This is a genomic window from Cyanobium sp. Morenito 9A2, from assembly GCF_024345575.1.
Classification (GTDB): domain Bacteria; phylum Cyanobacteriota; class Cyanobacteriia; order PCC-6307; family Cyanobiaceae; genus ATX-6F1.
Map to the genome: position 1 here is coordinate 164,449 of NZ_JAGQBJ010000001.1, position 217,381 is coordinate 381,829.

The window sequence follows — 217,381 nt, forward strand, 5'->3', positions numbered from 1 at the left end:
CGGCCTGGCTGCCATAGCCCTCGAAGCATCGGTGCACCCAGGCCTCGCCGCAGAGCAGGGGGTCAAGGTTGCGGCAGCTGCGGCCACTCACCCGGGCGAGCAGCTGGGGGTCCAGGAAGTCAGGGCCCACCTTGAAGGTCTGAATCGATTGGCCACGGCGGCGGGCCAGGGCCGCCAGGGCCAGGCTGAGGAGGGTCTTGCCGCTACCGCTGGTGGGAGCCGCGATCAGACAGGCCATGGCCGCGGCTCAGCAAGCCCTCACTGCGGCAGCAGCTTGGCAGCCAGAGGCGCCGCCGCCGCCAGCAGCGGGTTGGTGGTGTCGTGGCCGCCCCCGAGCAACCGCGCCATCTCCATCTCCTCGCTCTCGTTCGGCAGGGGCACCAGCTCCTCCACCAGCTGCATCGTCGCCACCCCGCCGGACTCCAGGCGCATGCACCCCCCCGATTCGGAGCAGAGGATCACGCACAGGGGCGGCTGGCCTTCAGGGGCGCAGATCAAACGCAGTCCCACCAGGGCTCCGGGATGGGCCTTGGGCGCCCCCACCGGCACGGGCATCATCCGCAGCTGCACGCTGTCGCCATCGGTGCGCTGGAACTCGGCGCCGACACCATCGCCCTCCGGGTTCCCCGTGGGGATCAAGTAGCTGCTCTGGAAATGCCAGCCGAGCCGGTCGGCGATCCAGGCCGCCAGCAGCAGCCCCTTGACCGGGTGGTTGCCCTCCACGTCGATGTCCAGTTGGACCACCCGGCTGAGCGCCCCCTGACGGCTCGGGGGATCGAACACCATCGCCAGGGATTCCCGCCAGCTGCGCAGCCGTAGCCAGTTGAGATCGTTGACCGACTGGCCGGTCTCGATCCGCTCCACCAACAGATCGAGGCAGCGGCGGGGGGTTCCGATCGAACTGTCCACCACCAGGCGCCGGGGGGGGGTGGCCAACCCCTCCAGCAGCTCCGGCGATTCATCGAGGGAGCCGTTCCACCACACCCAGCAGGGCAGGTCGTCGGGGATCAGGGGCTGAAGCATGGCCAGCCCCTTGCCCACCGCCCCCATGCCGCCGCGCAGCACCAGCACATCGCCGCAGGCCTCACCTCGGCTGCCGTGTTGCTCTTCCGGCAGGGGGCAGTAGGCCGCCACCAGGGTCTCCAGAGGGGCATCGGCCGCCAGGGTGGGGGCCAGGGTGATCAGGCGCCGGGGCTGGTGGGCACTGATCGCACGGTCCACGAACTGCCCGCGCAGATCCTCCGTGGAGTGGTGGCCGGGCAGGGAGCCCAGGGCCCAGGTGAGTTCCGGGGCGGAGGGGGCGGTGAAGGGAGGCAGACCACACGCCCCCACGGCGGCCCGGGCGGCCTCCAGGACCTCGTCGCTGAGCAGGCCGCTGATCGGGCCATCCAGTCGCCCGATGCGAATCAGTTGCTGCTCCAGCCAGGAGGGTTCCCAGACCACCAGGGTGAAGGTGACGGCCCCTCCACCGGCCTCGGCCAGCTCCTTGCTCCAGAGGCTGTCGAGGTAGCTGGGCACATCCTGCGGCGGCAGTTCAAGCGGAGCCTGGAGGGTGAGCTGGGGGGCCATGGCGGAAGAAAGCGAAGGGCGGCAGAGCCGGTCGGGCGGGATCAGGGGCTAGGGGCTGGTGCTCAGGCGCCCGTCCCTAGGGGCGACGCCACATCAGGCCGTCGTCGGCGAGCAGGTTGTCGGCGGCGCCGGGCCCCCAGGTGCCGGCCTCATAGGTGTGGATCGGCAGCAGGGCCGGGTTGTCCTCGATCAGCTCCAGCAGTGGGGTGTAGAGGCGCCAGGCCGCCTCCACCTCATCGCCGCGGGTGAACAGGGTGGGATCCCCCAGCATCGCGTCCGCCAACAGGCGCACATAGCCCTCATCGGAGGGCTCCCCAAAGGATTCGTCGTAGGAAAACTGCATGTCGACCGGGCGGCTGCGCATGCCCGAACCCGGCGCCTTGACTTCGAAGAGGAACTCCGCCCCTTCATCGGGCTGAATGCGCAGGATCAACTGGTTGGCCGTCGGACTGCCTCCGGCGGCATCGAACAGGTGCACGGGTGCCTCGCGGAAGGTGAGGACCACTTCGCTCGTCCGTTTCGGCAGCCGCTTGCCCGTGCGCAGATAGAAGGGGACCCCCTGCCAGCGCCAGTTGTCGATGAAGAGCTTCATGGCCACATAGGTTTCCGTGGTGCTCTGGGGATTCACGCCCGGTTCCTCCCGGTACCCGACCACGGGGTTCACGGCGCTGCCGCCGCGGCCGTACTGGGCGCGCACGCAGCACTTCCAGGGTTCCTCCTCATTCGCCAGGCGGGCGGCCTGCAGCACCTTCGCTTTCTCGTTGCGGATCGCCTCGGGGTCAAAGCGTCCCGGGGCTTCCATGGTGGTGAGGGCGAGCATCTGGGTGAGGTGGTTCTGCACCATGTCCCGCAGGGCGCCGGAATCCTCGTAGTACCCGGCCCGCTCCTCCACCCCCACGGTTTCAGCCGCGGTGATCTGGACGTTGGCAATGAAATTGCGGTTCCAGATCGGCTCGAAGATCGTGTTAGCGAAGCGCAGCACCAGGATGTTCTGGACCGTTTCCTTGCCCAGGTAGTGGTCGATGCGGAAGACCTGGTTCTCCTGGCCGGCGGCCTGCACCACCCGGTTGAGTTGCTGGGCGCTGCCGTAGTCGCGGCCAAAGGGCTTTTCGATCACGACCCGGCTGCGGGTGGGGTCCTTGAGCAGGCCGGCGGCCGCCAGGGAGCGGCAACCGCTGCCGTAGAAGGCCGGCGACACCGAGAGATAAAAGGTGCGGTTGCCTCGGGTGGCGCGCTGGCGGTCGATGACCTCCAGGCGGGTGCCGAGCCGCACCACATCGGCCGGCTGCTCCAGATCGACCGGTTCGTAGAACAGGCAGCCTTCGAACTGGGCCCAGGCGCTCTGGTGCTGCTCAATCTCATCGGCGAGAGCCTCGGCCATGCGCCGACGGAACTCCTCATCGCTCCAGGGGCGCCGGGCACACCCGAGGATGGCGAACTCGCTGGGCAGCCGCCGCTGGCGGAACAGCTCGAAGAGCGCCGGGATCAGCTTGCGGTGGGTGAGGTCACCACTGGCCCCGAAGATCACAAGGCACTGGGGAGCGATCACGCGCTCCTGGCGCAGGCCGACCCGCAAGGGATTCGTGTGGCTGACGGTCATGGGCGCGGGATCGCTGGAAGCGTGCCCCTGGTTTAACCACGACAAGCCGGCTCACACCGCCGACCAGGGCCCAAATCCGCCTTTGTGTGGAATCCGCCAAACGCCAGCGCCGCCCTGGAGCCGACCGCCACCCTGCGGCGAGGCCGCCAAAGCCATGAAAAAGCCCGCCAAAGGCGGGCTGAAGCTGCCGAGCTCAGGACGACCTCAGTAGGTCTCCACGTGCCAGCGCTCGGCCTTTTTGAGCTGGGGACGCAACTCCGCCCAGTTGAGGCCCTTAGCCGCTGCCGCCGTGGTCATCGCCTCATCAATGCCGGGCTCCATGCCCCGCAGGCCGCACATGTAGACGTGGGTTCTGGGGTCTTCGATCCAGCCGAAGATCTCCTCGCCGTTCTCGGCCACCCGGTCCTGGATGTACATGCGACCACCGCCGGGGTTCTTCTGTTCACGGCTGATCGCTTTGGTGTAGCGGAAGTTCTCAGGGAATTCGGCCAGGTAACTCTGGAAATCGTCTTCGTAGAGCAGGTTGGCCGTGGTGGGAACGCCCATGATCAACCAGGCCTTGCCACGGAACTGGTAACCGGGGTTCTTGGACCGCTCGCCGGGATCAAACATGCGGCGCAGGTAGGCACGCATCGGGGCGATGCCTGTGCCGGTGGCCAGCATGATCACGTTGGCTTCTTCATCGGAGGGGAGAAGCATCTCCTTGCCCACAGGGCCGGTGATCCTGACCTTGGCGCCGGGTTCGATGTCGCACAGGAACGTGGAGCAGACACCGTTGATGGTTTCGCCGTCCTTCTCGTATTGAAGCTGGCGCACGCACAGAGAGACAGTCTTGTCCTCAAGGTTGTCCCCGTGGCGGGTGCTGGCGATGGAATAAAGACGCAGCTTGTGGGGCTTGCCCTTGGCATCCTCACCATCGGGAATGATGCCGATGCTCTGACCTTCCACATAGTGGAGGTTGCCTTCGGAGAGGTCAAAGGTGATGTGGTTGACCCGGCCGATCGCCCCATCGACCAGCAGGGAATGGTTCCCCAGCACCGTGCCCACGTAGGGATCCTTGGGCTTGTAGAGGTTGACGGGAACGACTTCGTGGTCGGGGGGAGTACTCACGGGGGCGGGATTCGAGGGGGCAGGGCTCGTCGTCGTGGCGGTCCCTGAAGATTCCTCCGGGGACGCCACGCCAACGGGGGAGTCACCAGCGGCACTGACCGAGAGAATCTGGCCTCCCAGCCGGGCGATGGATTGAACCAACGTCTGCAGCCGGCTGAAGGGCACCTTGATGGGGCGATCGGCCTGGCGCTGGCTACCGGCGCCGTAACCGCGCACCACCACCGTGAACATGCGGGGATCTCCCAGGCTGGGGGAGGCGGTCGTAACGCGCATGGAGGTGGAGCCTCAGGATGGTTGGGGGCGATCATAGGGAACACCTCCCCACTGGAGTTTCACGGGCTCACCCAGGGTCAACCGGATGCGCAGAGGCGCACTTTTTCGACCCATCAGGGCTAGGTTGGCCGCTTGAACTCGCCCGCCCCGCAGAACCCCACTTGGCGCAGCTTCCGATTTTGTTCTAGCGCGATGTGAACTCACTCCCTGACACGCCGCTTCAGCAGATCGACAGCGACATTTGCCCCCTGGACACCATCCAGCAGGAAATGGAGCGGCTGCCCCAGGGCACCAGGCGGCTGGCCGTCCTGCTGCGCCTGAGCCTCGATCCCGAGCTGCTCTGGTCAGTGCTCACGGACTACAACAACCTCAGCCGCTTCATCCCCAACCTGGCCTCCAGCCGCCAGTTGTGGCGTAAGGGCGCCGTGGTGGCCCTCGAGCAGGTGGGGTCGCAGCAGTTCTGTGGCCTCAGCTTCAGTGCCCGGGTGGAGCTCGAACTCACCGAGGAACCAAGCAGCGGACGCCTGTGTTTCCGTATGACCTGCGGCGATTTCAGGCGTTTTGAAGGCATCTGGCGGATCGATCGCGATGCTTCCGCCACCCGCCTTTTCTACGAATTGACGGTGCAGGGGCGACCTGGAATGCCGATTGGCATCATTGAAAAACGGCTTCGGGACGACCTGGCCGCCAATCTGCGCGCCGTGCAGCAGGAGGCCCTTCGCAGGGCGAATCCATGAAGGCTCAGTTCCGTAAGCTCCAGGGAACAGCTCGTGACGTAAAAGCAGTGGATTAACAATCTCTCGATTCAGAGGTTCATTCAACGCCTGAATGAATTGTGAATCATTTTACCTTTAGACGTGAATCAAGGCGTCTGAATGAATACCCCCAAGGGGATTCGAACCCCTGTCGCCTCCGTGAAAGGGAGGTGTCCTAGGCCTCTAGACGATGGGGGCGAGGCCACGAACCGCACAAATGGGAGTGCGCTCCGATGGATGGAAACTACGGGGCCGAGAGGCCCTTCGTCAAGGCGGGGTCTTCCCTGTCGCCCCTGGCTGGGCCCGCCCCACCGGGGCCGGGCTCAGCCACGCTCCCCTGGCCGCTCCAGACCGGCACGGTGAAGTGGAAACAGGCCCCTTGACCGACTTCAGAGACCACCCAGATGCGGCCACCATGGACCTCGGTGATGCGCCGGCACACCGACAGACCGACCCCGTAACCCGGCGTCGTGCTGGAGGTCTGGGGCAGGCGCACCCGGTCCAGGAAGATCCGCTGCTGCTCCTCCCTGGGTACCCCTGGACCGCTGTCACAGAGGCTCACCTGCAGCCAGGGCCCACGGGCCTGACCCATGGAGAGCCGCACCCGACCACCCTCGGGCGTGAACTTGAAGGCGTTCTCAAGCAGGTTCAGCAGCACCTGTCGCATGCGTCGCTGGTCGGCGTAGATGTCGGGCAGTTCGAGGGGGATGTCGGTGATCAATTCCAGATCCCGCCCCAGCCAATGTTTGTCGAGCTCGAGGATGGCTTCGGCCGCCACAGGGCCCAGGGCCAGACGCTGGGGGTTGAACAGCGCCTCCCAGCGTGTGGTGCCCACCTCCAGCAGATCCTTGGAGAGCACCTCGATGTCCGTCAGGCGCCGGGCCAGCAAGTCATGGAAGCGCTCGCTGCTGATCTGGCCCAGGTTCAGGCTCTGAAGCGCAAGCTTGGCAACGGTGAGCGGAGTGCGCAGTTCGTGGGCGACCATGCGCAACTGGCGGTCCTGCACATGCAGGCGCTCGATCAGGGTTTCGTTCTCCTGACGCAGCACGAGCAGCTGATCTTCGAGCTGGAGTTCCCGTTTGCTGCGGCTGCCATCCAACTCGGCTGGCCGCAGGCTCATGCCCAGGCCGCTCACCACCTCCCGTTGCTGCCAACGGGGCAACCAGCCCCGCACCTGCTGCAGCAAGGTGTTGCCGGCGAACACCTGGCGGGGGCTGGGCTCCAGTTTCACCACGGCCGGGGTGGCCACGAGGCGGTATTGCTCAAGCAGCTCCGGGCGCTTGGCGGGATGGGCAATGTCGAGATCGACCTCGAAGCCGCAGTCCTCGTTTTCGAGCAGGTTGAGCAGGCCGCGCACATCGGGGGTGGCCAGATGCTGGGGCGCGGCCACCAGCAGCAGCTTCAGGACCTGTCGCTGGGGTGGCCGCGGCTCACGCAGCGTTGAAATGGCGTCGGGATCCCCCGCTGCAGGCACGTGGGCGCAGGTGGAATGTGAAGACCACCCTATGGGTTCTCAGATGCTTGGCCATCGGTGGCTATGACCACTGTGACCAACGTCGGCTCGAGGGCCTCCCATGACCCTTTCCGTCGATGGGACGGGACCGCCCCGTTTTCAGCTCGACAACGGCCTGCGCCGTTGGTTCGAGCGCAACCTCGGGCTCTGGCGATCACGGCGCCTCTATTTCTTTGCCGACGAGGCGCCGCTGCAGCTGGACATGCTGCTGCGGGTGGAGCGCTTCGCCGAGGCGAACGAAGGGGAGGCGCGCTATCGCATGAGCTGGTGGACCGAGCAGGGCTACGACTTCTTCACCCACAAGCCCGACATGCCCCGAGCGGGAAGCATGGAGGCCTCCCTCTGCGGGCATCAGCTGCAGCGGACGAGCAGTTTCTTGGCGAACACCCCGGTCTGCACCAGGATCCGGCAGGTGGATGAGCACCAGCTCAGCTTCGCGACCCACCAGGGGGAGCTGAGTGTTCTTGAGCACATCCGGCTGGTGGACCAGGACCGCTTCCGCGCGCGATCGATCTACACATGGCGCCAGGGGGATCTTGAGGTCAGTGAAATGCACCACGAGATCCGACTGGAAGCGGCGGGAGTCCCGCTGCTCTGATCCGTCCCCACCAAAGAACGACCAGCGTGGCGTCCCAGGGCACGGACAACGGGGAGGCGGTGGTTCACCATGGCTGTGATTTGCGTCTGTCGAGCTTGCGCACCTTCTTCCGCTGGAGCTGCCCCCTGCTGGTGGCGCCGCTGCTGCTTCTCCCCATCGTCCTGCTGCCCACCTCTGCCCTGGCGGCGCCGGCGACGGACGCTGACATGACCCTTTATTCCCGTCTGGCGTCCATCAATGTCTGCATCGCCCGGGCAGGAGGTGTCGAATTCGACAAGGCCGTGGCGATCGCCGGTGAAACCATCGCCCAGGTGCTCATGGGCCAGCACGGTGGAGTGATCCAGCAGGTAGGGGCCAAGCCCCTGTCCATCGACGAGCTGCGCAAGGGCTCCACCAACTCCGCCGTGATCGGCGCCGTGGAGATCTGTCCCAAGGAGGTTCCTGCTGATGTCGTCAAAAAGGTTCAGGACGTGATCAAGCAGCAATCCGGTGGCAAGGCGCCTGGCGCCGCGCCTGCCCCAGCCAAGTAGCTCCCCAGCCCGAAGGGGTTCCCCCGCAGGGCCCCTGAGCGACCGTGGGGGAGCCTGGTCATGGGCCAGTCTCATCTTGACGCAACTGTCACATGTGCCAGTTGCTGTTGGGTCAGATCGGTCGGGTTGTCTAGGTGCATCCCCCCCCGGGGATGTCCATCCGCCCCCCGATCCCATGAGCAACCTTCAACGCTCCAAAGGCGTGATCCTTCTCGCCGGCGGCCTGGCCGGCGCGGCCCTGCTAGTCCCCGCCGCGGCCCTTGCCCAGAGCCGTCCGGTGATCGTCGAACGCACAACCACCACGGTGCAGTACCGGGAGGATGGCTTCGGGGGCTATCGCCAGCCCACTTACCTGCCGGCCCCGGTTCGCCAGGTCTACGCGGCCCCCTTGGGCGCCAGAACCTATGGCGAGGTCTATCGCCCCACCTACCAGGCCAGCTATCAACCCGTCTACGGCCAACCCGTCTACGGGCAGCCCCGCTACCTGCCTCAGGGCTACGTCCAGCCTGGCTACCGCCAGGTCTACAGCCAGCCCACCTACGGCCAATCCAGCTACGGGCCCCAGGGCTACGGGGGACCGGCCGTAGCCAACGGCCCCCTGACGGTGGCCGATGCCCAACAGCTGCAGCAGAGCTGCCAGATCGGGCGCCTGGTGGGAGGACTGGTGGGCGGCGGTCTGGGCTACGCGGCCTCCCGTCAGGACGGCCGCGCCTGGGCAGTCCCCCTCGGCGCCCTCCTGGGCACCCAGGTGGGCTGCAACACAGCCGTTGGCAAGGGTCCCACTCTCTGGTGAGCCCGGCCGGGTGGCCGATCGGCAGGGGGGAGGTCGGAGCGGCAGGATCGAAGCACCGCTGTTCCGCTTCCCCATGTCTGTCGTGCGGCTCGCTGACTACCGCCCGGCCCCGATCCACATCGAGCGCACTGACCTGAGCGTGCGGATCTTTGCCGATCACACCCTGGTGGAGACGCAGCTCCAGATCACCCCCTTGGCGGCGGAACCCCTCCAGTTGCAGGGCGTGGAGCTGGAACTCCTGGAACTCTCCATCGACGGCCTCGCCCTGGGGGAGGGGGCCTACCGGCTGGGGGCCGAGGGCCTCACCATCCTTGAGCCCCCCGGCGAGCCTTTTCTGCTGCGCTCACTGGTGCGGATTCACCCGGAGACCAACACCACCCTTGAAGGGCTCTATGTGAGCGGCGGGATGGTCACCAGCCAGTGCGAGGCCGTTGGCTTCCGCCGCATCACCTTCCACCCTGACCGCCCCGATCTGCTCAGCCGCTTCCGGGTGCGCATCGAGGCGGAGCGCGAGAGCTACCCAGTGCTGCTCTCCAACGGAAATCCCCTGGGGAGTGGTGCCCTTCCCCCTGATCCACTCACGGGGGTGGAGCGCCACTACGCCGTCTGGGACGACCCCTTCCCCAAGCCCTCCTATTTGTTTGCCCTGGTGGCGGGCCAGTTGGAGGAAGTGGGCGGCCCCTTCACCACAGCGAGTGGCCGGCCGGTGCAGTTGCGCTTGCACGTGGAGCCCGGTGATGCCCCCTTCACCGCCCACGCCCTGGACTCGCTGCGGCGTGCGATGGAATGGGATGAGCGTGTCTATGGGCTCGAATACGACCTCGATCAGTACAACATCGTCGCCGTACGCCACTTCAACATGGGGGCGATGGAGAACAAGAGCCTCAACATCTTCAACTCCAAGTTGGTGCTTGCCGATGCTGCCACTGCCACCGATGGCGAACTGGAGCGGATCGAAAGTGTGATCGCCCACGAATACTTCCACAACTGGACCGGCAACCGCATCACCTGCCGAGACTGGTTTCAGCTTTCGCTCAAGGAAGGTCTCACCGTTTTCCGTGATCAAACCTTCACGGCGGATCTGCATGCCGATGCGCTCAAGCGCATCGAGGATGTGTCCATGCTGCGCAACACCCAATTCCGGGAAGACGCGGGGCCCACGGCCCACCCGGTGCAGCCCGATCACTACCAGGCAATCGATAACTTCTACACCACCACGATCTACGAAAAGGGATCTGAAGTGATTCGAATGCTGCACACATTGCTGGGGAAGAGCACCTTCCACCGCGGCATCGATCTCTACGTGAAGCGCCACGACGGCACCGCCGCCACCTGCGACGACTTCGTGCAGGCCCTGGAGGATGCGGCCCTCGAAGCCGCCTCCAGCGCGGCCAACAGTCCAGCGGCCTTCGCCTTCGCCCAGTTCCGCCTCTGGTACCACCAGGCGGGGACCCCCGTCCTCCGGCTGGAACGCCACTGGGAGCCGAGCAGCGGCACCCTCTCGCTCACGGCGCGCCAGCACACCCCGCCCACCCCCGGTCAGGTTGACAAGCAGCCCCTGGTGCTGCCCCTGGTGCTGGGGCTGGTGGACCAGGCGGGCGAGTCACTGCCCGTGCGCATGGTTGGGGAAAGTGAGCAGGAGGCCGCAGCCCATGTCCTCGAACCCCGCTGGGGGCAACAGAGCCGGCTCCTGGTGGTGGATCAGGCCGAGCAGCGCTTCGTGGTCACGGGATTGGAGCCCCAGCCCCTCCCCCCAGCACTCTCGCTGCTGCGTCGGTTCTCAGCCCCGGTGCGGCTGGAGATCGAGCGTTCCAGCGAAGAACTGCTGCACCTGCTGGCCCACGACAGCGAGCCGGTGGCCCGCTGGGACGCGGGTCAGGTGCTGCTGCGGCAGGCCCTGCTCGCACGCGCCTCCAGCAGCCCCGACGAAGCCCTTGAATCGGGCCTGGTGGCCGGTTTCGAGCGGATCCTGCGGGATGGCCGCCTGTCGGAGGCCAACCGCAGCGTGTTGCTGGCCCTGCCGGGCTTACCCGAACTGGAAGCTGAGGCCACCGAACCGGACCCGCCGGCTCTGTTTGCCGCCCAGCTGGCCCTGCAGCGGCGTTTCGGCAGCGAGCTGGCGGTCCCCCTCCAGCAGGCCCTTGAGCGCACGGCGCCCCAATGGGGCCTGCCCTGGCCTGCTGGCGCCGGAGACCGAATGCTCACGGGCACGGCCTGGAGCTGGCGCGCGGCCTGCGGCGATGGGGCGGTGATCGCCGCCGCCGCCGCTGCGGTGGAGGGCCCTTCGATGACCCTGGCCCGCGCCGGCCTGCGTGCCCTGCAGCCCCTGACCCATCCCGCCCGGGAGGCCGCTCTGGCGGCCTTCTACGAACGCTGGAATGACAAGCCCGTGATCCTCGATGCCTGGTTCGCCCTAGAGGCCTCGGCCCCGCTTGCCGATGGCCTGGAGCGGGTCCAACGGCTGCTGGAGCATCCCCGTTTCGACCCGGCCGCCCCCAATTCCGTCCGTGCGGTGCTGGGGGGCCTGGCCGGCAACCCGCCGGTGTTCCATGCCGCTGATGGCAGCGGCTACCGCTTCATGGCCGAGCGCATCGCCGAACTCGACCGGCGCAACCCGATCACCGCCTCTCGCCTCGCCAAGGTGTTCAGCCGCTGGCAGAGCTATGGGGCCTCCCGCGGCGAGGCCCAGCGGGCCGCCCTGGAGCAACTGAATGCCGCACGCCTCTCCACCAACACCCGCGAGGTGGTGGAGCAGTGCCTCGGCACTCCGGGCTCGGCACTCAGCGCCTCCCTGGCCTGAGATTGCCGCGGCTGGGGAAGGGATCTGGAAAGAGGCTGCCATGCAACTGGCGGAAGGCCTGCTGACGTGCCGGGCCGCCCTCTGGACCGGCGTACTGGCCCCAGAGCCCTTCCCAATAGAAATAAATGACACCGTGGCCCCGCTGGGCCGCCAGCCGCACCTTTTCTGTCAGCACCGGCATCGGGGTGGTACGGCCGCCGAAACCGGCCAGCAGACCGATCTCCACGGGAATCCCCCACTGGCGTGCCTTAACCAGCGCAGGCTGGTCTAGGTCCTTGAGGAAGCCCTTGACCGAGTAGGCGTAGTTCTGGACCACCAGTTCATCGATCAACCCTCCGAGCGACCAGATCTCCCAGTCCTGGAGCCACTGGTTGTAGGCAAAGCGGAAGGGACCGGGCGAGAGGCTGATGCCGGCCCCCCCCTGGCGGTTCTTGAGTTCGCTGCGCAGCTCCCGCAACAGACTCGTGAGCTGATGGCGGCGCCAGGTCATCCAGTGGCGGTTGGTGAAATCCCCGGGTGGCTGGCGGCCTGTGTCCTTCGTATACGAAGCCCGAGTGAAGGGGTCGTAGCCCAGCTCCACCGGCCAGGCGAAGTGGTCATCGAGCTGGATTGCATCGACGCCGCAGCGGCGCACGATCTCGCTGATCAGGCCGATGAACCGCTGGCGCACGCCGGGATGGGCGGGATTGAGCCAGACCCGCAGATCCTTCATGGGCGAGCTGCGCATGTTGGCCCCGTGCATGGCGTAGGTGGTGGTGCCATCGCTGCGCTGCAGCACCCACTCCGGGTGCTGGATCACCACCTCGGCGTCGGCCGGCTCCATCAGGCCGTACTCGAACCAGGGGATCACCTTCAGGCCCCTGCGATGGGCGGCACGGGTGAGGCGGCAGATCGGATCAAGGTTGGGGGCGCTCTGCTTCAGGACCGGTTCCATCGGCGCCCAGCGGCTGCGATGGAAGGTGGCGCCGCGGCTCCAGACGTTGGGATAAAGGGTGGTGAAGCCAGCAGCGGCGAGCTCATCCACAGCCCGATCAAGCCGTTGGCCGTCGTAATAAAGGGGACTGGGGCTGTTGGTGAGCCAGACCCCGACGCTGCGGCTGGCCGCCTGCGCCGATGGACCCAGGCCCACGGCCTGCAGGCCCGCCACCAGAACAGCACTGAGAGCGGCGGGCAGGGCCCGCTTCAGGCGCACGGGCCAAGGGAGCTGCGCTCTCAAGGGTGACGGTGGAGCAAAGGGAGCAGGTCAGCCTCTGGCTTGAAGCCGCTGGTCATCGTCGCGCGCTCATCGGAACATCGAGCTGACCGAGCTCTCCTCGTGGATGCGCCAGATCGCCTCCCCCAGCATGTTCGCCACCGAGAGCACCTGCAGTTGGGGGAAGCGCCGGTCGGGCTCCAGGGGAATGCTGTTGGTGACGATCACCTCCTCGAACAGCCCGGGCTCCGAGAGCAACTCACTCGCCGGCGGGGAGAACACCGGATGGGTGGCGCAGGCCAGCACCCGCTGGGCGCCCCGCTGCCGCAACAGCCTGGCCCCCTGGCAGATGGTGCCGCCGGTGTCGATCATGTCGTCGATCAGCACGGCGGTCTTTCCGGCCACATCACCGATCACCGTGAGGCTTTCGGCCACGTTGTGGCCGGAGCGGCGCTTGTCGATGATCGCCAGGGGCGCGTCGTTCATCTTCTTGGCGAAGGCCCGGGCCCGGGCCACCCCGCCCACATCCGGGGAAACGACCACCACCTCCCCCAGGTTGCGGCCAGCCAGGTAATCCACGAGCACCGGCGAGCCGTAGATGTGATCACAGGGGATGTCGAAGTACCCCTGGATCTGGGAGGAGTGCAGGTCCATGGCCAGCACCCGATCGACGCCGGATTTGACCAGCAGGTTGGCCACCAGCTTGGCCGTGATCGATTCGCGGCCGGCGGTCTTGCGGTCGGCGCGCGCGTAGCCGTAGTAGGGCACCACAGCGGTGATCTGGCGGGCGGAGGCACGGCGGCAGGCGTCCACCATGATCAGCAGCTCCATCAGATGGTCGTTCACCGGCGCGCAGGTGGGCTGGATCAGGAACACATCGCAGCCTCGGATCGACTCCTGGATCTGCAGGTAAAGCTCCCCGTCGGCGAAGCGCTTGATCACCCGCGGGCCATCGGGCACACCGAGGTAATTGGCGATCTCCCGCGCCAGGGCGGGATTGGAGGTGCCACTGAACAGCCGCAGCCGGCGGGTGTCGTGGGGTGCGCTCTCGTGTTCCACCCGTGCAGCGGTCAAGAAACTTGTCACGGCGGGCGTGAGCGCAGGGGCTGATTGCCGATGGTAGAAGCCATCCGGTCAGCGCGAAGATGCCCCCATGACCGTTTTGCCTCCGCCCCCCGCTCCGCCCCTCCGCCTGGTGCTGGCGAACGTGGTGGGGAGCGCTGGATGGGGCGACCCAGGCGAAACCAACGCTTCCAGCCGCCGGCCCTGGGTCGAGGCGGTGGCAGCGGAGCTGGCGGCACGGCTGGCGCTGACCTGTCTGGTCTTCCCCAGGGGCGACGACCCCGTGGCGCGCCTGGCGGCACTCCAGGCCCAGGACGGCCCCTGGCTCGCGCCCCTGCCCGATGATCCCGGGGCCTGGCTGGGGCCCGCGGGCCGCTGGGCGGAGTTGCTGGGGGCCTTCCGCCAACCCACTGTTCTGCTGGTGCCCGGCCCATGGGCCCAGCAGGGCCTGGCCGCCGCCAGCACCGCCCTGCTGGTGGGCGCGGGGGTGCCCCTGGTGGGGCTGATCCAGTGGGGGGCCACCTGGGATCCGGAGCGTCGCCGAGCCGAGGGTCTCCCCTGGCTGGGCTGGGTGGAGGCTCAGGAGGATGGCCGGCTGATCGATCCGGTCCTTGATCCCCTCCCGGACCTGGCCCGAGCCCTGCAAGCGCGTTGGCGAGCCCTTGATCAGTGGGGGGGCCAGAGCGGCAGCGCGGCGTCGGGGCTGAGCTGACGCAGGGGCTGCTGGGGCTGGGCCGGGGCCTCCAGGGGCAGGCTGGCGAAACGCATCGACTGGGGCTGCGCCAGGACACCCGCCAGCAGCGTGAGCGCCTCGGCCTCGCTGAGATTGGTCTCGACGCCACGGCGCAGCTTGCGAACCAGATCGGGAAGCCGGGCGAGCTGGCTGGGCTCGGTCACCTGTTGCTGCAGGCCGGTGATCACCTGCTGCTGGCGCTTCCGCCGGGCGGCCTCACCGCCAGCCTCTTCACGAAAACGCACCAACTGCTCCACCTGGGCACCATTGAGCAGCTGCAACCCGGCCTGCAGGTCAATCGTGTACTTCTGCGCCTTGTCGGCATACCGCATCGTGCGCTCCGGACTGAGTTCCAGGCTGCCCAGTCCATCCACCAATTGCCGCAAGGCCCCGCGGCTCAGCACCAGATAGCGCTCGGGCTGACCTTGATCGAGGCCCACCAGCTCAGAGACCACCGTGGCCGTCAGGGCCACACCCCCCTGCCGGTAGACCGCCCCCAGGGGGATTGCTGATCTCTGGCCCGGTAACTTCACCGCCAGCTCAGTGGGCAGACCCAGCACCTGCACCGGCCCCTTCGGATCGATGCGCACCAGCAGCAGGGCATCGCTGTTGGGTGCTCCAGGGGGGGCGGCGCCATTGCTGGTGGTGCCCAGACGGTCGGCGTCGCTGCCAATCACCAAGAGGGTGACTGGACGATCGGGCAAGGGGGCGAGGGTGGCTGACGCACCGGCCTGATCCCGTGCGGCCGGATCGGCGGCGGGCCAGAGCAGCCCCAGCGCGCTCGCTCCGATCACCAGAGCGCCGATCCCGACAGCCCACTGACCCACCAACCGCCAGCGGTTCCGGGGCCGCGGCGCCCTAGGGGCCTTGTTCCGGCGCGTTGTCCCGGCCTTCGGGGAGGCCCCGCCCGGGGCCGATGGGGATTCCCCATTGGGGACCATGGGCCTGGCGCAGTGAACGATTCCCCCACTTTGCTGCACCGGGTCGTCTGGGACTGTCCGGCCTTGAGGCTCCGGCTTATAAGTTGTGCCCTGCGGAGGCGCCCACCGCCAGAACTTCCTTGACCTCAGCCCCCCGGTCCCCGGCCCCCCACGAACGAGCTCGGCCCCTGGCCAAGGGCAGCACCTACCCCGCCAAGGACCTCTGCAGCCAGTGCGGGCTCTGCGACAGCCGCTGGGTGGCCTATGTGCGCCGGGCCTGCGCCTTTTTGAACCAGCGCTTTGAGGCGATGGAAACGGCGGCCCATGGCCGCAGCCGGGACCTGGCCAACGAAGACGAGCTCTACTTCGGCGTCAGCCAGCGCATGGTGACGGCACGGTTGCGGCCAGCGATCGAGGGAGCCCAGTGGACCGGCATCGTCTCGCGCATCGGTGTGCGCGCCCTGGAAACCGGCCTGGTGGATGCGGTGCTCTGCGTGCAGCAAAGCCCCGATGACCGCTTCACCCCCCTGCCGGTGCTGGCCCGCACCCCCGAGCAGGTGCTGGCGGCGCGGGTGAACAAGCCCACCCTCTCGCCCAATCTGGAGGTGCTTGAGCAGCTCCCCGGCAGTGGCATCCGGCGGCTTTTGGCCATCGGCGTGGGCTGCCAGGTGCAGGCCCTGCGCGCCGTCCAGGACACCCTCCCCCTGGAGCAGCTCTATGTGCTCGGGCTGCCCTGCGTGGACAACGTCAGCCGCGCCGGGCTGCAGACCTTTCTGGAGAGCGCCAGCGATTCGCCGGCCACGGTGGTGCACTACGAGTTCATGCAGGACTTCCGCATCCACTTCCGCCACAGCGATGGCCGCGAGGAAACCGTGCCTTTCTTCGGCCTCGACACCCCCAAGCTCAAGAATGTCTTCGCCCCCAGCTGCCTGAGCTGCTTTGACTACGTCAACGGCGGCGCCGATCTGGTGGTGGGGTACATGGGCGCCAGCTTCGGCCGCCAGTGGCTGACGGTGCGCAACCCCCTTGGTCAGGAGCTGCTGGATCTGGTGGAGGCGGAACTGGATCTGGCCCCGGTGAGCAGCCGTGGGGATCGCCGCGCCGCGGTGCAGCAGGGCATCGACGCCTACGACAAGGCGATCAAGCTGCCCCGTTGGCTGGCGGAGCTGGTGGGTTTCATCGTGCAGCGGGTGGGACCCCAGGGGCTGGAGTACGGCCGCTTCTCGATCGATTCCCACTTCACGCGCAACGCCCTCTGGGTGCGCCGGCACCATCCCGAGAAAGCCGAGGATCACATCCCTGCCTTCGCCAAGGCGATCGTGGCCCGTTACCGCCTGCCCAGCCTGTGAGCAGCGCCATCCAACCCTCTGGGGGACGCCGCTGCGGCGTGCTGCTCCACCCCACCGCCCTGCCCCACACCCCCGGTTGCGGAACCCTCGGGGCCAAGGCCCACCGCTGGGTGGAGTTGTTGGCGGCCCACCGGGTGGGGGCCTGGCAGCTGCTGCCCCTGGCCCCCACCGACGGCACAGGCTCCCCCTACAGCTCCCCCAGCGGCTTCGCCCTCAACCCCTGGCTGCTGGACGGGGAACTCCTGGCCAGCGAGGGGTTCATCGCCGCCGATGGCCCCACCCGGCTGCCGGCGGCGGAGACGGAGCGCCTGGATCTGGAGAGGGCCCCCCGCCGGGCGGAAGCCCTGGCGGAGCAGTTGCTGGAGCACTGGCCCACCCAGGCAGCCGAGCGCCAGGCGGAGTTCGAGCACTGGCGGCGCGCGCAGGCCCACTGGCTGATCGACCACGGGCGCTTCATGGTGTTGCGCCGCCTGCATGGCCAGGCACCCTGGTGGACCTGGCCGGCCTCCCTGGCGCGGCGCCGCCCCTGGGCCCTGGCCCGCTTCGATCGGCAGCAGCGGCAGGCGTTGCTGCAGGAGGCCCTGGTGCAGTGGCAGCTGGACCGGCAATGGCAACAACTCCACCGCCATGCCCAGCGCCATGGCGTCGAGATCATCGGCGATCTGCCCTTCTACGTCGCCCACGACAGCGCCGATGTCTGGAGCCACCGCCGGCTGTTCTCGGTGCGATCCGATGGCCAGCTGAGAGAGCAGAGCGGCGTTCCTCCCGATTACTTCTCCGCCACCGGCCAGCTCTGGGGCACGCCCGTCTACCGCTGGCTCTGGCATCGCCTCAGCCGTTTTCAATGGTGGATGCGGCGGCTGGAGCGTCAGCTCGAGCTGGTGGACGGGCTACGGCTCGACCACTTCCGCGCCCTGGAGGCCTACTGGAGCGTGCCGGGTACGGACAGCACGGCTGAGGGCGGCCAATGGAAACCATCCCCAGGCCAGGCCCTGCTGGAGCGGCTGCGCCGGCGCCAGGGGGGCCGTGTGCCCCTGATCGCCGAAGACCTCGGCGTGATCACCCCAGCGGTGGAAGCGCTGCGGGATCGCTTCGCCCTGCCGGGGATGAAAATCCTGCAGTTCGCCTTCGATGGCAACCCGGACAACCCCTACCTGCCCGCCAACTACCAGGGCAGCAACTGGGTCGTCTACACCGGCACCCACGACAATGCCACCTGCCTGGGCTGGTGGCAGCAGCTCACGGACAACCAACGCCATCAGGTGCAGACCGTCCTGGGGGAAGAAGTGCAGGCTCCGGGTTGGCAGCTGTTGCAATTGGCCCTGGCCTCTGCGGCCGATCTGGCCGTCGTGCCGCTCCAGGACCTGCTGCTGCTGGACGATGGGGCGCGTTTCAACACCCCGGGCACCACGGCCGGCAACTGGCAGTGGCGGCTTGAAGGGCCCATGGAGGCCTTGGAGGGTCCGCTTCAGGGCCTCGAAGGATTCGCTGCCTCCACGGGGCGGTCGGGCGCCGGCAAGGGGTAGCGGTACTGGCCCGGCTGCTTCCGCAGGGGGGCCAGGGGCTGACCATCCCAGAACACCGCCGGGGCCGTCGGGGCTGGGGAGAGCTGCAGGTCGAACGGCGGCAACAGCTGCACCACCACTTCGCCGCTGGCACCGCTGAGCTGACTGCGTTCGCCCGAAGCGCTGCTGAGCAGCACGCGGCTGGGCTGGGCGAGCTGCAGGCGCAGCACCCCGGCCTGGGGAGACCGGGGACCCAGCTGGGCCAGGGCTGACTGCCCCTGGCCCAGCTCTGCCTGGCCCAGGGGGCGCAGGCCGGGCTGGATCTGCAGCAACAGGCCGCCGGGGTCGCCGCTGCGGGCCTGTTCCGCTGGGGCCAGGGGGGGGATCGGTCGCAGGCTGAGCATCTGGGCGGTGGCCAACTGCTGCTGCTGCAGGTTGAGGCCATAGATCAGCCCCAGGGTGATCACCCCGTAGAGCACCGTGCCCTGCCACGTGGTGAAGACATCGATCGAACCGGGTGTGAAGCGGCCGAGCAAGACCATGCGCCGCCGCCCCTCCTGCTCCACTTCGTCGGGAGGCAAGGCCACCTGAAGGCTGCCGCGGGGAAGCTCCAGGTGCTCCTCAATCAGCGGCAGCATCGTCCGCAGGTAAGTGGATTCGGGCAGGCGGTCCCGCCATCCCCGTTCGATCGCCTCCAGCACCGGTGTGCTGATGCGGGTTTCCAGGGCCAGCTGGCGCAGGTTCAAGCCCCGCTCCTCCCGCCGCTGGCGCAGCACACGGCCGGCCTGCAGGAGCGGGTCTTCGCGCAGGGCCGCGGCGCTCACCCCCTGGGGCCGCTCACGGCCCAGCCAGCGCCGCAGCAGTCGGGGGAAGGGCGAGTTCGGCGCGGGCCGGGGCATGGTGATCAGGGGACGGCGATCAGGGGCGGGCGAGCCGGGTGCGGGCAACTCAGCCCCGCGGCTCCGGGCCCGCCCATTCTTCCGGGTCGACCCCACGCCAGCGCCCCTCCGGCAAATCCCCCAGGGCAATCGGTCCGATGGCGATGCGGATCAGATCCAGCACGCGATGGCCGAGAAGTTCTGCGGTGCGCCGGATCTGACGGTTGCGCCCCTCACCCATCTCCAGCTTCAGCAGGGTGCGATCGGGCCGTTGCTCGCACACATCGACCCCCACCGCCTGGCTCGGCTCGCCATCGAGGGGCACCCCCCGGCGCCAACGCTCCAGAGCCGCGGCAGTCAGCTGGCCCTCGACCCAGACGCGGTAGGTCTTGCGGTGCCCGTAACGGGGGTGGGTGAGCCGCAGGGTGAGTTCCCCATCGGTGCTCAGCAGCAGGGCGCCACGGCTCTGCACATCCAGACGCCCCACCGGATGGAGGCCCGTGCCCCGGGCGAGCTCTGACGGCAGCAGATCGAGCACCGTGGGGCGCCCCTCGGGGTCGAAGCAACTGCTGACCACGCCCCGGGGCTTGTGCAACAGCACGGTGAAGGCAGGGCTCCTGGCCGCCACGGGACGGCCATCGAGCTCCACGTGATCCCAGCGGGGATCGGCGCGATCCCCCAGCTGGGCGACTCGGCCGTTGACGCGCACACGACCCTGGAGCAGCAGGACCTCGGCCTGGCGACGGGAGCAGAGGCCCGCTCCGGCCAGCAGCTTCTGCAGCCGCTGGGGCTGGACTTTGGACGGAGCGGGGTCGTCGGCCATGGCTCAGCCGCCGCGGGGGAGCAGGAGATCCATCACAGCACCCCCCTCCGCATGGTTACGACCCTGCACCCGTCCGCCGTGGGTGACGGCGATCTGTTGCACGATCGCCAGACCCAAGCCGCTACCGCCCCGCTGGCTGCGCTCCCTCGAGGGATCACCCCGGTAGAAGCGCTCGAACATGCGTCGCTCGTCCTCCTCGCTGAGTCCACCGCCGTGGTCGCGCACACTTAGCAGCCACCAGTTGCCGCTGGGCTGCACGCTCACCTCCACGGCGGCCGCATCGGGGCTGTGGCGAAGGGCGTTGTCGAGCAGGTTGAGAAGGGCCCTGTGCAGCCTTGAGCCATCCCCCCGCAGCGCGGCAGCCGCCGGGGCGCTCAGCTGCAAGCTGATCTCCCGGCGCTCGGCCAGGGGGGCGAGGCTGGCCCAGGCGGCCGTCACCAGCTCTGAGAGATCCAGGCTGGTGTAACGCCCCCCCTCCCGGTGCAGGGTGTTCTCCAGGCGCGAGAGCTCCAGCAGATCGTTCACCAGCAGCTGCAGGCGGTCCAGCTCCCGCTGCAGCCGTTGCACCAGCACACCGTTGCGGCCCTCCAACTGGCCGGCCAGGCTGTCCCCCACCAGGCGCAGGGCGGTCAGGGGTGTGCGCAGCTCATGGGCCACGTCGCTGACCCAGCGCTCCTGCTGCTCCAGCTGGGCCTCCAGGGAACGGCGGCTCTGGAGCAGCACACCCACCCAGCCGTCTTGACCTGGCAGAGCATGGGCTTCCAGCGGTTCGCCCCCCTTCATCCAGTCGACGCGCTGGGGACGCCCCAGGCGGCGGGCGTCGAGCACCACCTCCAGCAGCTCCGGAATCTCCATGGCGTCGGCCAGGGGCACGCCGCGGCGCAGGCGGTCACTGGGTTGCTGCAGCAGCCGCCGGGCCCGGGGATTGACGTACTGAATCGTGGTGAGCGGATCGAGCACCAACCACCCCTGGGGGGCGGCGTCAATCCAGTCGAGCACCTGGGAGGGCGGCAGGGGCCGCGGACCCTGGTGCTCGGAGCCGCTGCCGCGGAGACGCCAGGGGAGCAGCCTGGCCAGCAGCCAACCCAGCCCCAGGCCAACGGCCAGGGTCAGGGGGTCAGCCACCGATGTCGAAGCGGTAGCCGAAGCCCCGCACGGTGAGGATGTGGCGGGGGGCGGAGGGGTTGATCTCCAGCTTTTCGCGCAGCCAGCGGATGTGCACGTCCACGGTCTTGCTGTCGCCCATGAAATCAAGTCCCCAGATGCGCTCCAGCAACTTGTCGCGGCTCCAGACCTGGCGCGGATGGCGCATGAACAACTCCAACAGCCGGTACTCCTTGGGGGAGAGGTTGAGGGCGACCCCGTCGCGGGTGACCCGGCATTCATCGGGGAAGAGGCGAATCGGCCCGTGTTCGAGCACCCGCTGGAGGGCCGGGGCCTCAGCGACTCCAGGCTCCACCTGGGAGCGACGCAGCAGGGCGCGACAGCGGGCCACACACTCACGGATGCCGAAGGGTTTGATCAAGTAGTCGTCAGCCCCCACCTCCAGACCGAGCACCCGGTCGGTTTCACTGTCCCGGGCGCTCACCACCAGAATCGGGGTGCGGTCGTTGCGTTGGCGCAGCTGGCGGCAGAGCTCCAAGCCGCCAAGACCCGGAAGCATCAGATCAAGCACGATCAGATCAAAGCGGGGGGCGCCAGTGGGCGCTTGGATCTGCTCGAGGGCCTGGCGGCCGTTGGCACAGACCGCCACATCGAAGCCCTCCAGCTCCAGGGCCTCAGCGATGGTTTCACGGATGGTGTCGTCGTCCTCGACCACCATCAGTCGCGGAGCGCTCACGGCAAGGGGGCTGGCTGTTTGGAGCCATTCTCCTGGCTGATGACGGTGATGACCGACACCAATGGAACCGGGCTTGGAGTCAGCCCTTTGTTTGGTGGTAATTTACGAAACCTAAAGGGTTCCTTATTCCCCGCCCATGCCCTCCGTCCCGATCGCTTCGGCCGATGGCGCTGCCTACCTGGGCGGTTGCACTGATCTGGTCCGTTCCTACCTGCGCGACATCGGCCGGGTGCCGTTGCTCAGCCACGAGCAGGAGATCACCCTGGGCCGTCAGGTCCAGGACCTGATGGCCCTCGAGGAGCTGGCGGAAGAATTCGAGATGCGCCATGGCGCCAAGCCGACGGAGGCGGAATGGGCCGCCCTCGCCAGCTTGGAGCCCCCGGCGCTCAAGCGCAAGCTCGCCAGCGGTCGCCGCGCCAAGGAGCGGATGGTGGCCGCCAACCTGCGCCTGGTGGTGAGCGTCGCCAAGAAGTACACCAAGCGGAACATGGAGCTGCTGGACCTGATCCAGGAGGGCACCATCGGCCTGGTGCGGGGCGTGGAGAAGTTCGATCCCACCCGCGGCTACAAGTTCTCCACCTACGCCTACTGGTGGATCCGCCAGGGCATCACCCGTGCCATTGCTGAGAAAAGCCGCACGATCCGGCTGCCGATCCACATCACCGAAACCCTCAACAAGCTCAAGAAGGGCCAGCGGGAACTCAGTCAGGAGCTGGGCCGCACCCCCACCGTCAGTGAACTGGCCGTGGCCGTCGAGCTGCCGGAGGAGGAGGTGAAGGATCTGCTCTGCCGGGCCCGGGCGCCGGTGAGTCTGGAGATGAAGGTGGGCGATGGCGATGACACCGAGCTGCTTGATCTGCTCCAGGGCGACGCCCAGCTGCCCGAGGAGGCCGTGGATGGGGAGTGCCTGCGGGGGGACATGCGGGCGCTGCTGGAGCAGCTGCCGGAGATCCAGGGGCGGGTGCTCAAGATGCGCTACGGCATCGATGTGGAAGAACCCATGAGCCTCACCTCGATCGCGCGCACCCTGGGCATGAGCCGCGACAAGACCCGCAACCTGGAGCGTCGTGGGTTGGAGGCGATTCGCTCGCGTTCGCGCCAGCTGGAGGGCTACCTGGTGGTTTGAGGGGCTGGCGGTGTCAACCGCGCTCCGTGCCATTCCGCCCCCAGATCAAGGGCGCTCAAGGCCCGTCGCCCGCGCAGGTTTCGGCGACCCCAGTAGCGACGTTCTGCAGGATGGCCCCGCCACCAGGCCTCGGCAGCCTGGCTGAACTCCGCTTGGCGGATCGCCAGGGGCGGATGGGAGCTGATGTAATCGCGCAGCAGATCAGCGTGGTCGTCGGCACGGCTGGATTGTGAGCCCTCGGAGCGTTCGAGGGAAGCGAAGCTGGCGCCGCTGCCCCGGGGGTCGTAGGGGCTGTAGCGGAGCAGGGTGAAGGCGTAGACGTCGGCTTCGTGCTCGGCGGCCTTGCTGTAGTTGTGCTGGACGAGGATTCGAAGGGCCAGATCAGCCAGTTGCCCCAGCGTTTCACTGCCCCGCTTGCGGGCCAGCAACTGGAAGCGCACGGTGTCAAAACAGTGGCCCAGTTCGATGTGGCCGGCCTCGTGGGCCAACACGCTCACCAGCTCCGCCTCGGAACCAAGGGTGTTCAGCAACCCTCTGTTGACCAGGATCACACCGCCCGGAAGCGCCATGGCGTTGGCGGACTCCGACGGAATCACATAGGCGCGGTAGGGGAAGGGCTTCCTGGCATGGGCCCGGATCAGCGGCATCAGGGCATCCAGGTAGGCCTGGTCTGGATCGGAGACCTTGACCTGGTAGGCATAGCGCTCCCGGAAGGTGTCCCCCAGATCCCGTTCCTCCAACGAGCCGATCGGCATCCCCCGGCTGGCCAGCCGGTCGGCCAGCTTCAGCGGTGTGCCCAGCAACTGGAATGGGGTGGCCAGGGAGGAGGTCAAGGGGCTGCCGGGACGCGCCTGCATCAACAGCGCGATCAGTCCAGCACCGCCGGCGAGCAGCAACACCAGCAGGACGGTGCGCAGGGGAACGTGGCGCTCGGATGTCATTCGAAGCGGGCGCGAAAGCGGTTGTAGATCGCATTCATCGCCAGCATCAGCAGGCCCACGCCGATGAACACGATCCCCCGCAGGCCCAGATCCACCTGGGCCAGATCGATCGACATCAGGCGCAACAGGCAGATCCCCAGCCCCACCAGGGCGATGGTGCGAAAGCTGTTCTCCTGCAGCAGGGCACTGAGCACGTAGAGCGCGAACGCCTCAACGGCCCAGAGCAGGGTGTGCAGGGAGGGGTCGTAGCGCAGGTAGAGGTAGTAGGCCACGGCGGCGAACATCGGGTAGTAGAGCCAGTGGTTGCGGTGGGCCGCCACCCGGCGACCCACCCAAGCCAGCAGCGGGCCCCCGCCGGGTTGTCGCAACTCCTGGAGGTCCAGGTTGCGGTGGGAGACGACGATGAACGTCATCTGCAGGCCAATGGCGACCAGGGCGAGCTGATGGGGTTGCTCGTACCAGAGCGGCGAGGGGGTCTCCAGGCTGCTGAGCATGGCCACCACCGTGGCGACCGCCACCCAGTAGAGGATCACCGCATAGACCTTCACCCGCGTGGCGAACAGGCGCCGGCAGGGATCACTCACCAGCACCAGGGCCAGCAACGACCAGGCCACCGGCCGCCACAGCGCCTCCACCTGGCCCAGGATCGTGACCACGACCCCCACCAGGACCACCTCCAGAAACCAGGGGTGCACCGCCTGCCAGAGCGGTTGCTCCCGCAGGCGCTCCCTGGGCGAGAAGAACCACCAGTAAAGGGCCACCGCCAGGGCCAACAGCTCGATCAGCAGCCGGATCGGCAGGGTGAAGGGCCCGGCGCTCACCAGGGCCGGGCTCTGGCTGATCACCAGCAGGTAGGACCCGGCGAAGGCCAGCAGGTAGAGCAGGCCCAGCACCAAGGCATGGTTGGCCATGGAGCGCCTCAGCCGATCGGAGCTCTCCAGGGCCACCAGGGAGAGCAGAAGCCAGACCACACCAGGAATCAACGGAGAGATCGGCTCAAACAACAGATAAGCCGCCAGGCCCAGGTCGAGACCGAGCAGGTCGAGGCCCAGCAGGCGCACCGCCCCGGGACCGCCGCTGCCGATGGTGACGAGTGCCAGGGCGGTGAGTGGCAGCAGGTGCCCCAGCAGAGGGGCCGTGGCCCAGGGTTGCTCAGGCAGCAGCGCGCCCAAGGCGACGGCATGGGTGAGGGCAACGGCAACGGCGGTGCCCACCAGCAACCCATCCGGCCGCAGGCAGCGGGCGATCAGCAACAGGGCGCCCAGGGCCAGCAGTGCCTCCAGCTCACGGCCAGCGGCGGGGGTGCCGACCACCACGGCGGTCAGCACCAGGGCCGGGCTGATCCAGCCCATCAAGGCCGTCAAGGGTTGGCGAAGGTCGAATCGAGGCATCAACACCTGCACCAGGGTGGTGAAGCCGGCCCAGGCCACCAGCAGTCCCGCCAGGGCTGGTCCTGAGGCGGTTTCAGGCCAGCTTGCGGTTTTCTCCAGTGCGGCGCCCACCAGGGCGCCGAGGATCAGGACCACCGCCGTGCCATTGAGCAGAGCCCAACCGACAGCACTGACCAGCGGCTCCCGTTTCATTGCCAGCAGCAGCAGGGCCAGGGTGGTGAGCGGCAGCAGGTGGCCCAGCAGCGGCAGGGGCGACCAGGGCAGCTGCTGCAGCTGAGCACCCCAACTGAGCACATGGAGGGCGACGGCCGCCGCGGCGAGGCTGCCCATCAGGGCCTCCGGCCGCCAGCGGCGGGCAATCAGCAGCAGACCACCGATCGCCAGCAGGCCCTCCAGTTCACGGCCCCCTTCGGGGGTGCAGAGGCCGGCGGCCACGAACACCAGCACCGCGCTCAGGCCACCCATCAACGGGGGCAAGGGCTGACGAACGGCAAAGCGACGCATCAACAACTGCACCAGGGTGGTGAAGGCGGCCCAGGCCACGAGGACACCCCCGTTGAGCGCCAGGCCTCCAGGACCGCCCTGGGTGGCGGTGCTCAACACGGTGCCGATGATCAGCACCACGCCGGTGCCGTTGAACAGAGCCCAGCCGATGCCGCTGACCACGGTCTCCCGGCGCATCGCCAGGGCGAGCAGGGCCAGGCCGGTGAGGGGCAGGAGGTGGGGCAGGTACGTCGGCGCTGACCACCCCTGGGCATACAGGGTCACACCCCCATGGCTGCTGGGAGCCAACAGCTGCAGCCGATGGCTCCAGCCGACGCCATGGGCGGCGACCGCGGCCGCCGTGGCTCCTGCCAGCACTCCGGCGGGTCGCCAGCAGCGGCCCGCCAGCAGCAGAGCTCCGACCACCACCAGGGCCAGCAGCTCCCGGCTGGGCTCCGGCGGGCAGACCATGGCGCCCACGAAGGCCAATGCTCCGGCAAGCCAACCCAGCAGCGCTGGCAGGGGGAGCGTCACGCGCCGGAGGCTGAGCTGCCGTTGCACCGCAGTGAGCAGGGCGCTAGCACCGATCAGCACACCGCCGTTCTGCCAGAGCAGGGCCGGCGCTCCACCGGACGCACCCGCCTCCACCCCGGCCAGCACCAGCAGCAGGGCGATCAGGTTCACGAGCCCCCAGCCGAGGCGCCGGATCGTGGTGTCCTTCTCCGCGATACCCAGGCGCAGGAACAGGAGGGTCTCCACCAGCAGGACCATCAGCAGCAAAGGGCCGTTGGCGATCAGGGGGTGGAGGCTGATCACCGCCCCCATGGCCAAGGACTGGGCGATCAGGGTTTCGTTCAGCTGCAGCCAGCCCAGCTGGCCCTGGCGCGCCCGCCGGGCCAGCAGTGCCGCCACCAGCGCCGCCAGGGCCAGGGCCCCAGCGCGGCTGACGGCCTGCTGGGGGTAGATCAGCAGGGCCAGGGCCAGGGCGCCCCAGTTGCTGAGCTGCAGGGCCAGGGGCAACGGCGCCAGCGACGCGGCGCTCCCCTCACTCCGGCTGAGCAACCGGCGGTGCTGCAGCAGCGCCCCGCCCCCGAACACCAGCAGGGCCGCCAGGGCTGCGCGCAGGCGCAGGTCGCCGCTCGCCTGGAGCGCCTCGGCGCAGCGCAGGAACCAGGCGCCGTGGAAGGCGGCATAGGCCAGGGTGACCACCAGGAGATGGGGATCCCAGGGGCGGCGCAGGGGCAGGATCAAGCCCACCACGGCCACCAGGCTGGCGATCACCAGCGTTTCAGCGGCCAGTGCCGGCTGGTTGTCCAGCACGATCATCAACGGCACCAGGCCCAGCACCACGTGCAATGAAGCGATCGTCTGGGTGCGGGCGACACCGGCCAGGGCGAGGTTGACCACCACCCCCAGGCTCAGCAGCGCCAGCCCCCGGCGGGGATCCTGCAGCCATTGCAGACCGAGGCCCGGCAGCCCTCCACCCGCCGCACAGGCGAACAGGAACAGGGCGGCCCCGCCACTGCGCATCCAGTGGGTGAGGTTGCGCCAGGGGAGCCGATCCCCAAGGACAAAGGAAGGAGCCGCCAGGGCGGCCGCTGCCGCCACGGTCATCCAGAAGCGCTGGAAGGGGCCCAGTCGCAGGGCGACGTTGATGACCACGAAGGTGACCCCGGCCACCACCACCAGCACACCGAGGATGCCGGTCCAGTTCTCGATGAACAGGCGCTCGATCCGGCGCCAGAGCAGTTGCAGGGCGCTGGGTTCCGCCGGCGCCGGCGGAGGCGGGGCTAGTGGCAGCGGAGCTGGGGGAAGCGGTGGACGCCTGACGGCAGGGCGGCGGGACGGGGAGCGCTCCGGTTCGGGCGCCTGGGGGGCACGAACCGAACCCTGCTGATGGGGGGGCCTGGGGCTGGACGGCGGCGGCGGGGTACTGCCCAGCCGCTCGGCGCTCCCATGCAAGGAATCCGATCGAACCTCCCGTGGTTCGGCTGTCGGGGAGGGCGGCGTCGGCTCGGGGAGGGGGGACGGGGATCGCCGCTCTGCCCGCTCGTCTTGGCGGCGCTCCAGGTCGATCAAGCGCAGGTCGATGCCCTGCAACTGAAGGGCCAGCTCCGCCAGCCGGACTTCCAGGTGCTTGAAGTGGTGCAACAGCTCCCGGGTGCGCCGGCGTCCCTCTGACGCGCCACTCACCAGAACGATGGCCACGACGATCACCAGCAGAATCAGGACTCCGCCCATGGAGACCAGTCAGTGGAACTGCCTTCTTCCTAGTCAGCGGCCCATGGAGCCTCCGCTGACTGTCATGGTTCGTCGCCGGGGCTAGATCTGAGGCGTTCGAGCGATGGCGATGACCTTCTTCGAGGTGCTCTGGGAGGGCGACAGCTTCAGCGATGCGTCGGATCTTGAGGAGGCCCTGGCCTGCTATCTGATGGTGAAACCCGAGGGGCTGGAGTGGAGCGAGGTCTGCGGCAACCCCACCTATGCCCCGAGCATCCGGCGCTACAGCTCCTTCGATTCCTACCTCGACAACGACGACGCCCTTGAGGTGATCGAGGTCACGGCCGCCATGCTCGAAGCGGCAGAGGCTCAGGCGGTCCAGGCGCCGCCGGAGTGAGCGGCCCCTGTTGTTCAGCTGGTCAGGGTTCTGGTGGCCTTGATCGGAAGGTCGTGCTCAATCCAGCTGCAAGGGGCTTGGCACCACCATTCCATTTCGCTTCACCCCCAGGCGGATCGGGCGGGGAGGCCCCTTTCGAGGCAGCGTCACTTCGACCCAGAGCTCTTCGCCAGGGGCCCGCCTGGATGGATCGTCGATAGGATCGGGAATGAAGAATGCCACGGTGCTCGAAGACACCGCGCAATCGGGTGACCCCTCCAGGCGCAGACTCACATAGCGCGCTCGGATCGGCAGATTCGGATCCACCGGTAGGGCCCGCGTCCAGCAGCGGACCGAGGTGGCCCGGTCGAACAGCAGCTGGGCCCCGAGGCTGAGCATCAGGATCACCTGAACGCCCCCCACCAGCAGGCCGCGTTGGAGCGATGGGGTGCCATGAAACCTTCTCAGCCAGGGAGGGGTCATGGCCGACCTTCAAGGGCGCGGGCGATCAGGCGACGGCGCGTGGTCTCCAGCAACCAGCCACCCAACAGAAACAGAGCACCGAGCCCCACCAAGCTGGCGGAGCGGCCAAGCTTGTCCATCACCTCCGAGAAGTAGAAGGCCACGAGAGTGACGGCAAAGAACACCGCGCCCAGGTTGATGCGCTCCAGGCGGGCCTCACGCAGGCCCCAGCCCACCATCAACAGGGAACCGATCACCCACCAGATGTAGGGAAACAAGCGACCCGCCGGATGGATGAAGAAGGTGGGCGTGAGCACCCAGGCCGTAGCCAGACCCATGGGCCAGGCCGCCCGGCGGGACAGGCCAAACGCCAGCAGAAGAGGTGCACCGATGGCCACGAGCCATGCCAGGCTGAACAATGGCAAATCTTGCGCCGAGAGAGGATCTTGAAAGCGCAAGTTAGTGGCGGTGTAGTAAAAGTCCCAAACGTGAGGCATGAGCACAATGAACGTCCAATAAATCGCCAGCGGAATCAACACCAGCCGGCCTATCCCCGCCAAAACCAGACGCGATGTGCCTGCCCGAGCGTCGATTTGGGCGCTGCAATAGGCGAGTGCAAACAGCAGCAGTCCGCAGGCGGTGACCCCTTGGCGGTGCAACGAGGGAATCAACGAAACGTCGTTCCACCAGACACTGCACAACCAGGCCGGCAGCAGCAGGGCCACCAGCACCAGTTGGGGCCACTGCCCCAGCACCAGCCAGCCCGCCAGCGCCCCGAGCGCCCACAGCAGCAGACCCAACGACCATTCGGCCTCCAGGTGAAAAATCTGAGCCGCCAGGAAGATCCCTGCCCCCAGGGCGATGGAGCCCAGGGCATGGAAAGCATCAGCCATGGCGGCGTAGCGGCCTGAGGTCAGCGCGCCCGCCCCGTGAAATCCACCCACCAGCACCAGGGCGAGGCTGAAGCGGAACGGGGGAGAAAGGTTCTCCCAATGGGCGGCGACGAACAGCAGCACCCCCGCCCCCATCAGCAGCGTCCCGAAGATCAGCAGCACCCGTATCGGCCAGTGCAGGCCGCCCGGACCAGCCCGCGTCCGCTCCCAGCCCTCGATCCGCGCCACCGTCTCGGCATCGATCAGGCCGGCCTCATACCAGCGCTTCCACGGCTCGTGCGGCTTCTTGCCCATGCCCTTCCTCTCCTTGAACGCCCGTGGGTGGGCCATCACCATGGGTGAGCCGACCCCGCTGCTGGCCAGTCTGATTTGGACTGGTCCGACGGCAGGCTCAACCGCTCAACCGCTCACCACCCGAAAGGTGAGATTGATCCGCTCCTCCTTCACCTTCAGGCGGGCCGGCAGGGCGTGCAGCCAGTGGCGCTGGGTGGGGGGATCCATCACCAGCAGATCGCCATGGCCCAGCTCCAGGCTGATCGGGGCCTGGGCTATCCGTTCGGGGCGTTTCGGTTTGAGCCGGAAGCTGCGGGTGGCCCCCAGGCTCAGCGAGGCGATCGGCGCGCTGGCCTCCAGCTCCGGTTCATCGTCGGCGTGCCAGCCCATGCGCTCGCCCCCATGGCGGTAGCGGTTGAGCAGCAGGGAATTGAAGCGCCACCCCAGCAGCGCCCCGAGCTGCTCTCGTAAGGCCTCCAGGGCCGGAGTCCAGGGCTCGGGCTGATTGAGCAGGCCGCTGTAGGTGTAGAGGCAACCGGCATCGGCCACCCAGCAGGTGAGGCGGGGCAGGGGATGGGTGCGACCAAACAGGGTGATGGACTCCTGGCGCCAGGGCACCTCCGCCTGCAGCTGGACCAGCAACTGGTCGGCCCTTGAAGGCACCTCGGGAGAACCGCTATCGAGCCAGCCTGGCCCCCAGCGCAGGGCCAGCCCCTCGGCGCAGGTCCGCTGGGGTAAGCCGGCCAAGGGTCTTAAAAGAACTGATCGAAGTTGTCGAAATCCACGGCCTTGAAGGTGCCGGCGTCCACCTGGCCCATCAAGCGGGCGAGCTGCACCCAGAGGGCCCCGGCGGTAAGCAACGACAGCAGCAGAGCCACCAGAAGCGCCGTGCCGCCCCCGAAGCCGAACACCTGCAACGAACCCCCGATGAACAGGGTGATCCCCAGCACGATGCCGATCGCCGGGGCCACGGTTTCGAGGCGGGCCAGGGGCAGCAGCGGCAAGCGGTCCTGTTTCCAGCCCTCCAGCCGGTTCTGGATCACCTTCGCGAAGGTCAACCCGCACACCATCCCAATCACCAGGCCCAGGATCGCCACCGCGTAGGGAGGCTCGCCGGTGAAGGGCACGTACTCCAGAAGGAACTCCTGGGCATCGAGATCGCCGAAGCCCCCCCTGGCTCCATCGCTGGCCGCGTCGCTCAGGGTGATCGGGTCGGGAAACACGGGTGGGGGCAAGGGTATCGGGGCTGTGACCTTAGGCGGCCGCCTCCAGGGCAGCGGTGAGGGGATTGAGGCGGGAGAGCACACCGCTGGCCAGTTTCCGCACCGAGAAGGTGCGTCGCAGCAGACCCAGCAGCGCCTGGAGATCGTCGGTCTGGAGCCGGTTATCGCGCACCAGGTTGAGCAGCAGCCGCTGGCGCAGGCTGCTCCCCTGGGGTCCCAACAGCAGCCGCAGGCCGGCGCCGGCCACGGGCAACAGATCACCGTTGCCCTCTCCATCGTTGGACTCCACGACCGCCAGCAGGCTTTCGAGCCGCTGGATCTGCAGGCGGCCGTGGCGATCGAAGAGCACCTCCATCAATTTCTCGCGCAGCTCGGCGGTGTCCCCCGCCAGCAGGCGCCGGGCCACGTAGGGATAGGCCACTCCGATGATCCGGAAGGCCGGATCCAGCCGCAGGGCGAGGCCCTCCTGGCTCACCACCGCCCGGATGATCAAGGCGAAGCGCGCCGGCACCCGGAAGGGGTAATCGAACATCAACTCAGAGAAGCGATCGGTGATCGCCTTGAAGTTGAAGCTGCCCACGTTTTCGCCCAGCTGCCCCCCCAGCACGGCCTCAAGGGCGGGCACGATCGGCGTGAGATCGGTGGCGGGGTTGAGAAACCCTAGATCAATGAAATCCTTCGCCAGGGCGTGGAAATCCCTGTTGATGAGATGGACCACCGCCCCGGTGAGGGTGAGGCGGTCGGCGTTGCTGATCGAATCCATCATCCCGAAATCCACGTAGGCGAGATGGCCCAGGTTTCCGGTCTTGCCCGGCAGGGCAAACAGGTTGCCGGGGTGGGGATCGGCGTGGAAGTAGCCGAACTCCAGCAATTGCTGGAGCCCCGCCATCACGCCCGTGCGGATCAAGGCGGTGGGGTCGAGGTGTTCGGCTTCGAGGGTGAGGCGCTCCTGGAGCTTGGTGCCGTTGATCCACTGGGTGGTGAGCACCCGGCGGGCGGAGAGCAACCGCTCCACCCGGGGCACGAACACCGTGGGGTTGCGCGCGAACAGAGCGGCAAAACGCTCGGCATTGTCGGCCTCGCAGCGGTAGTCGATCTCCTCGAAGAGGGTGCGACCGAACTCGTCGATGATCTCCCCTAGCCCGAAACCGAGGTTCAGGGGCAGCAGCGGCGCGCTGATCACTCCCAGCAGACGAATGATCGCCAGATCCCGTCGCAGGATCTCCGGCAGGTTCGGCCGCTGCACCTTCACCGCCACCCAGTGGCCGCCACCCATGTGCGCTTTGTAGACCTGTCCGAGGCTGGCGGCCGCCACCGGGGCGCCAGGGAACACATCGAAGAGCTGATCCGCCGGGGCCCCCAGCTCCTCCTGGATCACCGCCAGGGCGATGGCATGGTCGAAGGGGGGCAGGTTGTCCTGGAGCTGGGTGAGTTGGTCCAGCCAGTCGCGGCGCACCAGGTCGGGGCGCGTGGAGAGGGCCTGGCCGACCTTGATGAAACAGGGGCCCAGGGTGGTGAGGGTGGTCAGGATCTTCTGGCCCAGCCGGCGCTGCACGGCCGGGTCAGGGCTGGAGCCCTGAAACAGCAGCGCCAACGCCAGGGCAACAAGCTGGGCGATCACCTCGCACAGGCGCCCCACAAGCACCCAGGGGCGGAGCAGCAACCAGTGCAGGTCGGCCTTGGGGTCGTAGCGCAGGGGAAGGGCGGCGTCGGCGATGGCGTGGGTCTCCCGGGGCCTGAGGCGGCGCTGCAGACTCTAGGAACACCTCCCGGGCGGCCATGGGACTCCTCGCCGCCCTGCGCCGCGACCGGGCCGATTTGGCCCTGCACCTGCCTGCCCACGGCCGGGGCCGGGGCCTGGCCCCCGACCTCAGGCGGTTGCTGCGCCGGCCCCCCGGCTCCTGGGACTTGCCGGAATTGCCCAGCATCGGTGGCCCCCTGGAGCGCGATGGAGCCGTCGCCGCCAGCCAGGCCGCCGCCGCCGGCGCGCTGGGGGCCGCCCGTTGCTGGTACGGGGTCAATGGCGCCAGCGGGCTCCTGCAGGCCGCCCTGCTGGGGCTCTGCCCGCCCGGCTCGCGCGTGCTTCTGCCCCGCAACCTGCACCGCTCGTTGCTGCACGGCTGCGTGCTCGGTCAGCTCCGCCCGGTGCTCTTCGATCTGCCCTTCGATCCGGCCACCGGCCTCTGGCTTCCCCCCGACGCCGCCCACCTGGAGAGGGTGCTGGCGGCGGCGGGCGCCCTGGCGGCCGTGGTGCTGGTGAACCCCAGCTACCAGGGGTTGGCGGCCGACCTGCCGCCCCTGGTGGAGCTGGTGCACCGGCGCGGTCTGCCGCTGCTGCTGGATGAGGCCCACGGGGCCCACTTCGGTCTCGATCTGCGGCTGCCGGCAGGGGGCCTGGCCAGCGGCGCCGATCTGGTGGTGCAATCGCTGCAGAAGGCTGCCGGCGGCCTGGCCCAGAGCGCCGTGCTCCTGTTGGGCCCCGGCGGCTCCGCCAGGGTGAATCCCGACGCCCTGGAGCGCGCCCTGCTCTGGCTGCAGACCTCCAGCCCCAGCGCCCTGCTGCTGGCCTCCTGCGAAGCGGCCCTGGCGCATTTGCACGGCCCCTTAGGCCGCCGGCGCCTGGGGCAAAGCCTGGGGTTGGGCCTGCGGCTGCGCACGGCCCTGGAAGCCGAGGGGCTGCCCGTTGTCGCTAACGACGATCCCCTGCGGCTGGTGCTGCCCACGGCCGCCCTTGGGATCCACGGCCTCGACGCCGACCAGTGGCTGCTGGAACGCGGCGTGATCGCCGAACTGCCCGAACCGGGCTGCCTCACCTTCTGCCTGGGGCTGCGCCCCCCGAGCCGGCTGATCCCCCGCTTGGGGAAGCAGCTCAAGCGCTTGGAGCGGCAGCTGGGGGGCAGCCCCCTGGCCGCCTTTTCGGCTCCACCGCTGCCCCTGGTGGCCGAACCGGAGCTGGCACCCGCCCTGGCCTGGCGGGCGCCAGCTGAGCGGGTGCTCCTGGCCCAGGCCGCAGGACGGCTCGCGGCCGAACCGCTCTGCCCCTACCCCCCCGGCATTCCCCTGCTGATTCCGGGCGAGCGCATCGATGCCCAACGCGTGGCCTGGCTGCGGTGTCAGCAGGCTCAATGGCCCGGTCAGATCGCTGATACGGTGGCCGTCCTGGCGGAATGAGCACCCCCATGCACGCAGCGGGTGGCGGTGCGCCCGTCGAGCCCTTTCAATGGGATTTCGTCACCCCCGGGGTGCCGGACAGCAGCTTCGAGGACGCCCCCGGCTTCAGCCCCACACCGCTCGAACTGCGGGTGATGCTGCTGGCCCACCTCCGGCCCCGGGCCCAGTCGCTGGTGTGGGACGTGGGTGGCGGCACCGGTGCCCTGGCCCTGGAGATCGCCCGGCTGATGCCCGCCGGTGCCGTGCACACCCTGGAACGGGACCCCGAAGCGATCGAGTTGCTGGAGCGCAACCGCCGTCGTTTCGGCATCAGCAACCTCCACATCCACAAAGGTCAGGCCCCGGGCGATCTTCACCGGCTGCCCGCCAACCCCGACCGCGTGCTGCTGGAGGTGGGGCGTCCCCTGGCGGACGTGCTGAGCGCTGTCTGGCGGGCGCTGCAGCCGGGGGGGCGGCTGGTGATCAGCACCACCAGCCTGGAGGGGTTGGTGGATGCCACCGACACCCTCAGCCAGTTGCAGGCCCTTGACGTTCAAGTGGTGCAGGCCACCGTGCACCGCATGCAGCGGCGCGGAAGCCAGGCACGGCTGGCGGCGGCCGAACCGCTGTTCCTGATCGCCGCCGAACGCCCGAGTTGAGCCCACCCCTCACCACCGACCCGCCCCTGCCGCCAGGAGGGCGCCAGCGCACCTCCCTGCCGCGGGTGCTGAGCGGCCTCGCCGCCGGCAGTTTCGGACTGGTGGCGGTGAGCTTGGGGGGATGGTGGTTCACCCTGGCGGTCTGCGTGATCGTGCACCTGGGCTTGCTGGAGTTTTTCCGCCTGGCCCAGTTCAAGGGCATCCGGCCCGCCACCAAGACCACCCTGGTGGTCTGCCAGTTGCTGCTCTTGGCCACCCAGGCCGCCAGCGGCGGCGGGGAGCGCGCCACCGATCTGGCGGCAGCGGTGTTGCCGGTGTCGGGGGCGGCCATCTGCGGCTGGCTGTTGCTGCAGCCGGTGACCGGCACGATCGCCGACATCGCCGCCTCGATTTTCGGGCTGTTCTACCTGGGCTTTCTGCCCAGCCACTGGCTCAAGTTGCGCGACCTCACGGACGGCGCCCTCACCCCCCATCTGATCGGAGCCCCCTGGCCACTCAGCCCCGGCATGGCCTTCACCCTGCTGGCCTTCCTTTTGATCGTCGCCACTGACATCGGCTCCTATGTGATCGGGCGCCGGCTCGGACGCCATCCGCTCTCACCGATCTCACCGGGCAAAACCGTGGAGGGGGCCCTCGGCGGGGTGGGCTGCTCGGTGCTGACCGGGGCGATCGGCGGTCTGCTGCTGGGTTGGCCCTGGGGCGGCTGGCCCCTGGGGGGCCTGCTGGGGGGGGTGGTGGCGGTGTTCGCCCTCGTCGGCGACCTGACCGAATCGATGATGAAACGGGATGCCGGGGTCAAGGATTCCGGCGACGCCATCCCCGGCCATGGGGGCATCCTCGATCGCATCGATAGCTACCTGTTCACCCCGGCGGTGGTCTTCTATTTCGTCACGCTGCTGGTGCCCTTGGTCTCTTGAAGAAGACTGTCCTGAGTAGAACGTTTCTGGGCGAAGCTGAGGGAGCAAACCTTTTCGATGAGGGCTCCCTGAAAACGTGACACAGGAGTCAGACCAGCGAAACGAAGTAACTCAATAAACCCAACAATTGATCGGCAGGGTGAAGGTTGCCACAAACTTTCTCATCTCAAGGCACCTTTCCTCGATCGCAAGTCGCAACGAAATGGCTGTCACAGGCCCATCCAGCGATTAACAGCCACAATGGCAATCAGGTTGTTTCCGCAGTCATTGGATTGATGGTCCGGCAGCCGCCATCACGCAGCACCAACAGGTCGGCGATGAACAGGAACCCGCCAAGGTCGGTGCCGCGTCCATCCACATCACCGCTCACCGCCTGCAGGGAGTGAGGCAGCGCGTCACGGAAAAAGCCAGTGGGCCAGGCATTCTCAATCCGGTTGCAATAGGAGCTTTCGGGATCCTTGACGCCAGGGGGCAGGTCGACCGAGCGGCGGCTGGTGCCCTGCGGGGTATCGAGCATGTTCCAGCAGTCGAAGGTGAGCTGCAGCCGATCCCGCAGGCCACGCAGGGTGTTGTGCTCGCGCCAGGGCTCCAGCAGCGGGGCGCCCTTGGCGGTAGCGCGTGCCCGCTGCTCGTTCGGAAAGAGCGGCATCCACTTGTTGCGAGATCGACTGCGACTCCAGGAGGCCAAGGGCTTAGTGCTGCTGTGGGCTATGGCCACGAGGGTCAGACCTCCTCCCTCCACAATCACCCTTAGAGTCATCCCATCAGATCATCCCTGGAGGGATGGGCCATGCATGCCGTCAGCGTCAGCGGCCTCAAGAACAATCCGGCTGAGGCCCTGCGCCAGTCCAAGCAGGGCTTGGTCGTCGTGCTCAACAGGGACCATCCCGATGCGGTGTTGATGGGCCTCGATCAGGACGGACTGCTGCAGGCACCGGGCGTGCGGCCCGCGCTGGCCACGGCCCTGTTCCGCGATGGTGAGCTGTCCCTGGCCCGCGCCGCCCGGGTCGCCGAGATGGACACTGCCGCCTTCATCTCCCACCTCTCACGGCTGGGGATTCCGGTGATCCGGCTGACGGAAGCCGAAACCAACGCCGACCTTGACACCCTGGAGCAATGGCTGCAGTCGTCATCAGCGACGCCAGCCCTCTGATTGGCCTCGCCCGTGTGAACGGGATCGGCTGGCTGAAGGAGCTGTTCGGGGAGGTCCTCATCCCAGAAGTGGTCGCCGCTGAGGTCATCACCGGAGGCTTCCCTGCGGAAGAAGCGCGCATCACCGCAGCGCTGGAGGCAGGCTGGCTGCAGATCGCTGCTGCCATCCCAGCCGGGCCTGAACTGCCGGATCTCGATGAGGGAGAAGCGTCCAGCATCCGCCTGGCCCTGGCGCATCCGGGCCCGGCGCTGCTGCTGATCGACGAGCGCCCAGGGCGGGCCGTCGCCCAGGGCTTGGGGCTGTCGATGGCAGGTACAGCCGCGGTCATCGGCATGGCCCGAGCGCACCATTTGATCCCGTCGGCTCGGGCCGTGTTGTCCCAACTGCATGGCAGTGATTTCAGGATCGCTCCTGAAGTGATTCATGCCGTGCTGAAACGCTGCGGCGAGAGCAGCCCTGAAACTGCACAGGAGACCTGAGGGAGGCCTGGGCTACAGCGCTCAGGCCAGCACAGGGGAATGGATTGACAACGCCACGGGATGCCTCAAGGCTGTTCTCCAATGACTTGAAGTGGCGCTACCCGCTTTCCCCTCGTCAACTGCAGGGCAGCCAGGACATCCACACGATCAGGGAACTTCTGCACCATCAAAACGTGAGCACGACCATGATCTATATCAATGTTCTCAATTGTGGGCCGTTTGTGTCCGCAACCCGGCAGACATTGTGTGGCGTCATGAACAAGTGGTTCTCGCACCCGAGAATCACGGCCAAGCCTATGGAAATAGATCTGAAACCCATTGCCGCAACTGGGTTTGTGCCTCGAACCCGATGTCCTTGAGCCGTGGTTCTCGGAAAGGGGTGAGCTCTCGGCGATGGTTCTCGGAACCAGCTAATAACAAGTTGGGCTCAGCACCCATGCCCCGCACTCAGAGGGCAGCTCAGATCAATGACAAGACTGGCCGCTTCCGAGTACACTTCTGAGCAGAATGGACCTGCTCGACCTGCTCAAGCGCCCTGAGGGCAAAACGCTTGAGTTCAAGCGTGATCTTTCCTCGCCGGATGGGGCGTTGAAAACGATCGTGGCCTTTGCCAACACGGCCGGCGGCACGCTCCTGATCGGGGTGGAGGATCACAGCCGCAACGTGCGCGGCGTGGCTGAGCCGCTGGATGAGGAGGAGCGCCTCGCCAACCTGATCAGCGACCGGATCAGCCCTCGGCTGGTGCCGGAGCTCGAGATCCTGCCCTGGCGGCAGACGCAGGTGCTGGCCCTGCAGGTGTACCCCAGCCCAAGCCGTCCCCATCACCTGATCCGGGAGGGGCCTGCAGCAGGCGTGTATGTGCGGGTGGGCTCCACCAACCGCCGCGCCGATGCCGAGCTGATCGAGGAGCTGCGGCGTTTCTCCCGGGGCGAGGGCTTCGACGAGCAGCCCTTTCCGGCGCTCGGCTCGGAAGCCCTCGACTTCCGAGCGGCTTCCGAGTCATTCGCACCGTTACGCGACCTCCGCCGCCGCGATCTGGAGACCCTGCGGCTCGTGGGCGACCACCAGGGGAAGACCGTGCCGACCGTGGGCGGCATGATCCTCTTCGGCCATGACCGCGAGCGGCACTTTCCCGATGCCTGGATCCAGGCCGGGCGCTTCGCTGGCAGCGACAAGAGTCGCATCCTCGATCGGATCGAGATCCACTCCTTCCCCGTGCAGGCCGTGGTGCAAGCGATCGCCTTCGTGCAGAAGCATTCCTGGCATGGCGCCACCATCGGCGCGGTACGCCGCAGCGACCGCTGGAGCCTGCCGCCCGAGGCCGTGCGTGAGGCCCTGATCAATGCGGTGGTCCACACCGACTATTCCCAGCGGGGTGCACCGATCCGGCTGTCGATCTTCGATGACCGGCTGGAGATCGAAAATCCCGGCCTGCTGCCCTTCGGCCTCACCGTGGAAGATCTGCCCCATGGGGTGTCCAGGCTGCGCAACCGCGTGATCGGCCGGGTCTTCCAGGCGCTGGGGCTGATCGAGCAATGGGGCAGCGGCATCCAGCGGATGACGGCCGTCTGCCGAGACGCGGGCCTGCCGCCACCGATCTTCGAGGAGATCGCCACTCGCTTTCGCGTCACCATTTCCACCGTCCCCGTGGGCCCAACGGTGGTGGACGCCACCGAGCAGGCGATCCTCGCCAGCCTGAAGGAAGGCCAGGGGTTGGCCACCCGTGAGATTGCGGCCATCATCGGCCTGTCGGCCCGGGCCACGCGCACGCGGCTGGCCCGTCTGATCGATCGCGGACTGGTGCGCGAGATCGGCACCAGCGCCAAGGATCCGCAGCGAAAGTACTTCCTGGCCGAGGGTGGTCCCCCATGAACCTGACGCCCGAACAGAAGGCCCGTGTCGACATCGACGCTGCTCTCGTTGATGCGGGCTGGATCCTGCAGAACCGCGACGCCATCAACCTGGCCGCCGGGCCAGGTGTGGCCGTGCGCGAGGCCAAAATGGCCAGTGGCCATGGCTTCGCCGACTATCTGCTGTTCGTGAATGGCAAGGCGGTGGGAGCGATCGAAGCCAAGCCGGCGGGCCACACCCTCAGCGGCGTGGAGCTCCAGTCCGGCAAGTACGCCGCCGGGCTACCGGCAAGCCTGAATCCGCCAGTGCGGCCGCTGCCGTTCGTGTACATGAGCACGGGCGTGGAGACCCGCTTCATCAACGGCCTCGACCCCGACCCCAGGACCCGCGCGATTTCCGCCAACCTGCCCCACATCCATCGGCCGGAAACGCTGGCCGAATGGATCGGGGCGGAAACGCTCGATGCCTGGGTGAAGCGCCTGCACACGGAAGGCACCGGCCTGTACACCGCCGCCGAAGACACGAAGCCGTCGTCGCTGCGGGGGCGGATCACCACCATGCCGCCCGTTGACCCCGGCACCCTTTACGGCAACCAGATCGAAGCCGTCACCAACCTGGAGCACTCACTCAAGTGCAACCGCCCGCGGGCGCTGATCCAGATGGCCACCGGCTCCGGCAAGACGATCGCCGCCATCACCGCCATCTACCGCCTGATCAAGTACGGCGGCGCCAGGCGGGTGCTCTTCCTGGTGGACCGCAGCAACCTGGCCAAGCAGGCCGAGAAGGAGTTCCAGGGCTACTGGGCGCCGGAGGTGAACCGCAAGTTCACCGAGCTCTACAACGTGCAGCGCCTCAGCTCGAACACGATCATGGACTCGAGCAAGGTGGTGATCGCCACGATCCAGCGGGTGTATTCGATGCTCAAGGGCGAACCTGAGCTCGATCCCACCCTGGAGGAAGGCTCCCAGTTCGAGAGCGGCGCCGAGGCCATCCTGGAGCCGCTGTCGGTGGTGTACAACCCGGCCCTGCCGCTGGAGTTCTTCGATGTGGTGGTGATCGATGAGGTGCATCGCTCGATCTACACCCTGTGGCGGCAAGTGGTGGAGTACTTCGATGCCTTCCTGATCGGCCTCACCGCCACCCCCTCGAAGCAGACCTTCGGCTTCTTCAACAAGAACCTGGTGATGGAGTACGACCACGAGCGGGCCGTGGCCGATGGCGTGAATGTGGACTTCGAGATCTACAAGATCCGCACCCGCATCACCGAGGGTGGCTCCACGGTGGAAGCAGGACCCGACACCATGCTCGGCTTCCGCAACCGCCGCACGCGGGCCCTGCGCTGGCAATCCGCCGAGGACGACCTCACCTACGACCCCAACGAGCTCGACCGCCGCGTGGTGGCGAAGGACCAGATCCGCACGATCATCCGCACCTTCCGCGACCGGTTGCCGGTGGACCTCTTCCCGGGACGCAAGGAGGTGCCGAAAACCCTGATCTTCGCCAAGGATGACAGCCACGCCGAAGACATTGTGGAGATCATCCGCGACGAATTCGGCCGCGGCAATTCCTTCTGCCAGAAGATCACCTACCGCGTGACGGACGCCAAACCCGAGGATCTGATCCAGGCCTTCCGCAACCAATACGAGCCCCGCATCGCCGTGACGGTGGACATGGTGGCCACGGGCACGGACATCAAGCCGATCGAGATCGTGATGTTCCTGCGGGCGGTCAAGAGCCGGCTGCTGTTCGAGCAGATGAAGGGGCGCGGCGTGCGCATCATCGATCCCAACGACCTGCGCGCCGTGAGCGGCGAAGAAGCCATCGCCAAAACCCACTTCGTGATCGTGGATTGCGTGGGCATCACCGAAACACCGCTCACCGACAGCCAGCCGCTGGAGCGCAAGCGCACGGTGAGTCTCCAGACGCTGCTGGAGCACGTGGCCATGGGCGGCACCGATGAGGCGGTGCTCTCCTCGCTGGCCAGTCGTCTGGCCCGATTGGACCGGCAGTGCGGCCCCGAAGAACAGGCCCGGGTGGCGGAAGCATCTGGCGGGCCGCGTCTCCACGACCTCTGCCGCGCGATCGTTTCCGGGCTTGACCCCGACCGCCAGATCGCAGAGGCCCGCAGCGTTTTCGAGGTTCCCGAGGGCTCCGAGCCGATGGAACAACAGGTGGGCCACGCTGCCGAGGCTTTGCTGAAGCGTGCCGTCGAGCCCCTGGCCACGAAGCCGGAGCTGCGCACCCTGCTGGTGGAGCTCAAGCGGGAGCTGGAGCAGGTGATCGATGAGGTGTCGGTGGATGAGCTGCTGGAGGCCGGTGCCAGCGTGGAGGCACGGGAGAAGGCCCGTGCGCTCGTGACCGATTTCGAGCAGTTCATCGCGGCCAACAAAGACGAGATCGATGCCCTGCAGTTCTTCTACGCCCAGCCCTACGGCAAGCGGCTGTCGTTCAACGACATCAAGGCCCTGGCCGAGGCGATCAAGGCACCGCCCCGCTCCTGGACGCCCGAGCGGCTCTGGCGGGCCTACGAACTGCTGGAACGCGACAAGGTTCGAGGTGCTTCCGGCCAGCGGCTGCTCACGGATATGGTGTCGCTGCTTCGCTTCGCCACCCACAAGGATGGGGAGCTGGTGCCCTATGGAGTGCAGGTGCGCGAGCGTTTTGAGAATTGGCTGGCCCAGCAAGGCAACCGGGGGCGACCGTTCAGCCTGGAGCAAGTCAACTGGCTGGAGATGATGCGCGACCACATCGCCACCAGCCTGGAAATCCAGCTCGATGATCTCGACTATGCGCCGTTTGCGGAAGCCGGAGGTCTGGGCAAAGCAGTGCAGGTGTTTGGATCGGGGTTGCGTGAGGTGATCGGAGAGCTGAATGAGGTGTTGGCAGCGTGAGTGCTTATCCATCAATTTCCATGCCTTTGCACTGGGCCGAAGCCGCCTTTGATGATCTATTCAGGAATGTGACAAGCTCTTCCCGGAAACTACCTGCTGGCAGTTATCTGACCTCTGGAACTTTCCCGGTTATTGACCAAGGAGAGCGTTACATCGGAGGCTTCACAAACGACGCAGGCCTTGTTCACGAAGGGGCTTTACCTGCGATCGTGTTTGGCGACCACACACGTTGCATCAAGTATGTGAGCCGGCCATTTGTGCAAGGCGCAGATGGCGTAAAAGTACTTTGCCCATCAACAAGTATTAATCCAAGATTCTGCTATTGGGCACTAATTCAAGCTGATATCCCAAGCAAGGGATACGCACGGCACTTCGCTATTCTCCGAGCTTTGCGCCTGCCACTAGCCCCTCTGCGTGAGCAGAACCGCATCGTCGAAGCCATTGAGAGCTGCCTCACCCGGCTCGACGACGCCATGGCGACCTTGGAGCGGGTGCAACGCAACCTGAAGCGTTACCGCGCCTCGGTGCTCAAGGCCGCCGTCGAAGGGCGACTGGTGCCCACCGAGGCCGAACTGGCCCGCGCGGAGGGCCGTGAGTACGAACCCGCCTCGGTGCTGCTGGAGCGCATCCGCGCCGAGCGCCGCCGCCGCTGGGAAGAAGCCGAGCTGGCGAAGCTGAAGGCCAAAGGGAAGGTGCCCAAGAACGACACGTGGAAGGCAAAGTACGTGGAGCCGGCCGGGCCGGATACGAGCGAGCTGCCTGAGTTGCCGGAGGGGTGGTGTTGGAGCAGTTTGGGAGAACTCTTTGACATCCGGGTTGGAGCGACACCCTCGCGCGCCAAGCCTGAATTCTGGAACGGGGGTATCCCATGGGTAAGCAGCAGTGAGGTGTCCTTCTGTCGAATTACTTGTACACGTGAGACCATCTCTGAAGAGGGGCTTCGGCATTCATCAACCCAGCTGAACCCACCTGGTTCAGTGCTATTGGGCATGATTGGGGAGGGGAAGACGCGCGGGCAGGCTGCAATTCTGAATATTCCTGCTTGCAATAATCAGAATTCGGCTGCCATCTGGGTCAGCACATCAGGCCTTCCTCCTGAATATGTCTACTACTTCCTCGTTGGGGAATACGAAGTAACTCGCGGGCGAGGATCGGGTAACAACCAGCCAGCGCTGAATAAGAGCCGAGTCCAGGCAATCCCAATTCCACTTCCGCCACTCGCGGAGTCTCACCGAATTGTCCGGGAAATTGATAGGCACGAATCAGTCATCAATTCTCTTGAAGAGTCTTCTCAGCTGTCTCATGCCCGCTGCATCCGCCTCCGCCAATCCATCCTCAAGTGGGCCTTCGAAGGCCGCCTCGTCGACCAGGACCCCAGTGACGAACCCGCCCAGGTTCTGCTGGAGCGCATCCGGGCCAAAAGCGCAGCAGGCAATGGCAGGAAGCAACCTCGCCCCCGCCGTGTGAACACCAGGACTGCAAACGCATGACCGACGCCGCCAATCGCATCGTCCAGAAACTCTGGTCCTACTGCCACGTCCTTCGCGATGACGGACTTTCGTATCAGGACTACCTGGAGCAGCTCACCTTCCTGCTGTTCCTCAAGATGGCCGATGAGCGCGCTCAGCTCACCGGCGAGGAGCAGCCGATCCCCGAAGGCCACCGCTGGGCGGACCTGGCTGCGCCGCAGATGGAGGGCGTGGAACTGGAGCAGCTCTACCGCCGCACCCTCAGCGTTCTTGGCAAGGAGGGCGGGATGCTCGGCCTGATCTTCGAGAAGGCCCAGAACAAGATCCAGGATCCGGCTCGCCTTCGCCAGCTGGTGGTGGAGCTGATCGGCAAGGAGAACTGGTCGGCGATGTCGGCCGATGTGAAGGGCGACGCCTACGAAGGTCTGCTGGAGCGCAACGCCCAGGACACCAAGAGCGGCGCCGGCCAGTACTTCACGCCCCGGCCCCTGATCGATGGCATCGTCGCCTGCGTGCGCCCCCAGCCCGGCGAGGTGATCGCCGATCCCGCCTGCGGCACCGGCGGCTTCCTGCTTTCCGCCTACGAGTTCGTGCAGCACAACCACCAGCTCGATCGCGACCAGAAGCGCCACCTGCGCTTCGAGGCGCTGCGCGGCACCGAGCTGGTGCCCAACGTGGCCCGCCTTTGCGGCATGAACCTCTACCTGCACGGCATCGGCCCCGACGGCGATCACCAGCATGCTGTGCCGATCCGCACCGACGACGCCCTCCGCGATGAGCCGAGCAGCCGCGTCGATGTGGTGATCACCAACCCGCCCTTCGGCAAGAAGTCGTCGATCACGATCGTCAACGACGACGGCGAATCCGATCGCCAGTCGCTCACTTACAACCGACCGGACTTCTGGACCACCACCTCCAACAAGCAGCTCAACTTCGTACAGCACATCAAGTCGCTGCTCAGGATCCACGGCCGCGCTGCCGTGGTGCTGCCCGACAACGTGCTGTTCGAGGGGGGCGCCGGCGAAACTGTGCGCCGCAACCTGCTCAAGGAGTGCGAGGTGCACACTCTGCTGCGCCTGCCCACCGGCATCTTCTACGCCCAGGGCGTGAAGGCCAACGTGCTGTTCTTCGATCGCCGGCCCGGTGCCGATACTGCCTGGACCAAGACGCTGTGGGTGTACGACCTGCGCACCAACAAGCACTTCACCCTCAAGACCAAGCGCATGGTCCGCGCCGATCTCGATGAGTTCGTGGCCTGCTACATGCCAGGCGATCGCCACAACCGCGAAGCCACCTGGAGTGAAGCCAACCCCGAAGGCCGCTGGCGTTCCTTCAGCTACGAGGAGATCCTCGCCCGCGACAAAGTCAGCCTCGATCTCTTCTGGCTCCGCGACGAGAGCCTGGAGGATTCGGCCAACCTCCCAGAGCCCCATGTGCTGGCCCAGGAAATCGCCGACGATCTTCGTTCGGCTCTGGCACAAATTGAAGATGTACTTGGTGACCTGGAGCAGCGGGTGGAGGTCAGCGAACTGGAGGAGGTGTAAGCGAGGGTTGGGAGCCCAACCTCCAGATGCAGAAGCCGGGAGCAACGGTTAGTTCACCCGTACAGGATTACCTCCCGCTTCTGATCTGGAGCGTTCACAAGTCATGAGCCACCCGTTCAAATGTCTGGCTGTAGCGCAATCACCGTGATCGAGCAGGCATCTTGAATCTCCCGCCAGCGCGCGGCTGCAATCCCCAGCCGCGCTGCGGAACCGGATGGTGGAGCTGTCGCGCTTGGAACAAAGATCTAGAACCGGCTCTCCTCATTCCTTCAGGGCAACACCCTCGCCTCGCCCTCCAGCTCGAGGTTGCCCTTGCTCAAGCGGGCTTCATCGATGCGAATCGATGGATCCATGGGCAGGCGGGCCACCGCACTCCCCTCGATCGCTCTGATCTCGACACTGCCGTTCACCGCTTCCGGCCGGGCCTGGAGCTCCAGGGGCTCCTGACCCGAAGCCTCCCGGGCGTCAGAGCGGGCCACCATCAACACGAATACATCGTCGGCGATGCGCAGGCTCCCCAGGGGCGAGCGCCCCAGCAACTGCTCCGCCAGCAGGTCCCCCAGCCACCCCCAGGGGGGGCTGGTGAGCGAGCGGTTCAGACCTTCGCCGCTGAAGGCCACAACGCCCCTGATCTGAAAGGGCTCATGGAGCTGCAGGCCCTGGCCCTTGAGCAGGCCGCCCATCTGCACGCGGATCGGGGTGCTGGTGAGCTCCACCCGCTCGAACACCAACTGCTGATAGACGACCCCCTGGGCCACCAGGCTCACCCCCTCCAGGCGACCGCGCAGGAGTTGGAAGGCGCTGCCGTGGAGCTGCAGCTCGAGCCCATCGACGGCCTGGCATTGCTGGCGGATCCAGAGCTGCAGGCCGCTGGCCAGCAGCTGCAACACGGGGCTGGAGCGGAAGTTGTCATGGCCTGTGCTCATCGCTGTTCAGCAGCCCCCGCCCAGGTCTCGGCCACCCGCTGGGGCTGATCGAGGTGGGGCAGGTGGCCGCAATCCTCCAACTCCCGCAGGCGCTCCCCCAGCAACGCCTGGGCGGCGCGCTTCTGGGCCGGCCGCAGGATGCGGTCGTTGGCGCCCCAGAGCACCTGCAGCGGCTGGGGGGGCAGGGGATCGCCGCAACCGGCGAAGCCGCCGCTGCGGGCAAAGCGGCCCAGGGCCATCCCCCAGCCGGGCACCGCGAGGGGCAACGAGGCGATCTGCTCCTCGGCGGGCCCCACACTGCTGGCGGGGTCGGCGAAGGCGGTGCGCACCAGGCCCCGGCGCACGCCGGGAAGGGCGAGAAAGCGCACCCCCAACAGATCCAGCAAGGGCGGCAGCGGCTTCGGCCGGCCGGTGAGCCCGGCGGGGGCCAGCAGCAGCAGGCGTTCGATGCGCTCGGGTTGTCGTCGGGCCAGCTCCACCGCCACCGATCCGCCCATGGAGGCGCCGATCAGACCCATTGGGTCCGGGGAGATCCGCTCGGCGATGGCCGCCAGCAGGGCCTCCAGGTGGGCCAGCACCCCGGCCGGGTTGTAGGAGCCCTCGCTGGGCCGGGGGCAGAAACCGAAGCCGTAGAGGTCGGGGATCACCAGGGTGGAACGGGCCGCCAGCAGGGGCGCCAGGCGCCGGAACTCCAGCAGCGAGCTGTCGAAGCCATGGAGCAGCAGCAGGGGCGGCCCCTGCCCCAGCAGCGCCACCGGCCAGCGACCCTCCAGCCCCGCCAGCTCCCACCACTGCACCGCGGCGGCCAGGGCCCGCCCCTGGGGGTCGATCAGGCTGCGGGCAGCCTCGGCCAGCAGCGCCTCTCCAGCGCTCAAGTCGCGAGCTCGCGCTGGTGCGTGGGGCAGGCGTCGGCGCTCACCAGGGCCCCGAGCAGATCAGCTGGGGTGACCGGGAAGGGCAGGTGGTGGAGGTCGGAGTGGGGCAGGCAGGCGAAGGCGCAGACCGCCTGCAGATCACTCAAGGGGGCCGAGGCGAGGCCCAGATCGGCGAGGGTCACGGGCAGGCCGAGGGTGCGGAAGAAGCCCAGCAGCTGACGGCGGGCCTGGGCCGCCAGCTGGTTGCCGGCGAGCTGCTCCTCCAGGCGCAGCTGCACGAGGATCCCGAAGCCCACCTTTTCGCCGTGGAGCCGGCCGTGGGTGGCCTCCAGCTGGGTGAGGCCGTTGTGGACCGCATGGGCGGCCACCGTGCGGCAACGGGCGCCACCGAGGCCGCCGATCAGACCCGCGGTGAGGCCACTGGCCTCCGCCACCCGGACCCAGGCCTCACCGCCGGGTTCCGCCAGGGCCGCCTCCCCTTCAAGCAGGAGCTGATCGCGCAGCACCCGCGCCATCTGCACCGCCTGCTGGATCAGGCCGTCGCCGCTGTTGCCGCTGCTCACCTGGGCCTCGTACCACTTGGCCATCGCATCGGCCAGGCCGCTGGCCAGGGTGCGCACGGGCGCCTGGCGCACCAGGCCGTGGTCGAACACCAGCAGCTCCGGGCAGCGATCAAGGGCCACATCGCCCTCGAAGGCACCGGCTGGGGAATAGAGGTTGGCCAGGGCCGTCCAACCGGCGCAGGTGGCGGCGCTGGTGGGCACGGTGAGGCAGGGGAGGCCCAGCCGCTGGGCCAGCAACTTGCCGGCATCGAGCACCTTGCCGCCACCGGCGGCCAGCACCGCATCCACGGCGCGGCCAGCGCGGGCTGCAGCGGTGAGCTCCGCCTGCAGTCGCCCCAGATCCTGCTCGCAGCAGTCGAACTGCAGCTCACCATCAATCGGATCGAGGCCCTGATCGCGCAGATCGGACGCCAACCGCTGGCGCAGTTCGGCGGTGGCGGCGCTGCGACCGAGCAGCAACGGACGGCGGCAAAGGCCGGCGATCAGCGGCAGGGCCTCGGCCCAGGCCCCCTCCCCCCGCAGCACCCGGGCCGGGGCGATCTGGTGCTGGCTGACGGGGCTGGTCATGCCTTGAGTTTAAAAGTCGCGCCCCTTCCCTCGCTTGGCCGTCCTGGGGGGAACCTTGAGCCCGCGTTGATCAGGAAGCCATTGAGGGTCACCGTGAAGGCTGGGGAGAGCGGTTCGGCGCGCCGCCAAGGAGGGCTTGGAGACAGGTCCCATGCGGTGCCGATCTCTAGCCTGAAAACAAGGCACGGCCAGGCTTGTTCGCATGAACGACGCTGATCTCAAGCAGTCCATCGCGTCCTACGGGGCCCGTGATCTTGGGGAACGAAAATCGTGGTACTCGGCAGCGGCCCAGGTGTACGAACGTGCACGTCCGGCCTATCCCCAGGAGCTGATCGAGCAGGTCATCAAGGTCGCCGGACTGACCCGCTACTCCAGAATCCTTGAGGTGGGATGTGGACCGGCAACCGCCACCCTTGGCTTGGCTCCCTTGGGGTGCCCGATGGTGTGCCTGGAGCCCAACCCAAACTTTGCTGCGGCAGCCCGTCGACGTTGTGAGGCCTACCCCTCGATCGAAATCGTCGAGTCGGCCTTTGAGGAATGGACCCTGGATGGACAAGCCTTCGATGCTGTGCTGGCGGCCAGTTCATTTCATTGGGTGACGCTAGAGGTGGCCTACCGCAAGGCCTCTTCAGCACTGAACGAACGCGGACATCTGATCTTGTTGTGGAACATGGAACTTCAGCCCTCAAAGGCCACCCATGAACTCCTGCTGGAGGCCTACGAGCTGCATGCTCCCGAGCTGATCCGCCATGAAACCAGGGCTGAGCAGCAGCAGGTTCTCAGCGTGCTGGCGCAACTCGCCCTGGAATCGGACCTGTTCGGCAACCTGCAGGAGGGGTCGGTTGAAACCCAGCTCACCTGCTCGGCGGATCAGTACCTGGATTCCTTGGCCACCTACTCCCCCTATCTCCGGTTGGACCCCGAGCGTCGATCAGCGCTGTTCGCGGAGTTACACAGGATCATCGACAAGCTGCCTGGGGGGCAGATCGCCTTGTCGTACCTCTCGGCGTTTCAGATCACCCAGAAACGGCCATCGACCTGATCATCGCCCCGCCGGCGCGCCGGTTCATGACCAGATCAGACCGGAGGCCTGCCTGGAAAGATCCGGTCACCGTTTGGGGGCAGCGCCCCGCCGACAGGAGCAAAGCCAAGCCATAGAAAGGATCCAGGCCAGCTTCCCTTCCCGGCCCCCCAGGACCATGCCCCCCTCCCCGTTGGCCTCCCGCCCCCGCTGGCGCGCCAGCCTCGCCCTCTCCGGTGTGGCCCTGGCCCTGGGCGGCTGCGGCATGGTGCAGGCCACCGCCCTGGCGCCCAGGTTGCAGCCGCCCCTGGCGGTGGGCGCCGCCGGCCGCTGCACCAACGGCAACCGCAACGCCGAGCAGATCTTCAGCGCTTCCAAAAATGGCGTCGCCGTGGTGCGCACCGAACGGGGCCTCGGCAGCGCCTTCGTGGTCGCCCAGCAGAACAGCACCACCTACCTGGTCACCAACGCCCACGTGGTGGAAGGCAGCGACGGGGTGAACCTCAAGTGGGTGGACGGCCGCAGCGACGGAGCCCAGGTGGTGGCCCGGGGTGGCGGTGGCTCCCCCACCAACGACCTGGCCCTGCTGGCGGTGCAGGGCACCCGCGGCCAGGTGCTCAAGCTGAACGATCGGCCCTCCGCCGTGGGCCAGGAGGTGTTCGTGATCGGGGCGCCCAAGGGGCTGGAGTTCAGCCTCAGCCGCGGCGTCGTCAGCAGCCTGCGGGATCGCGACGGCATCCTGCAGATCGATGCCGCGATCAACCCGGGCAATTCCGGCGGCCCGGTGCTCGACGCCCGCAACTGCGTCGCCGGCATCGCCACGTTCAAATACAACGACAGTGAGGGGCTCAACTTCGCCGTCTCCGCGGCGGCGGTGCGCGATTTCCTCAGGCGTTTGCCCGCCGCTGGCGAAGGGCCAGCGGGAGGCAGTGACGACACGGCCCGGGTTCCCTATCCAGAAGCGCGCCCCAGCGGCCCCCCCAGCGCTCCGGAGGGTGAAGCACCTGGCGGCACCAACCTCTGTGTGTACCGCCGCAGCGACCAATCTGAACCCGAGCGCATCCCCTGCCGTCTCAGCCGCCTGCAGAACGACAACGGCCAGACCATCTATGACCTCGCCTGGGCCGACGGCTCCCGGAACGCCTATGCCTTCTTTGCGAGTGGCAAGGTGCTGATCCAGGCCAACGACGGCCAGGGCGGTGCCGGCAGCGACGAGGGCCGCTTCCAGGTGGGGGCCTCCGGGGTGGCGATCCGCAGCAGCCCCGGCAACCTTGCCTTCATCCCCGGCCTGAACCCTGTCCTCAACTGAACGGGATCCCGCCCCCGGTGGGGGCGCCATGGGCTCCCGCAGGGGCCGCCCACTACGCTGCCCTCGACACAGTTGGGCCACAGGGTGCTGAAGGGCGAAGTGAACCGGGCAGAGGAACTCAAGGAACTGGGCTGGCCGGTCGAAGAGGTGCGGCGCTACGCGGAGCTTTGGGAGTACCGCCAGCGCTGGGGGGCGATCAATCTCGAGCCGGAAGACCGGGTTTTCCTGCGCCAGGCGGAAGCCGCCCTGCCGAAGCTGGCCACGGGGAAGGGCTCGGCCCGCAAGAGCTTCCGAGATAAATCGCACGTGCGCTGGCTTGCTTTCCATCTGGAGGCCTTCAAGGCCGCCGAAGCGGAGCTGGGCTTGGCCAGTGGTGAGCTGGGCGCCTGGCGGATCGTGCTCGAAGAGGAGCTCCGGGCCCTGGCCTACGACCAACCGGTGCTGGGGCTCCCCGACACCCTCAAGGCCAAGGCGCTCATTCCCTTGCGCAACACCTGGGCAGCGGAAGCCGCCGCCAGCGGTCGGGTGCTCAGCATCGATTTCAACGCCCCCTTGGAGGCCCTCAGGGCCAGGGAGAAGACCAGCTGGAAGCCCCTGCGCGGCGAAGAAGCCGCCAGTGCCAGCGATTACCCCGTGCTGGAGGGCGAGGCCGCCGCCATCTTCCGCGCCCAGGTGCGCCAGGCGGTGATCGCCCAGATCCGCAGCACCTTCCCGTCCTTGAAGGACACTGACAAGCCCCTGCCCCCCGACGACTGGCAGCCGGCCTGAAGTAGCGGTGTTCTCGCCCGCCTGTGAGCGCAACAAGGGGCCCATCCTTGGGATGTTGAGCCGTTGGCTGCCGCCCCAGGCCTCGGTGCTCGAAGTGGGCTCGGGCACGGGCCAGCACGCCCAGCATTTCTGCGCCTCAATCGACGGCCTGCGTTGGCAACCGACGGAATTGCCGTCCAACATCGAGTTGCTGCGCTTTTTGCTGCTACAGGCCCCCCAGCCGGAAGGATTGCTGGAGCCCCTCGCCCTGGACGTGCGCGTGCAGCCCTGGCCGAAGGGTCCCTTCGAAGCGGTGTTCTCAGCCAACACGGCGCACATCATGCCCTGGGAGGCGGTGCTGGCTCTGCTGGCCGGTGCGGCGGGGGTGCTGGCGCCCGAGGGCCTGTTGTTCCTCTATGGCCCCTTCAGCGAGGGGGGCGTCCACAGCGCTGCCAGCAACGCCGCCTTTGACGCCGAGCTGCGGGCCCGCGATCCGTCCATGGGGGTTCGTGATGCCCAGGTGATCCAGGCCGAGGCCGCCCGGGTGGGTCTCAGCCTGAGCGAACGCCTGGATCTGCCCGCCAACAACCAACTGCTGATCTTCCGGAACGGCGTGGGCATGCTTGAGCGATGAGCGAATCATCCTTGCGCGAGCCGGCGGCTGTGCTGAGGGAGGTGTTCGGCTACGGCGCCTTCCGCGGCCCCCAGGAAGCGATCGTTGACCATGTGCTGGCAGGGGGCTCGGCCCTCGTGCTGATGCCCACGGGGGGCGGCAAATCCCTCTGTTATCAGATCCCCGCCCTCTGCCGGGCCGGCACGGGCGTGGTGATCTCGCCCCTGATCGCCCTGATGCAGGACCAGGTGGAGGCGCTGCGCCAGGCCGGGGTGCGCGCCGCCGCCCTCAACTCCGCCCAGGGCCCCGCCGAGGGCGCCGCCAGCTGGCGGGCCCTGCGCGCCGGCGAGCTGGACCTGCTTTACCTTTCCCCCGAACGCCTGCTTTCGGGCGACACCCTCGAGCGGCTGGGGGAGCTGCCGATCGCCCTGTTCGCCATCGATGAGGCCCATTGCGTGTCCCAGTGGGGGCACGATTTCCGGCCCGAATACCTGCAGCTGGCCCAGCTGGCGGAACGCTTCCCGGCGGTGCCGCGGCTGGCGCTCACCGCCACGGCCGATCCGCGCACCCGCGAGGAGATCCGCCAGCGGCTGGCGCTGGAGAGCGGCCGGGTGTTCAGCGCCAGCTTCGATCGGCCCAACATCCGCTACCTGCTGCGCGACAAGGACGACCCAAGCCGCCAGTTGCTGGCCTTCCTTGAGGGTCAAAGGGGCGAGGCGGGGATCGTCTACGCCCGCTCCCGCAGCCGGGTGGAGAGCCTGGCCCAGGCCCTGCGGGCGGCGGGCTTCGACGCCCTGGCCTATCACGCGGGCCTGGACAACGACGTGCGCGCCCAGGTGCTGCGGCGCTTCCGCCAGGAGAGCGCCGTGGTGGTGGTGGCCACGGTGGCCTTCGGCATGGGCATCGACAAGCCCGATGTGCGCTTCGTCGCCCATGTGGACCTGCCCAAGAGCCTGGAGGCCTACTACCAGGAGACCGGCCGGGGCGGGCGCGACGGGCTGGCGGCCACCGCCTGGATGGTGCACGGGGCGGGGGATCTGCCCCAGCTGCGCCGCTTCATCGACGACTCCGCCGCTGAGCCGGAGCAGAAGCGGATCGAGCACGGCAAGCTCGATGCCCTGGTGGCCTTCACCGAGGCGGCGGGCTGCCGGCGCCAGGTGCTGCTGGCCCACTTCGGTGAGGCGCTGGCGGAGCCCTGCGGCAACTGTGACCGCTGCCTGGAACCCGACCGCTCCACAGATGGCACCGAGGCCGCCCGCAAGGCACTTTCAGCCGTCTACCGCACGGGCAGCCGCTTCGGGGCCGCCCATCTGGTGGATGTGCTGCTGGGGGCCGACACCGCCCGCATCCGGGAGCTGGCTCACCAGCAGCTGAGCGTCTATGGGATCGGCAAGGAGCTCGACAGGGGCCAGTGGCGCAGCCTGTTTCGGCAGCTGGTGGCCCGGGGGGTGCTGGAGAGCGACCCGGAGGCCCGCGGCGGCCTGCGCTTCGGCGCCGATGCGCTGGTGCGGCCGCTGCTGCGGGGGGAGAGCCGCTTTGCGGTGCACCTGCCTCCCCCCCGGCAGGAGCAGCGCCGCCAGGGACCCAGCGGCAGCGAGCGCGCCCGGGCGGGCGACACGGAGCTGGATCGCGAAGGCGAAGCCCTGCTGGCGGCCCTCAAGGAATGGCGGCGGGACCAGGCCCGCAGCCAGGGGGTGCCCCCCTACGTGGTGTTCCACGACCGCACCCTGGTGGAGGTGGCGGCACTCCGGCCCGCCAGCACCGGCGAACTGGCCCAGGTGAGCGGCGTGGGGGCCGCCAAACTGGAGCGTTACGGCGAAGCCGTCCTGGCGGTGATCAGCAGGCGCTGAGCCGCCCGAACCACAGGGGCCCAGGCCCTCAGAGGGCGCGGCGGTCGAGGGCCTCGGCCAGGCGCGTGGCGGCGGCCGCCAGGTCGGCCTGGGGATCGGGGGCAGCAACGGCCTCCTCCTTACGGCGCAGGCGCTCGATCGAGCGCACGATCAGAAAGACCACGAAGGCGATCACCACGAAGTTGATCAGCGCCACGATCACGGCGCCGGCGGGCCAGGCGGCGATCGAGGCCACGTTGGCGGCCTTGAGGGCGGGGGCCAGCAGCGAGGTCATCACCAGGCTGACCACCGCATCCACCACCTTGCCGAAGGCTCCGCCGATGACCACGGCCACCGCCAGGTCGACCACGTTTCCCTGGTTGATGAAGGCCTGGAAATCGCGAAGGAAGGAGCTGCGGCGGGGTGCCATGGATCAAACGAAAGCAATCGAAAACCCTATCGCCCCATGAACAGGGTTCAGCCGCTGAAGCAAGGCCTGCCCAGGGCCCCGAGGATCGAATCGACCAGCGAGGTTCGCGGCACCCCTGCGTTCCCTGTCGAGGCGCTCCGCTGGGCCCTGAGCCTGCTGTCATCTCTGCCGGTGGCCGCACTGCTCCCTGGCGCTGGGATGACGGCGCAGACCCGGCGTGGGCCCACGGCGCTTCAGATCCTGGCGCCGGTGCTCCCCTGGTCGGTGCGATCCCGCCCGTGGTGCTGGTCCCCGTGGTGGTCGTGCTGATGATCTGCTCGATCGCCAGCGGGCAGCTGCACATGCTCAGCCCGTTCACCGCCCTGGTCTCTTGCCTGGAGCCGCCGTTGGCAGCCCAGGCCCGTGAGTTCATTCAGCCTGGGGTGGGGCTGTTGGTGATCGCCCCAGCGCGGCGCTGGCTGCTCGGGCGCAAGGCCCAGTGACGCCGGGACAACCGCGGCCCCATGGGACAAGGTCTGCCAGCGGAATCGCAGACGCGAGAAGAACTCCAGCGCAGCTGCCGCCCCGTGGGCCACCCCGGAGACCATCCCCCGCCAGCGTGCCCCGGGCATGGGCCCCGAGACGGGTCCACCCGCACCGCTGAGTTGCCAGGCTGCGAGGAGGCGCCCTCCCCTTGGCTTGGGCATGCTGCGGCACTCCTTGTGGACCCGCTCCACAGCTTCCATGCGGTCCACGGCTTGGGACCGTCGTTCGTCGGAGCGTGTGATGGACGTCTCTGTGGCCGATCCCCTGAGCAGGGGGTCTACGGGGTGGATCGGCCACCCGTCACCGGAAACGCTGCAGCGCCTGCAAACGTCCTCCCTACGGCGCGGTTCCGGAGATCGTCCCGCAGGCCGAGAGCATCACCTGCCCGGTGCCATCGAGCTGCAGAACGGCCGCCTCCTTGGGGGCGAGGGGAGGGCCGGGCTGGAGGTCCTGGGTCGCGGGGGGGGGGGGGCCACCCCAGGCCCCGGGCGGCGGACGGCGGCAGGTGTTGGCGGCTCCAGCGCATGGCCGCCTGGAATCCGGCGCTGCCGGCGATGGGAACCCCCGGATCGCCATCAAGCGCACCACCTGGCGGGCCTCTGCGGAGAGGCTGCCCGATGCACGGAAGGCCACCGTGCTGGGCGTTGCTGATCCGTGCGCTGGCCTTGTTCAACCAACAGGGCATGAGCTGCCGCCGAGTGTCCAGCGCTGATGGCTCCGCCCACCGCTCCAAGCCGGGGCGGCAGGCGTGTGGGGGCGTTCAGATCACACCCAGTTCAACCATTCGGGCCCGCTGTGAACCAACGGCCAGGCGGAGCGCGAGGGCCTTCAGCTGACTTGATCTCCAGCCCACAATGCTTGCCGAGCGGGCCCAAGCATGGGCACCGCCCTGGCAGGTCGCACCCCCTTCCAGCCGCTCAGCCTGCTGTGGGCTACGGAATGGGTGGATGGGACAGCACACCTGGGCCCGCCCAAGCGGTGACGTGATCGAGGTCACAGCTCTGCGCTTCCCCCTGGGCCGAATCCTGCGCTCAACCGACCTGGATCGCCGAGGTGATCAGAAGCTCTCGTAACCGCCTTCCTCGTGTTCCTCCTCCTCCGGCAGCTGCAGATTCACCACCACCGGGGCATGGTCGCTGGGCTTCTCGTTGCCGCGCACCCCCTTGTGGATCACGCAGCCCGTGGCCCACACCAGCAGATCTTCCGAGAGGTAAATGTGATCGATCCGCCAGCCCCGATCCCGGTCCCAGGCGCCGCTTCGGTAGTCCCACCAGCTCCAGTGGCCGCTCTCAGCCTCGAAGACCCGGAACACATCGCTTAGGCGTCCTCCCAAGGCCTTTGTGAGCGCCCCCCGTTCGGCCTCGCTGGCCATGATCCCGCCGGTGAGCCGCTTGGGATCATGGAGATCGCGCCCTTCGAGGGCAATGTTGAAATCTCCCACCAGGCAGAGGGGATCGCCTTCCTGCTCCTGGGCCTCCAGGTAGCGCTGCAGGCAGCCCAGCCAGCGCAACTTGTAGGCGTACTTGTCGGAGCTGAGCGACGAGCCGTTGGGCACATAGACGTTGAGTACGCGCACCCCTTCGATGCGGGCGCTGATCACGCGTTTTTGCTCCCCCAGCTCTTCGGCTTCGGCGTCATCCGGCAACAGGGCGGCCAAGCCGATGCGCACGTCTTCGAGCGGGTGAAGGCTGAGGATGGCCACGCCGTTGTAGGCCTTCTGGCCGCTGATCACCAACTCGTAGCCCAGTGCCGTGAAGGCGTTGGCCGGGAAGTTGCCGTCCTCCACCTTCGTCTCCTGGAGGCAGAGCACGTCGGGGCGTTCCTGCCGCAGCCAATCCAATAGCTGGTCGAGGCGGCTGCGCACCGAGTTCACATTCCAGGTGGCGATGCGCATGTGGTGCGTCCACGTCTCGATCGGGGCCCTCTAGCATCGTTCCATCTCGAGGGCAGGGGCGATGGGGCGCAGAGGCATGGGTCGTTGTTCGACTTGGGCCCCCTTGCTGGGTCTTGGAGCCCTGGGCGCTCTTACCTCCGCTCTGCCGGTGTGGGCCGACAACCCGTACTCCAGCAAGTCAAACCAGGAACAGCAATTCCTCGACTACGGCCCCACCAACGGCAATTCCAAGGGAATCCTCGATGTCAAGAACCCTGGTGATCTGATCAACACTCTTCGCCGCTCTTCGGCCATGGACAACGCCACACCCCCCGGCGATGCCGTGGATCAGGCGCTCAGGGCACTGGAACTGCAGAAGACCCCGCCACCGGTTTCGGGGACACAGCTGAAGGGACCCTGAGGACCCGCAGGGGCGCTAATCCCCAGTCGGTGGCCACCTGATCGAGCCGTGGGTCGTCCTTGTCTGGGCTGCGCTCCCGGGCCTTTGCCAGGGCCGTCTGGGCCGCCTTGGTGTCACCCGCCTCCTGCTTGAGCAAGGCCAACGCCAGCAGCGGCCGTGGATCCCTGGGATGGTCAATGGCCAGTTTCAGGTAGAGCGCTTCAGCGGGACCTGCTTGCTTTTGGCGCTGGAGCAGATCCGCGAGCAGCAGCCCCAGCGGCAGCGCGTTGGCCGAGGGGGGGGCGGTGTTGGCCCTGAGGAAGGCAGCCTGGAGCTGCGCTTGGGCCTCGCCGCTGCGTCCCTGTTCCATCTGAAGCAAGGTGCGGAGTTGCAGGGCCTCGATTCGATCGGGTGAAAGGTTGAGGATCTGCCGCACCTCCCGCTCGGCCCCGGTCCGGTCGTTCTGGTCCCGCCGCAGTTCCGCCAGCAGCAGCCGCAGGGGCCAGCGCTCCGGGTTCTGGTCCGCCAGCCGCTCCAGAAGCTTCGTGGCCTCAGCCTTCTGCTCGAGGGCCAGCAGGAGTTGCAACAGCCGCTCCTTTTCCGCTTCGCTGGCCCGTCCCTGGTCGACGGAACGCTGAAGCTGCTGGGCCTGGCGCTGCAGGGCGATCTGGTTGGGCAAGGGCCCCCCTGCCCCCGCTGAGCGTTGGCCGAGCCACCATCCCCCGGCCAGGCATAGCCCCGCCAAGGTCGCGATCAGCAACCCCAACCGCAGGCTGAGGCGCGATCCGGTGCCGGAGCCGGGGGGCGTGCGCGGGGCCATGGGAAGGGTGTGGCTGGGCGCCAGTCTGGGGCAAGGGAGCAGGACTACATTGGCGATTGGGCCAAGGGTTGCCCCCAGAGACCATGCGTCAGCATCCGATTTCCCCGGTCACCGAACCGCTTCAATACCGGGCCATCGGCGTGGTGCGGGGACGCTATGTCCCTGACGACGCCGGGCAGCTCACCCGCGGCCACATTCACACCGAGGACGGCACGGTGATCGAAGCCGTGGTGCTGGGGCGCGTGCTGAACCTGATGCGTCGCCACCTGGATTTGGCCACACCCCATCTGTGGGTCGTCTATCCCCGCTTCCGCGAAACCGACTTTCTGCACCTGCAGATGGTGGGGGTTTGGGAGCCGAGCACCCTGGCGACGAACTCAGATGGCGCCGAAACCACCGACGGAACTCCCGCCAGCGCACCCACCGCCAGTGAAGCCTCGGCCGAGGGGGCGACCCCACCGGAGCCCCAGCGCTCCGACGCCCTGCCCGAGGGCGATGACTACTTTTCCGTGCGCGGCGAGCTGATCTACACCCGTCCGGAAAGCGCCGATCTGGTGATCAAGGTGCGTCAGATGCCCCGCCCCGACGGCAGTCGGCCCACACCGTTCAAGCTGCAGCTCAAGGGCACGGTGCCCATGGAGCACCTGCGCCATTTCGTCTCCCTCGATGTGCGCCGCACGGGCCAGCAGCTCCACATGGAGCGCTTCGAGGTGATTGCCCCGATGCCCCAGCGGGGCAACCGCGGCGGCAAGGCCAGGGGCAAGGGCCAGGGCGACCGCGGTCCCTCCCGCGACGGAGCCCGTAAGACCTCCCCCCGCAGCGGTCCCGCCACGGGTGGTCCCGCCACCGGTCCCCACCGCAACGCGATCATCCGACCGGGCCGCTGAGATGGGGCTTCGGCCGACCGGCGCTCCATCCGTCACCGACGACGGTCCGGCCCTGCGGGCGGGGATGGTGGTGGGGGGCGTCACGGTGGCGGCGTTGCTGGGGCCTTTTGTTGGCCTCGGCGCGGCACCGGTCGCCCTCGGGACGGCAGCCGCCCTGGGTGCCCTCAGCCTCGATGCCGCCCGCTTCGGCGGCCTGGGCGGCCACCTGTTGGCCGAAGCCCTGCCCGGCGGTCGGGCCCGCCTGCGGCGCATTGCCCTCCATGAGGCCGCCCATGCCCTGGTGGCCAGCGAAAACGGCCTGACCGTGAAGCAGGTGCTGGTGGGGAGCCTGGCCTGCCTGCGGGCGGGCCTGCGCTGCAACGGGAGCACCGCCTTCGAACTGCCAGCGGCGGTCAAGCTCCAAGCTGAGGATCTGCGCCGTTGGAGTCGCATGCTCCAGGCCGGCATGGTCGCCGAAGAGCTGCACTTCGGCCGTGCCCTCGGCGGCGCTGACGACCGGGTCCTGCTCGGGCGGCTGTGGGGACTTTCAGGCCACGATGTGGACACCGCCCAGCGGGAGCAGCGGCGCGCCCGCCGCGAGGTGGAACAGTGGCTGCGACGGGAGACCGGCCGCCTGGAGGCCGAGGCCGAACGGCTGCTGGCGCGTGCCCCCACGCTGCTGCGCCCGATGACCCCAGCCCGATGACCCTGGCCTATGTCGATTGCCCCACCGGCCTGGCGGGGGACATGCTGCTGGCGGCGCTGTTCGATCTGGGGCTGCCCCGGGAGCGGGTGGAGGAGCCCCTTGCTCAGGTGGGCCTGGCCGGGGGGTACCGCCTGCAGTGGCAGGAGGGCCGCAGCGGCGGTCTTCGAGGTCTCACGGTGCATGTTGAAGCGCTGGAGCCGCAGCCTCTCCATCGCCCCTGGAGCGCGATCCGGACCTTGCTGGAAACCAGCCCCCTCGAGGGGGCCCTGCGCGAGCGGGTGGTGGCGGTGTTCCAGTGGCTGGCGGAGGCGGAGGGGGCGGTTCATGGCCTTCCGCCCGAGCAGGTTCATTTCCATGAGGTGGGCGCCATCGATGCCCTGGTGGATGTGGTCGGGGTCTGCGCCGGTCTGCTCCATTTCGGCGTTGATGAGCTCATCTGTGCGCCACCGCCCGCTGGCCATGGCACCGTGCGCACGGCCCACGGCCCGCTGCCCCTGCCAGCCCCGGCGGTGCTGGAACTGGCCGTCCGCGCCGCCGTCCCCCTAGCCAGCAGCGCGGGCTTCCCCCCTGGAGAACTCACCACCCCAACGGGCCTGGCCCTGATGGTCACCTGGGCGAGCCGCTTCGCCCAGGCCCCCGCCCTGGTGCCCCAGCGGGTGGGCATGGGTCTGGGGACGCGCACCCTCGATCGCCCCAACCTGCTGAGGCTCTGGCTTGCCCCGTCCAGCCCCCAGCAGGGGGGCCCAGGGCTTGAAGCCGGCGAGATCCTCGAACCCCTGCTCCTGCAGCAGGCCCAGGTGGATGACGCCAGCCCCGAGGACCTGGCCTTCCTGATGGAGGAGCTGCGCGGGGCGGGGGGCCTGGAGGTGTTCAGCCAGCCGATCGCCATGAAAAAGGGCCGCCCGGCGGCGTTGATCAGCGTGCTCGTGGCCCCTGAGCGCGCCGGCACCCTGCGACGGGTCTGGTGGACCCACAGCAGCAGCCTGGGGGTGCGCGAGCAGCTCCAGCAGCGCTGGAGCCTGCCCCGGAGCAGCCGCAGCCTCGCGACGCCTTGGGGCCCCGTGCGCATCAAGGAGGCGCACAGCCCGACAGGCCGTCGAACCATGAAGCCGGAGTACGAGGATCTGGCAGCCCTCGCCCGCCGCCATGGGCTCCCACTGCACCAGTTGCGCGCGGCGGTTCAGGCGGCCTGGGCCAGCGAGGAGAGGCCATGACAGAACCACAAGCCCATCCCCTCCAGCGGGCGATCGGTGCCATCCGTGGCCGCCTCGCCCACTGGCGGCAGGGGGCGCTCGGACTGGTCGGTCGTCTTCGCTGGCCGAAGCTGCCTCCCCTGCCCGGCGGCGGCCGGCTCTGGGTGGGTCTGGCCAGCGTCGGCTTCGTGCTCGCTGCGCTGCTCAACAACGGCCGTCAACTGGCCCTGCTCTCCCTCGATGGCCAGGGCTCGGCCTGGCTGCTGCTTGGTGTGGGGGTGAGCCTGCTGAGCCTGGTGGTCAATGCTCTGGCCTGGGCGACTGGCTTGCGTTGGCTGGGCCTGAACCCAGCCTGGGGGGCCACCGTGCTGCTGTTTTTGAGCAGCAACCTGCGCAAGTACCTTCCCGGCGGCATCTGGCACCTGGTGGAGCGCATCCAGGTGTTGCGCGCTGGAGGTGTCGTCACGGCCAGCCCCCTTTCGGCCCAGCGGGCGGTGCTGGCGGTACTGCTCGATCCCGTTCTGATGGCCGCCGCCGCCCTGGCCCTGGTGCCCGTGGGTCTGTGGCCCCTGCAGGGAGCGGACCGATGGGCACTGCTGGCCCTGGTGCCGCTGCTGGCCTTGGTGCCGCGCTGGTTCCAGCCCCTGCTGGGCGTTTTGGAGCGCCGGCGGCTGGCCCAGCTGCGGGCGCGACTCCCCCAGGATGCGGCCCTGGGGGCTGAACAGATCTCGGGTGCCGTCGCACCCCCGCTTCCGGGCTATCCCCTGGGGCCCCTGCTGGCGGAGTTGCTGTTTGTGCTGCTGCGCTTCGGCGGCTTCGCCTGCTGCGTCGTGGCCTTCGATCAACAGCTTTCCCTGGGCTGGGGCCACTGGTTGGCGGGCTTCGCCCTGGCCTGGACCGCTGGCCTGGTGGTGCCCGGGGCGCCGGGGGGGCTGGGGGTGTTCGAGGCCACCCTGCTGCTGCGCCTGGGGATGGAGCTGCCTGAAGCGCCCCTCTTGGCGGTGGCGCTCAGTTACCGCCTGGTGACGGTGGCTGCGGATCTCCTGGCGGCGGGTACGGCCCGGCTCGATCAACGCTGGTGGGCGCAGACCCGAGTGCCCCATCGCCAGTCGGGACCCTGACTCCCATGCCCTGGGTCCTGCACCTTGATCGCAATTAGCCGTACTCTTGAGAAATGCCTGCCATCCCGGGCGCCGGCCCGCCGCCGCCGGACCAAGCCCTGCGCTCCAACCTGCACGACCGCGGGCAGCGGCTCACCCCCCAGCTGCAGCGCGTGCTGGAGTTGTTCGAACGCATTGGTGAAGGCAGCCATCTGAGCGCCGAAGAGGTGCATCAGCGCTTGATCCGCTCCGATGGCCGCGTTTCTTTGGCCACCGTCTACCGCACCCTGCGGTTGCTGAGTTCCCTAGGGCTGCTGCAGGAGTTGGAGTTGCCCGAAGGTGGCCGTCGATTCGAGTTGGCGGGCGACGCCCACCGCGACCACCATCATCTGGTTTGTGTGCGCTGCGGCCGCACCGAGGAATTCGAAAGCACCTCCGTGATCAGCGCCGGCGAGCAGGCGGCCCTGGCCCATGGTTTCCGGCTGCTTGAGTGCGTGCTCAACGTGCGCGGGCTCTGCCCTTCCTGCGCTGTGGCGGAGCGGGATTGAGCAGAGGCTTCTGGAGGGTGGCGGGCAGCTGGAGTTGTTGCTCGGCCCAGTGGGCGGCGAGCGCGGTCAGAAGGCTCGAGCGGTCTCCATGCAGACGAACCATGGCATGTAGGGAAAATACGGTTTCAAGCCTGGGGTGAGTCCTGGCCTGGGTCGCGTCTGATCGCACCGCCCCAGGCCCCCGAGGGCACAACTGCAGCGCCCGGAGGTTACAGACCTGGCATCGGGTGACCTCGGCTCGGCGGGCTGGCGGCATGGGCGCCTGGAGCGGGTGCGACCAGGGGATGATCCCTGTCGGCGGCGGCCCCACCTGGCTGGGGCCCAGCGGTCCGGCGACGACTCGGCACCTCAGCCGCCAGGCGAGCGCTGCCTCGCCCCGAAGAACTTGCTATTGAGAATCGCTTGCAATTTGGAGCGCGCTTGTTTAGGTTGAGAGTCATTCGCAACAGCGCCTCCGCGGGGGGCGCCTGCCCCCGCCGATGAGTTTCCGATTCCTCCCCGATCAGCCTCTCCATCCCGTGCGCATGCCGGTGGGGCAGACAGTCCTGCTGGATCCCACCCTGCGCCCCGGGGGGCGCTGCATCGAGGTGATCGAGGGTGTGGCGCGGGTCTACTGCCCCTGCGAAGAGACTGAGGGCATGACGATCGCGTTCCTGCAGAGCGGTGATCAGCTCCGCACCGATCGCCTCTGCAGTGAGGGCGTCTGCGTCGAGGCGCTCACCCCCCTGGTCTTCCGCAGCGACGCCGAGCCCCTGGCTGTCGGCGGTTTCGACCCGGTCAACGAGTGGACCCTGCAACTTCTGCGCATCCGCCACCTGGGTTCGGCCGACCAGCGCCTCCAGGCCCTGCTGGCCCTGCTGGTGAACCGCCTGGGGCGCCGCTGCGGCGCCTGGTGCGAGCTGCCGTTCCGGCTCACCCACGAGCGCATCGGTGAACTGATCGGCACCACCCGGGTCACCAGCACCCGGCTGATCTCCCGCATACGTCAGGCCCGGTTGCTGGAGGCCCCCGCCGGAGAATGCGGCCTGCGGCTGGCACCGGCGCTGGTGGACTCCGCCCCCCTGGCGGCCTGATGACTCCATTGCGGCCCCCATCGGCGCCTCAGCCGTCACAGAGCCTGGTCGGAAGCCTTTGCGGGGCCATGGGGGCCCTGCGCTGCCGTGGCGGGCAGATCCATGCCCAGCTGCAACGCTGTCAGGACGCCGGATTGCGGGAGCGCCTCGGTCGGGAGTTCGCCGACCTGCAAGGGCGGCGGCGGGAGCTCCAGGGCCGGGTTCGTGTGCTGCAACGCAGCGGGCTCAAGGATTCCCTGGCCCTGGCTTTCCTCGCGGAGATCAGCCGCCGACCGCTGATCCCGGCTGGGGCGATTCGTTCCTGAGTTCAGCATCAAGAATCAGCAGGGGGGCCGGTTGCCCCTGGCTGAAGCGAATCCGCCCGAGCAGATGGGCGGTCTGGTCTTCGGCGGCGATCTGTCGGTGCACGATGGGATCGAGGAACACCGTGGTGCGCACATCCCCGGCCCGCTCGGCCCCTTCGTAGAGCTGCTGCAGGGAGGTGGTCACATCGGTCTCCAGTTGAAAGGCCGTCGCGAAGATGTCCAGGGGCGATGACCAGTTCTGGCGGGGGGCCGGCAACGGGGCCAGTTGCACGGTCTGCCCCCTGGCCACGAGGTAATCGGCGAACTCGGTGGCGTGTTGTTGTTCTCCCAGGGATTCCTGGTGCAGGTACTGGGCGAACCCCCGCAGGTCCCGTTCGTCAAACCAGATCGCCATGGCCCAGTAGGTGGCGCTGGCCCGTCGTTCCAGGTTCATGTGTTCCTGAAGGCCCGCCAGAAGAACGTTGTCGAGGGCCTGCGCCATGGCCCGCCCGGCTGGGCCGGTGGCCACTTGGGCGCTGGGCTCGCCGCTGATCAGTTCGGCTGCGGTCGCGGCATGGAGCGGGTCGGTGGTCGCCATCCGTAGGGGCCCCGGGAGGTTGAAGCCTAGGGGGAAGGCGAGAGTCCAGTGGTGTGCCATTTGCTACCCGGGCTTGTTCACTGGCGAGGATTCCCTGGTGCGATCCGGATTACGGTGAATCCAGAGAATTCATGTTTCAGGCTTCGCCATGGGAGTGTTCATGCAGGGTCTTTCGGATGAGACGCAGTCATCGGTCAAGCGACTTTTGAGAGCCTTCAAGAAGAAGGGATGCAAGCGCCAGAAGTGCTCCAAGTGGAAGGGGGGTCGCTGCTGCTGCGGGAATGAATCGTGAATTGATCACGACACTGGTTCGGCTTTGTTTTCAGCACGGTTGATCATTTGAACCCTTGGGCTCATTGCCTGCACCCCAGGGTTCTTCGGCCTTGTCTTGCTCAGAACTGCCGCTCTTCTGGAGAGCCACTGGGCGGCAGGTCAAGCCAGAGCATCGTTGCGGGATTGGTCGCCTCCAGCATCTCGAGGTGCTCGCCCGTGAGGCAGCGAGCATCCTCCATGTTGCTGAGCGAGAGATGGGCCAGACGCTGCATGCACCAGTCCCGCAGGTCCGTCAGGTGAAGAATGCGCCGTTGGTCCCTCCTCAGGTTCCAGTGCTCTGGAGTTGTCCCATCCATGCCGGTGACTTGAAGACGGTCTTCATCCTCTTGATCCCTCCGCCCGGGTGACGCCCGGGGATCACCAGGCGATGGATGAAAAGGCACATCCTCCGGCGCTCAACAGCCGAGACCCCAGCCCCGCCTCAGCCCCCATGGCGGCGGTCCGATTCCAGGCTGGGGATCAGGGCCAGCGAAGCCACCAGACCCAGCATCAGGATCAGCAGGGCGGGCAGCAGCGCCGCCCCCACCCGTTCGTCGCTGGCGTACTGGAAGACCCGCACCGAGAGCGTGTCGAAATCGAAGGGTCGCAGGGCGAAGGTGAGAGGCAGTTCCTTCACCGTGTCCACGAACACCAGCAAACCCGCCACGAGCAGGGGCTCCCGCAGCAGGGGCAGGTGGACGCGCAGCAGCACCTGGGGCCAGCTGCAACCCAGGCTGGTGGCGGCCTCATCGACGCTGGGGGGCAGGCGTTCCAGGGCGGCATCGAGGCCCCCCTTGGCCACCGCCAGGAAGCGATCGCCGTAGCCCCAGAGCAGCAGCAGCAGCGGGCTGAGGGCCAGTGGTCCACCGATCAGCATCAGCGCCAGGGCCAGCACCGTGCCGGGTATGGCGTAGCCCATGCCAGCACTGAAACTCAGGCGCTGCAGCAGGGGGGAAGGCAACCAGCGCCGGGCGATCGCCAGCACGAGCCCGGTGGCCACGGTGAGGACCGCCGCGGCGAGGGCCAGGAGTAAGCTACGCCCGGTGAGCGCCAACAGTTCGCTGGCCGATTCCCCCTGCAACTGGTCCCAGCTCAGGGTGGCCCAGAGCAGGGGCAAGCCGAGGGTGGCCAGGGGCGGCAGCAGGGTCAGGGTCTGGGCGGCCAGGCGGCGCCAGCCCGCCAGGGGCCAGCGTTGGGGGGCGTCACCCCCCTGGTTCTGGACCCAGCGGCGGCTGCGGCCCCGCAGCTGGCGCTCGGCCCCCACCAGCAGGCTGACGATCAGCAGCGCCATCAGGGCCAGCCCCACGGCGGCCTCGGGGTTGCCCTCCCCCTGCCAGCGCTGCAGGATCCCGCTTGAGAGGGTCGGCAACCCCAGCAGTTCCACCGCCCCGAGTTCGTTCACCACTTCCATGCCGGAGAGGGCAAGGCCCGCCCCGACCGCGGGCAGGGCCATCGGCAAAGCCACCCGCGCGAAGCTGCCCCAGGGGCCCACCCCAAGGCTGCGGCAGGCCTCCAATTGGCGCTGGCCGCTGGCCGAGAAGCTCTCGGTCGCCAGCAGGAAGACGTAGCTGTAGGTGCTCAGGGTCAGCACCAGCACAGTCCAGCCCAGGCCATGGACCCGCAGCTGCCAGCGGCTGCCCAGGTCGACCAACGTGGCGGCCAGCAGGTAGCTGGGGGTGGCCAGGGGCAGCAGCTGGGCGATACGCAGCCAGCGGCGCCCGGGAAAGTGGCAGCAGGCGGTCAACCAGCCGGTGGCCGTGCCCAGAGCCGCCCCGAAAACGCCCACCCCCGCCACAAGGGCCACGGTGTTCAGCACCTGCTCCCGGCCATCGGGGCCGAGGGCCAGGGCCGCGGGACCCTCGCCCAGGGCGGCGAAGCCAAGGAGTGCGACGATCGGCGCCAGGGCCAGGGCGCAGAGGAGAAGCACACCCCCGGCCAGGACACCCCGGCTGGGTTGGACCACGGCGATCGCCTTGCCAGCGGCGGTCATAGGCAGTGGAGTGAGGGCTCAGCCTAGGAGTTGGGTGTGGCAGGTTGGCGACCGTTGGCGCTTGGGCTGGCGTGGGCAAGCGTTGCCGCTGCCCCGGTGCGCGCCGGGGCCCTGCCGGCGCCGGGTCCAGGGCCTGCCCTCCCGGGGTCCGCCCCCCCAGGCCCTGCCCTCTCGGGTTCTCCGCTCCCGGGGGCACCCGCCCCAGGGGTGTCGGCGGCGGGGACCGCGGCGGTCGCCGCACCACTTGACTCCGCCTGGTGGACGCTGGAGATCCAGGCCACGGCCCAGCCCATGGCCAACCCCGCCGGCGGCGCCGCCGCCAGCGCCGGCTCGGCCCAGGAACTCGACCTGGCCCTCACCCTGGGCACGGCTCCGGCAACCGGGCAGGTGTTCCGACGGGAGATCGACCGCTGGCAGCTGCAGCTGGGGGCCTCGCTCTACGCCGGGGATGCCGATCTGGCCGAGCGGCTGGGGGCGGTCTTTGCCCTCCAGTCCACCGCCCAACCCCAGGGGCTCTGGCTCACGCGTCTGGCGATCGAGCGGCGGGCGGCGGTGGGGGAGCTGGGGGTGAGCGCGGGCCTGCAGGCCCTTGACCCCACCTTCCTGGCGATGCCGGCCTATGGCCATTTCATCCATTCGGCCTTTAACCAGACCCTCAACATCGCCATGGCGGGCATGCCCGTGAGCCCCTACGCCGCCCCGGCGCTGGTGCTCACCTACCGGCCCACGTCCCAGTGGTGCTGGCGCCTCGGGGCCCTGGCGCCCCAGGGGGACAACCCCGGCGGCTACCCGCTCTTCGGGGCCCGAGCGCTGCAGCGCTCGCCCTTGCCGAGTCCGGCGGGGGGGTGGCTCCAGATCGCCCAGTTGGAACGCAGCTGGCCTGCCGCCGATGGCCGCCTGAAGCGCTCCGGGGCCAGGGCGGCTCTGCCCGATGGGCTGCTGCAACTGGGGGGCTACGGCGGCCGGGGCTCCGGCAGTTACGCAGCGATCACCCTGCCCGTGGGATTACCCCTGGGGCTGGCCAACCGGCTCTGGGCCGCCGCCAGCGTGGGCTTTGATCCGGCCACGAATCCGGTGCCCCTCTACGGGCAGATGGGCTGGCTCAGCCAGGGAGTGCTGCCCGGCCGCCCCGCGGATGTGCTGGCGCTGGCGTTCGGGCGCAGCAGCTTCAGCCCGGCCCTGCGCCAGAGCTATGAGGCGGTGCTGGAGGCCAACTACCACCTGGCGCTCGGCGGTGGCCTCAGCCTGCAACCCGCCTTGCAATGGATCGCCAACCCCGGCGGCCAGGGGCGCGTTCCCGGCATCCTGGCCGCCACGGTGCAGGTGCAGCTGACCTACTGAGCTGTGGCCCTATTTCCAGCCCCCCGCCTCCATCAGCGCCACGGCGGCGCGGTTCTTGGCCCCGAGCCCCTCCACGGTCACCGCATCGGCCTTGAAGGGTCCGAAGCGTTTCAAGATGGCGTTGTCGCCGTAGCCCTTGAGCGGGTATTCGTGGTTGGCTTCGGCGTAGCCCCGGCCGCCGCTGGGGGAGGCCAGGAACTCGATCAGCCGGATGGCCGCCTTGGGGTTGCGGGAGTGGCGGGTGACGCCGGCGCCACTGATGTTGACGTGGGCGGGGTTGGGGAACACCACCTTGAGGTTGCGGGCCAGGGCCTGGTCCTGGGCGCCCCCTTCACCGGAGAGCATCCGGGCCACGTAGTAGGTGTTCACCACCCCCACACCGCACTCCCCTGTGGCCACGGCCCGGGCCAGGGGTGTGTCGGAGGTGAAGAAGGGTTGGGTGACGTTGGACACCACGCCCTTGATCCACTGCCGGGTGGCGGCCTCACCGCGCTGGAGCAGTTGATCCGCCACCAGGGACTGGTTGTAGACGCTCTTGCGATCCCGCAGGCAGAGCTTGCCCTTGAGGCCGGGACGCGCCAGATCGGCGTAGGTGCGGATCGAGGCGGGATTCACCTGTTTGGGGTTCACCACCACGAAGCGCACCCGCCGCGTGAGCGCGTACCAGCGGCCCTTGGAATCGCGCAGGTTCACGGGCACGTCCCGAAGTAGGGCGGCGGAGCGGGCGCTCTGAAAGGCGCCCTGGGCGCTGGCTTTTTCCAGGCGGGCGGCGTCCACGAGCACAAGCACATCGGCGGGGCTGGCCTTGCCCTCACTGCGGAGGCGCTCGATCAGGGCATCGTCCTTGCCCTCCAGCAGATTCACCTTGATGCCGGTGCGGGCGGTGAACTGGCGGTAGAGCTCCTTGTCGGTGTTGTAGTGGCGTCCGGAGTAAACCCCGATTTCGGCCGGGGGGGCTTTGCCGCTCCCCTGCTGGGCCAGGGCCGCCGCCGCCAGAGCGGTGGCCGCGAGGGAGGAGCCGATCAGGCCCAGGGGAACAAGGGTGCGGCGGGTCCTTGCGATGGCTTGAACAGCCACCCAGATCTCAGGCATTCGGGCAGGGGTCGGCGGACCCATTCACTGCCAGGAACCTAAAAAACCTTCAGCCGAAAGACCCGGCGCGATGTTGCGGGACAGCGTGACGATTGTTACGCCTGGAGGGCTGCAGAGAATTAGGAGGCCCCGATCAGCGTCGTGCGCGGCCGGCGCGCACAGGGATGGGCACCAGGGCCGGCTGCATCAGACCACCGCCGCCATTGTCGTCGTCGGAGTCGATGGTGAGCCAGAAGGCCAGCACGACGAGGGCGATCACGCCGGTGAGGAGCAGCAGTTCGGCCATGGGCCCCGGCGCGAAGTCCCATCAGCGTAGCCAGGATCGCCTGGGCCGTTGTGTCGAGCGTGCCTGTTTTGGGCCCCCGTCGAGGGGGGGTGCGTCGACCCTCGACCCTGGGGGGAAGAGCGCAGCGGCCATCTGCAGCGGCCTTTCAGTGGAGGGAACTCAGCCGAATCCCTTGCCCGCGTCCTTGGCCACGCAGGCCTGCAGCTGTTGGCGGAGACGGGCGTGGTCGAGGTCCTTGCCGATCAGCACCAGCTGGTTCTTGCGTGCCCCCGGCCAGTCGGAGTCGTCGATTGAGAAACGCTTGCCGGCCAGGTGGAACACATGGCGCCGCTCGCTTTCGTTGAACCAGAGCACTCCCTTGGCGCGGAAGACCGAGGGCGGCAGTTGGTTATCAAGAAAATTCTGGAACTTGCGCAGGGCGAAGGGGCCCTCGGCGCTGAACGAGAGGGAGGTGTATCCCTCGATCGCCAGGTGGTCGGCGGAGCCATGGTTCCCTGGGCTGTGGTCATGGCCGTGATCGTGCCCATGGCCGTGCCCGTGGTTGTGATCGTGGCCGTGGCTGTGATCGTGACCAGCGTGGTCGTGATCAGCGTGATCGTGAGCTGTGGCAGGCGCCTGCTGCTCGGCCACCACCCGATCCGATTCGAACAGCCCCACGCTGAGCAGCAGCGGCAGGGGCACCTCCCCCTTCACCGCGCGCAGGATGCGGGCATCGGTCTTGATGGCGCGCAGCTTGGCCTCCAGCTCCAGCAGCCGCTCCTCGCTCACCAGGTCGCACTTGTTGAGCAGCAGGATGTCGCCGTAGACCACCTGGGCCCGGCCCACCTCGCCGTCGAGCAGGGTGGCTTCGAAGTTCTCGGCATCGATCAGGGTGATGATCGAATCGAGGCGGGTGGAATCGCGCAGATCGCTGCCCAGGAAGGTCATCGCCACCGGCAGCGGGTCCGCCAGGCCGGTGGTCTCCACCACCAGGTAGTCCACCGGGTCGGGGCGGTGCAGGATTCGATCAACGGCGCCCAGCAGTTCGCCGTTGATCGTGCAGCAGATGCAGCCGTTGCTGAGCTCCACCGTGTCTTCGCCCGTGGCGATGATCAATTCGTTGTCGATGCCGATCTCACCGAACTCGTTGACGAGCACGGCGGTTTTGACCCCGTCTTGGTTGCTGAGGATGTGGTTGAGCAGGGTGGTCTTACCGGCCCCCAGAAAACCCGTGAGGATTGTCACCGGCAAAGGGCCAGGGAGTGGCTTCTCGCTCGAAGAAGGGAGGGCGCTGCTCTGGGGGGCGGTGCTGGTGCTCATCGAGGCCGGATCGTTGGCTCCAGTCTGGCGCCTGGGTGCCACCGAGGACTCGGGTTAGGGTCCGAGCAGCCGACACCGAGTGCCATGGAGATCGACCATCCAGGTGCCAAGCCCCTGGGGCCCGAACAGCAGGCTTTGCTGGAGCAGTTCCGCGCCCGCCTGCAGGAGCGGGTCGCCAGCGTCGGCCTGACCCCCGACGACGTGCAGCGTCTGGTGAAAGAGATCCGCCAGCACCCGGACATCAGTGTCGAGCTGCTGCGGGAGCTACGGGCTGAGAGCGAACAACTGCTGCCCGGCCAGCGCCTTGTGACGTTCGATTGGGACTGAGCCCTGAGCGATCAGCCCAGGGGGGCGCCGGTGGCGCTCAGAAGCTGAAGCTGGTCTTGATCAGCCCCCCCAGTTGGTTCAAGGTCTCTCCCGATGGGGTGTTCTGACCGAGCGGCCGGCTCAGATAGAAGAGGGCCGGGGTGATGGAGATGGCGTCCGTGACCTGGAACTCGTACCAAGCCTCCCAGGCGTAATTGCCATCGGCTGGGGAGGCGTCACCTGTGAGTGCCGTGGCGAACACCGGCTGGCCCACCGCCAGTCCCAGGGCATTGCCCTTGACGAAGGCATCAGCCCATTCCAGGCCCACCATCCATGACTGACTGTTGCTCAAGGCGCCGGGAGCCTGGGCGGTGTCGAAGGAGGTGCTGTTCAGGCCCCAGCCGGCGCTGATCGAGGGGATCCATCCGCTGGCGCTGGGCTGCCAGTAGCCGCTCAGGCCGAAGGCATTGGTGCGACTGCTCGGGTTCTCGAAGGCGAAGGCCGTGAGCGGCGTGGTGCCCGGCACCTCCACTCCAGACTGGATGTAGGAGTAGATCGCAGCGATGGCCCATTGTTCCTGCGCGTAGCCGATCTGCACGGTGCCGGTACCGGCGCTGGCATTGGTGCCGATCCCACCCTCCCCGGGGTTGCCGGAGTTGCCATTGGCGGCCACATAGTTGGCACTCACGCTGAACGGTCCGTTCTGCCACCAGAGGCCTGCGCCAGGGCCGAGGTTCTTGTTGTAGGCCGCCGGAGCGCCGTTGAGGGTGAGGAGGTTGAGGACCGTGTCGCTGGGGTAGACGCTGGGCCAGAGGGCGAGCATGTCCTCCTGGCCCACGCGACCCCCCAGGGTGGCGGTGAAGCCGCTGCCGAGCGGGAACTGGTAGTAGAGCTTGTCGATGCCCAGCACGTCCGGACCAGCGTCCTCCTCGAAGGCCACCTCCAGGGTGGAAAGGCTGCCGGTGGGTCCGGCCCCACCAAAGGCACTGCCGCCGAAGTTGCCGGCGCGCAGGATCGTCCGCAGCAGGTCCTTGCCGGTGAAGCTGGTGTCGAAGCTGAGTTGGATGTCGTAGCTGAAGGTGGTGGCTCCCACCTCTTCGCGGATGGCCCGTCGCGGGGCACTGCCACCGAAGGCATTGGCGCCGAGCACAAAGGTGGCCTGGCCGTTCAGCTTGGTGGTGGTGGAGAACTGGTTGGCTTCCAGCTCGCCCACCTTGGCTTCAAGGCCGTCCACCCGGCCCTTGAGAACGGCCAGTTCAGCGTTGAACTCCTTCAGCAGGCGGCGCAGCTCATCGGTCACCTCGGTGATGCGATCGAGGCAGGCGTTGAGCAGAGCGGCAGCCTCCCAGCGGGTCAGGGGCTGGGAGCCCTTGAAGCTGCCGTTGGGGTAGCCGGCGACGCAGCCGTAGCGCTCGACCAGGTTGGAGAGGGCCTGGTAGGCCCAGCTGGTGGGCTGCACGTCGGAGAACTGGGTGATGCTGGTGACCTGGTCCCGCGCGGTGACCGGCCCGCTGTAGCGCTGCACGTCGACGAGGTTCAATTCGGCGGCGCCGGCCGCCAGCGGCGGCAGAGCCATCGCCAGCAGCAACAGGGCCGGTGCGATCGACGGGGAAGGCGGAGGACCCATGGGGAACGGTCGGCGGGGAGGCTGGCAAGGGGTCATGGTAGTGATTCTGATTTTCATTGCAAGGTCACTGGAATTCGACCCGGCTGGATCCGGGGCTAGCCCTCGCCCCCTTCTCCCCCCTCGCCTCCTTCATCGCTTTTGTTGTGGTAAGGAACAGCGGGGCTGGAACCCGAGCCAGGTTGCACGGAGGTCGGCGCCGCCGGTGGGCCGGCCTCCGGTGTCCGGGCGCAGCCACTGGCAGCGGCCAGCAGCCCGGCGGTGGCGAGGAACAGGGCGAGGCTGGGACGGGGCATGGCAGGGGTTCGGCTGAGCGGATTGTCCGTGACACCCAGGCCAGCGGGGCCGCGGGAGAAACAACCTCCGGTGACGAATGTGACAACCGGGCGTCCCATCCCGTTGTCCCGCAGGAGGCAGGGCGCCACCAGGGTGGTTGCCGACAGCGGCAGCCTCGGGGCGCGGCTGCGCGTCCGCCTTGAGCAGGGGCAGGGGTCCCCTCCGGCGACTCCGTGCTGGGGAGTAGAGGGAGGGATTGGTGGGGGCTGGATCTGGAGCCGCGTCTGCCCTTCCAGGCGGCGCGCAGGACGTTTCGTACGTGACAGGGCCGGGGGATGGCTGTGGGCCCGCCGGGGGCACGGGGAAGCCTTCGATCGTCTCGGCCCCAGCGAGGCCAACCAGCTGCGGTTGGGGGCGGATGGCGGGAGGGGAGGGGACGTTCGGATGACCGCCGATCCCGTGCCATTGGTCACGCGCCCCGGTGCCATCGCTCCCGGGCCGGTGACGACGTCAGCGGACAGTGGGTGGATCCCTCCTCCCGATGCCGGCCATGATCCAGGGACGACGCCGATCCCGTTCGCTGGCCTTGGGCATGCCCTTGGTGCTGGCGGTGGCCCTCAGCGGCTGCGGCAGGCCTGGCACCCCGTCGGCACCGACCAACCAGGCCGTGGTGAGCTCCTTCGTCGAGCAGGTGGTCCAGCCCAGTTACACCCGGCTGGTGGCCCACACAGCGGCCCTGCAGGAGGCGATCCAGCGCCTCAGCGACCAGCCCTCCGAGGGGCATCTCGAGGCCACCCGCCAGGCCTGGCTGGCGGCCCGCCAGACCTGGGAAACCAGCGAGAGCTGGGCCTTCGGGCCCGCCGAAACGGAAGGCTTCGATGGGGCCATGGACGACTGGCCCGTGAACCGCAAGGACCTCGCCCAAGCCCTGGACGCCGGTGCCTTCACCCCTGAGCTGTTTGCAGCGCTGGGTGAAACCGCCAAGGGCTTTCACGGCATCGAATGGGTGATCTACGGCGGGCGCAGCGGCATCCCTCCCACCAGTGCGCAGCTCACTGCCAACGAACTCGCCTATCTGCGCCTGGCGTCCGCTGATCTGCACAGCCAGGCCGAAGGTCTGCTGGCCAGCTGGTCGGGGCCCCAGGGCTTCGGCGCCCGGATCAGCACCCCCGCCGAAGCAGGCACGGCCGTGCAGGAAATGCTGCAGGGGGTGATCGGCCTGTTGCAGGAGGAGGGCGACGAGAAGCTCGGCCAACCTCTGAAAACCCGCGATCCCCAGACCCTGGAGAGTGCCGACAGCGGCAACACGCAGGCGGATCTGCTCGCCAATGTGGAGGGGGCCCGCCGGGTGCTGATGAGCACCGGGCTGCTGGCGCTGATCACCAGCAGGGATGCCGAGCTGGGCCAGCAGATCGACACCCAGACGGCCCAGGCGGTGGCGATGGCCAAGGCCCTGCCCCACCCGATCAAGGGCCACCTGGACCATCCCGTTTCGCGCCGGGCGATGGAAGCGCTGATCAACCAGCTGCACAGCACCGCGAAACTGGTCGAACGGTCGGTGCCGCTGCTGTCTTGATGGCGCGCCGGAATCATGGCCAGTTGTGGGCGCTGGTGGGCCTGTTCAGCCTGATGGTGGTGCTGGCGTTCGGGCTCCAGCCCAGCGTGGTGGTCGCCGATCCCCAGCAGGCCGCCGGAGCGATGACGGTGGCCAACCGCACCTCGGCCTCCTTCGAGCAGCCGGCCGCTGGGCTCAGCGCCGCTGAACTGGAGCGCCACCAGCTCGCCGATGGGCTGTTCGATCGCACCCATGTGCCCCTGGCGGGAGCGCCCGGCGCGGGTCTGGGTCCCCGCTTCAACGCCGCCTCCTGCCTCTCCTGCCATGTGCGCAACGGCCGCGGCCGGCCCCTGATGGGCGAGGCGTTGGTGCGGGTGGCGCTTCCCGATGGAGGGCCCGTGCCCGGGATCGGCCACCAGGTGCGCGACCGGGCGGTGCTGGGGGCCGAGCCGGATGCGGCGGTCACCGTGGCGTGGGCCGAGGCGAGGGGGCTGCGGCGGCCGGTGGTGCAGCTCGATAGCGAAGCTGCGAACGATCCTTCACTCCGGTCTGTGGCTCGCTCGCTGCGGGTGGCACCGCCGCTGCTGGGCCTCGGCCTGTTGGAGGCCGTGCCGGAGGCGGAGATCCTTGCCCATGCCGACCCTGACGACCGTGATGGCGACGGCATCTCCGGCCGACCCCACTGGCTGGGCGGCACCAATGGCCCGCGGCGGTTGGGGCGCTTTGGTTGGAAGGCGCTCGCCGCTTCGGTGCGCGATCAGACCGCCGATGCCTTCTTCAACGACATGGGCCTGACCACGACACTCCACCGGCAGCCGGTGCTGGGGGGAGCGGCTGCGCTCACGGATGCGTCCAAGGGAGGTCCCAAGGATGGGCCCACGGACATCAGCGACGGGGAGCTGACCCTGGTGGCCTCCTACAGCCAGACCCTGGGGGCGCCGCGCACGGCGCTGCCGGCCTCCAGCCCGGTGGTGCGCCAGGGCCGGGAGCTGTTCGACGCCCTCCAATGCGCCCGCTGCCACGTGCCGCAGCTGGCCAGCGGCCGTGCCCGCATGGCGGTGGCGCAGGCGCTGAACGGCCAGACCATCTGGCCCTACACCGATCTGCTGCTCCACGATCTGGGCCCCGGCCTCGATGACGGCGTGGCGGAGCAGGGGGCGGCGGGGGGCGAATGGCGCACCGCTCCGCTCTGGGGCCTGGGCCTGACCCAGCGGGTGAATGCCTCGGCGGGCTTCCTCCACGACGGGCGGGCCCGCACGATCCAGGAGGCGATCCTTTGGCATGGGGGCGAGGCGGCGGAGGCCCGACGCCGCTACCTGCGCTTGCCAGCGACCCGGCGGGAGGCATTGCTGGCCTGGCTGCACCAGCTCTAGGGCTGCTCAGCCCTGCTGGCGCTGCTGGCAGAGGGGGCAGAGCCCGAAGAACTCCAGGGTGTGGAACAGCAGTTGGAAGCCGTCCAGCTGCTGGGGGCTGAGGTCGTCGCCGTGCATCGGGCAGGCAGGCAGGGGCACGGTGCGGCCACAGTCGACACAGGTGAGGTGGTGCTCGTCGCGCTCGGTGGGGGCGAACAGGGCCTCTCCACTGGGCAGGTGCCGGCAGCGCACCAGCCCCCGCTGCTGCAGTTGGCGCAGGTGGCGGTAGACCGTCGCCAGGCCCATGGCCTGGGGGGTGTTGCGCAGTTGGGCGTGGAGGTCCTGGCCGGAGAGCTCGTGGGCGGCCCGGCGCAGCTGCTCCAGCAGGTGCTGCTGCTTGCCGTTCGGAGTGGCGGGTGGGGAAGCCTCCATGGGAGGAATCCTATGGAGCGGGGCGAGGGCGCTGGACCGGGGACGTCTTCGGGATAGAGTGAGTATCATTCTCAGTCAAGGGTGGGCCTCCGGCCGGCGCCCGCTCCTTCGATCCGGCCCCCCATGCCCCACCAGAGCCACAACCCGCCCACGCCGGCACCGGCCGGGATGCGTGGGCGGACCCGGTGCGCCCTGGGGCTGGTGATCCTGGGCGGCTGGCTGGCGGGATGCCTGCCCAGGCCGATCGCCTCCACCCCCGGCAAGCCCCTGGCCGTGGTCACCACCTTCCTGCCGATCACCGCGTTCACGCGGGCCGTGGCGGGCGACTGCGCCACGGTCACCGCCCTGATTCCCCCCGGCGTGGGGCCCCATGATTTCCAGGCCACGCCGAGCGATCTGTCCCGCCTTCGCCAGGCCGACGTGCTCATCAAGAATGGATTGGGGGTCGAGGGTTTCCTTGACAAGCTCATCGCCGGTGCAGAAAACCCGCGCCTGCGGGTGATCGACACCAGCCAGGGCGTCCCCACGCTGACCCTCCCCGAGGCGGGCGGTGGTGATCAGTCAGGAGCTGAGCAGGCCGAGCACGGGGGCCATGGCCACGGCCACGGCGAAGTCAACCCCCACATCTGGCTGGATCCGCTGCGGGCGGTGCAGCAGGTGAACACCATCCGCGATGGCCTGATCGCCGCCAGGCCCGCCTGCAGGGCAGGCTTCACCGCCCGTGCGGCACGCTTCACGGCCGAGCTGCAGGGTCTGAACACTGCCCTGGCGGCCCAGCTCAAGCCCTACGCCGGCAAGACGTTCGTGGCCTTCCATGACTTCGCCCCCTACTTCGCCGAGCGTTACGGGCTCAAGGCCACCTTTGTGGTCGATGTCCCTGAGGAGAACCCAACCCCAGCCGATCTCAGGCGGGTGGCGCTCCTGGCCCAGGCCACCCAGCTCAAGGCCCTGCTCAGCGAGCCCCAGGAGGGGAGTGGTTCCTTCGAGGCCCTGGCAAATGACCTGGGGGTGAAGGTGATTCCGTTCGATTCGCTCGAGACGGGCCCCGACACGGCCGCGACGCCGGGCGCCTACATCAGCACCTTGCGCCGCAACGCCTCGAACCTGGTCAGGGCTTTCGGGGGCTGACGACACCGCCCCCGTCGGTAGGCTGGAACGATGCTGGAAATGGTTCTCGAAGTCAGGAACCTGACGGTGCGGCGCGAGGGTGTCCGCGCCGTCGAGAATGTCAGCTTCGTGCTGGCGCCGGAAACCGACACGGCCCTGGTGGGCCCCAACGGTGCCGGCAAGAGTTCCCTGGTGCAGGCCCTGCTCGGGATCCTTCCCCGCCAGGACGGTGAGATTCACGTGCTGGGTCGGCCCATGGGCCGCCAGGGCCAGCTGCCGGCCTCCGTGCGCGCCCAGGTGGCCTACGTCCCCCAGAACTTCAGCGTGCGCAACCGCTGCCCGCTCACGGTGGCCGAGTTCGTCGGCCTGGGCTGGGATCCGGCCGGCCTGAGGCTGCCCTGGAGCGGCGGCGGGCGGCGGCGGCAGGCCGTGGCGGCGGCCCTGGAGAAGACGGGTTGCCGGGATCTGGCTGAGCGGCTGATCAGTGAGCTCTCCGGCGGCCAGACCAAACGGGTGCTGCTGGCCTTCTGCGTGGTGCGCCCCCGGCGGCTGCTGGTGCTCGATGAGGCCCAGGCCGGCCTCGACAGCCAGGCCGCCGAACAGTTCCACGCTCTGCTTTTTCAGCTGCGCCGCACCGAGGGCTGGACGATCCTCCAGGTCTCCCATGATCTCGCCATGGTGCGCCGCACCTGCGACCGGGTCCTCTGCCTCAACCGCAGCCTGCGCTGCTTCGGTCCCCCCGACCATGCCCTGAGCCCAGCCCAGCTGGAGGGGGTCTACGGCCGTGGCTACGTGCCCTATCAACACCACCATCATCAGCCCAGTCCCGGAGCATGAGCGAGGGACTCGCGATCGCTGATCTGCTGCAGGAGCCGTTCATGCAGCGGGCCCTGCTGGGCGGTCTGCTGACGGGCGCCCTCGGCGGCCTGCTGGGCAGCTTCGCGGTCCTGCGTCAGCTCTCCTTTTTCAGTGACGCCCTCGGCCACTCCGCCCTCGTCGGCATCACCGTCGGCATCCTGCTGGGCCTCAATCCCACCCTGGTGCTGATTCCCTTTGCGGTGGTCTTCGCCCTGGTAGTGAATCGCCTGGTGGAGCGCAGTGCCCTGCCCACCGATGCCCTGCTCAACATCGTCTACTCCTCATCGCTGGCCCTGGCGGTGGTGGCCCTGAGCTTTGTGCGCAGCTACAAAGGCGGCATCCAGCACCTGCTCTTCGGCGACATCCTCGGGGTGTCCTGGCTGGATCTGGGCCTGATCGCCGCACTGCTGGCCGTAGCCATGGGCTATCTGGCCCTTACCCGCCGCGATCAGATCCTGCTCACCCTTGATGAACCGCTGGCCCTGTCCCGCGGGGTGGTGGTACCCCTGCACCGGCTGCTGTTCATCGTCTTGTTGGCGGTGGTGGTGGCGGTCTCGATCAAGGCGGTGGGGGTGCTGCTGATCAGTGCCTTCGTGGTGATCCCGGCCTGCGCCTCCCGGCTGGTGAGCGATCACTTCAACGGCTATGTGCTGCTCGCCTCAGGCCTGGGGGCCTTGTGTGCCGTGTCCGGCCTGCTCCTCTCCGGGATGTTCGACCTGCCCTCCGGTCCCTCGGTGGTGATCGTTCAGTTGCTGGCGTTCCTGGGGGGCCTGGGGGTGTCGTCCGTTCGTGTGTCCGTGGCCAGGGGCTGAACCTGCTCAGCCCGCCACCAACCAGCGGGCCTGCCGCACTGGATGGTTCAACAGGCGCAGCTCCAGGCTGGTGGCGTCGATCAGGGCCGGCCGGGCCTGGCTGGGGCGGCCTCCTGCTTGTTGCGGCCTGAGGGTGAGCAGCAGCTGAAGGCGGCTGGGATCCAGTTCCAGGCCCGTGCCGGGCTCCAGCTCCCAGCCCCTGAGCTCCCGTTGGCCGAGCCGTCTGCCGTTGCGGTCCAGGGCCAGCAGGGTCAGTCGCGGCTGGCCGAGGCCTTCGATCGTCAGCGCCCAGATGCGGGAGCCGTTGCGCTCGCAGGCGCTGGCCACCAGGGCCTGGGGGCCCGCCCAGAGGGTGCGGGGCGCCTGGCCCGGTTCGACGATCTCCAGGGCGCGGGTGAAGTCGGGTCGGTGGTGCACCAGCAGGGCGCGGCCCCCCACCGGGCAGAAACTGCTGAGGTCGCGGCTGCCAGGCAAGATCTGGCGCCCGCTCACCGGCCCCCCCATCCTCATCAGGCTCAGACCATCCACCTCCGGCACCACCAGGGCGCCCCCCTGGGGCACCAGCTGCACAGGGCCGCTGGAGGGCAGTGGGAGCCGGTGGGAGCCGCCGCCGCGGGGGTGGAGATCCGTGCTGCTCAGCCCCGAGGCCTCAGTGGAGCCCTGCACCACCAGATCCCCCTGGCGATTGCTGCTGAGGTAGGCGAACAGCAGCGGATCCGTGCCCAGGGGCCTGGGCGCTCCGATAACGGGCCTGGCCAGGCCCCGGGCCCGGGCGGCCAGGTTGCGTTGCTTCACGTCCACCCGCCAGACCCGGTGCTGCCCACGGGCATCGGCACTCACCAGGGCCACCCCCGAACCATCACCCAGGGGCTCCAGAGCGGGAATTGAGGACCAGACCGGGCTGAGGGGGCGCCAGCGGCCGTCGTGGTCCTGGAGCTGGGCCTGCTCCCCGCCGGCCACGCTGGCCACGGCGACGATCCTCGGACGCGGATCCCAGCGCCAGGCCTGCGGGGCCAAGGCCATGCCCCGCCGGTCCGCACCCGCCACGCTCAGGTCGATCGGTTGGAAGACGCGCACTCCGCTGGCCAGCAGAAGCCGCGGTCGGTTCCCTTCCCCCAGCCACTGGTGGGCCGCGGTCGGGGTGATTCGGCTGGAGCGGGCCAGGCTGTCCCGGTCCATGGGCCGGCTGAAGCGCAGCTCCAGGGCCCCGGGGCCAGAACTGGCGGCGGCGGGGCTTAGACCCAGCAGCCGTGGCGCGCGCGATAGCAACAGTTGCTGCTGGACCAGCGCCAGGGCCAGGCCGCCCCCCAAGGCCAGGGTCCAGGGCTTCATCCTTCGAACGGCCGCCGGGGCCGCGCGATCGGCGTGATCCGCCTGGGAATCACCTGGCTGCGGGGTGGCTGAGCTGCGGAGTCGATCGCCATCACCCCTTCGAGCGCCAGCCATTGGTCGGCTTTGGGCAGTGGTTGGCCCGCGGGCCAGCGCACGGGCAGCCCCACGGGCGTGGCATCGGCCAGGCAGCAACGCACCAGCAGCCGGGCCAGCTCGGGCGGTTGGCCGGGGACCGGCAGCACGAAGCCGCTGATGCGCACGGGATCACCGGCATAGAGGGCCGGATCGGGCTGGCTGCGCAGCAGCCGTGCCCAGTCGGAGAGGCTGCGCTGGGCGGGCGGAAGCACGAAGCTCAGCTCCTGCTCCTCCAGCTGACCGCTGGGGCGGTTGGCGGCCAGATCGGCGAAGGAGGGGACCGGCGGCAGGATCAGCATCGAGAGGGCGAGCAGGGCGCTGAGCAGCAGCGCTGCCCGCTCCCGCCCCGGTGGGGGCGGTTGGCGCGCTGTTGTCCCTGGGCGGAGGCAGCGTCCCCCCTCGAGCGCCGCCAGGAGGATCAGGGCCAGGCCGCTGCCCATGATCAGCGGGTGGAAGACTGAGCGCACCAGCAGATCCAGGCGGCCGCTCAGGCCGCTGTAGAGCAGCACCAGGCCCCAGAGCCCCAGGCTGAGGGGACGCAGCAGCAGGGTGAGAAGCGTCACGGATTTACAACTTCCACAGGTTCACCCATTGGCCGATCAACAGGGTGGCCAGGGCGGCCCCGGCGGTGGTGAGCGCGATCGCCCGGGGGCGCAGCAGCACCCCGAACAGCCCGATCGACTTGAGGTCCACGACGGGCCCGAGGAGCAGGAAGGCCAGCAGTGCGCCCGGGGTGACCTGGGCGGCGAACCCCAGGGCGAGAAAGGCATCCACGCTGCTGCACACCGACACCACCACCGCCAGCAGCATCAGCGCCAGGATCGAGAGGGTGGGGGAACTCCCCAGGGCCAGCAGCCAGCTGCGGGGCAGCAGCGTCTGCACCAGGGCGGCAATCCCACTGCCGGCCACCAGCAGCAGGGCCAGGTTGTTGAATTCCCGCACCCCGTGGCCCAGGGCCTCCCCCAGCGGCGGCCGTCGGGGCGCCGCTGGAACCGCAGCGCTCGGTGCGGCCCCGATGACGCCGCCCCGGCGCTCCAGCAGGCCGACGGCCTCCAGGGGTTGGCTGAGCCGGCGCTCCTCAAGCAGGGCAGGGGTGAGCAGCACAGCCTCCGGCAGGAGCCGCAGCAGGCTGGCCAGCACCAGGGATAGAACCAGGGCCCCGCCCGGACGGGCCAGCAGCAACCAGGGGCGATCGGGAAAGGCGGCCCAGGTGCTGGCCAGCACGATCGGGTTGAGCACCGGGGCGGCGAACAGGAAGCCCAGGGCCGTGGCCAGGGGCGCCCCCCCCGCCAGCAGCCGCCGGGCCACGGGCACGTTGCCGCACTCGCAGGCGGGCAGGGCGAAGCCCAGGGCCGCCCCCGTGAGCGGCCCCCCCAACGGGTGGGAGGGGAGGCGCTGCAGCCAGGCCCCACCGGGATTGAGCCAGCGGGCGATCGAAGCGATCGCCACCCCGAGCAGCAGGAACGGCATCGCCTCCACCACCAGCCCCTGGAACACCGCCCAGGCCGTCGCCAGCCGTTCGAGCGTCATCGCACCACGGGGGCGTCAGGCCCCCCTTGCGGGGAGCCGAAGCCCTCCAGCGGCTGCATCCAGGGCCGCAGGAGAACCGGAGGCCGTGGCCCGAACCCGCCCATGGGCGGCCGCGGATCCAGAGGTGTCAATCGGCAACCTCCGCAAGGCCGAACCATGGTGGCAGCGCCTCGAAGCGGGCGGCATTCCTCTCGTTCTCCCGCGCCTCAACGCGCCAGCAGCAGGCCCGGCCCCCGTCGCGTTCACGCAGCAGTGCGTTGGCCCACCCCCACACCAGCGCGGCGCTGGCCTCCATGCCCACGTTCTCCATCACCCGCAGGTCCAGGGCCCCCAGCTCGTGCAGGGCCTGCCACTGGCCCAGCAGCGGGTCATCGGCGTTGGCCAGGAAGGTGTGATCGAACTGGGCCGCCAGCTGGGCCTCGAGATCCCTGAGGCTGGAGAAATCGACCACAAAGCCATTCCTGTCCAGGCGCCGGGCGCGGAACGCGCAGGTGAAACTGCGGCTGTAGCCGTGCACGAAGCGGCAGTGCCCCTCGTGGCGCCACTGACGGTGGCAGCAGGGGTAGCCACTGAACGTCTTGGAGCAGGTGTAGGCGGCCGTCATCGTGGTGCGGGAAGATCGGACATCGCCGGATCGGTTCCCTGTGGAGGCATCATTTCAGCCCCCCGACCCCCCGTTCATCGAGGAGCTGATGGGGACGCTGCGCTTCAACGGGGCCGGCTTGATCCCGGCGGTGGCCCAGGACTGGCTGGATGGCGCCGTGCTGATGGTGGCCTGGATGAATGGTGAGGCGATCGAGCGCACCCTGGCCACGGGCGAGGTGCACTACTGGAGCCGCTCCCGCGGTGTGCTCTGGCCCAAGGGGGCGACCAGTGGCCACACCCAGAAGCTCAGGGGCCTGCGCTACGACTGCGACGCCGATGTGCTGCTGCTCACGATCGAGCAGGCCGGTGAGGTGGCCTGCCACACCGGAGCCCGCAGCTGCTTTTTTGAGCTCGGCCCCGAGCCCAGCGCCGGCGGCTCCGCCGCCCTGCCCCCCCCCGCCGATGTCTGCACCGAGCTGGCGCGGGTGATCGAGGGGCGCCGCGACCGCCCCGAGCCCGGCAGCTACACCAACAGGCTCCTGGAGGGCGGCGACAACCGCCTTCTCAAGAAGGTGGGCGAGGAATGCGCTGAGTTCGTGATGGCCTGCAAAGACGACGACCCCGACGCCATCGCCGCTGAGGCCGCCGACATCCTTTTCCATGTGCAGGTGGCCCTGGCCCACCACGGCGTCAGCTGGCGCCGGGTGCAGGAGGTGCTGGCCGCCCGTCGCGGGGCGCCGCGGCGGGAGTGAGGCCAGGGGCCCTCTCGATCAGGGGGGCGTCGCCGAGGCCAGGTTGCTGCTGGAGCCAGCGCAGGGTGGCCTGGTCGCGGGGGCTGAGCACCAGCACCGGAGCTGCACCAGGTACGGCGGCCATGGCATCCGCGGGGTCGTTGCTGTGGCCCCAGAGGCCGAAGGCATGGCCGAGTTCATGCAGGGCCGTGGCCTGGATCGAGGGCTGTCGTTGGTCGGGGCTGATCAGCACCTCCACCCTTGGCTCGAGCTGGGGCGGGCCCTCGCTCTGGCGCCGCGTTTCCACCAGCACCAGCACGGCGCGGCCGTGGCTGGCGCGGCGGCGGCGGCCGTCCCCCAGCAGCGGTGGCCGCCGCCGGTACAGCCGCACCTGGGCCTGCTCGGGGTCGTCCACCCGGCTGATCGGCAACTGCCGCTCCCAGGTGCCCAGGGCGGCGTTGACGGCCCCCAGCCAGCGCCGTTGCCAGACAAGCGCCGCTTCAGTGCCTTCGATGGGCTCCACCCAGACACACCAGTGGCTACGGCGGGCCCAGCCAGCAGGGGTCGGTCTGATCCTGTCTCGGTAGTCGTCGGGGCTTGGGGGCGGGAGGTCTGTGGGCCGCCGGGGCACCTGGTCGCTGTCAAGCACCCGCACGGCGCCGGCGGCGGGGCATGGCTCGTGAGCGTCGTTGGCCTCCGCGACACTGCCCCCAGGTCCGCCAGCCTGCCCACCCCCCTGGAGGAGCAGAACGAGCAGAGAGCCCAGCATCGGCAGCAGCAGAGCTGCCAGCACCCGGGGGGAGCGCCCACGCCCAGGCGGGCGGGACCCAGGGCTGGAGCGGGGGCCACCAGCGGCCTTCGGTTGCCGGGGTCTCAGCCCCCCAGCCCCACACCCCGGGCCATCAGGGTGGCCAGCAGGGGGATGGCGGCGAAGCCCGCCAGTTCGATGTTCAGGATCCAGGCGAGGCGGTTGGCGAGCGCTTCGCTCACTTGGGGCAGTTCCCCCTTGCGCAGAGGAAGGGCCCAGAGGATGTAGGTGACCGTGGGATAGAGCGAGAGGGTGCCCACCGCCAGGTAGAGACCCACCTTCCACCAGAACACGGGGTTGGTGGTGTAGAAGTCGCTCCCCTGGCCGAAATAGAGCACCCGCAGGATGCCGCTCACCAGCAGGGTGAGGGCGGCGATTCCGTAGACCACATCGGTGATCACCATCAAGGTGGCTTCACTGCGGCTGGGGTTGGCCTTGATCAGGCGCCGCTCCAGCACCAGGGCGCCGAAGCTGAGCATCACGCTCAGATAGTGGGCATAGGCCACCCCGGCGCTGGTGAACACATCGCTGGGCAGAACGGCGAGGCCAGGCATCGGAGCGGAATTCTGAGCCCGCCGACCGTAGCGAGGGTCCGGGCGAGGCGCGCGCTGCCCTTTAGTAGCCCGGTCCCCCGGGCGATGGGCCGCTCGAAGGCCCCTCGGCTGGTGATCTGCCCGGGATCGGCTCCCAGCGGTAGCCCACCGGTCAGCAGGACCCCACCCCCGGCCGTCAGGGACTTGTTAGGGGGGCCTGCCCGGGCCCCGCGCCAGCGCTCACCGAGCGGGGGGCCTGGTGCTTCCCCTGGCCAGGCACGACCAGGGCATCAGGCTCGATCTGCTCGATCTGGCCGCAGCGCCGCCGTCTGCCGCGAAGGCCCAGATGTTCTCCCTGCCTTGGCAGGAGCTGGAGGAACGGCCGGCCGGCGAGCAACGGCGAGTCGCTCTCGGGCTGCAGGCCCCGCTCCCCAGCGGCTTGGATCCATCCACAGGGCTTGTCCGGCTCGCGGGTGAGTCCGTGCCGCCTGCTCCGGGGCTTGCTGGTGCAGGACGGCCCCAGTGCCCGGGAGCGCCCGCTGGTGACCTTGCCTTGCGGTCACGATGGGAACGGGTAGGGGCGAACGCTCGTGCCATTGGCCCAACGGCCGGGCTGCAGGGCGGTCTGGGGGGGGCTGACGGCGATCACCAACGCTTGGGGCGGATGACCCTCACTCGACCAGAGCCCCAGGAGCGACTCACAATGGGGCTGTTCTTTCCTTGGGCGGGGCCGATCCATGCCATCAGCCAACGGCGCTGCGGATGCGGTGGATGCGGAGGTGCTGGAGAGCACCGTCGTCGACGAGGGGGCCCTGCGCGGACTGCTGCGTCGAGCTGGCCGATTGCTGGCGCGTCCGGCGATCGAGTGCCTGGAGTTGCTGCTCGATGGCGACACCCCTTACCAGGTGCGTTTCACGATGTTGGCGGCGCTCACCTACCTGCTCCTGCCCCTGGATCTGATCCCCGATTTCATCCCAGCGGCCGGCTTCAGCGACGATCTGGTGGCGCTCACGGCCCTGCTCGGTCTCTGCGGCCGGCACTTGACCCCGGAAATTCGGCTGCGGGCGCAGCGCAAACTGGACCGCTGGTTCCCCCCCAGCCGGTGATGGCCACCCTCAGCAGCGAGCAGCTGGATGATCTGCAGACCTTCCTGAAGGAATGGCTGCGTCACACCGGCCGCACCCAGGCCGACCTGCGCCGTGCCCTGCGGGCCAGTTCGATCCGTATGCCGGTGCTGCTGGGTGAACTTGAGCGCACCTATGGCCGCGCCGGCCTCACCGGCCTGGCTGAGCGTCTCTGTGGCATTGAGGAACAGTGGCAGGGCGAGGAGGGTGCCGCAGAGGCGGGGACTGATTTTGATGATCCCCTCGGTCAGCTCGATCTCCTGTTGGAGGAGATCCGCGCCGACCTCAACCCTTGAGGGGCGCAGGCAGACTGGGAGGAGCCCACGACGCTGAATGCCCATGTCCTCGCCCTTGCCACGGCTGTTCGGGAGATCAGGACTGTTCGGCCGATTTGCCCTGTTCGTGAGAGTCGCGCCGCTGGGGAGATTTCTGTTGACTGGGCCGATGCTCCTGGGCCTCGGGGCCAGCGCGCTCGTGCTGGCCGACACCGGGGCCCAGGCCCAAAGCCAGCAGTTTCTGCTCAGCCCTGGCAACCGCGGCAAGGTGGGCCCCAGCACCACGGTTACGCCCGAGAACTGCGTCACCGCCGCCGATGGCTCGGTGACCTGTGACACCAAGCTCGTGAACCCTCCTGGGGATACCCCCGCCAAGCCCCTGTTCAGCCCCTTCAGCCAGTGAATCGTCTCCTGAGAATGCTCTGGGACGATCAGGCCTTCCTGAGGGCGATTGACCGGGGGGAGAGGCTGCTGGCCAAGGGCCTGTCGCTGATTCTGGCGTTGGTGGTGGTGGTGGCCAGCTTCCAGTTGCTGCAACAGGTCTGGAGTGATTTCCTCAACAGCGAAACCACCTGGCTGGGTGATGAACTCACGCGGGTGCTGGGTGATGTGCTCAACGTGCTGATCGCCCTGGAGGTGCTGCAGAACCTGACCGCCTACCTGCGCCGCAAGGTGGTCCAGATCGAGTTGGTGCTGGTCACTGCGCTCACCGCCGTGGCCCGGAAGGTGATCGTTCTTCCTCCAGGCGCCGAGGACAAGCCGTTGTTGCTGGCCGGCCTGGGCCTTGTCGTGCTGGCCCTGGCGGCGGCCTATTGGCTGGTGCGCCAGCCGACGGTCAGGTCGTCGTTTCCACAAAGAGGGCGAGCCAGAGGGTTCCTGGGGCGGGATCGGTCCCCTCGACCCGATGACGACGGTGGGGACTGATCAACAGGGTGTCCCCCACCGCCAGTTCCAGGGGCTGGGGGTCATCCTCGAACCGCAGCCTGGCGCTGCCCCGCAGCAGCAGCACCCATTCCGTCGCGCTCTGGTCATACCAGTGGCCTGCGGGGGTGGCTGCTGAGCAGGAATGGATTCGCTCCAGTCGCAAGCCGGATCTTTCCAGGAGAACCATGCTTTGCTCCTGGCCAGGCGGCGGACAGGGGCCGGCGAGCAGGTTGCTGGTCCGAGCCACCGCAGGGGTGTCGGTTTCGCCCCAGCGGCGGCCGATGCTGAATCCGCAGACGGCCGCCAGAGCCACCACCTGATCGTGGTCAGAGCAGTCCCGCAGGGCCTCCCGCAGGGCTGGATCCGCTTCGCTCAGGGCCACGAAGGCCTGAAGCTGGCGCACCTTGTCAAGAAAACGCTGCAGGTCGGCTTCGGCCATCAGATCGGCTCAGGCAGGCGGGGCTCAAGGCCGACCAGGGCCTTGCTCATGCGAAATCGGCTGAACGGCACACCCGCGATCAGCAGCGCTTCGGGATGATCCACCTGCCAGCCCCGGCGCTCCAGCAGGGGGCGCGAGAGCTTGCTGGCTTCGGTGCTAAGGCGCATGACGCCCATTGTGTGGCTGTGCTGCTCCAGCGCCGCCAGAAGGGCCGAGGCGCGTCCCTGCCGGCTGGAGCGGCCGCGGCAATAGAGCAGCGAGAGACGATCGATCGGCTGCAGCACGGCGAAGGCCTCGATCGTGGTGCCCCCCTGCGAGCAGCTGACCAGGCCGAAACCCGCCCTCAGCTCCGCCAGCAGGGCGGCGCTCGTGCCGAGGCCCGCCCAGACCTCCACCTGGCGCGGGCTGTAGACGGGCGGGCCCTGATCAATCACCGCCTGTCGGTAGACCTCGATCACCTGGGGGAGGTCATCGGGCTCAAGGGGGCGAAGCTGGGCCATAGGACTAAGTTGACTGGGAAGCTGCGAAGAATTGAAAAGAGTTTTGCCGCTTCCTTGATGGGGCAATCCCCCGGGCGGCTGCGCCTTTTTACGGTTTGAGCCTGTCCATGGAGCGGAGCTGAAGGCCATGGCCACCCAAAAACCTCTAACGATCGGCGAACTGGAGGCGGGGTTTTCTGCCTATTGCATGGCCCTGCGTCGGTTGGTGGGTGAAGAGCGGGGGCTGGAGAAGATTGAGCGCACATTGTGCTGGCACAACCTTCAGCGCCTTCATGATTCCCTCCCCCAGCGCTATAGATCGCCAACGGAGCTCTATCAGCGCTACGAGCGCACCCGCCGCGCCGGTGGTGATAAGCCCGAGTAATTGGTTGTGCTAAAAGAAAGCTTAAGGCCCGATGGTGCACTTTTGACCTTTGAAGTTTAACGCAACGTTGATGTCACACCGTCGAGTTGCGATCGGCTCTCCAAGGTCAAAGAACTTGGAGATGGGAGCAACTCCGATGGCGTGTGTACCGCTGGCTACGTCTCCACTGGTAAGGATGGCGGCGCGGCGCTGACTGTCACGGCCCTCCACGAAGCGCTGCTGGAGGCCAGGGGCGTTGAGCCCGACGTCAGCGGCAAGGTCGGCAGGGGAGGCCGCAGGCTCAGCTCCATCGCCACGGTGCAGGGAAAGGGCAGTCCGCTGATCGGCACGGCCTCCACCGCCCTGTGGGATCTCAGGCCCGGCGATGAAGTCGAGATCAAGATTGGCCGCCAGCAGACCCGCCTGATCCCCGCCGGCGCCAGCGAAGATGACAGGGATAGGCATCTGGTCGAGGCTTCTATGGGGAGGTCTTTGGTGCGATCTTGAGCGCCTTGTTCGTGGAGCGCCCCACCGGGCAAGCCGTGTACGTGCCCCGTGCTGGGGTGTGGTCCAGGGCGCAGGCGGCCAGCGGCCAGGGTCGAATCCCTTTGACAGCGTTCCATCCGCGGGGACCGCTGCAGGGCTCCTTAGGTGATGAACTCCGTTGACCCGATCGCGTGACCATCTCATGGGAGGGTCACCACTGACCCGCCCAGGGGGGCGTCACTCAGATCGCCATAATCCCCTGGTGTGCAGGTCAACAGGATCACCTGCACCCCCTGCTTCACCCCCACACCCAGCATTCGCTTGAGCATCGGTAGACGTTCAGGATCCGTGTTGGTGAAAGCATCGTCGAACACCAGGGGTAGGGCGCCGTCGTAGGCGGGCAGCAGCACTTCCGCCAATGCCAGCCGCAGGGCGCCGGCCAGTTGTTCGCGCAGGCCGCCACTCAGCCGCTCGAAGCTGAAACTTTCGCCCGCCTGGCGAAGCAGCAGTTCCTGGAAACCCTGCTGCGGATCGAAGCGCACCTGGGGGGCATCGCCGGGCTGGCCCAGGGCCTGTAGGTAGGGAGCCAGGGCGGCGGCCAGCGGCGCGCCGTAGCGGTGGGTGAGATCGTCCTGGGCCACCAGAAAAAGGCTCTGCAGCAACTGCAGGGCGCTGATGTGTCGCTCGACGGCGGCACGTTCGGCCTGGGCCGTCTCCCACTCGGCCTGGCGGTACTCCAGCTCGGCGATCGGATCGCTGGCGCTGTAGCTGCTGATGAGCTGTTCGCACTGCCCCTTGCGGGTGAGGAGGCCTTCTTTCTCCTGCTCCAGCCGGTTCCGCCCAGCGTTGATCCGGGCCTCCAGCTCTGAGAGGGGGGCGGTGGCCGCGCTCGGGGTCGGGGCCGCACCACGCTTCTGTCCAGGCCCCGAGCCTGGCGGGGCCGGCTGCCCCGGGCGCTCCAGATCCGCCAGCTCCCGCCCCAGCGCCCCCAGTGCCCGCTCCCCTGCGCCTACGGCCGCGGCCTGGGCCTGAAGGGCGGCGGAGAGCTGCTCCAGATCACCGTGGCTGTTCAGCAATTCCTGTTGCCGCTGCTCCAGGGCCGCCAGGGAGCCTTGGAGCTGATCAATCCGTTGGCGCTGCTGCGCTTGCCGCCGCGTCAGCTCACGATCCTGCTCACGCGCGCTGTCCAAGCTGCGCTGGCTGGCCTCTTGGGATTCGTTGAGATGCTTGAGTTGGCGGCGTCCCTCGGCGAGGGCCCGCTCCAGTTGCTCCAGGTGACCCGGTTCTGGCTCACGGGTGAGCGGTTCGCCTTCAGGCACCGGGACGTTCACCGCTGCCTCCAGGCTCGCCTGCAGCTGCGCCCGGCGCGGGGCCAGCGCAGCGAGCCGTTCGGCCAGCCCGTTCCAGGGGATGCTGCTGGCGCTCTGGCGCAGGTTGGTCAGGTCCGTCTGCAACTGGTGCCGCTGCCGCTCGATCGCTTCGGCGGCCTCGCTGCCGCTCACCTGCAACTGCTCCTGCAGCGCCGCCAGCGCCGCGCGCTCCTCCTGCCGCTGCCGCTGGGCCTGGGCCAAAGCATCTCCGCCACCGGGGCTGATCCGTAGCCGCACCCCGCCACCGATTCGGAGCTCCGTGGGCTCGAGCAGAATCTGCGCTGATCCCGCCTCCAGGGGCCTTCCCCCCAGATCCACGGCGCTCTCGCCGCTGAGGAGTTCCACGCTGGTGGCCATCGCCTCGCAGCGGGCCTCCGTCTGCTGGGCGCGTTGTTCGGCCTCGCGCAACCGCTTGACCTGGGCCTGGTCGATCGCCGGCAGCACCGCCAGGGCCGCCTTGGCTCCCTCGGCCTGGACCTGCAGCTCCTCGAACTGGCGGTGGTGGAGCAACATCTGACGCTCGCTTGCCTCCAGTCGCATCAGTTCAAGGCGCCACTCCAGCCGTTCTTGTTGCGCCCGAAGGCTCTTGGCCTGGGCCGTCAGCCGCGCCTGGTGCTCTTGCCGCTCCTGCTGTTGGTGCTGCAGTTCCCCCAGGGCCCCGCTGGTTTGATCCAACTCCGCCTGGAGCTGCCGCTGCTCCTGGAGCTGGCTCAGGCGTTGGCTGCTGAGCGCCTGGACCTGCTGGAGGGTGGTGGTCAGCAGCTGCAACCGTTGGCGAGGGGGCTCCAGTTCCGCCTGCTGAAGGCGCCAGCTGTGGACGAGGGTCTGGCGCTGCTCGAGGGCCGGGCGCTCCTGGCGTTCGATCTGCTCAAGCCGTTGCTCCAGGCCCCGAAGTTGCTCCATCGAGGCCTCCAGTTCCTCGCAGCGGCCCTGGGCCAGGTGCCGGCGCCGCTGGGCTTCCTGCTCCCCCTGGCGCACCAGGGCCAGGGGGGATCCTGCTCGCACCCGGCCAGTGGCCGTGAAGGTGAGCGCAAGCTCTTCCTGGATCCGCCCCAGCACCTGACGGTCCAGGGCGGAATGCAGGGCCCCACTGTCGCCCCGAATCTGCAGTTGCTCCACCAGACGCCCCAGGTCGTAGCGCTCACCGCCTCCCGCCAGGGGATTGGCGCCCCCCTCCCCCTGGCGCACCCAGAGGTGCGCCCAGCGTTCAGGCAGTTGGGCAATCCGCCGCCCCTCCACGGGCTCTCCCACCCCCAGCAGCTGGGCCAGGGCCTCGTCGGCGGCGCTGCCGGAGAGGGCGAGGCCCCCGTCGTTGCTGAGCTGGCAGGTGCCGCTGGCCCCTGAAAAGCGTTTGCGCACCTGCCAGCGCTGGCCGGAGGCCTCGAAGCGGATCTCCACCTCCGGCTGTCCGCCGTGACGCCTGGCGCGCAGCTCCTCCACCCCGCGGCCCGTGGCGGTGGCCTTCAGGAACAGACCCTTGTGCAGGGCCTCCACCAGTGTGCTCTTGCCGACCTCATTGGGACCGCCGATCACCGTGAGGCCTGGAGCGAAGCTCAGCTCGAGGTCGCGGTGCACGCGCACCCGGCGCAGGTGGCAGGAAAGCAGTCGCATCGGTTCAGCTGCCGCCGGCCTGCACCAGGCGGTGCAGCTCGCCGAGGGCCAGCCCCACCACCTCTGGCTCGAAGCGATCGGCCCCGCTCACGCCGGTTTCTACCTGGCCAGCCGGATCCCCTGCTGTCCCTGGCCCGGAAGCGGTCGGTCTGCCGCTGAGCCGCTGCTGCAGCGCGGCGGCCACCCGGGCAATCAGTGGGTCCCCTGGCCGCTGGGTCAGCGCCGCCAACTCCTGGTCCTCGGGCATGGTTTCGATGCGGCCCCGGCGCTTGAGGCGCAGCAGTTGAGCTTCCAACCGCTCCAACAGCAGGGCGTAGCGCCGCTGGCCCTGGAGGCTGAGTTGGCCTTCCACGTCCAGGAGCAGCAGTTCCTGGCCGACCCGATCCCCGAGCAGGCCAAGCAGGTGTTGCTCGAAGCGATCGAGATCCCCATCGCCGTCAAAGCGGAAGCGCAGCTGGTGCCAACCCAGTTGGCCGGTGGGCTGCACCGTCACGCTGGCGGCTCCCCCGCGCTCCACCGCCACTGCCAGCACCTGGCCGGAGCGGTAGTCACTGGCGCGGGGGAAGCGGTCCTGCTCAGGGCAACCGGCATACCAGACCTTCGGGGACACCTGCTTGAGGCCGTGCCAATCCCCCAGGGCGACGAAGTCGATCGCTGCGAGCAAGCTCTCATCCAGCCGCAGCAAATTGTTGGCGGTCAGTGGGTTTTCATCGTCGGCTTCCAGGTCGATGGCACCGAAGCTCGATGTGGACCCATGGGCCAGCACGATTCGCGGCAGCTCGGGCGGCAGGTGGTTCCAGTCCAGGTGATGCAACCAGGCACTGGGGTCTTCGCTGTGCTGGCGGCGCAGCAGGGGGCAGGGCAGCACCACCGCCTGCTCCAGCACGACGGGCGTTGGCTCCAGCAGCACCTGCACATTGGGAGCGCGCAGCTGCCGTTCGGCCTGGAAAAAGGCGGAGTGCCAGAGCGACCCAGGCGCGCCGTGGTCATGGTTGCCGGGGATTACCAGCACCGGCAGGCCGAGGCGGCCGAGGGCGAAGCAGACGGCAGTGACATCGCTGGCGCCCGGGGTGGGGGAATCGAACAGATCGCCCGCCACCAGCAGAAAGGCGGCTTCGCTGGAGCGGGCCAGGGGGCCCAGTCGCTCGATCACCTCCAGGCGCGCCTGGCGCAGTCGTGCACGCTTATCGGGATCGACCACCCGGGCATAAGGTTTGCCGATCTGCCAGTCGGCGCTGTGCAGAAACGACACCATCGGCCTCGTGTGCTCCATGGGCAGAGTCCCGCTCAGTGTGCCCCCTCCTGCGCAGCCTCCGGCGGCCCCGCGGCGCTGGGCCGTGGTCCTGTTGCTGGGCCTCGCCCTCCTGGTGATGCTGTGGCCGCGACCGGCCTGGGGCGTGGCCACGGATGACACCACCAGCCGCGGCGCCAGCTTGTTTGCCAATCACTGCGCCGCTTGCCATGTGAACGGCGGCAACATCATTCGCCGCTCTCGCACGCTCAAGCTCAAGGCACTGGAGGGTCGCGGCCTGGCCAGCCCCGAGGCGATTGCCGCCGTCGCCGCCAACGGCCTCGGCCAGATGGGAGGGTACGCCGAGGTCCTCGGCCCCGGCGGGCCCGAGGCGGTGGGGGCCTGGGTGTGGCAGCAGGCTCAGAACGCCTGGATCCAGGGATAAACCCTCAGCTCTGTCCAGATTCCGTTAAGCCAATAGACATCCTGGCGCAGCACGGTTTCCACTTCTTCCTGCGTGCCTGCTTCGTAGATCCCGAACACATGGGTGCTGCCTTCGGTGGGCCCGAGGGTGATCAGCAGGCCCTCCTCCTGCTGTTGACGCAGGCCGGCGAGATGTTCCTCGCGGAACGGAACGCGCCGCCGCAGAGCGTCGTCACAGTAGGTGCCCCAGAGCACGAATTTCGCCATGGCCGCTTTGGAGAGATCCTTGTGACGTTAGTAGCGGCAGGGGAAGACAAGCAGATGTGGACCTGGCGTTGATGGGGCCCCGTCGGGGTTGACCAGAAGCGAAGGTTGTTCGCTATATTCTCGTTGTCTTTAGCGCTTAAACTGTGGCTCTCATAGGTTCCGATCTCCTTGCCAAAGTCAAGGAGCTTGGTGATGTCAGCAAGTCCGAGCTGGTGCGAGCAGCGGGTTACGTTTCCACCAAGAAGGATGGATCCGAGCGCCTGAACTTCACTGCTTTTTACGAAGCCCTGCTGGAGGCCAAGGGTGTGAGCCTGGGCTCCGGCGGTGCGGCGGTTGGCAAAGGTGGTCGCAAGCTCAGCTATGTGGCCACGGTCCAGGGCAACGGCAATCTGCTGATCGGCAAGGCCTACACCGCCCTGCTGGATCTCAAGCCCGGAGACGATTTCGAGATCAAACTGGGCCGTAAGCAGATTCGTCTGGTCCCCGTCGGCAGCAGCGACGAAGAGGAAGAGTGACTCAGGCGCCCGGTGCCTGAGGTGGTTCCGCAAATCGCAGTTCAGCGCCGGCCATCCGCTCCAGCAGGTGCAAATTGACCCGTTCCTGGGCGTCCAGCGACGCCAGCGGGTCAGCACCTGGCAGGTAGTAGCAGATTTCAAACACAAGTCCCCGCTCGGTCAATTCGATGAGGTGGCTGCGATCAAATCGGCCCCCTTCCACTGATCGCACGGCCTCGCGCACCAGCCCTGCCACGCTCGCCGCATCCTCGGCCCGGGTGCTGCTGTGCAGGGTGAAGCGCTGCAGCACGCGACGCTCCTTAACGTCGGAGTAATTGCGCAGCGTTTTGCCCAGCAGGTCAGCGTTGTTGATCACCACCCGCTCGCCATCGAGGCTGCGCAGCTGGGTCGAGCGGAGCCCCACCCTTGATACGCGCCCCCAGACGTCATCGAAACGGATCAGCTGACCGATTTCAAAGGGGCGGTCGAACAGGATCGTGAGGTAATTGATCACATCCTTGGCCGGTCCCTGTAAGGCAAAACCGATGCCCAGGCCCGCCCCCGCCAGCGCCCCGACCACGGCCGTGAGGCGCACCCCCTGGTTTTGCAGAAACACCAGCAGCCCCAGTACCCAGAGAATGAAGCGCAGCATGGGCGCCAGGGCCATCAAACCCTCCACGGCGGTGGCATCCCCCACCCGGGCGATGGCGACGGTGAGCAGTTTGAGCAGGATGCGGTTCAGGAGGCGCACCACCAGCACCACCACCAGCAGCTGAACCAGGCCCTCCACGAGGCGGTCGGCCAGGCCGTCCAGGGGTAGGGCGCTCCAGGCCCAGAGCACCACCCCCAGCCCCGCCAGGCCCAGGGCGGTAGCTTCGAGGCGATCGAGGATGAAGCGCTCGGTGAGGGCCGAATCACGGCGGTCCACACCCTGGAGCAGGCGGAGAGCGATCAGATGGGCCAGTCCCAAGCCCGCCAGGCCTGCCGCCAACCGGGCGAGCCCTGTGAGCAGCGCACTGGCCATCGGCTCACCCATCCAGGGCCGCCCGCAGGCGGGTGCAGAAGTTCACGGCCGCCAGCGGTGCGGATCCGCCCGTTGTCACCGCCTCTGCCATGGCCTTCACCAGGGCACTGCCGACGATCGCCCCGTCGGCCCCCCAGGCGCGCACCTGGCTGGCCTGGTCGGGGCCAGCAATGCCAAAGCCCACGGCCACGGGAGTGGGGCCCAGGGCCTTGAGCTGGCTCACCCGCTGCTCCACCCCCACCTGCAGGCTGGAGCGCACGCCTGTCACGCCCGTCACCGAAACCAGATAAGTGAAGCCCCGGCTGGCTCTGGCGATGCGGGCCAGCCGCTCATCCGGGGTGGTGGGTGCCACCAGCAGCACCAGATCGAGGCCATGGGCGGCGGCGATCAGCGAGAGCTGGTCGGCCTCTTCCAAGGGGAGATCGGGCACCACCAGGCCCGCGGCTCCGGCGGCGGCCGCGGCGGCACAGAAGGATTCCATGCCCCTGTTGAGCAAAGGGTTGCTGTAGGTGAACAGCACCACGGGGATGGTCAATTCCCCGCGCAGGCCGGAGAGCAGCTCCAGCACCGCCCCTGGGGTGGTGCCGGCGGCCAGGGCCCGAGCGGCGGCGGCCTGAATCACTGGACCATCGGCCAGCGGGTCGCTGTAGGGGATGCCCAACTCGATCACATCGGCGCCAGCCCCCTGGAGCCCCAGCAGGCTGGCGCGGGTGGTGGCCAGGTCAGGGTCGCCGGCCACCAGGAACGGCATCAGGGCGCAGCGACGTTGCTGCTGGAGCAGCTGGAACCTTTGCTGGAGGGGGGTGCCGCCCATGGGCCGCTGGCGTTCGGAGTTGCCAGTGAGCCTATGGGTTCGGGCCTCAAAGCTCGGTGTCAGCCTGGAGCTGGCCCACCTCCTTGAGGAGCTTTTCCTGCTCAGCGAGGGGCAGGGCATCGAACTTGCGCTGCAGCACGTCGTCGGTTTCGGCGTCGTAGGCCGCCCGGTAGCTGCGACGCTGCTGCATGTAAGTCATGTTCCCCGTCACAACCCGGAACAGGTAACTCCCGGTCCAGCCCAGCACCAGCACGATCAGCACCGCCTCGGCGGCGATGCCGGCGGAGAAGCCCTCGAATCCAGCCGCCTGGAAGGCCAGGTAGCCCAGGCCCCCAAGGCCCAAGACCCCCAGACCCAGGAGGATGGCAGTGCCCCGCGTCACGTCCTCAGACCTCGCCCTGGCCAGCCAGGCGCAGGTTGAGGAAGGGGGCGAACAGAATCAGCCCGGGGAAGAACAGAAACACCAGCCCGTAGACGGCCGTGCGCTCGACCTTGCCCATGGTGGTCCAGCGACGGTTCATCCACCAGTAGAGAGCCAGGGGCACCACCACCAGGTAAAGCCCCCCGATGGCGCCATAAGCTCCAAGCACCAGAAGGGTTTCCACGGAAACCGAGCTCAAGACACCAGGCAGGGCCACGAAATCAGATCGTTGTGTTGCAGAAATCTAGGATGCTTGCGTCGGGGGCATGGCGAAATTGGTAGACGCAGCGGACTTAAAATCCGCAGACGGCAACGTTGTGGGGGTTCAAGTCCCCCTGCCCCCATCCATCGCCCCCGCCACCCATCGGACGAAGCATGACTGGAACGGTGTTCCTTGCGGGCACGGTACTCCGATCCCAGCGCGGCGGCCTTTGACCACGGGAACCAGGCGCTCAAGGACCCGCGTCATCCCATGGGCTCGGCCCTCCTGACCCGCTCACCCCAGAGCTCAAGCCACAGTTGGAGGGGGTGGCTCAAGACCCAGGCGCACCGAGGCCTCCCCGCTGCTCGAGCCGATTGAGCAAGGGTTCGACGACCTGGACGATGCCTATCCCCGCACCGCTGTCCTCGACGTCCACCGTCGCTCCAACGCGTCGACCATCCTCGCCGCGCGGCTCGCCTGCCAGCTGGAGTGGGATGGCCCATCACCCCAGGCGGTGAGGCCTATGCGCCAGGCGGTGAGCCCATTGCGCAGGATTGGCCTCACCGCCCGGCCCATCACCATGACCCGTTGTCTGCAGGCAACGGTCGAAGGCAAGACCGATCCTGGCCCGTGGGACCAGTGCCTGGTGGCCACCTTGCCGAACGCTGGGGCGATCGCTTTGGTGACAACAGCCTGGCCGGCGAGGGGCAGGACGACTGACTTCGGGTCCGGGAGGCACCAGGTCAGCCCATGGTGGTGATCAAGCGGGCTCTGGCCCAGGGTCCCTGGCCCCGTTAGCCCCCCGATGCCGATGGCCGCTGGAGCCGTGGTCACCCTCGCCGCCCCTGGGGTTGGCACCTGTGAGTTGGAGGTTGAGAGGCCCTGGGCCTCGCGCCATCCCTTCGGGCTGCCCGCAACGAACGGCCTCCTCCTCTGGGGGCTCCAAGGACGACCGGCGCTGGGCCCTTGAGGCTGGCTTGGTGTTCAGCATCACCCCACAGGGTGATCGACGGAGGCCCTGCTTAGACGCGTCTTAATCCTCCAGACGCACAATGCGCTCGAGCTTCGGTTCACTGGAACGAAGAATCACCCATGGCCCATTCAGCTGAGGAGCGCAGCATCGTGATGGAGGCCGTGCGCTGCGGGCTGCTTGATCCCAACGACACGCCGACCTATTTCCCGCCCCGCTACTGCACTCCCCTCAGCCTCCTGCTGGTGCCCTTCACCCTGGGTTTCTCACTGCTGTTCGTGCCCATCCTCTGGGTCGCCCAGCATGAGATCACAGGCCAACGCATGGCTCGGCTGAGAGAAAAGCTGCAACGGCAGCAGCAGGCCCTCGAACCGGCCGACGAGGATCAGCCCATGGCGATGGGCCGTGTCCCCAACTGATCGGGGCCCTGGTTCCGGTCCCTTCCCTCCCATCCCTCACCCCAGCAAAGGGCCTCCCGCCAGTCGACGGATGGCCACGACCGCGGGGCGGGGGTGGGCCCCCGGTACACCTGAGGGCCAATTGGAGCCCAGCGGTACCCAGCGCAGTTGTTCGAAGGGGACACGGTCTTTGTCCACGAGCTGGTGGGCTTGCGCTTCCTGGGCCCCTTCCCTGCGGGTGCCGTTGTCCTCTCCGGGATGCTGAACAGACAGGAACAGGGTGGTCTCGGCGTTGTCGAAACAGGGCCCGGTGAGTTCGCATTCCATGGGCCCGGTAGCGAAGCAGAGTGCTTGCCCAGCGGCAGGTCCCGAGCGGGGGAGCACCCAGCAGCTGTTGTTGCCGAACACATCCAGGGATTCCGATTTGGTGGAACGGTCGGTGAGCACCCAGATGTTGCCGGAGCGATCCACCGCAAGGTTGTCCGGGTTGCTGAAGCCCATGCCCCCCTGCCAGGGGGTACCGCCGGTGGCGACCATCCGCCAGCGGAAGCGGGCTCCTTTGCTGGCCCCCTCGTCGCTTAGGCGCATCACCCAGCCGAAGGGCCAGCTGACCTGATCCCCTGGGCCCCGAAAGATGGCGGGATCGGCGGTGCCGTCTTCACTGGATCCACCTGCTGTCAAGGCGATCACCAGATCGCCCGTGGTGGGATCCATCACGGTGGCTTCGGGCCGGGCTGTGGCCGTTGCCCCCACGGCATTGCCCGCCAGGTGGGCATCGATCAGGATCGCGCCCATTCGCTTCTCCTCGTTGCCGAGGTAGAGGTCCCCCAAGTGGCGGAACCATTGCCGGTAGGCGTTCACCGCCTCATCGCTGATCAGGGCTTCAGCGCCGGCTCGACTGCGATCGGAATGGGGAACCAGCGTGGGCTGTTCCAACTGGTGAGTGGTGAAGTGGCTGGGTCGCTGGGGATCGACGGGGGTGCCTGGCTCCAGAGGAATCCAGTGGCCCGTGCCATCGGCCTTGAAGCGGGCGGCCTCTAGGCGACCGGCTTCGAACAGCCTCGAATTGCCGTGATCGGTGGGATCGTCGATCAATTCTCTGCTCACGAAACGGTAGAGATGGCCCCCATGGCGATCGTCTCCGGAGTAGACGATCAGTGGCTCACCACGGCGGGCCACTGTCGCCACCGCCTCATGGCGGAAGCGGCCCAGCCAGCTGTGTTTGATGGGCACCCCCTCCGGGTGCCGCGGGTCCAGTTCCACCATCCAGCCATATTTGTTCCCCGCGAGGGCGAAGGGATTGCCCAGGCCCTCCAACCGCTGGCCGTCGTAGGCGAAGGGCCGCTCGCCGGGGAAAGGAGACGAGCCATCGGCATGAACCGCCTCCACCACTTGGCTCTGGAAGTTCTCCTCCGCGCTGAGCACGGTTCCCCAGGGCGTCGTGCCGCCAGCACAGTTGGCGAAGGTGCCGATCACCCTGTCCCCGAGGCCATCGTCGAAGCCCAACCGCTGCCGGCTTCGGAACACCCCAGCCGCCGGTCCGCTCACCGCCAGACGACGCTCCGGATCATTCAGGCCGGCCAGGCCCGTGATGCGCCTGTCACAGCGTCCAGCACGGCGGCGCCAGGACCCCGACGCGTCACGCTGAAGCTCCGCCACACCGATGCCGAGATCGGCCATCGCAGCGCTGGCCACCAGCCTGCAGAGGTCGCGCAGGGAAGCGTCAGGGGGAAGGGAGCTCACATCCACCTTGCCGCCACGCTCCTGGAGCTGTTCAGCCAGAGCCTTCAGAGGCAGTTCCGTCCCCACGACGACCTGGAATGCTTCCCCCCAGGTCCTGGCGCTGATGTACTCGAAGTTCATCGTCAGCAAGCCCCGCCCGTCGCCGAGGTCGGCAAAGGCGAGGTAGTCGTTGTTGAAGCCGATGCGGCCATCGTCCAGCGGATCCCCCCAGGCCGTGAGCACCTCGGCCCGGAAGCCCTCAGGCACCACGAGCCGGTCCTCCAGGTTCAGAAGCTGGTAGGCCCTGCGCTGCTGGGCGGCACTGAGGCCATCCTCAGGAGTGGGCAGGGGCGTGCCCACCGGTTGGAACGGAAGCCCTGAACGCGGCTTGGACGATCCCTTCGCAAGGCTGGGCACCGCCGCCATGGCACTGCCGACTCCGAGCAGGTTGAGCAGATCTCGACGGTTCATCGCCCGCCATCGGGGGGTATCAACGGGGCCTGTGGGGCCTGGAATGGGCGCTTTGCCATGGTGCAACGACAACCCTCCTGAGGCCAGGATGGCGCTTCAACACCCTGGCGGGCGCCCCCAGACGGCCGACGACCTATCGGCAGCCTTGAACCGAAATCCTGTAGCTGAAGCCCAGGGCACCGGGGTCGCTGCTGGCGCCCACTTTGAAGTTCATCTGGCTGGCCTGCTTGCCGGGGATGGCGGGGAACGGGCCGAACATCCGCCCGGTGCCGATCGGTGGGTTCATGGTCTCGTTGATCACCTGCAGGTTGGAGCCATCGCTGAACTTCATGAAGCCCTCCACCGGGTACTTGGCGCCGGCGTCGGAGGAGTTGGCCGTGAAGAAGAACTTGAAGCTGGTGTAGGGCTGGTTGACGATGAAGTCGGTGTTCCAGTTGGTTTTGCCGATCGCTTTTCCCCGGCCCACGGATTTGGCGATGATCGGGCTTGTGCCGTTGCCACCGATCGGCGCCAGGAAGGTGCACACAGGGGCCGCCTGGGCGCCGCTGAAGCCGCTCAGGGCCACCATGGCCGGCAGGCTCGACAGGGCCAAGCGCTGGAGCGAGCGGGCGCAGGACATCAGGGGGCGAATGGTCATGGCGTCAGGGGGGGGCCGGAAGAAGCTAGATCAACCGGTTCGAACGGTCTGGGTCGATCGACTGATATTCCTGCCGCCCTTGCCAGAGCTGCGGCTGAAGGGGCGTTGGCCGGAGGCGGCAGATCAGTCATCGCTGGGAATCAGCACCGTGGTGTGCAGGCTGTCCAGCCCCAGATCCCCCGTGATCACCCACACCTGAATCCCCGCCCCCACGGCATAGACGCTGCGCAGGCTGCCCTGCTGCAGATAGGCCGCCAAGGTGTTGGCCCTGGCGTCCCGCCCATCCACCAGTCCCCAGTCGCCGCGGCGGTGGCGCATGAGCAACCTGTCCAGGGTCTCCTGGCCGATCCATTCCATCACCTCAGCTCTGACGTGAATGGATCCGATGGCGAGACGGGCGGCCATGGGTGGCTCAGCAGTGGGCCGTTCGGTGACGGGCCGGTTCAGAGGGCCTCGATTGGACGGTAGCGGGCCTCCCAGGTGGCGGCATCCAACCGCTCGATCGCCTCAGCGTGGCTGCGGGCCCGCCGGGCCAGCCCCTGATCGACCGCGGCAAAGGCCACGGCCTCAGCCACCGCCCTGGAGACCGTGCGCACAGCCGTCAGCGCCGGCATCAAGGGGGCCTCGGGGTCAAGGGCGGCCGGTATCGCCAGGGCCAGGGCCCTGAGAGCGGCATCGATCATGTCCTCACTCACCTGGCTCGCCCCCACCGCCGCGCTGGCCAGCCCCAATCCGGGAAAGAGAAAACAGTTGTTGCACTGTCCGATGCGCCGCTCGACCCCCGCCACGCTCACAGGCTCAAAGGGGCTGCCTGTGGCCACCAGCGCCCGGCCGCCGCTCCAAGCGAGCAGATCGGCGGGGTGGGCCTCGGCCAGGGCCGTGGGGTTGGAGAGCGGCAGGATGATCGGTCGCTCGGCGCCGGCGGCCATCGCCTCGACCACGGCCCGATCGAAGGCGCCAGCCACGGTGGAGGTGCCGATCAACACGCTGGGTTTCACCTGTTCCACCACGGCTTGCAACGGGATGCGGCCCTCAGCATCCCGAGGGAAGGCCGCCAGCTCCTCCAGGGGGCGGGCGAAGGCCTGCAGGTTGGAGGCCAGCCCGTCGTGGTCGCTGCGCAGCAGCCCCTGGCGGTCGATCAACCAGATCCGCCGCCGGGCCTCCAGGGCGCTCAGGCCGCCCCGTTCCAGCAGCCGTGCCAATCGCTCGGCGATGCCGAAGCCAGCTGTGCCGGCCCCGAAGATCACGATCCGCTGCTCCGCCAGGGTCTGGCCCAGCCCCTGGGCCGCTGCCAGCACGGCGGCGCTGGCCACGCCGCTGGTGCCCTGGATGTCGTCGTTGAAGCTGGCGAGCCGGTGCCGGTAGGTCTCCAGGTTGTGCCGTGCGTTGGCGGTGCCGAAGTCTTCCCAGTGCAGGAAGGTGTGGGGTGCCAGCTGCTCCACGGCGGCCACGAAGGTGGCGATGAAGTCGTCGTAGGCCTCGCCGCGCAGGCGCGGCTGGCGCCAGCCGGGGTAGAGGGGATCGGCGAGCAGGTCGGCGCGGTCGGTGCCCACATCGAGCACCACCGGCAGGGCGCGTTCGGGATCGAGCCCGGCGCAGAGGGTGTAGACCGCGAGCTTGCCCTGGCAGATGTGGATGCCGCCGATGCCCTGGTCGCCGATGCCCAGGATGCCCTCGGAGTCGGTGACCAGCAGCAGGTCTGGCGGGTGGAGCCCGGTCTGGGCCATGCCCTGGGCCAGCAGTTCAGCCAGGCGATCCTGATCGGGGGCCGCCAGGTAGAGCCCCTGGGAGGGGGTGCGGTAGGTGGCGCTGAAGCGTTGGATCGCCGCACCCACCGTCGGTGTGTAGACGATCGGCAACACCGCCTCGATGTGCTCTTCGAGGAAGCGGTGGAACAGGATGAGGTTGTTCTGGCGCAGGGCCGCCGCGAAGGCGAAGCGCTGGAGCGGATCGTCCAACTCCTGGAACTGGGCCCAGACCCGCTGCACCTGCTGCTCCAGGGTTTCCACCTGGTAGGGCAGCAGGGCTTCGAGGCCCAGGGCGAAGCGCTCGCCGCGACTGAAGGCGGTGCCCTTGTTGAGCCCTGGATGGGAGAGGAGTTCGGCGCCTCGCAGGTGCGTACCGATGGACCTGGGGTGCTGGGCCGTGGCGCTCAGATGACTCAGGCCCCAGGATGGCGCAGGGTGCGCCAGTCACCGCTGGCGGTGCTCACTTCCACGCCGATGCCGATGGAATCCGGGCTTCCCAACCCCTGCTCGCTCCACCACTGCACCGCTTCGCCCCAGGCCGCGTCGGGGGAGTCGTACAGGTCGTCGAGGACGGGGTGGGGGCATCCGTGCTGATCCACCAGGCGGTAGGCGCGGGTGCGGCTGGGGGCGAAAGGAGAGACAACCATCGTCTTGCTGCGCATCGACACATCGACAGCATGGGGCCTGTGCCAGCTGCTGACTGTCACCGTTGTCACTTGTTGGTGTTCAGCTTCCACGGCAGGGTGTCCCCGGCGTGGAACGGCACCAGGGCCAGGGGCTCCCGCTGGCCCGGCGAACCACTCTCCCCCTCGAACTCCAGCAGCATCGGCACCACCTGCGCGTTCCGTTGCAGTTCGATCGTCCCCTCATTGAGCGGCAGACCGTAGAAGCGCGGGCCGAATTCCGAGGCGAAGGCTTCCAGACGACCCAGGACACCCTCCTGCTCGAACACCTGGGCGTAGCTCTCGATCGCGACCGGCGCGTTGTAGATCCCGGCGCAGCCGCAGGCTGATTCCTTGGCGCCCCGGGGGTGGGGGGCGGAATCGGTGCCCAGGAAGAACTTGGGGTTGCCGGAGGTGGCGGCCTGGCGCAGGGCCAGCCGGTGCAGTTCCCGCTTGGCGACTGGCAGGCAGTAGAAATCCGGGCGCAGGCCGCGGTGGAACATCGCGTTGCGGTTGATCTGCAGGTGATGGGGGGTGATCGTGGCGGCCAACTGCGGGCCGGCGCCCACCACGAAATCCACCGCCTCGGTGGTGGTGATGTGCTCCAGCACCACCTTCAAAGCCGGGAATCGACCCAGCAGCGGCTCCAGATGCCGCTCGATGAACACCAGTTCGCGATCGAAGATGTCCACCTCCGGATCGGTGACCTCCCCGTGGATCAGCAGGGGCATGCCGATGGCCTCCAGGCGCTCCAGCACCGCGGTGATCTGGGCCAGATCGCTCACGCCGGCGGCGGAATTGGTGGTGGCGTGGGCGGGGTAGAGCTTGCAGGCGGTGAACACCCCTTCGGAGAAGCCCCGTGCCAGTTCGTCGGGGTCGCTGGCCTCGGTGAGATAAGCGGTCATCAGTGGCTTGAAGCCGCTTCCCCGGGGGAGCGCCGCCAGGATCTGCTCCCGGTAAGCCGCCGCCGCCGCCACGGTGGTGATCGGTGGGCTGAGGTTGGGCATCACGATCGCCCGGGCGAAGACCCGGGCCGTTGCCCCCACGACCGCCTGCAGCAGAGCCCCCTCGCGCAGGTGCACGTGCCAGTCGTCGGGGCGCCGCAGCCGCAGCCGCGCGGGGGGAGCTCCACCGTCGCGGCCTTCCCCCGGGATGAGGCCTGCTGAACTCATTTCGGACCCCGGGATCCGGGCGGGCCGCCTGTGACCAGATAACCGCTCACCGCCAACAGCAGCACGCTGGCGCAGAAGTAGAGCAGGGAGCTGCCATCGACGATCGGAAAGCTCAGCATCGCCTTGAAGGCGGCCACGATCAGGGCCACCACGATCACCTTCACCAGTTTTTCCTTCAGCCCGTCGAGGCTGCGGATGTCCAGCAGTCCGCCGCTGTTCTGGTCGGGGCCCCGGGCCGCCTCGATGTCGGAGATCAACAGCTCGTAAACCCCGTAGCCAAAAATCAGCAGGGCGATGCCGATCAGATAGAGATCGACCCCCGACACCAGTTCGGCCAGCAGCTTGGCTTCGCCCTTGGGCTCGAACTGGCCGCCGAAAATCTTGAACAGCGCCTTGAAAATCTCCCGGGTGCCCAGCACGAAGGAAGCGGCCGTGCTCACCAGGCTCATCAGCACCGGCACGATCGCCATCAGGCGGATGCGCCAGAGCCAGCGCTCGAAACGTTGCTCCCAGCGTTTGCGGGGTGTGATCGGGGAGCGCGCCATGGCGCGACCTTAGGGCTGGCCAGGGTGATCGGCCTGCTGGGCCCATCCCCTCAGCCCTCCCTCAACCCCTGGCCCGGCATCCGCAGGGGGCGGCGGTGGGGAAGGTTGCCGAACTCCTCCCGGGCGATGGCCAGCGGTTCCGCTTCGCCATGGCCTCCATCGTTGAGGCTCACCTCGCCGACGATCCGCCCGTCAGGTCGTGGGTGTGCCTTGAGGTGGCGCAGCAACTGCTGGCGCAGGTCGCTCTCGCCCGCGCCGTGGCCCAGCCGCCGCACGACGCTGGCGCCGGCGAACGCCGCGCTGATGCGCTCCAGGTCGTCGCGGTTGAGGGGCCCCCGCTGGCCGCAGCTGGCGCGGTCGCGGCGATCGGTGCTTCCCCTGGCCAGAGCCCCAGAGTCCATGGGGGCGCAGCACCGCCTGCGCCAACCCATCCCTCTTGAGCCGAAAGGCATCCGTGCGCTGGTGGCTCAGGTGCAACGCCAGGCGGTGGCCCCGGTCATCGCGTGGGGAATCCAGTTCGGTTGCGGAGTTCTCAGGGCTGACGCCCGCCTCCTGCGGGAAATGGCGCAAGCGCAGCAGCGCCTTGGCCTCGAGCGTCGTGTGGTGGTGCCCGCCGCTGTGGAGCCGGTTTGAGGTCCTGACTCCAGGTGGATCTGCAGGCGATCGCCCCGGCTTTCCACCTCGGCCCCGAGCCCATGGAGCAGCGTCTCGACCTCGGACATCCTGACCCCAAGGCTGAGGGGGTGGGCGAACAGGGCGCGCAAGGTTTTGCGTTGCTGCGCTTGCATCGCTGAACGACCACAGGACCCTGCAATGGATGGACGTCGGTCCCCCTCGGAAGGCTTTGGCCTCCAGCCGTTGAGCGCGCTCCTGCCGCAACGGGGCGGTGGCTGAACGGCAGGGGTGGATCGCCGCGCCTGGGCGGTGGTGTGCGGACGGAGCAGCCGTGGATCAGGTGGAGGATCTGACGGCCAGCGAGGTGCGCCATCGCCTGCGGGAGCCTTGAAGGCCGCGGCTGGCGCCTCGCCGCCCCAGCCGCGGCCGCGGCGGCCCGGGCCGATCGCCAGAATCGAGGCATCACCGGCCCTGGCATGCATCCCTTCCACTGGTTCACCCAGACCACCATGCTGGGCCTGGGCGTGGCCTTCTCGCCGATCAACATCGCCCTGGTGGCGCTCCTTTTGCTGGGCCAGAAACCCCTGTTGCGCTGCGGCAGCTACCTCACCGGTTGGGCCCTGGCCAACGGTGGTGCTCTCTGGGCCTTCGTGGTCTTCGGCCAACGCTTCACCCACCTGATGCACCAGGGCGGCCGCGGTCAGGTGCTGGTGGATCTGATCGGTGCTGGCGCCCTGCTGGGACTGGGTCTGTTCCAGCTCACCCCAGCGGTCAGCATCGGTGAGGAGGGTTGGGCGATGCAGTTGATGCAGCGCCTGCCCGAGCTGGATCTGGCGCCCCTGATGGGCCTCGGCATGGGCTGCGCCCTGATCAGCCCGGAGAACTTCGTGTTCTATGTGAAGGAGGCGGGCCTGGTGATCACCAACCGGCCGGGGATGCGCACCGATCTGGAGATCGGTTCGGTGTTCGTGCTGATGGCCACGTCACTGCTGTTGCTGCCGCCCCTGCTCTGGATCCTCAGCGGTGGTCGGCTCGAGGCACCGCTCACCCGTGTCAAGGACTGGCTGGTGCACCGGGCCGAACCGATGGTGGGCGTGCTGGCGCTGTTGCTGGCGGCCTACCTGGGCTGGCAGGGCGTCGAAGGTTTGCTTCAGATCACCTCCTCGGCCCTGGCCTGAGGTGGGCCCTGTCGGCATGGTTACGGGACCAATGCGCTGCCGCTGGCAAACTGCCGGCACGTTTCCATGGTCCTGATGGCTCCCCTGAATCGTCTTCTGCTTGCAGCCCCTCTGCTTCTGGCCCTGGTGCTCGGGGGGTGCGCCAGCGAGGACGGGGGCAATGGGGTTCAGAGCGAGAAGCTCAACACGATTCGCAGCCGTGGCAAGCTCCTCTGTGGGGTCGATGGCAAGTTGCCGGGCTTCAGCTTCGTGGAATCCGATGGTCGCTACAGCGGCCTTGATGTGGACATCTGCAAGGCGGTGGCCGCCGCCGTGGTCGATGACCCGGGCAAGATCGAATACCGCAACCTCAACTCCAGCGAGCGCTTCGCGGCCCTGGCCAGCGGTGAAATCGATCTGCTCTCGCGCAACACCACTGAGACCCTCAGTCGGGATTCGGCCGGCGGCAATGGCCTGAGCTTTGCGCCCACCACGTTTTTTGACGGCCAGGGGGTGATGGTGCCGGTGGCCAGCGGGGTCAAGTCTCTCAAGGATCTGGCCGGAAAGCCGATCTGCGTGGAGAGCGGCACCACCACCGAGCTCAACCTCGCCGACCGCATGCGTGAGATCAAGGCGGCCTACACGCCGCTCAAGTTCCAGACCGGCGACCAGACCTACACCGCTTATCTGGGGGGGCGCTGCGTGGCGGTCACCAGCGATCGCTCCCAGCTTGCGGCCAAGCGCACCAGCTTCCCGGACCCCAAAGCCCATGAGTTGCTGCCGGAGGTGCTCAGCAAGGAACCCCTCACCCCGGCCACGGTGAACGCTGATCCCGCCTGGGCCGATGCCGTGCGCTGGACCATTTTCAGCCTCTTCCAGGCCGAGGAACTGGGAATCACCAAAGCCAACATCGCCGCCAAGCTGGCCGAGGCCAAAGCCAAACCCAACCTCGCCGACCTGCGCCGCTTCCTCGGGGTGGAGGGCGACTTTGGCAAGCAGCTGGGCCTGCCCCCTGATTTCGTCGTCAAGGCGGTGAGCGCCGTGGGGAACTACGGCGAGATCTTTGAACGCAACGTGGGGGCGACCTCCAAGCTCAAGCTTGAACGTGGGCTGAACCGCCAGTGGAGCGAAGGTGGTCTGATCTACTCGCCCCCCTTCCGTTGAGCCATTCCCTGGAGCCCGCGGCGGCCCCACGGCCCCCTTGGTGGCGGGACCGGCGGGTGATGCCCTGGCTGGTTCAGGCCTTCGTGGGTCTGGTGATCCTCGTGGTGATCGCCTTTTTGCTCGGAAATCTGGTGCGCAACCTCACCGCCGCCGGGCTGTTGCTCAGCTGGCGCTGGCTGGGCCAGCCGGCCGGCTTCGACCTCTCCGAGTCGGTGCTGCCGTTCAACGCCGAGATGCCCTACTGGCGTGGGCTGCTGGCCGGCCTGGTGAACACCCTGCGGGCGGTGGGGTTCGGGCTGGTGGGCGCCACCCTGCTGGGCACGTTGCTGGGCATGGCCTCGTTCAGCAGCAATGGCCTGCTGCGGCGCCTGGCGGCGGTGTATGTGGAGGTGATTCGCAACATCCCGCTGCTGCTGCAGCTGGTGTTCTGGTACTTCGTGGTGTTCCTCTCGTTGCCCAACGGCACCGAGGCCCTGCAGTTCCCCGGGGTGGTGCTGGCGAAATCAGGGTTCTACGGCGCCGGGTTCGAGGCCGGTTGGCACTGGCAGGGGCCTCACCTGGTGAACGGAGTCTGGCAAGCCCCCCTGCGGCTCTCGGTGGAGTTCACCGCCCTGCTCACCGGCCTGGTCGCCTACACCGGTGCTTTCATCGCCGAGGTGGTGCGCGGCGGCATCGCCGCGGTGCCCAAGGGCCAGTGGGAGGCGGCCGCCTCCCTCGGGCTGCACTGGGCCACCACCCTGCGCCGGGTTGTGCTGCCCCAGGCCCTGCGAGTGATCATCCCGGGCCTCAACAGCCAATACATTTCCCTGGCCAAAAACTCTTCCCTGGCGGTGGCCGTGGGTTACACCGACCTCTATTCCGTGGCCGAAACCACCTTGAACCAGACCGGTCGTGCGGTTGAGGTGATCGTGCTGCTGCTGGGCGCTTACCTGGTGCTGGATCTGCTGATCTCCGCGCTGATGAACGGCCTCAATGGCCTGGTCCAGATCCGGGAACGCTGATGACGCTCTCCCTGCCCCAACGCCTGAAGCGCGAGTTGGCCGCCACCCCCCTTGATGGGGCGGTGAGCGCCGTGCTGATCGTGGCGATCACGGCCGCGGCCATCGGCTTCCTGGGCTGGGCCTTCGGCCGGGCCCAGTGGCTGGTGATCCAGGCCAACGGCACCCTGCTGGCGGTGGGCCGTTACCCGGTCGAGCAGCAATGGCGCCTGTGGCTGCTGGTGGGCCTGCTGGCGGCCGCCACCGGTCTGGGCTGGGGGCTGCTGCGCGGTCGCCGCTGGCCGTTCAACGATCGCCTTGCCAGCGTCCTGCTGGTGGCCCTGGGCCTCTGGGCCCCGGCCGCCCTGGGGCTCAGCCTGCCCTTGCAGGTGCGCTGGTGGGCGATCACCGCCCTGCTGCTGGGCCTGCGCTGGGCCTTCGGCCGCTGGGGTGCCGCCGGGCTCGCTCGGTTGCACCCCAGGGTCAGGCGCCTGCTGCCCCTGGGCTTTCCCCTGCTCTATCTGATCGGCCTCTGGCTGATCGCCGGCGGCCTGGGGCTGGGCAGCGTGGCCCCCTCCGAGTGGGGCGGCCTGCTGCTGACCCTGTTGATGGCGAGCCTGGCGATGCTGCTGAGCTTCCCCCTGGGGGTGCTGCTGGCCCTGGGGCGGCGCAGTGAACTGCCTTTGCTGCGGTGGGGTTCGGTGCTCTACATCGAGTTCATCCGCGGCGCGCCGCTGATCACCCTGTTGTTCCTGGGTCAGAACATCCTGGGCTTTCTCCTGCCGGGGGGCCTCGCCCCCGATCGGGTCTGGCGGGCGGCTGCGGTGCTCACCTTGTTCTGTGCCGCCTACCTGGCCGAGGCGGTGCGCTCCGGCCTGGCGGCGGTGCCCCGCGGCCAGGTGGAGGCGGCCCGATCCCTGGGGCTCTCCGTGCCCCAGACCCTCGGCGCTGTGGTGCTGCCCCAGGCCCTGCGCACCGCCCTGCCCACCATGGTGGGGCAGTTCATCTCCCTGCTGCAGGACACCACCTTGCTCTCACTGATCGGTCTGCTCGATCTGCTCGGGATGGCTCGCTCGGTGATGGCCAACCCGGCCTACCTGGGCAAGAACGCCGAGGTTTACCTCACCCTGGCGGTGTTGTTCTGGTGCTGCTGCGCCGCCTTGGGCCTGGGCAGCCGTGCCCTGGAACGCCGCCTCGACACCACCCGCCCTGCCTGAGCCATGAACCAGCCCTCCGCCGAATGCATGATCGAGGCCCGTGGGGTCCAGAAGTGGTACCCGAACGGGTTCCATGCCCTGCGCGGCGTGGATCTCACCGTGCATCGGGGCGAAGTGGTGGTGGTGATGGGACCTTCTGGTTCGGGCAAGAGCACCTTCATCCGCACCTTCAACGCCCTGGAGGATTTCCAGCAGGGCAGCATCACCGTCGATGGCCGGGCGCTCTCCAACGACCTGCGCGACATCGACGCGATCCGCCGCGAGGTGGGGATGGTGTTCCAGCAGTTCAATCTTTTTCCGCACCTGAGCGTGCTTGAGAACCTCACCCTGGCGCCGATCCAGGTGCGCAAGCGCCCGAAGGCGGAAGTGGAGGAGCAGGCCTACGCCCTGCTGGAGCGGGTCGGCATCCGCGAGCAGGCCGATAAGTACCCCGGCCAACTCTCCGGCGGCCAGCAGCAGCGGGTGGCGATCGCCCGCTCCCTGTGCATGGAGCCGCGCATCCTGTTGTTCGATGAACCCACCAGCTCGCTCGATCCTGAGATGGTGCGCGAGGTGCTGGAGGTGATGCGCAATCTGGCCGCCGACGGCATGACCATGGTGGTGGTCACCCACGAGGTGGGTTTTGCCCGCGAGGTGGCCCACCGGGTGGTGCTGATGGCCGAAGGCCAGGTGGTGGAGGAGGCCGATCCCGCCACCTTCTTCACCAACCCCAGCCACGAGCGCAGCCGCCAGTTCCTCGCCCAGATCCTCTAGGGCAGCGATTCCAGCAGCAGCTTGAGCAAACCGATCAGGGCGGCCGCGCCGATCACCTTCAGCACCGACCAGCGCCAGGCCAGCAACGCCCAACCGGCCGCCAGCATCAGCACCAGCGCGGGAACGTCGAAGCGGCCGCCGCCGCCCTCGGGCCAGAGCACGTGGCCGGCGAAGAACACCGCCAGGTTGACGATCACCCCCACCACGGCGGCGGTGATCGCCGTCAGTACACCACCGAGGCGCAGGTCCTCGCGGCTGGCCTCCACCAGCGGCCCGCCCGCGAGGATGAACACGAACGAAGGCAGGAAGGTGAACCAGGTGACGGTGAGCGCCGCCGCCACCGCCGAGCTCCACACCTGGGTTTCACCGAACAGCGGCGTGTTCCAGCCCCCCATGAAGCCCACGAAGCTGACCACCATGATCAGCGGCCCGGGGGTGGTCTCCCCCAGGGCCAGGCCGTCGATCATCTGGCTGGCGGAGAGCCAGTGGAACTGGTTGACCGCCGCCTCGCTCACGTAGGGGAGCACCGCATAGGCGCCGCCGAAGCTGACCAGGGCCACCTGGGTGAAGAAGCGCGCCATGGCCACCAGGCCTCCATTCCAGCCGTTGATCGCCGTGAGCCAGGCCAGGGGCAGACCCAGGGCCAGAGCCGCCGCCAGCAGGGTGAGCGCCAACCGCCGCTGGCTGAAACGGGCGTGCTCCGGTGTGGGCGAGTCATCGCCATGGAGAATCTCCAGGTTCGATTCCGGGACCGCCCCGCCGCTGGCTGCGCCATGGCGCCCCCCACCCCGGAACAGCTCGGGGCGGAGCCGGCCACCGATCCAGCCGATCAGGGCGGCGCCGGCGATCAGGGCCGGAAACGGCAGCTTCAGCAGCGTGAGGGCGATGAAGGCCGCCACGGCGATCGCCCCGAGCACGGCGTTGTGGAGGGTGCGCTGGCCCACCCGCCAGGCCGCCTGCAGCACGATCGCCGTGACCGTGGGCTTGAGCGCCCAGAACACCGCCGCCAGCGCCGGCAGCTGACCCCAGACCACGTAGACCGTGGAGAGGGCGATCAGCAGCAGCAGCGAGGGCAGGATGAACAGGCTCCCCGCCACCAGGCCTCCGGCCACCCCGTGGTTGAGCCAGCCGATGTAGGTGGCCAGCTGCTGGGCCTCCGGCCCGGGGAGCACCATCGCGTAATTGAGCGCATGCAGAAAACGGCGCTCCGAGAGCCAGCGCCGGCGGTCCACCAGTTCGCTGTGCATCAGGGCCACCTGGCCGGCGGGACCGCCGAAGCTGATCAGACCGAGCTGCAGCCAGAAGCGTGCGGCCTCGCCAGGGGAAACGCTGCGGCTCAAGGGAAGGGAAGGCGTTCGGCCCACCTAACTGCAGGGTCAGCGGCGGTCCGTGTTGCCTGGACTACGTCCGCCCCCGCCCTGGCCGGTTCTTCCCCCCGCAGGCCATGGCAGGATCGCGACAGCCTCGGCCAGCCCATCGACGGGGTTCATTTCGCGCCATGGTGCCCCAGGAGCTTCCTTTCCCCATACGGATCGTCGAGCAGCCCGAGGGCTCCAGGGCCGGGGCCGGTGGCAGCCCCTGCACCTGGGACCTGGGCGGCATCGTCGAGGCGCTCTCCCAGCCCACCAGCCACACCGGCCTCGACTGGGCCCGCCACCATCCCTTCCCGCTGCCCTCGCCGGAGTTGCTCCAGCGGGTGTTCACGGGCCTGCGCTCGGTGCTCTTCCCCCACCATTTCGGTGACCCCGACCGCTCCGGCGCGGGCCTCACCTATTTCATCGGCCACACCCTTGATCAGACGCTCCAGTTGCTCGCCGAGCAGGTCAAACGGGAGCTCTGGCTCAGCGGCAGTGCGCTCCACCTTGATCTCAATGCGCTTCAGCTCCAGGCCATCGAGCTGACCGGACAGTTCGCCGCGCAGCTCCCGGGCATCCGCCGCCTGCTGGAGGGGGATCTGCTGGCGGCTCACCTGGGGGATCCCGCCGCCAAGAACCTCGACGAGGTGTTGTTCTGCTACCCGGGCATCCGGGCGATCACCACCCATCGCATCGCCCACGAGCTCTACCGGCTCGGACTGCCCCTGATCGCGCGGATCATCTCCGAGCTGGGCCACTCCGAAACGGGCGTCGACATTCACCCCGGGGCCTCCATCGGCGCCGAGTTCTTCATCGACCACGGCACCGGCGTGGTGATCGGCGAGACCTGCATCATCGGCGAGAGGGTGCGGCTCTACCAGGCGGTCACCCTCGGGGCCCGCAGTTTCCCCCGCGACGAGAGCGGCGCCCTGATCAAGGGTCAGCCCCGCCATCCGATCGTCGAGGACGACGTGGTGATCTATGCCGGCGCCACGGTGCTCGGGCGGATCACCATCGGCGCGCATTCCACCATCGGCGGCAACGTCTGGGTCACCCAGAGCGTTCCGGCGGGAAGTTTCGTGAGCCAGGCCAAGGCCCGCCAGGACACCTTCGATGGCGGTGCGGGGATTTGAGCGGCAGGCCCAGGCGATGACGGTCTCCCTCCAGCGCAGACGGAGGCGCCTGCGCACGGTCGCGGTACCGGTCCCCAACAACTTCGGCCCCACGGTGCTGATCGCCGTTGGCTGTCTGTTGGCGCCAATCGGTGTCGGTCTGCCCCTGGTGCTGATCGGCCTGGCCCGGCTCAAGACCGCCGACGGTGTGCCGGTGCACCCGGCCTTGGCCGCGTTCAGAGGCTCATCCCGCTGACGTCGTTGGAGATTGGAGGGAGGCGTGGCGGACCGCTTGGCGAGGGCTCACGCCCGCAGCCGATGGTCCGTGACAGCCCGCCGGTGCCCTTGGCCAGCCAGGAACCCAGGGGACGTGCGCAGGGCGGTCCGGCAGGGGATGGGAGCCTGAACCCTCCACTGGGAGCCCCTGCTGATACCACGCCTCGAAGCCGCCGCCCAGGTGTTCGATCCGTCGGGGATACCCCTGCTGGTGAAGGGCGTCGATCGCGCGGCCGCTGTCCTGGTCGGAGGCAGCGATCAGCACCAGATCGCCCTCGGGCGGTTCACCGCTCACCAGGTTGGCCAGGGGGATGTTGTGGCTGCCGGGGATGTGGGCGCTGCGAAAGGTCCGGCGCGGCCGGATGTCGACCACCAGGCGAGCGGCATGGGGGCCAGCGCCGGCCTGGAGTTGCATCAGCTCCTGGGGGCTGAGATGGATCGGGGGACGGGCGGTCATGGCGCTGGGCGGTAGGGCCTTGGGGAGAGGCTGGTGGGATCCTTGGCCGTCGGACTGTCAAAGAACGGTAGTCCGAGCAACAAACCGTAGAAAATAGGGGCTTCGGCTTTGTCGAGGCCCCTGTGATCCACTCCCATGCCTGCTGGACCGGCGTTGCTTGCGAGCCCCTCAGGCCTGCCCACTGATCCTCCGCTGTCCGTCCAGGGCCCGTGGTGTTTGATCTTGCTCGGGGCTGTGGCAGGGGCCACGTCAATGCCACGCTTCAGCCATAGGGTTTGTGGGTCATGAAGCCCCACTGTGCTTTCCTCCTTCGATTCCTCTGGCCACGACGAGCGGGTTCTGCCCGATCTGGAGCCCACCCAGGCAGTTGAGGCGCTGCTGGATCAACGGGCGCTGGATCGGCTCCGCCGCCGTCAGCTCATGCCCCTCGAGGCCCGCCTCCTGATCTGGGAAGGGACCACGCTCCTGGATGCCCGCACGGCTCAGGAGTTCTCTGCTGCCCACATCACCGGTGCTGAGGTGCTTCCCATCGACCAGGGGGATCGAGATCTAAGCCAATGGCTGCCCGATCGTTCAGCGCCGATCCTTTGCTACAGCAATGGACAGACCCGTTCGCAATCCCTGGTCGAGCGCCTCAGCCAACTGGGCTAGTCCTACGTCTACGGCATCGCCGGCGGTCTCGATCAGTTCCTGACCGCTGCCCGATGATGGCGGATCACTTCTCCTGCATTCAGCAGCAAGGCCTCTCCCGGCTCGAGGGCGCGCCATAGCTCATTGGTGGTGAGCGGAGCGGTGCTCACGATTGTGACGACATCATCAGGAGTGGTCAGCTTGGAGAAATCCACCGTCAGGTCGTCATCGGCCAGGGTGGCGGTGGTGAAGGGGGCCCGGCGGGTGAGCGTGTGCAACTTCGTGCTGGCATAGGCGAACAGCCAGGCGCCGTTGCTGATCAGACAGTTGAAGATGCCCTTCCCCGCCAGATCGTTGGAGCAGCGCACCAGTTGGTCGGACAGAGCCTCTTCGTCGTAGGGGCTGAGTCCGGCGGCGCTGAGCGATTCCAGAATCCAGCAGAAGGCCGCTTCACTGTCGGTGCTGCCCTCGGGCCGATAGGTGGGGCCCGTGGGGAGTTCCCCGGGGATGTCGCCGTTGTGGGCGAAGACCCAATCCTGGCCGCCCCAGCGGCGGTGGAAGGGGTGGCAGTTCTCCAGGGCCACCTCCCCCATGGTGGCCTTGCGGATGTGGGCGATCGAACAGTGGGCCTTGAGATCGAGGTCAGCCACCCGGGCGGCCAGGGGGCAGAAGGCCGCCGGTTCCTTCTCGCGGTAGATCGTGACGCCGCCGCCCTGGGGGGCGAAGCTGGCCAGCCCCCAGCCATCGCCGTGGTCGCCCGTGGCGCCACCACGGCGGGCCAGACCCCGGAAGGAGAAGGTCATGTCGGTGGGGGTGTTGGCGCTGAGGGCCAGCAGTTCACACATGCCCGGCAGGGGCTGAGCCCCCCATCATCGGCGGGCCCTGTCGAACAGTTGGTCCCAGAGACCACCAGCACTGAAGAAGGAGGCCTCCACCCTGGACCAGCCCCCAAAGGCCTCCACCGTGAACAGCGAGCCGACGGGGGCGAAGCGTCCCTTGACCTTGGACCACACCCCGGGGTTCACCGGGCGGAAGCCCTCCTCGGCAAAGATCGTCTGCGCCGGCGCCGACATCAAGTAACGGGCCAGGGCCTCAGCCTCCCTGCGGGTGCCCCTGCGGTCGACGTTCCTGTCGACGACCGCGACCGGGCCATCGATCCGGATGTTTGGATCGGGGACCAGGTAGGGGGCCTTCAGATCGCCTGTTCTGGTGGCAAGGATCGCCTCGTTCTCGTAGTTGAGCAGCACATCACCCTGGTTGCGCTTGAGAAACACATCGGAGGCCTCCCGGGCATCCTTGGGCAGGTTTTTGACGTTGCCGTAGACCGCGCTGACAAAGGCTTTCGCCTGGGCGTCACTGCCACCGGTCTGGGTGATCGAGCCCCACAGCCCCAGGAAGTTCCAGCGGGCCCCGCCGGAGGTCCTGGGGTTGGCGCTCACCACCTCCACATCCTTGCGGTTGAGATCCTGCCAGGTCTTGATTCCCTTGGGATTGCCCGGGCGGGTGAGCAGGGCGACCGTGGAGTGGGTGATGACGGAGTCGTTCGGCAGTTCCTTCTCCCAACCCGGTTCGATCAGACCGGCCTGCTGAAGCTTGTTGACGTCGGCGCCTAGCGCGAGGCCGGCCACATCGGCCTCAAGTCCATCGATGATGGCGCGCGTCTGGCTTCCGGACCCGCCGTAGCTCGTCCGGATTTCCAGGTCTTCCCCAGTTCGTGCCTTCCAGTCGGCACGGAAGGCGGGAAGGATGCGGTCGTAGGCCGCCTTGGTGACGGCGTAGCTCACCAGCAACAACTGTTTGGGCTGACCACTGCCGTTGGAGGTCCCGGCCGGGCCCCCGCAGGCCGAGAGGAGCAGAGCGAGGGCCAGCCCGGCCCCCAGCCGATGGATTCGAGGCGGCAAGGGGCAGGCGGGCATGGAAACGGCGGAAAGGCGATCAAAAACCAGGCCTTACCTTAGGAGACCAGCTTGCGCGGGTCCGACCCTGGCCTCAGCGGCTCCTGGCGAAGATTGAATCCCAGAGGCCCCCTTTGCCGAAGATCTTGGAATTGATCGACTTCCAGCCACCGAATGAGCCGGCGGTGTAGGTCTGAACCGGCTGGAACTTGCCTTTGGCCGCAGCTTTGCCCTCAGCCGTCACCGGACGGAAACCGTTATCGGTGAAAGCCTTCTGGGCCGCCGGGGTGTAAAGGAACCGGGTGAAGGCCTCGGCGATCCTGCGCGTCCCCTTCTTGTCGACGTTCCTGTCGACCACGGCGATCGGACCCTCGATCAGGATGTTGGGGCTGGGGATCTTGTAGGGAACGGTCCACTCGCCGGTCTTTCTGGCGAGGATCGCCTCGTTTTCGTAATTCAGCAGCACATCGCCCTTCCGGCGTTTCACGAAGGTGTCGGTGGCCTCACGGGCATCCTTGGGCAGCACGTCCACGTTCCTGTACACCGTGGTCACGAAGTTGCGGGCCTGGGTTTCCGTTCCACCCGTTTGAGTGACCGAGCCCCACAGGCCGAGGAAGTTCCAGCGGGCGCCGCCGGAGGTCTTGGGGTTGGCGGTCACCACGTCGACGTTCTTGTTGTCGAGGTCCTTCCAGCTGTTGATCTTCTTGGGGTTGCCCGCACGGGTGAAGAAGACCACCAGCGAGTTGGTGATGATCGAATTGTTGGGGTTCTCCTTCTCCCAGCCTGGTTTGATCAGGCCGGCCTCTTCGATCTTGAGGATGTCACCGGAGAGGGCGAGGCCCACCACATCGGCCTCCAGGCCATCGACCACCGCCCGGGTCTGGGAGCCGGAGCCGCCGTAGCTGGTTTTGACGGTCACGGCCTGGCCGGTCCTTTTCCGGTAGTCGGCTTCGAAGAGGGGAATGATCCTGTCGTAGGCGGCCTTGGTGACGGCGTAGCTGACCAGCAGGATTTCTTTCTTTTGCTGGGCCTGGGCGGGCGCGCCCAACAGGGGGATCGAGGCGCTGACGGCCAGGGGCAGTCCGGCGATCACGGCCATGCCCAGGCCCAGGGCAGCGCGCCGCCCGGCCTTGGAAGTCGATTGAACCACTGTAACCCGATGTACTACATGGAAAACCTAGGGATCGCCAGGCCCGGAGCGTGTCATTCCGGCTACATCCGGCGGGCTGCGAGGTGATTCGGTTCCGCGCCTGGGCTGCTGCGATGATCCATCCAGCGCGAAGCGGAGCATCCAGGCCTTGGCATTCAGCGCAAAGACCGAGTACGGACTCGTGGCCCTGATTGAGCTGGCGAGCATCCATGCCAGCGGTGGCGTGCTCCAGGTGGCCGAGATCGCCGCCCGCCAGAACATCCCTGACCGCTACCTGGAGCAGATGCTCACCAGCCTTCGTCGGGGCGGGATTCTGCGCAGCATCCGCGGCCCCAAGGGGGGCTACCAACTCCTTCGTCCGCCGGCGGAGGTTCGGGTGGCGGAGGTCGTGCACTGCCTGGAGGGGGAAAGCTCCGGCCGTGAGACCGCCGGTCGCCAGACCCCCGAATTCGATGTGCTGGGCAGCCTGGCGACGCGGCTGGAGCAGAGCCGCCTGGCGCTGCTGGAGGGCACCAACCTGCAGCAGTTGCTGGATCAGCGCGATGGCCTGCTCCAGGCCCAGGCGATGTATTTCATCTGAAGCGACGGGCTTCCCATCAGTTGAGGTCTAAAGACCACTTGGCCGATGGGTTATTGGTGTTATGATTGGGCAATCTCGCCCGAGGCGTCCATGCGTTGTTGTTGTCGAATGCGTCCAGCCAGTACGGATCTGGCCCCCTTCGACGTCCCTATGAACCCTCGGAACCTTCCCTTCGATGACCGCTTCTCTAATCCCGCCACAGCTCCGCCTCACCCTGCTACCGAATGACGTTCTGCCCGAAGGATTGAGCTGGAAGATCCTGGACGGCTACATCCGCACCGCCACCTGGGACGAGGAAGGAGAAACCATCACCCTCGGCGTCTGGGGTCCCGGTGATTGGGTCACCGCCACCTACTCCGCCCTGCGGCCGCTTGAAATCCAGTGCCTCACCACCGTGGTGGTCGAGCAGTTCCACCCCTCGGCCGGTGATGTCGATGCGTTCCTGCGCCGCCAGATCCAGAATCTGGAAGAGATTTTCCAGATCAACCGGATTCGCTCTGCCGATAGCCGCCTGCTCGGACTGCTCAGGTGGATCGGCAGGCGTTTTGGCCAGGTGAGCAGCCGCGGCTACCGGCTTTCACTCAAGGACATGAATCTCACCCACAAGGCCCTCGCTGATCTCTGCGGCCTCACCCGGGTGACGGTGACCAAGATGCTGAACCGCTACAAGGTGGATGGGCTACTGCAGCAGGTGAGCAAGGAGGACCTGTTCATCCCTTCCAGCGCCTTGCCACCCGTTCGGAGTTGATGCTCATGGCTCACCGCGTGATCCCTGAGCGCTACACCTTGGTGCTCAAGAATGGCCAGCTGCGGCGACACCAGGATTCGGCCACTCTGGCCCAATTCCGCTCGGATGTGCGCCTGGCTTCTTTCTGGGTCGAATCTGCCCAGCGATTGATCATCAAGAGCAGCGGATGTGATGAATCCTCGCTTGAAGCCTCTTCAGGCAAGCCCTGTCCGATGGGTTGAGGGTGCTCCAGGGTGGGTGGACTTCTTCGGATCATCATCTTTTCACTGACCATGGCGCCGGCGCGATGGACCCACGGGCACGTGGGTCATGTCGTACCTGGGGCAGGGATTGTGGCTGGAGAGGAAGCTGGCCCATTTGCCATGGTTGGCCGCAGCGGTCGCAAGAAGGCTGATCAAAGCTTCTGATCAGCGCCATGAAAAAGGCAGCTTCAAACACACCCGATTCAGCGCCCGTCAACTTAACATCGTATTACCGCTCGCCATAGCGTTCTATGTCTCGAATCGCCCCACGCGCCAACCCCCCTCTGCTCATCAGCGCAGCCGTTGGAGCCCTGGGCGTCACGGCCCTGGCCCTGCAGCTGTCACCTTCCTCGTTCGCCAAAGTGGCCCCCGTTGCCAGCTCAGTTGTCCCTGGGGTGGCCACGCTCCCGTCCGGCTCAACCACCTTTCAGGTGCTGAGCCCTGATCAGGCCGTCGCCGGTTTGAAATCCGGAGGATGGAAGGTGCTCGACGTACGCCCGGTGCCACCCCTCGATTACATCGGTGGCCACATTCCCGGTGCGGTGCATCTCTCCGAGCAGGCATTTCGCGGCCCCAACGGCCGTCTTCCCTTCCAGATCTGGGGCCCCACTGAACTGTCCGGATTGATCAGCCGCGCTGGCATCAGCAACAAAGACTCGGTGCTGATCTACTCCGATGGCACCAATGTGCTCGGCAGCGCCCTGGTGGCCTACATCCTCGAGAAGAGTGGTGTGCCCAGGGTGGCGATCATCGACGGAGGCCTGGGCGGCTTCAGGGCCACAGGTGCTCCCATCACCAAGGCGTTCCCCACCTTCAAGGCGGGGACGTTCAAGCCCACGGCCGTCCAGGGGCTGAACATCTCCCTCAAGGAGCTGGTTCCCTTGATTGGCAACAGGGATGTGGTGATCATCGATCCGCGGCCCAAGGCCCAGTTCGAGGGCACCGACCAGACCTTCATTCGCAACGGCCACATCCCCGGGGCCAGGAACATCCCCTGGCAGTTGCTCACGGAGGCGAACAACCCCGATGAGGCCAAAAAGAACGCCCACAAGCTCAAGTCGATCGAGGAGTTGCGGGCGCTCTTCGTGAGTCGGGGCATCACCCCTGACAAGACCGTGATCGTCTCCTGCAGCACCGGACGAGAGGCCAGTCTTCAGTACCTCACCCTCAAGCACCTGCTCAAGTACCCCAACGTGCGCATCTACGAAGGCTCATGGACGGATTACAGCGCTTCGCCCCACCCGGTGAGGACCGGGCCAGAGCAAGCGACCTCCATCTGACGGCCATGGTTTCCCCTATGGGTTCCTCCCCTCGCTTTCCCGGGCTGAACGCAGCTGCGCAGGGAGTCCTGGCGGCCCTGTGCGCGCTCGCACCCGTCCAGGCCTTCGCCTGTGACACGGGCAGCGACAGTGCCCCAGTGGCGAAGACCAAGAAGCGTTGATCCGGATTCTTGGTCGGGTCGCCCCCTGGGTCCTGGTGCGCAGCCGCTTCGGCTTCCGCTCCGGCTACCGCCGTTTGATCGCCGCGGGTGACCCCGTGGGGATTTACCCCCACTTGCCGCTGGCAGCGTTGCTGGTGCTGGCGACGGCGCTGGCATTTGGCCCTGCCTTCGGCTTCGAGCCCCAGCTGCTGCGCGTCCCCCTGACGCTTCCCTTCCTCGGGGGGCGTTTCTGTTTGGGGTGGGCATGGTCCTGGCCCGGGGCTGTGGTACCGGCACCCTGGCCGCCACTTCCAACGGAGGTTAGGGGTGGTCCTGGCCTCACTGGGTCCGGTGGTCGGGGCGCTTCTGGGCAGCTTGCAGCGGCCGCTGCTGACCACCCAGCCCTACCTGGCCTCGCCAGTGCTCCTGGATCATCTCCCCCTGGCGGCGGCGGTGATGGTGCAGCTGGTTGTTGTTGTGGAGCTGGCCTGGGGCCTGCAGCGCTGGAGCGGAACGTGCCTGTGGTCGACGCAGCCCGCCTATGGCGGCGCGGCCTTGTTGGCGCTGGCGACCACCGGGGCCAAGGCCGCTTCACTGTTGGGTTGGAATCCGGTGAGCTCCCGACTCTGGTCCGCCCCAGCCCGTTCGGCGCTGCTTCAGGGTGAGCGGCCCTGGTGGCTGCTGGAGCCGGTGCTGCTGGATCTGGCTGTGGTGGCGGGGGAGCTGTCCGCGGAGATCGCCATGGGCACGGTCAGTTGGCGGGGCCGTGGGCCGATCGGGGTTGCCGAGCTGGCGCGCCGTGGCGCTGGCGGTGTGCTGATGGGCTACGGGGGGCTGCTGGCCTCCGGTTGCAATGTCAATGGCTTCTTCGGTGGTGTGATGAGCTTCAGCCTGCACGGCTGGATCTGGCTGGGCGCAGCCCTGCTGGGGTCGCTACGGCGTTGCGCTGGAGCACCGGCTCAGATTGAGTAATCGGGCTCAAACGTCCGGGCCTGGCGGCTGCGGATGTGCAGGGTGTCGCCAACGGTCAGGGCCTGGGGATCCAACTGATCGCGCGGGATCTGGGCCAGGACGGTCTGGCCATCGGCCAGCACCAGCTCCGCCTGCAGATCCCGGCCCATGTGGCTGAGCCGCCGAAGCCGCGCCGGGATCGAGCCGGCAACCGCCTGGAGGAACACCTCCACATCGTGGGGCCGAACGAACTGGGGTGAATCGCTGGAGGACGACACCCCCTGTTCGGAGAGCAGACCTCGCGGCAGGATGTTCACTTCTCCCACGAAGCTCATCACGAAGGGGGTCTGGGGGTGGTCGTAGATCTCGGCTGGGGTGCCGATCTGCTCGATCCGCCCCTGGTTCATCACCACGATGCGGTCAGCCACCTCCATCGCCTCCTCCTGGTCGTGGGTGACGATCACCGTGGTCACGTGCATCTCGTCATGGAGGCTGCGCAGCCAGGCGCGGAGCTCCTTGCGCACTTTGTAGTCGAGGGCGCTGAACGGCTCATCCAGCAGCAGCACCCTGGGCTGCACGGCCAGGGCCCGGGCCAGGGCCACGCGCTGCCGCTGGCCGCCGGAGAGCTGGGAGGGGTAGCGGTTGCCGAAGCCCTGGAGCTGCACCAGCTCCAGCAGTTCATCCACCCGCCGTCGGATCGCCTCGCGCTTCCAGCCCCGCAGCTCCAGGCCAAAGGCGACGTTCTGGCGCACGCTGCGGTGCTTGAACAGGGCGAAGTGCTGGAACACGAAGCCGACGTTGCGCTCCTGAATCGAGCGTTCGGTGGCCTCCTGGCCGGTGATCCAGATGCGCCCGACGTCGGGGGTTTCCAGGCCGGCGATCAACCGCAGGAGGGTGCTCTTGCCGGAGCCCGAGGGCCCCAGCAGCGCCACGAGCGAGCCCGTCTCCACGTCGAGGCTCACATCGTGAACGGCCATGAAATCGCCGAAGCACTTGGTGACGTCGGCGACGCGGATGCCCATGGCGAAAAGACCAATGGGGCATTCTGCCCACCCGGCCAGGCCCCTGGATCGGCAATAAGTACGTTTCTACGCCGTAAAACCGTCGAATGAGATGGTGGCCGGTGTTACGGTCCCCGCATCTCGCGTCGCGCCCCAAGGGATGGCACCGTCCACCGCCCACCGCCGCTTGCTGCCAACCATCAAGCTGCCCAGCTGGCCCTGGCGCATCACCTGGCTGTATCTGGGGCTGGTGTTGTTCCTGCCGATCGGCGGACTGTTGCTTAAGGCCTCCGGGATCGGCGCCGCCGATTTCTGGGCGGCCGCCACCGCTCCTGAGGCCGTGGCCACCTACAAGATCAGCTTCGGCCTGGCCCTGGTGGCCAGCTTGATCAACGGGGTCTTCGGTCTGATCATCGCCTGGGCCCTGGTGCGCAGCAGTTTCCCCGGCAAGCGGCTGTTGGATGCCCTGATCGATCTGCCCTTCGCCCTGCCCACGGCCGTGGCCGGCCTGGCCTTGACAGCGGTTTACAGCACCAACGGTTGGCTGGGGGCGCCGTTGCTGCAGCTCTTCGGTCTGGAGGTGTCGTTCACCTGGGTGGGCGTGGGGGTGGCGATGGTGTTCATCTCCCTGCCTTTCGTGGTGCGCACGGTCGAACCGGTGCTGCGGGCCTTGGAAAGGGAGCAGGAGGAGGCCGCCTGGAGCCTCGGAGCCACCCCCACCCAGACGGTGTTCCGCGTCGTGCTGCCCCAGTTGCTGCCGGCCATCCTGGCCGGTGTCGCCCAGGGCTACAGCCGGGCTGTGGGGGAGTACGGCTCCGTGGTGATGATCTCCAGCAACGTGCCGTTCAAGGATCTGATCACGCCCACCTTGATCGTGCAGAAGTTGGAGGAGTACGACATTCCTTCGGCCACGGTGATCGGCACGGTGATGCTGATTTTCTCCCTGTTGAGTCTGCTGGTCATCAACTTGATCCAGATCTGGGGCCAGCGCTATTCCGGAGAGTTGAAGTCGGCTGCCTGAGCGCCAGCCCGACTCCTGCGGATCTTTGTCCCCCTTGTTCTCCCTTGACCATGAGCGTCTCCCAGGATCTCCGCCTCCAACCCCCGCCAGCTCCCGCCCCAAGCCCGGTCCACCGCGCCCCGGAGCGACCGCCATGGTCAGCGCTGCTGATTCCGTTGATCGCCTGCCTCTACGTCGGGGTGGTGATTCTGTTGCCGGCGTTGAATGTGGTGGTCGGTGCTTTCGCGAAGGGGCTGGGCACCTTCCTGGAGGTTTTCAGCGACGCCGATCTGCTCAGCGCCCTGCGCCTCACGCTGTTGGTGGCCTTGGTCGCCGTGCCCGCCAACGCCATTTTCGGGCTGGCGGCGGCCACGGCGATCGCCCGCCGCCATTTCCGGGGCAAGGCGCTGCTGCTCACGATCATCGATCTGCCGTTCTCGATCTCGCCGGTGGTGGTGGGTCTGATGCTGGTGCTTCTCTACAGCCCCACCCATGGCCTGTTCGGGGGGCTGGTGGAGGCGAGCGGCTTCAAGATCCTGTTCTCGTGGCCCAGCATCGTCATGGCGACGATCATCGTCAGCTTCCCGTTCATGGCCCGGGAGGTGATCCCCACCCTTGAGGAGGAGGGCTGGGATCAGGAGGAGGCGGCCCGCACCCTCGGCGCCAACGACTGGCAGGTGTTCTGGAAGGTCACCCTGCCCTCGGTGCGCTGGGCGGCGCTCTATGGCCTGATTCTCACGGCCGCCCGCTGCCTCGGGGAGTTCGGTGCGGTCGCGGTGGTGAGTGGCAACATCGCCGGCTTGACCCAGACGCTGCCCCTGTTTGTGGAAGACGCTTACAAGCAGTATCACACCGAACTGGCCTACGGGGCGGCCCTGATCCTGGCCGGTGTGGCCATTGTTTCGCTGCTCCTTAAGTTGCTGCTGGAGCGCCTGCTGGAGCAGGACAAGCAGGCGCTGCGGGCTGAGCGTTGAGACATGTCATGCCGGACGTCGTACTGGGGGGACTGTGGTCCCGCTCCCGTCGCCGGGGCACCGGGATGAACTGCCCCTGGCTGGTGGTCGTGGCCGGCGTGGCCTTGGGCCCCGCCGTGGGCTTCTCCCCCTGGCTGTTTCTGGCGGTTGGCGTTGGCTGCCTGCTGAGCGGTTTCAGCGAACGGGCCTGAGGGGCCGCCGCCGAGGCCTGCCCGGCGGGGCGGCTCAGGCCGCCGCCTCGATGATCGCGATCGTGGTGGCTTCCACCTGCCGCGCCACCTCGGCCAGCTCGGGATCACTGGAGAGGGTGCTGAGCATCACAGCGGGGCTGACCATGGCGATCCGGGTGCGGCCGTCCTGGCGGCTCACGCTGATGCGGCAGGGGAGAGCCGTGGCCAGATTGATGTCGGCCCGCAACACCTTGGCGGCCTGATGGGGGTTGCAGACCTCGAACACCCGGCACTGCTCGGGGAAGTCAAGGCCCTTGGAGCGCAGCGTCGCCCCCAGGTCGTGCACCGCGAGCAGCCCGAAGCCGTGGGCGGGGATGGCCGCCTCCAGGGCCGCGCAGGCCGCCTCGAAGGATTTGTCTGTGTCCCGCTGGAAAAAGGGATTCATGGGGGGAGATCAACGCAGCGGGTGCGGAACGCGGCTGGAGGCGGTGGCGGTAGGCATGGGCCGCAGGCTGGCGACCCTGTGTTGCCGTTGCCAGGCCTCGCCGCCGGTGAGCAGGGCCGCTGCTGACGGTTGGGGAGGTGCGGTGCCAGCCGTTGGCCGATCACCACCCCGGTGAACCGGCCCAGCAGCAGGGGCTGCAGCAGGGGCAGGTTGGCGGCGGGCCAGGGGCCCCAGCGCGGCCATGGCCACGACGCTGTTGAGGGCGATCAGCACCAGGGCGGGCACGATCGCAAAACCGCCGCCTTCCCCGGCGATGCCCGTGAGCAGACCGATCAACACGCCCTGACTGGCCAGAGCCAGCGGAGAACCCGCCGGGCTCGGCTCCGTCGCCCCAGCGGTGGCCGTGGGCCGGGTGAGCAAGCAGGCGGCCAGCAGCGCCGCGGCGGCGAAACCCCCAGCTGCGCCGGTTAGCTCATCAGACGGGCCTTGACGAAGCTGCCGCCGATCGAGCCGCCGGCGCCGAGCACGGCGAGCAGGAAACCGATCAGGGCCCCGCCGGCGGCCAGGAGCAGCAGCACCGGGGTGATCACATGGACACCCTGTTCCAGGGCATGGCGGCCAGCAGCCGGGCCATCCCGCAGAAGCCGCTGACGCCGGCGAACACGAGGCCCGCCCCCACGAAGCCACTCAGCCAGATCCAGCCCGGGGCGATGGTCTGGCTGAGGATCACTCCGAGCAGCACCAAGGAGCCAGCGGCGATCTGCACCTGGCGCATCAGGGGCAGGGGGGCGCCTTTGAGCTTGCGCAGCGGCAGGCCGGCCTGCTGCCAGGCGGGCACGCCACCGAGCAGGTCGGCCACCGGGTGGGGATGACCCTGGCGGAGAAGCTGGCTCAGGCCTTTGGCGCTGCGGTTGCCGCTCTGGCAGACCAGCACCAGGGGGCCGTGGGGCAGATCGGCCTGGGGGAGGCGCGCGAGCGGGATGTTGAGGCTGCCGCTGATGTGGCCGGAGGCGTACTCCATCGGTTCGCGCACATCAACCACCGTCACCTCGCCTGCGGCGAGCTGATCAGCCAGGTCGTGGGCGCTGAGGCGGGTGGGGGTGGTGGTCATGGCAGGCGGTGGGCGCGGTGGTGGTGGGGAGGTCTTGCCCTTGAGTCGTTCGGTGAATGGGATATCAGCGCGAGACGGCGACCCTGGGCAGCTGGTATGACGTTAACCGCATAAAGGCTATTAACGCAAGTTGTTACCGATCGCATGGGGAAGGCATAATGCTTCTAGCGTCATAAAACCTTCCAATGCGCCGATCCGCCGCGGGCGCCCCACCCAGCCCCCAGCTCCTGGAGGAACTCAGCCAGTTCTTCCGGCTGCTGGGCGAGCCGGCCCGGCTGCAGCTGCTCTGCCAGCTCAAGCACCAGGGGCCCATGGATGTGGCCTCCCTGATCGAGGCCACGGGGTTCAGCCAGTCCCACATCAGCCGTCAGCTGGGGCAGTTGCAGCGCGCCGGCCTGGTGCGTTCGGTGCGCGAGGGCACACGGCTCACCTATGGGGTCGCCGACCCGCTGGTGCATGAGCTCTGCAACCTGGTGCAGGGGCATCTCAAGCAAAAGCTGGAGCAGCAGCTGCGGCTGCTCCAGGCGAGCTGACGCGCTCACTCCTCTGGTTGCGCCAGGATTCGGGCCATGGCTGACCAACCTGCGCTCACCCTGCTGTTCGACGGGGCCTGTCCCCTCTGCCGCCGGGAGGTGGACAGCCTGCGCTCCCGCGACCTAGGCCGGGGGCTGATTCGTTTCGTCGACATCGATGCCGCCGACTACGACCCCTCGGCCCATGGCGGCATCAGCTACGGCGAAGCGATGGGCAGCATGCGCGGGCTCGCCGCCGACGGCCGCGTGATCAAGGATGTGGCCGTCTTCCGGGAGGCCTACCGGCTGGTGGGCCTGGGCTGGCTCTACGCTCCCACCGCCTGGCCGCTGATCGCACCCGTGGTGGACGCGCTCTATGCCCTCTGGGCCCGCTGGCGGCTGCGGCTCACCGGCCGGGGCGAGCTGCAGGGCCTCTGTGATCGGCGAGCGGGGCGCTGCGGAGCAGGGGGATCAAGCGAGGTGGCCGCCGGGTAGGTGGTGTTGCTGTTAAGCAACTCAAAGCCCCCTTGGGATGTCATCAGGCAACATCCCTGCCAACGTCCGCTGCCCATGGCCAAGGCCAGCCCCATCGTTCGGCATCCCGCCGCGGCCCTGGAGCAGAGCCTGGAACGCCTGGGCCGGAACATCCGCACGGCCCGGCTGCGGCGCGGCTGGCGCCTGGAGGATGTGGCGGAGCGCCTGGGGGTGACGCGCTACACGGTGGCTGATGTGGAGAAAGGCAAGCCCGGCACCTCCGTGGCGGCCTATCTGGGGGCGCTCTGGGCCCTGGGGTTGCTCGATCAGCTGGCGGAGGTGGCCGATCCGGACCTTGATGAGGAAGGCAAAGCTCTGGAGGGGGCCCGCAGCCCGAAGCAGGCCCCGCGCCGCCGCCGTCTTGACGACAACTTCTGACCAGGGCGGCTGAGCAGGAGTGCTTCGTCTCCGTGGTGCTGCCTGACCACAGGCAACCACCTGAAGTCCTCGGCCAGAATGCGCGCATGGATGCATCACGTTTCCCAGTTCCCTCGCTTTCACAGCGGCTGCAGGCCGCCCGCAAGGAGGTGTTGGCGGTGGCTGAACGCCATGGAGCTCACAATCTGAGGATTTTTGGCTCGGTGGCTCGTGGGGTCGACCGACCAGATAGCGACCTTGATTTGTTGGTGGACCTTGACCGAGGCCATTCCCTGCTGGAGGTGATCGCCTTGCAGCAGGAGCTGCAATCCCTGCTGCAGTGCCGTGTTGATCTTGCCGAACCCGATCAGCTGCATCCAACGATCCGCCGCCAGGTGATCGCGGAAGCCAGGCCATTGTGAGCAATGACCTGCTTTATCTCGAAAGCATTGCTGAAGCATTGGAAAGAATCCGTTGCTACACGCAGGATGGCTCCGCCAGCTTTCGTCAGTCAACACTCCACCAGGACGGTGTGATCCGCAACCTGATCGTTCTCATTCACGACGACCTGCGCGTGAATCTTGAGCAGGTATGGGAAACCGTGGATCGCGACCTGCCGCCCCTGAGACTTTCCATCCGTTCGATCATCGCCCGCGAATCTGCCGGCTGAACCGGCTAGAGATCAGCGCCCATCCCCCCAAAACCGCCCCACCCCAGCCAGACTCACCCCAGCGCCGCCCCAGCTGATCCCTCAATGCCCGATCAGGCCCAGCCGAGTGATGTCCTCGAAGGCCTCCAAACGCTCGTCGACCACGCCCCGCTGATCGTCGCCAGGCGCCTCTGTGCTGTGGGGGACGCCGAGCCGAACTGCAGCCAGGCGGGCCAACGGCGCCGCCTCGATCGCGCAGCCAAGAGCTTCGCGCCCTCCTTGCTTTGAACAACGCCATGGCATCGGAGAAGGCAGCTGTTGATCAACCCCAGACTCTGCCGTTTCCTGGCATCAGCGAGGAAGCGATTGAACGCGGCTTGATTGAAAAACTGCAAAGCCTGAAATACGACTATCGCCCTGATATCAAGACCCGCTCTAGCCTCGAAGCGAACTTTCGCGAGCGATTCGAGGCACTCAATCGCATTCAGCTCACCGATGGCGAGTTCGCCCGGCTGTTGGATGAGATCATCACGCCCGATGTCTTCATCGCCTCCAGGATCCTGCGCAGCATCAATGCCTTCACGCGCGACGACGGCACGCCGTTGAACTACACATTGGTGAACATCAAGGATTGGTGCAAGAACCACTTCGAGGTGATTCGCCAGCTCCGCATCAATACAAAGGACAGCCACCACCGCTACGACGTCATCCTTCTGATCAACGGCGTGCCGGTGGTTCAGATTGAGTTGAAGACCCTCGGCGTGAATCCGCGGCGGGCCATGGAGCAGATCGTTGAGTACAAAAACGATTCCGGCAACGGTTACACCAAGACGCTGCTGTGCTTCATGCAGCTCTTCATCGTGAGTAACCGCGATCGCACCTATTACTTCTCCAACAACAATAGGCCTCACTTCGTCTTCAATGCCGACGAGCGCTTCCTGCCCGTCTATGAATTCGCCGGCGAAGACAACCAGAAGATCACCCACCTCGATGATTTCTCCGAGCATTTCCTCAAGAAGTGCGACCTTGGCCGCACCATCAGCCGCTACATGGTGCTGCTCGCCGGCGAGCAGAAGCTGATGATCATGCGGCCCTATCAGGTGTATGCCGTGCAGCACCTGGTGAGCTGCATCGACGACGACAACGGCAACGGCTTCATCTGGCACACCACCGGCAGCGGCAAGACGCTCACCTCCTTCAAGGCCTCCACCCTGCTCAAGGAAAACGAGCACATCCACAAATGTGTCTTCGTGGTGGATCGAAAAGACCTCGACCGCCAGACCCGCGAGGAGTTCAACCGCTTCCAGGACGGTTGCGTGGAAGAAAACACCAACACCGCCGCCCTGGTGCGCCGTCTGCGATCCAACGACTTTGCCGACAAGGTGATCGTCACCACGATCCAGAAGCTCGGCCTGGCGCTGGATGACAACAGCAAGCGCAACAAGCAGCGCAGCAGCAACGGCCAGCCCACCTACACAGAGCAGCTCGCCGGCCTGAAGGACAAACGCCTCGTCTTCATCTTCGACGAATGCCACCGCTCGCAGTTCGGCGACAACCACCGCGCGATCAAAGCCTTCTTCCCCAGGGCCCAGCTCTTCGGTTTCACCGGCACGCCGATCTTTGAGGCCAATGCCTCCTTGCAGAAGATCGAGAACACCCAGGCCTCGATGCGCACCACGGCAGACCTCTTCGAGAAGCAACTCCACGCTTACACCATCACCCATGCCATCGAGGATGGGAATGTTCTGCGCTTCCACATTGATTACTTCAAGCCCAAACTTGGGGCCGAAGGCACCCCGCCCCGGCCAGGAGAAGCGCTATCGAAACGGGCCGTCATTGAGGCCATCCTGGCCAAGCACGATGCCGCCACCGCCGGTCGCCGCTTCAATGCGATCCTCGCCACCGCCTCGATCAATGACGCCATCGAGTACCACGGCCTGTTCCAGACCATGCAGGCGGAGAAGGCGCGCAGCGATCCCGGCTTCAAACCGCTGACCATCGCCTGTGTGTTCTCCCCGCCAGCCGAGGGCGATCCTGATGTGAAGCAGATCCAGGAAGACCTGCCCCAGGAGCAGGCCGACAACGCGGTGGACCCCGAGGGCAAGAAGGCGGCGCTCAAGGCCATCCTCACGGACTACAACGCCCGCTATGGCACGAATCATCGCCTCAGCGAGTTTGATCTCTATTACCAGGATGTGCAGAAGCGCATCAAAGACCAGCAGTGGCCGAATGCCGACTATCCCCCAGCGCAGAAGATCGATATCACGATCGTGGTGGACATGCTGCTCACGGGCTTTGATTCCAAGTTTCTGAACACGCTCTACGTGGACAAGAACCTCAAGCACCACGGCTTGATCCAGGCCTTCTCGCGCACCAACCGCGTGCTCAATGGCAGCAAGCCCTACGGCCACATCCTCGACTTCCGCCAGCAGCAGGACGCCGTGGATGCCGCCATCGCCCTGTTCTCCGGCGAAGCATCCAGCGAGCAGGCCCGCGACATCTGGCTGGTGGAGAAGGCGCCCGTGGTGATCCAGAAACTGGAAGCGGCCGTGCAGAAGCTCCATGGCTTCATGGCCTCCCAGGGCCTGGCCTGCACCCCCTCGGCCGTGGCCAATTTGAAGGGCGCTGCCGCCAAGGCGGCCTTCATCACGCACTTCAAGGAGGTGCAGCGGCTGAAAACCCAGCTCGACCAATACACCGACCTAACCGAAGAAAGCAAAGCCACCATCGAGCAGGTGCTGCCCAAGTCCAACCTGCTGGGCTTCAAGGGCCAGTACCTGGAAACCGCCAAACAGCTCAAGGAGGTTCAGGGCAAGGGCGATGACGACGGCGCCAGCACCAACCCCGTCGACCAGCTCGACTTCGAGTTCGTGCTCTTTGCCTCCACCGTGATTGATTACGACTACATCATGGGCCTGATCGCCCGCTTCTCGGCCAGGGAACCGGGCAAGTCGAAGATGAGCCGCGAGGAACTCATCGGCCTGATCAGCGCCGATGCCAATTTCATGAACGAGCGTGATGCCATCGCCGAGTTCATCGGCACACTCAAGGCCGGCGAGGGTCTCAGCGAGCAAGCCATCCGCGACGGCTACAGCCGCTTCAGGGCGGAACAATCAGCCGCTGAACTCGCCGCCATCGCCAGCCGGCACCGTCTCGACACGGCTGCCCTAAAAGCGTTCGTGGACGCCATCCTCGAGCGCATGATCTTCGATGGCGAACAGCTCAGCGACCTCCTGGCCCCGCTCCACCTCGGCTGGAAAGCCCGCAGCCAGGCCGAACTCGCGCTCATGGACGAGTTGGTTCCCCTCCTCAGCCAACGCGCCGGTGGGCGCACCATCTCAGGGCTCAGTGCGTATGAGCAGTAAGACGATGACAACTGGCAGGAAGGAAGAGGTACCAGCCAGGCTGGTGCCGAGGCTGCGGTTTCCGGAGTTTCGGAAAGCAGCGGAATGGGCCGTTAAGCCCTTCGATGATCTCTTCATCGTTGGAAACGGCAGGGACTACAAGCATTTGGAGGCAGGCGATGTTCCAGTTTATGGTTCCGGCGGCTACATGCTCTCGGTAAACGATCATCTCTGCGATGGCGAAAGCGTTTGTATTGGCAGAAAGGGAACAATCGACAAACCTATGTTTCTGACCGGACGCTTTTGGGCGGTGGACACTCTATTTTATACCCATTCGTTCAAAGAATGCCTGCCTAGGTTCATCTTCGCAATTTTTCAGCAAATCGATTGGTTGAAGCACAATGAGGCTGGTGGAGTGCCAAGCCTCTCAAAGACCAATATCCAGAAGATTCCAACAGCGGTACCTAGCCTCCCTGAACAACAAAAAATCGCCGAGTGCTTGAGTTCGGTGGACGAGCTGATGGCCGCCCAAGCCCGGAAAGTGGACGCGCTCAAGACCCATAAAAAGGGGCTGATGCAGCAGCTTTTCCCCCGCGAAGGCGAAACCCAACCCCGTCTTCGCTTCCCCGAGTTCCGAAATGCTGGGGAGTGGGAGCCGCTTACTCTTGGGTCTGTTTGCAGTTCATTTAGTGGAGGAACACCAAGCACTACCAAGCCTGAATACTATGAAGGGGACATCCCTTTCATAAGGTCAGCAGAGATTGCGAGAGATAGAACTGAGCTTTTCTTGACTCGCGAGGGCCTTGCGAATTCAGCATCGAAGATTGTTGCCAAGGGAGATGTCTTAGTCGCGCTGTATGGTGCCAACAGCGGTGATGTCGCAATCGCCAAAATTAGTGGTGCGATAAATCAGGCAATCTTGTGCCTGAAGTCTAAAGTGAGTAACGCCTTCATTTACCAGTTCTTGAGCTTCAAGAAGGACTGGGTTGTGGCGACCTATCTCCAGGGTGGGCAGGGGAACTTGTCGGGGGAGATCGTCAAGTCCATCTCCGTGTGTTTCCCCTTACCCGCGGAACAACAACGCATCGCATCCTGTCTGAGCAGCCTCGACGAGCTGATCATCGCCGAAACCCATAAGCTCGAAGCGCTCAAGACCCACAAGCAAGGGCTGATGCAACAGCTGTTCCCATCCCCGGCGGAGGCGGATGCATGAGCTGTCAGAGTTCATCGGAAATGGTCAGGGATCCCTTGAACACTCAAGCGCGATCGGGCCATGAGGCCACCGTCAAGCCATCCTTGACAGTTGATGTTGAACCAGGCTGCGGGCCAACGACCGAGAGATCCTCGGTCGTTCAGAACGATCAAGCATGAGCGAACTGACCCGCTTCCACACAGACATCAAGGCCGGCCCTGAGGCAGCAGGATGACGAAAAAGATCATCATCATCGCCGGGCCAAACGAGGCGGGTAAAACGACCTTTGCCCGTTCGTTTCTGCCACAGGAGGCGCAATGTCCGCGCTTCATCAACGCGGACTTGATTGCGGCGGGGCTCTCGCCCTTTGCGCCGGAAGCAGCCGCGCTCAAAGCCGGGCGCTTGATGCTGGCAGAGATCGACGCGTGCGTTCGCAAAGGGGAGAGCTTCGCCTTTGAGACGACACTGGCCGGGCTGGCCTACGTGGGCCGTCTTCATCAATGGCGAGAGGCTGGCTACCACGTCAGTCTCTTCTTTTTGCACCTGCCCGATGCAGAGATGGCCATTGCGCGTGTGGCAGAGCGCGTACGACAAGGCGGGCACCACATTGAAGAGGCGGTGATTCGCCGCCGGTTTGAGGCAGGCCGGCGTAACCTCGAGGAAGTCTACAAGCCCGTTGTGGACACCTGGGCAGAGTATGAGAACGTTGGCGAAGAGCCGACCCTTTTGCAATGGGGAGAAAACCAATGAGCGCCAACGACATTTCCAATGCCAAAGACCCTGACCTGCGGGCCTCCTTAGGTGCCCTGCGGCGGGCGGCCCAACAGGCACGTATGACAGCCATCCAGACTCAGACGAACCTCGTGATCGTCAAGGATGGGCGTATGCAGCGCATTTCGGCAGATGAACTTCGCCAACAGGCAAAAGCCGAGCAGACCCCGCAGGCATGACCACCACCAACCAAAAGCAACTCGGCAGCACGCTTTGGGCGATCGCCGACCAATTGCGCGGGGCGATGAACGCGGACGACTTCCGCGATTACATGCTCTCCTTCCTCTTCCTGCGCTACCTGTCCGACAACTACGAGCTGGCAGCGAAAAGGGAGCTGGGCAGCGATTACCCAGAGCTGGAACATGACAGCTATCTGGTGCCACTGAAGATTTGGTATGAACTCAACCCTGAGGATGTTGATGCTTTCGAAAAGCAGATGCGCCGGAAAATTCACTATGTGATTCAGCCAACCTACCTATGGAACAGCATTGCCCATCTGGCGCGCACCCAGAATGGTGAACTCCTGAACACGCTTCAGGCTGGCTTTCACTACATCGAAAACGAATCCTTTAAGAGCACGTTTCAGGGGCTGTTCGCGGAGATCAACCTGGCTTCCGACAAGCTGGGGCGCACCTACGCGGATCGCAACGCCAAGCTCTGCACCATCATCACCAAGATTGCCGATGGGCTGTCGGAGTTTTCGACGGACATCGATTCACTTGGGGATGCTTATGAGTATTTGATCGGGCAGTTTGCCGCTGGTTCGGGCAAGAAGGCGGGAGAGTTCTACACCCCGCAGCAGATATCCGACATCCTCTCCGGCATCGTCACCCTCGACAGCCAGGAACCCAAAAGCGGAACGAAGCAGCGACTGGAGAGCGTGCTGGACTTCGCCTGTGGCTCCGGCTCTTTGCTTCTCAACATCCGTACGCGGGTGAAAAAAGCGGGTGGCACCATCGGCAAGATCTTTGGCTAGGAAAACAACATCACCACCTACAACCTCGCCCGCATGAACATGCTGCTGCATGGGGTGAAAGACACGGAATTTGAGATCTTCCACGGCGACACCCTGCTGAACGAATGGGACATGCTGCGCGAGCAGAACCCGGCCAAAAAGCCAAGCTTTGATGCCATTGTTGCCAACCCGCCCTTCAGCTACCGCTGGGAACCCACCGACGCCCTGGCCGATGATGTGCGCTTCAAAAGCCACGGCATGGCCCCGAAATCCGCCGCAGACTTTGCTTTTCTGCTCCACGGCTTTCACTTCCTGAAAGACGAAGGCGTGATGGCCATCATCCTGCCCCATGGAGTGCTGTTCCGTGGCGGAGCCGAAGAACGCATCCGCACCAAGCTGCTCAAAGACGGCCACATCGACACCGTGATTGGCCTCCCCGCCAATCTCTTCTACTCCACCGGCATCCCGGTCTGCATTCTCGTGCTCAAGAAGTGCAAGAAGCCCGATGACGTGCTCTTCATCAATGCCGCCGAGCACTTTGTCAAAGGGAAGCGCCAGAACCAATTAACTCAGGAGCACATCAACAAGATCCTCCACACCTATCAGCAGCGGGAGGCAGAACCTCGTTACTCCCGCCGCGTGGAGATGGCGGAGATTGAAAAGAACGACTTTAATCTGAACATCTCCCGCTACATCAGCACGGCCGTCGCCGAGGAGGAGATCGACTTGCTGGCCGTTCATTCCCAGCTGGCCTCCCTGGAGCAATCGATCCGTGATGCCCGGGACAAACACAATGGGTTCCTGGAGGAATTGGGGCTTCCCCCTTTGCTGTGACGGCCAGGCTGAGCCATCCAGACACCATGACCCTGCCTGCCCCGGCGTTTACATCGGCGAAGCCGAACCCCTTGGGAGCCGCCTGGAGCAGCACCAGGCCAAGGAGTTCTGGACCACGCCTAGGCCTTCACCTCTCAGGATGGCTACCTCAACAAGGCCCCTGCCCACCCTGCTTGCTCTACGCACCTGGGTGTGAGCCACCTGTGGCACTAACAGATGCAACCGCCCCAGCCCCTTGGCCACCCGCGCCGTCTACTCCTTCACCGGCTTTCCCAGCGCTTCGGTGCGCCATCTCTACCTCCACCACGACGGCTACCCCACCGGCGCCGCCTGGCGGTTCGCCACGGCCCGGCGCCTCAGCCCTGAGGCCGCCTGCTTCCTGGCCTCGTTTCTGGCCACCCAGCCCCAGGCGGAACCTCTGAGCGCCCCCGGGCAGGCCGCCGATGCCGAGTACCGCTACCGGGTGCAGTTCCTCCCCGGCACCGATCTCCAGCTCGAGGTGCAGTGCTGGCGTCGGCTGCCGGGCGGCACCATCTGGCAGCCCCGTTGCGGGCCGATGACCCTGGAGCTGTTCATCCGGCGCTTCCTGCCTGGGGAACCCCCGTGATCCCGCCCGTCGATCTCAGCGCGCTTCCGCGGTTGTGGGCTCCACCGGCGAGACGGCCAGCGCGGCGAGGGCCATCGGTCGGCGGCTCCGGGCGAAAGGGTGGAAACGGACGGACAGGTGGATGAGGAAGACGGGCCCGGAAGGATCCGGGCCCGGCAGGAATTCAAAGAGCGGATGGCTGGGCGGGAGTCAAAGTCCGACTAACCGATCGCTGGCGCGCTGAGCGCCACGGGGGGCGCGGCAGACGCAGCCAGATCCATAGGGAAGTTATGAACGTTGCGCTCATGCATCGTCTCGATCCCCAAGCCGCCGCGGTTGAGGATGTCAGCCCAGGTGTTGATCACGCGGCCCCGCTGATCGAGAACGGAGTGGTTGAAGTTGAGGCCGTTGAGGTTGAAGGAGAAGCTCACCACCGCCAGGGCGGCGAACCAGATGCCCACCACCGGCCAGGCGGCCAGGAGGAAGTGGAGTGAGCGGCTGTTGTTGAAGGAGGCGTACTGCACGATCAGGCGGTCGAAGTAGCCGTGGGCGGCCACGATGTTGTAGGTCTCCTCTTCCTGGCCGAACTTGTAGCCGTTGTTGAGGGATTCGGTTTCGGTGCTCTCCCGCACCAGCGAACTGGTGACGAGCGAGCCATGCATGGCGGCGAACAGGGCGCCACCGAAGACACCCGTCACACCGAGCATGTGGAACGGGTGCATCAGCACGTTGTGTTCCGCCTGCAGCACCAGCATGAAGTTGAAGGTGCCGGAGATGCCCAGGGGCATGCCGTCGGAGAAGGAGCCCTGGCCGATCGTGTAGATCAGCAGCACGGCGGTGGCGGCGGCCAAGGGCGCGGAGTAGGCGAGGGCGATCCAGGGGCGCATCCCGAGGTGGTAGCTGAGTTCCCACTCCCGGCCCATCCAGCAGAAGATGCCGATCAGGACGTGGAAGATGATCAGCTGATACGGGCCGCCGTTGGAGAGCCATTCATCGCGGCTGCTGGCGGCCAGACCGGATAGACGCGCAGACCGACGGCGTTGCTGGAGGGCACCACGGCCGCTGTGATGAGGTTGTTGCCGTAGAGCAGACCGCCGGAGACGGGTACGCGGATGCCGTCGATGTCGACGGGGCGCGCCGATGAAGGCGATCACGAAGGCGATCGTTGCCGTCAGCAGGGTGGGGATCATCAGCACGCCGAACCAACCCACGTAGAGGCGGTTGTCGGTGCTGGTGACCCAGTCCTTGAAGGCGGTCCAGGGGTTGGCCCTTGGGGGGCGCAGGGACGTTGTCGTCAACGCTCGGGCACGGAGAACCGGCGTCGCCGGGCTGAACCGGTTGGGACGACCAACCGCTTCGGCCACCGCCGTCCTTTCTAACAACACTACTGTAAAAATGTCATAAAAATTTAAGAGTGATATGGGTGTGTCTGCTCGTCGGCGTCGCCCGAGGCTCGGCGCCCTGCTCTCGGGCGTGTTGCTGGCCCTGGTCGTCCTGCTGCAGGCGGCGCCGGCTTGGGCCGCCGTTCCCCAGCGCTGGACCATCGCTGATTCCCATGGCGATCGCTGGCAGCTGCTGCTGGTTGAGCCGTTCGATCCCGCCGCTGCCGGCGATGGGCGCCTGCGGCTCAATGGCCTCAGCCCCGGTGCCCAGACCGATCACGCCGCCGCGCTTCAGCTCAGCGATGCAATGGGCGGGCAGTGGCCCCTGGGTAACCGCAGCGCTGAACGCGTGCCGAGCGGGGCCCCAGTGCTCCCGCCTGGATCGGCCCAGTTCGATCTGGGGCGACCGGAGCCCGGCCCCAGCGCGTTTCTCCCCCTCCAGCTGCGGCTGACCATGGCCGATGGCAGCATTCGCCGGCTGCCCATGGCTCCCGGTTGTGTGCGGGCCCTCAGCGACCTCTGGGCTGGTGCGTCCCCCTGAGCCCTTGATCAGAACCGTCGCCCCTGCTTCGGGCGCACGTGCAGCCGATCGCCGGGTTGGAGCCGGTTGTGGTCAACGCTGTCGCGGGAGAGCTGGGCGACGATCTTCTCGCCGTTGTCCAGCTGCAGCTCGGCGAAGAGATCACGGCCCAGGTGGGTCACCCGGTTCAGCTGGGCCGGCAGGCTGCCGATTTCGGGCCCCTCCAGCAGCATCAGATCGTGGGGCCGCACGAAAATGTCGGCCTTGGCCCCCTGGCTGCTGGGGTCTGGAAGCCGGTTCACCTGGCCCACGAAATTGAGCACGAACGGTGTGGCCGGGTGGTCGTAGATCTCCGCGGCGGTGCCGATCTGCTCGATGTGGCCCCTGTTGATCACCACGATCTTGTCGGCCACCTCAAAGGCCTCCTCCTGGTCGTGGGTGACGAACATGGTGGTGACCTTGGTCTCCTCCTGCAGGGTGCGCAGCCACACCCGCAGCTCCTTGCGCACCTTGGCATCGAGGGCGCTGAACGGTTCATCCAGCAGCATCAACTTCGGCTTCACCGCCAGGGCCCGGGCCAGGGAGACCCTCTGGCGTTGGCCGCCGGAGAGCTGGGAGGGGTAGCGGTTGCCGTAGCCCTGCAGCTGCACCAGGTTGAGCAGTTCTTCGACCCGCCAGCGGATCTTGTCTTTGCTCCAGCGGCGCAGCTCCAGGCCGAAGGCGATGTTCTCGCGCACGCTGCGGTGCTTGAAGAGGGCGAAGTGCTGAAACACGAAGCCGACGTTACGCTCCTGCACCGAGCGGGCGGTGGCCTCTTCGCCATTGATCCAGACCCGGCCGGCATCGGGGGCGTCGAGGCCGGCGATGATCCGCAGCAGTGTGCTCTTGCCGCAGCCCGACGGGCCGAGCAGGGCAACCAGGGAGCCGGTGCCGACGTCCAGGCTGAGGTCGTCGACGGCCGTCAGGCCGCCGAAGGCCTTGGTGACGTGGCTGACGCGGATGCCCATGGACGACCGGGATCGGATGGACCAAGCGCAGCCGCTCTAAAGAGCGATAACAACGGTGGCATACCGATGTTTACTCGCTTTGGGGGCGCTCCAGCAGGCTGTTCTTGCTCGACTTGAGTGATTTCCAGATCGCCTTTATCTCCGCATAGGCCTCCTCCTGGCTCACTTTGCCGTTGCCCTGAAGGCCCACGATCAAGCCCACCCGTTCGGCGAACTGCTCCAGGTTCTGGTGGAAGGCCAGGCGTTCCGGGCTCCAGTCGGCGCCTCGGTAGCCACTGTGGCCCTCCAGTGGGGAGCGGGTACCGGCATTGCTGAGCGGATCTCGCACGTTGGGGTCGCCGTCAGAGGGACTCAAGCGTTCATCCACGTCGAACGGGTTACGGAGGCGATCAACCAATCTGGCGTGCGGCCCCGGGCCTGGGAGTGCGGTGGATCACACGAAGGGCCGACCTAGCCTGGGGCAATCACTGGGTGGGTGACGATGCTGGAGTCCCATGGCATCCGCCCAACTCCCGGGGCCCTGGAAACCCGGCGGCTGGAGGCCCGCCCCGGCGCCGTGCCAGCCGCCCTCGCCCAGGACGGCGACCAGGCGCCCACCCAGTTCTCGGTGATCGTCTTCACCGAGCGCGGCGCCCAGGGGCTGGTGCTGCGCAGCGTCGCTGAACTGGAGCCGCTGGTGGCCTCGGGCTGCCCCCTGTGGCTGCGGATCCAGGGTCTGGCGGGAGCTGGCCGGATCGCCGAAGCCCTGCGGGTGCTCGATGTGCCCTGCGCGTTTCACAGGCCGCTCCTGGAGCAACCCCAGCGCACCCGGGTGGATGCCTTCGGCGATGGGCTGGTGGTGGTGCTGCACCGCATGACCTTTGCGCCTGAAAGCTTCACGGTGGTGAGCGAGCAACTGGGCCTGTTGCTGCTCGATCGCCTGTTGGTGTCGGTGGAGGAGCTGCCCAGCGACGACCCCTTCCCGGTGATCAGTCACTGGCTCGTGAACCATGCGCCGCCCGGCTCGGTCAACCTCGACGACCTGCTCCATTTCCTCATCGATGAACTGCTGGATGGTCTGCCCCCTTTGCTGGAGCAGTTCGCCAATCGCCTCGACGATCTGGAGGAGCGGGCCCTGCGGATGCCCACCCCTGGGGTGATCAACCGGGCCTATGAGGTGCGCGCCAACCTCCGCGTGATCCGGCGTCAGATCTGGCCGCTGCGCACGGAGATTCAATCCTTGCTGCGCCAGAACCACCGGGTGCTGAAGGAGGAGGCCCTGCAGGGCTTCACCGACATGGGCCAGCAGGTGGAGACGCTGTTCGGTGGCTGTGAGTTGCTGCGCTATCACTGCGATGCGGTGACCGATGCCTACATGGCCAGTACCAGCAACAGAATGAATCAGGTGATGAAGACCCTGGCGATCATCACCAGCATTTTTGCGCCGCTCACCTTGATCGCCGGCATTTACGGCATGAACTTCCAGAACATGCCTGAACTCAACTGGAAATACGGCTACCACGTCAGCCTGCTGGCGATGGCCGCCGTGGCCGGCCTCCAGGCCTATGTCCTCTGGCGGCGCGGCTGGTTTCAGAACTGGACGGCCCAGACCTCGTCCCGGTCGCTGCTGGGGTCCAGGAGGCGTCGATGAGCAGATCTTCCTCCCCGGAGCTCGCCAGCAGTGGCCGTCAGCGGAGCGCCGGCAGCTATGCCGCCGGGCGTTTGGCCCTCGCCCTCCAGCGCATCGTCGCCCTGCATCCCGATGTGCTCGCCGATCAGGACCCCGAACCCCTGCATCAGTTGCGGGTGGCGATGCGCCGACTGCGCACGGTCCTGATGCAGTTCGAGCGGGCCTTGGTGTTGCCGGAGGCCGTCAGTGATGAGCGGATCGCCCGGGTGGCCCGGCGGCTCGGGGTGGCCAGGGATCTCGATGTGCTGCGCGATCAACTCGACAACGTCTACCTCCCCCAGCTGAGCGCGTCGGAGCGGGAGCTGCTCAAGCCGATCCGCAAACGCCTGCGCCGCGACCGCCGGCTCGCCTTCGATGACATGGAGTACCAGCTCAAGCGGGGCCGTTACCTGGCGCTCCTGGCGGCGCTTCAGGGCTGGTTGCGCCAGCCGCGGCTCACCCCCCTGGGCCAGGAGCCGGTGCATGACTGGCTGGTGGAGTGGTCTGGGCCCTGCCTGAGCGGTTTGATGACCCATCCAGGCTGGTGGGCCGCCGATCTCCACCAGGACGCCACGGTGCTCCACGACCTGCGCAAGCGGGTCAAGGGCGCCCGCTATGGCCTGGACAATCTGGCGCCGCTGCTGGCAGGGGCCCCCACCGGCTGGGTCGAGCGCCTCAAGTCCGTGCAGAGCTGCCTGGGGGATCTGCAGGACGTGCAGGTGCTGCGCGCGGCCCTGGCCCAGCAGCTTGATCACCCCCTGGCGGAGCTGGTGCCGGGCCTGGCCAACGAGCTGCAGCGGCGCGAGGGACTCAGCTGGGGGCGGTGGCGGCTTCTGGCCCAGGAGGCCCTCGATCCTTCCGAGCGCGGGAACCTGAATCGAATCTTGAGCCGGGGTTAACCGGGCCATAACGATGCCGGGGGGGGTGAGCGTCTAAACCTTGCAAGCTCCCCCATGGCCGCTCTGATGACCTTCGCCAAGAAGGCCCTGACCCTCACCACCCTCGCCGCCCTCGGTTTCGGGGCCTCCGCCTCAGCGGGCCCCAACCTCAACGGCGCTGGCGCCTCGTTCCCCGCGCCCTTGTATCAGCGTTGGTTCGCCGATCTGGCCAAAGCCAAGGACATTCAGGTGAATTATCAGTCGGTGGGCTCCGGCGCTGGCGTGCGTCAGTTCATCGCCGGCACCGTCGATTTCGGCGCCACCGATGAACCGATCAAGGCCTCCGATGCCGCCAAGGTGAAGCGTGGTGTGGTGCAGTTCCCCGCCACCGGCGGCACGATCGCCATCGCCTACAACAAGCCGGGCTGCAGCTTGAAGCTCACCCAGAAGCAGGTCGCAGACATCTTCCTGGGCACCATCAGAGATTGGAAGGAGCTGAAGTGCGCCCCCGGCAAGATCTCGGTGGCCCACCGCTCTGATGGCTCGGGTACCACCTTCTCCTTCACCAACTCCCTCTCCGCCTTCTCCCCCGCTTGGAAGAGCAAGGTGGGCGAAGGCAAGAGCGTGAACTGGCCCGTGGGTGTGGGTGGAAAGGGCAACGAGGGCGTGGCCGGTCTGCTCACCAACACACCTGGATCGATCGGCTACATCAGCCGTGCCTTCGTCAAGGGCTCTCTCCAGTCGGCCGCTGTGCAGAACAAGGCCGGCAACTTCGTCAAGCCCGACCTCAAAGGTGGCACCGCCGCCCTGAACAGCATCAAGCTGGACGCTGACCTCGCCGGTGAAGATCCCAACCCCGCCGGTGCCCAGGCCTACCCGATCACCACGCTGACCTGGATCCTGGCTTACAAAACCGGCAACGGCAGCAAGGCCGGCGCCATCCGTGACGCTTTCCTCTACATCCTCAGCCCCAAGCCCCAGGGTCTGGCGGACGATCTGGGTTATGTGCCCCTGCGCGAAGGCATCCTCAAGTCGGCCAAGGCGGCTGTCGCCAAAATCGGCTCCTGAGGATTTCCCTCCGCCAGAACGGCTTCGATCTGCCTTCCATCGAAGGGCCTTAGGGCCCTTTTTTCATGGGAGCGTTCCGGTAACCATGGCTGGGGGCCATGGCCCGGCAGGTCCACCGATGGGTTCGACCTTATCCAGAATTTAACCGGCTGCCTATCAAAGCTTTGCCCGCTTTCGGTGTAGTCCTCCATACGCTTGGCGGGTCATTTTGGGGTGAGCCCCGATGGTTGCGACGCCACAGCGCGATTCAGGCCGCACCGATGGCCTGCGCGAGGTTTTCGAATCCAGTTATCAGAAGCGCAACCTCGTCCATCTCACCACCGGCAGCTCCGTGCCGCTGCTCAAGAACACCATCTGGTTGGTGGTGCGCGGCATGGTGAAGCTCGGGGCCGTCTCGATCCACGGCGATGAACTGCTGCTGGGTCTGGCGGGTCCAAACGAACCTTTTGGCGATCCGCTCACCAATGTGGAGGCCTACGAGGCGATCACCCTCTGTGACACTGATCTGCTCTGCCTGAGCGGCGTCGAGATCGAGCAGAGCCCCCATCTGGCCATGGCCCTGATGCAGGCGATCTCCGGCCGCTACCGCCAGGCCGAAGCCCTGCTGGCGCTGCTGGGGCTGCGCCGGGTGGAGGAGCGGGTGCGTGGGTTCCTGGAATTGCTGGCCCAGGAGTATGGCCAACCCTGCGAGACCGGCCTGCGGCTCAATCTGCGGCTCACCCACCAGGAGCTGGCCAGTGCCCTCAGCACCACCCGGGTGACGGTGACGCGGGTGATCGGTCTGCTGCGGGATGAGGGTTGGCTCAGCATCGACGCCCAGCGCCACCTGGTGATCACCCATCTGCCGCGGGCGACATCGACGCTACGCTACTGAGATTCAGTTGCAATAAGCCCGCCCATGGGCCTTCCTCCGCTCGGCCCTGTCCCGACCCTGGCTGAGCTGGCGGTGGGGCGTCCCGGCACGATTCTTTCGGTGGCGGCGGCGGCGGGCTTGACGCAGCGGCTCAGCGCCCTGGGACTCAGCCCCGGACGCAACGTTCAGGTGCTGCGCCGGGCCTGGTGGTCGGGGCCGCTGCACGTGCGCGTCGGCATGACCGAGCTGATGCTGCGGCGCAGCGATGCGGCTCGCATCGCGATCGAACCCTGCGAGAGTGGGGTGTGAGAAGGCGCACCGTGAGTCCCGCCACCGCATCCGATCCGGCGAGCGAATCCGCCCCTGCGCGGCTGGAAACGGAGGGTCGTCCGGCGGATGGACGGCAGCGTGTCGCCCTGTTGGGGATGCCGAACACGGGCAAATCCACCTTCTTCACGCGGCTGACCGGAGCCCATGCGCAGATCGGCAATTGGCCGGGGCTCACGGTCGATCTGATGCAGGCCCAGCTGGAGCTGGGGGGGCAGCCTGCCCTGGTGGTGGATTTACCGGGCCTCTACGACCTGCGCGGCTACTCCGAAGACGAACTGTTGGTGCGCGGCTTCCTGGAGAGCACCCGCCTCGATCTGGTGCTGGTGATCCTCAATGCCAGCCAGATCGATCGCCAGCTGCAGCTGGTGCTCCAGGCCCGCAGCCTGGGCCTGCCGGTGCTGGTGCTGCTGAACATGGCTGACGAGGCCCGTCGCTTCGGGCTGACGATCGACCACGGCGCCCTCTCCAGGGAACTGGGCCTGCCGGTGCTGCCGATCAGCGCCAAGTACGGCACCGGCTGCGCGGAGGCCAGGGCCGCGATCGAGGCGCGGCTCTCCTGCGACACCCCCCCGGGGCGCTGTCTGGATCCGGCCCGTTTCCTGCTCGATGATCTGGCCCTCGATGCCGCCCTGGCGCCGTTGCTGGCGGCCGCTGTGCGGCTGCCCGAGCGCCTCAAGGACCGCACCACCCGCCGGCTGGATGCCGTGTTGCTGCAGCCGCTGCTGGGGTTGCCGCTGTTCTTCCTGGCCATGTTCCTGATGTTCCAGGGCATCTACGCCCTGGGGGTGCCCCTGCAGCTGGGGCTGGCCCACGGGCTTGAACGGGTTGGCACTGAGCTGATTCGGCCCCTGCTGGCGGGTTTGCCCCCCTTCCTGGGCGGCTTCCTGATGGATGGCCTGTACCAGGGCATCGGCACGGTGGCGGCGTTCCTGCCGGTGATCTTCCTGTTCTTTCTGGCCATGGGCCTGGTGGAGGACAGCGGCTACCTCTCGCGGGCGGCCTTCCTGATGGATGGCTTGATGGAGCGCTTGGGGCTGGATGGACGCTCCTTCGTGCTCTCGCTGATGGGCTTCGGCTGCAATGTGCCGGCCCTGCTGGGCACCCGGGTGATGCGCTCCAGCGGCCTGCGTCTGCTCTCGATGCTCGTGATTCCGTTCTCCCTGTGCTCGGCGCGGCTGAACGTGTTTCTGTTCATGAGTGCGGCTTTGTTCGCCCCCCGCCAGGGGGCCACGGTGATCTTCAGCCTTTATTTATTGAGCTTCGTGGCAATGATCGTCACGGCGGCGTTGTTCAAAGGTTCGTTCAGCAGTGATGAACCACTGGTTCTTGAGTTGCCGCCCTATCGCTTTCCCACCTTCCGCCAGATGTTGAATCGGGCCTGGTGCGAAGTACGCCATTTCTGGTTCTGGTCGCGGCGGTTCATCATCCTCGGGGTGGTGGCGATCTGGCTGATGAACAACCTGCCCATGGGGGTGGCCCCCGCCAGTGCCGGCACCCTCTCAGGGATGCTCGGGCAGGCGCTGCAACCACTCCTGGCGCCGATCGGGATCAACCCCAAACTCACCGTGGCACTGCTCTTCGGCTTCATCGCCAAGGAGATTGTGTTGGGGGGCCTGGCGGTGATCTACACCCAGGCCGATCCGTTGCGCCTGGGCCAGGCCCTCGCCCAGGACCTCGATTGGGCCCAGGCCTACAGCTTCATGATCTTCACCCTGCTCTATACCCCGTGCCTCTCGACGGTGGCGGTGATGCGCAGTGAATCAAAGAACGGGCGCTTCACCGCCTTTGCGGTGCTCTGGTCCTTGCTGCTGGCCTGGGTCAGCAGCTTTGTGTTCTATCAGGCGGTGCTGTGGTTCCGGGGCTGACCGATCACGATGCGCTTTGAGCTTGAAGCCCTGCTGAGCCCCGAGACGGCGGCCAGTCTTCGCCTCAGCTTGCTGGCCGAGCACGAGGCCTGGCGGGCCGGGAGCGCCACCGCCGGCTGGCATGCCCGCCAGGTGAAGCGCAACCGGCAGCTCGATCGCAGCAGTGCCTTGCAACGGTCATTGGCGGACCAGGTCAGCGCCGCCCTGCTGGCCGATCCGTTGCTGCAGTCGGCGGCCCTGCCGGTGCGGGTCCATGGGCTCCTGTTCAGCCGCAGCGGCCCCGGTGACGGCTATGGCCGCCACGTCGACAACGCCTTCATGGACGGAGGCCGCTCCGACCTCTCCTTCACGGTGTTTCTCTCGCCGCCCGACCACTACGAGGGCGGTGCGCTGGTGCTGGAGCAGCCCCACGGCGAGGAGGCGTTTCGTTTGCCGGCGGGCCAGGCTTTGGTCTATCCGAGCACGATGCTGCATCGGGTGGAGCCGGTGAGCGCCGGTGAGCGGCTGGTGGCGGTGGGCTGGGTCCAGAGCCGGGTGCGCAGCGCTGAGCAACGGGAACTGCTGTTCGAGCTGGACACCGCCCGCCGGACCCTATTCGCCCAAGGGGGGAAGGGCGAAGTGTTCGATCTGCTGTGCCGGAGCTACAGCAACCTGCTGCGGATGTGGGGAGAGTGAGATGGTTGAGGGGCAGGGGCGCGTCCTGGGGCCGCTCAGCCGTAGCGCCGCTGCTCCATGGGCAAATCAAGGCAGTAACCGACGCCGTACATCGTCTTGAGGAAGCTCGGCCGGTGGGGGTTGGGTTCGAGCTTGCCGCGCAGGTGGCGGATCTGGACGCGTAGGCACTCGATCCCGTTCACATCGGCCTCGTAGCCCCAGACCTCGGAGAGGACCTCCTCCGGGGAGACCGCCTGGCCGTGGCGCTGCAGCAGGCAGTGGAGCACCTCCAGCTCCAGGCGGGTGAGGCGGATCGCCTGCTCGAACCAGATCGCCTCCAGGCGCTCGGGCACCAGGGTGAGCGGGCCATAGGTGAGCACCTCCCCGCGCAGGGAGGTGAGCGCCTCCCCCTGGCTGCGCCTGAGCAGGGCGCGCAGGCGGGCAATCAGCTCCTCGCTGTCGTGGGGCTTGATCACATAGTCATCGGCGCCGGCATTGAAGCCGCTCACCTTGTCGCTGATGGCCCGCAGGGAGGTGAGGATCACCAGGGGCACAGCGGTGGTGCGGGGATCCCGTTTCAGGCGCATGCAAAGGGTGAGGCCATCCACCTTGGGCAGTAGCAGATCCAGCAGGATCAGGTCAGGAACCAGTTGATGCGCCAAGGCCTGGCCCTGGATGCCATCGAGGGCGAACCGCGTGTCGAATCCAACCCCATTGAGCTCTGCGACCAGTCGTTCGCAGAAGTCAAGATCGTCGTCGATCAGGAGAAGCGTGGGTTTCATTGCAGTCAGGGGATGGGGCGATGGTGGCCCGCTCCCGTCGTCAATGGGTCGCGTCATGGGTGGTCTAACCCTCAACGCCCTGGTAGAGCTTGTTTGGGCTTTTAACTTTCGATTGCTTTAATCATTGACCCCATTCATGATGTTGAAATCGGGATAAACGGCCGCGAAGGCCTCATCAACGTCTGGGGTGGCGGGCCCATCAACGTTCCCGGCGTTTCCCCCACCAGCGGCCCAGTTGGCCAGGCCAGTGCTGGGGCCGATCCCGCGCTTGGAGATGCAGGCTGAGCATGGAGCCCAGCAGAGCGGGGCCCCCGCGCCTCAGCGAGCCGGCCAGGTGCCCGAGCAGGCTGAGGCTGATCAGCAGCCAGGCGCACAGGTGCAGGCTGTAGACGCTGTGGTGGAGATCACCGTTGCGCAGCCAGTCCTCCTGCATGAGCTTGCCGCTGCCGATGGCCAGGGCCAGGGCCGCCAGGGGCAGGACGTTGCTGATCCGGCTCAGCTGGCGCCGCCCCAGGGTGAAGGCGTAGAGGCCGAGGAGCAGGGCCAGGGGCAACAGGATCACCCCGGCGGTGCCATGCAGGTCGATCCACTCGCCGGGGAACTGCCCGTTCAGGCGGCCCCAGCGGCCGTCATAGCGGCTGTAGACCAGCAGGCCGCTGAACCAGGTGGCGGCCACCAGCAGGGCGGTGACGCCATGGAGCAGCCGCAGCAGGGAGGGTTGATAGGGGCGGGCCATCGGTGCGGGCGGCGGGAGGGGAGCTCAGATCGATGGCGGGGCCGTTGGGGGAGGCTCCAGTTGCAGGGTGCTGTGGGCGATCCCCAGGGTCGCGAGCTGCCCTTTCGCCCTCTGGAGCAGTTCCAGGTCGTCGCCTGCTCCAGGGGTGCGGATGATGTGGGCGGTGAGGGCATTCTGGGAGGTGCTCATGCCCCAGATGTGCAGATGATGCACCTCGATCACCCCCGGCAACGCGAGCAGGGCGCTTTCCACCGCCTGGCGATCGATGGCTTGGGGCACCCCGTCGAGGGCCACCGCCAGGGATTCCTTGAGCAGCGACCATCCGCTCCAGGCCACCGCCAGGCCCACACCGATGGCGGTGATCGCATCGAGCACGTTCCAGCCCGTGAGGCTCACCAGCAGGGCGCTGGCCAGCACCGCCGCCGAGACGGCCGCATCGGTGAGCAGGTGCACCACGGCGGCACGGCGGTTGAGGTCGTGCTGGTGGCCATGGCCGAACAGGCGGGCCGAGAGCAGGTTGACGACGATGCCCGCGGCGGCGGCCCAGGCCACGGGACCGGCCGAGACCTCCACCGGCCGCCCCAGCCGCTGAACCCCCTCGACGATCACCACGGCGGCGGCCATCAGGATCAGCACCGCATTCATCAGCGAGGCCAACTGGGTGCTGCGCCCGTAGCCAAAGGTGAAGCGCTCGCTGGCGGGGCGGGCGCTCAGCCGTTCGGCCCCCCAGCCCAGGAGCAACCCAGCCACATCACCAAGGTTATGGACCGCATCGCCGATCAGGGCCAGGGAGCCGAAGCCGATACCGATCGCCAGTTGCAGGCCCGAGAGGGCGCTGTTGAGGATGACGCTCCAGCGGAAGGCCGCCGCTGAACCCTGGCGGTGGTCATGCGGCCGGGGCGGGGGCTGCCGCTGAAGCTCTACGGCGGGATGGCCGTGGTCATGGTCATGGCTGTTGCCCGGCCCATGGCTGTTGCCCGGCCCATGGCTGTTGCCCGGCCCATGGCTGTTGGCAGGCCCATGGCTGTTGCCAGGCCCATGGCTATCGCCAGGGTCGTGGTCGTGGTCGCTGGTGGGGCAGGGGGAGGGGGCCATGGGTGGTCGTCAGGGAAGGGCCTGGCGCAGGGCCACCAGGGCGAAGGCCAGAAACAGGCCACCGCTGAGTCGGAACAGCAGCCGTTCACTCAAGCGCCCGCCGATCCAACGGCCTGCCCCCACCGCCAGGGCCGTGACCAGGGCGTGGCCCAGCAGGCTGCCCGCCAGCAGGGCGGCGAAGCCGAAGCCAGGGCCGGTGGCCAGGAAGATGGTGGCGAACTGGGTGCGATCGCCCAGTTCAGCGATGAACACCAAAGCGAAGGCCTCGCGAATCACGCCCCAGGCCGTGGCCGAGGGGTGGCGGGCTTCGGCCTGCTCCACCAGTTCTTCGGCCTCCTCGGCCTCCTCTGCGGCCGCGTTCGCCCCCAGGCCCTGGGCATCGATCAGGAGCTTGAGCCCGAAGGCTCCGAACAGCAGCGCCGCCAGCCAAGGCACCAGGGCCAGGGGAAGCAGACTGCGCAGGCCATAGCCCAGACCCAGGGAGATCACCGTGACGGCCGCCAGGGCGGCGAAGGCGCCGCTGAACACCCAGCTGGCCCGGTGGCGGGCCGCCAGCAGCAGGGCGACGAAGAAGGTCTTGTCCCCCAGTTCCGCCAGGGTGATGGCGGTGAAGCTGGAGCCGAAGGCGGCAAGCGCCGGGTCGGGGGGCATCGGCAGCGCTCGGGGCCGGGGATTCAGGATCCCACGCCGCTCGGCAGCGGCAGGCCGTCACGGAGCAGACGCTGCTGGTGGATCCAGTGGCGTTTCAGCAGCACTCCCGCCACAGGCGCTCCCAGGGCGAGGGCGCAGCGCAGGGCGCCCTGGGAGCGCAGCAGCTCTCCCCGGGCCGCCTCCTGGGCCTGCAGACCCTGTACGCAACTGATCTCCGGGAACCGGGCCGCCTGGATCCGCTCCAGGGCCCCATCGAGGGTCGCTGGATCCGGCCCACCGCCTACCCAGAGCGGCGCCAGCAACCGGGCGGCCACCAGGCTGTCCCGCAGGGCCATGTTCAGCCCCTGGGCCCGCACCGGACTCATCGGGTGGGCCGCATCGCCCAGCAGCAGCAGCCCTCTCCGCTGCCACAGGGGACAGCGGCCCACCTCCACGTTCAGCCTCACCGGGCCCACCAGGGCCCCGGCCTGCTGGCGCAGGTGTCGGGCCAGGGGTTCGGGGGCCAGCTGGGCAAAGGTTTCGCACCAGTCCTGGGGTCCTCGCTGCTCCGTGGTCGCGGCCGCCTTGCCCTTGTTCACCACCCAGCCCAGCTGCAGCTCCCCCGCTCTGGTGCCGGCGAACAGGCTGCAGACCTGGCCCCGGGCCACCAGGATGGTGAAGCGGTTCGATCGCTCGAATTCAGGCGCACTCGGCAGCCGGAACCAGAGCACATCGATCGGTGACCCCAGGGCGTCGAGGGCCAGGCCGGCCCGCTGGCGCACCAGCGAGCGTCGCCCATCGCTGCCCACCACCAGGGCGGCCTCCAGGCAGCGGCCATCGGCCAGGCGCACGCCGCTGATCCGACCCCCCTGCTCGATCAGATCGGCCACGGCCGTGCCCGGCAGCCAGGTGAAGCCCGGCAGCGCCCGGGCCCGCTCCACCAGGGCCTCCAGCAGGGGCCCCTGGGCCACCAGGGTGCAGGGGCGGGCCGAACCGAGCGGTTCATCGGCGCTGAACAGCTCCCGGCCCTCGATCTGGAAACTCCAGCCCTCCAGAGTGCGTTGGGGCAGCTCCGCCAGCAGCGCCTCCAGCCCCATGGCGGCGAGGGCGTCCAGGCCCGAGGGCATCAGCGCTTCGCCGCGGAACTGACGGCTGAACTCCTTGGCAGCCTCGATCAAGGTGACGGGCACGCCGGCGCGGGCCAGTTGCAGGGCCAGGCTGGCGCCGGCCGGGCCCGCCCCCACGATCACCACCGGCGCTGATTGAGGGGAGTTCATGGCTGCAGGCGGCGGGGGGCGCGCAGCAGCAACACCAGCGGGATGGCCGCCAGGAACACCAGCGCCAACAGGTGGAAGACATCGCCGTAGGCCAGCAGGGCCGCCTGGCCGTTGATGCTCGTATCCACCAGCTTCAGGGCGCGCCGGGCGGCCAGCTCCGGATCCACACCCTGCTGCTGGAGCAGCAGCTGCAGCTGCTCCAGGCGTTCCCTCAGCCCGATGTCGAGGGCGCCGGCGGCTTCGGTGAGCCGGGCCCGGTGCTCGGCCTCGTGGTGGCTCAGCTGGGAGGTGAGCAGGGCGATGCCGAAGCTGCCCCCAAGCTGGCGGGTGAGGTTGTAAAAGCCGCTGCCGGCGTTGATCTCCTCGGGGGGCAGATCCCCCAGGGCCGCCAGGCTCAGGGGCAGGAACATCAGCACCGTGCCGATGCCCCGGAAGATCAGCGGCCAGAACAGGCTGTCCTCGCCGGTGCCGGGGTTGATCGAGGCCAGGGCGAACATCACCAGGCTGGTGCAGAGGCTGCCGGCGGCGATCGCCTTGCGGGGGTCAATCTGTTGCACCTTCTTGCTCAGCACCAGCATCGTGGCGCCGGAAGCCAGGGCGCTGGGGAGCACCAGCAGGCCCGTCTGGATGGCCGTGAAGCGCAGCACCGACTGGGCGTAGATCGGGATCAGAAAGACGGTGCCGTAGAGCCCCAAGCCGACGATCATTGAAAACAGGCTGCCCACCGCCAGGCTGCGGTGACGCAGCACCCGCAGGTCCACCGCCGGCCGCTCCCGGCTCAGCTCCCAGGCGATGAACAGCGGCAGGGCGATCACAAAGGTGAGCGTCAGGGCGACGATGCCCCGGTCTTCGAACCAGGCGTATTGCTCCCCCTGCTCCAGCACCACCTGGAGCGAAGCCATCACGCCGGTGAGCAGGGCGATGCCGATCCAGTCGACGGAGGCCAGGGCCGGGGGCGGTTTGGGTTCATCCGCCGGCAGGGAGCGCAGGGCCATCAGCACCGCCAGGATGCCGAAGGGCAGGTTGATCAGGAAGATCCAGCGCCAGCCCAGCAGATCGGTGAGGTAACCCCCCAAGGTGGGACCCAGGGCGGGGCCGGTGATGATCCCCAGCCCGAAGATCGCCTGGGCGAACCCCTGGCGGTCCTTCGGAACCGCCTCAAACAGGATCGCCTGGGCCTTGGCCAGCAGACCGCCCCCCAGCAGCCCCTGGAGAATCCGTGACGCCACCAGCACCGGCAGGTTGGGGGCCAGGCCGCAGAGCACCGAGGCGGCGGTGAAGCCCGCCAGGGAGAACACGAAGTAGCTGCGCCGGCCGAAGCCATCGGCGAGGAAGGCGGTGAGGGGGAGGATCACCACGTTGGCGATCGCGTAGCCGGTCACCACCCAGCCCACCTCCGCCAGGGTGGCCCCCAGGTTGGCCTGGATGCTGGTCAGGGCCACGTTGACGATGCTGGTGTCCAGCACCTCCAGGAACGCCCCGAGCGAGGCGGTGGCGATGATCAGCCAGACCGCTGGCGTCAGCGGTGTTTTCCCGGGAGCGGCGGCCAGCGTGCTGGCCAGGGAGGAGGCCATCTCAGGTGTGCACCTTGGCCGTCACCGAGAGTCCCGGTTTCAGCCGCGCCCGCCAGCGCTCCAGGGCGGCGGGCTCGAGGTCGATGCGCACGGTCACCCGCTGCACCACCTTGGTGAAGTTGCCGGTGGCGTTGTCGGGGGGCAGCAGGGCGAAGCGGGCCCCGGAGGCGGGCGAGAGGCTGCTCACCTGCCCTTGGAAGCTGACCCCGGGCAGGGCGTCGACATGGACCTCGGCCCGGTTATGCGCGCGCATCTGCCCCACCTGGGTCTCCTTGAAGTTGGCCTCCACCCACACGCTGCGCCCCACCAGGCTGAGCAGCCCCTGGCTGGGTTGCACCGACTGGCCCGGTTCCACCTCGCGGGCGCCCACCACCGCATCGGCTGGAGCGACCACGGTGGTGTAGCCCAGCTGCAGCCGCGCACTGGCCAGGGCTGAACGGGCCTGGAGCACTTCGGAGGCAGCGGCCACCGCCTTGCTGCGATCGACGGAGATCTTCGCCTGATCACTCTGGGCGGAAGCGCGGCTGCCGGCGCTGCGACTGAGGCGCCCCTGGGCCAGCTGGAACTGGCTGCGGGCCAGCTCCAGTTGCTGCTGGGAGGCGGCCCCGGCGGCGTGGAGCCGCTGGAAGCGCTCCAGATCGGTGCGCGTGCGCTCCAGTTCGGCCTTCGCCTCCTGCTGGGCGCCGTCCGCCTGCTGGCGGCTGGCGTCGGCCTCACTGCGGTCGGCGCCCACGGTGACCCGGGCGGCCTCGGCCTTGGCCAGGGCCGCGGCCAGATCGGCCTCCGCCCGGCCCACGGCGGCCCTCTGGTCGGAGTCGTCGAGGCGGAGCAGGACCTGCCCCTTGCGCACCGGTTGGTTGGCCTCCACCAGCACCTGGGCCACGGTGCCCGGCAGGCGGCTCGACATCCGGTAAAGGTGCGCCTGGATCTGGGCGTCGTCGGTGCTCTCGATGCCCCAATGGCTGATCACCCAGGCGCCCACCCCGAGCAGGGCCACCGTGCCCACCACCATGCCGAGGCTGCGTTTGCTGGGCATCAAGCGCGGTGAATCCACCATTCTGATCGCTTGGTTCCGCCGCTGGGAGCGCCCGCTGCCGACCGCCAGCGCCATCCAGGCCCCGCCCTCCTCCGCTGGCGGGGAGCTCAGGGGCCACGGGAGGGGCCGCTGACCGGCCGCTGGCTTCAGCTGAGCGCTGCAGCGCTCAGCCCCCGCAGAGCGGAAGCGTTGGGAAACTCAGTGCTTGGGGGTGAACAGGAACCCCTGGAAATGGCTGACTCCCACCCCCAGCCAGTGGTTCAGTTGCTCCTCCGTTTCAATCCCTTCCATGATGACGCGGGTGGCGCTATTGACTTCGAAGCTGAGCAGGAAACTGACCATCGCATTCACCTCATGGTTGGGAACCATGCGGGTGTATTTCATGTCCACCTTGATGAAGTCGGCATGAAACTCGAACAGATGGGACAGCGAGGCGTAGCCGCTGCCGAAGTCATCGATCGAGACCTTCACGCCGAGGGAGCCCAGCTCAAGCAGAAAGCCCTTCCAGCGTTCGGGGCCACCGATGATCGCTGTTTCCGTCACCTCCAGGATCAAGTTCTTTCGCGTGTGGGCGGGCACCTCTCTGAGGATCTTCGTGATTTCCTCCCGATGGCGGCTGCTCTGGACGGTCTGGGCAGAGAGATTGGCACCGAGCCGCAGTTCATGATCGCGATGGTTGCTGAGTAAATGGATCGCTTTGCGCAGCATCAGCAGATCGATCAGGTGAATGCTGTTGTTGCGCTCCAAGGCAAGAATGAGCTCTTGCACCTGCATCAGGGGTTGCGTATCCTTGGGGAAACGGAACAGCATCTCCCGGTAGCAGATGGTGCGATGGCCATCCACGATCCGCACCACGTCTTCCAGATGCGGGCTCACATCTTGGAGCCCTTCAGCGAAGCTTGTGGCTGTGAAATCACCGCTGATCTTGCGGCGCACCTCTGTGAGGACCCCATCTTCGCTGGAGGGCAGCAGCACGACCGTTTTGTCGCTTTTGCCATAGCGGTTCAAGATGGACAGATCGGAGATCTGTTTTTCAACAATCGAGGGCTCGAGGGGCGTGAGTGCCGCCCGGATGTCGGCCCGCACGGAGCCGGAGAACTTCTGACGGGTGTCGGTGATCGCCGACTCCAGGGCGCGAACGACGTCGGATCCATCGGTGCTGCCACTCAGGGTCAGGAGGGCCAGCGAGTTGTCCGGGGTCCGGCAGATGCGGGCCTCCGGGAGCAGTTCTCGCAGCCGTTCATGAAGGTCCGCCATCAGGGAGGACTGGGTGCTGATCTGGCTTTCGGTGTCGAGCGAGAAGGTATGGATCGTCGCCTTGATGTCGCCCACCAATCTCACGGCGCTGCCCTGTTGCCCGAGGGTTCGCTCATCCCGGCGACCAGCCAGATCCAGGAACGCCGGCAGGCTGAGCAGATCGTTGCCCTGATCGAGGATCCGATAGTTGTGCAGGAGCCGGTGGCTGCGGCGTTGATCCCGTCGATGCTGCAACCGGATGCGTCGGGCGTTGCTCAGGGAGGCCAGGGTCAGCCCCAGCAGGGCCAGGTTGACCGTGGCCCAGGGCAGCAGGGTCTCGCTGAAGGCCCCGCTGATCACGTCCTTGATCACCACGGGTTGCTGCAGCACCCAGAGCTGGCCCGGTTCCTCGGCCGCCAGGAAGTACTCCAGGACGGTCCTGGGATTGTTGCCGATCGGCCGAAGGGTCTGGGCGGTACCCGATCCGATCCGGGACAGTTTCGGGGCGATCTCTCCCAGGATCGAGGCACCGCCTTCCCTGGACCCATCGGTCTGGGTGGTGCCGTATTGAACGATCCAACCGGGGGATGTCTCCTTGGCCTTGGCGGACGCCCCACGGGCAGCCCCGCCGACCACCAGCACGTCCTCCGACCGGCAGAGCAGGCCGTAGGCATCGCGCACCTGGGGGCGCGTGTTCAGGCTCAGCCAGCGCAGCCGTTCCAGCAGGCAGGCGCGCACCGCCCCTCGGGCGGCGGGGCTGAGCGGGTTGCTGCTGTCGTTCGCGAGGGAATCGAAAACCACCTGCGCAGACCGATCGACCAGGAGCAGGTTCTGGCCGTCGCGGATGATGGTGGAATTGCGCAGGTCCTGACCCAGGCCATCGGGGGTTCTGCTGGCCAGAACGTCAAGGGTGGACTGCCGTTGACTCCAGTCCTGGGCGGTCACCATGTGACCGCGCACACGCGTGTTCAACAGGTTGGCTTCGATCAGGTTCTTGTTGCGAAACTGATCCTGCTGCCGTTGCCACGACAGCACCAGGGAGGCGAGCAGGAGGCCGCCGCTGAGCAGAAGGGCCAGGTAGATGCCGTCATTGGAAAAGATCCGGCGGCTCTCGCTGAGGTAACGCCACTCCTTGCGGGCCGAACGCAGCAGCCTGCTCAGGCCAGGGGAACCAATTGACTGCACAAGGAAAGAGGGGGGCCATGCATCGGGCCGCTCGCTTCGCCATAGTCCCAAGCTTTTCAGCGTTGGCAAGGTTGGCCCCCCCCCAACGTGATGGTTGGGTCCGTGCGCCTGGAGCCCGATTGGCCCGGACCCGGCGGCGCGGATGGACGCTCCCCATCCCATCAGCCACCCCTGGCCAGGACCAGGATCGCTGCATAGGGTGAGCGGGAGTCGGGCCCCGCGGTGTCGATCAAACCCACCGAGCAGGCCTACTGGAGCGTTCCCCTCGGCGAGTTGCTCGCTTCTCTCCGGGTGGGGCCCCAGGGTCTCAGCCGGGAACAGGCGTCCGAACGCCTGAAGAGCCATGGCCCAAACAGCCTGGCCGCACCGTCGCGCTCCGGGGCGCCTGAACGGCTGCTGCGTCAGTTCACCAGTCCGATCATCCTGATCCTGGCCGCCGCCGCCCTGCTGTCGTTTCTGCTCGATTCGCCGCTCGATGGGCTGATCATCCTGGCGATCGTTCTCGTCAGTGGGCTGCTGGGGTTCCTCCAGGAGCACGGGGCCGAGGGGGCCGTGCGGGAGCTGCTGCGCACCGTCGAACTGCGCACCAGCGTCTGGCGCGATGGGGCGGAGCAGACCATCCCGAGCACGGCCGTGGTGCCGGGCGACATCGTGCTGCTTTCAGCCGGGGTCAGCATCCCGGCCGATGCCCGCCTGATCGAGGAGCGCGACCTGAGCGTGGATGAGGCGGCCCTCACGGGCGAGAGCTTTCCGGTGAACAAGCAGGTGGGGGAGTTCGCCCCAGGCACCCCCCTCGCGGGCCGGCTCAACCTGCTGCACCTGGGCACCCATGTGGTCAGCGGCACCGGGCGGGCCGTGGTGGTGCACACGGGTCGTGCCACGGCCTTTGGGGCGATTGCGGCGCGGATGCGCTTGCGGCGCAGTGAGACGGAGTTCGAGCGCGGTGTGCGCCGCTTTGGCTACCTGTTGCTGGAGGTGACTCTGACGCTGGTGGTCGCCATCTTCGCCTTCAACGTCTACCTCCAGCGCCCGGTGATTGATTCGTTCCTGTTTTCCCTGGCCCTGGGGGTGGGGCTGACACCCCAGCTGCTGCCGGCAGTGATCAGCGTCAACCTGGCCAGGGGTGCCCGGCGCATGGCCAAACGCCAGGTGATCGTCAAGCGTCTGGCGGCGATCGAGAACTTCGGCAGCATGGATGTGCTCTGCTCCGACAAGACCGGCACGCTCACCGAGGGCACCGCCCAGGTGCAGTTCGCCTGGGGGGTTGAGGGCAAGGAAAGCTCCCGCACCCTGCTGCTGGCCTATGCCAATGCCACCTTCCAGAGCGGGTACGTCAATCCGATCGACACGGCCCTGCGGGAGAGGGGTCCGCTCGATCTGGAGGGCTGGAGCAAGCTCGATGAGGTGCCCTTCGACTTCCTGCGCAAGCGGCAGAGCGTGCTGCTCGCCCAGGGCGGCCAGAGCGTGCTGGTGACCAAGGGGGCCCTGAACAGGGTGCTGGAGGTGTGCACCACGGCCGAGCGCAGCGATGGTTCGGTGGTGCCGATCGAGGCGGTGCGCGTGGGCCTGCAGGAGCGCTACCGCAGCCTCAGCGCCGAGGGCTACCGGCAGCTGGGGGTGGCCGTTCGCGAGGACCTCACCGGCACGGTGGCGACGCGGGAGTCGGAGCGGGGGATGCGCTTCGTGGGCCTGGTGGCCCTGAGCGATCCGCTCAGGCCCGCCATCGCCAGCACCGTGGCCGAGTTGCGGGGGATGGGGGTGCGCCTGAAGCTGATCACCGGCGACAACGCCCTGATCGCGGCCCGCATCGGCCGGGAGGCCGGACTGCTGGAGCCTGAGGTGATCACCGGCTCCCAGCTGCTCTCGATCAGCGACCAGGCGCTGCCGCTGCGGGCCCAGGCCTGCGACATCTTCGCCGAGGTGGAGCCCAACCAGAAGGAACGGTTGATCGCGGCCCTGCGCCGGGCGGGCCATGTGGTGGGTTACATGGGCGATGGCATCAACGACGCCCCGGCCCTCCACGCCGCCGATGTGGGCCTGTCGGTGCAGGGAGCGGTGGACGTGGCCAAGGAGGCTGCAGACATCGTTTTGCTGGAGCGGGATCTGGCGGTGCTGGCCGACGGCATCCGTGAGGGGCGCACCACCTTCGCCAACACGCTCAAGTACGTGTTCATGGCCACCAGCGCCAACTTCGGCAACATGTTTTCGATGGCCGGCGCCTCGTTGCTGTTGCCGTTTCTGCCGCTGCTGCCCAAGCAGATCCTGCTCACCAACCTGCTCACCGATCTGCCGGAGATGACGATCGCCACCGACCGGGTGGATCGCGACTGGATCGAGCGGCCCCGGCGCTGGAGCATTCCCTTCATCCAGCGCTTCATGCTCACCTTCGGGTTGGTGAGTTCGGTGTTCGACTACCTCACCTTCGCTGTGTTGCTCTGGGTGCTGCGGGGTGATCCCGCCCAGTTCCGCACCGGCTGGTTCGTGGAATCGGTGATCTCGGCGGCCTCGATCGTGCTGGTGGTGCGCACCCGGGGCCCGCTGCTGCGCAGCCGGCCCTCCCGCCCCCTGGTGCTGGCCACCCTGGTGGTGGTGCTGCTGACGCTGCTGTTGCCCTATTCCCCCCTGGCGGCCCCCTTCGGCTTCGTGCCCCTGCCGGCCAGCTTCCTGGCGCTGCTGGCCCTGATCCTGCTGGCCTATGTGCTGGCCGCTGAGGCGGCGAAGGGCTGGTTCTACCGGCAGAGCGTGAACGCGTGAGCCCCACGCTGGTCACCTTTGCCGCTGAGTTTCGTCAGCTCGCCGCCGACTTCCTGCTCCCGAGCCGGCGCCTGCCGTCCTCCCGGCGGCCGCTGCGGTCTTTCGCCGCCTTGCTGCTGCTGGCGGCCACCCTGGCCCTGGGGCTGGCGGCCCTGGTGATCGGTGCCTCGGCCCAGCTGCTGGAGGCCGTCCTGGGCCCGGCCCGCCTCGATCTGGCCTTCCCCTACCTGCGGGGCCCCCTGGGCCTCTATGGCAGTGATCACCACCGCTGGGTCGCCCTGGGGGTCACCGTCGCCGGGGGGGTGGGGGCGTGGCTGGCGGCCCGCTGGCTCGGCCGCGAGCTGTCCCGACGCTGGCTCGCCCTGGCGGGGCTGCTGCTGGTGCTGGTGGTGGCCACGGCGGTGGATGTGGCCTTCACCGAGGGCAATGGGGCGGTGATGGAGGCCCTCAACGTGCGCAGCGCCGCGCGCTTCTGGGGCACGGCGGCGGGGCTGAGCGCGATCTATCTGGTCACCCTGCCGGTGCAGTTCCTCAACAGCTACGGCCAGCAGCGTTTCGCCCTGGCCTGGCGCGACCGCACCACCGCTGTGCTGTCTGAGGCCTACCTGCAGAACCAGAACTACTACCACCTGGAGGCGGCGGCCGCCGGCGCTGGAGAGATCGACAACCCTGACCAGCGCCTCGCCGATGACATCCAGCGCTCGGTGGTCAGCTCCACCGATCTGTTCTTCGGTTTCTGCACCTCGCTGCTTTCGCTCGCGGCCTACGTGCTGGTGCTCTTCCAGATCAGTGGTTGGCTGGTGCTGACGCTGCTGGTGGCGACGGCGATGGGCAACGGCCTGATCGTGCCGCTGGTGCGACGGCTGGCCCGGCTGGGGTTCCGCCAGCAATCGCTCGAGGCTGATTTTCGCTTCGCCTTGATGCACCTGCGCAGCCATGCCGAGAGCATCGCCTTCCTGCGCGGCGAGGCCCGAGAGGCGCGGGGGCTGCGGGGGCGCTTTGCGCGCGTGCTGGTGAATCTCGAGCGGTTGATCCGCTGGCGGGCGCTGGTGGAGCAGGGCTCGGGGCTCTACGCCTTTTTGATGCAGTTCGTGCCCTATCTGGTGCTCTCGGGCGCCTACTTCGGCGGCCGCGTCAGCCTCGGGCAGCTCACGGTGGGGAGCATTGCCTTCGGCCAGGTGCAGACGGCGTTGTCGTTTCTGGTGGTGCGCGCCGACGATTTCTCCAGTCTGTTCGCCAGCCTGGATCGGGTCGGCGAGCTGCGGGGCGGCCTGGGGGCACAGGTGTTGCTGGCGGCCGGCGGCGAATCCGCTGCCGCTGCCGCTTCTCCTGCCCCTGTGGGCCTTGAGCTGCACCAGCTCAGCGTGGCCGACCCCGGTGGTGGCCCGCCCTTGATCGAGCACCTCGACCTGCGCGTGACCCCGGGGGAACGGCTGTTGATCACCGGACCCAGCGGTTGCGGTAAAACCAGTCTGCTCAGGGTGCTCTGCGGTCTGGCCCCAGCTTCCGCTGGTCGCCTGAGATCCCCTGATCCCGCCCAATGGAGCGTGCTGCCCCAGACCCCTTACATGGCCCTGGGCAGCCTGCGCGAGCAGCTGCTCTATGGCCTGCCGCTGGAGGCACCTCCGCCGCCAGACGGGGCGTTGCGCTCGGCCCTGGCCGCTGCGGGAGTTGGCGCGCTGAACGAGCGCTATGGGGATCTGGGGGTTGAGGAGGATTGGGCGCGGCTGTTGTCCGGGGGCGAGCAGCAACGGCTCGGCTTTGCCCGCCTGTTGCTGGCTGGCCGGCCGTTCGTGCTGCTTGACGAGGCCACCAGCGCCCTTGATCTTGAGGCGGAGCGGCAGCTCTATGGCCTGCTGGAGCGCCAGGGCGTCACCATGATCAGCGTGGGTCACCGCCCCAGCCTGAGGGCCTTCCACCAGCGCCTGCTGCGCCTCGATGGCCGCGGTGGATGGACGCTGGAGGCGGCTTGAGCGCGACCAGAGGCGGTGCTCAGGCGGACCGTGCTTCGCTCGCCGCCAGGCGGAAGCGGTCCTGCTCCCGGTTGTAGCGGAACAGGCCGCAGCTGCGGGTCCAGCTGATGACGGTATCGAACACTGCTTCGGCTTCCTGGCCGGTGAACTGTTCACTGAGCTGCTCCAGCACGGTGCCACCCTCCACCTCGCCCCGGGGGCTGGCCTCCAGGGCCGCCTGCAGTTGGCGCACCAGGGGAACATGCTTGAGCAGCTGGCGGCCGGCCACCGTCAGTTGCAGGCGGGCCCCATCGGCGTCCATCAGAGCCAGCAGCTCGCCGGCGTCGATCATCGGCGGCAGATCGTCGAGTTCAAGCACCAGCTCCTCCGCCTGTCCCGCCAGGCTGATGGCCCCGGTTTCGGGCACCAGGGCCACCAGGTCGCCCGCCCCGTCAGCGAAGGAGGGGGCAGGGCCAGCGATGGCGGTCCCGGGGCGCTTGCCGGCAGCATCGACGAAACCGCCCGGCAGTTGGAGGCCTGGGCGGCCATCGAGCCGCGGCTGCGGGTGGTGCACCTGGCGAGCAACCAGGGCAAGGCGATGGCCCTGCGCAGCGGCGCTCTGCTGGCCCGCCATGGGTTGTTGGTCTGTATCGATGGCGATGCGTTGCTGGATCCCGACGCGGTGGCCTGGCTGGTGCGGCGGCGGCTGCAGGATCCCCGGCTTGGGGCGGTCACCGGCAACCCTCGGATCCGCAACCGCACCACCCTGTTGGGGCGCGTGCAGGTGGGGGAGTTTTCCTCGATCATCGGCCTGATCAAACGCGCCCAAGCCAGCCTGGGCGGCCTGTTCACCCTCTCCGGAGTGATCGCTGCCTTCCGCCGCCAGGCCCTGCACGAGGTCGGCTACTGGAACGTCGACAGGCTCACCGAAGACATCGCGATCACCTGGGCCCCGCAGCGGGGGGGGGGCCCTACGAACCCCATGCCCTGGTCTGGATCCTGATGCCGGAGACCTTGTGGGGGCTGTGGAAGCAGCGGCTGCGTTGGGCTGAGGCGGGGGGGGTGCAGGTGCTTCTGGCCAACATCAATGTGCTTTGGCGGCCCCGCCAGTGGCGCCTGTTGCCATTTCTGATCGAGCCACTGCTCAGCCTGCTCTGGGTCCACGCCATGGTGCTGGTGCTGGTGCTCTGGGGGATCAGCTTGCTGCTGGCGGGGGTTGGACCGGCCGCGCTTGCCTTTCCGCTGCTGCCCCGTGCCGGCGACGCCTGGCTGGCCCTGGTGTGTCTCCTGCAATTCAGCTTCAGCCTCTGGCTGGATCGTCCCTGCGACCGGGATCTGGGCCGCACCCTCTACTGGATGATCTGGTACCCGTTGGTGTTCTGGATCCTCACCTTGACCACCTCGGTGGTGGCCCTGCCGCGGGTGCTGCGGCGGGGGCAGGGTCAGCGGGCCCGCTGGGTGAGTCCCGATCGGGGCCAACGGGTCTGAGCACTTGCCATTCTCTTTACGAGGGTGGCCGACGGTGTGAACAGATACACCTTTGCGTGCCGATCTGTGGTTCAAAGCCTCGCTCCGATCATCGATCTGCGGGACGATCAACCGCGTCTTCAGCTGCTGCCGGCGGAACTGGCCACCATGGGGCTCTGGGGCGTCTGGGGTCTTTTGCTGGGAGGTGTCGGCGTTCCTCTGGCCCTGGTGTCGGTGGCCGCCCTGTGGTGTTTGGGCCTCATTCTGCGCCGCCCCGACGCCCCAATCTCAGCCGCCACCACGCCCCCCCAGCGGCCCCGCACCGCGCAGGGGGGGCGCCCGGAGCCGTGGCGGCCCGAGCCGCGCGGCCAGGGCTCATCACTTTGGTTTACGGGACGTGGATCTGTTCCGGGCCCAGCACACCTCCATCTGCACGCTGCACCACGATCGCGGTGGTGCGATTGTGAAGCTCGAAGGCTTTGAGCGTCTGGACCTGGGCGCTGCGATGCCCCTTGGTCACCATGCGCATTCTGTTGGCTGAAGACGATGCCCGCCTGGCGGAGCCCCTGGTCGACTTCCTCGAGCACGATCGCCACACAGTCACCTGGCTGAGCAACGGCGATCAGGCCCTCGGTGCGTTGCTGAGGGGCGATTACCAGCTGGCGCTGCTGGATTGGATGCTTCCCGGGTGCGATGGGCTGAGCATCGTGCGCGGGCTCAGAACCCAGGGCCACACCACCTTGGTGATCATGATCACGGCCCGTGATGCCCTTGGCGATGTGGTCGAAGGTTTATCGGGCGGCGCTGACGACTATCTGGTCAAGCCGTTTCGCATGGCCGAGCTGGCTGCCCGGATCCGCTCCCTCGAGCGCCGCTCTGATCGGCCCTATCAGCCCGCTCGCCTGCTCTGGGGGCCCGTGGAACTTGATCCGGCGGCGGCGACGGCCTGGTGCCATGGGCACCCGCTTGGGCTCACCAGTAAGGAATGGCAACTGCTGGAGTGGTTCCTGCGCCACCCCGCCCGCCTGTTCAACCGCGGCCAACTGCTCGATCAGTTGTGGTCGCTGGAAGGCGATTCCGGCGAAGACACCGTCAAGACCCACCTCAACAATCTGCGCCGCAAGCTGCGCGGCGCAGGCTCCCCCGATCCGATCGAAACCGTTCACGGTCTGGGTTACCGCCTGATGCCGCCACCACCGTGAGCCAACGCCCGTCCACCGGCCGGCCGGCCCGCACCCTGCGCCGCCAGCAGAGCGAGTTGCTGGCGCTCTACCTCGGCAGCCTCGCGGGGGTGCTGCTTCTGTTCGCCGCCGTGGTGCGCGAGGGCTTCCAGGTGCGCCAGCTGGCGGATGTGCGTAGCCATCTCAGCTTGATTGCCGAGGACTTTTCCTCGCTGCCCCTGCCGGTGCCAGGAACGGAGCGGAGCCTGCAGGAGAGCCGCAAGGATTTCGCCACCGCCCGCCAACAGGTGGAGTGGTTCGTCGAGGGACGCCGCGTCCCGGTGGCCCGCCTGGGCGAGAAGAACGAGCTCGGACCCCTGCCCAGGAAGCTGGAGAGCAACCGTTCCCGCTGGCAGGAGGGCCCGGGTTGGCTCGCCCTGGTGTTTCCCTCCGATCTCACCCCGGGGGTCTGGATCCGGGTCAGTGAAGACCTCGAACCCCTCGATGGCCGCCTGCGCCAGCTCGATCTCGCCCTGGCGATCGCGATCACCGTCGCCCTGGGGCTCAGTGCTGTTGCGGCCCTGCTGCTCACCCGCCGGGCGGTGGCTCCTCTGGAGCGCAGCCTCCAGCGCCTGCGCCAGTTCAGTCTTGATGCGTCCCATGAGCTGCGGGGCCCCTTGGCGGCCCTGGCCGCCAATGCCGAGATGGGGCTGGTGGCAGCGGCCGAGGCGGGGCCCGGCCAAGCGCGCCGCTTCGAGGCGATTGCCAGCGCCACGGCCCAGATGGGCCGCCTGGTGGACGACCTGCTGCTGCTGGCCCGCCAGGACGAGGAGCGTCTGGAGGCTCCCCAGCCGGTGGATCTCTCGGCCGTGCTGCAGCAGCAGATCGCCCTGCACCGCGACGGCCTCGAACTCAGGCATCAGCGGCTCCAGTTGGAGCTCACCCCAGGCCTGCAGGTGTTGGGTCAGGTGACCCTGCTGCACCGACTCGTGCGCAACCTGCTCGACAACGCCTTGCGCTACACCCCCGATGGGGGCCTGGTGACGGTGCGCTCCCACCGCCGCGGTGGTTTCGTGAGTGTTTCGGTGCAGGACAGCGGCATTGGGCTCAGTGCCCAGGACCTGCCCCAGGTGTTCGATCGCTTCTGGCGGGCCCGCAGCGATCGCCCCGACGGTGGCTCCGGTCTGGGGTTGGCGATTGCCTCGCGCATCTGTGCCTCCCATGGGGGACGCATCCAGGTCACCAGTACCCCTGGGGAGGGGAGTTGCTTCACGGTTGAATTGCCGGCGAGCTCTTAGCCAGCGGCACCCCAGCCTTCGCCAGGGCATTGAGCAGACGCCGGCGCAGTTCCCGGCCGCAGAGCCATTGGTCGCCGGTTCGTGTGGTCAACAACACGGACACCTCAACCCCCAGGGGCGTGATCGCTACCACCCCCCGACACCAGGGGGCCTTGAGTAACTTGCCCGCCCAGTCGGGGGCCTGGGCAAAGTCCGATGCCGCGGCGGCGATCACCGCCAAGGCCCCATCGATGTCGTTTAGTGGTTGAGCGAGCGCCAGCCGCACGTCCTCGCCGGAGCGAAACTTGGTGTGGTTAATCACCCGATCGCCGCAGCTGTTCTGGATCACCACCACCCGTTGGTCCGTGCAGCGCAGTTGGGTGCTGAGCACTCCGACGTCCTCGACGTCGCCCTCGAGCCCACCGATCTCGATCCAGTCGCCGATGGCGTAGCGGTCTTCGAGCAGTACCAGCAAACCGGCGACGAAATCCCGCAGTAGGCCCTGGAACACGATCGCCAGGCCACCCAGCACGGCACCGCCCGCCACCAACACCGAGGTGGAGGCCTCCCGGAGGCCGGGGATGTCGATCAGGATCAGCACCAGCAGCACGGCGCCGCAGCTCAGGTCGATCAGGCGGTGGGTGACCCGCAACAGGCTGAGGTAGCGCTGGTTGCGCCGGGCCCGGTGATCTGCCGGCACGCGCAGGTTGTCGGACCACTGCTGCAGCAGGAAGGTGCTCAGCAACCGCAGCACCGCCGCCAGCAGCCCCATCAGCAGCACCTTCACCAGGGCCGCGAAGGGCTGCATCAGCAGGGAGAGGCCCAGGGGCACCTGACCGGGCACGGCCATCACAGCTAGGCCCACCATCACCACAAGCTGGCCCAGCACCAGCACGAACAACAGGCTGCTGAGACCGTGGCTGAGCTGCAGTGTCAGCTCCCGCCGCCGCCGCCGGGGCTGGGCGCCATCGGCCCCCTGCAGACGAGCGGTGAGACGACGGCTGAGCGACAGCAACCAGACGGTGAACGCGGTGAGCATCCCCAAAAGCACCTCGCCCGTCAGGGTGATCTGCTCACGCACCTTCAATTCAGCCGGCTTCATCTGGCGGCGGGCATGGCGCAGGCGTCGCTCGAGCAGTTGCCGCCAGTGCTGGGCGAGGGCGTCGGCGCTGACGCCGTTCAGCCGGGCGTCCGCTTCGGTGACGCTGAGCAGCAGCAAGGGTTCCGGGTGGTTTGGCAGCTTCGCGCTGATCACATTCAGGCCGTTCTCGTCACGGCTGACGATGATCTGCAGATCCTCAGCGTTACCCGACTGTCGCCAGTTGGTTCCCGTACAGGCGCGGTCAGTGCCGTGGAGCACCAGTCCTTCCAGCAGGCCTTCGGCGATGGCTTCGCTGCTGGTGCAGTCCGTCTGGACGGCATACAGCAGATTCAGGTTGCCCTCGATCACCCGGGCACGCCGGTTGGCATCCGGACCGGAGCGGCCATCGGTGACCACCGGCGAGGCCACGGTGAGGGCCGGAATGCCCAGGATCCTGACCTTGGCGACGGCGTAGCTGCCGGCCTCGGTCTTTCTTTCGTCCTGGGTGGAGGCTGGACCCGCGATCGAATCCAGCATTAAGGCGGCCCTGGCTCCGGGTGCCGCCAGGCCCAGGAGCAGCATCAGTGCCACCAGCGCGGCCGCCAGCCCAAAGCCCATCGGGCCGCTCGGCCGCCCTCGCTGCGGAACGGCTCTCAAGGCGCTGGAACGAAGGCGCAGCTGCCTGTGTCCACCGAGGGCTCGTTGTTGACCTGTTTCTTGACGGCCAGAGTCTGGCGGTTGAGCCGGAATTCCACCTCCACACTCACATCACGGCTGATGGACCGGGGGTAGATGAACACAATCTGATTCGGGGTATAGATCGCATTGAGCGTGAACCTTTGCTTGGTCGTGTTGATGAACTCCACGCTCTTCTTGGCCTCCTGGCTCTTCACGAACCAGCTCACGGTCCTGGCTGGATCGATGGCGTTGGAATCGGTGAAGGTGCACTTCAGCCAATTGGAACCGGCCTGGGCAGGGCCCGCCAGCAGGGTGGACAGACAGGCCAGCAGCAGGCTGCTGGCGCGGGAGGAGAACGACAACGAGGGTGCGACCTTCAGGAGGATTCAGGTTAGCTGGAGGGTTGCAATCCACCAGAGACCATGAGCTTGGACCTGTCGCTCAACACTGCCGTCCAGGACGGTTCCCGATGGGCTGCCGAGCTGCGGTTCGCGCAGACCATCGGAACCAACAACGTTGTGATCCCACGCCTCTGATGGGGTCCTGCCGCAGCGCCGTGAGACAGGAGGTGTGCCGGGCTCGTTCTGCCCACGGTCGGTCGCGGGGATCACGCTGCTTCCATGGCCTTCAGCCCCAGCAGATGACTCCAGACTCCGGGTATGCAAACGAATCATTGACAACCCCTTCACGCTCCCCCGGTGGGTTGCTGGCCCTTCATTTGGTGGGGCTGGCCCTGATCCACCCAGCCCCGGCGACGCCGCAGAGCTCCAGTTCCCCGCCGCCGGCGCGCTCTGCGATCCCGGTGCCTGGATCTGTTACAACCAGCGGGGCGTTTCGATCGACCTCCCCCAGACCGACCTGGGTGCCACGGCGGCCAAGAGGCTCATCCTCAGTCTTGGTGGACGCGCGCCCCTGCATCAGTTCCGACTCAGCAACGAAACCTCTTGCAGCCTTGGCGAACGGCGGTGCTGGAGCCGCCGCCAGCTGGATACGGCGCTCGCCGAGCGGCTGTTCATCCCCCCGGCCAACGGCATAATGGCCAACACCAGTGCCGCCCGGGAGGTGGAACGCTGCGGCCTGCGGCAGGTGCGTCGCAACGGCGCCACCCGCTCCGTGGTCAGCCTCAGCAATGGCACCACCTACAACGTCTTAAACCGCTGCGGCCAGCTCCTCCTGGTCGACAGCAGCGGCACCTGGCCCGTGGCCGTCGTCAGCCAGGGGTCCACCGGCCTTTTCCGCTGGCGGGGGACGGGCGGCTCAGCGCCACCCGTGAAGCCGACGGCCTGCCCTAAAACGGTAAGAGTGACAGCAATGGTCAGCCCACCAATGGCCTGAATAACATCATCCCACCCAGCAATGGCCAGTCCAGTTATGGGATTGATTGTGACAGAAAATTCTATAATGGTCGATATGTTTACGGCCAATGCATGAATGGCCCCTTCAATTCTGATGTCTACGGCAATCATGGTTTTGACCCCGGCACCGCCGGCGTCATCAACCTGATCCAGTCGCTGTTCCGCTGATGCTGGCCAGGCCGGTGCAGCGCACCGGTCTCGTCTGCCTGCAAGCTGGGCGGTTCACCTATCGAAGACTCTCTGTAAGCTTGCCGCGGTGCGCTTAGGGAGTCCGTGCGACGTCTGCTGATCCTGCCGCTCCTGGCGATCCCCGTGGCCCCCTTGCCGGCCCTCGCCCAGGCCAGTTGTGAGAACACGAAGGTGTTCAAGGGCGAGGCGCCCTCCGCGATCGTGCAGCAGGCCTTTTCCGAACGCTTCGATCGGCCGATGAAGGCAGTGAGCTGCAACGACGACGGCACCTGCACGCAGACCTGGGGCAAGAAGTGCCAGAGCTGATGGCATGAACGGAGCACCCAAGGTTGGTCTCCTCCCCCCACCCCTTGACTTAAACGGCCGTAAGGACCTGGGTTCTTGAGGACGGGAACAGCGATTCGTTGCCATGGCGGCTGGCCCACAGCGCCCATGGGACGGGATTGCTCCAGCGCGTCATGGACGGTAGGCCTTGTCCTGCGGCGCCCCCTTGGAAGGGCGAGGGTGATGAATCCCGGTCCCCTTCCGCTGGAGCGGAACCAACGCACCCATCCAATAGCTTGGCGCCAGCTGAGACCCATGCGTTGAACGCTGCCGCCCCCGGGAGACCCTGGCATGCTCTGGCACCGGCAGCGTGCCTCCAATCACTTGGGGCCAGCACCGACGGTCTGAGCACGGCCCAAGGCGCCGAACGCCTGGCCAGGCTGGGGCTCAACCGGCTGGAGTTGAAGGCCGGGCGCAGCAACCTGCGCATCCTCTGGGATCAGTTCAGCAACGTGATGCTGATCATGCTGCTGGGGGTGGCGGCGGCCTCGGCAGGGGTGGCCTATGCCGCCCAGCGCTTCCCCAAGGATGCGCTCGCCATCGTGCTGATCGTCGGCCTCAACGCCCTGCTCGGCTACCTGCAGGAAAGCCGCGCCCAGCAGGCACTCCAGGCCCTGCGCGCCATGGCCCAACCCCTGGTGACGGTGCGCCGTGACGGGATCTGGGAACGGCTCTCCAGCGAGAAGCTGGTGCCGGGCGACCTGATCCGGGTGGAAGCCGGTGATCGGGTGCCCGCCGATGCCCGTCTGCTGGAGGTGGCTGAACTGGGTCTGCGGGAGGCGGCGCTCACCGGCGAGGCCGAGGCCGTGACCAAGCAGGCCGTTCTGGTGCTTGATCCGGCCACTCCGGTGCTGGAGCGCAGGAACTGTCTCTTTCAGGGCACTGAGGTGGTGCGTGGCCGCGGCCTGGCGGTGGTCACGGCCACGGGCATGGAGACGGAGCTTGGCAAGATCGCCCAACTCATCAACACCGCTGGCGGCGAGTCGACGCCTCTCCAGGACCGGCTCGATGGCCTGGCCAACGTGCTGGTGGCCTCAGCCCTGGCCCTGGTGGCTGCGGTGGTGCTGCTGGGCTGGCTGATGGGTCAGCGGCTGCTGGATCTGCTGGAGGTGGCCCTGTCGATGGCGGTGGCGATCGTGCCCGAGGGCTTGCCGGCGGTGATCACCGTCACCCTGGCGATCGGCACCCAGCGGATGGTGCAACGGGCCGCCCTGATCCGCCGCCTGCCGGCGGTGGAGGCCCTCGGCTCAGTCACGGTGATCTGCACCGACAAGACCGGCACCTTGACCCTCAATCGCCAGGTGGTGCAGGAGCTGCGCAGCGGCACTCGCTCCCTGGCCGTCAGTGGCCACGGCTATGACCCCCGTGGCGGCTTCACATCCACCGCGCTCCCGCCGCCCAACGGCGCCAGGACCGGCGTGGCCCCCGGTGCCAGCGACCTGCTGCTGCAGGCGGGGGTGCTCTGCAGCGACGCCGAACTGAAGCAGGAGCCCGACGGCCGCTGGGAGATCCTCGGTGATCCGACTGAAGGGGCCTTGGTGGTGGCCGCCGCCAAGGCTGACCTCGATGGCTTCGCCCTGCGCAGCCATTACAGGCGGGAGGCCGAGATTCCCTTCAGCTCGGAGCGTCAGCTGATGGCCGTCTGGGTGCAGGACCTCCAGGGCAGCCTGCAGGCCCCCCTCGGGGAATGCGCCGCCGGTTCCTTCACCCTGTTGATCAGCAAAGGGGCTCCCGAGGTCATCCTCCTCACCTGTGATCGCTGGCTCGATGGCTCCGGCGTGGCGGCCCTCCGTGAGGACCAGCGTCAGTGGTGGCTGGAGCAAGCCCGCAGCCTCGCCGCCTCCGGCCTGCGGGTGCTCGCCTTTGCCTGCGCTCCCCATCACTCCAGCCCGGAGCAGGCCCTCGACCACCAGGTGCTGCTGGGGCTGATGGCCCAGCTGGATCCCGCCCGCCCGGAAGTTGCCGTTGCGGTGGCCCGCTGCCGGGAAGCCGGCATCCGGCCGGTGATGATCACCGGCGATCACCCCCTCACGGCCCGCGCCATCGGCGTCACGATCGGCCTGGTGGACGAGGGTGCCGAGGTGGTGCTCGGAAAGCAGCTGGAGGACGCCGACTCCAGCACCCTCGCCGCGATCGTCGGCCGCTGCAACGTCTACGCGAGGGTTACCCCCGAACAGAAGCTGCGCATCGTCAAGGCCCTGCAGGGGCTGGGTCAGGTGGTCGCGATGACGGGGGATGGCGTCAACGACGCCCCGGCCCTCAAACAGGCCCACATCGGCGTGGCCATGGGCATCACCGGCACGGAGGTGAGCAAGGAGGCCTCCGACATGGTGCTGCTCGACGACAACTTCGCCACGATCGTCAACGCGGTGGAGCAGGGCCGGCTGGTGTACGCCAACATCCGCCGCTTCATCAAGTACATCCTCGGCAGCAACGTGGGGGAACTGATCACGATCGCCTCGGCGCCCCTGTTGGGTCTGGCCGGTGTGCCGATGACGCCGCTGCAGATCCTCTGGATGAATCTGGTCACCGATGGGGTGCCCGCCCTTGCCCTCGCCCTGGAGCCCGGAGAGGCCGGGCTGATGCAGCGCCCGCCCGCAGAGCCCGGGGAATCGATCTTTGCCCGGGGCGTGGGCCGCTACATCCTGCGCATCGGTGTGGTGTTCGCTGCGATCACGATCACGATGATGGTCTACGCCTCCAGTGTCGGCGCCCCCTGGAAGACGATGGTCTTCACCATGCTCTGCCTGGCCCAGATGGGCCATGCCCTGGCGGCGCGCAGCGACCGGCCCCTGGTGCAGGTGGCCCCCCTCTCCAACCCCTGGCTGCTCTGGGCCGTGGTCCTCACCACCGTTTTGCAGCTGGCTCTGCTCTACGTTCCCGTGCTGGCACGCTTCTTCGGAACGGTGCCTCTCTCCGCTCCCGATCTGGCCATCTGCGTGGGCTTCAGTCTCCTGTTCTTCCTTTACCTGGAACTCGAGAAGGTGTGGCGCCTCTGGCGCCGCAGCCTCCGCGCCGATACCTGAGGCTTCCTGGCCTGGTTCTCCCCTCCGCCCTTTAGACCTGGCGATGCCACCACTCGATCTTCAGGGTTTCGTTGCCGCCCTCCCGGATGTGCTCCTCAAGGCGGTGGAGACCAATCCTTTGCTGGGTTACGGGGTCATCGCGCTGGTGATGTTGCTGGAGAACGTGGTTCCACCGATTCCTTCGGAAGTGGTGATGCCCCTGGCTGGTTTCCTGGTGCAGCAGGGCAAGCTTGAACTGGTGCCCGTCATGCTCGCCGGACTGCTGGGTACGGTCCTGGGCGCCTGGTTCTGGTACGGCGTGGGCCGCCTCATCAATGAGGAGCATCTTGAGCACTGGGTGGCGCGCCACGGCCGTTGGCTGGGGGTCCATCCCGAAGCCCTGGCCACCAGCCGCCGCTGGTTCAACCGCCATGGTGTCGCGGTCGTCTTCTGGGGCCGGGTGGTGCCTGGGGTGCGCACCCTGGTGTCGGTGCCGGCGGGCATGGAGCTGATGCCGCAGCGCACATTCCTGCTCTGGACCACGGCGGGAAGCGCTCTCTGGCTCTTGTTCCTGCTGGTGGCGGGCCAGGCTTTGGGGGAGGGTTACAAGCAGATCGCCCTCTGGATCGAGCCGATCGCGCAGGTGATGATCTGGGTTGTGGTGGCGGCCCTTGGTGTGGTCCTGGCCTGGGTGGCGATCAAGGCCATTCAGCGGCTGCTGCGGGACTGAGGCTCGCCTTCCGCTCCCAGCGCGGCTCCCCTTCCCCTCTCAAGCGGCGGGAGCTTTGGGTGCCGTGATCAGGTTGATTGCTGAGAAGAACAGGGCCACACCGAAGAGGGTGCCGATGGCCCAGAAGCTGTCGCTCGGCCATTCGGCCACCAGCATTCCTCCCAGGATGGCCGTCACGACGCCATCGACGATCACCAGCCCCCGGGCCTGGCCGGAACCAGCGGCGGCGCCGGCCAGCTCCATCACCCCTTCGAACACCAGCAGCAGGCCGGCCAGCAGCGTCAGGCTCACTTCACTGTCGACGGGGTAGGCCAGGATCCAGGCGCCGCCGGCCAGGTAGAAGAGGCCGGAGAGGCCGCGGAAGAGTTTGGCGTTCAGCTCCCCCTCGCCCGTGAGCCGCAGCAACTGGGCCACCCCGGCGGCGATCGCCACACCGCCGATGGCGATCGTCAACGCCGTTGCCGATACGAACGGCAGCAGGATCGAGAGGGCGGCGGCGATGAACAGCAGCACCGCCGTGATCAAGCGCAGGGTGGGATTGGTGATCATGCGTTCGGGGGCCGAGTGAGGCAGAGGCAAGTTTAGGAGCCCCAACCGTGAAGGCTTTTGGTGACATTGGCCGAACCCCCTGCCGTTGGCCGACACACTGGAACCAAGCGCATCCAGATGGAAGCGGTCCATGCTCGAGCTGCTTCCAGCCCTCAACGACCGCAACCTGCCCTGGCCGGACACTCTGCACCCGATCGTGGTGCACTTCGTGATCGCCTCGGCCCTGCTGGTGGTCGTGTTCGATCTGATTGCCTTGGTCGCCAGGAAGCCGGCGCTGCTGGAGGTGAGCTTCTGGAACCTGCTGGTGGCCACGGCCACGATTTTTGTGGCGATCATCGTCGGCCAGGTGGAGGCGGGTCTGGCCAACCCCTACGGAGCCTCGCGCGAACTGCTCAACCAGCACACCACCCTGGGCTGGGCCCTGGCCGGGGTGCTCTCCGTGCTCACGGCCTGGCGCTACGTGATCCGGCTCCGTGATCCCCAGCAGCTCCCCCTAGCCTTTCTGGGTGCCGGTGCGCTCCTGGGTGCCCTGGTGGTGGTGCAGGTGGTGCTGGGGGACCGGCTGATCTGGGTCTACGGCCTGCACACGGTGCCGGTGGTCGATGCCCTGCGCCGGGGGCTGGTCTGATGAATCCCGAGCTGGCCTTCGGCGCCAATGGCTTGCCCTACGGCCTGCCGATTCACCCCAACCTCGTGCACCTGAGCATCGGTCTGTATGCGGTGGCGATCGGCTTCGACACCATTGGCGCCCTCTACCCGCTTGAGAAGCGGGTCTTCCGCTTTTTGGCGCTGCCCGTCACCCGTTCCGGTTTCCACGATGTGGGCTGGTACAACCTGCTGGCCAGCGCCCTGCTCAGCTTCCTCACGGTGGCCAGCGGTTTCTACGAGATGTTGCTGGCCGATCCGCTGGAGGGTGTGCTCAGTGCCTTTGGCCTCGGCAGCCAGGTGACGATGCTCTGGCACGGGGTGGGTGGGGTGGCCCTGCTGCTGTTGCTGGTGTTGATGGCGATCTGGCGGGGCTACCAACGCTTTGCCTGGCGCAAGGACATGGGCCGCCAGGTGCAGTGGAGCTACCTCTTGGCGGGCGTCTCGATCGCCGTCTTGATGGGGGTGCACGGCACCCTTGGGGCCCAGCTGGCCGGGGAGTTTGGCGTGCACATCACGGCGGCTCAATTGCTCGCTTCCGGGGCTGATCTGCGGGAGGCGTTGCCATGATCCGCTTCGTACTGCTCAGCGCCTGGATCGGCCTGCTGGTGGTGGCCAGCCACTGGATGGGGCAGGAGGCCTACCGCTGGTTCCCCGTGCAGGCCTCCAATGCCGCGCCGCTGGTGGATGACCTGTTCAGCCTCGAGACCGCCATTGGCACGTTTGTGTTTCTGGGGGTGCTTTCGGTGCTGCTCTGGGTGCTGCTGTTCAACCGCGCCGAGAAGTACGACCAGGAGGATGGCCCACCGATGGAGGGCAACACGCGGCTGGAGATCGTCTGGACGGTGATTCCACTGGTGATCGTCATGGCCATCGCCGTGGTCAGCATCCGCGTGAACCGCGAGCTCGGGGTGCTCGGCCCCATGGAGCACGTGCACGGAGGCGAGCTGATCGAGGCGATGGACCATGGCCCTGGGGCTTCCGCTGCGGGATCGGGTTCGCTTCAAGTCGATGTGATTGCCCGCCAGTGGTCGTGGGAGTTCCGCTACCCCGGCGCCCAGGTTTCGGCCACCGAGTTGCACCTGCCGCTTGATGTTCCGGTCACGTTCAAGCTCACCTCCCCGGATGTGCTGCACGGCTTCTACGTGCCCGCCTTCCGGCTCAAGCAAGACGTGGTCCCCGGCCGGGCGATCGATTTTTCGCTGACCCCCACCCGAAGCGGCCGCTACCGGCTGCGGGATTCCCAGTTCAGCGGCGCCTGGTTCGCCGCCAACCAGGCCGATGTCGTGGTCGAGTCGCCTGAGGCGTTCGGCTCCTGGCTGGAGGCGGCCAGCCACCAGCCCCTGCAGCCGGGCCTGAGCGTGGCCGCCGACGAGGCCGAACGGCTCGCGCGCCAGCCGGCGGGCGGCATCCGCTGGGCCACGGTGCCCCCCGCCCCGCCTCCTTTGGTCAACGTGCCTGGCTCCAATTCCCTCCCCCACGACGCCTGAGCGATGACCGTTCTCACCCCCACCAGCCCCAGCCCTTCTCCACCGAAGTCATCGCCGCCTACCTGGTTGCGGTATTTCAGCTTCTGCACCGATGCCAAGGTGATCGGCATCCAGTACGTGGTGCTGTCGTTTGTCTTTTTCTTGATCGGTGGCTTTCTGGCGATGGTGATGCGGGGGGAACTGCTCACCCCGGCGGCTGATCTGGTGGATCGCACGGTCTACAACGGGCTGTACACCATGCACGGCACGATCATGTTGTTCCTGTTCACCTTTCCGGTGCTGAACGGGTTCAACAACCTGCTGATCCCGGTGATGATCGGCGCCCCGGATATGGCCTTCCCGCGCCTCAATGCGCTGGCATTCTGGATGTTTCCTGTCTTCGGTCTGGTGCTGATCGCCAGTTTCTTTGTTCCCGGCGGACCGGCCTCGGCGGGGTGGTGGTCGTACCCGCCCATCAGCGTCCAGAACCCCTTGGGCCATCTGATCAACGGTGAATCCCTCTGGATCCTTGCTGTGGCCCTCTCGGGCATTTCTTCGATCCTGGGTGCGCTCAATTTCGTGACCACGATCCTGCGCATGCGGGCCCCGGGGATGGGCCTGTTCCGCATGCCGATCTTCTGCTGGACGGCCTTGGCGGCCCAGACGATCCAGCTGATCGGCCTTCCGGCGCTCACGGGCGGCGCCGTGATGCTGCTGCTCGATCTCACCGTGGGCACCACGTTCTACGACCCGACCGGCGGTGGTGATCCGGTGCTCTATCAGCACTTCTTCTGGTTCTATTCGCACCCGGCGGTGTACGTGATCATCCTGCCCGTGTTCGGCATCTTCTCGGAGCTGTTTCCCGTCTATGCCCGAAAGCCGCTGTTCGGCTATCCCTTTGTGGCGATCGCCTCGTTCGTGATCGTGGGCCTGGGGCTGATCGTGTGGGTGCACCACATGTTTCCCAGTGGCGTGAGCCAGTGGATGCGCGATCTGTTCATGGTCACCACGATGCTGATCGCCGTGCCCACCGGCGTGAAGGTGTTCGCCTGGCTGGGCACCCTCTGGGGGGGAAAGCTGAAGCTCACCACTCCCATGCTGTTTGCCCTCGGCGGTCTGATCAACTTCGTGTTCGCGGGCATCACCGGCATCATGCTGGCTACGGTCCCGATTGACATCCACGTCAACAACACCTACTTCGTGGTGGGCCATTTCCACTACGTGATCTATGGCGCCGCCGTGATGGGAATCTTCGCGGCCATCTACCACTGGTTCCCCAAGTTCACCGGCCGCATGCCCTACGAGGGTCTCGGCAAGCTCCACTGCCTGCTCACGTTTGTGGGAGCCAATCTCAACTTCCTGCCCATGCACCCCCTCGGGCTGATGGGCATGCCGAGGCGGGTGTCCTCCTACGACCCGGAGTTCGCGTTCTGGAACGTGCTCGCCAGCCTCGGAGCCTTTCTGCTGGGGGTCTCGATCATCCCCTTCCTGCTCAACATGGTCAGTTCGGTCGTGCGTGGCGAGCCGGCGGGCGCGAATCCCTGGCGGGCGATCGGCCTGGAGTGGCTGTTGCCCTCGCCGCCACCGATCGAGAATTTCGAAGACCACGTGCCCACGGTGATCAGCGCGCCCTACGGCTATGGCACGGGCAAGCCCCTGGTGGAGCACCAGGGGGAGATTGAGCTTGCCCTGGCGCTTCTTGAGGGAAGGGCATGAGCACCTCAAGCCCCCTCGACCCCTCGGCCGCGCCCGATCCGGCCGCCCACGGCGAGCACGGGGGGCATCCCAATTTCACGCTCACGGGTTTCGTGATCTTTCTGCTTTCAGAGAGCGTGATCTTTCTGGCGTTCTTCAGTGGCTACACCGCCCTGAAGCTCAGCGCCACCGCTTGGTTGCCCTCCGGTGTGGAGGGCCTGGAGTGGCAGACCCCTCTGATCAATTCGGTGGTCCTGGTGTCGAGTTCCGGCACAATCGCTCTGGCCGAGTGGTTCAAGCACCGCGGCTCCCTCTGGGGCTTCCGCGCCTTCTGGCTGCTCACCATGGCCATGGGGGCCTACTTCCTGCTTGGCCAGGCGCAGGAATGGCGTTCCCTCAGCTTCGGTTTCACCGATGGCACCTTTGGCGGCACCTTCTATCTGCTCACCGGGTTCCACGGCCTGCATGTGGCCACCGGCATCCTGTTGATGGCGCTGATGCTGCTCAAGTCGTTTCTCCCGGGCAACTACGACGGCGGCGAGCAGGGGGTGGTGGCCACGTCCCTGTTCTGGCATTTCGTCGATGTGATCTGGATCCTGCTGTTTCTGCTGCTTTACGTGTGGCGTTAGGAGTCCTGCCGTGATCATCGACGACCACACCTATGACCTGATCGTGATCGGCACCGGTGCCGGGGGCGGCACCCTGGCCGGCGCTCTTGCCGAGTGCGGCAAGAGCGTGTTGGTGCTGGAGCGGGGTGGGGCCATGGATCTCAGCGATCAGAACGTGGCGGATGTGGAGCTGGTTCGCAACAGCCGCTACCACCCCGGCGAGCAGTGGTTCGGCACCGACGGCGATCCGTTCCCACCCCAGATGATCTATGCCCTGGGGGGCAACAGCAAGATCTGGGGCGGGGTCCTTGAGCGTCTGCGCGAGCAGGACTTCGCCCCCCAAAGGCACCTCGATGGCTCCAGCCCCGGTTGGGAGCTGAGCTACGCCGATCTCGCCCCCCACTACGACCGGGCCGAGCGCTTGTACCACGTGCACGGTCGCCGCAGCGTCGACCCCACCGAGCCACCGCGCACGGGTGACTACCTGCATCCCCCCCGGAGCATCGAGCCGGTCCTGGAGAGCCTGCGCGCCGACCTGGCCCGCCAGGGTGTCACCGCCTACGACCTGCCGATCAGCTGGTCCGCGTCGCCGCTGGATCCGAGCGGCGATGCCGAGCGTTTCGGGGTGGATGTGGCGGAGCTATCCGCCCAGGTGACGTTGCGCACGGGTGCCCGGGTGATACGTCTGCACGTCAACCCCAGTGGCCGCGAGGTGAAGGGGGTGCAGGCGGAGATCGATGGTCAGAACTGGCTGTTCACCGGCCACGTGGTGGTGCTGGCTGCCGGCGCCGTCAACAGCGCCGCCCTGCTGCTGCGCTCCTGCAATGACCAGCATCCCGAGGGCCTCGCCAACGGCTCGGGCCAGGTGGGCCGCAATCTGATGAAGCCCCAGCTCTCCTCCATCCTGCAGCTGGCCGCCCATCCCGATTCAGGGCGTTACGGCCCTGGTCTGGGGATCAACGACTACTACTGGGGCGACAAGAACGTGTCGGTGCCGCTGGGGCAGATCCGCAACGGTGGTGGTGTGCTTCAGGACCCCCTGTTCGCCGAATCGCCCCCCCTGCTGTCCCTGGTCACTCGGCTGTTGCCCAACAGCCTGCTGGAGCAGTTGGCCGTGCGCACGGTCAGCTGGTGGGCGAGCAGCGGCGTTCGGCCTGATCCCGCCAACCGCGTCAGCCTGCGCGGCGAAGGACTGCAGATCACCTACACCCCCAACAACCGTGAGGCCCACGACCGCCTCGTCTACCGCTGGCTCTCCACGATCAAGGCGCTTGAAGCCGACCCCGCCACCACGGTGGTGCGCGCTTTCCCCCTCCATCCCCGTGGCGAGTCGCCCCTGGCGGTCCTGGGGTTCGCCTGCGGCACTGTCCGCATGGGCAGCGATCCTACCCGATCCGTGGTGGACCTCCAGGGGAGGAGCCATCAGCTCGTCAACCTCTACGTGGCTGACGCCAGCGTCTTTCCGACCTGCCCTGCCGTGGGCCCGGCGCTCACGGTCATTGCCCTGGCCCTGCGGCTGGCGGAACATCTCAAGCGAGTGCTATAGAGCCCCTGATCGTGCCGTTCCTGGGGGCGCTCAGGCAGGCCCGACAGCCGCCGGCGGTTGAAGCGTTGCTCCAGCAGGCAGGCATGGTTCAGGGGGCGACGAAGGCCAGGGCGAAGGCCACGGCCCGAGGCAGCAGCGCCTGGCGCTTCGTTGCCCCGGGACTGCTAGGTCCACTGGCAGGTGTCCCCTCCAGGGGCGGATACCGAGCACCCTCTGGCCCCACTGGAGAGCGTCGATGCAGGGCAGCGGCCCATCGTGGCTGGTGGGGCCGGAGAGCCCACCCCGATCGGGACGTTGTCGCCCCGGCCGATCAACAGCGACCAGCCCCGCCAACCCAGGGCGCCGGCGGTGGCGATCGCAGGATCGATGGCACGAACAGGGAAGCGCCCTGACAGGCGAACCGCGCCCTGCCCTCAGCGCGGCTCCAGGTGGGTGTCGGACTGGCGCCCTTTCGATGCGAACCCGCCCCGCCTCAGGTTGAGGATCGCGCGGACGAACGAGCGGAAAGAGAGCGCAGGGAGGGTAAGAGCAGCCCCCAAGGGGCCGAAGCCGCCCATGGGCCGCATCGGCTCGGTGAGCTGCAGGGCGAAGGCCCCCATTAGCAAGGCACCAGGCCGCCCGGAACAGGGCCGAGATCCAGAGCACCACCGCCAGCCTTCGCGGCCAGGACACCTGACCGGCGGTGGCGCCAATGGTTCTCTCGAATCCGTGGATCAGCTCCATCGGCCCCTCCCTGGGTCCATGCGGTCGTCGAGCCACTGCCAGCCGATGGGGGCGTCCGTCGGCTGGTCCGCCCCCCAGCAGATGTGGGCCATGAACCTGCCGGTGGCCCCACGGCCTGCCCACGCCCCGTGACCGTCGCCGGCCCCATCGCTGCCACGCCCCAGCTTCACGCCCAAGCGCCCGGGCGGGTTGAACCGGATCGAGAGGCGCCCCTGGGCCCGTTCCGCTGCCCCGCCGCCACCAGTGGCCGCCGCGGCTCCTGCCCTGGCTCGCCGTCGGCATCGAGAAGCACCAGGCTGGCGCCGGAGGCCTGCCCAAGGCGGTGGGCAGGGCCCATTCTTTTCCGCTCCAGAGGCTTGAGCAGGTGGGGCAGGGTTCCCGCTCCGTCGCAGGCGGGATTCAGCAGCGTCATCCGTGGGGCTCCGGGCACGAATCCCTCCGGCAGGATGGGCCATCAGGACCCAACCGATCAGCCAGCCCATCAGGAGGGAGATCCCGATCGGATCGCTATCCCCACGGTGCCCGCCGGCGGCGCCTTTTCATCCTTTGCCGATCAGGCTAGGCAGGGTTGGAGGGGATTCCGTCCTTTTGCTGGATCAGCCAGAGCTCGTCACCCTCGACCCAGAGCAGCAGCCGGCTGGTGCCGTAGCTGATGGAGAGGCCATGGGGCTGGCTGAGCCCCAGACGGCGCACCAGGGCCAGGGGCAGGCTGCGCAGTTCCACTCCCTCGGGCAGATCCCCCAGGGCCGCAGGCCGTGGGGTCAGGGGCCGCCCCTTCTGCCACAGCGCCAGGAAGGGCTTTTCCCCCCCGGCGATCAACCGGAGATGACGACGGGCGATGGCGGCGGCGGCAGGGGTGGGGCTGCCCTTGTCACCGGATGTCTCCGCGGCCGCCCCATCGGCTGCTCCGCCGGGGGTGGGATCGAGGGCCGCCACGAGCCTGAAGGCCACGAGAGGGTCATCGGGCAGCCCTGCCAGCGAGGAGCGCTCGGCCGGCACCAATTCGGCCAGGCGCAGGGGCGGTGGCGCCGTGGGGACAGGGGGTCGGTTCGCCGCTCTCTGGGCAGCGCCGCGGCCGCTGCCAGCGGGTTTGGCGCCTCGCAGGGCCAAGACCGCTCCGCCGAAGGCCAGATCCGGGGGCGGGGGCGGCAGGGTGCTGTCCAGGGGCAGGGGGACCATGCTGAGGTTGGCGCGTCCCAGGCCCGTCAGTGGACCCATCTGTTGGCCCGCCAGCTGGCTGGCGCGGCGGCTGAAGCGCAGCAATTCAGGTGTGTCATCCCCACTGCTGAGCAGCGCCGGTGCCGGGCGGCGGGCGTCCAGGAGGCTCGCTCCCGCCAGCCACAGGGCATGCAGCGCCACTGCGATCCCCAGGGGCAAGACCATGGAACGCCAGCGCCGCGGCCAGCCGGCTGCCAGTGCGGCTGGGAGCCGAGTTGACACGGGCCGCCAGCGAGAACGCTGTCCAGGGAGGAGCCGTGGCGCCAGGCGCTCAAGGCTGGGCCGGAGGTGCGGGAAGTTGAACTTCGAAAGGAAGGACACCGAGTTCGAGCAGGGGAAGAACGGTCTGCACCACCCCCCAGGGGGCGGCCGGGTCGGGGATCAGGCGAATCCGGGCCTGGGGATTGAGTTGACCGGACTCCCGCAGCACCTGGGGCAACTGCTCCGGGGTGATCGGACGGTTCCACAGGCGCAGGCCGCCATCGGCGGCCAGGTGCAGGGCCACCACGCCCTGGTGGGCGGGCCGTTGGGCCAGCCGCTGGGGCACCACCAGCAGGGCCACCGCCAGCAGGGCGAGGGCCGTGGAGAGGGCCCCATAGGCAAGGCCATCGAGGCTGGCGGCGCTGCAGCGGGTCATCGCGGACCCTGGGCGAGTTCCAGGAGCACCGGCTGACGGCTCTGCTGGCGCAGCCAGGCCAGGGAGCGACTCACCTCGCCTGTGGCCAAGGCCGAGGAGACCAGCAGGCGGACGCTGCCCTCCGGCGGCGCGCTCTTCAACTGGGCCGCCAGGGCGACGGCACCGATGGGGGAGCCGTTAAGGAACCAGCTGCCGCCCCCAGCGCGCACCACCACCCAGGGGGCACGGCTCTCCTGGGGCGGCGCGAGGGTCACACGGGGGTCCTTCAGGCGCAGCAGCTCCGGCACGGTGGCCACCGCCGTCAACAGGACCACCGTGAGAGCGGTGAGGGCGAACAGAGGCGTGGTCATGGCTGACGCTCCAGGGCGAGGCGGAGGCCCGCCGTCTCCAGCTGCTGGCGTTGGCGTTCCAGCAGCCCCCGGTTGGTGCGCAGCACCACCGTGGCGATGAGAGCCACCACCAGCCCGAGCAAGGTGCTCACCAGCACCTGGGAGTAGCTGGTCAAGCTGGCGCCGCCGCTGGGCAGCACCAGCTGGGGGCCCAGCTCCGTCAGGGCCCGGATCAGCCCGGCGACGGTGCCGATGAGGCCCAGCAGGGGGCCGACCACGGCGGCGGCCTCCAGCACCGCCTCGCCACTGGTTCCCTGGCGTTCCAGTTGGCGCAGCAAAAGCTCCTGGCGCAGCTGCCCGTGCCCCTGGCCCGCGCTGCCCTGGAGCGCCTCCGCCAGTTGCCGCTCGACCCTGGCGGGACCGAGCCCCTGGCCGCGCCAGTAGCGGGCCCGATCGACGCCGATCGCCACCACCACGATTGAGAGCAGCAGCAGCGGCAGCACCGCCGGTCCGCCGTTCTGCAGTGCGGAGAGGCCCATCGCTTGCGACTCCGTCATGGTACCGAATCGGGGGAATTTACGGCGCAGCCAGCTCCCTGTGCGGTGTCTGCGGGACTTGACAGCCGGCCTTGGCCCGGACCGGAGGACTCCCTTAGGGTGCGCTCACCTACGACCACCCTTGGATGGGCGCCATTTTCGCCGACAACAGCCTGAGCATTGGCCACACCCCCCTGGTGCAGCTGAATCGGGTGGTTGGTGACACCACGGCGCGGGTGCTGGCGAAGATCGAGGGCCGTAACCCCGCCTACTCGGTCAAGTGCCGGATCGGTGCCGCGATGATCGCCCAGGCCGAAAAAGATGGTCTGCTGGGGCCTGGCAAGGAGCTGATCGAGCCCACCAGTGGCAACACCGGCATCGCCCTGGCCTTCGTCGCCGCCTCCCGTGGCATCAGGCTCACCCTGACGATGCCGGAGACGATGAGCCTGGAGCGGCGCAAGCTGCTCACGGCCTATGGCGCCCACCTGGAGCTCACCGAAGGCCGCCTCGGCATGAGTGGTGCCGTCGGCCGGGCCCAGGCGATCGCCGCCTCCGATCCCGAGCGCTACGTGCTGCTGCAGCAGTTCGCCAATCCCGCCAACCCCCAGGTGCACCACGACACCACCGGCCCGGAGATCTGGGAGCAGACCGATGGAGATGTCGACGTGTTCGTATCGGGGGTGGGCACCGGCGGCACCATCACCGGCGTCAGCCGCTACATCAAGCACACCCTGGGCAAGCCCCTCGTGTCGGTGGCCGTCGAGCCGATCAACAGCCCGGTGATCAGCCAGACCAAGGCGGGCGAGACGGTCAAGCCCGGACCCCACAAGATTCAGGGCATCGGTGCGGGGTTCGTGCCCGCCAACCTCGATCTCGATCTGGTGGATCGGGTCGAGCAGGTGAGCGATGAGGAAGCCGTGGCCATGGCCCGGCGCCTCGCCCGCGAGGAGGGCATCCTGGCCGGCATCTCCTGCGGGGCGGCCACGGTGGCGGCCGTGCGCCTGGCCCACGAACCCGCCCATGCCGGCCAGACGATCGTTGTGGTGCTGCCTGACTCCGGCGAGCGCTATCTCAGCTCGGTGTTGTTCGAAGGGGTCTTCAACGAGAAGGGCCTGGCGCCGGTCTGAAGCCTGTGGTGCTGCCCTTTTCCGATCCTTCCCCCGACGGCGGGGAGCCTGGCGATGCGCCGGCTCCGAAGCGCTTGATCCTCTCGATTCCCGTGGCGGAGGAGGGTCCCCTGGTGCCCGTCGCGGTGCCTCCGGAGCTTCCCTCCGCGCTCCCATCGGCGGGGCCGGCCCCAGCCCCATCGGTGCGGCTGCCCTACCCGGTGGTGCGGGAACTGCTGCGTCAGATCAGCGCGCTCCAGCTGGCGTCCCTGCGGGATCTCCTGCCGGTGCTGCAGGTGCTGGCGTTGGCGGTGGTGGCGGTGCTGGTGCTGCGGATCACCGGGGCCACCCTTTCGGCCATCGATGAGATCCCTCTGTTGGGCGGCCTGCTGGAGCTGGTGGGGGTGGTCAGCGTGCTGGGATTCGTGGCGCGCCAGGCTCTGCGTCAACGCAACCGGGCTGAATTGATGGTGCGCATCCGCAAGTTGCGCCGGGAGCTGCTCGGTTGAGCCGCTGCCTTCCGCCTGGAGGCAGGGCCGGTCCCGTGGGGCGGACCCTTGCGCTTCTTGGCGCTGTTGCACTGGTGCTCCCTTCGACCAACCCAGCCCACTGCGCCCCTGTGGAATCAGGCCGTTCAGGGGGGGCCATGGGGCCCTGCAGCGGCGCCAAGCTCGCTTCGTTTCCCGGGCTGCCCCAGTGGCGGCTGCTCAAGGGGAAACTGCACCGGGAGCTGCGCTTCGGTTCGTTCGTCGAGGCGTTCGGCTTCATGGCCCAGGTGGCCCTGATCGCCGAGGGGCTGGGGCACCATCCCGAATGGAGCAACGCCTACGACCGGGTGGTGATCGATCTGGTCACCCACGACGCCCGGCCTGATCCAGCCACCGGGCGTCAAGGAGCGATTACGGACCAGGATCTCGAGCTGGCCCGCCGCATCGAGGCGCTGCTCGCCGCGGGGGGTCCCCAGGCCCGTCGATTCAGCTCAGCAGGGCCTCCGCCAGCTGGGCCCCGTCCAGCTGGGCACCCCCTAACGGGCTGTCGCGCAGATCGCAACCCCTGAGGTCGGCTTCGCGCAGGTCAGCTTCTCGCAGGTTCGTGCCATAGAGGCAGGCCCCCTGGAAGTTGGCCCCCCGCAGTTGGGCTCCGCTCAGGCTGGCGAAACTGAGATCGGCGCCCCGGAAATCCGCCCCCCCCAGGTCGGTGAGCTGATCGAGGCCGGAGCGGAAGTCGGCTTCCATCAGGCGGCTGTCACGCCAACGGCTCCCGGCGGCCACCACCCCCCGCAGGCAGCAACGGTGCAGCAGGGCCCGCTCGAAGTCAGCCCCCTGCAGGCGCGAGCCGGAAAGGTCGGCCTCGTGCCACTGGGAATCCGCCGCCCGCAGATTCGAGAGGTCGGCGCCCCAGATCAGGGCCTGTTGGAAGCGGGCGCCGCTGACGTTCGCGCCGCTGAGATTGGCGTGGCCGAAGCGGGATTCCTGGAAACAGCCACCACTGAGGTCGCAGTGGGAGAGATCCAGCTCGCCGCCATCGACGTCGCTCAGCCTCAGGCCGGGGAAGGACCGTTGCCCGGCCGCCAGGGCCTCGCGCAGCGTATCGACGGTGGAGGGTTTCATCTAGATCGAGGCCGCCAGGGCATTGATCTTTTGGCGGCGGGAGGCCAGTAGCAGTTTTTCGCCCTGCTGCATCAGTTTGTACACACCTTTGTCGATCACCTCGTAGAACACCAGGCTGCCCTCGGGGCGGCGGCGCACCACCCCTGCGATGGTGAGAAGCTTCAGGTGTTTGGAGACCAGCGCCTGGCTGAGGCCGGTGCGCTCCACCACGGCCGTGACATTGAGGGCGCCGCCGCGCAGGGTGTCCAGCACCGCCAATCGGTTCGGTTCGGAGAACACCTTGAAGTAGTCGGCGAGGGCCTCCATGGGGCAGGTCGAAGCGGGGGGGAAGGGCGTGGGCGCCGCCCGACCGGCAAGACGTCCTCTGCATCGTGAATCTAAGCCGAGCGTGCCCGCATTGACCTGGGGCTGTTGCGGATCTGCTTTATCACGTTGGTGGCATGGGACTGGGGTCTGCCCAGGCGGCTTCGGCCTGTATTATCATGATGTCGTTATGTCGTTGATCGATGGCCACTGCGCTGTTGACGCCCCGGGTGCTGGATCGTCCGCTGCAGTCCTTCTGCTGGCCCCGGCACTGGTCCGAGCGCCGCCCCCTCCTGGAGCGCCAGCATGATCGCCTCGAAGCCCAGCTCGCGGGAATGATCGAGCGGCATGGCGACGGCCGCGTTGAGCTCGAACCCGACGAGGCCCAGAGGGAATGGAGGGACGGCGCGCGGCTGCTGCGGCAGCTGAGGCTGCACCTGAGGCTTGAGGAGCGTTGGCTGGCCGAGGCCCGGGTCCTTTGCGGCGGTCACCGCGTCAGTCACCGCCAGGCGGCCGAGAGGGCGATCACGGGCTTTCGCGAGGGCGGTCACAGGCGCCTGGCGCGGCTGCAGTGGCTGTTGGAGATCCAGGTGTGGTTCGACCACCACCGCCTGGGGGCCGATGCTATCGCCTACGCCCGCGCCCAGGGCACCAGCGGTTGACGCGCCAGCGAACCGCCAGCCAGCCCCTGCTTCAACCACCCCATTTCCCTGTGCCATGGCCACCTCCGCTCCCCACTTGCGCGAAGACCTGCTCACCCCGCGTTTTTACACCACCGAAATCGAGAAGGCGGCCCGCACCGACGTGGAGTCCCAGCGGTCGGCCTTCGAGGCGATGCTCGCCGAGATGGAGGCCGACTACAACCGCGACCACTTCGATCGTCGGGTGCCCCTTGATCGCCTGCGCGATCTTTCTCCCGAGGAGAAGGAGGCCTACGAGAGCTACCTGGTGCGCTCCTGTGTGTCGGAGTTTTCAGGCTTTCTGCTGTTCAAGGAGCTCTCCAGGCGGCTCTTTCAGGTGGGCCGCACGGAGCTGGGCCGCCTGTTCCAGCTGATGGCCCGCGACGAGGCCCGCCACGCCGGCTTCCTCAACCGCGCTCTGGTGGCCGAGGGCATCCAGCTGGATCTGCCCAGCCTCAGCACCCGCCGGCCGATCACCTGGTTCCCGCTCAACTGGGTGCTGTATTCCGTCTTCCTCTCCGAGAAGATCGGCTATTGGCGCTACATCCTGATCGATCGCCACCTCAGGGCCCACCCCGATCACCACATCGCCCCCCTGTTTGATTTCTTCGAGCCCTGGTGCCAGGACGAAAACCGCCATGGCGACATCTTCAACCTGCTGATCCGCTGCTGGCCCAACCTGCGCCAGGGCTTCAGGGGCAAGTTGCTCAGCCGCTTCTTTCTGTGGTCGGTGTTTCTCACCCACAGCCTCACCGTGGCCGAGCGGCACGATTTCTATGAACTGCTGGGCATGGAGGCCAGCCGCTTCGACGCCGAGGTGATGCGGCAGACCAACCGCACAGCCCGCCGGGCCTTCCCCTGGGTGTTCAACCTCGATTCAACCGACTACTTCCGCCTCCGTGACCAGATCGTGGCGTCATTTCTTGAGATCAAGGCGGCCAGGCAGCAGCCGCCAAGCCTGCTGAAGCCCCTGCAGCAGCTGGGCCGCAGGGTGCGCTTTGCTGGTCTGCTTGCCCGGCAGTTTGCCCAGCCGATGGTGATCGCGGAGGCCGCATGAGTGCCGGCTTTGCGCCCATGAGGATTCAACCGCTGGTGCCTGCGGGTCTGCGCACCAGCTGGGCCACGGTGGGTTTCATGGTGGTGCTTCATCTGCTGACCCTGGTGGCGCTGTTGCCCCGTTTCTGGAGCCCGCTGGCACTGGTTGTGTGGCTGGTGCTCGATTGGCTCACCGCCTGCATCGGGGTGACCCTCGGTCACCACCGCATGCTGGCCCACCGTTCCTTTCGGGTCACGCCGTGGTTGGAGGCACTGATCGTCGCCTGCGGCACCTTGCGTTGCCAGCACGGTCCGATGGCAGGGGCGGGCCTGCACCGCCACCACCAGCTCCACTCCGACGATCCGGTCGACCACCACAACAATCATCTGGGCCTCTGCTGGAGCCATTTCGGCTGGATGCTCAAGGAGGTCCCGGCCAAGACCCATGTGGCGCGGCTCATCCCCGATCACCACGCAACCGCGACGACCTCTGGCTTGATCGCCATTTCCTGCTGCTTCAGATTCCCTTAGTCGTCTTTCTGTGGTGGCTGGGGTCAGTCACGGGCGCCGGTGGTCTTGCCCTGGTGCTCTGGGGCTTTCCCCTGCGACTGGTGATCGCCTACCCCTTCACCTGGAGGGTGAATTCGGCCACCCACCGCTGGGGCTGCATCGGCTACCCGAGCGGTGACCACTCGCGCAACACCTGGTTGGTGGCCCTGGTCACCTTTGGCGAGGGTTGGCATAACAACCACCACGCCTTTTCCAGCAGCGTCCGCATGGGATTCCGTTGGTGGGAGCTTGATCCCCCCTGGTGGCCCATCGTTGCCCTGCGCCGGCGAGGCCTGGTGCGCCATGTCCGTCTGGCCCCTGTTCTTCAGCCGCCGCGTCTTCGGCATCGCTCGTCATGACGGAATCCCATGGGGCTCCCCAGAGAGCCGAGATCCCCCGCGTTTTCATTGGCTATGACCCTCGAGAACGGGTGGCGGTGAACGTCCTTGCCGACTCGATTCAGGTGACGTCATCGGTGCCGGTGTTGATCAGCCAGGTGCGCCACGAGCAACTCCTTGGGGTGTATCACCGCTCTCACGATGCGAAGCAAAGTACGGCTTTCTCGTTCAGTCGCTTCCTGGTGCCCTGGCTGAGTGGTTTCTGGGGTTGGGCGCTGTTCATGGATGCGGACATGCTCTGCCTCGGTGATATGGCTGAACTGTGGGCCCTGCGAGACGAACGTTTCGCGGTTCAGGTGGTGAAGCATCGGCATGACTGCGAGGAGGGCACCAAGTTTCAGGGCATGCCCCAGACCCCCTACGCGCGCAAGAATTGGTCGTCGGTGATGTTGTTCAACTGCTCCCGCTGCACCGCCCTCACTCCTGACTACGTCAATACCGCAACGGGGCTGGAGCTCCACCAGTTTCGCTGGCTGGCCGATGAAGCCATCGGCGAGCTGCCGCCCGAGTGGAACGTGCTCGTCGGGGTTCAGCCCGTGCCGCGCGAGCCGAAGGTGCTCCACTACACCCTCGGCGGTCCCTGGTTCGACGATTGCCTGGGCATGGCCGAATCCGGCCGTTGGCATGAGGCCCGCTCGGCGATGAACCATCCCATCGCCACCGCGCCCCTGCGGCTGAACCAGCCGCCCCTGGAGTGCCTGGCAGTCGGCCGCTCCTCTGCCCCCTGAGGCGATGGAGGACCGCGTTGTCCAGGTGCTTTTTCTCTGGCGACCGCAGGTCGATCGCACCAGCAACTTGGGCGTTTCTTCTGCTTGCGGCCGTGTTGATGTCGGCAACGCTCCCAAGTGGCTCGCTTTCGCCCGTATCAACGCTCCGATGATCGTGGCCGCGGTCCTGACCTGCCGTCGCTTCAGGCGCTGGCCAGCGCCATCCGGGCCGACGGTCCCCGGCTGGAGCGGTTGGCAGCCATGGGGCTCGACCGCTCCAGCCACGTCCTGGGCTGCGACCCCCATCGGGGCCTCAAGCCAGATGGGGGCAATCGCCTGAGCGTTGTTTGAGCCCCTGCGCGCGCTGGTCCAATGCGTCCACCAGCGGGCCGGTCGGCTGGGCTTGGGGGAGATCCCGGGCCAGGTCGTCGGAGGCTTCGCCGTGGTGGCTGACGGCCACCACCTGCCCCTGGCCGAGCCCCTGGCGCGTCGATCAGCGCCGCCCTGAGGACCGATGGGGCCGTGCACCTCGACGAGGGCGAGGTCCGGCGACGGTCCCGCTTCGCCTCGTTTGCAGGATCCACCTCCGCGTGCCGTCCTCAGGCGCTGCCGATCGTGATCGGGATCCTCGCCCCCTGCGCAGGGATCTGCTCACCCCGGACAAAGATCCGCTGGCCGCCACGGCGGACATCGGTGCCCCCTTCTGGAGGCCATCGAGCGCATGGGAAGGAACCGCGCTCAGCAGCGTCAACGGGTGGCCCAGCCCGACACAGCCCTAGCCCTGGGCTCGGCCCGGTTGTACCGAGCCCGGTCCGACGCCCAGCCGCCCCTGGAATTGTCGGTTGAAGCGGCCTGATCTCCGGGGTCTTGGTGCCAGGGCGCTGCTCGATCTGACCTGGGTTGATCCCCCTTGATCAGGCGCTGGTCCTGAGCTCCAGGGGGATGTGCGGAGCGGCTGGCGGCAGCTGGGAGGCCCAACGCTTCAGCCGCTCGGGAAGGGCGATCACCGTGCGTTGGGTTCCACCAAAACGCATGTGCAGCCAGGTGATCACCCCGGCATCGCTCGAGGCGACGCCCTCCAGTTGCCCGTCTGCGCTGCCGAGGCCAAGCTCGGCGATGGCGCTGGGGGTGAGGTACCAGAGGTCCCCGTGCCTGGGGCGGTCGCGGCGTTCCTTGAACAGTTCCAGCAGCTGGCCATCGCCGCTCAGCTGGCCCTGGGGTGCGAGCAGCAACGGGAGCTCCAGGAGGCTGTCCGTGGAGGGCGAGAACGGGAGGGCAACCATGGGAGATGGGCGGATGACGAAGTTGCAACGAAGCGGCAACGCCGCAACAGCATCACAACGATAGCGTTATATCATTGATCAAGCAGGGCCCTCCGTGGCCCTGCTCCACCATGGGCACGGTTCACCATGACAGCCACCATCCCCGAAGCGATCTCCAGTCATGCCCACGGCGCCGATGCTGTGCTCCGCAAGGGGTTCGGCCCCCGGGTGCGCAAGCTCCACGCCCGCATCGGCGCCGCCCATCGCCAGGTGGAGAGCATGGCTTTCTCGAGGGCCCTGCTGGACGGCCAAGTGGAGCCGCTGCAGCTGGCGGCCCTGATCCGCACCCTGGCCCCCGCCTATGCGCTGATTGAGGAGCGGGGCCCCGATCTGGCCTCTGCCTTGGGCGCCACCGATCTGCCTTGGAAGGCCCTGCGCCGAGGCGCCGCCCTGGAGGCTGATCAGAAGGCGCTGGCTGCGCTACCCGCCACCCCCGCGTCGGCGGCGGCCCGCGGCTGGCTGGAGCAGCTTGCCACCCTGGCCCAGGGGGCCCCCCACCGCTTTCTGGCCCATGTGTACGTGCGCTACGGCGGAGATCTCGCCGGTGGGCAGCAGTTGGCGGAGCAGGCCAACGCCATCCTGGCGGCCCACGGCCTGAACCCCCTGCAGTTCTGGCACTTCGAGCAGCCCGTGGCCGCGCTCAAAGTGGCCTTTCACGACGCCTTCGAGCAGTTGGAGCTCAGTGGGGCCGAAGAGGCCGAACTGCTGGACGAGGCCGAGGCCGCCTTCCTCGCCACCCAGGCCCTGCTGGCGGAGCTCGCCGAGCTGTCCCTGGCGCCCACCGGCTGAGCAGCCCCGCATCGCCCGGTTCCACCCCTCCGCCTCCGCCAGATCCGTCCAGTCCCCCATGTCCACCACCCTCGACGCCACGCCAGCCACCCGCCCGCCCGCCTGTTCCCGGGCGGTCCCATCCCTGCCACCGCCGACCACACCCCTTGAGCTTCTGCTCAAATACGACCGGCCCGTGCCCCGTTACACCAGCTACCCCACGGCGGCGGCGTTTACCACCACCGTGGGCGCCGCTGATCTCGGTGCCCAGCTGGCACAGCCCAGCAGCGCACCGCTTTCGCTCTACGTGCATGTGCCCTTCTGCCGCCATGCCTGCTGGTACTGCGGCTGCAACCGGATCACCACCCAGCTGGGATCGAAGGTGGTGGGCCCCTACCTGGCGGCCCTGGCCAGGGAGCTGGAGCTGATCGCCGCGGCCATGCCCCAGTGCCGGCGACTGGCCCAGCTCCATTGGGGCGGTGGCACCCCCAACTACCTCAACGCTGACGAGCAGACGATCCTCTGGGGTCTGATCGCCCAGCACTTCGATCTGGATGACGATCTGGAGGCCTCGATCGAAGTCAACCCGGAGTTCCTCAGCGAAGCCTCCGCCCTGCATCTGCGCGCGCTGGGCTTCAACCGCCTCAGCTTCGGCATCCAGGACGCCGATCCCGAGGTGCAGCGGGCGGTGAACCGGGTGGTGGCAGTGGAGCAGTTGCGGCGCTCGATGCAGTGGCTGCGGCAGGCAGGGTTCGAGAGCGTGAACGTGGATCTGATCTGCGGTCTGCCGCTCCAGACGTCCGGGCGCTTTCGCTCCACGTTGGAGTTGGTGGAGGAGTTGCGCCCCGATCGCCTCTCACTCTTCTCCTTCGCCTACCTGCCCCAGCAGTTGCCCCTCCAGCGCAAGATCGCCGCCGAGGATCTGCCCAGCCAGTGGGAACGCCTGGCGATGCTCGATGACGCCAACCGGGGTCTCACGGCCAATGGCTATGACGCCATCGGCATGGACCACTACGCCCTCGCCACTGACAGCCTGGCGGTGGCGGCCCGGGAGCGGCGGCTGCACCGCAACTTCCAGGGCTACACCACCGGTGGCGAGCTTGATCTGCTGGGCGTCGGCCCGACGGCGATCAGCCAGTTCCCCCAGCTGTTCAGCCAGAACCAGCGGGACCTCAAGGCCTACTACCGGGACCTCGAGCAAGGCCGGCTGCCGGTGGAGCGCGGCCTGGTGGTGAACGATTCGGCGGTGCTGGAGCGCCGCGCCCTGATCAAGGAGGTGATGTGCCATTTCCAGGTGGCGATGGATCTGAAGCGGTTCGCCCTCGAATGGAGTGACCTCCAGGCTTTCGAAGCCGACGGACTGGTCCGGCTGGAGCGTCAGGCCGACCGGGGCCTGGTGGAGGTCACCACCCAGGGCCGCTGGCTGATCCGCACCATCGCGGCGGTTTTCGACCCCGGCCAGCGGCGGCAGGCCAGCGGATCCCGTCTGGTCTGAGCCGGTCCGGGCCGACCGGCCTGCACCGGCCCGTTGATGTGACCGCGACACCGTTGGCGTTGACGTGCGAGCCAGGCACCGGGCGCTCATCTCCATGGAATGGGCCAAACCCCTGGCGACCCCGCCAGCGCCCAGGCGTTGGACACGACCCCAGTCCCCCGGGCGATCGTCACGGGCCGCTACGCCACCGTCGGACCTGGCGCCAGCTGGCCTCGGGACCTGAGTTGGGAGGCCCGCACGTTCCCATGGGAGGGCCCTGTCGACCAGGGAGAGGGCTCCTCCGGTGAGGCCGGCAGCGGCTAAGACGTCGGTGCCATCCGCCCCGAGCTCACCGACGGCCCCAGCCGCAGCAGCGTCAAGCGCATCCCAGTGGATGGCTTGGGCCGCGCCGACAGCTCGGGCATCGTCAACAGGAATGACGTGCTCGCCAGCGCCCTCTGGGCCTTCAGCGCAACAGTCGGTGGACCCCCTCCAACAGCGGCGGCGGCATCGGCGACACCAACCTGATGCTCCCCAGCCTCAACGCCTCCCTGGCCGGCAGCGGCAGTGACAACCAGGACCTGTTCGGGGCTCAGGCCAACTGGGCGCCAAGCTCGCCGCCCGCCGCCGCTTCGATGGTGCACCCGAATCCCCGGGCCGTTCAGCCCGAGTCCGATCCCGCCCCCTCCGTGGCTCGCGCATCCCAGCCCATCAGAGGCCCCTGGTGAACCGTGCCCCAGGTCCAGACGGGCCAATGCCATGGTCTGGAGTAATGCGGGGCACCGCTCCTTGTCTGATGGGCGCTGAACGCAGCTGGGCGGAGAGGCAGCCCCTGGCCTGCGAACGCTTCAGAGGTAGAACCCCACCGTGGTCACCACCCGGGTGCCTTGGCGGCGCAGGGCGCTGCGCAGGGCGATCGTCGATTGGTTGTGCAGGAGGTTCTCCCAGCGGTGGCGGGTGACGAACACGGGCAGCACCACCGTGCAGAACTTGTCGCGGTCCTTGCGGTGGTCGGTTTCGAACTGGTGCACGAAATCCAGTACCGGAGCCTGGAGCGACCGGAAAGGCGACTCCAGCACCACGAGCGGCACCTGGGGCAACTGGCGCTTCCATTGCTCGCGGAAGGCGTCCGCTTTGCCCAGCCCCAGGTCCACGTGCACGGCCACCAATTCACCGGCAATGCTGCGGGCGTAGCGGATCGCTTCGAAACTGCCGCGGTGAAGCTGGCCCACCAGCACCACCACCGGAGCCCCGCCGGCCGCTGGCGGCTCGGGGAGGTTGAGCTGCACATCGGCCGCCAGCCGCAGACGCTTGGCCACTTGGCGGTAGTGGGCCTTGATGGTCAGGAATACCCCCACCACAAGGGGCACGGCCAGCACCACCAGCCAGGCGCCTTGGGTGAATTTGCTGAACAGCAACACCGCCGACACCACTGCGGTGACCAGGCTGCCGAACCCGTTGATGAGAGCCTTGCCCAGCCAGCCCTGGCCTTTCTCCCTCCACCAGTGCACCACCATGCCGGCCTGGGAGAGGGTGAAGCTGGTGAACACCCCCACGGCATAGAGGGGGATCAACCGGCTGACGCTGCCGCCGAAGATCACCACCAGCAACCCCGCCAGGGCGCTGAGCATCAAGATGCCATTGCTGAACACCAGCCGGTCCCCCAGGGAGGCCAGCTGACGGGGCATGTAGCCGTCCTGGGCCAGGAAGGCCGAAAGGCGCGGGAAATCGGCGTAGGCCGTGTTGGCTGCCAGCAGCAGGATCAGCAGGGTGGACAGCTGCAGCACCAACAGCAGGGGGCCGTTGCCGAACACCGCCTGGCCGATCTGGTAGAGCAGCGTCGGGCCGTTCTCCCGGTAGACCACCCCCAGCTGCTGGGCGAGCACGCTGATCCCTGTGAACATCGTGGCCAGCAGCACCACCATCACCGTGAGCACCCGGCGGGCGTTGCGCCATTCCACCGGTTTGAACGCCATCACGCTGTCGCTGATCGCCTCGATCCCCGTGAGGGCGGCGCAGCCGGAGCTGAAGGCCCGCATCACCAGCACGCTGCCCAGGGCGGTCACCTCCTGGCCGTGGGCCTCTATCAGCTGCTTGGCCTGGTCCGCCACCGGCAGGGGAGTCAGCTCCCCGAGGGACAGCTTCACCAGTCCCCCCACGATCAGCACGAAGATCGCGGTGATGAACAGGTAGGTGGGCAGACTGAGCAGCTGGGCGCTGGAGCGCAGGCCCCGCAGGTTGGCCACCATCAGCAGCACCACCCCCAGCAGGCACAGGGGCACCCGTTCAGGTTCCAGCACGGGCAGGTAGGAGGTGAGGGCGGAGATGCCCGCCGCCACGCTCACCGCCACCGTGAGCACGTAGTCGATCGACAGTGAGGCGCCGGCGACCAGACCGGGCATCACCCCCAGGTTTTCGTGGGACACCCGGTAGGAACCACCGCCGTGGGGATAGGCCTTGATGGTCTGGCGGTAGCTGATCGCCACCACCAGCATCAGCAGCACGATCAGGCCGGTCACCGGCAGCGTGAGGCCCAGTCCCACCGCGCCAGCCATGCCCAGCACCAGCACGATTTCCTGGGTGGCATAGGCCACCGAGGAGAGGGCATCGGAGCTCAGGATCGCCAGGGCCTCGGCGTTGGTGAGGCGCTCCTCGGCGTGGGCGCTGGTCGGCAGCGGATCCCCCACCATCTTGCGCTTCACCCTCTCGAACAGCGACTGCGGCATGCAGGTACGGGGAGACCGCAGGGGACAGGGCCTTCAACGCTACCCCTGGCATCGTGAGCCATTCCCGGCGCCAAGCTGAGCCATCCCTGATGAGGTGGCAGAGCGTGCTGGAGCCCACCAATCTGTTGCTGCTGGCCTGCGCCGTCCTCTACGGCCTGATCGGTGAGCCCACCGATGGGCTGGTCCTGCTGGCGTTCGTGGCCTTCATCTCCCTGCTCGATGGGGTTCAGCAGCAGCGCAGCCGCCGGGCCCTGGCCGCCCTGGCGGCCCTCTCGGCCCCCCAGGCGCGGGTGCGTCGCAACGGAGACGAGCTGCGGATTCCCGTGGAGCAGGTGCAGGTGGGCGATTGGCTGCTCCTGGACGAGGGGGACCGGGTGGCGGCCGATGGGGCGGTGGTGGAGAGCCTGGGCCTGAGTCTTGATGAATCCCTGCTGACCGGGGAGTCGTTGCCGGTGCCGCGGCTGGAGATCGGTGCGCCGGTGCGCGCCGGCACCCTGGTGGCCGGTGGGCGCGGGGTGGTTCGGGTGGAGGCGGTGGCTGGCGCCACGGCCCTGGGGCGCCTGGGCGCCAGCCTGGCCACCCTGAAGGCACCCCCCACCCGGCTGCAGCGCCAGACCCAGCGCCTCACCCAGCGGCTCACGGTGATGGCCCTGGCCCTCTGCGCCCTGCTGACGGCGGTGAACGGGGCCAGCAGCGGTGACTGGCCCCAGGCGTTGCTGGCGGGCCTGGCCCTGGCCTTGGCGGTGCTCCCCAATGAAATTCCCGTGGTGCTGGCGCTGTTCCTGGCCCTGGGGGCCCTGCGTCTGGCCCGCCTCGGGGTGCTGGCCCGCTGGCCGGCGGCGGTGGAGAGCCTCGGCAGCGCCACGGTGCTGGCGGTCGACAAGACCGGCACCCTCACCGAGAACCGCATGGCCGTGAAGGAACTGATCACCTGGCCCGAGCGGGCTGCCTGGCCCGAGCAGGCAGAAGCTCTGCCAGGTCAGCAGCCTGGGGCGTCAGCGGCCCAGGACCAGCTCGGCGAGCCCTTTCATCCGTTGCTGGAGCTGGCGGTGCTTGCCAGCCGGCCGCAGCCGGTGGATGCCATGGAGCAGGCGATCGCCCGTCTGGCCCAGCGCCAGTTGCAGGGCACTGAGCACCTTCACGGGGACTGGCCCCTGGAGCGGGAGTACCCCCTCAGCCCCGATCTGCTGGTCTTCTCGCGCCTCTGGCGTGATCCCGCCAGCGGCTGGCAGCTGGCCGCCAAGGGGGCGCCGGAGGCGGTAAGTGAGCTGTGCCATCTGGCAGGGCCTGTGGCCACAGCCTTCCTTGCTGAGGCGGATCGGCTCGCCGCCGGGGGACTGCGGGTGCTGGCGGTGGCCCGCGGCTTGCAGGGGCTCCCGCAACACCTGCATCCCGATGGTCTCAAGGAGGGGAACTTGCCCCCGGAGCTTCTCCATGACTACCTGTTTGAGCCGCTGGGGCTGATCGGCCTGGCCGATCCCCTGCGCGCTGATGTGCCCGCCTCGGTGGCCCGGGCGCAGGCCGCCGGGGTGCGGGTGGTGATGATCACCGGTGACGGGCCCACCACGGCCCGGGTGATCGCTGAGCAGGCGGGCCTGGGGGCCGGCGTGGTGCTCACGGGTGACCAGCTCGATCGCCTCGCCCCCTCTGAACGGGCGGCGGCGGCAAAGCAGGTGAACGTTTTTGCCAGGGTGCGGCCCGAGCAGAAGCTGGCCCTGGTGCAGGCGCTGCAGGCCGCCGGCGAGGTGGTGGCCATGGGCGGCGACGGGGTCAATGACGGCCCCGCCCTGCGGGCCGCCGACATCGGTGTGGCCATGGGCCGGCGCGGCACCGCCGTGGCCCGGGAGGCCTCCGATCTGGTGCTGCTCAACGATGCCTTCGCCGACCTGGTGGAGGCCCTGGCCATGGGACGGCGGGTCTACGCCAACCTGGGCCGTGCCTTGGCCTACACCCTGGCGGTGCACCTGCCCATCGCCGCCCTGGGGCTGATTCCGTTGCTGGTGCCGGGCCAGCCCCTGCTGCTCCTGCCGGTGCACATCGCCCTGCTGCATCTGGTGATCGAGCCGGCCTGCACCGGGGCCTTCGAGGCCCAGCCAGGGGATCCTGCGCAGATGCGCCAGCCTCCCCGTTCGCTGAGGGCTCCCCTGTTCGGGCCGGCGGCCTGGCGTCTGGCCCTTGTTCAGGGCGGGGTGCTGCTGGTCGTGGTGCTGGTCCTGGCGCTGGCGGGACCGGGCGGGCTTGAGGGGCGGCGCGCCCTCGTTCTGTCGGTGCTGCTACTCGCCAGCGGTGGCCTGGTCTGGATCAACCGGGTTCGCATCCAGGGCGGCCCGCCGGCGCTCACCACGATCCTGGTGGCTGCCTCCAGCCTGCTGCTCTGGGGCCTGCTTCAGGTCTGGAGTCCCCTGCGTCAGTCGCTGGCTCTGGCGCCGCCGGGCCCCTGGCAGGTGGCTCTGAGCCTGGCGGTGGCGGGCGGCAGTCTGCTGGTGCTGGCCTTGCTGACACCGGGGCTGCTCGTACGATCCGCCTCCAGGTCGGTCGAGTGGACGTGAGCGAGGCTCCCAGCGCTGAATGGATCCGAGACGCCCTGGGGCTACATCCCAGCTTGACCTGTGGCTTCATGGCCGAAACCTACGGCCAGGGTCCGCCAGCTCCCCCTGCGTCCCGAGGCGCCGTCTTCACCTTCTTGATCACCCCGGAGACCCCTGGACATCTGCACCGGATCCCTTCGGATCAGATGTATCACCATTATCTCGGGGACCCGCTCGAGGTCCTCCTGCTCCATTCGGATGGGCGGGGCGAGCTGTCCGTCGTTGGTGCGGATCTGGCCGCAGGCCAACGACCCCAGCTGCTGATACCGGGCGGCACCTTCCATGCCGGACGGGTGCGGGACGGGGGCCGCTACGCCCTGATGGGGACGAGCGTCTGGAACCGCGTCGAGGCCTCCGGCGTGGTACTTGGCGATCTCGACCAATTGACCCAGAGCCATCCGACGATGGCTTCTCTGCTGGCCCTGTTCGCCGCATCTGCGCAGCTTTGATCCTCTCTGGACGCCGTGCATCCAGGCCCGATGACGGCGTTCACGGCCGCCACCAGAGCCAGGCCTCCCGGTTGATCAGCAGGCCGATCACCACCATGACGCCCATGAGCACGATCTGATCGGCGCGGGCATCGGGGATCAGAACATCCGCCACCAGATGGCCGAGGTTGGTGAGGCTGTAGAGCAGGCTCAGGCCGAAGTGCAGGGCGCGCCAGCGCCGCCACCCCTTCTGGCCCGGGGGGCTGCTGGCGCCGTAGGCGATCAGCACCAGCGCCGCCAGGGGCATCAGCATGTAGGCCAGCATCGCCGCGAACAGCGTCGGCAGGTTGGCGCTGGCCACGTGGGATTCGATCTCCACGGACTGGCCGTGGAACAGGGGCATCAGGCCCAGATCGGTGTGGAACAGCAGGGCCAGGAACCAGCTGATCCAGAGGCTGCGCAGGCGCAGGGCATGGTCGATGCCCGTCTCGGGCCAGGGCGGGCGGGCCACCGCTCAGGCCGGATGCAGGACGGGCGTCAGCTGTAGGCGCAGCTTGCCCAGGGCGTGGCGTTCAATGCGCTGCACCTGATCTTTGGTGTAGCCGGTCAGCTGGGCCACCTTGGCGAACGACTGAGGCTGTTCGTGGCCGTAGCGGAGTTCGAGCACCGTGACCTCGCGCTCCTCCAGCTGGCGCAGGTGATCGAGCATCCAGCGGTAGTCGTCATGGGGCTCCAGCTGGCGGGGATCGGGCACGAGATCCAGCAGGGTCATCTCGCCGTCTCCGCCGGTCTGTTGGTCCAGCGAGACGGTGCGGCTGCGGCGGCTGGCGTGGAGCGCGAACTGCAGCCGGGCTTCGGTTTCCCCGAGGCGCTTCGCCAGTTCGCTGGAGCTGATTGTGCGGTCGGAGCCCGCCAGCATCGATTCGGCCCGGCTGGCGAGGTCAATCACGTTGACCGGGAGTCGGATGGTGGTTCCCTGTTCCTGCAGGTAGCGGCTCACCGCCTGGCGGATCCACCAGTAGGCGTAGGTGGAGAACTTGTAGCCGCGGCAGGGGTCGAACTTTTCAACCGCCCGCAACAGGCCGATGTTGCCGGCCTGCACCAGATCCATCGGCTCCTGGTGCAGGTGGGCCATGCGGCGTTGGTGGCGCTTGACCACGGCCACCACCAGCCGCAGGTTGGCGGTCACCATCCGGGCCATGGCCCGGCGTCCACGACGTTCCAGATCGCGGCAGTCGTCACTGGCCTGCTGCCAGCGCTGCACGATGGCTCCAAGATGCAGTTCTTCGGCCGGGGTGAGGAGGGGGATGCGGCCGATGGTGTGGAGATAATCGCCGAACGTATCTGAAGACATAGGCACCTGCTTCGATCTTTTGATTATCAGATCAAGGTGGTCGACCTTGGTGATAGTTGAGCCAACGGAGTCAATACGCAGCGTTCGTGATGCTTCGAGCCTCACAAAAGTTTATTTTCGCTGCTTAAGAATGTTTTAAGAGTTGATTGAATCGCGTTGGGGAGTCCCGGGAGAGTCTCAGGGCAGGCATGGCTGAGTGAGGCAAGGCCTTTCAGGCCAGGGCTTTTAAGAGGAGCATGGCTGTGTCGGTTCGGTCGCATTCGGCGGATTGATTCCGATTTGCACGCTCACCTGTGCCCGGGGCGAACAAGGGGCAGCTGGTACGGAGAGAGACCGCGTTACTGGGTCATTTCACCGCTCAACGGAGTTCCATGGGGAGAGGGAGGCGAGCGCAGGCCTGGGACGGCACCTCCCTTGCCCAGGGGTGGTGCCCCTTTTGACCTTCCGCGGGGGAAGCTTCGGAACATCTTGCAAAACGTTCTCAATGGCAAGAGTTGATTGGTGTTGGCAAGGATGGGCACCAGCGAGCCTTTTGCATTCTTGAGCCACCCTTTCTGAGGAAGGCTTTGGAGGCTTTGTGATGACCACCAACGTCCCCCTCTCCGGGGTGGTGATCTCCGCTGCGGTTGGCTCTGGGCGTTGATGGATCCCTTGAAGCGGCCCCAGGGCGGCGCTGACTAGAACGGTGCCCAGCTTGCGGAGGCCCCCATGGCTGCTCCAGAAACCCACACCCTTGAAAGCCAGGTTCCCCAGGCCGGAGCGCCGGACGCCCGAGCGCCCCTGAGCTGGGAGCAGTTGGCGGCCCTGGCGCCAGCGGAGCCCGAACGGGTCCACGGGCCCACCTCCTCCCAGGCCCTCCTCCGCCTGTTTGGCGCCACCGAGGCCGAGGTGCGCGTCACCCTCTACCGCGATAACCACGCCTGGTGCCCCTATTGCCAGAAGGTCTGGCTGTGGCTGGAGGAGAAGCGCATCCCCTACCGGGTGCGGAAGGTGTCGATGCGTTGCTACGGCGAAAAGGAGCGCTGGTACAGCGAACGGGTGCCTTCGGGCCTGCTCCCCGCCCTGGAGCTCGATGGTCGCTTGCTCACCGAAAGCGACGCCATCCTGCAGGCGCTTGAAACCAGCTTTGGCCCCCTCGCTGAGGCGCTGGAATCAGCTGGGGTCAAGGAGGTGCGGCGGCTGGAGCGGCGTTTTTTTCGTGCCTGGTGCCATTGGCTCTGTACCCCCCACGCCAGCGGGGCTGACGAGACGTTGGCGACGGAGCAGTTCGAGCGGATGGCCCGGGCGGTGAGCGAGGCGCTGCAGGCCACCCCAGGCCCCTTCTTTCGGCCTCAGTTTTCGGCGGCTGATGTGATCTTTACCCCGTTCCTGGAACGCGCCAGCGCCAGCCTCTATGCCTACAAGGGCTACGACCTGCGCGAGGACCACCCCGCCATCAACCTCTGGTTCACCGCCATGGAACAGCGCCCCACCTATCTGGGCACCCAGAGCGATTTCCTCACCCATGTCCACGACCTGCCCCCCCAGATGGGCGGTTGCCATCCAAGCAACGACGCCAGCCAGCGGGCCGCCTGGCAGCAGGTGGCCCTGGGGTTTGCTCCCAACGAGACCAGCCAGGCGGAGCCAGCCGAGGCGGCCCTTGAGGCCCTGGCCCGGGTGATCAAGCACCGTCGCGCGATCGTGGCGGTGAACCCCTGGGGTGGCGCCGGTTTCGATCAGGCCCTGCGCTGCGCACTCAGCAACCTGCTCGCGCCGGCGGAGCCCTGCGTGCCCCCGGAGGGCTCCGCCGCCGGGCTGCGCCACCTGCGCACGCGCCTCAGCGTGCCCCGGGACATGGGCCTGCACGCGGCCAGGCGACTGCGCCGGGTGCTGGAGATCACCGCCGCCCTCGATGGCCACCAACAGGCTGACCCCATCCCCACCCGGCACCGCCTTGACCAGGACCTCAGGCCCTTCCAGTCCATGGACAGCTGAAGTCCCATCATGGTGCCCATGGACGTGAGCACTGATCAGCTCCAGGAGTTGCTGAGCCGCTGGGGCTACGTGGTTGTGTTCAGCGCCATGCTTCTCGAGAACGCTGGAGTGCCGCTGCCCGGCGAAACGGTCACCCTGCTCGGGGGCTATGCGGCCGGCAGTGGTCAGCTGAATGTGTTGGGGGTGATGGGATCGGCCACCGCCGGGGCCGTGCTCGGCGACAACCTCGGCTACTGGGTCGGCCGCCGCGCCGGCTGGGGCTTGATCCTGAAGGTGGGAACCTTTCTGCGCCAGAGCCCGGAGCAGATGGAGCAGCGGCGCCTGAGCTTCCTGCGCCACGCGGGAAAGTCGGTGTTCCTGGGCCGATTTGTGGCCGTGCTGCGGGTGGTGGCCGGTCCGATGGCCGGAGCGGTGGGCATGCCCTACCGGCGCTTCGTGCTGTGCAACTTCGCAGGTGCCCTGCTCTGGGCTTCCACCATGGTCAGCCTGGCCTGGCTGGGGGGGCGCTGGATCCCGATCGAGCGCATGGTGACCGGGGTGGTGGAGTTTGGCCTCGGCGCGCTTGTGATCCTGGTGGTCGTCACCTTGTTGCCCAAGCTGATCGCGCGTTTTCAGTCCGGTCTGCTCGATGACGAGGACGAGGGCTGAGCGGGGCCCGGTTGAGCGGAACAATCCCTTTTCCCGATGGCCCTCAGCCGGCGGCCTGCAGGGCGATTTTCTTGCTGAGCAGATACTCCACCAGTTCCTCCTGCAGCACCAGCAGCTCATGGGTGCAGCCGCGGAAGGCGGCCCGGTGACGGATGTCGTCATGGCGGGTTTTGAGATCCCGCAGCATCAGATCGATGGCATCGAGCTCCGGGGAGCACCCCCGGGCGGAATCGGTGCGGGTCACAGCTGGCCGGATCACGGAAAAATGATTTTAGCCGGGGCGTTCGGAAGGGGTCCCTAGGGTTGAACCCGCTGCCGCCGGGGCGATGGATCAGCAAGACGGTCAGCGACCCAGCGAAAGGCCTGCGCCCCCAGCCGTCCAGACCGACGGCGTTCGCAGGGGCCGCGGCGGAGCTGGGGCCCTGCATGCGCTCTTGCCCGGTGCCCTGGCCCTGGCGATTCCCCTCGGGCTGGGGAGCGCACCGTTGCTGCTGCCGGCCCCGCTGGCCCAGGCCTTGGAGCTGCGCGGCCAGACCTACTTCGTGTCGCCCCCCTGGAAGGTGACCCTGCGCAACTACTACTGGTACGTGAACCAGAGCGGAGGTGAGTACTACATCACCATCGAGCTGCCCGACAAGGCTGCCGCCTCCCTGGGGGCCATGCGGCTGCAGCAGACCCGTGGGATCGATCGCACCTTCCGCTTCGATACGGGGGCCAGCCGTGCCTTCCTTGGTCTGCCCCGGCGCGAGGGCGCCCAGGTGCCCGTGGTGGTGCGATTCGATAACGACAGGCGCCTGTTCCACATCGATTTTCCTCAACCCGTCCCGCCCGGCTCCACCCTCACCGTGGCGTTGCGGCCCCACCGCAACCCCTCCCAGGCCGACTCCTACATGTTCCAGGTGACGGCCTTCCCGGCCGGACCCAATCCCGTGGCCAGCCCCGTGGGCTTCGTGACCTTGTCGATCCTTCAGGCCGTGAGTTTCTGATCGCAGGGCATGGTCGAGCCCACCACCGCCTTCGCTAGAGAAGTTCCTGAAGCGCCCCGGCCGGATGGCACTTGGTGGGCTGGTCGCTCAGCAATTCGAAATCGCTGAACTCGAAACCCGGTGCCACGCAGCAGTTGACCAGGCTCCAGGGACCGCCGCTGCGGGCCGCCTGCCACCAGCCCGGGGGGATGCGCTGCAGCGGCCGTTGCTCGGGGCGTTGCGGATCAAGGGGGCCGAGCCAGAGACGCTGCGGTTGTGGGCCTTCCGGCGCCAGACGCCAAAGCTCCAGGGGGCTGCCGCCGGCGTGGTGCCAGGTTTCCTCCGCCTGGTGCAGCCGATGCCAGCGGCTGCAGGCTCCCGCCGGCAGCAGGTAGTCGATCAGGGTGAGGGCGGCGCGCTCGGCCCCATCGGCGCGCCGCACCCGTAGCTCGGAGCGGTGGATCTCCCGGTAGAAGCCCCCCTCCGGATGGGGCGCCAGGGCCAGCTTGTGGATCAGTTCCTTCATGGGTTGGGCGGCGAGCGGCGGACCAGCCCAGCGGCGGCGGCGAACACCAGGGCCATCACCAAGTAGCCCAGGGCCCAGGGGCCCCCGGTGCCCCAACCCAGATCCAGCACGGTGTCGGCGGGGGTGAAGCGCCAGGCGTGGATCAACCCCAGCCAGGAGGCGGCTGCGGCCAAGGCGGCGCAGAGAGCGGCGGCGGCGAAGCGGCGCTCGATCACGTAGACGAGCATTGCCGCCAGCAGCATCGCCGCCACGATCTGCCCCTGCTCGAGGGCGAAGGCGCCGGCGGCCCAGACATCTGCCTGGCGCAGGGGCTCCAGCAGTGCCGGCCCGAAGGGATGATCCGGGCCGCCGGCCCCGCCGGCCCGGAGGCCGGCCTTGAGCAGCAAGGCCCCCCAGCCCGCCAGGCCCGGCAGGAGCCCCAGCACCACCGCCGGCGCGTGGGCGGATGGGGTGGCCTGGAAACTCTGGGCGGTGATCACCAGAGCGATGTAGAGCACGATCGCCATGCCGGCTTCGATCGGCACCAGCTGCCCCACCAGGCCGAACACCCCCAGCAGACAACCCAGACCGATCAGCACGCCGTTGAGCCAGGAGTAGCCGATCCGCGCCCCCATCGCCTTCCAGCCTGGATGGCCGATGTAGATGGTGGTGGGAAAGCAGGAGCCCAGGGCCGCGGCCACCAGGGTGCCGATGCCGTTGATCAGCAGGGAGCTTTTGAGCGGGTAGCGATCCCCGGCCGCCTCGGCGCTCTCCAGGTTCTGCAGGGAACCAAGTACATTGAACAGTCCCATGGGCACGATCACGCCGAGCCAGGGAATCAGCTGGTCGCGGCCGGCCCAGAGGGCCCCCAGCTGCAGGGGCGGCAGGTGCAGGCCCACCTGGGCGGCATTGGCCTGCCAGCTGGCGGGATCGATGCGCAGCAGGCCGGTGGGGATCGCCAGGGCGATGCCCAGCAGCACTGCCACCAGCCCGCCGGGCAGCGGCAGCTTCACCTGGCCGTAGTAAGTGACAAGGATCACTGCCAGCACCGCCAGACCCACCACCGGGTTGGCGTAGGTGCGCAGCAGGAAGCCCAGGGCGATGTAGCCCAGGGCGATGCCCGCCAGGGTGGAGAGCAGCGCCGCCCGGGGCAGCCAGCGGCGCAGGGCGCCCAGGCAGAAGGCGCCGCCGGCCTCGATCAACCCCGAGCCCAGGCAGGCCACCAGCCCTGCCCGCCAGGAGAGCTGCACCGCCTGCTCCGCCGGCAGCCCCTGGCCCAGGGCCGCCAGCTTCACCGGCAGCATCACCAGGAACACGTAGGCGAACAGGCTGACGGTGTTGATGCCGTAGGGCAGGGCGGTGCGGTCGTCGCGCTGTTCTCTCTGGGCCAGCCGGTAGGCCTGCCAGGCGTAGGCGCCGTTGCCCACCAGCAGACTGAGGCCCGTGGCGGGCAGGATCGTGCCGAAGATCAGGCCGTCGGGGTAGCCGAGCACGCCCCGGCAGAGGGCCACGATCAGCAGGATCTGGATCAGGTTGTCGAGCCCCAGGCCCAGCAGCCCGTCCAGGTCGCCCGGCACCAGCCAGCGGGGTGTGCGCTCAGCCATCGAGCTCCTGCAATGCGGCGCCTGGATCGCCATGGCCCGCGGGCCAGAGCAGCAGCAGCGCTTCCGCCTGATGGGAGCCTCGCCAGATCCAACGGTGGGTCCAGCCCTCCCGGCGGGCCCGTTCCACGAAATCATCGCCTTCGGCCGGCAGGTCGCTGCTGGTGAGGTGCTCCACCACCTGCAGGCGCTGGTCCGCGCTCAGGACCTGCCAGCCGGTCTGAACCCGCTCGGTGTAGCGCTCCAGGTAGGAGGGCAGGGATTCGCCGCCTTGGCGGAAGACATCGGCGATCAGCAGCACCCCGTTGGTGTTGAGGCGTTGGGCCAGGGCGGCGAGCACCCGCTGCTTGTCGTCATCGAGCAGGTGGTGCAGCGCGTAGCTGCAGCTGATCAGATCGAAACCGCCCCCAGCATCCGGCTGCTGGGCCCAGGTCAGCAGGTCCTGGTGGGTCCAGCGGCAGGGGTAGGGCACCGGTCCTGGCGCGGCGGCGGCGAGGTTTTGGGCCGCCAGGGGCAGGACGGCGGCTGCGGCGTCCACCGCCTCGAATCGCCCCAGGGGCAGGCTGCGCAGCAACGGCGCCAACAGGGCCAGATCGCCGCAGCCCAGGTCGGCGGCGGCGGCTCCGGGTCGCACCAGCGCCCCCAGCACGGCGCCGAGGGTGGAGGTGAGCGACCGGTGCTCCATCAGATCGTGGTCGACCACGGCTCTGTAAGTGCGCCAGCTGCGCTCGAACAGCTCCAGGCTGCCGTCCTGCGCGTTGTGGTGGGTCATGGCCATGGGTACCCCGGCTGATTGTGTTCAGTCCGGGGCCTGCGCGCCAGGATGGGGCTTCCCGGATTGGTCGCCATGGAAGCGCGTTGGCAGGGGGCGGTGATCGCCGCCAGTGAGGACATCGAGACCGTCGAGCGCAATGCCTATTTCCCCGCGGACGCCTTGCGGATGGAGCATTTTCGCGTCTCTGACCACCGCACTACCTGCCCCTGGAAAGGCGTCGCCCACTACTACGACGTCCTGGTGAACGGCGAGGTCAACGCCAATGCCGCCTGGTTCTACCCCGAACCCCACCAGGCCGCCGCTGCGATCCGTGGGCGCGTGGCGTTCTGGAAGGGGGTCCAGGTCAGCTGATTCCAGGGGTCGCCCATGGGGCCCCTGGAATCAGGCCTTGGCTCAGCCGCGCTGATGGCGCGCCAGGGTGGCCTCCGTGAACGGATGGCCCAAGGCCTTGGCGATCGCCACGATCGCTGCGGAGTCCTTGGCGTCGTGCACCTGTTGCTGGAGTCCGGGATCGAGATCGACCTTGGCGAAGAAGGCTCCGAGCTGGGCTTTGGACATGGGTCGATGCTGCTGGGGCCATCCCAGTGCTAATCGATCCCTGGCGACCGCGCCGGCGGCGGGAGGATTTCCACCACCGCGTCGGCATTGAGGGTGCGGATCGCCCCCGTGTCCACGCAGGCCACCTGGAAGAAGGCGTTGGCGTCGCAGCGGCCCCCCCCCTCCCGGTGGATCACCCGGCCGATCCACCAGGGGCCGCTGGGGGGGGCGACCACCACCGTGTCACCCAGGTGAACCTCGAGGAAGCGCTGGGGCTGGGCCTGGCGCAGGGGCTCGGCGGCCCGGCTCGAGCTGTTGGGCTGGAGGACCCAGGGGTCGAGCTCATGGGGACTGGGGGTCATGGGGCGCCCGGCGACGGGCCAGCGGTGGGGCGATCAGTATGAATGTACTGATCGGGAGGGTGGGTCCGTTGCGATTCCGCAGACAGTTGGATTGGGCGTTGTCTGGTCAGGGATTCCGTGCATCATGGCCAGCACCGGGGTTTCGGCCCGCGGCAAGTTGTCACCGGTCCTCGGCCGGTCTTGATGAGGTCTGACCCTGCACGTGACGCATCCCGACACCGTGGGCTTCTGGTTGCAGCAGGCGGTCCGCATCCCCCTGCTCACCCCCGCCGAGGAACTGCACCTGGGGGCGATGGTGCGGCAATGGCAAGACTGGGAGGGTGGACCCGAGCAGGCCGAGGCCCAGGTGGCGCGCCGCGGCAAGCGCGCCAAGGAGCGCATGGTGGCGGCCAACCTCCGTCTGGTGGTGAGCGTGAGCAAGCGCTACCTGCGCCGCGCCAATGCCCGAGGCCTGCCCCACGAGGATTTGCTCCAAGAGGGAACGCTGGGCCTCAACCGCGGTTGCGAAAAGTTTGATCCAGCCCGCGGCTACAAGCTCAGCACCTACCTGGTGCCCTGGATTCAGCAGGCCATGGGCCGGCTGCTTGACCACGAGGGGGGCGCCGTGCGCCTGCCGGGCCAGGTTGGTTCAGCCCTGGCCCAGGTGAGCGCCGGCTGGGTGCGCTTCGATGAGCTGGCGCCGAGCATGCAGGCGCGGGTGACGGCGGCCGCGGCCGTGCGCTTCCAGGCCCGCCTCGACGGCCGCATCGGCGACGGCGAGACCACCCTGGGCGAGTTGGTGGCCGCCCCCAGCAACGATCCCCTCGATCGCCTTGACCACGAGTTGATCCTGCAGCAGATGGCGGCCCATGCCCCCCAGGAGCTGGCGCTGCTCCGGGAGCTGCAGGAGCGCACCCCTGCCCAGCTGGCCTCCGACCTGGGCATCAGCCGCCAGGCGGTGAATGTGCGGGTGCACAAGGCGCGCAAGCGCCTTGCCGAACTGGGGCGCTGAGGGCGGGCGCCCACAGAAACGCCCCCGACCATCAGGCCAGGGGCGTTTCCGGAGCGCCGGGGGGTCGGCTTTGCTCAGGGTCCGACGGGGTGGAGCGGACGTCGGTTGAACCGTTCTACCCATGGCCAGAGGGGCCCTTCCCACAGATCCAAGATTCGCAACATGCTCGTGGGGATCGACGGTGACAGCGGCCCCGCCGATTGGGCGATCCGCGATTGATCGGCCGGGGATTCATCCGGGAGTGATCCCATGGACAGGCGGTCAGCCAGCCATGGATTCCACACTCCAGTGGTGGGTGGCCCCCCATCCTCCAAGGCTGGCCCGGGGCCTGCAGGTCTTCGCGGAGCTGCGGTGCGCGCCCCTGCGGGTGGTGCGGCCGTGCCTGGTGCCTGTCCCCGGTTGTGCCTGACCCCCGGCTGTCGACCGAGGCCCCTGGGGGCCCTGGGGCGGAGGAGGTCCTGCGCTTCTGGTTCAAGGAACTCACGCCCGCCCAGTGGTTTCGTCGTTCAACCGGGTTGGATCGAACCATTCGCGATCGCTTTGAGGCCCTCAGCGAGAGGGCCCTGGCCGGTGCGCTGGCCCCCTGGGGGGAGCGCACCGAATTGGCCCTGGCCCTGGTGCTGGTGCTCGATCAGTTTCCGCGTCAGATCTGGCGCGACCAGGCCAGGGCCTTCGCCGGTGACCCTCTGGCCCTGGCCCTGAGTGAAGCCGCCGTGGCGGCAGGCTGGATCGCGGCCGAGCCGGAGCTGGATCGCCGCCGCTTCTGGCTGATGCCGCTGATGCACAGCGAGCACCTGGAGGTGCAGGAGCGGGCGTGCGCCCTGTTTGCCGAGCACGTGGAGGCGGAAAGCACAGCCTTTGCCGAGCGTCACCGCGCCGTGATCCGCCGCTTCGGCCGCTTCCCCCACCGCAATCGGGCCCTGGGCCGCGTGTCCACCCCCGAGGAAGTGGCCTTTCTGCTGGAGCCCGGATCCCGCTTCTGAAGCCATAGCGAATCGGTCACGCTTGCTACCACGCCAGCCCACATGTCCGGCCATGACAGGTGGAAGCTTGTTCCGCCTCCATGGCCCCCACCCGCACCATTTCCGCCGAAGGGCACGACCTGGCCCGGGCGATGCGGCGCCATCTCTTCTACAGCCAGGCCAAGTCGCCATCGCTGGCCAGCCACCACGACCACTACTGCGCCCTGGCGCTGGCCGTGCGCGACCAATTGCTGCAGAGCTGGGTGGACACCGCCGAGGCCTACACGTCCCGGGGCGTGCGCACGGTGGCCTATCTCTCGGCTGAATACCTGCTGGGCCCCCATCTGGAGAACAATCTGGTGAACCTGGGCCTGCGGGAGGCGGCCCAGGAGGCCTGCCAGGAGCTGGGTCTCGATTACGCCTCGCTGTTGGCGGAGGAGCCCGAGCCGGGCCTGGGCAACGGTGGTCTGGGGCGGCTGGCGGCCTGCTACCAGGAGTCGATGGCCAGCCTGGAGCTGCCGGCCATCGGCTACGGCATCCGCTACGAATTCGGCATCTTCCGCCAGCAGATCGTGGGCGGGGCCCAGGTGGAGAGCACCGACCCCTGGCTGCAGGGCGGTAACCCCTGGGAGGTGATCCGACCGGAGTGGAGCTTCCCGGTGACCATCGGCGGTCAGGTGGTGCAGGGGGTGGCCTACGACACGCCGATCCTGGGCTACGGCGTGCACACCGCCAACACCCTGCGGCTGTGGTCGGCCCAGGCCCCTGAATCCTTCGATTTCGCCTCTTTCAACGCCGGCGATTACACCCGCGCCGTGCTCCAGAAGATCGAATCGGAGACCCTTTCCAAGGTGCTCTACCCCAATGATGAGCTGGAGCAGGGCAAGCGGCTGCGGCTCAGCCAACAGATCTTCTTCGTGTCCTGTTCCCTGCAGGACATGTTCCGGATCCTCAAGGGCCAGGGGCTGGCTGTCACCGACTTCCACCACAAGTTCGCCGTTCAGCTCAACGACACCCACCCGGCGATCGCCGTGGCCGAGCTGATGCGGCTGCTGATCGACGAGCACGGCATCGACTGGGACACCGCCTGGTCGATCACAACCGCCAGCATCAATTACACGAACCACACCCTGTTGCCCGAGGCGCTCGAGACCTGGGGCGTCGAGCTGTTCGCCTGGCTGTTGCCGCGCCAGCTGGAGATCATCTATGAAATCAATGCCCGCTTCCTGCGGCTGGTGCGCCTCCGCTATCCCGGCGATTCCGAACGGCTCTCCCGCCTTTCCCTGATCTCCGATGGCTCCGAGCGGCGGGTGCGCATGGCCAACCTGGCCGTGGTGGGGAGCCAGAAAGTCAACGGGGTGGCGGAGCTTCACAGCGCGCTGGTGCGCAGCGAGCTGTTCCCCGATTTTGCCGATCTGTGGCCCGATCGCTTCATCAACGTCACCAACGGGGTCACCCCCCGGCGCTGGATGGCGGTGGCCAACCCCGCCCTGGCGACCCTGCTGGATGAATCGATCGGCAGCGCCTGGCGCCGCGATCTGGAAGAACTCCATAAGCTCGAGCCACTCGTGGGCGACGGTGGCTTCCTTGAGCGCTGGCGGGCCGTGCGTGAGCAGGCCAAGCAGCGGCTTGCCGCTTCCATCCATCAAGAGCTCGGTGTGCTGGTCGACCCGGCCTCCCTGTTCGACGTCCAGGTCAAACGAATCCACGAATACAAGCGCCAGCACCTGGCGGCCCTGCAGATCGTGGAGCGTTACCTGCGGCTGCGCAACGGCGAAGCGCTGCCCCCACGCACCTTCATCTTCGGCGGCAAGGCTGCCCCTGGCTACGCGATGGCCAAACTCATCATTCGCCTCATCGGTGGCATCGCCCAGATCGTCAACGTCGATCCGGCCATGGACGGGCGCCTGCGGGTGGTCTTTTTGCCCAACTTCAGCGTCAGCCTCGGCCAGAAGGTCTACCCCGCTGTGGATCTTTCCGAGCAGATCTCCACCGCCGGCAAGGAGGCTTCCGGCACCGGCAACATGAAAATGTCCCTCAATGGCGCGCTCACGATCGGCACGCTCGACGGCGCCAATGTGGAGATCCGTGAGCGGGTGGGGCCGGAGCATTTCTTCCTGTTCGGGCACACCGCCGAGCAGGTCGCTGAACTTGACCGCATCGGCTACCACCCGATGCCCTGGCTGGAGAACGATCCGCTGCTGAAAGAGGCGATCGATCTGATCGGCTCCGGCCATTTCAGCGAGGGTGACCGTGATCTCTTCCACCCTCTTCTGGCGAACCTCTGCAGCGTCGATCCCTTCAAGGTGATGGCCGACACGGCCGATTACCGCCGCGCTCAGAATGCGGTGGACCAGGCCTGGGTCGATCCCCTGGGCTGGAGTCGCAGTTCGTTGCTTAACACCGCCCGTTGTGGTTTCTTCAGCAGCGACCGCTCGATCGCAGAGTATGCCAGCCGGATCTGGAAGGTGGAGTCGGTGCCGATTAACGCCTGTGCTGTGATCCCCGGGGCCGAGGTGGAATCACGCTGAGGGCAGCAGGGCCACCTGTCGGGCATCGAGCCGGCCCGCCTGCTCCAGCACCGCCGTGATCCGGCCGATGGTCAGCACCGCATGGCTGCGGTATCCAGCCTCGGTCAGCCGCCGCTGGGCATCGCCGCCGTGGTCAATGAGAACGACCACATCGCTCACCAGCAGCCCCGAGCGTTCCAACTTGGCAATGCCCTCGAGCACGCTGCCGCCCGTGATCAAGATGTCGTCGACCACGACCGCCGTTTCCCCTTCGCGGAAATCGCCTTCGATCAGCCGCCGTGCTCCATGGGCCTTCACCTCCTTGCGCGGGTAGATCAGGGGACGATGCAACAACAGGGAGAGCCCTGTGGCCGTGGGCAGGGCGCCGTAGGGAATGCCGGCGATGCGATCGAAGCGAAGCCCTTCGAGGCGCTGGGCGTAGGCATGCAGCACCCGGTGGAAGAGGTTGGGATCGGAAATGATCCGGCGCAGGTCGATGTAGTAGGGGAACTCCGCTCCTGAGGCCTGCACGTAGCGGCCGAACAGCAGGCAGCCCAGATCGAACAGATCGAGGATCAGGTTGTCGAGAGGATCCGGGGCGGGGGCCTGCAGGGGAGCCAGATCGTCGCGTAAGGAGAGGGGCTCGCCTGCCGTTGGCGGCAGCCAGAGGGCACAGCTGGCACCGCTGTCTCCTCGAGACTCCGCCACCCGCTGGCGGATCGCTTCGATCTGTCGCTTCAGGCCTGCGGTGAGAGCCCCGATGCCCTCCTCCACCAGCAGGTTCTGGGGCACGGGAAGCAGCAGTCCATCGGCGGAGGCGCTGAGACCCGCCTGCAGCAGGGCCTCCAACCGCTCCTCCTTGCCCCAGAGGCTGCGCAGGATCAAAAAGCGCTCCGGCGCCTCCTGGCGCACGCGCTCGAGGATGGCCGGATCGCTGGTGCCCACCTCCAGCAACAGTTGTTCTGGCGTGCCCCAGCGCTGAACTTCGCGCACGATGCGCAGGTAGAGCGGATCAGATTCATCGGGATGGTGCTGCACCACCCGGGCGCCGGGGTTGGAGCTGTGGCAGGTGACCACCACCAACTTGCTGCCGTAGAGCAAGAAGGGGGCAGCGATGTCCTGGCCCGCCAGGGGCGAGAGCGTCACCCCGTCCACCCCCAGCTCCTTGAACAGGTAGTGGGCCAAGGCCGAGGAGGAATTCAGATCGCCATGCTTGGCATCGAGAATCAGCGGCAGGTCGCTGGGCACCAGGTCGCGCACCTCGTGCAACAGCTCCAGGCCGATCGGCCCCAACGATTGGTAGAAGCCGAGGCTGGGCTTGTAGGCGCAGACGTGATCGGAGGTGGCCTCGATCACCGCCTTGATCCAGCGGCGCGCCTGGGACAGAAAGGAGCCGCTCCCGGGGTGGGAGCGGCTCCAGGTCTGGAGCATCTCCGGGTTGGGATCCAAACCGGTGATCAGCAGCGATTGGCGGCTGGCAATGGCGTCGGTGAGGGTGACGAAACAGCTCATCGACGGATCCGGCACTGCAAGGGTGTTAGCAGAGCCTGGCGCACTCAGCGGATGAACAGCATCTCCTGGTAGCTGGGCAGGGGCCAGACGGCATCGTCCACCAAGGCTTCGAGGCCATCGACAGCCTCGCGGATCTTGTGCATCAGCGGCAGCAGGGTGTCGGCGCAGTGGCGCATGTGGGCGGTTTCGCCGTGGGGGGGACTGGCCAGGGCGGCTTCCAGGGCCGTGCAGTTGGCGAGCAGTTCCTGGTTGAGGCTGGCGATGCGGCCGGCCATGGCACGATCGGGGGGAAGGCCCAGATTCTCCTGGTAGCGCAGCGAATTGGCCAACTGGCCCAGGTACTCCATCACAGCGGGGTAGATCTGGGTGCGGGCGATCTGAAGGGCGAGCTTGGCCTCCACCTCCACGGCGAGCACGTACTGCTCGGCGTAGACCTCAAAGCGGCTGTGCAGCTCCACAGGGGTGAGCACGCCGGTGCGGGCGAACAGATCCTTGATGTTGTCGCGCTCTAATACAAGGACGGCGTCGGCCGTGGTGGGCAGATTTTCCAGACCCCGCTCGGAGACGGCCATCTGGTGCCATTCGCTGGAGTATCCATCGCCGCCGAAGACAACGTTGCCATGCTCCTCCATGATCACCTTGAGCACCGCCGTGGCCGCATCCTGCAGGGAGGCACCGGTGTTCATTTTTGCCTCTAATTCATTGGAGATGTATTCCAGCGAATCGGCCAGGATCGTGTTCATCGCCACCAGCGGACCGGCCACCGATTGGTTGGAGCCAACGGCACGAAATTCAAAGCGGTTGCCGGTAAAGGCAAAGGGAGAGGTGCGGTTGCGATCGCCTGGATCCTTGGGGAATTCGGGCAGGGTGTCGACACCGAGCTGCATCATGCCGCCGTGGTCGGTGCTGCCGAGGTTGCCGTTCTTGATCATGGTGTACACCTCCTCGAGCTGGCTGCCGAGGTACACCGAAATGATTGCCGGGGGGGCTTCGTTGGCACCGAGCCGGTGATCATTCCCGGCCGTGGCCACCACGGCGCGCAGGAGCGGACCGTAGAGATGGACGCCACGAATGACAGCGCCGCAGAACAGGAGGAACTGCATGTTCTCCTCCGGGCTGCTGCCGGGATCGAGCAGATTCCCCTGGGTGCCGTTCCCCACGGACCAGTTGACGTGCTTACCGGAGCCGTTGATGCCCTCGAAGGGCTTCTCATGCAGCAGGCAGTTCATGCCGTGCTTGCGCGCCGTGCTCTTGAGCAAGGTCATCGTCAGCTGCTGGTGGTCGGTGGCCACGTTCGCCGCTTCGAAGAAGGGGGCAATCTCGAACTGGCCGGGGGCCACCTCGTTGTGACGGGTCTTGGCGGGAATGCCCAACTTGTACATCTGGCGTTCCACGTCCTGCATGAACACCTGAACCCGTTGGGGAATGGCGCCGAAGTAATGATCATCAAACTGCTGACCCTTCGCCGACGGGGAGCCGAACAGGGTGCGGCCGGTGAGTAGCAGGTCGGGGCGCAGGCTCACGAACGAACTGTCGACGAGGAAGTACTCCTGTTCGGCGCCGCAACTGGAATTGACTGGCGCCACCTCGGTGTTACCGAGCAACTTCAGCAGGCGCTGGGCCTGCTTGTTCATGGCCGCGTTCGAGCGCAGCAGGGGCGTCTTCTTGTCGAGGGCTTCGCCGGTCCAGGAGACGAACACCGTGGGGATGCAGAGGGTGACGCCGTTGGGCGTCTCCATCAGGAAGGCGGGGCTGGTGATGTCCCAGGCGGTGTAGCCGCGGGCTTCGAAGGTGGAGCGGATGCCGCCGTTGGGGAAGGAGGAGCCGTCCGGTTCGCCCTGCACCAGAACCTTTCCGGTGAACTCACAGATGGCGGAGCCGTCGCTCTGGGTGGAGATGAAGCCGTCGTGTTTCTCGGCCGTGGAGTTGGTGAGAGGGTAAAAAACGTGGGCGTAGTAAAGCGCGCCGCGACTCACGGCCCAATCCTTCATCGCCTGGGCCACCACGTTGGCCACGGAAACATCCAGCTTGCCGCCCGCCTTGATGGTGTTCTGCACAGACTTGAAGATGTCCTTGGGCAAGGACGATTTCATCTGGGACAGACTGAACACATCGCTGGCCCAAAGCTCCTGCAGCGAGGCCTTCGGGGTGGTGACGGCTGCCGGGCGCTCCTGGGTGCGTTGGATGGCGGCGAGACGTTGGGGGCTGGGCATCGGCTGTTTTGGTGCTCCACCCAGCCAATGAGCAGGGGGCGACCATTGGGGTCACCATTGCTACAAAACCAGGGTTCAGCGCTGGCCGAGCAACTCAATCCAGCTCAGGGGAGCGTCGTGGCAGGCGCTGAGGCAGGCGGCGGTGGTGCCGCTGGTGGCCCGGTGGCTGTGGCTGCCACCGCCACCCGTGGGGGGGCCTTGCCGAGAGCTGGAAGGGGCCAGCGGCCGGAAACTGGATGTGAGGGCGGACGGACTGAGCCGCGCTGCCGAGGCAGGGGACATGGTGAAACAGGCCTCGTGGGGAGGGAATGGATGGGACAGGGCACGCTGGACCCCGCTCCTGGGGTCTCCACGGCTTGGTCAGGGTTGGAATGCTCGGATGGAGCCTTATGACCGATCTCAAGAACGATGCCCACCGACAGAGGGAGGGATCGTGGACGCGTAGGTGCTGATCGTGCGTTGGAAGGCCGAACAGGGGAAGGATCCTCAGACTTTTGATTCTGGATGGATCGCTCGGAGTGGGCGTGGAGCTTCTCCGCTGGTATCAACCTACACCAAGACATCAGAAACCCCTGGGACTGGCACGGGTGTCGTGGCTTTTCCCAGCAGAATTCGTATCTTCGGGTCAAACCTGTTCAACCCGCGCCCTGACCACGAGTGACCCTGACGATCAGCACTGTGTCCCTCCGCCCCGAGTCATTTCTTCTGCTCCCCCAGGACGGGTTGCTTCTGGTGGATGCCCAGGGCGTTGTGCTGCATGTCAATTCGATCGCCCGTCGCCGCCTGTCGGTGACTCCCCAGGCCTTCAACGGGCGCTCCCTGGGGGAGCTGTGGCCCGAGCTGGCGGAGTTGATCGAGCGACGGACCGACTGGGACACCACCGGGCCCAGGGATGAAACGGTCGTCTGGGCTGGGGCCCCTCTCAGTGTGCGCACCTTCCGTACCGACAGCGGCGTCGGAGTGGGTGTGCTGGCCGGACTTCTGGAACCGGAGACGCCAGGGCCACGTCAGTCGCTGGTGGAAAACGTGCTTGAGGCGGTCAGCGATGCGGTGGTGGTGACCACGGCGGAGTATCTGGACTTCCCTGGCCCGGTGATCCTCTACGTGAACTCCGCTTTCCTGGCCCAGACGGGTTATGCGCTCAACGAGGTGCTTGGCCGCAGCCCCAGGCTGCTCCAGGGCCCGATGGATGAGGACCCCTCCACCCGCAGCCGTCTGCGGGGGGCCTTGCAGAAGGGTGAGCGAACGAGCCTGGAACTCGTCAACACCGCCAAGGACGGCACCCAGTACTGGGTGGAGATCGACTTGGTGCCCCTGCTCGATGGGACCGGAGCGGTGACCCAGTGGGTCTCGGTGCAGCGCAACATCTCCGAACGGCGCACCACCCAGCAGGCCCTGGCCGAGCAAGCCCTGCAGGATCCGGTGACGGGCCTGCCCAACCGGTTTGCGCTCCATTCCCGCATCGATCAGGCCCTCCAGCGCCTGAACCGGCGCGAGGGCCAGATGGCCGTGCTGTTCTGCGACCTCAACCGCTTCAAGGAGGTCAATGACATGCACGGTCATCACGTCGGTGACCAGTTGCTGGTGGAAATTGCCTTTCGTCTGCGTGAAGCCCTCCGCCCGGAAGACACCCTGGCCCGCCTCGGTGGGGATGAGTTCGTCGCCATTGCCGAGAACCTGGTGGAGGAGGCCGATGCGGTGCAGCTGGCCCTGCGGCTCAAGGAACGGCTGGGGGCCCCCTGGGCGATCGATGACCAGACCTCCATCAGACCGTCCATGAGCGTGGGCATCGCCATCACGGCTGAGGCCTCGGTGACGGTCGATGAGCTGCTCAGGCGCGCCGACATGGCCATGTACCAGGCCAAGGAATCCACCGGGGCGGGTGTGGCGATCTACGACCGCTCGGTCGACGATCAGCTGAAGATGTCGATCTCGGTGCGCCGTCAGCTACACCAGGCGATCGAGGGCGGTGGTCTGGTGCTGGAGTATCAGCCGATCGTTGAACTCTCCGACGGTTCGATCCATGGCGCCGAGGCGCTGGTGCGTCTGCGGGGAAGCGATGGCCTCCTCATACCCCCCAGCGATTTCATCCCCCAGGCCGAGGTCACTGGACTGGTGGTGCCGTTGGGTGAATGGGTCATTCACCAGGCGTTCTCTGATCTCAAGACCTGGCGCGACCGCGGGCGACCCTATGCGATGTCGGTCAACGTCAGTCCCTCGCAGCTGCGGGTACCGGGGCTTGGACGGTATCTGTTGGAGCAGGCTGAGCTCATGGGCATCGACCCCCGCTGGGTGGCGATCGAGGTCACGGAAACCGTGCTGATCAATCACCCCAAGGTGACCTACGACGAGCTCAGCCTGCTGCGTGAGGCCGGAGTCAAGGTGCACCTTGATGATTTCGGCACCGGCTACTCCAGCCTTTCCTGGCTGACGCAGTTTCCGGTGGATGCGATCAAAATTGACAAGACCTTCACTGCCGATCTGGGGATCGACGAGCGCAAGACCGCCATCATCCGCGCTTTCATCCAGGTGGCTCAGGAGCTGGAGTTTGCGGTGGTGGCCGAAGGGATCGAAACGGAGTTGCAGAAGGACTGGCTGAAGCGGATGGGCTGCGATCGGGGCCAGGGCTACCTGTTCTCAACCCCTTTGCGCATGGACACCGGCCTCTGGGCCTGATCGGCAGCCTCTTCCCCAAGGGCCCCGTGCGGCCGTCACGGCCCTCGTTCAGGCAACAGATTGCTGGCGGGGGAGGGGGCCATCGCGATCGGAGCGAAAGCAGATCTGCAGGCCCGGTGCCCGCTCGTTGACCAGGGCGATCAGGCGCTCGAAGGCTCGCTGGGTCACGGGGGCTCCCTTGCCCATGGGCTCCCGGCTCATCACCACCACGTCCAGTTCGGGGCCGCCGGCCTGGGGCTGGACATCGGCGAAGAGTTGCAGCGCGAGCCCCTCCGGCGGCGAACGGAACAGGGCGCTGAGATGGGCCGGGGCCTGTTGATCAATGCTGGCCTCCAGCCCTTCAAGCACCGGCAGGAGCTGGGGAATGAGATCCCTGGTCTGCACCGGTTCGGGGGTTTTGAGAACCAGGATCATCCGCGCCATGGGGGTCCTCAGTGGGGTTCCATCTTGCCTTGCGGCCGGCTCGGGGCGATCTTCAAGGTGCTGGCCAACAGGATCAAAAGCGC

The 217,381-nt window shown here is 67.5% G+C and carries 233 protein-coding genes, 2 tRNA genes and 1 pseudogene (2 of these 236 running past the window's edge); 130 read left to right on the plus strand and 106 right to left on the minus strand.

Annotated elements, in window-relative coordinates:
* The 4 genes from KBY88_RS00855 to KBY88_RS00870 all read right to left on the minus strand — a co-directional run.
* Positions 1-238, minus strand: partial view of a cobyrinic acid a,c-diamide synthase CobB gene (locus tag KBY88_RS00855; RefSeq protein WP_254938002.1) — the beginning only. 1,268 nt of this gene lie to the left of the window's left edge; the window shows 238 of its 1,506 coding nt (coding positions 1-238); the start codon lies at positions 236-238; the stop codon falls past the left edge of the window.
* A gap of 20 nt (positions 239-258) precedes the next feature.
* A complete protein-coding gene (locus KBY88_RS00860; RefSeq protein ID WP_254938003.1) occupies positions 259-1,569 on the minus strand; it encodes a glucose-6-phosphate dehydrogenase assembly protein OpcA in 1,311 nt (436 codons plus the stop codon).
* Positions 1,570-1,645: 76 nt separating this feature from the next.
* Entirely contained in the window at positions 1,646-3,169 is a 1,524-nt protein-coding gene (gene zwf, locus KBY88_RS00865) for a glucose-6-phosphate dehydrogenase (protein ID WP_254938004.1), read from the minus strand.
* Positions 3,170-3,373: 204 nt separating this feature from the next.
* A complete protein-coding gene (locus tag KBY88_RS00870; RefSeq protein ID WP_254938005.1) occupies positions 3,374-4,552 on the minus strand; it encodes a rod-capping linker protein CpcD domain-containing protein in 1,179 nt (392 codons plus the stop codon).
* Positions 4,553-4,821: 269 nt separating this feature from the next.
* Here KBY88_RS00870 and KBY88_RS00875 point away from each other — a divergent pair, with 269 nt between their 5' ends.
* Positions 4,822-5,289 carry an SRPBCC family protein gene (locus tag KBY88_RS00875; RefSeq protein ID WP_254938483.1) on the plus strand — a complete coding sequence of 156 codons (468 nt, stop codon included), beginning with the start codon at positions 4,822-4,824 and terminating at the stop codon, positions 5,287-5,289.
* A gap of 143 nt (positions 5,290-5,432) precedes the next feature.
* On the opposite strand, the gene KBY88_RS00880 is transcribed toward KBY88_RS00875, so the two are convergent.
* Positions 5,433-5,505, minus strand: a tRNA-Glu gene (locus tag KBY88_RS00880).
* A 46-nt stretch (positions 5,506-5,551) separates the two neighbouring features.
* Positions 5,552-6,781, minus strand: a complete 1,230-nt coding sequence (locus tag KBY88_RS00885; protein WP_254938006.1) for a histidine kinase — start codon at positions 6,779-6,781, stop codon at positions 5,552-5,554.
* Positions 6,782-6,881: 100 nt separating this feature from the next.
* Here KBY88_RS00885 and KBY88_RS00890 point away from each other — a divergent pair, with 100 nt between their 5' ends.
* The 4 genes from KBY88_RS00890 to pepN all read left to right on the plus strand — a co-directional run bounded on the left by KBY88_RS00890 (position 6,882) and on the right by pepN (position 11,541).
* Positions 6,882-7,418, plus strand: coding sequence for a hypothetical protein (locus KBY88_RS00890; protein ID WP_254938007.1), 537 nt, complete (start codon positions 6,882-6,884; stop codon positions 7,416-7,418).
* Positions 7,419-7,513: 95 nt separating this feature from the next.
* Positions 7,514-7,948 (plus strand): DUF8650 domain-containing protein, encoded by a 435-nt coding sequence (locus KBY88_RS00895; protein WP_254938008.1) that lies wholly within the window; start codon positions 7,514-7,516, stop codon positions 7,946-7,948.
* 175 nt (positions 7,949-8,123) lie between these two features.
* Positions 8,124-8,741: a hypothetical protein gene (locus tag KBY88_RS00900; RefSeq protein ID WP_254938009.1), complete on the plus strand. Its 618-nt coding sequence runs from the start codon at positions 8,124-8,126 to the stop codon at positions 8,739-8,741.
* A 73-nt stretch (positions 8,742-8,814) separates the two neighbouring features.
* Complete coding sequence (pepN, locus tag KBY88_RS00905; RefSeq protein WP_254938010.1) at positions 8,815-11,541, plus strand: aminopeptidase N; 2,727 nt, start codon at positions 8,815-8,817, stop codon at positions 11,539-11,541.
* Here the strand turns inward: pepN and KBY88_RS00910 are convergent.
* A complete protein-coding gene (locus tag KBY88_RS00910) occupies positions 11,522-12,757 on the minus strand; it encodes a glycoside hydrolase family 10-like protein (RefSeq protein WP_396102263.1) in 1,236 nt (411 codons plus the stop codon). The genes pepN and KBY88_RS00910 overlap by 20 nt on opposite strands.
* 66 nt (positions 12,758-12,823) lie before the next feature.
* Positions 12,824-13,819, minus strand: coding sequence for a ribose-phosphate pyrophosphokinase (locus KBY88_RS00915; protein ID WP_254938011.1), 996 nt, complete (start codon positions 13,817-13,819; stop codon positions 12,824-12,826).
* Positions 13,820-13,886: 67 nt separating this feature from the next.
* On the opposite strand from KBY88_RS00915, the gene KBY88_RS00920 reads away from it, so the two are divergent.
* Positions 13,887-14,507 (plus strand): hypothetical protein, encoded by a 621-nt coding sequence (locus tag KBY88_RS00920; protein WP_254938012.1) that lies wholly within the window; start codon positions 13,887-13,889, stop codon positions 14,505-14,507.
* On the opposite strand, the gene KBY88_RS00925 is transcribed toward KBY88_RS00920, so the two are convergent.
* Positions 14,462-15,322, minus strand: coding sequence for an LCP family protein (locus KBY88_RS00925; RefSeq protein ID WP_254938013.1), 861 nt, complete (start codon positions 15,320-15,322; stop codon positions 14,462-14,464). The two genes, KBY88_RS00920 and KBY88_RS00925, sit on opposite strands and share 46 nt — an antisense overlap.
* 266 nt (positions 15,323-15,588) lie before the next feature.
* Between KBY88_RS00925 and KBY88_RS00930 the strand changes: the two genes are divergently transcribed.
* Positions 15,589-16,797 carry a Coenzyme F420 hydrogenase/dehydrogenase, beta subunit C-terminal domain gene (locus KBY88_RS00930; protein ID WP_254938014.1) on the plus strand — a complete coding sequence of 403 codons (1,209 nt, stop codon included), beginning with the start codon at positions 15,589-15,591 and terminating at the stop codon, positions 16,795-16,797.
* Positions 16,794-18,323: a 4-alpha-glucanotransferase gene (gene malQ, locus KBY88_RS00935; RefSeq protein WP_254938015.1), complete on the plus strand. Its 1,530-nt coding sequence runs from the start codon at positions 16,794-16,796 to the stop codon at positions 18,321-18,323. Before KBY88_RS00930 ends, malQ begins: the two co-directional genes overlap by 4 nt.
* Here the strand turns inward: malQ and KBY88_RS00940 are convergent.
* From KBY88_RS00940 to KBY88_RS00955, 4 genes are read right to left on the minus strand one after another with little or no spacing between them, the layout of a single operon-like run.
* Positions 18,266-19,201 (minus strand): helix-turn-helix domain-containing protein, encoded by a 936-nt coding sequence (locus tag KBY88_RS00940; protein WP_254938016.1) that lies wholly within the window; start codon positions 19,199-19,201, stop codon positions 18,266-18,268. The genes malQ and KBY88_RS00940 overlap by 58 nt on opposite strands.
* Before the next feature lie 49 nt (positions 19,202-19,250).
* The gene (locus KBY88_RS00945; protein WP_254938017.1) at positions 19,251-20,003 is read right to left on the minus strand and encodes a pseudouridine synthase; all 753 of its coding nucleotides are present in this window, start codon (positions 20,001-20,003) and stop codon (positions 19,251-19,253) included.
* A gap of 3 nt (positions 20,004-20,006) precedes the next feature.
* A complete protein-coding gene (locus KBY88_RS00950) occupies positions 20,007-21,128 on the minus strand; it encodes a sensor histidine kinase (protein WP_254938018.1) in 1,122 nt (373 codons plus the stop codon).
* A complete protein-coding gene (locus KBY88_RS00955) occupies positions 21,121-21,825 on the minus strand; it encodes a response regulator transcription factor (RefSeq protein WP_254938485.1) in 705 nt (234 codons plus the stop codon). Before KBY88_RS00955 ends, KBY88_RS00950 begins: the two co-directional genes overlap by 8 nt.
* 154 nt (positions 21,826-21,979) lie before the next feature.
* Between KBY88_RS00955 and KBY88_RS00960 the strand changes: the two genes are divergently transcribed.
* Positions 21,980-22,969 carry an RpoD/SigA family RNA polymerase sigma factor gene (locus KBY88_RS00960; protein WP_254938019.1) on the plus strand — a complete coding sequence of 330 codons (990 nt, stop codon included), beginning with the start codon at positions 21,980-21,982 and terminating at the stop codon, positions 22,967-22,969.
* Here KBY88_RS00960 and KBY88_RS00965 read toward each other — a convergent pair.
* Together KBY88_RS00965 and KBY88_RS00970 are read right to left on the minus strand one after the other, a co-directional pair.
* The gene (locus tag KBY88_RS00965; RefSeq protein WP_254938020.1) at positions 22,954-23,910 is read right to left on the minus strand and encodes a M48 family metallopeptidase; all 957 of its coding nucleotides are present in this window, start codon (positions 23,908-23,910) and stop codon (positions 22,954-22,956) included. The two genes, KBY88_RS00960 and KBY88_RS00965, sit on opposite strands and share 16 nt — an antisense overlap.
* On the minus strand, positions 23,907-28,025 hold the full coding sequence (locus KBY88_RS00970) for a DUF2339 domain-containing protein (protein ID WP_254938021.1): 4,119 nt from the start codon (positions 28,023-28,025) through the stop codon (positions 23,907-23,909). The genes KBY88_RS00965 and KBY88_RS00970 overlap by 4 nt, the downstream gene beginning before the upstream one ends.
* A gap of 103 nt (positions 28,026-28,128) precedes the next feature.
* Here KBY88_RS00970 and KBY88_RS00975 point away from each other — a divergent pair, with 103 nt between their 5' ends.
* Positions 28,129-28,401: a hypothetical protein gene (locus tag KBY88_RS00975; protein WP_315858076.1), complete on the plus strand. Its 273-nt coding sequence runs from the start codon at positions 28,129-28,131 to the stop codon at positions 28,399-28,401.
* Between the two features lie 57 nt (positions 28,402-28,458).
* Here KBY88_RS00975 and KBY88_RS00980 read toward each other — a convergent pair whose 3' ends face one another.
* The 5 genes from KBY88_RS00980 to KBY88_RS01000 form a co-directional block, all read right to left on the minus strand.
* Positions 28,459-28,863, minus strand: coding sequence for a hypothetical protein (locus KBY88_RS00980; RefSeq protein ID WP_254938022.1), 405 nt, complete (start codon positions 28,861-28,863; stop codon positions 28,459-28,461).
* Entirely contained in the window at positions 28,860-30,065 is a 1,206-nt protein-coding gene (locus KBY88_RS00985) for a DUF2157 domain-containing protein (protein WP_254938023.1), read from the minus strand. The genes KBY88_RS00980 and KBY88_RS00985 overlap by 4 nt, the downstream gene beginning before the upstream one ends.
* A gap of 69 nt (positions 30,066-30,134) precedes the next feature.
* The gene (locus KBY88_RS00990) at positions 30,135-30,755 is read right to left on the minus strand and encodes an alpha-ketoglutarate-dependent dioxygenase AlkB family protein (protein ID WP_254938024.1); all 621 of its coding nucleotides are present in this window, start codon (positions 30,753-30,755) and stop codon (positions 30,135-30,137) included.
* 5 nt (positions 30,756-30,760) lie between these two features.
* Positions 30,761-31,231 carry a hypothetical protein gene (locus tag KBY88_RS00995; RefSeq protein WP_254938025.1) on the minus strand — a complete coding sequence of 157 codons (471 nt, stop codon included), beginning with the start codon at positions 31,229-31,231 and terminating at the stop codon, positions 30,761-30,763.
* A 31-nt stretch (positions 31,232-31,262) separates the two neighbouring features.
* On the minus strand, positions 31,263-32,927 hold the full coding sequence (locus tag KBY88_RS01000; protein ID WP_254938487.1) for an ABC1 kinase family protein: 1,665 nt from the start codon (positions 32,925-32,927) through the stop codon (positions 31,263-31,265).
* A gap of 83 nt (positions 32,928-33,010) precedes the next feature.
* Between KBY88_RS01000 and KBY88_RS01005 the strand changes: the two genes are divergently transcribed.
* Genes KBY88_RS01005 through KBY88_RS01015 form a run of 3 tightly spaced genes read left to right on the plus strand, consistent with a single transcriptional unit; the run spans position 33,011 to position 35,957 of the window.
* Complete coding sequence (locus KBY88_RS01005; protein WP_254938026.1) at positions 33,011-34,402, plus strand: aminotransferase class I/II-fold pyridoxal phosphate-dependent enzyme; 1,392 nt, start codon at positions 33,011-33,013, stop codon at positions 34,400-34,402.
* A gap of 8 nt (positions 34,403-34,410) precedes the next feature.
* The gene (gene cbiT / locus KBY88_RS01010; RefSeq protein WP_254938027.1) at positions 34,411-35,040 is read left to right on the plus strand and encodes a precorrin-6Y C5,15-methyltransferase subunit CbiT; all 630 of its coding nucleotides are present in this window, start codon (positions 34,411-34,413) and stop codon (positions 35,038-35,040) included.
* 26 nt (positions 35,041-35,066) lie between these two features.
* Positions 35,067-35,957, plus strand: a complete 891-nt coding sequence (locus tag KBY88_RS01015; RefSeq protein ID WP_254938488.1) for a phosphatidate cytidylyltransferase — start codon at positions 35,067-35,069, stop codon at positions 35,955-35,957.
* Between the two features lie 247 nt (positions 35,958-36,204).
* Here the strand turns inward: KBY88_RS01015 and KBY88_RS01020 are convergent, their stop codons facing one another.
* Complete coding sequence (locus KBY88_RS01020; RefSeq protein ID WP_254938028.1) at positions 36,205-36,606, minus strand: hypothetical protein; 402 nt, start codon at positions 36,604-36,606, stop codon at positions 36,205-36,207.
* A 141-nt stretch (positions 36,607-36,747) separates the two neighbouring features.
* On the opposite strand from KBY88_RS01020, the gene KBY88_RS01025 reads away from it, so the two are divergent.
* The 6 genes from KBY88_RS01025 to KBY88_RS01050 all read left to right on the plus strand — a co-directional run bounded on the left by KBY88_RS01025 (position 36,748) and on the right by KBY88_RS01050 (position 45,344).
* Positions 36,748-37,110: a UPF0175 family protein gene (locus KBY88_RS01025; RefSeq protein ID WP_254938029.1), complete on the plus strand. Its 363-nt coding sequence runs from the start codon at positions 36,748-36,750 to the stop codon at positions 37,108-37,110.
* Complete coding sequence (locus tag KBY88_RS01030) at positions 37,074-37,589, plus strand: PIN domain-containing protein (protein ID WP_254938030.1); 516 nt, start codon at positions 37,074-37,076, stop codon at positions 37,587-37,589. The genes KBY88_RS01025 and KBY88_RS01030 overlap by 37 nt, the downstream gene beginning before the upstream one ends.
* A gap of 507 nt (positions 37,590-38,096) precedes the next feature.
* Positions 38,097-39,461, plus strand: a complete 1,365-nt coding sequence (locus tag KBY88_RS01035; protein ID WP_254938031.1) for an AlbA family DNA-binding domain-containing protein — start codon at positions 38,097-38,099, stop codon at positions 39,459-39,461.
* Positions 39,458-42,331, plus strand: coding sequence for a type I restriction endonuclease subunit R (locus KBY88_RS01040; protein ID WP_254938032.1), 2,874 nt, complete (start codon positions 39,458-39,460; stop codon positions 42,329-42,331). The genes KBY88_RS01035 and KBY88_RS01040 overlap by 4 nt, the downstream gene beginning before the upstream one ends.
* On the plus strand, positions 42,328-43,821 hold the full coding sequence (locus KBY88_RS01045) for a restriction endonuclease subunit S (protein ID WP_254938033.1): 1,494 nt from the start codon (positions 42,328-42,330) through the stop codon (positions 43,819-43,821). The genes KBY88_RS01040 and KBY88_RS01045 overlap by 4 nt, the downstream gene beginning before the upstream one ends.
* Positions 43,818-45,344 (plus strand): class I SAM-dependent DNA methyltransferase, encoded by a 1,527-nt coding sequence (locus KBY88_RS01050; RefSeq protein WP_254938034.1) that lies wholly within the window; start codon positions 43,818-43,820, stop codon positions 45,342-45,344. Before KBY88_RS01045 ends, KBY88_RS01050 begins: the two co-directional genes overlap by 4 nt.
* 269 nt (positions 45,345-45,613) lie before the next feature.
* Here the strand turns inward: KBY88_RS01050 and KBY88_RS01055 are convergent, their stop codons facing one another.
* The 3 genes from KBY88_RS01055 to KBY88_RS01065 are packed head-to-tail and all read right to left on the minus strand — an operon-like array spanning position 45,614 to position 48,275.
* On the minus strand, positions 45,614-46,270 hold the full coding sequence (locus KBY88_RS01055; RefSeq protein ID WP_254938035.1) for an LmeA family phospholipid-binding protein: 657 nt from the start codon (positions 46,268-46,270) through the stop codon (positions 45,614-45,616).
* On the minus strand, positions 46,267-47,145 hold the full coding sequence (locus tag KBY88_RS01060) for an alpha/beta fold hydrolase (protein WP_254938036.1): 879 nt from the start codon (positions 47,143-47,145) through the stop codon (positions 46,267-46,269). The genes KBY88_RS01055 and KBY88_RS01060 overlap by 4 nt, the downstream gene beginning before the upstream one ends.
* Complete coding sequence (locus KBY88_RS01065) at positions 47,142-48,275, minus strand: iron-containing alcohol dehydrogenase family protein (protein WP_254938037.1); 1,134 nt, start codon at positions 48,273-48,275, stop codon at positions 47,142-47,144. Before KBY88_RS01065 ends, KBY88_RS01060 begins: the two co-directional genes overlap by 4 nt.
* Positions 48,276-48,477: 202 nt before the next feature.
* On the opposite strand from KBY88_RS01065, the gene KBY88_RS01070 reads away from it, so the two are divergent.
* From KBY88_RS01070 to recQ, 5 genes are all read left to right on the plus strand, one after another.
* Positions 48,478-49,317, plus strand: coding sequence for a class I SAM-dependent methyltransferase (locus KBY88_RS01070; protein WP_254938038.1), 840 nt, complete (start codon positions 48,478-48,480; stop codon positions 49,315-49,317).
* 157 nt (positions 49,318-49,474) lie between these two features.
* Positions 49,475-50,605 carry a S1C family serine protease gene (locus tag KBY88_RS01075; protein ID WP_254938039.1) on the plus strand — a complete coding sequence of 377 codons (1,131 nt, stop codon included), beginning with the start codon at positions 49,475-49,477 and terminating at the stop codon, positions 50,603-50,605.
* 84 nt (positions 50,606-50,689) lie between these two features.
* Positions 50,690-51,373 carry a hypothetical protein gene (locus KBY88_RS01080; protein WP_254938040.1) on the plus strand — a complete coding sequence of 228 codons (684 nt, stop codon included), beginning with the start codon at positions 50,690-50,692 and terminating at the stop codon, positions 51,371-51,373.
* A 7-nt stretch (positions 51,374-51,380) separates the two neighbouring features.
* Complete coding sequence (locus tag KBY88_RS01085) at positions 51,381-51,986, plus strand: DUF938 domain-containing protein (RefSeq protein ID WP_254938041.1); 606 nt, start codon at positions 51,381-51,383, stop codon at positions 51,984-51,986.
* On the plus strand, positions 51,983-53,815 hold the full coding sequence (recQ, locus tag KBY88_RS01090; protein WP_254938042.1) for a DNA helicase RecQ: 1,833 nt from the start codon (positions 51,983-51,985) through the stop codon (positions 53,813-53,815). Before KBY88_RS01085 ends, recQ begins: the two co-directional genes overlap by 4 nt.
* Positions 53,816-53,843: 28 nt before the next feature.
* Here the strand turns inward: recQ and mscL are convergent, their stop codons facing one another.
* Positions 53,844-54,224, minus strand: coding sequence for a large conductance mechanosensitive channel protein MscL (mscL, locus tag KBY88_RS01095; RefSeq protein WP_254938043.1), 381 nt, complete (start codon positions 54,222-54,224; stop codon positions 53,844-53,846).
* Between the two features lie 278 nt (positions 54,225-54,502).
* On the opposite strand from mscL, the gene KBY88_RS01100 reads away from it, so the two are divergent.
* Entirely contained in the window at positions 54,503-54,706 is a 204-nt protein-coding gene (locus KBY88_RS01100) for a hypothetical protein (protein WP_254938044.1), read from the plus strand.
* 379 nt (positions 54,707-55,085) lie between these two features.
* On the opposite strand, the gene KBY88_RS01105 is transcribed toward KBY88_RS01100, so the two are convergent.
* Both KBY88_RS01105 and xth read right to left on the minus strand, forming a co-directional pair.
* Positions 55,086-55,382 (minus strand): hypothetical protein, encoded by a 297-nt coding sequence (locus KBY88_RS01105; RefSeq protein WP_254938045.1) that lies wholly within the window; start codon positions 55,380-55,382, stop codon positions 55,086-55,088.
* Between the two features lie 424 nt (positions 55,383-55,806).
* The gene (gene xth, locus KBY88_RS01110; RefSeq protein WP_254938046.1) at positions 55,807-56,643 is read right to left on the minus strand and encodes an exodeoxyribonuclease III; all 837 of its coding nucleotides are present in this window, start codon (positions 56,641-56,643) and stop codon (positions 55,807-55,809) included.
* A 103-nt stretch (positions 56,644-56,746) separates the two neighbouring features.
* Here xth and KBY88_RS01115 point away from each other — a divergent pair, with 103 nt between their 5' ends.
* Positions 56,747-57,043, plus strand: coding sequence for a hypothetical protein (locus tag KBY88_RS01115; protein WP_254938047.1), 297 nt, complete (start codon positions 56,747-56,749; stop codon positions 57,041-57,043).
* Here KBY88_RS01115 and KBY88_RS01120 read toward each other — a convergent pair.
* Positions 56,979-57,842 carry a tetratricopeptide repeat protein gene (locus KBY88_RS01120; protein WP_254938048.1) on the minus strand — a complete coding sequence of 288 codons (864 nt, stop codon included), beginning with the start codon at positions 57,840-57,842 and terminating at the stop codon, positions 56,979-56,981. The two genes, KBY88_RS01115 and KBY88_RS01120, sit on opposite strands and share 65 nt — an antisense overlap.
* Before the next feature lie 83 nt (positions 57,843-57,925).
* Here KBY88_RS01120 and patR point away from each other — a divergent pair, with 83 nt between their 5' ends.
* From patR to KBY88_RS01155, 7 genes are all read left to right on the plus strand, one after another.
* A complete protein-coding gene (gene patR, locus KBY88_RS01125; protein ID WP_254938049.1) occupies positions 57,926-58,729 on the plus strand; it encodes a heterocyst master regulator PatR in 804 nt (267 codons plus the stop codon).
* Between the two features lies 1 nt (position 58,730).
* Positions 58,731-59,414 carry a hypothetical protein gene (locus tag KBY88_RS01130; RefSeq protein WP_254938050.1) on the plus strand — a complete coding sequence of 228 codons (684 nt, stop codon included), beginning with the start codon at positions 58,731-58,733 and terminating at the stop codon, positions 59,412-59,414.
* Positions 59,411-60,628, plus strand: a complete 1,218-nt coding sequence (gene larC / locus KBY88_RS01135) for a nickel pincer cofactor biosynthesis protein LarC (protein ID WP_254938051.1) — start codon at positions 59,411-59,413, stop codon at positions 60,626-60,628. The genes KBY88_RS01130 and larC overlap by 4 nt, the downstream gene beginning before the upstream one ends.
* Positions 60,625-61,728 carry a lysylphosphatidylglycerol synthase domain-containing protein gene (locus tag KBY88_RS01140; protein WP_254938052.1) on the plus strand — a complete coding sequence of 368 codons (1,104 nt, stop codon included), beginning with the start codon at positions 60,625-60,627 and terminating at the stop codon, positions 61,726-61,728. Before larC ends, KBY88_RS01140 begins: the two co-directional genes overlap by 4 nt.
* A 53-nt stretch (positions 61,729-61,781) precedes the next feature.
* Complete coding sequence (locus tag KBY88_RS01145; RefSeq protein ID WP_254938053.1) at positions 61,782-62,255, plus strand: Fur family transcriptional regulator; 474 nt, start codon at positions 61,782-61,784, stop codon at positions 62,253-62,255.
* A 479-nt stretch (positions 62,256-62,734) separates the two neighbouring features.
* Positions 62,735-63,328, plus strand: coding sequence for a helix-turn-helix domain-containing protein (locus KBY88_RS01150; protein ID WP_254938054.1), 594 nt, complete (start codon positions 62,735-62,737; stop codon positions 63,326-63,328).
* A gap of 68 nt (positions 63,329-63,396) precedes the next feature.
* Complete coding sequence (locus KBY88_RS01155) at positions 63,397-63,633, plus strand: hypothetical protein (protein ID WP_254938055.1); 237 nt, start codon at positions 63,397-63,399, stop codon at positions 63,631-63,633.
* On the opposite strand, the gene KBY88_RS01160 is transcribed toward KBY88_RS01155, so the two are convergent.
* From KBY88_RS01160 to KBY88_RS01170, 3 genes are all read right to left on the minus strand, one after another.
* Positions 63,590-64,210 carry a ferritin gene (locus tag KBY88_RS01160; protein WP_396102279.1) on the minus strand — a complete coding sequence of 207 codons (621 nt, stop codon included), beginning with the start codon at positions 64,208-64,210 and terminating at the stop codon, positions 63,590-63,592. The two genes, KBY88_RS01155 and KBY88_RS01160, sit on opposite strands and share 44 nt — an antisense overlap.
* A 392-nt stretch (positions 64,211-64,602) precedes the next feature.
* A complete protein-coding gene (locus tag KBY88_RS01165; protein ID WP_254938056.1) occupies positions 64,603-64,839 on the minus strand; it encodes a hypothetical protein in 237 nt (78 codons plus the stop codon).
* Positions 64,840-64,964: 125 nt separating this feature from the next.
* Entirely contained in the window at positions 64,965-66,512 is a 1,548-nt protein-coding gene (locus KBY88_RS01170; RefSeq protein WP_254938057.1) for an ABC transporter permease, read from the minus strand.
* Positions 66,513-66,719: 207 nt separating this feature from the next.
* On the opposite strand from KBY88_RS01170, the gene KBY88_RS16065 reads away from it, so the two are divergent.
* The gene (locus KBY88_RS16065; protein WP_254938058.1) at positions 66,720-67,853 is read left to right on the plus strand and encodes a carbohydrate porin; all 1,134 of its coding nucleotides are present in this window, start codon (positions 66,720-66,722) and stop codon (positions 67,851-67,853) included.
* 9 nt (positions 67,854-67,862) lie between these two features.
* Here KBY88_RS16065 and KBY88_RS01180 read toward each other — a convergent pair whose 3' ends face one another.
* The 3 genes from KBY88_RS01180 to KBY88_RS01190 form a co-directional block, all read right to left on the minus strand.
* Positions 67,863-68,945: an extracellular solute-binding protein gene (locus KBY88_RS01180; RefSeq protein ID WP_254938059.1), complete on the minus strand. Its 1,083-nt coding sequence runs from the start codon at positions 68,943-68,945 to the stop codon at positions 67,863-67,865.
* Positions 68,946-69,078: 133 nt separating this feature from the next.
* Complete coding sequence (locus tag KBY88_RS01185) at positions 69,079-69,231, minus strand: hypothetical protein (protein ID WP_254938060.1); 153 nt, start codon at positions 69,229-69,231, stop codon at positions 69,079-69,081.
* 159 nt (positions 69,232-69,390) lie between these two features.
* Entirely contained in the window at positions 69,391-70,530 is a 1,140-nt protein-coding gene (locus KBY88_RS01190) for a CobW family GTP-binding protein (RefSeq protein ID WP_254938061.1), read from the minus strand.
* Between the two features lie 84 nt (positions 70,531-70,614).
* On the opposite strand from KBY88_RS01190, the gene KBY88_RS01195 reads away from it, so the two are divergent.
* Positions 70,615-70,857: a hypothetical protein gene (locus KBY88_RS01195; protein ID WP_254938062.1), complete on the plus strand. Its 243-nt coding sequence runs from the start codon at positions 70,615-70,617 to the stop codon at positions 70,855-70,857.
* Positions 70,858-70,894: 37 nt separating this feature from the next.
* On the opposite strand, the gene KBY88_RS01200 is transcribed toward KBY88_RS01195, so the two are convergent.
* Entirely contained in the window at positions 70,895-72,463 is a 1,569-nt protein-coding gene (locus KBY88_RS01200; RefSeq protein ID WP_254938063.1) for an iron uptake porin, read from the minus strand.
* A gap of 95 nt (positions 72,464-72,558) precedes the next feature.
* Positions 72,559-72,756, minus strand: coding sequence for a hypothetical protein (locus KBY88_RS01205; RefSeq protein WP_254938064.1), 198 nt, complete (start codon positions 72,754-72,756; stop codon positions 72,559-72,561).
* Positions 72,757-73,286: 530 nt separating this feature from the next.
* Here KBY88_RS01205 and KBY88_RS01210 point away from each other — a divergent pair.
* On the plus strand, positions 73,287-74,312 hold the full coding sequence (locus KBY88_RS01210) for an imelysin family protein (RefSeq protein WP_254938065.1): 1,026 nt from the start codon (positions 73,287-73,289) through the stop codon (positions 74,310-74,312).
* The gene (locus KBY88_RS01215) at positions 74,312-75,664 is read left to right on the plus strand and encodes a di-heme oxidoredictase family protein (protein WP_254938066.1); all 1,353 of its coding nucleotides are present in this window, start codon (positions 74,312-74,314) and stop codon (positions 75,662-75,664) included. Before KBY88_RS01210 ends, KBY88_RS01215 begins: the two co-directional genes overlap by 1 nt.
* Before the next feature lie 6 nt (positions 75,665-75,670).
* On the opposite strand, the gene KBY88_RS01220 is transcribed toward KBY88_RS01215, so the two are convergent.
* On the minus strand, positions 75,671-76,075 hold the full coding sequence (locus tag KBY88_RS01220) for a Fur family transcriptional regulator (protein WP_254938067.1): 405 nt from the start codon (positions 76,073-76,075) through the stop codon (positions 75,671-75,673).
* 123 nt (positions 76,076-76,198) lie between these two features.
* On the opposite strand from KBY88_RS01220, the gene KBY88_RS01225 reads away from it, so the two are divergent.
* Genes KBY88_RS01225 through KBY88_RS01235 form a run of 3 tightly spaced genes read left to right on the plus strand, consistent with a single transcriptional unit; the run spans position 76,199 to position 78,852 of the window.
* Positions 76,199-77,203 carry a metal ABC transporter solute-binding protein, Zn/Mn family gene (locus KBY88_RS01225; RefSeq protein ID WP_254938068.1) on the plus strand — a complete coding sequence of 335 codons (1,005 nt, stop codon included), beginning with the start codon at positions 76,199-76,201 and terminating at the stop codon, positions 77,201-77,203.
* Positions 77,204-77,233: 30 nt separating this feature from the next.
* A complete protein-coding gene (locus KBY88_RS01230) occupies positions 77,234-78,019 on the plus strand; it encodes a metal ABC transporter ATP-binding protein (RefSeq protein ID WP_254938069.1) in 786 nt (261 codons plus the stop codon).
* The gene (locus KBY88_RS01235) at positions 78,016-78,852 is read left to right on the plus strand and encodes a metal ABC transporter permease (protein ID WP_254938070.1); all 837 of its coding nucleotides are present in this window, start codon (positions 78,016-78,018) and stop codon (positions 78,850-78,852) included. The genes KBY88_RS01230 and KBY88_RS01235 overlap by 4 nt, the downstream gene beginning before the upstream one ends.
* A 6-nt stretch (positions 78,853-78,858) precedes the next feature.
* Here KBY88_RS01235 and KBY88_RS01240 read toward each other — a convergent pair whose 3' ends face one another.
* From KBY88_RS01240 to KBY88_RS01255, 4 genes are all read right to left on the minus strand, one after another.
* A complete protein-coding gene (locus KBY88_RS01240; protein ID WP_254938071.1) occupies positions 78,859-80,184 on the minus strand; it encodes a hypothetical protein in 1,326 nt (441 codons plus the stop codon).
* Complete coding sequence (locus KBY88_RS01245) at positions 80,181-80,882, minus strand: TIGR03943 family putative permease subunit (protein WP_254938072.1); 702 nt, start codon at positions 80,880-80,882, stop codon at positions 80,181-80,183. The genes KBY88_RS01240 and KBY88_RS01245 overlap by 4 nt, the downstream gene beginning before the upstream one ends.
* Before the next feature lie 4 nt (positions 80,883-80,886).
* Positions 80,887-81,849 carry a permease gene (locus KBY88_RS01250; RefSeq protein ID WP_254938073.1) on the minus strand — a complete coding sequence of 321 codons (963 nt, stop codon included), beginning with the start codon at positions 81,847-81,849 and terminating at the stop codon, positions 80,887-80,889.
* Between the two features lie 127 nt (positions 81,850-81,976).
* Positions 81,977-82,453 carry a 6-carboxytetrahydropterin synthase gene (locus KBY88_RS01255; protein ID WP_254938074.1) on the minus strand — a complete coding sequence of 159 codons (477 nt, stop codon included), beginning with the start codon at positions 82,451-82,453 and terminating at the stop codon, positions 81,977-81,979.
* Between the two features lie 88 nt (positions 82,454-82,541).
* Here KBY88_RS01255 and hisIE point away from each other — a divergent pair, with 88 nt between their 5' ends.
* Positions 82,542-83,186 (plus strand): bifunctional phosphoribosyl-AMP cyclohydrolase/phosphoribosyl-ATP diphosphatase HisIE, encoded by a 645-nt coding sequence (gene hisIE, locus KBY88_RS01260; RefSeq protein ID WP_254938490.1) that lies wholly within the window; start codon positions 82,542-82,544, stop codon positions 83,184-83,186.
* On the opposite strand, the gene KBY88_RS01265 is transcribed toward hisIE, so the two are convergent.
* Together KBY88_RS01265 and KBY88_RS01270 are read right to left on the minus strand one after the other, a co-directional pair.
* Positions 83,125-83,958: a zinc metalloprotease gene (locus KBY88_RS01265; RefSeq protein WP_254938075.1), complete on the minus strand. Its 834-nt coding sequence runs from the start codon at positions 83,956-83,958 to the stop codon at positions 83,125-83,127. The two genes, hisIE and KBY88_RS01265, sit on opposite strands and share 62 nt — an antisense overlap.
* Before the next feature lie 80 nt (positions 83,959-84,038).
* The gene (locus KBY88_RS01270; protein ID WP_254938076.1) at positions 84,039-84,527 is read right to left on the minus strand and encodes a DUF2214 family protein; all 489 of its coding nucleotides are present in this window, start codon (positions 84,525-84,527) and stop codon (positions 84,039-84,041) included.
* A gap of 716 nt (positions 84,528-85,243) precedes the next feature.
* On the opposite strand from KBY88_RS01270, the gene KBY88_RS01275 reads away from it, so the two are divergent.
* Genes KBY88_RS01275 through KBY88_RS01290 form a run of 4 tightly spaced genes read left to right on the plus strand, consistent with a single transcriptional unit; the run spans position 85,244 to position 86,829 of the window.
* Positions 85,244-85,612, plus strand: coding sequence for a DUF1232 domain-containing protein (locus KBY88_RS01275; protein WP_254938077.1), 369 nt, complete (start codon positions 85,244-85,246; stop codon positions 85,610-85,612).
* The gene (locus KBY88_RS01280; RefSeq protein ID WP_254938078.1) at positions 85,612-85,926 is read left to right on the plus strand and encodes a hypothetical protein; all 315 of its coding nucleotides are present in this window, start codon (positions 85,612-85,614) and stop codon (positions 85,924-85,926) included. The genes KBY88_RS01275 and KBY88_RS01280 overlap by 1 nt, the downstream gene beginning before the upstream one ends.
* A 43-nt stretch (positions 85,927-85,969) precedes the next feature.
* Complete coding sequence (locus tag KBY88_RS01285) at positions 85,970-86,308, plus strand: hypothetical protein (protein ID WP_254938079.1); 339 nt, start codon at positions 85,970-85,972, stop codon at positions 86,306-86,308.
* 14 nt (positions 86,309-86,322) lie between these two features.
* Entirely contained in the window at positions 86,323-86,829 is a 507-nt protein-coding gene (locus KBY88_RS01290; RefSeq protein WP_254938080.1) for a phosphate-starvation-inducible PsiE family protein, read from the plus strand.
* Here the strand turns inward: KBY88_RS01290 and KBY88_RS01295 are convergent.
* Positions 86,741-87,268 carry a Nif11 domain/cupin domain-containing protein gene (locus KBY88_RS01295; protein ID WP_254938081.1) on the minus strand — a complete coding sequence of 176 codons (528 nt, stop codon included), beginning with the start codon at positions 87,266-87,268 and terminating at the stop codon, positions 86,741-86,743. The genes KBY88_RS01290 and KBY88_RS01295 overlap by 89 nt on opposite strands.
* Positions 87,268-87,768, minus strand: coding sequence for a GNAT family N-acetyltransferase (locus KBY88_RS01300; protein ID WP_254938082.1), 501 nt, complete (start codon positions 87,766-87,768; stop codon positions 87,268-87,270). The genes KBY88_RS01295 and KBY88_RS01300 overlap by 1 nt, the downstream gene beginning before the upstream one ends.
* A 127-nt stretch (positions 87,769-87,895) precedes the next feature.
* On the opposite strand from KBY88_RS01300, the gene KBY88_RS01305 reads away from it, so the two are divergent.
* On the plus strand, positions 87,896-88,132 hold the full coding sequence (locus KBY88_RS01305) for a DUF3136 domain-containing protein (RefSeq protein ID WP_254938083.1): 237 nt from the start codon (positions 87,896-87,898) through the stop codon (positions 88,130-88,132).
* A gap of 141 nt (positions 88,133-88,273) precedes the next feature.
* Complete coding sequence (locus tag KBY88_RS01310) at positions 88,274-88,618, plus strand: AbrB-like transcriptional regulator (protein WP_254938084.1); 345 nt, start codon at positions 88,274-88,276, stop codon at positions 88,616-88,618.
* 179 nt (positions 88,619-88,797) lie between these two features.
* Here the strand turns inward: KBY88_RS01310 and KBY88_RS15980 are convergent, their stop codons facing one another.
* Both KBY88_RS15980 and KBY88_RS01320 read right to left on the minus strand, forming a co-directional pair.
* Positions 88,798-91,578, minus strand: coding sequence for an AAA family ATPase (locus KBY88_RS15980; protein ID WP_261348358.1), 2,781 nt, complete (start codon positions 91,576-91,578; stop codon positions 88,798-88,800).
* A gap of 4 nt (positions 91,579-91,582) precedes the next feature.
* Positions 91,583-92,851 carry a metallophosphoesterase family protein gene (locus KBY88_RS01320; RefSeq protein WP_254938085.1) on the minus strand — a complete coding sequence of 423 codons (1,269 nt, stop codon included), beginning with the start codon at positions 92,849-92,851 and terminating at the stop codon, positions 91,583-91,585.
* A 97-nt stretch (positions 92,852-92,948) separates the two neighbouring features.
* Here KBY88_RS01320 and KBY88_RS01325 point away from each other — a divergent pair, with 97 nt between their 5' ends.
* Positions 92,949-93,254 (plus strand): c-type cytochrome, encoded by a 306-nt coding sequence (locus tag KBY88_RS01325; protein WP_254938491.1) that lies wholly within the window; start codon positions 92,949-92,951, stop codon positions 93,252-93,254.
* Here KBY88_RS01325 and KBY88_RS01330 read toward each other — a convergent pair.
* The gene (locus tag KBY88_RS01330) at positions 93,230-93,499 is read right to left on the minus strand and encodes a YciI family protein (protein ID WP_254938086.1); all 270 of its coding nucleotides are present in this window, start codon (positions 93,497-93,499) and stop codon (positions 93,230-93,232) included. The two genes, KBY88_RS01325 and KBY88_RS01330, sit on opposite strands and share 25 nt — an antisense overlap.
* A 143-nt stretch (positions 93,500-93,642) precedes the next feature.
* Here KBY88_RS01330 and KBY88_RS01335 point away from each other — a divergent pair, with 143 nt between their 5' ends.
* Positions 93,643-94,014: an AbrB/MazE/SpoVT family DNA-binding domain-containing protein gene (locus tag KBY88_RS01335; protein WP_254938087.1), complete on the plus strand. Its 372-nt coding sequence runs from the start codon at positions 93,643-93,645 to the stop codon at positions 94,012-94,014.
* Between the two features lies 1 nt (position 94,015).
* Here the strand turns inward: KBY88_RS01335 and KBY88_RS01340 are convergent, their stop codons facing one another.
* From KBY88_RS01340 to KBY88_RS01355, 4 genes are read right to left on the minus strand one after another with little or no spacing between them, the layout of a single operon-like run.
* Positions 94,016-95,017, minus strand: a complete 1,002-nt coding sequence (locus tag KBY88_RS01340) for a mechanosensitive ion channel family protein (protein ID WP_254938088.1) — start codon at positions 95,015-95,017, stop codon at positions 94,016-94,018.
* Between the two features lie 4 nt (positions 95,018-95,021).
* Positions 95,022-95,831 carry a tryptophan synthase subunit alpha gene (gene trpA, locus KBY88_RS01345; protein WP_254938089.1) on the minus strand — a complete coding sequence of 270 codons (810 nt, stop codon included), beginning with the start codon at positions 95,829-95,831 and terminating at the stop codon, positions 95,022-95,024.
* A gap of 46 nt (positions 95,832-95,877) precedes the next feature.
* Positions 95,878-96,213: a DUF3007 family protein gene (locus KBY88_RS01350; RefSeq protein ID WP_254938090.1), complete on the minus strand. Its 336-nt coding sequence runs from the start codon at positions 96,211-96,213 to the stop codon at positions 95,878-95,880.
* A 4-nt stretch (positions 96,214-96,217) separates the two neighbouring features.
* The gene (locus tag KBY88_RS01355) at positions 96,218-96,451 is read right to left on the minus strand and encodes an NAD(P)H-quinone oxidoreductase subunit L (protein ID WP_261348359.1); all 234 of its coding nucleotides are present in this window, start codon (positions 96,449-96,451) and stop codon (positions 96,218-96,220) included.
* A gap of 61 nt (positions 96,452-96,512) precedes the next feature.
* Here KBY88_RS01355 and KBY88_RS01360 point away from each other — a divergent pair.
* Positions 96,513-96,596, plus strand: a tRNA-Leu gene (locus tag KBY88_RS01360).
* 950 nt (positions 96,597-97,546) lie between these two features.
* Positions 97,547-97,843 (plus strand): hypothetical protein, encoded by a 297-nt coding sequence (locus tag KBY88_RS01365; protein ID WP_254938092.1) that lies wholly within the window; start codon positions 97,547-97,549, stop codon positions 97,841-97,843.
* Positions 97,844-97,879: 36 nt separating this feature from the next.
* On the opposite strand, the gene KBY88_RS01370 is transcribed toward KBY88_RS01365, so the two are convergent.
* The 8 genes from KBY88_RS01370 to KBY88_RS01405 form a co-directional block, all read right to left on the minus strand.
* Positions 97,880-100,015, minus strand: coding sequence for a PhoX family protein (locus KBY88_RS01370; RefSeq protein WP_254938093.1), 2,136 nt, complete (start codon positions 100,013-100,015; stop codon positions 97,880-97,882).
* A gap of 133 nt (positions 100,016-100,148) precedes the next feature.
* Positions 100,149-100,583, minus strand: coding sequence for a hypothetical protein (locus KBY88_RS01375; protein ID WP_254938492.1), 435 nt, complete (start codon positions 100,581-100,583; stop codon positions 100,149-100,151).
* A gap of 192 nt (positions 100,584-100,775) precedes the next feature.
* Positions 100,776-101,057, minus strand: a complete 282-nt coding sequence (locus tag KBY88_RS01380) for a hypothetical protein (RefSeq protein WP_254938094.1) — start codon at positions 101,055-101,057, stop codon at positions 100,776-100,778.
* 38 nt (positions 101,058-101,095) lie between these two features.
* Complete coding sequence (maeA, locus tag KBY88_RS01385; RefSeq protein ID WP_315858093.1) at positions 101,096-102,844, minus strand: oxaloacetate-decarboxylating malate dehydrogenase; 1,749 nt, start codon at positions 102,842-102,844, stop codon at positions 101,096-101,098.
* Positions 102,814-103,107: a hypothetical protein gene (locus KBY88_RS01390; RefSeq protein WP_315858077.1), complete on the minus strand. Its 294-nt coding sequence runs from the start codon at positions 103,105-103,107 to the stop codon at positions 102,814-102,816. The genes maeA and KBY88_RS01390 overlap by 31 nt, the downstream gene beginning before the upstream one ends.
* Positions 103,108-103,112: 5 nt before the next feature.
* Complete coding sequence (gene pyrC, locus KBY88_RS01395; RefSeq protein ID WP_254938095.1) at positions 103,113-104,234, minus strand: dihydroorotase; 1,122 nt, start codon at positions 104,232-104,234, stop codon at positions 103,113-103,115.
* A complete protein-coding gene (locus KBY88_RS01400; protein ID WP_254938096.1) occupies positions 104,231-104,779 on the minus strand; it encodes a YqhA family protein in 549 nt (182 codons plus the stop codon). The genes pyrC and KBY88_RS01400 overlap by 4 nt, the downstream gene beginning before the upstream one ends.
* Positions 104,780-104,829: 50 nt before the next feature.
* Positions 104,830-105,180 (minus strand): hypothetical protein, encoded by a 351-nt coding sequence (locus KBY88_RS01405; protein ID WP_254938097.1) that lies wholly within the window; start codon positions 105,178-105,180, stop codon positions 104,830-104,832.
* Here KBY88_RS01405 and KBY88_RS01410 point away from each other — a divergent pair.
* From KBY88_RS01410 to KBY88_RS01440, 7 genes are all read left to right on the plus strand, one after another.
* Complete coding sequence (locus KBY88_RS01410) at positions 105,179-105,412, plus strand: hypothetical protein (protein WP_254938098.1); 234 nt, start codon at positions 105,179-105,181, stop codon at positions 105,410-105,412. The two genes, KBY88_RS01405 and KBY88_RS01410, sit on opposite strands and share 2 nt — an antisense overlap.
* Before the next feature lie 14 nt (positions 105,413-105,426).
* On the plus strand, positions 105,427-105,573 hold the full coding sequence (locus KBY88_RS01415) for a hypothetical protein (protein WP_254938099.1): 147 nt from the start codon (positions 105,427-105,429) through the stop codon (positions 105,571-105,573).
* Between the two features lie 297 nt (positions 105,574-105,870).
* Positions 105,871-106,572 carry a GAP family protein gene (locus KBY88_RS01420; RefSeq protein ID WP_254938100.1) on the plus strand — a complete coding sequence of 234 codons (702 nt, stop codon included), beginning with the start codon at positions 105,871-105,873 and terminating at the stop codon, positions 106,570-106,572.
* Positions 106,573-106,647: 75 nt separating this feature from the next.
* Positions 106,648-107,715, plus strand: a complete 1,068-nt coding sequence (locus tag KBY88_RS01425; RefSeq protein WP_254938101.1) for an amino acid ABC transporter substrate-binding protein — start codon at positions 106,648-106,650, stop codon at positions 107,713-107,715.
* A gap of 59 nt (positions 107,716-107,774) precedes the next feature.
* Positions 107,775-108,716, plus strand: coding sequence for an ABC transporter permease subunit (locus tag KBY88_RS01430; RefSeq protein WP_254938495.1), 942 nt, complete (start codon positions 107,775-107,777; stop codon positions 108,714-108,716).
* Positions 108,716-109,909 carry an amino acid ABC transporter permease gene (locus tag KBY88_RS01435; RefSeq protein ID WP_254938102.1) on the plus strand — a complete coding sequence of 398 codons (1,194 nt, stop codon included), beginning with the start codon at positions 108,716-108,718 and terminating at the stop codon, positions 109,907-109,909. Before KBY88_RS01430 ends, KBY88_RS01435 begins: the two co-directional genes overlap by 1 nt.
* Before the next feature lie 3 nt (positions 109,910-109,912).
* Complete coding sequence (locus KBY88_RS01440; protein ID WP_315858078.1) at positions 109,913-110,662, plus strand: amino acid ABC transporter ATP-binding protein; 750 nt, start codon at positions 109,913-109,915, stop codon at positions 110,660-110,662.
* Here the strand turns inward: KBY88_RS01440 and chrA are convergent.
* A complete protein-coding gene (gene chrA / locus KBY88_RS01445; protein WP_254938103.1) occupies positions 110,659-112,002 on the minus strand; it encodes a chromate efflux transporter in 1,344 nt (447 codons plus the stop codon). The genes KBY88_RS01440 and chrA overlap by 4 nt on opposite strands.
* A 158-nt stretch (positions 112,003-112,160) precedes the next feature.
* On the opposite strand from chrA, the gene epsC reads away from it, so the two are divergent.
* Entirely contained in the window at positions 112,161-113,150 is a 990-nt protein-coding gene (gene epsC, locus KBY88_RS01450; protein WP_254938104.1) for a serine O-acetyltransferase EpsC, read from the plus strand.
* A 16-nt stretch (positions 113,151-113,166) separates the two neighbouring features.
* Positions 113,167-113,385 (plus strand): hypothetical protein, encoded by a 219-nt coding sequence (locus tag KBY88_RS01455; protein WP_254938105.1) that lies wholly within the window; start codon positions 113,167-113,169, stop codon positions 113,383-113,385.
* Here the strand turns inward: KBY88_RS01455 and KBY88_RS01460 are convergent.
* On the minus strand, positions 113,374-113,862 hold the full coding sequence (locus KBY88_RS01460) for a rhodanese-like domain-containing protein (RefSeq protein ID WP_254938106.1): 489 nt from the start codon (positions 113,860-113,862) through the stop codon (positions 113,374-113,376). The two genes, KBY88_RS01455 and KBY88_RS01460, sit on opposite strands and share 12 nt — an antisense overlap.
* Before the next feature lie 297 nt (positions 113,863-114,159).
* On the opposite strand from KBY88_RS01460, the gene KBY88_RS01465 reads away from it, so the two are divergent.
* Positions 114,160-114,513: a rhodanese-like domain-containing protein gene (locus KBY88_RS01465; RefSeq protein ID WP_254938107.1), complete on the plus strand. Its 354-nt coding sequence runs from the start codon at positions 114,160-114,162 to the stop codon at positions 114,511-114,513.
* A 32-nt stretch (positions 114,514-114,545) separates the two neighbouring features.
* Here KBY88_RS01465 and KBY88_RS01470 read toward each other — a convergent pair whose 3' ends face one another.
* The 3 genes from KBY88_RS01470 to KBY88_RS01480 all read right to left on the minus strand — a co-directional run bounded on the left by KBY88_RS01470 (position 114,546) and on the right by KBY88_RS01480 (position 117,537).
* A complete protein-coding gene (locus KBY88_RS01470; RefSeq protein WP_254938108.1) occupies positions 114,546-115,337 on the minus strand; it encodes a class II glutamine amidotransferase in 792 nt (263 codons plus the stop codon).
* A gap of 24 nt (positions 115,338-115,361) precedes the next feature.
* Positions 115,362-116,408 carry a sulfate ABC transporter substrate-binding protein gene (locus KBY88_RS01475; RefSeq protein WP_254938109.1) on the minus strand — a complete coding sequence of 349 codons (1,047 nt, stop codon included), beginning with the start codon at positions 116,406-116,408 and terminating at the stop codon, positions 115,362-115,364.
* Between the two features lie 73 nt (positions 116,409-116,481).
* Positions 116,482-117,537: a sulfate ABC transporter substrate-binding protein gene (locus tag KBY88_RS01480; protein ID WP_315858079.1), complete on the minus strand. Its 1,056-nt coding sequence runs from the start codon at positions 117,535-117,537 to the stop codon at positions 116,482-116,484.
* 148 nt (positions 117,538-117,685) lie between these two features.
* Here KBY88_RS01480 and KBY88_RS01485 point away from each other — a divergent pair, with 148 nt between their 5' ends.
* The 6 genes from KBY88_RS01485 (at position 117,686) to KBY88_RS01505 (ending at position 121,499) form a co-directional block, all read left to right on the plus strand.
* The gene (locus KBY88_RS01485; RefSeq protein WP_254938110.1) at positions 117,686-118,117 is read left to right on the plus strand and encodes an RrF2 family transcriptional regulator; all 432 of its coding nucleotides are present in this window, start codon (positions 117,686-117,688) and stop codon (positions 118,115-118,117) included.
* 175 nt (positions 118,118-118,292) lie between these two features.
* Positions 118,293-118,865, plus strand: a complete 573-nt coding sequence (locus tag KBY88_RS01490) for a Crp/Fnr family transcriptional regulator (protein ID WP_254938111.1) — start codon at positions 118,293-118,295, stop codon at positions 118,863-118,865.
* Positions 118,866-118,882: 17 nt separating this feature from the next.
* A complete protein-coding gene (locus tag KBY88_RS01495; RefSeq protein ID WP_254938112.1) occupies positions 118,883-119,086 on the plus strand; it encodes a hypothetical protein in 204 nt (67 codons plus the stop codon).
* Between the two features lie 332 nt (positions 119,087-119,418).
* Positions 119,419-120,387 carry a sulfurtransferase gene (locus KBY88_RS01500; protein WP_315858094.1) on the plus strand — a complete coding sequence of 323 codons (969 nt, stop codon included), beginning with the start codon at positions 119,419-119,421 and terminating at the stop codon, positions 120,385-120,387.
* Between the two features lie 315 nt (positions 120,388-120,702).
* The gene (locus tag KBY88_RS16200) at positions 120,703-120,852 is read left to right on the plus strand and encodes a YeeE/YedE thiosulfate transporter family protein (protein ID WP_396102444.1); all 150 of its coding nucleotides are present in this window, start codon (positions 120,703-120,705) and stop codon (positions 120,850-120,852) included.
* Between the two features lie 2 nt (positions 120,853-120,854).
* Positions 120,855-121,499 (plus strand): YeeE/YedE thiosulfate transporter family protein, encoded by a 645-nt coding sequence (locus KBY88_RS01505; protein WP_254938114.1) that lies wholly within the window; start codon positions 120,855-120,857, stop codon positions 121,497-121,499.
* On the opposite strand, the gene KBY88_RS01510 is transcribed toward KBY88_RS01505, so the two are convergent.
* Positions 121,487-122,500, minus strand: a complete 1,014-nt coding sequence (locus KBY88_RS01510) for a sulfate/molybdate ABC transporter ATP-binding protein (protein ID WP_254938115.1) — start codon at positions 122,498-122,500, stop codon at positions 121,487-121,489. The genes KBY88_RS01505 and KBY88_RS01510 overlap by 13 nt on opposite strands.
* 139 nt (positions 122,501-122,639) lie before the next feature.
* Between KBY88_RS01510 and cysT the strand changes: the two genes are divergently transcribed.
* From cysT to KBY88_RS01525, 3 genes are read left to right on the plus strand one after another with little or no spacing between them, the layout of a single operon-like run.
* Positions 122,640-123,500, plus strand: a complete 861-nt coding sequence (gene cysT / locus KBY88_RS01515; protein ID WP_254938116.1) for a sulfate ABC transporter permease subunit CysT — start codon at positions 122,640-122,642, stop codon at positions 123,498-123,500.
* 50 nt (positions 123,501-123,550) lie between these two features.
* Positions 123,551-124,453 (plus strand): sulfate ABC transporter permease, encoded by a 903-nt coding sequence (locus tag KBY88_RS01520; protein WP_254938117.1) that lies wholly within the window; start codon positions 123,551-123,553, stop codon positions 124,451-124,453.
* A gap of 8 nt (positions 124,454-124,461) precedes the next feature.
* The gene (locus tag KBY88_RS01525; RefSeq protein WP_254938118.1) at positions 124,462-124,644 is read left to right on the plus strand and encodes a hypothetical protein; all 183 of its coding nucleotides are present in this window, start codon (positions 124,462-124,464) and stop codon (positions 124,642-124,644) included.
* 34 nt (positions 124,645-124,678) lie between these two features.
* On the opposite strand, the gene KBY88_RS01530 is transcribed toward KBY88_RS01525, so the two are convergent.
* From KBY88_RS01530 to KBY88_RS01545, 4 genes are read right to left on the minus strand one after another with little or no spacing between them, the layout of a single operon-like run.
* Positions 124,679-125,068, minus strand: coding sequence for a DUF302 domain-containing protein (locus KBY88_RS01530; protein ID WP_254938119.1), 390 nt, complete (start codon positions 125,066-125,068; stop codon positions 124,679-124,681).
* 9 nt (positions 125,069-125,077) lie between these two features.
* The gene (locus KBY88_RS01535; RefSeq protein ID WP_254938120.1) at positions 125,078-125,488 is read right to left on the minus strand and encodes a hypothetical protein; all 411 of its coding nucleotides are present in this window, start codon (positions 125,486-125,488) and stop codon (positions 125,078-125,080) included.
* Between the two features lie 47 nt (positions 125,489-125,535).
* The gene (locus tag KBY88_RS01540) at positions 125,536-125,658 is read right to left on the minus strand and encodes a hypothetical protein (RefSeq protein ID WP_254938121.1); all 123 of its coding nucleotides are present in this window, start codon (positions 125,656-125,658) and stop codon (positions 125,536-125,538) included.
* Complete coding sequence (locus KBY88_RS01545; RefSeq protein WP_254938122.1) at positions 125,655-126,179, minus strand: rhodanese-like domain-containing protein; 525 nt, start codon at positions 126,177-126,179, stop codon at positions 125,655-125,657. The genes KBY88_RS01540 and KBY88_RS01545 overlap by 4 nt, the downstream gene beginning before the upstream one ends.
* Before the next feature lie 185 nt (positions 126,180-126,364).
* On the opposite strand from KBY88_RS01545, the gene KBY88_RS01550 reads away from it, so the two are divergent.
* From KBY88_RS01550 to KBY88_RS01605, 12 genes and pseudogenes are all read left to right on the plus strand, one after another.
* Positions 126,365-126,712 (plus strand): ArsR/SmtB family transcription factor, encoded by a 348-nt coding sequence (locus KBY88_RS01550; RefSeq protein WP_254938123.1) that lies wholly within the window; start codon positions 126,365-126,367, stop codon positions 126,710-126,712.
* 36 nt (positions 126,713-126,748) lie between these two features.
* On the plus strand, positions 126,749-127,186 hold the full coding sequence (locus tag KBY88_RS01555; protein WP_254938124.1) for a thiol-disulfide oxidoreductase DCC family protein: 438 nt from the start codon (positions 126,749-126,751) through the stop codon (positions 127,184-127,186).
* 75 nt (positions 127,187-127,261) lie between these two features.
* Complete coding sequence (locus KBY88_RS01560) at positions 127,262-127,603, plus strand: helix-turn-helix transcriptional regulator (RefSeq protein WP_254938125.1); 342 nt, start codon at positions 127,262-127,264, stop codon at positions 127,601-127,603.
* Positions 127,604-127,689: 86 nt separating this feature from the next.
* A complete protein-coding gene (locus KBY88_RS01565) occupies positions 127,690-128,004 on the plus strand; it encodes a nucleotidyltransferase family protein (RefSeq protein ID WP_254938126.1) in 315 nt (104 codons plus the stop codon).
* Positions 128,001-128,252 carry a HepT-like ribonuclease domain-containing protein gene (locus tag KBY88_RS01570; protein WP_254938127.1) on the plus strand — a complete coding sequence of 84 codons (252 nt, stop codon included), beginning with the start codon at positions 128,001-128,003 and terminating at the stop codon, positions 128,250-128,252. The genes KBY88_RS01565 and KBY88_RS01570 overlap by 4 nt, the downstream gene beginning before the upstream one ends.
* An 84-nt stretch (positions 128,253-128,336) precedes the next feature.
* Positions 128,337-128,519 carry a hypothetical protein gene (locus KBY88_RS01575; protein ID WP_254938128.1) on the plus strand — a complete coding sequence of 61 codons (183 nt, stop codon included), beginning with the start codon at positions 128,337-128,339 and terminating at the stop codon, positions 128,517-128,519.
* Positions 128,520-128,527: 8 nt separating this feature from the next.
* Positions 128,528-131,596: a type I restriction endonuclease subunit R gene (locus KBY88_RS01580; protein WP_254938129.1), complete on the plus strand. Its 3,069-nt coding sequence runs from the start codon at positions 128,528-128,530 to the stop codon at positions 131,594-131,596.
* Complete coding sequence (locus tag KBY88_RS01585) at positions 131,586-132,788, plus strand: restriction endonuclease subunit S (protein WP_254938130.1); 1,203 nt, start codon at positions 131,586-131,588, stop codon at positions 132,786-132,788. Before KBY88_RS01580 ends, KBY88_RS01585 begins: the two co-directional genes overlap by 11 nt.
* Before the next feature lie 210 nt (positions 132,789-132,998).
* Positions 132,999-133,517 (plus strand): ATPase, encoded by a 519-nt coding sequence (locus tag KBY88_RS01590; protein WP_254938131.1) that lies wholly within the window; start codon positions 132,999-133,001, stop codon positions 133,515-133,517.
* The gene (locus KBY88_RS01595) at positions 133,514-133,717 is read left to right on the plus strand and encodes a hypothetical protein (protein WP_254938132.1); all 204 of its coding nucleotides are present in this window, start codon (positions 133,514-133,516) and stop codon (positions 133,715-133,717) included. The genes KBY88_RS01590 and KBY88_RS01595 overlap by 4 nt, the downstream gene beginning before the upstream one ends.
* Positions 133,714-135,327, plus strand: a pseudogene (locus tag KBY88_RS01600) (type I restriction-modification system subunit M). Before KBY88_RS01595 ends, KBY88_RS01600 begins: the two are co-directional and overlap by 4 nt.
* Before the next feature lie 235 nt (positions 135,328-135,562).
* Entirely contained in the window at positions 135,563-135,934 is a 372-nt protein-coding gene (locus KBY88_RS01605) for a hypothetical protein (protein WP_254938133.1), read from the plus strand.
* A gap of 200 nt (positions 135,935-136,134) precedes the next feature.
* Here KBY88_RS01605 and psbA read toward each other — a convergent pair whose 3' ends face one another.
* Positions 136,135-137,211 (minus strand): photosystem II reaction center subunit D1, encoded by a 1,077-nt coding sequence (gene psbA, locus KBY88_RS01610; protein ID WP_254938134.1) that lies wholly within the window; start codon positions 137,209-137,211, stop codon positions 136,135-136,137.
* Between the two features lie 127 nt (positions 137,212-137,338).
* Between psbA and KBY88_RS01615 the strand changes: the two genes are divergently transcribed.
* The gene (locus KBY88_RS01615) at positions 137,339-137,836 is read left to right on the plus strand and encodes a DUF3122 domain-containing protein (RefSeq protein WP_254938135.1); all 498 of its coding nucleotides are present in this window, start codon (positions 137,339-137,341) and stop codon (positions 137,834-137,836) included.
* Between the two features lie 8 nt (positions 137,837-137,844).
* Here KBY88_RS01615 and KBY88_RS01620 read toward each other — a convergent pair whose 3' ends face one another.
* Positions 137,845-138,822: a sulfate/molybdate ABC transporter ATP-binding protein gene (locus KBY88_RS01620; RefSeq protein WP_254938136.1), complete on the minus strand. Its 978-nt coding sequence runs from the start codon at positions 138,820-138,822 to the stop codon at positions 137,845-137,847.
* Positions 138,823-138,892: 70 nt separating this feature from the next.
* Positions 138,893-139,177, minus strand: coding sequence for a DUF7219 family protein (locus KBY88_RS01625; RefSeq protein ID WP_254938137.1), 285 nt, complete (start codon positions 139,175-139,177; stop codon positions 138,893-138,895).
* Positions 139,178-139,303: 126 nt separating this feature from the next.
* Here KBY88_RS01625 and KBY88_RS01630 point away from each other — a divergent pair, with 126 nt between their 5' ends.
* The 7 genes from KBY88_RS01630 (at position 139,304) to KBY88_RS01660 (ending at position 146,139) form a co-directional block, all read left to right on the plus strand.
* Positions 139,304-140,452 carry a CorA family divalent cation transporter gene (locus tag KBY88_RS01630; protein WP_254938138.1) on the plus strand — a complete coding sequence of 383 codons (1,149 nt, stop codon included), beginning with the start codon at positions 139,304-139,306 and terminating at the stop codon, positions 140,450-140,452.
* Positions 140,449-141,369, plus strand: coding sequence for a CHAD domain-containing protein (locus KBY88_RS01635; protein ID WP_254938139.1), 921 nt, complete (start codon positions 140,449-140,451; stop codon positions 141,367-141,369). Before KBY88_RS01630 ends, KBY88_RS01635 begins: the two co-directional genes overlap by 4 nt.
* Positions 141,370-141,435: 66 nt before the next feature.
* Positions 141,436-142,416, plus strand: coding sequence for a phosphate ABC transporter substrate-binding protein PstS (gene pstS / locus KBY88_RS01640; protein ID WP_254938140.1), 981 nt, complete (start codon positions 141,436-141,438; stop codon positions 142,414-142,416).
* Positions 142,417-142,639: 223 nt separating this feature from the next.
* On the plus strand, positions 142,640-143,290 hold the full coding sequence (gene ptrA, locus KBY88_RS01645) for a Crp/Fnr family transcriptional regulator PtrA (protein ID WP_254938141.1): 651 nt from the start codon (positions 142,640-142,642) through the stop codon (positions 143,288-143,290).
* A gap of 24 nt (positions 143,291-143,314) precedes the next feature.
* A complete protein-coding gene (locus tag KBY88_RS01650) occupies positions 143,315-143,578 on the plus strand; it encodes a FeoA family protein (RefSeq protein ID WP_254938142.1) in 264 nt (87 codons plus the stop codon).
* 11 nt (positions 143,579-143,589) lie between these two features.
* Complete coding sequence (feoB, locus tag KBY88_RS01655) at positions 143,590-145,464, plus strand: ferrous iron transport protein B (protein ID WP_254938143.1); 1,875 nt, start codon at positions 143,590-143,592, stop codon at positions 145,462-145,464.
* Between the two features lie 9 nt (positions 145,465-145,473).
* Positions 145,474-146,139, plus strand: coding sequence for a Fe2+-dependent dioxygenase (locus KBY88_RS01660; RefSeq protein WP_254938144.1), 666 nt, complete (start codon positions 145,474-145,476; stop codon positions 146,137-146,139).
* A gap of 35 nt (positions 146,140-146,174) precedes the next feature.
* Here KBY88_RS01660 and KBY88_RS01665 read toward each other — a convergent pair whose 3' ends face one another.
* From KBY88_RS01665 to KBY88_RS16070, 8 genes are all read right to left on the minus strand, one after another.
* Positions 146,175-146,900 carry a response regulator transcription factor gene (locus tag KBY88_RS01665; RefSeq protein ID WP_254938145.1) on the minus strand — a complete coding sequence of 242 codons (726 nt, stop codon included), beginning with the start codon at positions 146,898-146,900 and terminating at the stop codon, positions 146,175-146,177.
* Between the two features lie 199 nt (positions 146,901-147,099).
* Positions 147,100-147,636 carry a cytochrome b/b6 domain-containing protein gene (locus KBY88_RS01670; protein ID WP_254938146.1) on the minus strand — a complete coding sequence of 179 codons (537 nt, stop codon included), beginning with the start codon at positions 147,634-147,636 and terminating at the stop codon, positions 147,100-147,102.
* Between the two features lie 24 nt (positions 147,637-147,660).
* Positions 147,661-148,731 carry a cation diffusion facilitator family transporter gene (locus KBY88_RS01675; RefSeq protein ID WP_254938147.1) on the minus strand — a complete coding sequence of 357 codons (1,071 nt, stop codon included), beginning with the start codon at positions 148,729-148,731 and terminating at the stop codon, positions 147,661-147,663.
* A 9-nt stretch (positions 148,732-148,740) separates the two neighbouring features.
* Entirely contained in the window at positions 148,741-149,382 is a 642-nt protein-coding gene (locus KBY88_RS01680; RefSeq protein WP_254938148.1) for a TMEM165/GDT1 family protein, read from the minus strand.
* A gap of 23 nt (positions 149,383-149,405) precedes the next feature.
* Positions 149,406-150,638, minus strand: coding sequence for an FAD-dependent oxidoreductase (locus KBY88_RS01685; RefSeq protein WP_254938149.1), 1,233 nt, complete (start codon positions 150,636-150,638; stop codon positions 149,406-149,408).
* Entirely contained in the window at positions 150,635-152,212 is a 1,578-nt protein-coding gene (locus tag KBY88_RS01690) for a DHA2 family efflux MFS transporter permease subunit (RefSeq protein WP_254938150.1), read from the minus strand. The genes KBY88_RS01685 and KBY88_RS01690 overlap by 4 nt, the downstream gene beginning before the upstream one ends.
* A 1-nt stretch (position 152,213) precedes the next feature.
* On the minus strand, positions 152,214-153,323 hold the full coding sequence (locus tag KBY88_RS01695; protein ID WP_254938151.1) for an HlyD family secretion protein: 1,110 nt from the start codon (positions 153,321-153,323) through the stop codon (positions 152,214-152,216).
* Between the two features lie 123 nt (positions 153,324-153,446).
* Positions 153,447-155,669: an EAL domain-containing protein gene (locus KBY88_RS16070; protein WP_254938152.1), complete on the minus strand. Its 2,223-nt coding sequence runs from the start codon at positions 155,667-155,669 to the stop codon at positions 153,447-153,449.
* A gap of 222 nt (positions 155,670-155,891) precedes the next feature.
* Between KBY88_RS16070 and mgtA the strand changes: the two genes are divergently transcribed.
* Both mgtA and KBY88_RS01710 read left to right on the plus strand, forming a co-directional pair.
* Positions 155,892-158,423, plus strand: coding sequence for a magnesium-translocating P-type ATPase (mgtA, locus tag KBY88_RS01705; protein WP_254938153.1), 2,532 nt, complete (start codon positions 155,892-155,894; stop codon positions 158,421-158,423).
* Positions 158,420-160,396 (plus strand): ABC transporter ATP-binding protein/permease, encoded by a 1,977-nt coding sequence (locus KBY88_RS01710; RefSeq protein WP_254938154.1) that lies wholly within the window; start codon positions 158,420-158,422, stop codon positions 160,394-160,396. Before mgtA ends, KBY88_RS01710 begins: the two co-directional genes overlap by 4 nt.
* Before the next feature lie 19 nt (positions 160,397-160,415).
* Here KBY88_RS01710 and KBY88_RS16075 read toward each other — a convergent pair whose 3' ends face one another.
* Positions 160,416-160,949: an AAA-associated domain-containing protein gene (locus tag KBY88_RS16075; RefSeq protein ID WP_254938155.1), complete on the minus strand. Its 534-nt coding sequence runs from the start codon at positions 160,947-160,949 to the stop codon at positions 160,416-160,418.
* Here KBY88_RS16075 and KBY88_RS16080 point away from each other — a divergent pair.
* The 4 genes from KBY88_RS16080 (at position 160,905) to KBY88_RS01735 (ending at position 164,300) form a co-directional block, all read left to right on the plus strand.
* Positions 160,905-161,378 (plus strand): glycosyltransferase, encoded by a 474-nt coding sequence (locus KBY88_RS16080; protein ID WP_254938156.1) that lies wholly within the window; start codon positions 160,905-160,907, stop codon positions 161,376-161,378. The genes KBY88_RS16075 and KBY88_RS16080 overlap by 45 nt on opposite strands.
* Complete coding sequence (locus KBY88_RS01725) at positions 161,378-161,863, plus strand: hypothetical protein (protein ID WP_254938157.1); 486 nt, start codon at positions 161,378-161,380, stop codon at positions 161,861-161,863. The genes KBY88_RS16080 and KBY88_RS01725 overlap by 1 nt, the downstream gene beginning before the upstream one ends.
* 500 nt (positions 161,864-162,363) lie before the next feature.
* The gene (locus tag KBY88_RS01730; protein ID WP_254938158.1) at positions 162,364-163,044 is read left to right on the plus strand and encodes a response regulator transcription factor; all 681 of its coding nucleotides are present in this window, start codon (positions 162,364-162,366) and stop codon (positions 163,042-163,044) included.
* Positions 163,041-164,300 carry a sensor histidine kinase gene (locus KBY88_RS01735; RefSeq protein WP_254938159.1) on the plus strand — a complete coding sequence of 420 codons (1,260 nt, stop codon included), beginning with the start codon at positions 163,041-163,043 and terminating at the stop codon, positions 164,298-164,300. The genes KBY88_RS01730 and KBY88_RS01735 overlap by 4 nt, the downstream gene beginning before the upstream one ends.
* Here KBY88_RS01735 and KBY88_RS01740 read toward each other — a convergent pair.
* Both KBY88_RS01740 and KBY88_RS01745 read right to left on the minus strand, forming a co-directional pair.
* Positions 164,272-165,942 (minus strand): mechanosensitive ion channel family protein, encoded by a 1,671-nt coding sequence (locus KBY88_RS01740; RefSeq protein WP_254938160.1) that lies wholly within the window; start codon positions 165,940-165,942, stop codon positions 164,272-164,274. The two genes, KBY88_RS01735 and KBY88_RS01740, sit on opposite strands and share 29 nt — an antisense overlap.
* A 71-nt stretch (positions 165,943-166,013) precedes the next feature.
* Positions 166,014-166,400 (minus strand): hypothetical protein, encoded by a 387-nt coding sequence (locus KBY88_RS01745; protein WP_254938161.1) that lies wholly within the window; start codon positions 166,398-166,400, stop codon positions 166,014-166,016.
* Between the two features lie 208 nt (positions 166,401-166,608).
* Here KBY88_RS01745 and KBY88_RS16365 point away from each other — a divergent pair, with 208 nt between their 5' ends.
* From KBY88_RS16365 to KBY88_RS01765, 4 genes are all read left to right on the plus strand, one after another.
* A complete protein-coding gene (locus KBY88_RS16365; RefSeq protein WP_514130633.1) occupies positions 166,609-167,373 on the plus strand; it encodes a YcgJ family protein in 765 nt (254 codons plus the stop codon).
* 293 nt (positions 167,374-167,666) lie between these two features.
* Entirely contained in the window at positions 167,667-167,888 is a 222-nt protein-coding gene (locus KBY88_RS01755; RefSeq protein ID WP_254938163.1) for a hypothetical protein, read from the plus strand.
* Positions 167,889-168,166: 278 nt separating this feature from the next.
* Positions 168,167-170,932, plus strand: a complete 2,766-nt coding sequence (locus KBY88_RS01760) for a cation-translocating P-type ATPase (protein WP_254938164.1) — start codon at positions 168,167-168,169, stop codon at positions 170,930-170,932.
* A gap of 43 nt (positions 170,933-170,975) precedes the next feature.
* Entirely contained in the window at positions 170,976-171,641 is a 666-nt protein-coding gene (locus tag KBY88_RS01765) for a DedA family protein (protein ID WP_254938165.1), read from the plus strand.
* Positions 171,642-171,680: 39 nt separating this feature from the next.
* Here the strand turns inward: KBY88_RS01765 and KBY88_RS01770 are convergent, their stop codons facing one another.
* Entirely contained in the window at positions 171,681-172,190 is a 510-nt protein-coding gene (locus KBY88_RS01770) for an HdeD family acid-resistance protein (protein WP_254938166.1), read from the minus strand.
* 130 nt (positions 172,191-172,320) lie between these two features.
* On the opposite strand from KBY88_RS01770, the gene KBY88_RS01775 reads away from it, so the two are divergent.
* Genes KBY88_RS01775 through KBY88_RS01800 form a run of 6 tightly spaced genes read left to right on the plus strand, consistent with a single transcriptional unit; the run spans position 172,321 to position 178,153 of the window.
* On the plus strand, positions 172,321-172,818 hold the full coding sequence (locus KBY88_RS01775; RefSeq protein ID WP_254938167.1) for a DUF2231 domain-containing protein: 498 nt from the start codon (positions 172,321-172,323) through the stop codon (positions 172,816-172,818).
* The gene (locus KBY88_RS01780) at positions 172,818-173,405 is read left to right on the plus strand and encodes a DUF2231 domain-containing protein (RefSeq protein ID WP_254938168.1); all 588 of its coding nucleotides are present in this window, start codon (positions 172,818-172,820) and stop codon (positions 173,403-173,405) included. The genes KBY88_RS01775 and KBY88_RS01780 overlap by 1 nt, the downstream gene beginning before the upstream one ends.
* Positions 173,402-174,325, plus strand: coding sequence for a cytochrome c oxidase subunit II (locus KBY88_RS01785; protein WP_254938169.1), 924 nt, complete (start codon positions 173,402-173,404; stop codon positions 174,323-174,325). The genes KBY88_RS01780 and KBY88_RS01785 overlap by 4 nt, the downstream gene beginning before the upstream one ends.
* Before the next feature lie 3 nt (positions 174,326-174,328).
* Positions 174,329-176,020: a cytochrome c oxidase subunit I gene (locus KBY88_RS01790; protein ID WP_254938170.1), complete on the plus strand. Its 1,692-nt coding sequence runs from the start codon at positions 174,329-174,331 to the stop codon at positions 176,018-176,020.
* Entirely contained in the window at positions 176,017-176,628 is a 612-nt protein-coding gene (locus KBY88_RS01795) for a cytochrome c oxidase subunit 3 (RefSeq protein WP_254938171.1), read from the plus strand. Before KBY88_RS01790 ends, KBY88_RS01795 begins: the two co-directional genes overlap by 4 nt.
* 10 nt (positions 176,629-176,638) lie before the next feature.
* Positions 176,639-178,153 (plus strand): GMC oxidoreductase, encoded by a 1,515-nt coding sequence (locus tag KBY88_RS01800; protein ID WP_254938172.1) that lies wholly within the window; start codon positions 176,639-176,641, stop codon positions 178,151-178,153.
* A gap of 1,281 nt (positions 178,154-179,434) precedes the next feature.
* Here KBY88_RS01800 and KBY88_RS01805 read toward each other — a convergent pair.
* The 4 genes from KBY88_RS01805 to KBY88_RS01820 form a co-directional block, all read right to left on the minus strand.
* Positions 179,435-180,259, minus strand: a complete 825-nt coding sequence (locus KBY88_RS01805; RefSeq protein ID WP_254938173.1) for a hypothetical protein — start codon at positions 180,257-180,259, stop codon at positions 179,435-179,437.
* 106 nt (positions 180,260-180,365) lie between these two features.
* Positions 180,366-180,731: an ExbD/TolR family protein gene (locus tag KBY88_RS01810; protein WP_254938174.1), complete on the minus strand. Its 366-nt coding sequence runs from the start codon at positions 180,729-180,731 to the stop codon at positions 180,366-180,368.
* Positions 180,728-181,081: a hypothetical protein gene (locus KBY88_RS01815; protein WP_254938175.1), complete on the minus strand. Its 354-nt coding sequence runs from the start codon at positions 181,079-181,081 to the stop codon at positions 180,728-180,730. The genes KBY88_RS01810 and KBY88_RS01815 overlap by 4 nt, the downstream gene beginning before the upstream one ends.
* Complete coding sequence (locus KBY88_RS01820; protein WP_254938176.1) at positions 181,078-181,617, minus strand: MotA/TolQ/ExbB proton channel family protein; 540 nt, start codon at positions 181,615-181,617, stop codon at positions 181,078-181,080. Before KBY88_RS01820 ends, KBY88_RS01815 begins: the two co-directional genes overlap by 4 nt.
* Positions 181,618-181,742: 125 nt before the next feature.
* Between KBY88_RS01820 and cysK the strand changes: the two genes are divergently transcribed.
* The 3 genes from cysK to KBY88_RS01835 all read left to right on the plus strand — a co-directional run bounded on the left by cysK (position 181,743) and on the right by KBY88_RS01835 (position 183,759).
* On the plus strand, positions 181,743-182,723 hold the full coding sequence (gene cysK / locus KBY88_RS01825) for a cysteine synthase A (RefSeq protein WP_254938177.1): 981 nt from the start codon (positions 181,743-181,745) through the stop codon (positions 182,721-182,723).
* An 8-nt stretch (positions 182,724-182,731) separates the two neighbouring features.
* The gene (locus KBY88_RS01830; protein ID WP_254938178.1) at positions 182,732-183,211 is read left to right on the plus strand and encodes a CAAD domain-containing protein; all 480 of its coding nucleotides are present in this window, start codon (positions 182,732-182,734) and stop codon (positions 183,209-183,211) included.
* A gap of 137 nt (positions 183,212-183,348) precedes the next feature.
* Positions 183,349-183,759 carry a 4a-hydroxytetrahydrobiopterin dehydratase gene (locus tag KBY88_RS01835; RefSeq protein WP_396102321.1) on the plus strand — a complete coding sequence of 137 codons (411 nt, stop codon included), beginning with the start codon at positions 183,349-183,351 and terminating at the stop codon, positions 183,757-183,759.
* Here the strand turns inward: KBY88_RS01835 and KBY88_RS01840 are convergent.
* Positions 183,677-184,312 (minus strand): pentapeptide repeat-containing protein, encoded by a 636-nt coding sequence (locus tag KBY88_RS01840; protein WP_254938179.1) that lies wholly within the window; start codon positions 184,310-184,312, stop codon positions 183,677-183,679. The genes KBY88_RS01835 and KBY88_RS01840 overlap by 83 nt on opposite strands.
* Positions 184,313-184,618, minus strand: coding sequence for an ArsR/SmtB family transcription factor (locus KBY88_RS01845; RefSeq protein ID WP_254938180.1), 306 nt, complete (start codon positions 184,616-184,618; stop codon positions 184,313-184,315). It lies immediately after the preceding gene.
* Positions 184,619-184,818: 200 nt separating this feature from the next.
* Here KBY88_RS01845 and KBY88_RS01850 point away from each other — a divergent pair, with 200 nt between their 5' ends.
* The 6 genes from KBY88_RS01850 to KBY88_RS01875 all read left to right on the plus strand — a co-directional run bounded on the left by KBY88_RS01850 (position 184,819) and on the right by KBY88_RS01875 (position 188,492).
* Positions 184,819-185,277: a hypothetical protein gene (locus KBY88_RS01850; RefSeq protein WP_254938181.1), complete on the plus strand. Its 459-nt coding sequence runs from the start codon at positions 184,819-184,821 to the stop codon at positions 185,275-185,277.
* Positions 185,278-185,332: 55 nt separating this feature from the next.
* Complete coding sequence (acsF, locus tag KBY88_RS01855) at positions 185,333-186,352, plus strand: magnesium-protoporphyrin IX monomethyl ester (oxidative) cyclase (protein WP_254938182.1); 1,020 nt, start codon at positions 185,333-185,335, stop codon at positions 186,350-186,352.
* A gap of 17 nt (positions 186,353-186,369) precedes the next feature.
* Positions 186,370-186,861: a hypothetical protein gene (locus KBY88_RS01860; RefSeq protein ID WP_254938520.1), complete on the plus strand. Its 492-nt coding sequence runs from the start codon at positions 186,370-186,372 to the stop codon at positions 186,859-186,861.
* A gap of 53 nt (positions 186,862-186,914) precedes the next feature.
* Positions 186,915-187,238 (plus strand): fatty acid desaturase, encoded by a 324-nt coding sequence (locus tag KBY88_RS01865; protein WP_396102324.1) that lies wholly within the window; start codon positions 186,915-186,917, stop codon positions 187,236-187,238.
* Positions 187,235-188,005 carry a hypothetical protein gene (locus KBY88_RS01870; protein ID WP_254938183.1) on the plus strand — a complete coding sequence of 257 codons (771 nt, stop codon included), beginning with the start codon at positions 187,235-187,237 and terminating at the stop codon, positions 188,003-188,005. Before KBY88_RS01865 ends, KBY88_RS01870 begins: the two co-directional genes overlap by 4 nt.
* A 322-nt stretch (positions 188,006-188,327) precedes the next feature.
* On the plus strand, positions 188,328-188,492 hold the full coding sequence (locus KBY88_RS01875; RefSeq protein ID WP_254938184.1) for a hypothetical protein: 165 nt from the start codon (positions 188,328-188,330) through the stop codon (positions 188,490-188,492).
* 406 nt (positions 188,493-188,898) lie between these two features.
* Here the strand turns inward: KBY88_RS01875 and KBY88_RS01880 are convergent, their stop codons facing one another.
* Positions 188,899-189,267, minus strand: a complete 369-nt coding sequence (locus KBY88_RS01880) for a hypothetical protein (RefSeq protein WP_254938185.1) — start codon at positions 189,265-189,267, stop codon at positions 188,899-188,901.
* A 126-nt stretch (positions 189,268-189,393) separates the two neighbouring features.
* On the opposite strand from KBY88_RS01880, the gene KBY88_RS01885 reads away from it, so the two are divergent.
* The 4 genes from KBY88_RS01885 to KBY88_RS01900 all read left to right on the plus strand — a co-directional run bounded on the left by KBY88_RS01885 (position 189,394) and on the right by KBY88_RS01900 (position 192,276).
* Positions 189,394-190,095, plus strand: a complete 702-nt coding sequence (locus KBY88_RS01885; RefSeq protein WP_254938186.1) for a biliverdin-producing heme oxygenase — start codon at positions 189,394-189,396, stop codon at positions 190,093-190,095.
* A gap of 58 nt (positions 190,096-190,153) precedes the next feature.
* The gene (gene hemN, locus KBY88_RS01890) at positions 190,154-191,569 is read left to right on the plus strand and encodes an oxygen-independent coproporphyrinogen III oxidase (RefSeq protein ID WP_254938187.1); all 1,416 of its coding nucleotides are present in this window, start codon (positions 190,154-190,156) and stop codon (positions 191,567-191,569) included.
* Positions 191,570-191,668: 99 nt separating this feature from the next.
* Complete coding sequence (locus KBY88_RS01895) at positions 191,669-191,872, plus strand: hypothetical protein (protein WP_254938188.1); 204 nt, start codon at positions 191,669-191,671, stop codon at positions 191,870-191,872.
* Between the two features lie 203 nt (positions 191,873-192,075).
* The gene (locus KBY88_RS01900) at positions 192,076-192,276 is read left to right on the plus strand and encodes a hypothetical protein (protein ID WP_254938189.1); all 201 of its coding nucleotides are present in this window, start codon (positions 192,076-192,078) and stop codon (positions 192,274-192,276) included.
* A 120-nt stretch (positions 192,277-192,396) separates the two neighbouring features.
* Here KBY88_RS01900 and KBY88_RS01905 read toward each other — a convergent pair whose 3' ends face one another.
* Positions 192,397-194,274 carry an APC family permease gene (locus tag KBY88_RS01905; RefSeq protein ID WP_254938190.1) on the minus strand — a complete coding sequence of 626 codons (1,878 nt, stop codon included), beginning with the start codon at positions 194,272-194,274 and terminating at the stop codon, positions 192,397-192,399.
* Positions 194,275-194,363: 89 nt separating this feature from the next.
* Here KBY88_RS01905 and KBY88_RS01910 point away from each other — a divergent pair, with 89 nt between their 5' ends.
* Entirely contained in the window at positions 194,364-196,823 is a 2,460-nt protein-coding gene (locus KBY88_RS01910) for a cation-translocating P-type ATPase (protein WP_254938191.1), read from the plus strand.
* Positions 196,820-197,311: a cupin domain-containing protein gene (locus KBY88_RS01915; RefSeq protein WP_254938192.1), complete on the plus strand. Its 492-nt coding sequence runs from the start codon at positions 196,820-196,822 to the stop codon at positions 197,309-197,311. Before KBY88_RS01910 ends, KBY88_RS01915 begins: the two co-directional genes overlap by 4 nt.
* Positions 197,312-197,351: 40 nt before the next feature.
* Here KBY88_RS01915 and KBY88_RS01920 read toward each other — a convergent pair whose 3' ends face one another.
* Both KBY88_RS01920 and KBY88_RS01925 read right to left on the minus strand, forming a co-directional pair.
* Positions 197,352-197,801 (minus strand): ferric reductase-like transmembrane domain-containing protein, encoded by a 450-nt coding sequence (locus KBY88_RS01920; RefSeq protein WP_254938193.1) that lies wholly within the window; start codon positions 197,799-197,801, stop codon positions 197,352-197,354.
* A gap of 3 nt (positions 197,802-197,804) precedes the next feature.
* Entirely contained in the window at positions 197,805-198,644 is an 840-nt protein-coding gene (locus tag KBY88_RS01925) for a sigma-70 family RNA polymerase sigma factor (protein WP_254938194.1), read from the minus strand.
* 708 nt (positions 198,645-199,352) lie between these two features.
* On the opposite strand from KBY88_RS01925, the gene KBY88_RS01930 reads away from it, so the two are divergent.
* Positions 199,353-200,618: a glutathione S-transferase family protein gene (locus tag KBY88_RS01930; RefSeq protein WP_254938195.1), complete on the plus strand. Its 1,266-nt coding sequence runs from the start codon at positions 199,353-199,355 to the stop codon at positions 200,616-200,618.
* Positions 200,619-200,627: 9 nt separating this feature from the next.
* A complete protein-coding gene (locus KBY88_RS01935) occupies positions 200,628-201,266 on the plus strand; it encodes a DedA family protein (protein ID WP_254938196.1) in 639 nt (212 codons plus the stop codon).
* A 43-nt stretch (positions 201,267-201,309) separates the two neighbouring features.
* Here the strand turns inward: KBY88_RS01935 and KBY88_RS01940 are convergent, their stop codons facing one another.
* The gene (locus tag KBY88_RS01940; RefSeq protein ID WP_254938197.1) at positions 201,310-201,510 is read right to left on the minus strand and encodes a hypothetical protein; all 201 of its coding nucleotides are present in this window, start codon (positions 201,508-201,510) and stop codon (positions 201,310-201,312) included.
* Positions 201,511-201,592: 82 nt separating this feature from the next.
* On the opposite strand from KBY88_RS01940, the gene KBY88_RS01945 reads away from it, so the two are divergent.
* Entirely contained in the window at positions 201,593-202,252 is a 660-nt protein-coding gene (locus tag KBY88_RS01945; RefSeq protein ID WP_254938198.1) for a DUF2808 domain-containing protein, read from the plus strand.
* Between the two features lie 34 nt (positions 202,253-202,286).
* On the opposite strand, the gene KBY88_RS01950 is transcribed toward KBY88_RS01945, so the two are convergent.
* The 3 genes from KBY88_RS01950 to KBY88_RS01960 are packed head-to-tail and all read right to left on the minus strand — an operon-like array spanning position 202,287 to position 205,109.
* Positions 202,287-202,757, minus strand: a complete 471-nt coding sequence (locus KBY88_RS01950) for a cupin domain-containing protein (protein ID WP_254938199.1) — start codon at positions 202,755-202,757, stop codon at positions 202,287-202,289.
* Complete coding sequence (locus tag KBY88_RS01955; RefSeq protein WP_254938200.1) at positions 202,754-204,340, minus strand: NCS2 family permease; 1,587 nt, start codon at positions 204,338-204,340, stop codon at positions 202,754-202,756. The genes KBY88_RS01950 and KBY88_RS01955 overlap by 4 nt, the downstream gene beginning before the upstream one ends.
* Positions 204,333-205,109 carry a class I SAM-dependent methyltransferase gene (locus KBY88_RS01960; RefSeq protein ID WP_254938201.1) on the minus strand — a complete coding sequence of 259 codons (777 nt, stop codon included), beginning with the start codon at positions 205,107-205,109 and terminating at the stop codon, positions 204,333-204,335. The genes KBY88_RS01955 and KBY88_RS01960 overlap by 8 nt, the downstream gene beginning before the upstream one ends.
* A 75-nt stretch (positions 205,110-205,184) precedes the next feature.
* Between KBY88_RS01960 and KBY88_RS01965 the strand changes: the two genes are divergently transcribed.
* Complete coding sequence (locus KBY88_RS01965) at positions 205,185-205,463, plus strand: DUF427 domain-containing protein (RefSeq protein ID WP_254938202.1); 279 nt, start codon at positions 205,185-205,187, stop codon at positions 205,461-205,463.
* Positions 205,464-205,505: 42 nt separating this feature from the next.
* Here the strand turns inward: KBY88_RS01965 and KBY88_RS01970 are convergent, their stop codons facing one another.
* Both KBY88_RS01970 and KBY88_RS01975 read right to left on the minus strand, forming a co-directional pair.
* Positions 205,506-205,670: a Nif11-like leader peptide family natural product precursor gene (locus KBY88_RS01970; protein ID WP_254938203.1), complete on the minus strand. Its 165-nt coding sequence runs from the start codon at positions 205,668-205,670 to the stop codon at positions 205,506-205,508.
* A 29-nt stretch (positions 205,671-205,699) separates the two neighbouring features.
* Positions 205,700-206,011: a DUF3104 domain-containing protein gene (locus KBY88_RS01975; protein WP_254938204.1), complete on the minus strand. Its 312-nt coding sequence runs from the start codon at positions 206,009-206,011 to the stop codon at positions 205,700-205,702.
* 202 nt (positions 206,012-206,213) lie between these two features.
* Between KBY88_RS01975 and KBY88_RS01980 the strand changes: the two genes are divergently transcribed.
* The 4 genes from KBY88_RS01980 (at position 206,214) to KBY88_RS01995 (ending at position 210,495) form a co-directional block, all read left to right on the plus strand.
* Entirely contained in the window at positions 206,214-207,002 is a 789-nt protein-coding gene (locus tag KBY88_RS01980; RefSeq protein ID WP_254938205.1) for a sigma-70 family RNA polymerase sigma factor, read from the plus strand.
* Between the two features lie 271 nt (positions 207,003-207,273).
* Positions 207,274-207,411 (plus strand): hypothetical protein, encoded by a 138-nt coding sequence (locus tag KBY88_RS01985; protein WP_254938206.1) that lies wholly within the window; start codon positions 207,274-207,276, stop codon positions 207,409-207,411.
* On the plus strand, positions 207,404-207,985 hold the full coding sequence (locus tag KBY88_RS01990; RefSeq protein WP_254938207.1) for a DUF924 family protein: 582 nt from the start codon (positions 207,404-207,406) through the stop codon (positions 207,983-207,985). Before KBY88_RS01985 ends, KBY88_RS01990 begins: the two co-directional genes overlap by 8 nt.
* A gap of 80 nt (positions 207,986-208,065) precedes the next feature.
* Positions 208,066-210,495 carry a glycogen/starch/alpha-glucan phosphorylase gene (locus KBY88_RS01995; RefSeq protein ID WP_254938208.1) on the plus strand — a complete coding sequence of 810 codons (2,430 nt, stop codon included), beginning with the start codon at positions 208,066-208,068 and terminating at the stop codon, positions 210,493-210,495.
* Here the strand turns inward: KBY88_RS01995 and KBY88_RS02000 are convergent.
* The 3 genes from KBY88_RS02000 to KBY88_RS02010 form a co-directional block, all read right to left on the minus strand.
* A complete protein-coding gene (locus KBY88_RS02000; RefSeq protein WP_254938209.1) occupies positions 210,487-211,986 on the minus strand; it encodes a bifunctional orotidine-5'-phosphate decarboxylase/orotate phosphoribosyltransferase in 1,500 nt (499 codons plus the stop codon). The genes KBY88_RS01995 and KBY88_RS02000 overlap by 9 nt on opposite strands.
* A gap of 44 nt (positions 211,987-212,030) precedes the next feature.
* Entirely contained in the window at positions 212,031-214,199 is a 2,169-nt protein-coding gene (locus tag KBY88_RS02005; RefSeq protein ID WP_254938210.1) for a glutamine synthetase III family protein, read from the minus strand.
* A 75-nt stretch (positions 214,200-214,274) separates the two neighbouring features.
* On the minus strand, positions 214,275-214,481 hold the full coding sequence (locus tag KBY88_RS02010; RefSeq protein WP_254938211.1) for a hypothetical protein: 207 nt from the start codon (positions 214,479-214,481) through the stop codon (positions 214,275-214,277).
* Between the two features lie 375 nt (positions 214,482-214,856).
* Here KBY88_RS02010 and KBY88_RS02015 point away from each other — a divergent pair, with 375 nt between their 5' ends.
* Entirely contained in the window at positions 214,857-216,875 is a 2,019-nt protein-coding gene (locus KBY88_RS02015) for a putative bifunctional diguanylate cyclase/phosphodiesterase (protein WP_254938212.1), read from the plus strand.
* Positions 216,876-216,923: 48 nt separating this feature from the next.
* Here the strand turns inward: KBY88_RS02015 and KBY88_RS02020 are convergent, their stop codons facing one another.
* A complete protein-coding gene (locus KBY88_RS02020; RefSeq protein ID WP_254938213.1) occupies positions 216,924-217,298 on the minus strand; it encodes a hypothetical protein in 375 nt (124 codons plus the stop codon).
* Positions 217,299-217,306: 8 nt separating this feature from the next.
* A protein-coding gene (locus KBY88_RS02025) for a hypothetical protein (protein ID WP_254938214.1) crosses the window boundary here: on the minus strand, positions 217,307-217,381 show its final stretch. The gene runs 99 nt beyond the window's last position; only the last 75 of its 174 coding nucleotides appear in the window; the start codon falls outside the window, past its right edge; its stop codon occupies positions 217,307-217,309.

What these genes read in the sequence shown, in the direction of transcription:
- KBY88_RS00860 (WP_254938003.1), bottom strand. Translation starts at nt 1,569, where the DNA reads ATGGCCCCCCAGCTCACCCTCCAGGCTCCGCTTGAACTGCCGCCGCAG.
- zwf (WP_254938004.1), bottom strand. Translation starts at nt 3,169, where the DNA reads ATGACCGTCAGCCACACGAATCCCTTGCGGGTCGGCCTGCGCCAGGAG.
- KBY88_RS00870 (WP_254938005.1), bottom strand. Translation starts at nt 4,552, where the DNA reads ATGCGCGTTACGACCGCCTCCCCCAGCCTGGGAGATCCCCGCATGTTC.
- KBY88_RS00875 (WP_254938483.1), top strand. Translation starts at nt 4,822, where the DNA reads ATGGAGCGGCTGCCCCAGGGCACCAGGCGGCTGGCCGTCCTGCTGCGC.
- KBY88_RS00890 (WP_254938007.1), top strand. Translation starts at nt 6,882, where the DNA reads ATGACCCTTTCCGTCGATGGGACGGGACCGCCCCGTTTTCAGCTCGAC.
- KBY88_RS00900 (WP_254938009.1), top strand. Translation starts at nt 8,124, where the DNA reads ATGAGCAACCTTCAACGCTCCAAAGGCGTGATCCTTCTCGCCGGCGGC.
- pepN (WP_254938010.1), top strand. Translation starts at nt 8,815, where the DNA reads ATGTCTGTCGTGCGGCTCGCTGACTACCGCCCGGCCCCGATCCACATC.
- KBY88_RS00920 (WP_254938012.1), top strand. Translation starts at nt 13,887, where the DNA reads ATGACCGTTTTGCCTCCGCCCCCCGCTCCGCCCCTCCGCCTGGTGCTG.
- KBY88_RS00940 (WP_254938016.1), bottom strand. Translation starts at nt 19,201, where the DNA reads ATGCCCCGGCCCGCGCCGAACTCGCCCTTCCCCCGACTGCTGCGGCGC.
- KBY88_RS00945 (WP_254938017.1), bottom strand. Translation starts at nt 20,003, where the DNA reads ATGGCCGACGACCCCGCTCCGTCCAAAGTCCAGCCCCAGCGGCTGCAG.
- KBY88_RS00955 (WP_254938485.1), bottom strand. Translation starts at nt 21,825, where the DNA reads ATGGTGGTCGAGGACGACGACACCATCCGTGAAACCATCGCTGAGGCC.
- KBY88_RS00960 (WP_254938019.1), top strand. Translation starts at nt 21,980, where the DNA reads ATGCCCTCCGTCCCGATCGCTTCGGCCGATGGCGCTGCCTACCTGGGC.
- KBY88_RS00965 (WP_254938020.1), bottom strand. Translation starts at nt 23,910, where the DNA reads ATGACATCCGAGCGCCACGTTCCCCTGCGCACCGTCCTGCTGGTGTTG.
- KBY88_RS00970 (WP_254938021.1), bottom strand. Translation starts at nt 28,025, where the DNA reads ATGGGCGGAGTCCTGATTCTGCTGGTGATCGTCGTGGCCATCGTTCTG.
- KBY88_RS00975 (WP_315858076.1), top strand. Translation starts at nt 28,129, where the DNA reads ATGGCGATGACCTTCTTCGAGGTGCTCTGGGAGGGCGACAGCTTCAGC.
- KBY88_RS00980 (WP_254938022.1), bottom strand. Translation starts at nt 28,863, where the DNA reads ATGACCCCTCCCTGGCTGAGAAGGTTTCATGGCACCCCATCGCTCCAA.
- KBY88_RS00985 (WP_254938023.1), bottom strand. Translation starts at nt 30,065, where the DNA reads ATGGCCCACCCACGGGCGTTCAAGGAGAGGAAGGGCATGGGCAAGAAG.
- KBY88_RS01005 (WP_254938026.1), top strand. Translation starts at nt 33,011, where the DNA reads ATGGGACTCCTCGCCGCCCTGCGCCGCGACCGGGCCGATTTGGCCCTG.
- cbiT (WP_254938027.1), top strand. Translation starts at nt 34,411, where the DNA reads ATGCACGCAGCGGGTGGCGGTGCGCCCGTCGAGCCCTTTCAATGGGAT.
- KBY88_RS01020 (WP_254938028.1), bottom strand. Translation starts at nt 36,606, where the DNA reads ATGCCGCTCTTTCCGAACGAGCAGCGGGCACGCGCTACCGCCAAGGGC.
- KBY88_RS01025 (WP_254938029.1), top strand. Translation starts at nt 36,748, where the DNA reads ATGCATGCCGTCAGCGTCAGCGGCCTCAAGAACAATCCGGCTGAGGCC.
- KBY88_RS01030 (WP_254938030.1), top strand. Translation starts at nt 37,074, where the DNA reads ATGGCTGCAGTCGTCATCAGCGACGCCAGCCCTCTGATTGGCCTCGCC.
- KBY88_RS01035 (WP_254938031.1), top strand. Translation starts at nt 38,097, where the DNA reads ATGGACCTGCTCGACCTGCTCAAGCGCCCTGAGGGCAAAACGCTTGAG.
- KBY88_RS01040 (WP_254938032.1), top strand. Translation starts at nt 39,458, where the DNA reads ATGAACCTGACGCCCGAACAGAAGGCCCGTGTCGACATCGACGCTGCT.
- KBY88_RS01050 (WP_254938034.1), top strand. Translation starts at nt 43,818, where the DNA reads ATGACCGACGCCGCCAATCGCATCGTCCAGAAACTCTGGTCCTACTGC.
- KBY88_RS01055 (WP_254938035.1), bottom strand. Translation starts at nt 46,270, where the DNA reads ATGAGCACAGGCCATGACAACTTCCGCTCCAGCCCCGTGTTGCAGCTG.
- KBY88_RS01065 (WP_254938037.1), bottom strand. Translation starts at nt 48,275, where the DNA reads ATGACCAGCCCCGTCAGCCAGCACCAGATCGCCCCGGCCCGGGTGCTG.
- KBY88_RS01070 (WP_254938038.1), top strand. Translation starts at nt 48,478, where the DNA reads ATGAACGACGCTGATCTCAAGCAGTCCATCGCGTCCTACGGGGCCCGT.
- KBY88_RS01075 (WP_254938039.1), top strand. Translation starts at nt 49,475, where the DNA reads ATGCCCCCCTCCCCGTTGGCCTCCCGCCCCCGCTGGCGCGCCAGCCTC.
- recQ (WP_254938042.1), top strand. Translation starts at nt 51,983, where the DNA reads ATGAGCGAATCATCCTTGCGCGAGCCGGCGGCTGTGCTGAGGGAGGTG.
- mscL (WP_254938043.1), bottom strand. Translation starts at nt 54,224, where the DNA reads ATGGCACCCCGCCGCAGCTCCTTCCTTCGCGATTTCCAGGCCTTCATC.
- xth (WP_254938046.1), bottom strand. Translation starts at nt 56,643, where the DNA reads ATGCGCATCGCCACCTGGAATGTGAACTCGGTGCGCAGCCGCCTCGAC.
- KBY88_RS01120 (WP_254938048.1), bottom strand. Translation starts at nt 57,842, where the DNA reads ATGGCCCCGCGCACGCCCCCCGGCTCCGGCACCGGATCGCGCCTCAGC.
- patR (WP_254938049.1), top strand. Translation starts at nt 57,926, where the DNA reads ATGCGTCAGCATCCGATTTCCCCGGTCACCGAACCGCTTCAATACCGG.
- KBY88_RS01130 (WP_254938050.1), top strand. Translation starts at nt 58,731, where the DNA reads ATGGGGCTTCGGCCGACCGGCGCTCCATCCGTCACCGACGACGGTCCG.
- larC (WP_254938051.1), top strand. Translation starts at nt 59,411, where the DNA reads ATGACCCTGGCCTATGTCGATTGCCCCACCGGCCTGGCGGGGGACATG.
- KBY88_RS01140 (WP_254938052.1), top strand. Translation starts at nt 60,625, where the DNA reads ATGACAGAACCACAAGCCCATCCCCTCCAGCGGGCGATCGGTGCCATC.
- KBY88_RS01145 (WP_254938053.1), top strand. Translation starts at nt 61,782, where the DNA reads ATGCCTGCCATCCCGGGCGCCGGCCCGCCGCCGCCGGACCAAGCCCTG.
- KBY88_RS01150 (WP_254938054.1), top strand. Translation starts at nt 62,735, where the DNA reads ATGAGTTTCCGATTCCTCCCCGATCAGCCTCTCCATCCCGTGCGCATG.
- KBY88_RS01155 (WP_254938055.1), top strand. Translation starts at nt 63,397, where the DNA reads ATGGGGGCCCTGCGCTGCCGTGGCGGGCAGATCCATGCCCAGCTGCAA.
- KBY88_RS01160 (WP_396102279.1), bottom strand. Translation starts at nt 64,210, where the DNA reads ATGGCGACCACCGACCCGCTCCATGCCGCGACCGCAGCCGAACTGATC.
- KBY88_RS01165 (WP_254938056.1), bottom strand. Translation starts at nt 64,839, where the DNA reads ATGGATGGGACAACTCCAGAGCACTGGAACCTGAGGAGGGACCAACGG.
- KBY88_RS01170 (WP_254938057.1), bottom strand. Translation starts at nt 66,512, where the DNA reads ATGACCGCCGCTGGCAAGGCGATCGCCGTGGTCCAACCCAGCCGGGGT.
- KBY88_RS01180 (WP_254938059.1), bottom strand. Translation starts at nt 68,945, where the DNA reads ATGCCTGAGATCTGGGTGGCTGTTCAAGCCATCGCAAGGACCCGCCGC.
- KBY88_RS01185 (WP_254938060.1), bottom strand. Translation starts at nt 69,231, where the DNA reads ATGGCCGAACTGCTGCTCCTCACCGGCGTGATCGCCCTCGTCGTGCTG.
- KBY88_RS01190 (WP_254938061.1), bottom strand. Translation starts at nt 70,530, where the DNA reads ATGAGCACCAGCACCGCCCCCCAGAGCAGCGCCCTCCCTTCTTCGAGC.
- KBY88_RS01195 (WP_254938062.1), top strand. Translation starts at nt 70,615, where the DNA reads ATGGAGATCGACCATCCAGGTGCCAAGCCCCTGGGGCCCGAACAGCAG.
- KBY88_RS01200 (WP_254938063.1), bottom strand. Translation starts at nt 72,463, where the DNA reads ATGGGTCCTCCGCCTTCCCCGTCGATCGCACCGGCCCTGTTGCTGCTG.
- KBY88_RS01205 (WP_254938064.1), bottom strand. Translation starts at nt 72,756, where the DNA reads ATGCCCCGTCCCAGCCTCGCCCTGTTCCTCGCCACCGCCGGGCTGCTG.
- KBY88_RS01210 (WP_254938065.1), top strand. Translation starts at nt 73,287, where the DNA reads ATGATCCAGGGACGACGCCGATCCCGTTCGCTGGCCTTGGGCATGCCC.
- KBY88_RS01215 (WP_254938066.1), top strand. Translation starts at nt 74,312, where the DNA reads ATGGCGCGCCGGAATCATGGCCAGTTGTGGGCGCTGGTGGGCCTGTTC.
- KBY88_RS01220 (WP_254938067.1), bottom strand. Translation starts at nt 76,075, where the DNA reads ATGGAGGCTTCCCCACCCGCCACTCCGAACGGCAAGCAGCAGCACCTG.
- KBY88_RS01225 (WP_254938068.1), top strand. Translation starts at nt 76,199, where the DNA reads ATGCCCCACCAGAGCCACAACCCGCCCACGCCGGCACCGGCCGGGATG.
- KBY88_RS01230 (WP_254938069.1), top strand. Translation starts at nt 77,234, where the DNA reads ATGCTGGAAATGGTTCTCGAAGTCAGGAACCTGACGGTGCGGCGCGAG.
- KBY88_RS01235 (WP_254938070.1), top strand. Translation starts at nt 78,016, where the DNA reads ATGAGCGAGGGACTCGCGATCGCTGATCTGCTGCAGGAGCCGTTCATG.
- KBY88_RS01240 (WP_254938071.1), bottom strand. Translation starts at nt 80,184, where the DNA reads ATGAAGCCCTGGACCCTGGCCTTGGGGGGCGGCCTGGCCCTGGCGCTG.
- KBY88_RS01250 (WP_254938073.1), bottom strand. Translation starts at nt 81,849, where the DNA reads ATGACGCTCGAACGGCTGGCGACGGCCTGGGCGGTGTTCCAGGGGCTG.
- KBY88_RS01255 (WP_254938074.1), bottom strand. Translation starts at nt 82,453, where the DNA reads ATGACGGCCGCCTACACCTGCTCCAAGACGTTCAGTGGCTACCCCTGC.
- hisIE (WP_254938490.1), top strand. Translation starts at nt 82,542, where the DNA reads ATGGGGACGCTGCGCTTCAACGGGGCCGGCTTGATCCCGGCGGTGGCC.
- KBY88_RS01270 (WP_254938076.1), bottom strand. Translation starts at nt 84,527, where the DNA reads ATGCCTGGCCTCGCCGTTCTGCCCAGCGATGTGTTCACCAGCGCCGGG.
- KBY88_RS01275 (WP_254938077.1), top strand. Translation starts at nt 85,244, where the DNA reads ATGCCATCAGCCAACGGCGCTGCGGATGCGGTGGATGCGGAGGTGCTG.
- KBY88_RS01280 (WP_254938078.1), top strand. Translation starts at nt 85,612, where the DNA reads ATGGCCACCCTCAGCAGCGAGCAGCTGGATGATCTGCAGACCTTCCTG.
- KBY88_RS01285 (WP_254938079.1), top strand. Translation starts at nt 85,970, where the DNA reads ATGTCCTCGCCCTTGCCACGGCTGTTCGGGAGATCAGGACTGTTCGGC.
- KBY88_RS01290 (WP_254938080.1), top strand. Translation starts at nt 86,323, where the DNA reads ATGCTCTGGGACGATCAGGCCTTCCTGAGGGCGATTGACCGGGGGGAG.
- KBY88_RS01295 (WP_254938081.1), bottom strand. Translation starts at nt 87,268, where the DNA reads ATGGCCGAAGCCGACCTGCAGCGTTTTCTTGACAAGGTGCGCCAGCTT.
- KBY88_RS01300 (WP_254938082.1), bottom strand. Translation starts at nt 87,768, where the DNA reads ATGGCCCAGCTTCGCCCCCTTGAGCCCGATGACCTCCCCCAGGTGATC.
- KBY88_RS01305 (WP_254938083.1), top strand. Translation starts at nt 87,896, where the DNA reads ATGGCCACCCAAAAACCTCTAACGATCGGCGAACTGGAGGCGGGGTTT.
- KBY88_RS15980 (WP_261348358.1), bottom strand. Translation starts at nt 91,578, where the DNA reads ATGCGACTGCTTTCCTGCCACCTGCGCCGGGTGCGCGTGCACCGCGAC.
- KBY88_RS01320 (WP_254938085.1), bottom strand. Translation starts at nt 92,851, where the DNA reads ATGGAGCACACGAGGCCGATGGTGTCGTTTCTGCACAGCGCCGACTGG.
- KBY88_RS01325 (WP_254938491.1), top strand. Translation starts at nt 92,949, where the DNA reads ATGCTGTGGCCGCGACCGGCCTGGGGCGTGGCCACGGATGACACCACC.
- KBY88_RS01330 (WP_254938086.1), bottom strand. Translation starts at nt 93,499, where the DNA reads ATGGCGAAATTCGTGCTCTGGGGCACCTACTGTGACGACGCTCTGCGG.
- KBY88_RS01340 (WP_254938088.1), bottom strand. Translation starts at nt 95,017, where the DNA reads ATGGCCAGTGCGCTGCTCACAGGGCTCGCCCGGTTGGCGGCAGGCCTG.
- trpA (WP_254938089.1), bottom strand. Translation starts at nt 95,831, where the DNA reads ATGGGCGGCACCCCCCTCCAGCAAAGGTTCCAGCTGCTCCAGCAGCAA.
- KBY88_RS01365 (WP_254938092.1), top strand. Translation starts at nt 97,547, where the DNA reads ATGGCCCATTCAGCTGAGGAGCGCAGCATCGTGATGGAGGCCGTGCGC.
- KBY88_RS01370 (WP_254938093.1), bottom strand. Translation starts at nt 100,015, where the DNA reads ATGAACCGTCGAGATCTGCTCAACCTGCTCGGAGTCGGCAGTGCCATG.
- KBY88_RS01375 (WP_254938492.1), bottom strand. Translation starts at nt 100,583, where the DNA reads ATGGTGGCCCTGAGCGGCTTCAGCGGCGCCCAGGCGGCCCCTGTGTGC.
- KBY88_RS01380 (WP_254938094.1), bottom strand. Translation starts at nt 101,057, where the DNA reads ATGGCCGCCCGTCTCGCCATCGGATCCATTCACGTCAGAGCTGAGGTG.
- pyrC (WP_254938095.1), bottom strand. Translation starts at nt 104,234, where the DNA reads ATGAGTTCAGCAGGCCTCATCCCGGGGGAAGGCCGCGACGGTGGAGCT.
- KBY88_RS01400 (WP_254938096.1), bottom strand. Translation starts at nt 104,779, where the DNA reads ATGGCGCGCTCCCCGATCACACCCCGCAAACGCTGGGAGCAACGTTTC.
- KBY88_RS01410 (WP_254938098.1), top strand. Translation starts at nt 105,179, where the DNA reads ATGGGGGCGCAGCACCGCCTGCGCCAACCCATCCCTCTTGAGCCGAAA.
- KBY88_RS01405 (WP_254938097.1), bottom strand. Translation starts at nt 105,180, where the DNA reads ATGGACTCTGGGGCTCTGGCCAGGGGAAGCACCGATCGCCGCGACCGC.
- KBY88_RS01420 (WP_254938100.1), top strand. Translation starts at nt 105,871, where the DNA reads ATGCATCCCTTCCACTGGTTCACCCAGACCACCATGCTGGGCCTGGGC.
- KBY88_RS01425 (WP_254938101.1), top strand. Translation starts at nt 106,648, where the DNA reads ATGGCTCCCCTGAATCGTCTTCTGCTTGCAGCCCCTCTGCTTCTGGCC.
- KBY88_RS01430 (WP_254938495.1), top strand. Translation starts at nt 107,775, where the DNA reads ATGCCCTGGCTGGTTCAGGCCTTCGTGGGTCTGGTGATCCTCGTGGTG.
- KBY88_RS01435 (WP_254938102.1), top strand. Translation starts at nt 108,716, where the DNA reads ATGACGCTCTCCCTGCCCCAACGCCTGAAGCGCGAGTTGGCCGCCACC.
- KBY88_RS01440 (WP_315858078.1), top strand. Translation starts at nt 109,913, where the DNA reads ATGAACCAGCCCTCCGCCGAATGCATGATCGAGGCCCGTGGGGTCCAG.
- epsC (WP_254938104.1), top strand. Translation starts at nt 112,161, where the DNA reads ATGGTGCCCCAGGAGCTTCCTTTCCCCATACGGATCGTCGAGCAGCCC.
- KBY88_RS01455 (WP_254938105.1), top strand. Translation starts at nt 113,167, where the DNA reads ATGACGGTCTCCCTCCAGCGCAGACGGAGGCGCCTGCGCACGGTCGCG.
- KBY88_RS01460 (WP_254938106.1), bottom strand. Translation starts at nt 113,862, where the DNA reads ATGACCGCCCGTCCCCCGATCCATCTCAGCCCCCAGGAGCTGATGCAA.
- KBY88_RS01470 (WP_254938108.1), bottom strand. Translation starts at nt 115,337, where the DNA reads ATGTGTGAACTGCTGGCCCTCAGCGCCAACACCCCCACCGACATGACC.
- KBY88_RS01475 (WP_254938109.1), bottom strand. Translation starts at nt 116,408, where the DNA reads ATGCCCGCCTGCCCCTTGCCGCCTCGAATCCATCGGCTGGGGGCCGGG.
- KBY88_RS01490 (WP_254938111.1), top strand. Translation starts at nt 118,293, where the DNA reads ATGACCGCTTCTCTAATCCCGCCACAGCTCCGCCTCACCCTGCTACCG.
- KBY88_RS01510 (WP_254938115.1), bottom strand. Translation starts at nt 122,500, where the DNA reads ATGGGCATCCGCGTCGCCGACGTCACCAAGTGCTTCGGCGATTTCATG.
- cysT (WP_254938116.1), top strand. Translation starts at nt 122,640, where the DNA reads ATGGCACCGTCCACCGCCCACCGCCGCTTGCTGCCAACCATCAAGCTG.
- KBY88_RS01520 (WP_254938117.1), top strand. Translation starts at nt 123,551, where the DNA reads ATGAGCGTCTCCCAGGATCTCCGCCTCCAACCCCCGCCAGCTCCCGCC.
- KBY88_RS01525 (WP_254938118.1), top strand. Translation starts at nt 124,462, where the DNA reads ATGCCGGACGTCGTACTGGGGGGACTGTGGTCCCGCTCCCGTCGCCGG.
- KBY88_RS01530 (WP_254938119.1), bottom strand. Translation starts at nt 125,068, where the DNA reads ATGAATCCCTTTTTCCAGCGGGACACAGACAAATCCTTCGAGGCGGCC.
- KBY88_RS01545 (WP_254938122.1), bottom strand. Translation starts at nt 126,179, where the DNA reads ATGACCACCACCCCCACCCGCCTCAGCGCCCACGACCTGGCTGATCAG.
- KBY88_RS01550 (WP_254938123.1), top strand. Translation starts at nt 126,365, where the DNA reads ATGCGCCGATCCGCCGCGGGCGCCCCACCCAGCCCCCAGCTCCTGGAG.
- KBY88_RS01555 (WP_254938124.1), top strand. Translation starts at nt 126,749, where the DNA reads ATGGCTGACCAACCTGCGCTCACCCTGCTGTTCGACGGGGCCTGTCCC.
- KBY88_RS01560 (WP_254938125.1), top strand. Translation starts at nt 127,262, where the DNA reads ATGGCCAAGGCCAGCCCCATCGTTCGGCATCCCGCCGCGGCCCTGGAG.
- KBY88_RS01565 (WP_254938126.1), top strand. Translation starts at nt 127,690, where the DNA reads ATGGATGCATCACGTTTCCCAGTTCCCTCGCTTTCACAGCGGCTGCAG.
- KBY88_RS01575 (WP_254938128.1), top strand. Translation starts at nt 128,337, where the DNA reads ATGCCCGATCAGGCCCAGCCGAGTGATGTCCTCGAAGGCCTCCAAACG.
- KBY88_RS01580 (WP_254938129.1), top strand. Translation starts at nt 128,528, where the DNA reads ATGGCATCGGAGAAGGCAGCTGTTGATCAACCCCAGACTCTGCCGTTT.
- KBY88_RS01585 (WP_254938130.1), top strand. Translation starts at nt 131,586, where the DNA reads ATGAGCAGTAAGACGATGACAACTGGCAGGAAGGAAGAGGTACCAGCC.
- KBY88_RS01590 (WP_254938131.1), top strand. Translation starts at nt 132,999, where the DNA reads ATGACGAAAAAGATCATCATCATCGCCGGGCCAAACGAGGCGGGTAAA.
- KBY88_RS01595 (WP_254938132.1), top strand. Translation starts at nt 133,514, where the DNA reads ATGAGCGCCAACGACATTTCCAATGCCAAAGACCCTGACCTGCGGGCC.
- KBY88_RS01620 (WP_254938136.1), bottom strand. Translation starts at nt 138,822, where the DNA reads ATGGGCATCCGCGTCAGCCACGTCACCAAGGCCTTCGGCGGCCTGACG.
- KBY88_RS01630 (WP_254938138.1), top strand. Translation starts at nt 139,304, where the DNA reads ATGCTGGAGTCCCATGGCATCCGCCCAACTCCCGGGGCCCTGGAAACC.
- KBY88_RS01635 (WP_254938139.1), top strand. Translation starts at nt 140,449, where the DNA reads ATGAGCAGATCTTCCTCCCCGGAGCTCGCCAGCAGTGGCCGTCAGCGG.
- pstS (WP_254938140.1), top strand. Translation starts at nt 141,436, where the DNA reads ATGACCTTCGCCAAGAAGGCCCTGACCCTCACCACCCTCGCCGCCCTC.
- ptrA (WP_254938141.1), top strand. Translation starts at nt 142,640, where the DNA reads ATGGTTGCGACGCCACAGCGCGATTCAGGCCGCACCGATGGCCTGCGC.
- KBY88_RS01650 (WP_254938142.1), top strand. Translation starts at nt 143,315, where the DNA reads ATGGGCCTTCCTCCGCTCGGCCCTGTCCCGACCCTGGCTGAGCTGGCG.
- KBY88_RS01660 (WP_254938144.1), top strand. Translation starts at nt 145,474, where the DNA reads ATGCGCTTTGAGCTTGAAGCCCTGCTGAGCCCCGAGACGGCGGCCAGT.
- KBY88_RS01665 (WP_254938145.1), bottom strand. Translation starts at nt 146,900, where the DNA reads ATGAAACCCACGCTTCTCCTGATCGACGACGATCTTGACTTCTGCGAA.
- KBY88_RS01670 (WP_254938146.1), bottom strand. Translation starts at nt 147,636, where the DNA reads ATGGCCCGCCCCTATCAACCCTCCCTGCTGCGGCTGCTCCATGGCGTC.
- KBY88_RS01675 (WP_254938147.1), bottom strand. Translation starts at nt 148,731, where the DNA reads ATGGCCCCCTCCCCCTGCCCCACCAGCGACCACGACCACGACCCTGGC.
- KBY88_RS01680 (WP_254938148.1), bottom strand. Translation starts at nt 149,382, where the DNA reads ATGCCCCCCGACCCGGCGCTTGCCGCCTTCGGCTCCAGCTTCACCGCC.
- KBY88_RS01685 (WP_254938149.1), bottom strand. Translation starts at nt 150,638, where the DNA reads ATGAACTCCCCTCAATCAGCGCCGGTGGTGATCGTGGGGGCGGGCCCG.
- KBY88_RS01690 (WP_254938150.1), bottom strand. Translation starts at nt 152,212, where the DNA reads ATGGCCTCCTCCCTGGCCAGCACGCTGGCCGCCGCTCCCGGGAAAACA.
- KBY88_RS01695 (WP_254938151.1), bottom strand. Translation starts at nt 153,323, where the DNA reads ATGGCGCTGGCGGTCGGCAGCGGGCGCTCCCAGCGGCGGAACCAAGCG.
- KBY88_RS01725 (WP_254938157.1), top strand. Translation starts at nt 161,378, where the DNA reads ATGCCGGAGACCTTGTGGGGGCTGTGGAAGCAGCGGCTGCGTTGGGCT.
- KBY88_RS01730 (WP_254938158.1), top strand. Translation starts at nt 162,364, where the DNA reads ATGCGCATTCTGTTGGCTGAAGACGATGCCCGCCTGGCGGAGCCCCTG.
- KBY88_RS01740 (WP_254938160.1), bottom strand. Translation starts at nt 165,942, where the DNA reads ATGCTGCTCCTGGGCCTGGCGGCACCCGGAGCCAGGGCCGCCTTAATG.
- KBY88_RS01765 (WP_254938165.1), top strand. Translation starts at nt 170,976, where the DNA reads ATGCCACCACTCGATCTTCAGGGTTTCGTTGCCGCCCTCCCGGATGTG.
- KBY88_RS01770 (WP_254938166.1), bottom strand. Translation starts at nt 172,190, where the DNA reads ATGATCACCAATCCCACCCTGCGCTTGATCACGGCGGTGCTGCTGTTC.
- KBY88_RS01775 (WP_254938167.1), top strand. Translation starts at nt 172,321, where the DNA reads ATGCTCGAGCTGCTTCCAGCCCTCAACGACCGCAACCTGCCCTGGCCG.
- KBY88_RS01780 (WP_254938168.1), top strand. Translation starts at nt 172,818, where the DNA reads ATGAATCCCGAGCTGGCCTTCGGCGCCAATGGCTTGCCCTACGGCCTG.
- KBY88_RS01785 (WP_254938169.1), top strand. Translation starts at nt 173,402, where the DNA reads ATGATCCGCTTCGTACTGCTCAGCGCCTGGATCGGCCTGCTGGTGGTG.
- KBY88_RS01790 (WP_254938170.1), top strand. Translation starts at nt 174,329, where the DNA reads ATGACCGTTCTCACCCCCACCAGCCCCAGCCCTTCTCCACCGAAGTCA.
- KBY88_RS01795 (WP_254938171.1), top strand. Translation starts at nt 176,017, where the DNA reads ATGAGCACCTCAAGCCCCCTCGACCCCTCGGCCGCGCCCGATCCGGCC.
- KBY88_RS01805 (WP_254938173.1), bottom strand. Translation starts at nt 180,259, where the DNA reads ATGGTCTTGCCCCTGGGGATCGCAGTGGCGCTGCATGCCCTGTGGCTG.
- KBY88_RS01810 (WP_254938174.1), bottom strand. Translation starts at nt 180,731, where the DNA reads ATGACCCGCTGCAGCGCCGCCAGCCTCGATGGCCTTGCCTATGGGGCC.
- KBY88_RS01815 (WP_254938175.1), bottom strand. Translation starts at nt 181,081, where the DNA reads ATGACCACGCCTCTGTTCGCCCTCACCGCTCTCACGGTGGTCCTGTTG.
- KBY88_RS01820 (WP_254938176.1), bottom strand. Translation starts at nt 181,617, where the DNA reads ATGACGGAGTCGCAAGCGATGGGCCTCTCCGCACTGCAGAACGGCGGA.
- cysK (WP_254938177.1), top strand. Translation starts at nt 181,743, where the DNA reads ATGGGCGCCATTTTCGCCGACAACAGCCTGAGCATTGGCCACACCCCC.
- KBY88_RS01835 (WP_396102321.1), top strand. Translation starts at nt 183,349, where the DNA reads ATGGGGCCCTGCAGCGGCGCCAAGCTCGCTTCGTTTCCCGGGCTGCCC.
- KBY88_RS01840 (WP_254938179.1), bottom strand. Translation starts at nt 184,312, where the DNA reads ATGAAACCCTCCACCGTCGATACGCTGCGCGAGGCCCTGGCGGCCGGG.
- KBY88_RS01845 (WP_254938180.1), bottom strand. Translation starts at nt 184,618, where the DNA reads ATGGAGGCCCTCGCCGACTACTTCAAGGTGTTCTCCGAACCGAACCGA.
- KBY88_RS01850 (WP_254938181.1), top strand. Translation starts at nt 184,819, where the DNA reads ATGGCCACTGCGCTGTTGACGCCCCGGGTGCTGGATCGTCCGCTGCAG.
- acsF (WP_254938182.1), top strand. Translation starts at nt 185,333, where the DNA reads ATGGCCACCTCCGCTCCCCACTTGCGCGAAGACCTGCTCACCCCGCGT.
- KBY88_RS01860 (WP_254938520.1), top strand. Translation starts at nt 186,370, where the DNA reads ATGAGGATTCAACCGCTGGTGCCTGCGGGTCTGCGCACCAGCTGGGCC.
- KBY88_RS01870 (WP_254938183.1), top strand. Translation starts at nt 187,235, where the DNA reads ATGACGGAATCCCATGGGGCTCCCCAGAGAGCCGAGATCCCCCGCGTT.
- KBY88_RS01880 (WP_254938185.1), bottom strand. Translation starts at nt 189,267, where the DNA reads ATGGTTGCCCTCCCGTTCTCGCCCTCCACGGACAGCCTCCTGGAGCTC.
- KBY88_RS01885 (WP_254938186.1), top strand. Translation starts at nt 189,394, where the DNA reads ATGACAGCCACCATCCCCGAAGCGATCTCCAGTCATGCCCACGGCGCC.
- hemN (WP_254938187.1), top strand. Translation starts at nt 190,154, where the DNA reads ATGTCCACCACCCTCGACGCCACGCCAGCCACCCGCCCGCCCGCCTGT.
- KBY88_RS01895 (WP_254938188.1), top strand. Translation starts at nt 191,669, where the DNA reads ATGGGCCAAACCCCTGGCGACCCCGCCAGCGCCCAGGCGTTGGACACG.
- KBY88_RS01900 (WP_254938189.1), top strand. Translation starts at nt 192,076, where the DNA reads ATGCTCCCCAGCCTCAACGCCTCCCTGGCCGGCAGCGGCAGTGACAAC.
- KBY88_RS01905 (WP_254938190.1), bottom strand. Translation starts at nt 194,274, where the DNA reads ATGCCGCAGTCGCTGTTCGAGAGGGTGAAGCGCAAGATGGTGGGGGAT.
- KBY88_RS01910 (WP_254938191.1), top strand. Translation starts at nt 194,364, where the DNA reads ATGAGGTGGCAGAGCGTGCTGGAGCCCACCAATCTGTTGCTGCTGGCC.
- KBY88_RS01925 (WP_254938194.1), bottom strand. Translation starts at nt 198,644, where the DNA reads ATGTCTTCAGATACGTTCGGCGATTATCTCCACACCATCGGCCGCATC.
- KBY88_RS01930 (WP_254938195.1), top strand. Translation starts at nt 199,353, where the DNA reads ATGGCTGCTCCAGAAACCCACACCCTTGAAAGCCAGGTTCCCCAGGCC.
- KBY88_RS01935 (WP_254938196.1), top strand. Translation starts at nt 200,628, where the DNA reads ATGGTGCCCATGGACGTGAGCACTGATCAGCTCCAGGAGTTGCTGAGC.
- KBY88_RS01945 (WP_254938198.1), top strand. Translation starts at nt 201,593, where the DNA reads ATGGATCAGCAAGACGGTCAGCGACCCAGCGAAAGGCCTGCGCCCCCA.
- KBY88_RS01950 (WP_254938199.1), bottom strand. Translation starts at nt 202,757, where the DNA reads ATGAAGGAACTGATCCACAAGCTGGCCCTGGCGCCCCATCCGGAGGGG.
- KBY88_RS01955 (WP_254938200.1), bottom strand. Translation starts at nt 204,340, where the DNA reads ATGGCTGAGCGCACACCCCGCTGGCTGGTGCCGGGCGACCTGGACGGG.
- KBY88_RS01960 (WP_254938201.1), bottom strand. Translation starts at nt 205,109, where the DNA reads ATGACCCACCACAACGCGCAGGACGGCAGCCTGGAGCTGTTCGAGCGC.
- KBY88_RS01965 (WP_254938202.1), top strand. Translation starts at nt 205,185, where the DNA reads ATGGAAGCGCGTTGGCAGGGGGCGGTGATCGCCGCCAGTGAGGACATC.
- KBY88_RS01970 (WP_254938203.1), bottom strand. Translation starts at nt 205,670, where the DNA reads ATGTCCAAAGCCCAGCTCGGAGCCTTCTTCGCCAAGGTCGATCTCGAT.
- KBY88_RS01975 (WP_254938204.1), bottom strand. Translation starts at nt 206,011, where the DNA reads ATGACCCCCAGTCCCCATGAGCTCGACCCCTGGGTCCTCCAGCCCAAC.
- KBY88_RS01985 (WP_254938206.1), top strand. Translation starts at nt 207,274, where the DNA reads ATGGATTCCACACTCCAGTGGTGGGTGGCCCCCCATCCTCCAAGGCTG.
- KBY88_RS01995 (WP_254938208.1), top strand. Translation starts at nt 208,066, where the DNA reads ATGGCCCCCACCCGCACCATTTCCGCCGAAGGGCACGACCTGGCCCGG.
- KBY88_RS02000 (WP_254938209.1), bottom strand. Translation starts at nt 211,986, where the DNA reads ATGAGCTGTTTCGTCACCCTCACCGACGCCATTGCCAGCCGCCAATCG.
- KBY88_RS02005 (WP_254938210.1), bottom strand. Translation starts at nt 214,199, where the DNA reads ATGCCCAGCCCCCAACGTCTCGCCGCCATCCAACGCACCCAGGAGCGC.
- KBY88_RS02010 (WP_254938211.1), bottom strand. Translation starts at nt 214,481, where the DNA reads ATGTCCCCTGCCTCGGCAGCGCGGCTCAGTCCGTCCGCCCTCACATCC.
- KBY88_RS02020 (WP_254938213.1), bottom strand. Translation starts at nt 217,298, where the DNA reads ATGGCGCGGATGATCCTGGTTCTCAAAACCCCCGAACCGGTGCAGACC.